Origin of the sequence: Desulfobotulus pelophilus, assembly GCF_026155325.1 — a bacterium.
GTDB lineage: Bacteria > Desulfobacterota > Desulfobacteria > Desulfobacterales > ASO4-4 > Desulfobotulus > Desulfobotulus pelophilus.
Map to the genome: position 1 here is coordinate 1 of NZ_JAPFPW010000007.1, position 162,507 is coordinate 162,507.

Consider the following 162,507-nt stretch of genomic DNA (forward strand, 5'->3'; position numbering starts at 1 on the left):
TTACGGAAGGCTTGCCGCCACCGCCAGAGAACAGAGCCTCAATGTCATTCTGGCTCAGGGTATTACGGCCAAAATCCTCATCTTCGGCAACATCCGTGGTCCTGCTTTCCTCACGGGCAGTACCCGCAAGATCTTCCGAGAACAAGGCATCTATGTCCGCCTGCCCCACAAGACCGGAGGTAAAAAGATCGGGCTCTCCTTGGGAGGGAACAGATTGTACCGGTTTCGGCACTTCATTTTTTTCCGGCAGGGGCATATCAAAATCACCCCGCAGGAAAGCATCAATTTCCTCCTGACTGACCGTATCAAAATCGTTTTCCTTCGGCTCCAGCCCCCTGTCATTACCACGCATCAGGTTATCCAGATCAGAAAGATCCCCTTCGGGAATTTTTTCTCCTCCCGCCGGATCGGGCAAACCATGATCAGAAGGCAAAGCCGCCGCCGACTCATCCCCAGAACCATCATCCAGCCCCCGCAACAGCGCATCAATGTCATCCTGCTGGATCACAAGATCAATATCATTTTTTCCATCTTTTTCCGCCATGGTCCGCCCCTTTGGTTCAGGCCGTCATTTCAACGCCTCGCAGACGCGTACGCAGTTTCACAAGGGCTGCGGCATGAATCTGACAGATGCGGGATTCCGTACGCTCCAGCACATCACCAATTTCTTTTAAGGTAAGGTCCTCAAAATAATACAGAGAAAGCACCAGCTGTTCCTTTTCCGAAAGCCCGGCAATCACTTCTGCCAATCTGGCTTTCATCTCTTCTTCTGCCAGCATATCTTCCGGATTATCGGATGTTGTCAGCTGATCCTGAAAGGTTTTTACCCCGTTTTCGCCCTTTTCTGTCCCCCGGATACTGGCATCCAGATTCAGGAGTGCGGCACCGTGGATTTCCGTAAGAACACCCTGATAGACTTCCAAAGAAAACCCCAGGGCTTCTGCAACTTCCCTCTCTTCTGCAGGCCTCCCCTGTTCCCTTTCCACCGAGGCAATGGCCTTTTCCACATCCTGTGCCTTTTTTCGCAGTGAACGGGAAAACCAGTCCATGCTTCTCAATTCATCCAGAATGGCACCCTTAATGCGGAACTGGGCGTAGGTACGAAACTTCACATCTTTTTCAGGATCAAACTTATCCACAGCATCCAGCAGCCCGAGGCTGCCGGCACTCATCAGCTCGTCCAGCGAAACGGATTGGGGAATACGCATGGAAACCCGCAAGGCCACACTGCGAACCAGATCCGTATGGGCTTTGATCATGGATTCCCTTTTCTCAGCAGAGAGGCATGTCTTCAAAGTATCAGCGCCCTTTCATCCTTATGCGGTATTTCCCCTGCCCCATGATCAGGCGGGCGGCAGTGCGGTAAAACGCTTGAAAAACAATTTAATGGATCCTTCTGTATCATGACGGCGGGGAGCATTCATCAACACTTTGGCGAGATTGCGGATCTGTTTACTGCATTCTGCATCCGGGTAAGCCGTCAGAACCGTTTTCCGCTCCTGAACAGATTTCCGTAAAACAGGATCAAAAACAATATGACCCGCATACTCCAGCACAGCACCGGTAAGAAAACGTTCGGCAGCCTGGTTCAGGGTCAAAAAAACCTGTTTGGCTTCTTTTACGGAGTTTACCATGTTTACCACAAGTTTAAAATGCCTGGCTCCATGTTCGGAGGTCATGACCTTCATCATGGCATAGGCATCCGTAATGGAAGTAGGCTCCGGCGTAGCCACCAGCAGGCATTCATCCGCCGCGAGATTAAAATACAGCACATTTTTTGAAATGCCTGCCCCCGTATCAATGAGCACCACATCTGCCGCCAAATCCGCACTTTCAAATTCACCCAGAAGGGTCAGTTTCTGCCCCTCGGTCAGATGGGTCAGACCGCTGGTACCGGAGCCTGCCGGAATAATACGGATCCTGTCTGCCGGAGATACCATGACCTCGTGCAGGCTTCTTTCGCCGCTCAACACATGGCCGATATGAAAGGGAGGGCGTATTCCAAAAAGAATGTCAATATTAGCAAGACCCAGATCCGCATCCAGAATCAGAACTTCTTTGCCCATATCCGCAAAGGCCCGCGCAAGGTTACCCACAAGGTTGGTTTTACCCACACCGCCTTTTCCACTGCTCACGGCAATTACCCTTGGCTGGCCCGATGATACGGAGGAAAGCTCCCTCTTCCGCTGCATACCCTGGCGACTGATCATTTTTCTCAAACTCGTTGCCTGATCCACCCTTTTCTCCCTTCTTCACCGGCCCTGAACTCAGGCCTCTCGAGTCTCAAAAATACGCTGCAAAAGGCCCTTTCGGGTCACTGGATGAATGTCTTCAGGTACCCGCTGTCCATCGGTTATATAGGATACGGGCAAAGGATAGTCTGCCAGCTGATCCAGAATACCGCCTCTTTTACGGGTTTCATCCAGCTTGGTGAACACATAGGACCGGGGAGAAAGCTGGGAAAAATTCTCCGCAGCCTCCCGCATATTCTCCCTGCCCGTTGCGGCGCTTAAAACCAGGTGGGTGGCAATGGCCTGCCGTCCGCCAAGAAGACCTGCCAGTTCTTCCATCCGTGCATGATCCAGATGGGAAAGGCCTGCCGTATCAATCAGGATCACTTCTCTGTTCTGCATCTGACGCAACGCCGTCTGCAGGTCATCCCGGTTAAAAGCAGGCAGACAGGGAATACCCATGATGCCCGCATAGGTTTTCAGCTGCTCCAGCGCACCGATGCGATAGGAATCCACGGAAATCAACCCCACCCTTTTCTTCTGTTTCAGGCTTAAGTCCGCTGCCAGCTTGGCAATGGTAGTGGTTTTTCCAACCCCCGTCGGGCCCGCAAATGCCACCACGCTCCGTTGACCGGCCAGCGTATCAAAGGGGGTAAAACCCTCAATAACATCCATCATTTCCACAAAAACCCTTCGGGAAAGCGCTTCTCTGCCGGGGCCAGCCGTTCGGGATGCCTTTTCCATCAGATCCCTGGCCCGTTTTTCCGTGAGCCCCGTTCGCACAAGGCGGGTATACAGATTCAGACTCTCGGGCTGGCGGGTAATGAACTCCGGAATGCCGTCTCCCTGTTGAAGGAGGAACAGCATATCCCGTATACTGACCAGCTCGTGCTGCACCTGCTGCCACCCTACGTTCCCCCCGAGCTCGCTCCCCCCTTCAAGGGAATTCGCCACCCTGTCCAGAACATCTGCCACATCCCTGTCTTTTTCTTCCTCTGCTTCTTTCACCGCAAAACGGCTCGGCCGCTTTACCACCTGCGTTTTTACTTCGTTGCCGCCGTGAGACTGGCGAATTTTCCGGACAGAAGAATCCTTTTTCAAAACTGGCCGGTCAATCCCCGCCTCCACAGCAGCTGTCACCTCAAAACCACCCTGTGCATACGGATTTCTCGGATCACGGGCGGCCTTGCGCGTGGATAGGATCACGGCATTCACACCGAGTTCGGACTTGACCTGTGCCAGGGCCTCCTGAATGGAAGGAGCCCGAAAAGTTTGTACGCTCATTTTACAGGGTCACCTTTCCAATGGCCTGAATGTTAACGTTCTGAACAATTTCCGCATGGGATGTTACGGCAAGATTGGGAATACTCTGCTCCAGAAGCCTCTTCAAATGACGGCGCAGGCTCGGGTTGCATAGGAGAACAGGCTGAACATTCTGGTTCATGGCTTTTTCCATCTCCCCACGCACCGCCGCAATCAGCTGTTCCGCCATACGGGGATCAACGGCAAGATACGCACCATGCTCCGTATTCTGAATACTTTTGGTGAGCGTTTCCTCCACCTTTCTGTCCATGGCCAGTACGGGCAGATTGCCATCAGGCCCCATGTACGCCGCCAGAATGGATCGGGAAAGTTTCTGTCGCACATATTCTGTCAAAAGATCCGGGTCCTTGCTCATGGTTCCATAGTCAGCAAGGGTTTCCACAATGGTCAGCAAATCTCTGATGGAAACCCTTTCCGCCAGAAGATTCTGAAGAACCTTCTGTACCATGCCCAGACTCATGACAGAGGGCACCAGCTCCTCCACGGCTTTGGGGCTGGCCTTGGAAAGGTTGTCCAGAAGATGCTGTACCTCCTGACGGCCCAAAAGCTCGGCAGCATGGCTTCGGATAGTTTCCGTTAAGTGGGTCGCCACAACAGTGGAATTGTCCACCACCGTGTACCCGGAAAACTTCGCCTCTTCCTCTCTGTCCGCAGGTACCCAGAGAGCCGGAAGCCCGAAGGCTGGCTCTGTTGTGGGGATACCATCCATACGCCTGCTGACATCACCGGGATCCATGGCCAGCACATGGTTCACCATCAGCTCATAGCGGACCATTTCCACTCCCTTAATCAGCATCCGGTATTCCGCTGGCCGCAGATTGAGGTTATCCCGGATATGAATGGGTGGAATCACGATACCCATTTCCGAGGCAAACTGCCTGCGCATGGAACGGATACGGCCTAAAAGGGTACCATCCTGGGAACTGTCCACCAGAGGAATCAGGCCATACCCCACTTCCAGCTCCATGACATCCATGTTCAGAAGGTGCTCCACCTCTTCCGGACCAGAGGGGGCTGCAGCCGCTTCTTCCGCTTCCGCGGCTTGCTTTTCCTGTGCTTCTTCCTCGCTCCGTCCCCGGGTGACAAGATACAGTATGCCTCCCAAAGCCAGCCCCAGACTCATAAAGGGAAGGCCGGGAAGGCCGGGAACAAGTCCCAGGGCAAATACCAGGCCGGAAGCCACGTAGATGGGTGTGGTTTTAGAAAAAATCAGCTTGGAAAAGGCCTGACCCAAACGATCCTTATCTCCGCCTCTGGAAACAAGAATACCTGCCGCCGTTGAAATCACGAGGGCAGGAATCTGAGTAACCAGACCATCCCCCACCGTCAGCAGGGTATAGTTGGCTGCGGCCTGTCCCACGGGCATGCCATTGAGCACACCAATGATCAGACCTCCGACAATATTGATACCGGTAATGATAATACCGGCAATGGCATCTCCCTTGACAAACTTGGAAGCACCATCCATGGCTCCGTGAAATTCTGATTCCCGGGCAATGAGCTCACGCCGTTCCCTGGCCTGACGTTCATCAATCATACCGGCATTGAGATCGGCATCAATGGCCATCTGCTTACCGGGCATGGCATCCAGTGTGAAACGGGCAGCCACTTCCGCAATACGACCGGCACCCTTGGTAATCACCATGAAATTGATGAGCACAAGAATGACAAAAATAATCATGCCCACCACATAATCCCCGCCCACCACAAAATTACCAAAGGACTGAATAACGGAACCGGCAGCCTGGGGCCCTTCATTCCCCCGGAGGAGGATGAGTCGGGTAGACGCCACGTTCAGGGCAAGGCGGAAAAGGGTCAGGACCAGCAGCATGGTGGGAAATACCGAAAACTCCAGAGAGCTTTTCGTGTACATGGTGGTAATCAGAACGATGATGGCCAGGGTAATATTCAGGGCCAGAAAAAAATCCAGCAGAAAAGCGGGGACCGGCAGCAGCATGGCCAGTAGAATACCGATAACCGCAAGGATCATTGCGATATCCGCATAGTCCTTGCGCAATCCCTGAAGAATGCCGACTGACTCTGCCATGGCCAACCCCTGTACGTGTCATTGTTTTGACGGCAAGTGACCGAAACCTGTCACCTTATTCGGCATTCTACCCCCTGCCTTTTCCCTTCAGTCGATACACATAAGCCAGCACTTCAGCCACCGCCTGATAGAGATCTGCGGGAATGGACTGCCCCACATCTACCCATTGAAACAAGTTTCGTGCCAGAGGCTTATTCTCCACAATAGGCACACCGGCCTCTTTGGCTATGGACCGTATTTTATCCGCTATGCTTCCGGCGCCTTTCGCCAGCACCTGCGGTGCCTGCATGGCAAGGGGGTTATACTGGATGGCCACGGCCAGATGGGTAGGGTTGGTGACCACCACATCCGCTTTGGGCACATCCTGCATCATCCTTTTCTTCGATGCCTCAAACTGCAGCTGACGGATACGGCTTTTAATCTGGGGGTCACCTTCGGTCTGCTTGCCTTCATCCTTCACTTCCTGCTTGGTCATTTTAATCTGCTGATCAAAATTCCAACGTTGAAAAATCAGATCCATCAGGGCCACAAAAACCATGGCAAGAAGTACCCAGAGAAAAATTTTAAAGGATATTTTCACCATAAAAAGGAGAATGGTAGCCACATTATGGTCATACAATCGCATCATATGGGGCATCTCTCCCTTCACAGCCCGCCATGACACATAAAAAATGATGGTAATCTTCAGAATACTTTTCAAAAGCTCCATCAGGCTTTTTTTAGAAAAAATACGGCCCAGCCCCTTAATAGGATCCAGCTTACTCGGCTTGGGCTCTATGGCTTTCCAGGCCAGCACAAAACCGACCTGAAAGGCATTGGCAAAAAAAGCCGCCAGAAACACCACCAGCAGCAAAGGAGCCATCACCCAAAAAGCCTGCATGCCATAGGTCTGCATCCAGAAAAGGGCCTGCTCCATGTGCACTTCCGGGATGGACGTAAACGAAAAGGAGGAACGCATAACATCGGCCATGCGCTTGTAAAAAAAACCGGCCATGGCGTACAGGGTGGCCACACCGGCCAACAGCACAACGACCGAAGGCACTTCCACACTTTTGCCTACCTGCCCTTCCTCGCGACTTTTCTGGCGCTTTTTCGGGGTTGCATCCTCGGTTTTTTCCTGTCCGCTTTCCTCCGGCATGGTTTCCTCCTATCCGCTTCCGAACATGCGCAGAACCAGATGAAGCATACCCGGAAAATCCTGCACATAGGCCCTTGCAAAACGGACGATGACCTCAAAAACCGCACCAAAGAAAATAAGCCCTATGGCAATTTTTACGGGAAAAGAAATGATGAGCACATTCATCTGCGGAGCAAACTTGGCCGTAATACCAAAAGCTACGGAAACAAACAGCAGGGCCACAATGGCCGGAGCACCAATTTTAATTCCCGTCACAAACATGGCGGCTGTCATTTTCATCATATGATCCAAAAAAATCTCCGGCAGAGCAAACCCACCCGGAGGTACCATGTGAAAACTTTCCACCAGTGCTTTCAGCAATATGTAGTGCCCATCCAGAAGGATAAAGACCACAATCACCGTCCAGTATCCCAGCTGTTCCATCACCGAAACCTGGCTGCCCGTCTGGGGATCCATGACATTGATCATGGAAAACCCCATCTGAAAACCAATCAGCAACCCTGCCAGCTGCACAGCACCAAAAAACAGACGCACCACAAGGGCGATCACCATGCCCACAAAAAGCTCCGACACCAGCAGGATGGGTGCCATGAGTACTTTGTCTGGGAACTGAACGGGATCGGTCACCACCGTAGAAAAGAGAACAAGGGTAATAGAAAGGGCCAGCCCGGCTTTCACCAGAACAGGAAAGGACTCACTGCCAAAAAAGGGAAACAGAAACAAAATCACCGAAACCCTTGTGAGCACAAGGAGAAAATGGCGCATCTCATCGGGTGAGAAAAGGTTCAGAATTTCCATGGGCCGTCAGCGGATGTACATGGGAATATTTTCAATTATCCTTGCCGTATAGCTGGTCATTTTTTCCAGCATCCAGGGGGCAAAAAAAATCAGAGAAAAAAATACGGCAAGAATTTTGGGTACAAAGGAAAGGGTCATTTCCTGTATGGAAGTCACCGCCTGAAAAATACTGACCATCAGTCCCACAGCCAGACCGATGAGCAGCATGGGAGCGGCAATCAAAATGGTGAGCCACACGGCCTCCTGACCAAAACTTACAACAAATTCGGGCGTCATCAGCCACCTCCTAGGGTATGGCGAAGCTACGGATCAGCGAGCCCGCAATGAGATGCCAGCCATCCACCAGCACAAACAGCATCAGTTTAAAAGGCAGGGATATCATGACGGGAGGCAGCATCATCATCCCCATGGCAAGAAGCACACTGGCCACCACCATGTCAATGATCAGAAAGGGCACATAAATCACAAAGCCGATGATAAAAGCGGTTTTCAGTTCAGAAATCACAAAAGCGGGAATCAGGTGCAAGAGGCTCACGCTTTCCCTGTTTTCCGGTTTTTCCGCTTTGGCAACTTTGATAAATAAAGCCAGATCCTTTTCCCGCGTATTGACCAGCATAAATTCACGGATGGGCTTTTCCGCATTGGCAAAGGCCTCCTGATAGCTAATCTGATCCTCCAGATAGGGATCCAGTGCCTTTTCATACACTTCTGTCCACACAGGCTTCATGATGAAAAAGGTCATGAAGAGGGAAAGCCCGATGACCACCTGATTGGGCGGGCTGGTCTGAATACCGATGGCCTGACGTAAAAAGTGAAAAACCACCACAATGCGGGTAAAAGAGGTCATAAGCACCAGTATGGCCGGTGCCAGGGTGAGAATGGTCAGAAGAGCCAGTACTTCAAGGGCAATGGCCACATCCCTCGGACCCGTTGCCTCTTCCACGCCAATGCGGATGGAGGGAATGGGAAAGGTCACAGCCTGTGCCGCCAGAGGTGCCGCAAGACCCGCACCGGCAAACAACAACAGAAAGAAAAGGAGACGGCGTGCTCTTGTTCTTTCAGGAAAAGACAAGGAAGGCCTCCGGCCTGTCTCATGCATCATATCTGGCCTCCGGCAGGTCCTTTTCTCTTGGTTCCCCTGTACGTATACGGGACAGAAAGGATGAAAATCCGGGCCCGGACCGCTCGGTTTCCTCTGGAGCTGTCTTCTCAAACTCTCCAAGGTTCTGAATGGAAGAAGGCGTCACACCCAGAAGGAGCTCGCGACCCTGATAATCAATAAGCACCACCCGCTCTTTGGGCCCCAGTTGCAAGGTTTCCACCATCCGTATCCGACCCGCCGTTCCCCTGAAAGTACTTAAACGGCGAAGCAAATAAAGGGTAAGAATCAAAAGGGCCAACACCAGCAACAGGGCTCCCCCGCCTTTCAGCACCAGGAACCCAAAATCCGGCACGGCAGCCCCCACTCGGTCTTCCATAGGACATCTTCCTTTTCAGGCAAGGGTCCGAACCCGCTCCATGGGACTGATGATATCCGTAAGGCGAACCCCAAATTTCTCGTTCACCACCACGACCTCACCCCGGGCCACCAGCTTGCGATTGATGTAAATCTCCAAAGGCTCACCGGCCAGCTTGTTCAGTTCCACAATGGAACCTTGCCCCAGCTGCAGAAGATCATTGACCAGCATACGGCTACGGCCGAGTTCCACGGAAAGCTCCAGCGGGATGTCCAGAATAAAATCGAGGTCTCTTTCCGCAATATCACTGGCAGGATCGACCACTTCCTCCGATGGCCCCGCCGCCTGCATCTTTTCTTCTTCCGAATGCTTATACTCATTGGCCATGATGCCTCCATCCTGTGGTTACAGCAAAAAGATATGGTTTCCGTAGGGGAACCGGCTACAGAAGCTTCAGCTTATCCGTAATACGAAAAGCCTGAAAACCTCGCTGTACACCGGCAAATCCCTTCATTTTGGCAATTCCTTCAATATAGGCCGTAAGGGGCTGTTCCGCATCCTGATCCAGAGGAATGACATCCCCCGGCTGCATGGTAATCAACTGTTCCCCTGTGATCTCTGTCCGTCCCAGCTCCACGGAAAGCATGACGTCGGATTCCACAATAATCTCCTTAAGCCGCCTCTGCCATGTATAATCCACATCTTCCACCTCCGCCTGAAAACCGGAAGACAGTTTATGCCGCAGGGGTTCAATCATGGAATAAGGCTGACAAAGCACCAATTTACCAGCCGACTGTTCCAGCTCCACTTCAAAACGGGTGACAATCACCAGGTCTGTGGGAAGAACAATGGTGGCAAACTGCGGGTTTACCTCGCTGCGCACAAGGGTGGTCTGTATGGGTTCCACAGGAGCCCAGGAATTTTTCAGGTCTTCCAGACAGGAAAGTACCACCTTGCGAATCATTACCTCTTCGATGGTGGTGAATTCCCTCCCCTCCACTTTAGCCTTTCCCGTTCCCTTTCCACCAAAAAAAGTGTCAATGAGGTTGAAAACCAGCTGGCTTTCCAGAACCAGCAGGGCATGACCGCGCAAAGGATCCATACGAAAAACATGAAGACTTGTGGGAACGGGGAGGGAACGGCCGAATTCAGAAAACTTCAGTGTGTCCAGAGATTCGGAACTGATATCCACGTTGGTGTGCAGGAGCATGGAAAGACTGGAACGGACCTCACGGGCAAATCGTTCATTAATCACCTCAAAGGTGGGCATACGCCCACGGATTACCTTATCCTGACTGGAAAAATCGTAATGTCCGATACCTTCCGCATCGGATCCCGCATCCTGCTCCGACTCTACTTTTCCGGAACTCAGGCCATCCAGCAGGCTGTCAACTTCTTCCTGGGTCAGGATTTCGCTCATGTGCCACCCTTTTTCATCCTATTCCGTTCAGAACCCGGTTTCTGATCTTCTTCATTTTACGCATAGAAGGATTCAACCATTACTGCCGGGAAACAACACCCCTTCCCCCGGGCAGGCGGAACCGATCTCTCATGTGGGCCACAGAATGGTAAAGTCTGTAATATAAAGCCCCTGAACCCGAACACCCGACGCCTTTTCCACCAGATCCGTAAGTTCATACTTCAGCTTCAGTTTTCCCGACACACGTTCCCAGTTTTCCGCACGGCCAGCCTCCAGATGGTTGCGAATGGCCACAAGAATCTTTTCCCGATGACGCAGCAGGGCAGGTAGTCCCTCCGGACCTTCTCCCGCCAGAATGGCAATGCCCAGCCGGAGAGGAAGGCGGACGCCCTCTTCTACAGACACCCTGATTTCCATCACAGGAATCTGCCAGAGACCCGGAATCAGTGGCTGGCCCGGAGCAGCACTCTGCATGGCGGCTTCCGGCTCCATGGGAACTGGAGCCTCGGGGCCCCCGGACAGAAGAAAAGCAAACATCGTGCCCGTTACCACCATCACCCCTCCAAGCATGACCAGCCAGATCCACAAAGCCAGAGGTCCTTTTTTCTGACGCCAGTCTACCCGTTGCCACAGCTTTATGTTACCGGACATCCCCATCCTCCAGAATCAGAAAACTTACACGCCGGTTCCAGGCACGCTCACGGCTGCCCGCCTCCGGAAACAGATGGACGTCAACACTCTCCGCTGCAATCCCCAATCGGTCTGCGTCCATGCCCGCCAACGCCACGAGATAGTTCCTTACGGCTCCGGCCCGCTGCAGGGCCAGCTTTCTGCCAGAATCTTCCATCATACCGGAATCCGGAAATCCCTGCACCATAACAGGCACATGGAGCGGGGCAAGCACATCGGAAACCGCCTGCAGCAGGAGTGCCGCCTCCGGCCGAAGACGAAACAAACCGACCTCAAACAGGCCATCGGATTCAAGACGCAAGCGCAGGTGCTCCTGAGAGGTATCCACATGCAATTTTTCCGCCACTCCAGCAGGAAGCCGGGCAAGCTCGCGCCGGAGCCGCAGGCTCAGAGCTCCGGCCAGCCGGTCTCCTTCCGGTGCTTCATAGGACCTCTCCTGCACAAAAAAAGAAAACCCTTCTTGCAGGCGTTCGGCCTCCAGGGCTTTCATGGCATACAGCATGACAAAAAAAGTCAGGAGCAGAAGCAGCATATCTGCAAAGGTCTGCATCCATGCCGTTTCCGGTTTTTTACCGGTTTTCTTTTTCAAGGGAATTATCATGGACTCTCCGAAAAAATCCGGAAAATAAAATCCCGGAAACGGTAACTGCCCGTGACAGAACCACTGCTTCCGGGAAACACCAGCACCACCCGGCCATTCTCCCCGTCCCTGCCCTGACCATAGGCATATTCCGGCACAAGATCACCCATACCCCACACAAGCATATCCCGACCCAGTGCCTCCGCCACGGTAAAACCCCGGAGCCCGGAAAACACAAGGGCCTGATCCGGATCAACCCGTGGACTTTGGACCACATGGACCATCACCCGCCCTCTTTCCGGTCCTTCGGGCAGATAGGTACCCATCCGGGCAAGGAGCCCGGAACCTTCCGGGGAAAGATCCATGGACCCTTCCCCGACAAACAATGCATCCATCGGAAGACGAATCCAGAGTCGGCCCGATGCATCCACGGTCAAGCGACCTTCCGGACCCAGACGGGACACAAGATCTGTCAATTCCATGACGCCAACATCGTCAAAACGATGCCGCCATACATCCGGACTGCGGGCTCCCATACCGGTAACCCCACCCAATCCTGCCTGAACCGAATGCCGGACCCTGTCCCTGCGGGATTCATCAGGCTCCGAAAGAACATTCAGAAAAGCAAAAAAAGCCAGAAGGATGAGAAACAGGGCAATCCAGAGAGACATATTCATGGATGAAGCCCGTCCGCCCTTCATACCCTTTTCTCCCTTGGTGAAAAAGCCGAACGGTGGGCCCGCATCCGCCATTCCAGAACCCTGGGATGCTCCCCTCTGGCAAGGGAAATCAGACCTTCCATGAGCATCTGTTTCTCACGGGCCTCTTCCCGGGCCAGCGCCCGGAGCTTACCCGCCAGAGGCAGAAATACCAGGTTGGCCAGAAGGGCTCCATAGAAGGTGGTCAGAAGGGCCACGGCCATACCCGGTCCGATGGCATCGGGATCCGTAAGGTTCTGCAACATCTGGATCAGACCGATGAGGGTGCCCACCATTCCCAGAGCCGGAGCATAGGAACCCATGGTGGCAAAAATTTCCGCACCCGCCTCATGACGCTCCGCACAGGCATCCAGATCTGTCGTCAGAATCTCCCGGACAACCGAAGGATCCAGACCATCCACAGAAAGCTGCAGTCCTTTTGCCACAAAAGCATTCTCCATATCCGGAATCCGCATCTCCAGACTCAGAACACCTTCCCTTCTGGCCTGAGTGGCCAGTGCCATCATTTCTTCTATGGCCGATTCGCCGGAGGGAGGGGGAGAGAAAAACACCCGCACCACCCTCTGAAAAACAGGCAGAAGATCCCTTGCCGGATAATGGATCAGGGTAGCTCCCATGGTTCCGCCCACCACAATGAGAAAGGCCGGAAAATTGATAAACAGAAGAAGGCCGCCGCCCATGAAAACCGCCAGCCCCACAAGACCGAATGCCGAAAGAATACCCAAAAGGGTCGCAATGTCCATACACATCCCTGTGCCAGAGGCGTACAATCGGAAGACAGGGTCAGGCCTGCCATGCCCCCATAGAGCAACAACCCATGGGGAGTCCCTTTTCAACCATCCTGATTCTATAGCATTAGCGCCCCTTTAAAAGCAAACCGGACCCAACCCGAAGGGAAGGATCCGGAAAAAATATCCGACAAAAACAATACCAGCTCTCGTATCAGGGTGACCGGGCGGACCCTGTGGCCCGCCCGGTCATGAGTCCTTAACGCTTCATCTGGATAACGGTTTCCAGCATGGCATCCACCGTTGTCACGGTCTTGGAGTTGGCCTGAAAACCCCTCTGAGTGGTAATCATTCTTACAAACTCATCACCGATATCCACATTGCTCATTTCAAGGGAGTTGGGAGACAGTTTTCCAAGGCCGTTGGAACCCGGCCGACCCGTAATGGCGGAACCGCTGTCACGGGTTTCTCTGTATAAATTACCACCTTCCTTGTACAGCCCCTGATTGTTCAGAAACTTGGCCAGCCCCACACGGTAGAGGGGGATCAGCTGACCATTGGAGTACATACCCGTCATCACCCCGTCTGCGGAAACATTCACCCCTTCCAGATCTCCGGCCCCGTACCCGTCTGCCGTCTGATAAATGGTGGAAGAAGTCCGGGCATACTGTGTTGTGGTGAGGGAAGAGTTAATGAAGTTCAGCCCGTCAAAAGAGGTACCGATATTAAACGCAATTTTTTGTTCTGTAGTCCGGTAGGTTCCGTCCGTGGCCATGCGGCCCGCACTGCCAAGGAAGTCGGCAGTAAATTCATAGTAGCCCGCATTGTTGATATCCCTTGTACCCAACTGCCGCCAGGAAGTACCTCCCTGAATGTCAAAGGAAATGACACTGTTTTCCACATTGGCCCCGTGCCGCATGGGCTCTGTGAAGGTAAAAACAATGTCTTCCCTGTCATTGTCTCCGCCGGAACCGTCAAGGTCTATGTAGACCCTGTCCTTATCGCCCCGGATCACCGCATTGGGATAGCCCTCCGGTGTGGTTCGGGGGTCGAGTGAGAACGTAAAGGTCTCCCCGGCCCCAGCTGCCGCCGGTGCACCGCCTGCATCCTCAAAACTCCAGACCACATCCGGGTTGTTGTTGCCATCAAAGCTGATGGCCAATCTGCCGGGATCCAACGGCGTATCATTCAGAATCCTTGCATTGGGGTATTCTCTGGGAGGACTGGCCGTTATGGAAAAAACAATGTCATTACCACCAAAATCAGCCGGATCCTCCGGAGTGAAGCTGATATCCGCCGTGCCGTTTCCGTCCAGATCAATCTGTACCCTGTCGCCATCCCTCCGTATCTGTGCAGCGGGATAATCCGCCAAGGCTGCAACACCAGCGAATGGAAGTACTTGCCACCCCGTTGTCAATGCAGCATCATTATAGGCAGCCTCAGGAACGGTTATCACCGCCGCTCTGTTCAGAACCATGGCATTATGAACCGTAAGCTCCCCTGCCGTACTGGCCGCGCCAACACTGGCCGTACCGCTGGAGCTTCTCCAGACCCAGCCTTCAACAGCATCCCACTCCACCTGCATGCCTGCCGCATACTGATTCAGCACCGCAGGATTCAGCACGGTCTCACTGGCACCGTCAACAGCAGCCATACCGCCATAGTTCTGGCCGGTCACGTTTTGTTCGCTGGGGTTACTCATGTACCACTCGCCCCGTCCGTCCACACCGCCTCTGGGATTCCAGACCAGATTCATCCCCTCCATGTCCCTTGTCATGACACCGGGATCATTAATGGTGAGGGTGGTATTGTCGTTGCCCGTATCACCCCGGTAGGTAAGCCCCGTAACATTCTGCACATGGGCGTCTCTGGGCTTATTAATGTCAAATTTCAGGGAATCCGTGGCCACGGCATTGGAAGCAAGGCGGATTACCATATCCGGTTCCGGAGCCGTATCCGCAGGGTTCCGGTTCAGAACAATCTCGATGCGCCGGGCATCAGAATAAATAATTTCCGCATTGGGATAGGCAGCCGGAAGGTTCTGAAACTGCCAGCGGTCACCGTCATATTCCACATGAAAATCAAATCCATCAAAATCCATGGGTTCCGTTGAATTGAGCACAAAGGTGAGATCATCGTAGCGGTTCACCCCTTCGGTACGCACATTGCCGATACGGCCCGTATATTCCTCCATGGTCATGTCGGCTATGGACCCGTCGGACTCATTGAAAAGGATGGTACCTCTGGCCAGAATCCCCTGTCCCGGCGTGCCCTGTACTCCCAGCCGCTTGTCTTCACCGGGGTTCATGGTGATGATGTATTCCCATTCCGAACCGGACTTTTTGTCATAGTAGATTGTAATATCATGGGTGCTGCCCAAGGCATCATAGGCTTTGACCACGGTCTGGTACTCATAACTGTTCGGGGGGAGAGGCGGCTGCTTCGTTGCATCCCAGGCATTGGACAGTACGGTAGACTGGCTGACGGCATCCGCATCCAGGTTGGTAATGGCCGTAATTTCTGACGTCTGTTTCGGCGGAGACGTGAAAGACTGCATGATGATATTGGTCATGGCTCCCATATCATCACCCGTATCCGGATCCAGCTTCCAGCCCTGAACAATCATGCCCTCCGGAGTTACGAGCTTGCCGTCTTTATCAAAGTTAAAGTTCCCCGCCCGGGTATAATATTCCTGATTACTGGCAGGGTGACGCACCACAAAAAAGCCGTTCCCGCCGATGGAAAGGTCCGTGGTATTCCCCGTTGATTCAAAGGAACCCTGATTGTGCAAATTATCCACGCTGCCCAGGGCCATGCCCCGGCCCACCTGGGCGGATCCGGACTGAGTCCCCACGGTCTGGTTCAGAACATCGGCAAAGGTATAACGGCTTCCCTTGAAACCCACAGTGTTGACGTTGGAAATATTATCACCAATTACCTGCATGGCATTACCCATGTTGGTCAGACCACTGGTTCCGGTATAGAGAGAACTGGTGAGGGACATACGGCACCTCCGGATCAAAAAAACGTTAAAGAATCAGAAACCACTCAAAATCTTGCACCATTGCCTAGGATACGCTGCGCACAGCTCCGGAAGCCACCAGATGACCATCCATATTGAGGTAAGGGATACCATTTCTGTAAACCAGACCGGTGACATCTCCCGTAACCCGGGTATCCGCCACAGCCCCCTTGGTCAGCACCCGGTAGGAGTAGACACCGGGATCAACGGTGGTGCCATAGGTGTTCTTACCGTCCCAGGATATCTCATGAAACTCACCGCCCTTCCGGGTACCCTCGTACATGGACTTCACAAGGTTTCCATGGCTGTCATAAATTTCAATCAGCACCTCATCCTCCCGGTCCAGAGTATACCCCGGCACTGTCCCAAGAATCTTACCGTCAAAATCAATACCGGCCGTTTCCGCCGTCACTTCCCTGCCAATATATTCCATGGGGCTGATTACCGGACCGGCTGCTTCTTTCTCCCACACCTTGAGAAGACTGGCCGGATCCACAAAGGTTCCCCGCACCTGCAGGTACGCCTTACCATTGGCATAGAGGATACCTTCCACCGTTCCTTCCACGGTGGTCTGCACCCGGCTGATGCCCCCCGGTCCCACGGCAATGACATCATACCGGTAAGAGCCATCCAGTACCTGACGGTCACCGGAATCCCGGGCATCCCATGAAACGGGATAGGAACCGGCTTCCTGCTGACCCATGGGAATGGTACGAACCTGCTCACCTTTTTCGTTATAGATATTGATGGTAACAGAAGCGGTTTCTTCCAGAGTATAAAAGCCCCCTACGGCCTTACCCTGAGACACCTCAATGGAATCCACCTCCGCCAGAATTTCTTTACCCATATAGGCTTCCAGATCCTTGGATGAACCGGCCTGCATCACCTTGAGCATTTCTTCGAGAGTCTTATTGGTATTAAAGGTGGCTTCCAACTGGGAAAACTGGGCCAGCTGCGCAGTAAAATCCGTACCTTCCATGGGGTTCAGGGGGTCCTGATTCTGCAGCTGAGCCACCAGCATGGTAAGAAAGGCCTCCCTTCCCAGAGGATCTTTCTCCTTGTCCTCACGGACCTGATACCCCGATGCCAGATTTGACAGTGCCGTATTACCATTCACTGAAGTTGTCATTGCCCTTTTCCTTTCTTCCTCACACCATCAGGTCCAGACGGGAATCACTTCTTCCCCATACCCGGCCTGTGCGGGACGATGCCGCACTCCCTTCCACCGAAGAAACAGCCCCCTTCTCCCTGCGCTCTTCCGCCTGACGTGCCTGGCGGGACTGCCTCTCCCTTCCCCGTTCCCGGAAAAGGGCCGTATCGAAGTCCGGAGCCACACTTACTTCCATGCGTTCCACCCGAAGCCCCTGTTCCTGCATTTGGCTCTTCAACTCCGCCACCTGGGTCAGGAGCATGTCATGGGCACCTTTTTTCTCCGCAAGGATACGGATATGGACACCCCCTGCAATGGTTTCGATATGCAGGTGCAAACGTCCCAGATGCTCCGGCTTCAGCTGAAAACTCACTTCATTCTGGCCTTCCCGGATGGCGTGGGCCATTTTTTTCCCCACCTGATCCATGACATAGGCAGGCGGAGGAGGCGGCGGGGCCTGAGTTCTCACGGACGAACCTTCACTGCCTCGGCCATGACCCATTCCCATGCCCGATCCCAGACTACTGCGATCCCCATCCTTCTCAACGCTGCGGGAACGGAGCAGGGCTGCCCAACCATCCTCATCTTCGTCACCGGTATCCCGGTCACCGGTCAACTCCAGCCATCTTCCCAGCAGATCATCCAGAGACTGCCGGGAATCTTGATCCGTTTCACTGCCTTCCAGCCCCTGCCATGCCTGCAGGCCAGGATCTCCCACGGGCCTGACAGCAGCTGGTATTTTTTCAAAGGGTGTTGTGCGGAGTTCGGTCACACCTGCGGGATCACGGCCGGGCTGCACCTCCCTCAGAAATCCTGCGGCAACCTCCATGGCCGGCACGCTGAACTCCAGCGTTCTTGAGGTAGCCATACGGCCAAGATCCTGATCTGCCATGGCACTAAGCACCAGACGTTCCAGCATGGCCGCCGTATCATGGGAAAAACCAGCCATCTCCGACTTGCTCATGCTGCCCAGACCCTGCAAAAGACTATCCAGCACCCGGATGGCCTCTTCTCGGCCGCCAGCATCAACAACAAGGGAGCCACGGGTCAAATCATCCCGCAGCATGGCCCATTCACGGCCCAGACCCTCCAGAGAAAATCCCTTCCCTTCTGTTATGGACCGGTCCATCAGGGTGGCAATCCTGTCTTCCGGAATGCCCATGTCCCGCAAAAGGGTATACACAAAAGGAAACAAGCCAAGGGCCAGACCGGCATCCCCGCTGTTTTCAAAGGATTCCATTCCTTCCGCCAGAGAATGAAGCCTCTCAAGGAGTCGTCCGAGGCTCACATCCTGTCCACTGGCATCGTCCAGAAGCATCATCATGGCATCCTGACTGTCCTCATCCAAACCACTTCCCAATATCATCTTCCTTAAAACATTCAGGGCTTCACTGTCTGCGGATACCTCCTGACGACCCATGGAAACAAAGGCCTGCCACTGATTCCGCATTCCTTCGAGCACAGATACCAGAGAGAGCATGGGTTCATCCGCCACCTTCTTTTCCATGGCCCGATCCATGAACGTGGAAAAGCCGGGCTCTGCAGCCGCTTCTGATCTCCCTGCTTTAAAAGAAAGACCCAAATCCTGTGATATCATGGGGGGGGTTGCCAGCATCATGGGGCAATCCTTTCATTCAGGATGATAGAAACACGAAGAAACAGAACAGACTACCCATCCTTTAGCAAGCTGCATGCCACAGGAATCAAGCTGACACACAAAGATAAAGCCTTGGAATAACAAAACAAACAAAACCCGCTTTTCTCAACCCCAGGGAAGAAAGAGCCTGACAGGGAAAAACTTTCCCTACCCCGGAAAAAAAAGCCCTCCGGCTGCCTCGGGTGTAGGCGGCTAAACCGGCAGAACAACCCTCAAGGCATGGCACGGATTATGCTTGTCATCCAGAAAGAGGGTGTCAGGATAAGGCATCCTGAGGTCTGAAAGCCGTACCGCAAAACCTGTGCATATTATTAAGGAGAGGTGTACCATGAAACTGTATCCGTTTTTTTATCCAGACAAATACTCTGCTCCCTTACTCCTTATCCTGTTTTCCATAATCATTTCGGGCTGCGGCATAACCGGCCATCAGGTTGTCAAGCACAGGGAACCCCAAACCTACCGGGAAAATTTCATTCCTGGCCTTGAATCCGGAGAAGCCCGCCATAAAATACGGGTTGCCGTCATCGGTCAGGGGCTGGCTCCGGAAAAGGGCTCACCTCAGCAACGAAGACTGATGGCCGAAAGAGCTTCGGTTCTGGACGGCTACCGCCAGCTTTCCGAGCGTCTCGCCGGTACCATCATGCAGGTATACAGTGAAGCCGGTCACAATACCCTGAACAGAGATCTGATCATCAGTGAAACCAATGCCTACCTCCGTGGAGCGCGTACCTTTGAAAGCAGCTATGAAGACGGCCTCGCCACCACGCGGGTGGAGGTCTTCATCAGCCCCAGAGAACTGAAGTTCTACCATGGCTCCGAACTTTCCCGAATGCTGATGGGCGCTCTGGCCGGTGCCTCCATAGGGGCTGTGGCCGGTGGTGCGGCGGGAGTTCTCACTAACTCATCGGATGCTGTGATTTATCAGACCATGGGTGTGGCTGCCGGAGCCGGTGCAGCAGGCGGTGCCATGCTCTCCACACAGTAGAAAGTCTGCAATGAAAGCTTTTGCCATGATCGCTGCAGGCATAATGACACTGGCAATCGGTGCTCTGGTCTATGTGGCAGACCGGCCTGTGGGTATTTTTTCCCGGCTGGGTGACGGGCTGGATTTCATTCATTTCGGGAGGCTGGGCTACTGGCTTCCCGACGGACTGCATCCTCTGGGCATGGCCCTTATTTCTGCGGGAGTTGCGGGTGGCCGTCCCGCTTCTTTACGTTTCTGGGCCATTTTCTGGGGCATCATCGGACTTTGCATGGAAACGGGGCAGTATTTTGGAAAAAAAACCACCGCCTTCCTTCCTGCGGGCTGGCAGGATCTTCCCTTCGTAAGGGAAACGGCAGCCTATTTCATCCATGGCACCTTCGATCCCATGGATATGGTGGCTGTCCTTCTGGGAAGCCTTACCGCCTGGCTTCTCTCCTTTGCACCATGGCAGAGAATCTCCCCCTATCCGGCCATAAAAAATCCGGCTTTCCTCCGCACAAAGAAAAACCCTTCTCCCCTTCCGGGGCTGTTTGAAACAACCCGACAAAAAAACAACCTGTCAGCGTATTCCCAGCTAAAGTCAAAGCCGCCGTGTGACGATGACAGATAAAATTGACTCAAAACCATCACAACGAGGCCGCCATGAAACAATCCCCCTCTTTTCTTCGATCTATTTGCATGCTTGCGATAATGGCCCTCGGCTTTGCTCTTATTGTAGCGACAGGAGACAGCGACTCTTCCAACCCGACAACACCGCCGGGACCGCAGCCAGCCCTCCCCCCTGACGTAAGCATCATCAACCCGCAAACCGCTTCTCTTTTTCAGGAAACGGACACCATTACCTTTGTTGCTCAGGCCACAGACTCCATAGACGGACCTCTTTCCGGAGTAGCCCTCAAATGGTATTCTTCCCGTGAAGACTACCTGGGCTTCGGCTCCTCCCTGACCAATGTGGAATTCAGAAAAACAGGCACCCATACCATCACGCTGATAGCGGAAAACAGGCAGGGTGTGAAAAATACCGCATCCATTGATATTGCCATCAATCCTTACAACAACACCCCACCCACGGCATCCATTGTGCAACCCGCCGACGGGGAAAGCTTCCAGCTCGGAAGTCTCATTGTTTTCCACGGAGAAGGCAATGACACCGAAGACGGTCCCTTGAGCGGTGCCCAGCTCGTGTGGACTTCCAGCAAAGACAAACAGATCGGTACGGGTCCAAGCTTTACAAGCACCAGCCTGTCTTCGGGAACCCACACCATCACCCTGGTAGCCAAAGACAGCCAAGACATTCCCAGCAGGCCAGCTTACGTGACCATTCACATCAACAACACCCCACCCGTAGCCGAAATACAAAGCCCTGCGGATGGCAGTACTTTCAGCGTTCAACACAGCATTCTTTTTAGGGGCAGGGCATTGGATGCGGAAGAAGGATACCTCCAGTCAGATCAGCTCCAGTGGTATTCCACCATAGATGGCAACCTCGGAACGGGCCAAACCTTTCACAAAAACAACCTGAGCCCCGGCATCCATACCATCTCACTGGTAGCAACGGATAAAGACGGAGCCACAGATATGGATGAAATCCAGCTTACCATAACCCCTTAGGAGAACGGCCATGGCCCGGTTTTACCGTACTTTTTTTCTGGCCATAACGCTTTTACTTTCTTTGACTCCCGCCCAGACCATGGCAGCCGACCCTGTCGTTACCATCTCAACTCCAGCTGATGGAAGCCAGATAATTGCGGGCAGCTATGTTTCTTTTCTGGGAAGCGCCGTCATCGCACCGGGCCAGACCATTACAGAGTACCAGTGGGCCTCCTCCAGAGACGGTGTTCTTTCTTCCCTGCAGACCTTCGGCACCCAGAACCTCTCTCCGGGGCTCCACACCATCACCCTGCTGATCCGCGATGATGCCGGAAAAATAGGAACCCACACCATCACCCTCACAATCATCAACACAGCACCTCAGGCCCATATCACCCAACCCGATGACGGTGCCTTCTTTTTTGTTCGGCAGCACATCCGTTTTGAAGGATATGGTGACGATGCGGAAGATGGCCGGATAACCAACGATGACCTCCGCTGGGTTTCGGACAGAAATGGATTTCTCGGCACCGGTCCAACCCTGGATATCGGCAACCTTACCGCAGGACATCACACCATCTCCCTTACCGCCATGGACAGTCACGGCATGATCAGTCCAGCAGCAAGGATTCAGATAGAAGTCCGGAATGAACCTCCTGTGGCTGTCATTCATGCCCCGGCCGATGGGAGCTCCTTCAACCTTGGGGAAGCCATCACCTTAAGCGGCTCTGCCCATGACCCTGAAGACGGACCACTTACGGGCAGTGATCTCAGCTGGTCATCCAGCAAGGACGGAACCATAGGAACCGGTGAAGAACTCAGGAATGTGACCCTGTCTTCCGGGGAACACCACATTACGCTGACAGCCCGGGATAAGGATGGAAAAACAGGAAACGACACCATTACCATCATTGCAGGGAATCATCCGCCCGTGGCCGAAATACTGAGCCCCGGGGACGGGCAGCACTTCATGGCCGGAGAGACCATTGAGTTTCGGGGGCAGGGAACGGACAGAGAGGATGGGCTCCTTCCGGACATCCAGATGGTGTGGACCTCCGGCAGAGACGGTGAAATCGGTACAGGGCGCAGCTTCGAAACAAACACCCTCAGCGATGGTCGCCATGACATCCGCCTTACGGTAAAAGATAAAGATGGCGGCAGTCATACGGCGCAGATTTCCATCACCTGCGGCAATACCCCTCCCTCCATACCCGTTATTTACCGCCCCTTACCGGATGCGGTTTTTGAAAAGGGAGAAACGGTAGTCTTCTACGGCACAGCGCAAGACACAGAGGATGGCAATCTTTCGGGCAGCTCCCTTACATGGCAAAGTAACAATGGGGGACAGATCACAAATCTGGGAAGCGGCAACTCCTTTTCCACTAACTCCCTTGCCAGCGGCGATCACAGCATCAGCCTGAAAGCCACCGACAGCGGTGGAGCCAGCAGCACACAGACCGTCAACGTAACCGTTAAAGAAATGAAAGCGGATATTCCGCGTCCCCAGCTGCGCCAGGGCCTGATGCAGCCCGTTAGCATTCAGGGAGGCACAGGGCCATACAGAATAGCCATTCGGCACCCCCAGCTTCTATCCTGTCAGGTCTCCCGGGAAACGGCCAACAGCCTATCCCTCAACCTCACCGGCCTGTCTTCCGGCAGCACCACGCTGACCATAACCGACAGCATCCGGAATACTGTTACCCTGCAAGTCCTTATCATCTCCCAAACAAGCCCCCAGCCGGTGGCAAAGGCCCGCATATGGCCTGCCAGCGGTTATTCCGGAGAAAAATTTCAGCTTTCAGCTGAAGGTTCCACAGGTTCTGATGCGGCCATACAAGAATATATTTGGACCCAAACCCAGGGGCCACCTGTCTTTCTTCTTCCGGGAACGGGCATGACAACCCGTTTTATGGCTCCCCCTGTATCCATGAACACAACTCTGGGCTTCCAGATCCTTGTTCGTGATGCTAACGGACTGGAGGCAACCCATAAAATCCACGTGACCATCAGCCCGTCCAGTGTCAGCATGCCCGGCATTCCCGATAATACCATCCCGATCCGCTCCATTCCCGGACCTCCGGTGGCCATCATGCAGACACCCGGCCTCACGGATTTCAGCGTCCATGACCCGGACGACATACGGGATATGAACAACCGCCCCCCAAACCTGCCCTACGGTCTTTTCCGCATGGCCATGGAAGCAGGGCATGGGGAAACAGCCAAGTTCATCCTTTACCTTCCAGAGCCAGCACCACGGGGAAGTTCATGGATGAAATACCATCCTGTAAGAGGCTGGGTGGATTTTGACCGCCACCTGATTTCAGCCGGGCAGGGAGACGGGGCCGTTTTCAACCATGCCAGAGATCAGGTATTTATCTATATTACAGATAACGGACCATGGGATACAAACCCCGCCCCCGGCATTGTAGAAGATCCTTCCGGGCTTGCCCTTCCCGTAACAGCCCCCCCCTCTTCCGGTGACACGGCAGGCTCCGGGGGTGGCGGCGGGTGCTTTATGAGCTCCATTTTCTTCCCTGAATGAGAGACCACAACCCGTAAGCGGCAGACTTCCGTCTGCAAAGATTCATACCATGATCGTACAATACCAGAACCTGTCATTGCATAAGGTGCAGCGACAGGTTTGATTGCCACCTTTTATTCTTTGCATGATTGGGAATCCGGCTGACCATAACAGCCCAAAAGTCAGGATCGGATCAGCTACCATCATTCAACGTTTCCCTCATCGGCAAGGCTCTTACCAGCCTCCTCCCCTACTCCTTTACCCGCACGTCCCTTTCCGCCATTTTCTGACTGATCACCGCCGCCTTGCCCGGATCCATGCGGCCAAGAATATTGGCCGCCGCCGCCGGTCTCATGGCCCGAAAAATATCCCGTGCCACCCCGGGATCCATGGCATCAAAAACAGGGCCTGCCTGATTGGGCCGCATACCCGAATAAAAACGGGCCAGCTGTTCAATTTTTGCCGCCTCTTCGGCCTCCACCCGGCGCTCCGCCTCACTGCGCTTCCGGCTGAGACGCTCAAGCCCTTCTTCCACCTGCCGGTTCAGCTCCTGCAGGCGCTCAATTTCTTCTTCCACTTCCCTGCGCAACTGGTTCAGTCGCCTGCGCTCTTCATCCAGAGCTTCGGCTTCTTTCCGGATGGCTTCCCGCCGCGCAGCCATGCCTTCCAGCTCCACAACAATGGCTTCCCTCTCCTCTGCCCGAACGAAACCACCGTCCGGAACAACCAGCAGCAGGCATGCCCACATTCCCAAAGGGAACCACCAGCCCATTCGCATGCTCATGACCTGTCCTCCCTCACCTTCCGGATGGAAATCATATCATCGGCCTCTTTCTGCTGCAGGAGATCCATTTCCTGCCTGTATTCTTCGCTTCGCCGCTCCTTCAGATTTTCCAGAGCTTTTTCCGCCATGCGCGCCTTATCCAGCGCCTTCTGTTTTTCCCGAATCCGATAAAGAATCCTTTTTTTCCTGTCCTCCAGCTTCTCCATGCGTATGACCATATCCGCCAGATATTCGGTATGGATGCGGAAACGTTCACCGGAAATCCCTTCCATGGTTTCCCTTTCCAAGGCAAGCCCTCCGGCCTCCTGATCTTCCTTCAGGGCCTGCATGGAAGCTTCACACTCCTCCAGAAGTCGCTGCACGGCCAAAAGAGACTGCAAAGCCTCCTGCACCTGAAAATGCCGGTACCGGAGAAGGGCTTCCATACGAAAAACAAAACGCTTCATGGGTCTCTGTCTCCGACAAGAATACCGGCCAGCGTGGAAAAGCCTTCTTCTGAAGTGACCCTGACATCCACTCGCTGACGCAGGAAAGCCTGAATTTTCGGAGCCATTTTTTTGGCCATATCAATCTGGGGATTGGACCCGTCCACATAGGCACCGATCTGTATCATATCTTCCGCTTCCCTGTAGCTGGCCAAAAGACGGATGGCCTGCTCCCGCAGAGCAAGATTTTCCGGACGGGTCACATCCCTGGCCACACGGCTCACGCTGCCGAGCACATCGATGGCCGGATAATGACCACGACTGGCAATCTGACGGGAAAGCACAATATGACCATCCACAATGGAACGCACCGTATCGCCTACAGGATCATTCATATCATCCCCCTCCACCAGAACCGTATAAATACCTGTAATACTGCCCTTGCCCTTCACCGTTCCGGCCCTTTCCAGCAGAATGGGCACCTGAACAAAGAAGGAAGGAGTATAGCCACGGGTCGTAGGCGGTTCTCCCGCAGCCAGCCCCACATCCCGGCTGGACATGGCATAGCGGGTCAGGGAGTCCAGCAAAAGAAGAACTTCTTTGCCCTGATCCCGGAAATACTCGGCCATGGTGGTGGCAAGGTAGGCTCCCCGCATGCGCACCAGAGGTGGCACATCCGAAGTAGCTGCAATAACAACGGATTTCTTCCTGCCCTCCTCTCCGAGAATATCTTCAACAAAATCCTTTACTTCCCGTCCCCGCTCTCCGATAAGCCCAATCACCACCACGTCGGCGGCTGTATGGCGCGTCATCATACCCATCAGCACACTTTTCCCCACACCGGAACCGGCCATGATGGCCACACGCTGCCCTCTGCCCAGGGGTATCATGGTGTTAATGGCACAGACCCCCACATCCATGGGCTCTTTCACAGGATCACGGTCCAGAGGATTGATGGGCTTTCCATAAAGCGGGTAGGCCACTTCCGCTGCTATGGGTCCAAGGCCGTCCAGCGGCTCTCCCATGCCATCAATCACCCGGCCCAGATAGGCTTCACCCACCGGTGCAAGGGGTCTTGCTGCTTCCACCATGACCCGGCTGCCCGGACGGATTCCACGGGTGCTTCCATAGGGCATGAGCAGAGTGTGATCCTGACGGAAACCCACCACTTCCGCCAGCATATCGCTGCCATCATCCAGCAGAATACGACAGAAACTGCCAATACCCTGCCCAATACCTTCAGCTTCGGCAATCAGCCCCACCACCTGTACCACACGACCTTCCAGCCGGGTCAGCAGCGTTTCCCGCACAATACGATGGAAACGGGAAAAATCCATATGCAGGTTCAGGCCATCTTCCACATCAGCCTCCCCGGCTATCCGCTGCCATAATGAGAGTTTCCTTCAGCACGGCCATACGCTGCTTCAGATCTTCCCGTATGCTTCCGGATGCGGCGCTTACCCGGCACCCCCCACGGGAAATCCCCGGATCAGCGGCAATATCCAGCTGCCTCAACTCGGGAACCGCCTCAAACAATCGTTCCCTTGCCATTTCCACCAGCTGGAAATCCTCAGGGTTGACTGCCACGCTTACTTTCAAAGGATCGGGAAGACGATGCAGGGCAGAAATAACAGCCCTTTCCACCACAGCCCCATCCACAGGCAGGGTACCGAACACAAGGGTTTCCGCAATCTCCACGGCAAGACTCACCACTTCCTTTTCGTAACGGCCCAGAATATCAGGCCACTGATTCCGCATGGAAAAGACAAGTTCGCCCAGCTCCCGCGCCCGGCTTTCCAGCTCTGCCAGCCCCGCCTCCCTGCCCTCTCCATACCCCTTGTCGTACCCTTCCGCAGCACCCTGAGCCAGCCCCTCTTCCCGACCGGCGGCCAGCCCTTCACTATGCCCTGCCGCATATCCTTCCTTCTGCCCATCGGCCCTGCCCCGGGCCAAGCCGTCTGCATACCCTTTTTGCTCCGCTTCTTTCTTCAGGGTCGCCCGTTTCTCTGAGGAAAAATCCTCGCCCGATTGTTCCCCGGAAGGAGATTCCTGAAAAGACACCGTACCCTCTTCGGGAACGGCCCCCTTCCCCTCCTCAGAAGGTGGCTGAAAAGAAGGACGGAAGCCGGCGGAAGCACCACCACCCTTTCCGGAAGAAACGGGGCCCGTCGCACCTTTTTCCGGAAAAGAAGCCGCATAACCGGCAGAGGAAGGTCCTCTGGGAGCAAAGGCCCGAAACCCTTCCGTTCCGGGTTTTGCATTTTTATGCAGTGCTGTAAAAGGATCCTCCTCGCCCGAATCCTTTTCAGGGGGCCGGACAAGGGGAACCTCTTCCCGCACAAACCGGCGCAATCGCCCCACATCCATCTGTTCCCAGCCTTCTTCGCCGTTTTGTTCCTTATCAGACAAGGATATCGTCCTTTCCTTTGCCTCCCAGAGCAATCACGCCCTGTTCTTCCAGCTCCTTGGCTGCCCGTACGATGCTCATCTGTGCCTCTTCCACATCGGAAAGCTTGACAGGCCCCATGACATCCAAATCTTCCAGCAGCATTTCCGCCGCACGGGCAGAGAGATTCCCCAGAATTTTCTGACGCATATCTTCGCTGGTTGCCTTGAGCGCCAGAGTGAGCTGAGCACCCTCCACCTTCTTGAGAATCTCCCGCATGGCTCTGTCGTCCACGCGCACCAGATCCTCGAAAACAAACATAAGCTCCCGGATTTCGGTGGCCATATCCATATTCTCGCCTTCGATAAGCTCCATGACCACTTCTTCCGTGCTTTTATCCACACCATTGAGGATATCCACCAGCACCTGCAGGCCACCGGTTTTACCAAGGCTGGCCCCCACCAGCTCCAGATCCTTACGCAGAGCGGAATCCACATCCCGCACCACCTCTTCGGGGACCTGACCGAGAAGGGCAATCCGATAAGCAATATCCCCTTTCTTCTCATGGGGAATCACCATCATGATCTCCGAGGCCACTTCCGGAGGCAGATGGGCCAGAATCATAGCTATGGTCTGGGGATGCTCCCCTTCCACATAGGAAGCCAGCGTATCAATGTTGATACGGCGGCTCCAGTCAAAGGGAATCTCCCGACGGGCATCTTCAATCTCCTTGATAATGGCCGTAGCCGCCTCTTTCCCCAAGGCTTTTTCAAGGGTTTTTCTGAAAAAATCATCCCCTTCCACAAAAATACTGATCTCTCCCTCAAAGGCTTCCACAAACAGGGAAAGTACTTCTTCCATCTCCTCGGGCTCCACTTTGTCAATGCTGCCCATGGCCGTGGCAGCAATGCGGATTTCATCTGGCTTCATACGGCGAAACATTTCCGAGGCATATTCTTCCCCCATGAGCAGGAGAAAAATGGCCGCCCTTCGTGCTCCCTTTGTAATCTCCATACTTTTTTTCTTGCTATCAGCCACAGCCCGGTCCCCTTTCCCGTTTCACCCTGTCCGTCTATTCGTCCCGCAGCCAGCCCTTAAGAATATTGGCCGACCGGTCAAAGTCTGTCTGTGCCAGCTTCACAGCCTGCTCCTCCAGCGGCAGCTCCTCTTCACCCTCCTCATCCGTAATGTTCACAAGAGTTCCCGGCTCATCTGGCAGGGCGGGAGGTTCGGCTCCTTCCCGAATTTCCTTCACCGTTTTATGAATGGGCCTCAGTACCAAAAGGAAAAGCATAAGCAAAAGAATCAGATTGGCCGCTATGCGACCATAGTCCTTACGCAGACGGGCCAGACCGGTCAGAGGATCTTCATCCATGACAGGCTCTTCATCCGGATTAAAGGCAAAGGACTCCACCACAACCTGATCCCCCCTTGCCTCGGAAAAACCCATGGCGTTTTTCACCACTTCCGTAAACTGAGCCATTTCCTCCGGCGTTCTCTGCACATACCGCCTTGTCATGGTGCCACCTTCATCCCTCTGCCACTCATACCTGCCATCAATTACCGCCGCCACACTCAGGCGACTCAGCACGGCAAAGGGTTTTTCCGTACTTCTTACCCTTTTACTCAACTCATAATTGACCACATCATCCTGCTTGCTGCCCCTTTCCATGGTTTCCAGAGGACCGCCCTCCGTTCCCGGTGGCACCACAGGGTTCACACTGGAAATGGCTCCCAGGGGACCCCTGAGCCTTTCTGTCTCCTCGTTCAGATTTTTACGGCTCCGGACAAAAATGGCCTCCGTTTCATTGGGATCGAAAATTTCTTCACTCACTTCCTCCCGGGAAAAATCCATTTCCGCCGTAACCCGTACAATGGCTCTGTCCTTCCCCACCACACGTTCCAGCAAGGTCTCAATGCGCTGAGACAATTCCCGCTCCCGTATACTCTTATACTGAACCTGATTCCGCACCCGCGTGCTTTCCAGCTCCGCCAGCTTTTCCTCATCACTGCGCCCCCGGTACAGAACCCGCCCCCGGGTATCCACCACAGTGACCAGCTCCGGCGTCATATCCTGAATGGCTGAAGCCACAAGGTGCACCACCGCATCCACCTTGCTCTGGGGCAGATCGGCCCCCTGCTGGAGGCGGAGAAGCACGGAAGCACTGGGAGGTCGGGTTTCCTCTACGAAAACGGAATCCTTGGGCATAACGACCATAACCCTGGCATCCATGACCTCATGAAACTGCCGGATGGTACGCGCCAGTTCACCCTGCAGTGCCCTCTGCAGGTTCAGCTTCTGCACAAACTCCGTTGTACCGAAATCACTCTTGTCAAATACCTCAAAGCCTACACCACCACCCTTGGGAAGTCCTTCTCCTGCCAGAGAAAGCCGTGTCTCATGAATGGCATCCGCTGGCACACGGATACCACTGCCACCACCCTGCAGTTCATAGGGAACCCGCATCCCCTTCAACCTGTCAACTATCTGGGATGCATCCTCTTCGGAAAGATTGGTATAAAGAATACCGAATTCGGTTTTGTTCACCATAAAAAAAAGAGAAGAAAAACCGATAATGGTCAGGGCAACCACAGCACCCAGAATAATTTTCCGGATGAGAGGCATACTGCGCCAGATGGAGAGCATCTGTTCAATGACGGGATTCATGGTGTACACTCCAAAAAAAGAGACAAAAAATCAGAACTGCATGTGCATGATTTCTTTATAAGCTTCCAGTGCCTTGGCCCTTGTCTGCACCAGAAGCCGCATGGAAAGATCCGCCTCCTGCAGAGCCATCATACCTTCATGCAGATCCAGCTCTCCTAACATCACCTTTTCCGCTGCAAAATCAGCCACATTTTGCAAGGTATTCACCTCGCCCACAGCACCATTCAAACGATCGGAAAAACTTCGTCCGGAAAAAGCGGGGTCCGGTGCCGCCTTCGGCTGAGTTCTGTCCGGAACCGGAAGCAGGGAAAAACGGGGATCCAGTGGATTCATGTTGGTTTCCTTTCTTATGGTCAAAGCAGCACCCCACCTTGAGTTTCCCTGAAGAGAAACCATCTTGTCCGGCAAGTTTGTCAGCTTGCTGGCACGACGGCTAATCAAGGAAATTCATCAGCTACTTACCGATTTCCAGAGCCTTCATCATCATGGACTTGGTATTATTCATAACGGTTACGCTGGCCTCATACGCTCTGCGGGCAACCAGCATATCCGCCATTTCCGTAAGGTGATCCACATTGGGCATGGCCACATAGCCCGTCAGCGGATCCGCATCCGGATGACTGGGATTGTACACCAGCCGGAAGTCTTCCTGAGACTGCACAACATGGGTCACCTTGACACCCCGCTGATCGCCTCCCCGCTCCCTTTCCCGCTCAAACATCTCATAGAAACCAAGATCGTCATATTTCTCTCTGGCTTCCGCCTTCTGCAGACCGAGGGGAATTTCCTCCAGTTCACGGCCTTCATACACCACCATCTTCCGGCGGTAAGGCCCGCCCTCCTCGGTCCGGGTGGTATCCACATTGGCCAGGTTCTGGGCAATGACATTCATTTTCTTTCTATGGGCGGACAGGGCTGTTCCACCGATTTTAAACGACTTGATCAGATCTGGCATCAGCTGCCTCCTTCGGCAATGGCATGACGCAGTATGGTCATTTTCCGCATCATCATTTCTGCCGTTGTCCGGTATTTCATATTGTTTTCCACAAGGTTGCTCATCTCTTCATCAATATCCACTGAATCCAGATGGTATGCATCCGCATTGTCATATACCGATGCACGGATGGGATCCGGCGGAGGCCCCGTATCCAGATGCCTTGCATGGGTCAGGGCCATCTCCCTTGGGGGTGGACCTGCCATGGCCTTTTGCAGGGTATCGTTGAAATCCAGATCTCTGGGCTTGTAATGGATGGTATCCACATTGGCAACATTGGCAGAAATCAGGCTGTGACGATAGCTCGACACATCCAGCCCCCTGCCCATCATATTGTAAGTGGCGTCAAACAAACGATGACCGCCCATACTGCACCTCCTGTTTTCCGGTTCAACCCAAAGGTTTCCCCCAAAAATATGCAACAGGCATGCCGTCAACAACAAAAAAATTGTTTCTGAATAAGCCACCCTGAAACCGGGGGCACCTGAAAAAAACAGTCTGCCAAGCAGAAAAGGGGAGGATCCGTTTAAAACTTGTCCGAAAATCTTTATGCGAACAACTCAACACACAATATATTGAGCAACTCCGCGCCAATCACAACCATTTATGCCATGACACTGGCTGCACACAACCATTTTCAGACAAGCTTTTTACGGGGAAAAAGATTCCGCATGAAAGGGAGGGGCCGTCAGACGACTTCCGGCATTTCCGGATCGTTACGGTACTCATTCAGCTTATTGCGCAGGGTGCGCACACTGATACCAAGAAGCTGGGCCGCATGGGTACGGTTTCCATCAAAACGCTTCAGGGTACGAACAATCATATGCCTTTCCACTTCTTTCAGAGGAGCGTCAAGAAAAGCATCGGGGAGGGACAAACCTTCTTCCGAATCAAAAGAGAGAGGATGTTTCTGAGTATCGGCATCCTCAAGTAGAAGATCTTCGGTCCGTATCAGGGTACCATCACAAAGCAGCACGGCTCTTCGGATTACATTTTCCAGCTCTCGTACATTTCCTGTGAACGTGACAGATCGTAAACGCTCCAACGCTTCATCCGTCAAACCTTTGACGGATCTGCCATCTTCCACATTATATTTCTGTATAAAATGGTGCACCAGAAGCGGAATATCCCCCTCTCTGTCACGAAGGGGAGGAATACGAAGGGGAATGGTATTCAGGCGATGGTAGAGATCTTCACGGAATACTCCTTCTTCCATGGCCTCCCGCAGATCCCGGTTGGTGGTGGCCACAATACGCACATCCACCCGCACAGGCCGGGTTCCACCCACCCGATCCACGGCACCCTCCTGAAGAACACGCAAAAGTTTTGCCTGCAGATGGACGGGCATTTCCGTAACTTCATCCAGAAGCAGCGTACCGCCGTGAGCCAGCTCAAACTTGCCCTCCTTCCGGAAACTGGCACCCGTAAAAGCTCCCTTTTCATGACCAAAGAGTTCACTCTCCAGAAGATTTTCCGGTAAGGCCGCACAGTTCACAGCCACAAAGGCAGCCCGGCTCCGGGGACTGTGCTCGTGGATCATCCGCGCAAAAAGCTCTTTACCCGTTCCCGACTCTCCCTGAATGAAAACCGACGCCCGACTGGCTGCCACCCTTACAGTCAGGTCCACCAGACGCTGCATGCCCGAATCCTGACTCACCAGAGTACCGCCAAGGGCTGCCTCCCCGATCGGACCGAGAATTCGGGAAACAATCTTGCCAAAACGCTCCTCTTCCAGAGGCAGCAACAGAAAATCCAGTGCGCCTCCACGAATACAGGCCACCGCCATTTCCACATCCACGCTTGCCGAAATTACCAGCACCGCTGTGCCGGAGGCCATTGCCCGCTCCAGAAAAGACAGAGGATTTTTTCCCTTTTCCCATACCCCCACCACAAGCCTGGGAAGCTGGGCCTGAATCAACTGCAGTGCCTCTGCTTCCGTCTGCCCCGGCCCAACAGTGCAACCGAAGCTTTCCAGCATGCGTGTCAGGACGTCACGAAGCCCTGCATCCGAAGCAAAAATCACGCAATGTCGTGTGCTAGTCATGAAAAAACCCTGGTTTCGTCAATCGGCCTGTCAAGCAAGGGCTCCTTTGGTCAGGAATCCCGAAGCCGGGTTTCAATGCGCATTCCCGCCAGACGCTCCCTGGCCATACTTCCCCAAAGAGGATCCGCATCTTCCACGAGTATCTCATACAGTCTTTCAGCTTCGCCCATGTTACCGGTTTTTTCAAGGGTTTCCGCAAGACGGAAGCGAACAGCATTTCGTTCCCCGGCCGGACGTGCAGCCATAGCCTCCGCCTCACGGTATACTTTCTCTGCTCCTGCAAAATGATTCTGTGCCGATCTGGATTCTCCAAGGGAACGCAGGATTTCAAACCGGAGGTCAGGCGAATCTTCGCTCTCCCTGTTTAAAAATGCAAGGGCCCGTTCCAGAAAATCCGTTTCGGCTACCCGGTCACCTTTTTCTCTTACAATTTTGGAAGCCGCCATCAGAAAGAAAGCCTTCCGCACCCCGTTTGCAGCCAGTCCCGCTGCATCCCTGTAAGCCTGCAGGGCAGCCGTATCATTTCCTTTTTCAAGCTGAATACGGCCCACAGCCCCAAGGGCTTCCGCAGAGGCAAGCGAATCTCGGGGAACTTCTTTCAGAAATATCCGAAACTGTGCCAGTGCCCGTTCGCCATCGCCGGTTTCCATGGAAGCCCAGGCATATTCATACCGGACCTCAGGGGGAATCTTCTCCCCACCCCACAGCTTCTCAGCCCTCTCATAATGCCGCAATGCCTGAGGATAGAGATGCCCTTCCAGAAAAGCCTTCCCCACCTGGGCATGGAGTTCAGGCTTTTCCATTTCATAAAGTGGTCCCTTCTCCCTTTCATAACGCCGAATCACCTCAGGGTACAGTCCCGCCTCCAGATATTCACCAAACAGGGCCTGCAGCCCCCTTCCCATCAGGAGCAGGGCATTTCTTCGCAGCGCACGGGGATCCGCAGCCAGCAGACGCCGGATCAGATCAACGGTTTCGCTGTACTTTCCTGCCTCATAACGGGATTCCGCAAGCCGCATCAGGGCAAGGCGTGCAAGGGGATGATCCGGATAATCCCTGATGACCATCTCGAAAAGAGCATCTTTTTCTTCCCTGTCTTCCAGCATCTCCGCCAGACGGATGGAGCTCACAACAAAACCGTCTGTCCCCGGATACATCTCACGGACCAGCTCATAGAGTTTTTTCGCTTTCTCCTTCTCGTTCAGAGCAGCATAGGATTCGGCAATACGGGTCAGCACCAGTGACGGTTCTGCCATTTCGGGGAAATCATTGTAGGCCCGCACAAGGGCCTCCAATGCCTTTTTATAGTTACCCGTATGGAAATGGCTGTTACCCACCAACAGCAAGAGATCCGCATCGGCAAAAACCCTGTCCGGCGTTTCCCTGATCAGGGTTTCCAGCATAGCCAGGGTATCAAAGTACCGTTTTCTCTCAAAAAGAACCCGCCCCAGCTCCATGCGGGCATCCAGGGCAAAAACCGTATGACCAAAACGCTCAACAAGATCTCTGAGAAGGGGTTCCGCCTCTTCAAGACGATGGATATTCACATACATTCGGCCGAGATAAAGTAGAATCTCCGGTATACCTGGAAAGTCCGGGGATTCTTCCCGAAGCAGTTCAAAATATCCCATTCCTAAAGGATCATTGCCCATTCTGTGATACAGCACCCCCAGCATGGCATAGGCCCATGGCAAAAACTCCGACTCCGGCTCCTTCACCACAAGGGAAACCAGCTCTCTGGCCAAGGCCAGCATCTCCGAGGGTCTCTTCACCCTCTGAAAACGGCACCATGCATCCAGATAGGCATATACATACCCGCAATCTTCCATAAGACCCTGAGCCAGAGTATCCAGCGCCTGTTCGCAATTTCCCTCACGCATACTGCGCACAGCTACCCGCACATGAACCCCGCCTCCGCAGGAAGAGGCCAAAACAGCATCCAGCAGTGTATCAATACCCCCATAGCCTTCCAGATCAAAAATCTCTTCCGTCCGAATACTTCCTGTGGCAGGCTCAACCCTTTTTTCCCTTTCTATCTCCGGACGCCGGGTCACAAGGGCCGTATCGGCTCGTCTTCGCTTTTCCAATGAGCTACGGGGTGTTTTATGAGTCAGGACCACTTCCGGATACAAAAACACCTCAAGAACCCGCACCCCTGACCGCCAACGGGTATCCACTGCCCGTATGACCGCCTTTGTTTCCACAATAAGGGTCGCATTCCCATCGGCAGACCGTTTGTAAACAATGCGTTCAATAAGAGAGAGCCCCGAACCGCTTCGGGCAAGATCCCTGGCCACAGAAGTATCCTGCAGAGCCACCACCAGCTCTTTAGGACCAGTCTGGAACACGCGCCACCGGACTTCACTGTCAAAACGCAGGGCTATGCGGAAGGGATCATCAGCAAGCTCAATACCCTCAAGGACCGGCGCGGCTGCAGCCGGAAAGGCCATGAGGAGAATCATCATTCCTCCCCATACCCGGCACAGTCGTTTCATGAATCTGGTCATCGGGACTCCATCCATGGGCAGCCGCCTCATTGTGTTCCACACCTTCCGCCGGTCCACGCAACGCTCACCCATACCTGCGGGCTCCGGCAAAATCCCGGAACAGCAGCCTGCTGTCAGGGATATTCTCTCCGGCCTTCGGCATTAATCCGCAAACACCGTGTTCTCTTAGCAGAAAAATCAGGTCCGCAAAAACGCCACGTTCTTCACAAATGCAAGGTCAATGCCACAGAACACACTGCTTCCAATTTCATTCAAAAAAACAGACCCGCAACGGATGGAGCCTGTCAGCAAAACTTTTTGGCTCCGCCAGCCCATCGGTTCAGGACAAAAAAGCCGGCGGTTTCCCCGCCGGCTCCGTGTCAGAATTCCAACACTCCTGCCAAAATAAACCAACGGGCTGATCACCCCATCGGCAGACAGTATCCAAAACGTTTGCTTATAAACCACCGGGGTTTTCATTCAGGCTCTCCGGCCTGCCCCACCGTACCATCGGCCCTAAAACAGATCCAGATCCGGTGACAGGGGTTCTTCCCGGACTATTTTCAGCTTTTTGATTTTTTCCACCAGTGTCGTACGATTCATTTTCAGCAGGGCAGCGGCTTTGGCCTTCACCCAGTCACAACGGTTCAACGCTTCAATGATGAGCGTTTTCTGATAAAGATCAACAGCCTCCGTAAAGCCCATTCCATTATGAAGCGGATTGAGAGCCAGCACACGCTCCGGCGTGCGGATGCCCCGTACCGACTCCGGCAGCTCATCCTCTCCGATAAGGGAATCCTCACTCATGACAGCCATCCGCTCCATCATATTTTCCAGCTCGCGGATATTACCGGGCCACTCATAAGCCAACAGCAGATCCTGTGCGGCATCAGTAAAACGCTTCGTACCCTCCTCAAAACGGGCCGCCAGGCGTTCGAGGAAATAACGGCTTAAAAGAGGAATATCCTCCTTACGTTCCCGCAGGGGTGGCACCTTGATGGGAATAACGTTAAGACGGTAGTAAAGATCTTCACGGAAAGCACCCGTTCCAATGGCCGTAACAAGATCCCTGTGAGTGGCTGACAGCACCCGTATATTGACACGAACGGACTGACCGCCTCCCACACGCTCAAAGGTCTGCTCCTGAATGGCCCGAAGCAGCTTCACCTGAAGACCGGGACTCATATCACCGATCTCATCAAGAAAAATAGTGCCGCCATCAGCCATTTCAAAGCGTCCCATGCGGCTCCGGTGAGCCCCTGTAAACGCCCCTTTCTCGTGGCCGAAAAGCTCTGACTCCAGTAACTCACCGGGAATGGCACCACAATTAATAATGACCATAGGCCCGTTGCGGCGCGGGCTGAGTGCATGGATGGCCCGCGCAATCAGCTCTTTACCCGTTCCGGATTCTCCGGTAATCAACACAGAGCTGTCCGTTGCCGCCACCTTTCGGATAGTCTGGAAAACTTTCTGCATACGGGTACTCTGCCCAACCAGCCCCATGAAGGCCGGGAAATCCTCTCCTGTCCCCGTATCTTTTGATATCAATTCGTTCTGTATCACTTCCAGACCCATCGAATATCCGTTCCACTTTTAAATTCCTGTTGCCAACCATCCGTTTTCTGACAGAATTCTACCCCTGTTCTTCATCCCTCTACTTTACCAGAACTTTCTCTATCTTCTCCGCAATGGCTTCTGCCGTAAACGGCTTTACCACATAATTGGAAACCCCTGCCTGCACAGCTTCCACCACATTCTGTTTCTGCGCCTCTGCCGTTACCATGAGAAAGGGTATGTTTTTGTAGTCATCCATGGCACGTACAGCTTTCAGCAGCTCAAGGCCAGACATCTTGGGCATGTTCCAGTCCGAAATAATCAGGTCGAAGTGACCTTTTTTCAACTCTTCAAGAGCCGTGGTTCCGTCATCAGCTTCCGTAATATTTGTAAAACCAAGCTGCTTAAGAATATTTTTAAGAATACGTCGCATGGTCGCAAAATCATCGACACAAAGAATTTTGATGGAAGTATCCATGAGGGAAAAACTCCTTTGATTTCCTGATTAAAGGTTAGTCCTATCGCTCAAGACAGACCTCTATGGTAAACTGTCCCCCTTCTGTTGTGAAAGGGATCGCGATCTTCGGACCTTCCGTATAATGGGTAATGGTATGGTTTTTACCACTTACCACCGAAGGAATGGCAGCCTCAAACACCTTTCCAAGGCCCTCCAGCTCCCGGCGGGCCTGCCCGGAAATCATGTTGGTAATCTCGCCCACCGCATCTGCCACCTCATTGTTCAGCTCCGTCATCGGTTCCCCAAACATATTGGAAACAACCTTCAAAATGGAACCTTCATCAAAGGTTACAGCAATGGTGCCATTGGCAGCACCCGTGAGGCCAATAATTCCCGTCACATCCCCCCTGGCCACATCCTCTTTTTTCAAAAAAGGTTTCCCCGGTTTTGACTTAACAAAGGCCATGGTTTCCAGAACATTAATGGTTGCGTTAATAAAAGGGTTGATCAGTGTTGCATCCATGCAGGATATCCTCTCTGATACATTTTTCTATCCATATAAACAGTCCCTGACTACCAATCAGAGTGTTGTCTGCTACCTTGAACCTGCCGCAGAAAAGAAATGCCGCACGGGCACAATATCCTTACTACGAATACGCCTTTCCACCAAATTCATCCTGATCTGACGCCCGTTGTTGTGCTTTATTTTATAAAGATCCATCATCACTATTATAAAGTACCACATTACGTAAATGGGTAAAGGTTTCAAGATCCATTTCAAAAAACTCCACCCCCACCCCACCGGGTACCAACCGTGCAACCCTGCCTTTCATACAAAGATGAATGGGATCTTCCATGCCGGAAAGCAGCACCTCAACACGGCACTCCATACCTTCGGACAAAAGAACGTCCGTAGCAAGAAAAACGCCCTTCTGGCTCAGATCCCTGGAATTACCCACCACACGGATTTCATGCTCTCCCGCCTGAAGACGGACCTCGGTCTCGAAGGGTACGCGCTTCATCCGCCGCCTTTCGTCTCCATCTTCCCTTCTCTCCTCCATACGGCCTCCTCCATGGAAAATCCTTATGCTGCCCAAACCCACGCCATTCATTGCAAAAAAGGAGCTGTTCAGCCATTCCATGCTGAATATGCATGCTTTTGAAATTCTTACAGACAAAGAGATGGAGAAACTGCGCTGTCAAAGCGTTCACCCCTCTCTGCCCTATTCAAAAGGGGAAAAGGTGCCAGAAACAAACCTCACCGCATTCTTCACGGCTTCAGCCAAGAAGACCTTCCGCTCCCATCTGCAGAAAAACATCCAAAACTTCAGGGTCAAACTGTTTCCCCCGGGCCTGTCGCATGATAGAAAAAATTTCCTTTTCCGGCAGCCGCCTTCGGTAGGCCCGGTCCGAAGCCATGGCATCATAGGCATCCGCCACACTGAGGATTCTTGCCAGAAAAGGGATTTCCTGACCGGCAAGACCCTTGGGATATCCACCGCCATCGTAACGTTCATGATGGTAGAGAATGATTTCCTGCTCCCGGCTCCAGAGCCCCAGTTTACCCACAATGCCTGCTCCAATGGCAGGATGTTCCTTGATCGCCTCATACTCATCGTCCGTGAGACGACCGGGCTTCAGCAGAACATCATCCCGTACGCCAATTTTACCGATATCATGCAGCCTGCCCGCAAAAAGAAGGACATCCAGCGATTCCGCATCCAGCCCCATCCTCTGCCCAAGGGCAACGGCCAGATCCGCTACCCGATTGGAATGCTGATGCGTATAGGAGTCTTTGGCCTCAATGGCAGAAACAAAGGCATACAGAGTCCCAAAAAGATTCTCGTAAATATTTTCGTAAAGAGCCAGATTCTCTATGGCGTGGGCGGCATGCCCGGCCATGACGCTGGCATAAAAAAGATCTTTATCCGAAAAACGACCGTCTGCTTTTTCCCGTACCGCATACAGGAGCCCGAATACCTTTTCCCGGATTTTAAGGGGTACAATCATGGCAGAACCCACACCCGCAGCCAGGCTGTGGCCAACTGGATTCACAGGCATCAGAAAAGGCAGCCCGTCCGTGGCCACTTCCTTCAGAAGTTCCGCCAACCTGGAATCCGGCCCGCCAGTGCCGGGCAGGGCACCGGAAACAGCGGCCACTTCCCGCGGTGCCGGCAAAAGGTCGTTGACAACATAAAACCATGCAGAGCTGGCCGAACAAAGCTCCTGGGCCATATCCACAAGCCTGCGGAAAACATCACCGCTTTCCGGCACAAGGGTAAAGGCCCCCATAATCCGGTTCAAAACCCCCAGTTCGGTGACCCTCGCCTTCAGGTCTCTGTTCAGTTTTTCAAGCTTATTTTTACGGGCCACCTCCTCTTTAAGAAGGAGATTCTCCACAAACAGCCTGCGCTCCCTGAGAACCCTTTTCACACAAAGATCCATCTGGTTGAGATTCACCGGCTTAATCAGAAAATCGACAACTCCGTTCTTCAGGGTCCGAATGGTATTTTCCAGAGAGGGGTAACCCGTCATGACAATCACAGGCAGGGTGTTATCCATATTCCGGATGTGTTCTGCCAGCTCCAGACCATCCATTCCCGGCATATTGATATCCGTAAAACAGCAATCTACAGGTTCTTTACCTAGAATATCAAGGGCTTGCATCCCATTTTCCGCCGTAAGGACCCGATATCCCTTATGCTGAAAATATTCCTGAGCAATCTCAAGAATACTGGTTTCATCGTCCACAAAAAGAATGGTCCCCGCCACAGCCTCTTTTTTCATGCCTTCGGCCCCACACGCACCCCCGGAGATTCCAGATCCACCAGCCCCGCCATGCCGCTCAATACCGTCACCCTACCCTGTGACAAAATTATGACAGACCATGAAGATAGTGAAAGTATCCACTGAAAACCTTAATTTTTCAAGATAAAACATACATTATCATCTGCTTCGGACCCAAAGCCATCAAGGAAGCGGACTTCTGCATCCTGCTATCTGTCACGGTATTCGGCCTGCGCAACAGGCTTCCTTTTCCGAACCGGTGAAAAGCCATTGTCTTTCACCCCCAAAATCCCTAGGGTACGAGTACAAAATGTTCCTGTGGCCCAGGGAAGGGAAGAGACACCTTTCATCGGGAATGGTTTCAGAACTGATCTGCGGTTATAATGGCAGGGTTTTCGGGCCCGGGAAATCCTTTGATTCCAGTGCAGGTTTTTACTCTATCATGCCGAACACATCCTTTTCAACCGGGAATCCTTTGAAACTCCCATTGCTCCGCTTACGCCATGACCTGGAGGTACGGCATCTCCCCCCCCACCTTGAGGAGGAGGTTCGCCAGACCCTCAGTCTCGAAAATCCCAAATGGCTGGAGAACCAGCGCATGGGCCGGTGGAACGGAAATACTCCCAGGCACCTTGTCTTCTATTCAGAAACAGAAAATGGAATATTCACCCTGCCACGGGGGTACACACGCCGTCTTATGCTGCTACTCCGGAATCACGGGCTGCCGTGGACGCTGGAGGATCACCGGCTTTCCCTACCGGAAATACCCTTTCGTTTTTGCGCAAATCTGAAAGATTTTCAGAAACAGGCTGTCCTGGCCATGGCATCCAAAGAATTCGGTACCCTCAATGCCCCCACAGGAGCCGGAAAAACGGTCATGGCCCTGGCTCTTGTGGCCAGACGCCGCCAACCGGCTCTGATTGTGGTGCACACACGGGAACTGGCCCTGCAATGGGTAGCACGGATCCAGGAATTCCTGGGTATTCCCGAAGAGGAAATCGGCATGGTTGGCGCAGGCCGTACCAGACCGGGCCAGGCCATCACCGTGGCTCTGGTCCAGAGTCTTGTCAAAAATCATAGGGAACTTGTACACCGTATCGGTCACATTATTGTGGATGAATGCCACCGAACTCCCTCCAAAACCTTCACCCAGGCCGTATCTGTCTTCCCCGCACGCTACTGTCTCGGACTGTCAGCCACTCTTTTCCGCAGGGATAAGCTGTCACCACTGATCTTCTGGTATCTCGGAGATGTCCACCATGCCGTGGATCAGAAAAAGCTCATCCGGGGTGGACATATTCTTTCTGCAGAAATTCAGTTCCGGAAAACGGCATTCAAACCCTTTCATGACCCCGTAACGGCCTATACAAAAATGATGAGGGAACTGATCAGTGATGCCGGAAGAAACCGCCTCATCGTTGAAGATGTGGCCCACCAGTGCCGCATGCAGGCCGAAGGAGTCATGCTGGTACTGTCCGACCGCCGCCAGCACTGTGAAATCCTCCATGGCATGCTCCGATACGGCCATAAAATTCAGGCAGCCCTGCTGACAGGCAGCCTGAAAAACTCCGAAAGAAAAAAGGTCACAGAAGCCCTTGAAGCCGGAGAAGTCAAAGTTCTTGTGGCCACAGGCCAGCTCATCGGTGAAGGCTTTGACTGCAGAGATCTGTCCACCCTCTTTCTGGCAACCCCCATACGCTTTTCCGGCCGCCTTCTCCAGTACCTGGGCCGAATTCTACGACCCTCGGGCAATCAGAAAAAAGCCCGTGTCTTTGATTACGTGGATGTCCATGTGGATGTACTGGCCACCATGGCCCGTCACCGCCTTCATGCATACGGAGAAACCCAGAACAAATCAGGGCTTGACGCGATATTACCAGAATATAATTCTTTCCATTAAGCCGCTACATAAATTTTATTCTTGACCCGCCCGAAATACCCACTATAGTATCCCTACAGTTACCCCACCTCCATCCCAGGCGGGACCGGATGGTACCCTTCCAACCCTCCTTGAACGAGACACCATGATTGATGACATCAGCCTGCAGATTCTTTCCATACTTCAGGAAAAAGCCAGGATTCCCAATGTGGAAGTCGCCCGGCAGGTGGGTCTTGCCCCTTCCGCTGTTCTGGAACGCATCCGTAAACTGGAAAAACAGGGTATTATTGACGGCTATGAAGTCCGCCTCAACCCGGAAAAACTTCACAGGGATCTCGTAGCCTTCCTCCAGATTACCCTTGACCGGCCCGAAGCCTGTACCAGCGTGGCAGAAGCACTCTCAGCGCTGCCCGACACCCAGGAAGTACACTATATTACCGGTAACGATGCCTTTCTGGTGAAACTGCGCAGCTCTTCTGTAACAGAACTGCACCGCACCGTTCAGAAACACATTGCAGGACTGCCCGGAATTGCCCGTGTACACACCCATATTGCCCTGGCCACCCACAAGGAAAGCGCCAAGATTCCCCTGGATGCCATCATCCCCTGAAGCTGGCGGTATTTTCGCGCACTTCTGGTTTCATCAATAAGAAAGGACTGAATCCATGCCCATGCCGTCCGCATTTCAAAACCGACTCTTCCCCAAACTCACTGACATAGCACAACATTTTGCAACACCCTTCCATATTTATGATGAAAAAGGGATTCTTGAAACGGGTGCCAGCCTGAAACAGCAATTCAGTAGCATACCCGGATTCCGGGAATACTTTGCCGTCAAAGCCCTGCCCAACCCCTCCATTCTGAAATTGATGCAATCCATGGGCTTCGGCTTTGACTGCAGCTCCATTGCGGAACTGGCCCTTGCACGAAGCATCGGTGCAAGGGCAGAGGACATTCTTTTCACCTCAAACAACACATCGCCCGAAGACTTTTCCGCCGCACTGGCCGATGGCGGCTGCATCCTGAACCTTGATGACATCAGCCTGATTCCCAAGGTTCCGGAAATGCCCGAAACCATCTGTTTCCGCTACAATCCCGGACCAAGACGTACGGGCAATGCCATCATCGGCAATCCTGTGGAAGCCAAATACGGCATTACCCACGAACAGGTTATACCCGCGTACCAAATGGCCATGGAAAGAGGAGTCAAGCATTTTGGCCTGCATACCATGGTGGTTTCCAATGAACGGAACCATGCCTATATGGTGGAAACTGCCCGCATGCTGCTAAGCCTTGCTGCCGACCTCCTGACCTCATTGGGCCTCCGGCTTTCTTTTCTCAATATCGGTGGTGGCCTAGGCATTCCCTACAGGCCGGAAGAGGATGCCCTGGATATTGCGTCCATGGGGGTGGAAATCACGGAGCTGTTTCGTGAGTTCAAAGAGAAACACGGCTACATGCCAGCCCTTCTCATGGAATCCGGCCGTTACATGACAGGCCCCCACGGCGTGCTGGTCACCCGGGCCATCAATCGCAAGGACACCTACCGACACTACGTCGGTGTGGATGCCTGCATGTCCGCCCTCATGCGGCCGGGCATGTACGGTGCCTATCATCACATCGAAGTGCTGAACAAACAAGCCTCTCCCCAGGACAAGCCTGTGGATGTGGTCGGCTCCCTATGCGAAAACAACGACAAGTTTGCCATACAGCGTCCTTTACCACCCATTGAAGAAGGAGATATTCTCATCATCCACGATACCGGTGCCCACGGCCATGCCATGGGCTTCAACTACAACGGTCAGCTCAGGCCCCAGGAACTGCTCCTGCGGCAGGACGGAAGCACCGCCCGGATACGGAGAAAAGAAACCCTGGACGACTTGTTTGCCACTCTGCATTTTGAAGAAACCATACTCCGGCCCTGAGCAGCCCCTTTATAAGCAGCCGCAAAACGAAAACCCTATGACGTGACCCTAACCAGAATCGAAAAGCCGACCCCCCACAAAGGGAGTCGGCTTTTGCATTCATACAGAATCAGCTGGCAGAAATCAGATGGCGCCCGTGTCTTTCAGCGCACAGAGAACAACCTTCTGCAAAACTTTTTCCTTGAAATCTTTGGGATTTTCCAGGTCCATGCGCTTGAGATAAGGCCTGGCAGCCTCCGGTGCAGAACCCATAAACTGACTGATAACCCCCTTTGCTGCAGCAAACTTACTGATGTCTGCTTTCGTTTTGAAAGTCCTCAGGGCCTTGCCGATGGTAATTTCTTCATCCGTAAATACCGTCCCAAAGGGGAAGGGACCGAACAAACCTTCTTTTTTATAAGGAGCAATAAGCTTTTCCAGCTTTTCAGGATAATTGTTCCTGAAGGCATCGGGAATTCGGTAGTCTGCCTCGATCTTGCCAGCCTGCTTGGCTTTTTCAAGCAGACCTTCCTGAAAGCGGGAGTCTGCCACATGCAGCAGCTGCTTGATAACATTCTTGTCAGACTGCCCCCTGAGATCGGCAATACCATACTCCGTAATGACAATATCCCTCAAATGACGGGGCACGGAGCAGTGTCCATAATTGAAAACCACATTGGATACGGTCTTCGGGCCTTCCCCCCGGGTGGCACGGATCATGATTGCACCTCTGGCCCCCTCCAGAGCATGGGCCATGGACACAAAGTTATACTGGCCACCGATGCCGGAAACCACTTTGAGGTTTTCCAGACTGTCCGAAACCACCATACCAGACAAGGTCACCATCAGGCCCGCATTGATGAACCGGGCATTTTTCCGCTGCAGCACCCTCAGCTCAAGACTGCCGTATTTGTTGTTTGAATAGAGCTGATTCACGTTGAGCACGCTGGTCATGTTGATCAGTGCTCTTTCCTCATCACTCATGGCATTCAGGGTATCATACAGCTTCAGGGGACCAAGATAGAAACCAGCATGGGCCCAGTACCCTTCCTTCAGCTTATCTCCCAACATGGTTCCGGCAACGGCTTTCAGATTTTCCACATCACCCATATCCGCCGACACGGCATTGGCACCATCCACCAACCTGCCATCCTGATACACCACACTGTCCTTCAGAACACCAAACCGCTTGAGAAAAACAACATCCTTTTGCGTCAGTACCCGGTGCACACCGCCATCTTCAATAATCTGGCGGAAACCTTCCGGCGTCACATTTCTGTCATCGGTAAAGAGACCTGCATTCACAACCCGCTGAATACGGATGTCATCATAGACCCTGCGGTTCATGATGCCTTCCTTGTAAAGATCCACAAAGGTATCCACCAACATTTCCGTGGAACCATAAAGACCTTTTTGAAAAGGCTCCGTTCCCCCCCAGGTATCGATCATGTCCGTGTACCGGTCCATGATACCCGCTTCGCTCAGCAGTTTTTTGTACTGGTCGTTATGCTTATGGCGAACGGTGAGACCATAGGTGATGGCATCACCGAGGGAACCAATACCGATCTGCAGGGTTCCGTCATCGGGAATCAGCGCACTGGCATGCAGGCCAATGCAGTAATCAATTGTATTGATGGATTCCTTGGGGGCACCAAAAAGCCTGTAGTCACTCTGGGGGCTTTCCAGAATGGCATCAAAGATTTCAGGCTCCGTAACAGCATCCCCGAACATAAAGGGGAGGTTGTTGTTAATCTCACCGATGGCAATGCCCTTGAACCCTTTTTCACACTTGGCCCGCATGATGTCCACGGCGTCAATGGCCGTATCCGCATTACACCCTACGGAGTACTTGAGTTCGCCATTAATCTCTTTTTTTCCCAAAAGGGCACCGGCCACATTCATGCCGTTCAGGTTCACGTCACGGGCAGCATGGGTATAATTACTGTTCATATAATTCTGCTGCATGTGAGGGTTATTCATGAAGGCACCGGCCTTGTAGAAAAACTCACTGATGGTGACATTGGGGGGCAGTTTCTTAAGGCGCATGTCTCTGGCGTAATCCAACTCCACATATCCGCCCCATACCCTTTCCACAAGGGGACCAAGGAAACGGCGCTCCAGTTCACTTCCAGGTGCAGGGGGCTCCAGAGAAAGGCCCGTGATAATACGCAGGTTCAAGCTGGGATCTTTTTGAACGCGCCGGTATACGGCATTCAGAATATTATTGGGTTTTCCCAGACCCAGCTGTGTCCCAAAAACAAGATCTTTGCCAACATTTTCAATGATAAAATCCACCATTTGTTCCGGATCATTAAATATTACAGGTTTTTTCATGCTCTTCCCCCGCTGCCGGTTTTAATGAGTAAGGTTTCAACAACATGCCTCTTGCATACAAGCATTTGCCTGCAGCTTCCACACCCTAAACAGCATTCACTTTGAAAATCAAAATTATCTTATAGTGACACACTCCTTAAAAGTCAACATTTCCAGATGGCATCGTTCATCTTTCAAAAAAGCTCTGCGCCCTTGCCCTGAAAGCATATTTTGCTCCCAGACGGCTCTTTCTTTTGTGAAATCGCCGCTCATCAGAACCTGTTCCGTCACCAAAATCAATTAACAGCCCGCTCTCATTTTTCAAAGTAAAACATAAAAAACAATAGTATTTTCAAGATCAAGGGCGGAAAAGTTCCTTTCATTTCAAAAAAACAGAATTCTTTGGCCACAATCAAAAACACGGTTCATCCTTGACAGTCAGGCAATCAAATTTATATGACACACGAACTAAATGTAAAATAATTCATTTTTTCAAATGTTTACAAAAGATAACCCTGTTTACCAGGAGAACCCGGGAACTCATCCGTAAGATGATTCCATGAACCCGGGAAATATCGCTCCAAAGGTATTATTTCTTAAAAAAACCCTGCCGGGCAACCGGAAAATTTTTATAACCGAAAGGACAGTCTTATTATGAATTACCAGAAAGAGTACCAGCAGAAACTCGTTACGGCAGAAGAAGCGGTCAAATGCATCCGATCCGGAGACCGCGTGGACTACAGCTTCATGACCACCAAGCCCATTGCCTGCGATGCGGCACTGGCCGCCCGCCATGCCGAACTGAGCAATGTAGAAGTGTACGCAGCCATCACCGTACTCCCGGTTCCGGAAGTGGTGAAACATCCGGATACCTTCATCTATCACGATCTCCATTTCAGCAAAATCAGCCGTATTATCCAACGGGATTTCAATCTCTGCTACTATTTTCCCATCATGTACCACGAAGCAGGCAAGTGGTTCCGGGACAACATTGCCAAACAGCACCATGTGTTCATTGCCCAGGTCTGTCCCATGGATGAACATGGATACTTCAACTTTTCCCTCACCAACTCAGTCAGCCTTGCCAATGCCCATCACTGCGAAAAGGTAATCCTTGAAATCAACCCCAACCTCCCCGTTGCACTGGGCGGTTTTGAAGAATCCATTCATATTTCTGATGTGGATTATATTGTTGAAGTCAAAGAAGATATGCCTGTTTTTGAAGCTCCTGCAGCGGATCCCACAGAAGTGGACCGCCAGATCGCAGAACATGTCATGGGCTTTATCCACGATGGCTGCTGCATTCAGCTGGGAATTGGCGGCATGCCCGATGCCGTTGGTAAAATGATTGCCACATCCGACCTCAAAAATCTTGGCGGGCATACGGAAATGCTCTCTGAAGCCTATGTGGACATGATTGAATCCGGACGCATGACAGGCATTCACAAGCCCTTTGACAAATGCCGGGTGCCCTATACCTTTGCCCTCGGTCCCAAACGACTCTACGATTTCATCAATAATAATCCGGCGGTAGCCTCCTATCCTGCCCAGTACACCAATGATCCCCGCCGAATTGCCCAAATTGACAACTTTATCTCCATCAACAATGCCGTTGAGGTGGATCTGTACACACAGGTAAATGCGGAAAGTGCCGACATTCATCAGATTTCCGGCAATGGCGGCATGTGGGACTTCGTCATGGGTGCGCAGTGGTCCAAGGGCGGCAAAAGTCTGATCTGCCTGGCATCCACCGCCACCAACAAGGAAGGCGAACGCATCTCCCGCATTGTGCCGCACTTTGACCCCTGCTCCATCACGACCATCCCCCGGCAACAGGTGGACACCATCGTCACCGAGTATGGTGCGGCCGAAGTTCGGGCGCGCTCCACATGGGAACGCGCCGAAATGATGGTCAACATAGCCCATCCGGATTTCCGTGACGAGCTGGTCAAAAAAGCCGAAGCCCAGAAAATCTGGAAGCGCTCCAACAAAAAAGACGCCTGACAGACATACCGCAGGGAGCAGCAGCCAACGACTCCCTGCTGGTCCATCCAAAAATAAACATGCTTTCTAGAATCGTACCCGAAAAAGCAACGCATACAGCACCGGCACCACGCCCAGGGTCAGTACGGTTGAAAAGATCAGCCCGAAAATAATGGCAACGGCCATGGGGGCCCAGATAGGGCCCCCACCCCATAGCAGGGGAACCATGCCCAGAGCCGTTGTAGCCGCACTCACAAAAATAGGACGCATCCGGCGACAGGCAGCTTCCACAATAGCTTCCTGAAGCCTTCGCCCGTGCTGCTCGGATTCAATGCGGATGCGATCCAGCAGTACAATGGCATTGTTAACCACAATACCAGACAAAGATATAATGCCCAGCAAGGTCATAAAGCCAAAATAAAGACCCGTCAGATGAAGACCTGACACCACTCCGATGAGGCCCAGGGGAATGGTCGTCATGATGATGAGGGTTTTTCGAAACGAATTGAACTGCAGCATCAGCAGCATGAGAATGATAAACGCTCCCACAGGAACCTGCTCCATAATGGCCGCATTGGCCTGTATGGATTTTTCCGTTTCACCTCCAAAGGCATACCGGTACCCCATTCCCCATGATGTCAGCTCCGCATCCAGCCATGGCCGCATATGTCGCATCACCTCATTGGCCGTATATCCCGGAAAGAGCCCGCTACTGACCGTCACGGTACGCAGCCTGTCTCTCCTCAAGACCTCCGATGGCTGCCACACAATGTCAATGTCCGCCACCTGGGCCAAGGGAACGGAGCGGCCAGCGGCCTGAGAGTATACCTGAAGGTTCTCAAGCTTACCCAAATCCTTACGGTCGGCAGCCAGACTGCGCAGACTGACGGGAATCAGCTGATCCCCCTCCCGGAACTCCGTAAGGGTGAAGCCAGACAGGCCTGCCTGCAGACTAATGGCGATGTCCTGACTGGAAACGCCTGCCATCCTTGACCGCGGCTGGTTTACCCTCACCACAAACTTTTTAATTCTTCTTCCCCAGTCATCGGATATATCCCGAACGCCCTCCTCTTCAGACAGCCTTTCCTTCACCCCTTCCACAATGGCGGCCAGTTTTTCCGAATCCCGCCCCGATATACGAATCTGAACCGGATCTTCCACAGGCGGGCCATTCTGAATCCTTCTCAGCTCCACCTTGGCATCGGGGTAGTGTTTCCGTATATAGGTTCCCATATCCGCCATGACCCTGTCCATATCATCCAGATTTTCCAGGTTGATAATCATCAGGGCATAATGGGGGACCCCCTGCTTGGGCATATGGGTAAGAAGAAACCGGGGACCTCCCTGACCGATATGGGTGACCCAACCTGCTATACCATTGAACCCCATCCCATCTGACCGGAAATGTGCCTCCATGAAAGACTCCACGTCCCTGACCATGGCTTCCGTACTCTCTATGGTGCTGCCGGGAGGAAGTTCCAGCTCCGCTTTAAAAAACAGACGGTCCGAAGGAGGGAAAAAAATCACGGGCAGATAGCGGAAGGTGAACATGACCATTACAAAGACAACCAGTACGGCAAAAAGACTAAGACCTCTGTGCCGCAGTGAAAAGCCCAGCATATGGCGATACATTCCGTAAAAACCTTTATCATAGGTTTTTCTACCCTCCTTTCCCCTGCCAACCTTCAGGATCATCGTGGAAAGCAGGGGGATGAGGGTCATGGAAAGAACCCATGAAGAAAAAAGGGCAATGCTCACAACCTTGAAAAGGGGGGCTGTATATTCACCGGTGGTGGACTTTGCAAGAAAAATGGGGAGGAAAGAGGCCGCCGTTGCCAGAGAAGAAGTCAGGAGGGGAACCGTAAGCTCCCTTGCGGAGGCAATGGCTGCAGGCACAGGCCCTTCCCCCTCCTCCATGCGCACCATGATGGATTCACTCATGACAATGGCATTATCTACCAGCATCCCAAGCGCAATCACAAGGGAAGCAAGGCTCATCTGATCTATACCGATATGGAGAAAAGCCATCATCATAAGGGTCATGAGCATGACCATAGGAATCAGGGCAGCCACGACAAGCCCCGTACGAAGCCCCAGCACCACCAGCGTGATACCCAGCACCATCAGCACGGCCTGAAACAGATTTTTCTGAAAAAGGGAAACCTTTTCCTGAACCTCACCAGGAGCAAAGTTAACCAGCTCAAAGTCAATACCAAGGGGATAATGAAAACGAACCTGCTCCAGAAGCCCCGTTACGGCGTCACCCAGCTGAATGAGATTCCCTCCCTGGCGCATGGACAGAGCAAGGCCGATGGCAGGCAGACCATTGCTTCGCATCATTGCAGCAGGAGGGTCCGCATAGGCTCTTCTGACATCCACCATGTCACCGAGAAAAATCATTTCCGCGCGCCCGGGTACCTGCACCACGGTCTGACGGAGATCCTCCAGTGTATCCAGGTTACCCGAAGGCTCCAGTACAATTCTCTCTCCCTCAACATCAATGGAGCCCCCTGGAATAATGATGTTTCTTGCTTTCATTATACCCATCAGCTGATAGGGAGACATACCCATCTCCGCCAGACGGGCATTGCTGTACTCCACAAAAATCCGTTCATCCTGCACTCCATACAGATCGACTTTGGCCACTTCATCCAACATGAGAAGGGCATCCCGGACTTCATCCGCCACAGTTTTCAACTCTCTGTAGGTAAAATCTCTGCCCGTTATGGCAATCAATGTACCAAACACATCGGAAAACTCGTCATTCACGATGGGCCGGAAGGCGCCTTCCGGCAGATCCGATGCCGCCCTTTCAACCTTACGTCGCAGGTTATCCCAGACTGGCCGCATGTCCCTGTACCGCTCCTGTACCCAGACATCGATAATGGAAACACCCGTTGAAGACTGACTTTTCACATAATCCAACTCCGGTATTTCCTGAATAACCTTTTCAAGCTTATCCGTTACCAGCTGCTCCACACGTTCAGGGGACGCGCCGGGAAAAAAAGTCACCACCCTGGCTACACGAAGCACAAATCCGGGATCATAGTCCCTTGGCAGATCCCTGTAGGCCTGCACTCCCCCTATAATAATAATAAGCAACACAACCAGCGATATTCTGTTTTTTTCAATGGCAAGACGGGTCAGGTTCATGGCAGACTCCCCTCCCATAGCTTCACCCGCTCTCCTTCCCGAACCCGGCCCACACCCGCCGTCACCACAAGGTCACCAGCCACAAGACCTTCCAGCACTTCAATCCCGTCGGATCCCATACCACCCAGAACCACATCGCGGCGCACCACCTCCGCCACTCCATTATCAAGAACCCTGAGACAGAAGACAAACCGTCCCCTCTCATCCTCTCCCACGCTGCGGAAGGGAACCCGCACCGCACCCCCATGGATCACCATGGGAATCATCACTTCGGCAGCCATTCCCGGCAGTATACCCGCATCCCGCGTCTCCAGTCGAACCGTCACAGGAAAGGTGGTTTCCAGACCCACGGAAGCAAGCCCCACTTCCGCAACCACACCGGAAAAAGTTTTCTGACCAAGTGCATCCACCCGCACCTCCACAGCCATACCTTCCCGTACGCCGGAAATATGGATGGCCGGAACGGCAATCCGCACATCCACCCGGCTGCCACAGTTCACCACGGCTACGGCCTGCCCAGCCCCCACATTCTCGTTTTCTTCCACGAGAACAGCCGCCACGCCACAACGATCCGGAGCATTCAGCCCGGTATAGGCAAGCTGACGTCTGGCAAGAGCCAGATGATTTTCAAGGGATCGTACGGCTGCCCGGGCAGACTCGGAGGCCGCCCGGGCCATATCCAGCTCACTGCGAGAGACATTCCTCCTTTCATACAATGCCTGCACCCTTCCATATACAGCATCGGCGTTTCTTGCCTCAGCCCTTGCCCTGCTTACGGAAGCCTCCGCTTCCTGTACCCGAAGCTGAAAATCCGTTGCATCCAGTTTTGCAATAAGCTGACCCTTTTCCAGCATATCCCCCACACGGACAGGCAGAGCCTGCAGGGTTCCCGGCACACGGAAGCTCATGCGGGTGACCATTCCAGCCCGGGCCAAACCCGTAAATGTCCGCATACGGACGCCATCATCTTCCCGTATCTCCACATAACGAACAGGCCGCAGAGGAGGATCCATTTCTCCATCGGGTACATTCCCGCATCCCAACACAAGGACAACCGCCACCGTCATACCCCACAGACCCCATGCATGCCTGACGGTCTTCATGGCTTATTTTCCTTTCCGATTCCGGGAACAGACAAGCCGTTTTTCTCATAATAGTCTTTCAGGCGCACAAACATGGCGTCCCGCTCCTCAAGGGTAGCGGAAAAATCCACATTTCCCAGAAGGCGTTGCACAGCCATAAGATCTTTCAGAAAATCATATACACTGGCTGCGGACATCTCTTCCGCCACCAGCAGGGCATGCTGGGCATCCAGAAGATCCATGGCAGAAACAACCCCCCGCTCATAAGCATCCGTTACAAGATTCATATTGTTCCGTGCGGACTCGGCAGCATCTCCGGAAAGACGAATTCCCGGCCAGGATGCTTCGGTGGCATACAGGGCAACCCGCATTCTCGCCTCAAGGCCTTCGGCTGTTTGCAGCCTCCGGGTACGGAGAGCCTCCAGCCTTTCCAGCCCTTCATCCAGCACGGCAGGCCGCGCGCCCCCCGTAAAAACGGGATAGGAAGCCCGTAGCCCCACCTGCCATCCGAAATCCTCTCTTTCCGGGAGATGAACCGGAGGCAGACCCGGTGCGAGATCCACGGACATGGCACCACTCCCATCCCCCTGTGCAACCAAGCGCTGACGGAGGGCACCCTCCGCAACAAGCTCCGGAATATACCAGGCCCTTCTGGCAGCACGAATACTCCTTTCCGCAGCCTTCATGGCCAAAGCAATCTGTTCCAGTTCCGGTGAGCGGTCCCTGGCTTCGGCCACCACAAAATCATGAAAAACACCCATCCTGCGGGGATTTTCTGAAAACCACCTTATTCTTGGATCGCTGACAAAAAACAGAGGATCAGACACACGTGTATCCTCCGGGTATACCGGTGCATCCAGCCGTCGGTGCAGAACACGGTTCAGCTGAATCTCCGCCTGCCGTAGCCCTGCTCTGGCGTCCAACAACGCCTTACGGGCAGATGCCAGCCTGCTTTCCCACCGGTACACTTCCGAAGGCCCTGCATAACCAACCTCCCTGCGGTTTTTCGCCCTTACCAGATTGGCCCTTGTGAGATCCAGATCCTGTTTTCTGATGCGGGCCATGCGGTCAGCACGGAGAGCATTCAGAAAAGCGCGGGCCGCGGTTTCGGCTATATCCAAACGTACCTGGCGTTCCAGTACTTCACGGCTTCTGACCTCAATATCCGCCACATCCGCAAGGCTTTGTGACCTTTCAGAAAAAAGAATCTGACGGAGGGTAATGGCCGCCCACACCTCCTCCTCGGGCTGCCTGCCAAGGCTGGCTGCGGCATTTTTCCTGTCCGTGAGCTGGCCTTCCACTGTTACCCCGGCCTGAGGCCGCAGAGAAGCACGCTCCTTCCTGGCCAGAACGCGGCTAATGGCCTTTTCCCTTTCCGCAAGGGCCAGATCAAGGTTGGCAGCCATGGCCTCCTGAACCGCATTCTTAAGGGAGAGGTGAGTCCCGGTGACGGCAGGAACCTCGTGAATAAGGTCCGCCTCCAGCAGAACATCCCAATCCGGATACACCTGAATGCGGCGGGCTGTTTCCATATTAACCGTAAAATCCACATCCGGATAAAACGCAACGGAAAGGGTTCCCGCTTCCCTGCCCAGAAGAATCTGCTGGACATGAAGAGCCACCCGCCTTGCCAGTCGATCGATGCGTTGGGAAGGGGCCATCCCCGCCAGAATTCCCCTTTCCACCTCCTCCCTCCCCCAGAGAGAGAAAGAAGGTAGGCCTTTTTCTATAAAACCGTCCACAAGACGACAAAATTCTTCCGGAGAAAATCGCTGAAGGGGAGTAACCAGAACAGCCCCCACTCCATGGGAAATGGCCGCGAGCACGCTATTGGCATCATCCACAGCCGGGACAAAATCTATTTCAAGATCAAACCCTTTGCCAAGCATACCAGTTCTCAGACCCAAATCAGGAATCGCCTCCAGAATGCTGACATCACCAATCACCGCCAGCCTGTCAAAGGGCACCATTTTCCGGAAAGCACCCATATCTCTTTCAAAATTTTCAAAAGACTTAATGTAGTTCAGATTCTTCACACCGCTGCTTCCCCCGCTTTCGGGAAACTGCTGCAGGTCTGCGGCAATCACCACGGCTCCGATGCCAGGAAGGGGTAAAGACCTTTCATGGGCAAGGATATGGGAGGCAATCACACCCGCACCGATCACCATATCCGCCTCCTGACTCCCAAGGGCCATTCTTAGCTCCCTTCTGATATCAGCAATGTTCCAGTTCCCCGAAAAATGAAGGGCTTCTGGGAAACGGATATCAAACTCCTTTCCGACCAGATCAAAGATTTCCTTTTGAAGCCTATCCACACCACCGTATCGGGCGCTGGGACCATCCTCCACAATAGCAATGCGTACCACAGGCAAGGCTGTCCCTGCCCAGCCCTGCACACCGGCCAGCAACAGGCACAGGGTAAAAAAAAGATACCGCCCCATCTTTCCTCCATGGTATCAAAGCCTGTACAGAAACGGGGTGTCGCGCGGACAGACACAGGCAATTCGCAGCGCGAACAATGTTTGCAACATTTTCCAAAAAAAAGCGCCATGCACGAAAAAAAATGGCCATATGCGGGAAGGATTTCATGTATGCAGTGAGCATGCCTCCATTTGGCAGTACTGTCAAGAAAAGGTAAACAGCACTCACCTTTTTCCATAAACCGAAAGCTCTGTTGTCAGAGCTAACTTCAAACCATCTTTCCTTTGTCGTAGACAAAAAAGGTGAATTCCATGAAAATAGCTATGGCACAGCTCAACTCTCTGGTGGGCGATCTCAAAGGGAATGCCGAAAAAATCATCCGGGCCAGCGAAAAAGCCAAAGAACAGGGCGCGGACCTTATCGTTTTCCCCGAACTTACCCTGACGGGGTACCCTCCTCTGGACCTTCTGGAAAGAAAAGCCTTTGTGCGGGCCAACCTGAACATATGCCATCGCCTCATTGACCATATCCAGGGCATCGGCATTGTGTTTGGCTATGTTGCTCAAAACCCCGCCATCCATGGCCCCGGCCTTCAGAATGCCGCCATTTTTGCAAAGGACGGCAAGGTACTGGCCGACATCCGCAAAACCCTCCTGCCCCAGTATGATGTATTTGATGAGTGCCGTTACTTTGCATCAGGACAACCGTCAAAACCGGTTTTGTATGAAGGATTCCGCTTCGGCATTACCATCTGTGAGGACGCTTGGAATACCGGACACGTTCAGGGGAATAAGCTTTACCCCCAGGATCCTGTGGCAGACATAGCTCCGGGCTGCGATATTCTCCTGAATCTTTCCGCATCGCCTTTTCATGTGAATAAAATAGCCATCAGGGATCAGCTTTTTTCAGGTATTGCCAAACAATACGGCATCTTTGTGGTGGAAGTAAATCAGGCCGGAGCCAATGACACCCTTGTCTTTGACGGAGCCAGCACGGCCTATGGCCCGGACGGGCAGATTATCAGCAGAGCAGCTGTCTTCAGGGAAGACATGATTCTTACGGATCTCCATACCGGAACAGGTGAGATACGGAAGTTACCGGAGAATCCGCTGGACCAGATCCACGAAGCACTGGTTACGGGCATAAGGGATTATCTTCATAAATGCGGATTCTCAAAGGCTGTGGTGGGATCTTCCGGAGGAATCGATTCTGCCTTGGTACTGGCACTGGCTGCGGAAGCTCTGGGCCCGGACAATGTGATCAGTATCTTCATGCCCGGCCCCTATACGGCAAACGAAAATTTCGACGATACAGGCAGGCTTGCGCAAAATCTGGGGGTTCGCCATGAAATTGTCCCTATTCAGAAAAGCATGGAAGCCATGGCCGAATCCGCACCGGTCTTTCATCTGGAACATCACGGAATTACGGAACAGAACCTGCAGGCCCGCATCCGAGGCACCCTGCTCATGGCCTATGCCAACCATTGCCATGCCATGGCCCTTCCCACGGGGAATAAGGCAGAGATGGCCGTGGGGTACAGCACCCTCTACGGAGACATGAACGGAGCACTGGCTGTGCTGGGAGATGTTTCCAAAACCCGGGTTTGGGCCCTTTCCCGGCGAATCAATGAAAAGTCCGGTCGTGAACTGATTCCGGAACGCATCATTAACAAAGTACCCAGTGCGGAACTCAAACCCGACCAGACGGACCAGGATGACCTGCCACCTTATGAGATTGTGGACGCCATTGTGACCCACCATGTGGAAGACTGTGAGGATGAAACGGCCATTACGGAAAGAGGATACAACAAGGAAGATGTGCAGGACGTGATCTCAAGAATTCGGTACAATGAGTACAAACGCCAGCAGGCAGCACCCGTAATCCGGATCACGACCAAAAGCTTCGGTTACGGCAGACGCTACCCCATGGCCTGCAGGCTGGGCTATGATGCAGTCTGATTCTTCCCATACAGCCGCCGTGATCCGAAACGCCTCCCTTACCTTATACAGCCCCCGTCTGCCCACTGCCATGAGACCAAAGTACTTGACATTGCAATGAGTATAAAAAAGCTGCCAGATATTGAACTGGTCATGCCTGCGGAACGGTGGAATCCTGTGCCATACGAACAAGGCAGGAACGAACTCGACAAAGCTATTGCTGGCCTGTTCCAAAAAGCAGACTCATTACGATGTCGGGTAAAAAAGGAACATATTCGTGGATTACCCGTTACACCACAAAAAAATACCCGATTGCAGGGAGCCAATCCACTAAACCGGCTCCCTGTCATCAATGGCCCCCGCCCAGATAAGCCGAGTGAACGTCCGGGTTGGCCAGAAGATTGTCTGCCTGATCGGCCAGAACAACCCTGCCCACCTCCAGAACATACCCCCTGCGAGCAAGGCGCAGTGCGGCCTTGGCATTCTGCTCCACCAGCACAACCGTAACACCACTCCTGTTAATTTCCCGTATGGTTTCAAAAATAGCTTTAATGATAAGGGGAGCCAGACCCAGTGAGGGCTCGTCCAGAAGAAGGAGCCGGGGATGGGCCATGAGGGCCCTTCCGATTGCCAGCATCTGCTGTTCCCCGCCGGAAAGAGTGCCTGCGAGCTGCTTGCGTCTTTCCTTCAGTATGGGAAAAAGAGAAAAAATCCAATCCCTGATCCGGGCATCCCGGTTTCTGTCTTTACTGGTAAAGGCCCCCAGCCGTAAATTCTCTGAAACCGTGAGGGTACCGAAAACCCGCCTGCCTTCGGGCACCTGGGCAATACCCATCTCCACAATTTTATGGGCTGGCAATGTGTGAAGGGAAGTCCCCTCAAAAAGAATCGTTCCGGATGCGGGTTTCACAAGACCGCTGATACTCATAAGGGTAGTGGATTTCCCGGCACCATTCGCACCGAGAATACTGACGATTTCTCCTTCGGCCACTTCCATGTCAATGCCATGAAGAGCCTCAACATTACCATATTTTACCACCAGATTCGCAAGGCTCAGCATGGATCCTCTCCGCCCGTGTCCTCATCACTACCCAGATACGCCTCGATCACCCTGGGGTTGTTTTTAATATCCTCAGGACTGCCTTCGGCAATTTTCGTACCGTACTCAATTACAACAAGCTTCTCACAGGCACGCATCACAAGCCCCATATCATGTTCAATAAGAAGTACGGTAATGCCTTTCCGGCTTATTTCCCGGATCAGACGAAGCAGTTCAGCCGTTTCCTGATCATTCATACCACCTGCGGGCTCATCCAGAATAATGATACGGGGAAAGCTGGCAAGAGCACGGGCAATCTCCAGGAGGCGCTGTTTCCCATAGGAAAGGCTGGAAGCCGGCAAGCCGGCATAGTCCCATAAACCAACGAATTCTAATACCTGCCTTGCTGTTTCAAGGGCTTCTTTTTCTTCCCTTCGCTGGCCGGGTGTACGTACCATGGATGCAAAAATACCCGCCCCCATGCGACAGTGGCAGCCTGCCAGCACATTCTCCACCACCGGCATGTTCTGGAAAAGCCGTATACTCTGAAAGGTTCGGGCTATGCCCATTTCCACAATTTTATGGGGTTTTTTACCCTTTACAGATCTTCCTTCAAAGAAGATATCGCCGGTATCAGGGGTATAGTTGCCCGTAATAAGGTTGAAGACAGTAGTTTTTCCGGCACCATTGGGACCGATCAGCCCTACCACGGCACCGGCATCCACAGAAAAACTCACCCTGTTCACGGCCGTAAGGCCCCCAAACGTTTTCACCACCTTATCAAGGGACAAAAGGCTCATGCATCCCCCCCACCGGCTCTGGACACACCCGCATATTTACGTGTAAGGGGCGGCAGCAGGCCTCTGCTGCGGAAAATCATCATCAGTACCATGGCCGCGCCAAAGAAAAGCATGCGGGCATCGGCAAAGTTTCGGAAAAACTCCGGGAGGCCGACCAGAAGAAATGCGCCCAGAATCACACCGGGGATACTGCCTGCCCCACCTAAAATCACAATGGCAAAAATCAGCACCGACTCCCAGAATACAAAAGAACCCGGAGAGACCGTACTCATTTTCGCGGCAAAAAGCGTTCCCGCCATGCCAGCCCAGACGGCACCGATCACAAAGGCAGCCAGCTTGTACCAGGCCGTGTTGATGCCGGAGCCTTCCGCTGCCGTTTCATCTTCTTTGATATAATTCAGGGCACGGCCGAAACGGGACTGTTCCAGCCGGTAGAAAAACCAGATGGTGATCAGCAGAAACCCCCCAATCAGGTAGTAAAACTGCCAGGGTCTGCGAATGCGCATATCAAAAATTTCCGGCCTTGGAATACCGAAAATGCCATTGGAACCGCCGGTTATGCCGAAAATATCATTTTCAAGGGCAATCCGAACAATTTCACCCACGCCGATGGTGACAATGGCCAGATAATCACCCCTCAGATGAATGATGGGTCTGGCCACCACCAGGGCAAAAAGCCCTGCTGTGAACCCAGCCACGGGTATCAGCCAGAGTATCGGTATATTGAAGTGGGTACTGATAATGGCAGCCGTATAGGCCCCCACAGCATAATAAGCCGCATGCCCGAGATTAAAAAGTCCCGTATGACCCACAACCCAGTTCAGACTTAAACCTAAAATGGCGTAGAGCCATATGTCGTTGAGAACCCCTATCCAATAGGGGTTGCTGAAGAGAACCGGGAAGCAGGCAAAAAAAGCCAGCAGCACACTTGTGATAAATACGTTCCTGTTCATAACTTATCCGCCACACGTTCTCCAAGAATCCCTCTGGGCCGCACCAGGAGAATGAGGATGAGCACAGCAAAGGCAATGGCATCTTTCCATGCTGTGGAAATATAGGCGGCCCCCATGGCCTCCAGAACACCCAGAAGAAGACCGCCCAACATGGCTCCCGGAATGTTACCGATGCCTCCGATGATGGCTGCTGTAAAAGCCTTGAGACCAAAAATCCATCCCATGGTGAAGTTGATCTGGCCGTAGTAGATACCTACCATCACGCCCGCAGCAGCTCCCAGGGCAGGACCAATGATAAAAACAATCTGAATTACCCTGTCTACATTGATACCCATGAGACGTGCCGCATCCTGGTCAATAGCTGCCGCACGAATGGCCGTACCTATCTGTGTTTTCTGCACAAAAAAGTACAGACCCGCCATCATGACAAGGGAAACAAGCAAGAGCAGAACCCGCAGCAGGGGAATCTCAACGCCAAAAAACGAAAGGGGAATGTTGGGAAGAATACCGTGGGGATAGACCTGAAAACGGGCACCATAAATCAGCATGATGGCATTCTGCAGAAAGATGGATGCGCCCAGCGCAGATACAATGGCCGAGAGCCTTGGGGAAGACCTCAGGGGACGATAGGCCACCCGTTCCAGCAATACGCCCATCAGTGCCACCATGGCCATTACCAGAAGAATCAGTACCAGAACACCTCCAAAGGGCCCCAGACTTTCCGTAAAAGCAAAAATCCCCAGAAAACTCAGCCCCAGAAAGGCACCCATGGTAAAAAGCTCACCATGGGCAAAATTCATGAGTTTCATGACCCCATACACCATGGTATAGCCCAAAGCAACGAGGGCATAAATACCACCCACGGCCAGGCCGTTAAAAAGCTGCTGCAGAAAAAATTCCATGATCTCTTCCTGGAAAAACGAAAAAAGATATCGGATAAAAGCCTGGCAGAGCCATCTCCCGGGTGAGCAGACCACACCGGAAACGGCCCGATATCTTTCGCTGGAGAGCTGAGCCCACAGACAGGGGGCGCAGCATCTCCATGGTTCAGGACAACCGCATCAGTGACTCTTCAGCACAAAAGCGCCTTCTTCATTCACCTGATAGACACGGTACACATCACCAATACGGTCACCGACACTGTTAAAAGAAATGGTACCCGTAAGGGCGGGCATGTCCTTGAGCTGGGTGCGCATATAGTTGGCAACTTTTCTGGAATCCGTGGAACCGGAACCTTCCATAGCTGTCACAATGGCTGTAAAAGCATCTCCGGCCAGAACCGCCCATATGGAACCGGGCAACTTCTCATATTTTTTCTCAAAAGCAGCAAGAAAATCACGGGCCTCATCCGTTGGCAGATCCTGAGGCACCGGCGGGCTTAAAAAATAAAACCCATTAGCCGCCTGTTTGCCTGCAATTTCCACCAAATCCGGGTTATTGGTAGCATCCCCGCCTATCATGGGAACATTCCAGCCCATCTCCATTTTCTGACGCAGCAGAAGACCGGCTTCAGGATAGTACCCCGTAAACAGAATCACATCCGGGTCGGCAGCGCGCATGCGGGTCAGAATGGTATTGAAATCCCGTTCTCCCGGAGTAAGGGCATTGAAAAACACGACCCTTGAATCGGAAACCTCACCGATGAACTTTCTGGCATCATCAGCAAGCCCTCGGGCATAGGAGGTATTATCGTGAAGAATGGCAATCTTTGAAAAACCCATGCGGTCAAGGGCTTTGGCAGCTACCATGGCCTGCTCGTCATTTCTCGGACAGGTACGGAAAAAATAGTTCAGTCCTTTTTCCGTAAGACGGTTGCTGGTAGCGCCATTGGCAACCTGAATGATATCATAATCATCGTAGATGTTCTGAGCCGCTTCCGCCACGGAAGAACCATACGTACCGATCACAGCGGCTACTTTTCTTGTGGAAAGCCTCTGGGCAGCCAAGGCTGCAGAACGGGGATCGCCTGCATCATCCTCCACCACAATTTCCACCTGTTTGCCCAGCACCCCACCCCTGGCATTCAGCTCTTCGGCCAGCAGGTTCACAATATCCCGCATATCCTGCCCTTCACTGGCCCAGGAGCCTGTCATGGGGGCCATCAGCCCGATACGGATGGTTTTGGCCATGGCCGGAACCGCCAGAAAACACAAAACTCCCACAAGACACAGAACTTTTTTCATGCCTTCCTCCCTCTTCAGTTAAAAATATCCGGGAAAAGAATGGATACGGTGAATTTTTTCAAATAGCAGAGGGCCGCAAGTCCTGTCAATTGCTTTGTCCGCATCACAAACAAGCATCCGCTTGATTTTCATAGGGTTTTTGCTGTGTCGCAGCATGAGCTCCAGGCCCATGCTGCAGGAGGGAACTAATAGCGGTAGTGGTCCGGCTTAAAAGGTCCTTCAGGAGAAATTCCCAGATAGGAAGCCTGTTCCGGCGTCAGCCTGGTGAGACGCACACCCAGTCGGCCAAGGTGAAGACGGGCTACTTCTTCATCCAGTGTTTTGGAAAGGGTATACACTTCTTTTTTGTGGGACTTCGTTGCCAGAGCAATCTGGGCAAGGGTCTGATTCGTGAAAGAGTTGCTCATGACAAAGCTGGGATGCCCCGTAGCACAGCCAAGATTGACGAGACGGCCTTCCGCCAGCACGATGATGGAACGGCCGGACTTCAACGTCCATTTATCCACCTGAGGCTTAATGTTCAGACACAGGCACTCTGGGGTCTCTTCCAGGTAAGCCATGTCGATCTCATTGTCAAAGTGACCGATATTACATACAATGGCCTCATTTTTCATGGATTCCATATGCTGGCCTGTTATAACATGGTAATTTCCCGTGGCCGTGACAAAGATATCTCCCATGGAGGCCGCTTCTTCCATGGTCAGAACCTCAAAACCTTCCATGGCAGCCTGCAGGGCACAGATGGGATCAATTTCCGTCACAAGGACCCGGGCGCCAAAACCCTTCATGGATCGGGCACAGCCTTTACCCACGTCACCATACCCGCAGATCACAACCACCTTGCCGGCAATCATGACGTCCGTTGCCCTTTTGATTCCGTCGGCAAGGGATTCCTGGCAGCCATAGAGGTTATCAAATTTACTTTTGGTGACAGAATCGTTCACGTTGATGGCCGGAAAAAGCAGCTCTCCTTTTTTCTGCAGCTGATAAAGCCGCCCTACACCTGTGGTGGTTTCTTCGGAAACCCCACGGATTTTTTCCGCCATGCGGGTCCATTTGCCGGGATCCGTTCCATAAGCCAGACGAAGGCGGTCCTGCAGGCATTTTTCCTCCAGAGAACCCGGTTTTTTATCCAGAAGAGACGGGTCCTTTTCCACACGCACCCCTTCATGGACCATCAGAGTGGCATCCCCTCCATCATCCACAATGAGATCCGGGCCGGAACCGTCGGGCCAGGTCAGGGCCATTTCCGTGCACCACCAGTACTCCTCCAGCGTTTCCCCTTTCCAGGCAAAAACCGCAGAGGAACCATTGGCTGCAATGGCAGCAGCCGCATGATCCTGAGTGGAAAAAATATTGCAGGAAGCCCAGCGGATATCCGCTCCCAGCTCTTTTAACGTTTCAATGAGCATGGCCGTCTGTATGGTCATGTGCAGGGATCCCGTTACCTTGAGACCTGCAAGGGGCTTTTCCTTTCCATATTTTTCCCTTGCCGCCATAAGACCGGGCATTTCGTTTTCCGCAAGCTGCATTTCCTTACGGCCGAAATCGGCTCCTGCCATATCCGCAACCTTGTGACCAAGGCTCAATTCCAGTGGCTGAACTGACATAAATTCACTCTCCTTTTAAGTTGTTATGATACATCTTTAAGAGATCTGGCCATCCATGCTGACCGACAACCGGAGCCCCCTTTTTGCCTTCCCCTTGTCCGCAATTCAGGCTCGGCGAACGGCATGATACAAACTGAGAGAAAGGGAGGACGGCAGGGAAAAGCTATCCAGCTTTGTCAGATCAAAGCCAGCACCCTCAAGAAAACGGGCTATGGTTTCCTGCTGGAACCCCAGCCAGCGGTCACCGAAGCGTTCCCTCAGAAACTCCTTGTCATGTTTATCAAAATCTGCCAGCAGCAGAACACCGCCGGGAACTAAAATACGGGCCGCATCCCGGATGCCCCCTTCGGGATCGGGCAGATGATGCAGGGCCAGAGAAATAATGGCAAGGTCCGCCACACCATCGGCTACGGGAAGATGCTCAATGGCACCCAGCCTCAGATCGGCATGGAGACCCGCTGCCCGGAAACGCCGTTCTGCTTCCGCCAGCATCTCCATGGAATAATCCACACCAATCACACTCCCCGCCTGACGGGCCAACCCCTGCAAAAGCTCTCCCGTTCCACAGCCCAGATCTACGGCAAGACGGGGACGTCCCGCAGCAGACAACAGGCAGGCATTGAGATCAAAGTCTCCCAGGATTTCCCGTCGCAGGGCATCCCAGTCCGTAGCAATGGTATCAAAAAAGCGGGATGTACTTCTGCGCCTGGCCTCCAGAACTTCCGCCGCGCGGACCCTGTCTGCCGCTAGCTCAGGCTCCTTCCGCATCCATTCCCGTACGGAAACCACAAAATCCCTTCCACTTCCCTCCGCAGGCACGCCGTAAAAAGCCCAGACCCCATCCCTGCGACAGGAAAGCAGCCCTGCATCCGTCAGTATTTTCAGATGTCTGGAAATACGGGACTGCCCCATACCCATAACCGCTACAATCTCATTGACACTGAGTTCATGGTGGTCCAGTATGTGGATCAATCGGATTCGTGTGGGGTCGGACAGAGCCTTGCTAAATATTAAAATATCCATATTCCTTGATATATCCCCCAATCAAGCCTCAAGGTCAAGCTTTTTATCCGAGCCTGAGGACCCTCTTTCCTCATTCCCTGAAAAAAGCAAGAGACGGTACAATTCCAGAAAAATTCTTACCCCTTCTTTCTGCTTTGGGCTTGCCCTGAAGCAACCGGAAAGGTACATTGGTTACCAACCATCCTGTCTATGATTCCTAAAAGGAGAATCCACCATGCCGGATTTTGAGTACCTTGCGGAACAGCTGGGGCTGGACACAGAAGACTTCCTTGAACTGACCAACCTTTTCATTTCCACCCTGCGGGATGACATCACCCGGCTTGAAAAGGCCCTTCAGGCACAGGATGCCTCCGCAGCCCGTGATGTCATCCACGCCATCAGAGGCTCTGCTGGAAATCTTGGATTTACAGCCATTTACCTTCTGGCTTCCGATGGTGAAAACCACGCCATGGAAGGAAGACTGGAGCTCCTTACTTCCCTGCCCCAGTCCTTTGCCACAGAAGTGGCCCTCATTGCTGAGGCCCTCTGACCATGGAGGCCACCATGCATGATCTCCATGAAACAGCTGCCCAACCCTCCCGGGAACTGACCCTTCTGGTAGTGGATGACAGTATCATCAATATACGGCTGCTGGAAACGGCCCTTTCCAAGGAAGGGTACCGCATCCTGACGGCAGACAACGGACCGCAGGCGAGAAAGCTGGCAGTGGAGCATCGGCCGGACCTCATCCTTCTCGACATCATGATGCCGGGAGAAGACGGATTCAGCGTCATCCGGTTCCTGAAGAACCATAGTGCAACAGCAGCCATTCCTGTCATATTTCTGACCGGTGTCAGCGAAATTGAATCCAAAATTGAAGGCTTTGACCTCGGAGCTGTGGACTACATTATCAAGCCCTTCCACCCCATGGAAGTTCTTGCAAGGGTGCGGCTCCATCTGAAACTTTCCATAGCCACCAACTCTCTTATTGCCAGTCAGGCGCAGAAACTTCGCCAGATACACAAGGCGCAGACCTCCCTTCTCGTAGCACCGGAAAGTCTTCCGGAAGCCCGCTTTGGCGTACATTATGAATCCCTGCAGGAAGCGGGCGGAGATTTTTATGATGTCATCGCCATCAGCAAAGATATCCACGGCTATTTTGTGGCAGATTTTTCCGGCCACGACATCAGTATATCCTACCTCACGGCCTCCATAAAGGCCCTGATGAAACAGAACTGCACCCCCATCTACCAGCCTTCGGAAAGCATCAAGCTGATCAATGATGTTCTTGTGGAGATTCTACCGGAAGACAAGTACCTGACGGCTTCCTATGCTCATCTGAACCGCAAAACCATGAAGCTGACCCTGGTCAACGCAGGGCATCCTCCTGCCATATATGTCCCCAAAAACGGCCTGGCGCAAAGCATCTCCATGGACGGGGATATACTGGGTATCTTCCGGAATGTCATTTTCGGTACCCGCACCCTTTCCGTACAACCCGGAGACCGTTTTTATCTGTACTCCGACGGGCTGGTCGAAAATACCCGGACACGCACCACATGGCCGGAAGCGTCCAGGCGCATGCTGAAAGTCTGTGAGGAAGTCCGGCACCTGTCCGTTGCAGAAGCAGTCCGTTCCATACGGGAAAATCTCATTGCCAAAGGAATTCCCATTGAAGATGACATTGTTGTCATGTCCGTGGAAATCTGAACTCCCGAACGCCGCCTGAGCCCCAATGGATCTTTCTTCACCATGCGGAGCAGACCATGAATGATATGCTTTTCATAGCAGAAAGTAATGAAACCCAAACGCAACTCAGCATTCGCATGTCCGCCAATATGGACAACATTGAGCGCGCCAACAAAGAAACCATGATGTTTCTGCGTGTCAACCAGCTCAATTCCATCAACTTTGCCATCTGTCTGGGCATGCGCGAAGCCCTTACCAATGCGGTCCGCCATGGCAACAGGACCAATCCATCCGGCATCATCACCTACCGTATCCACCTGACAAACCAGAGAATCATTCTTGAAATCATTGATGAAGGCCCGGGCTTCGACTGGAAGGAACCCCTCATTGTCGCTCCTGATGCAGAAAACGGACGGGGCATCCAGATCATGAGAAACTACTTTCAGTCCATACGCTATAATGAAAAAGGGAATCACCTGATTCTTGAAAAAGACCTGCCACACGGATCAGGTCCTCGCTGCCCTTAGGGTCTTTTGGTAAACAAACGCCCAGCACCCTTCAAAACAAAGGCAGGCCTGCCTGCAGGGAGTCAGCCATCGCAAAATAATAACCGCCTAAACCCTCCGTCTTCGAACCGGGAACAACGTCCCTTCCTCCCCAATACCCTCTATCCGGATACGCCCTGTTCCAGCCTGCGCTTTCTCCATTTTTTATTTTGCTTGCATACCGGACCTGAATTGCCTAAAAATCTTTTCATGGGACATGTTTTTGATGAAAAAAATAGCCTGGCTTACCGGGAATGGCGCATGAGTGAAAAGGGTATCCTTTACACACAGCAGGAGGCCCGCCTTTTTTTCGATCTTTTGCGCCCTTCTCCGGGAGACTCCATTCTGGACATCGGATGCGGCTGCGGAGATATTCTTGAAAGCTGCATTCATAAAGGGCTGGACAGTACAGGCCTTGAACCCTCTCCCGTCATGCTGGACATGGCTTTCGAGCGCCTGAGTCATAGGGCAAACCTTTTCCGGGGCTACGCCGAAGACCTCCCCTTTGACGACAACTCCTTTAATCATGCCAGTCTCTTCACCACCCTGGAATTTGTTTCCGACCCCAGAAAAGCCATCGAAGAATCCTTCCGCGTGGCCAAGGACCGTGTTTTTATTGGTGTACTCAACCGCTATGCCATCAAAGGGCTGCAACGACGGATTCAGGGCTTTTTCGGCCGTGGCATTTATGCCAAAGCCCGCTTTTTCACCCTCTGGGAACTAAAAACCATGGTTCGGGAACTGGCGGGTGATGTACCTGTCACCTGGCGTTCCATCTGTCTTTTTCCCGAACCCGGCAAACCCGTCAGCTGCTCTCCGGACACCTGGCCTCTGGCCCAGCGTATGCCCTTTGGCACCTTTGTGGGCATGGTGGTCACCCTGAAACCCCGCTTCCGCCTCCGTCCCCTGGCCCTTCCCTATCCTTCCGAATCCCGTTATAAGGAAAGCCTTACGGGTTTTGCCGCCGAGACCCAAAAAAAATACCGCAAAGATACCTGAAAGAAAGCCATGGTTCCTCTGCAGAAAATCTTCCTGACCACCCTGACCTACGGACGCATGATCAAGTTCTCCCATTCCGTTTTTGCTTTGCCCTTTGTACTGTCAGCCGTAGTACTGGCGTCCATGGAGACGAGGCTTACGGCCAGCGTCCTTGCCCTCATAGTCGCGGCTGTGGTCGCCGCACGAACCGCGGCCATGGGATTCAACCGCATTGTGGATGCCCGCATGGATGCGGGCAATCCCCGAACTGCCTGCAGGGAAATACCGTCTGGACATATTTCCATCCGGTCCGCATCTCTGCTGGTTTTTCTGTCAGGTATCCTTTTCATTCTGAGTGCGGCCATGCTGGGTCCCCTGTGCCTTTCCCTTTCCATACCCGTTCTTATTTTCCTTCTGGGATACTCCTTCACGAAACGCTTTACCCTTTTATGCCATTATTATCTCGGTGCTGCCATTGCCCTGGCTCCTGCTGCAGCCTGGGTGGCACTTACCGGCACCCTGACTCCGAAAATCCTTCTGCTTTCCGCCGTTCTCTTTACCCATATAGCCGGTTTTGACATATTGTACGCCTGTCAGGATACGGATTTCGACCGTAAGGAAGGACTCCATTCCATTCCAGCCCGTCTTGGCATCCGTAACGCCCTTCGTCTTGCCAGGCTCACCCATCTTTTCTGTGCTTGTTTTATTTTCTCCCTTTCCCCGGCTTTCGGTCTGGGTACAGTCTATATGGGCTTTGCTCTTCTTATATGCGGGCTTCTCATCCTTGAACACCGGATGGTCAGAGAAAATGACCTTTCTGCCATTCCCATGGCCTTTTTCCATGTCAACAGCATCATCAGTCTTCTGCTTTTCTGCGGTATTTTTTTGGATATATGGACAGGAAGGGGTTTCTGAATGCGTTTTGTACTCGCCATTACCGGAGCATCGGGCGTGATCTATGGTATCCGAACCCTGGAAAACCTCCTGCTCAGCGGAGCTGAGGTGCATCTGGTCATCTCCGATGCCGGCCATTCCGTTCTGGCCCATGAAATGGGATCCGCTGATCCCTGCGCCATCCTGACAAAACGAAACCGCACTTCAGAAAAACAGAATCTGCACCTTCATGACTCCCACAACTTTTTCACTCCTCCGGCCTCAGGCTCCTTCTCCCATGACGGAATGGCCATCGTTCCCTGCGCCATGCGCAGCATCGGTAATCTTGCCGCCGGAATCGGCGACAATCTCATCCACCGAGCCGCCGATGTGAGCCTCAAAGAAAAAAGGCCCCTCATTCTGGTTCCCAGAGAAGCGCCTTTCCATGCCATCCATCTCAACAATCTTCTTACACTGCAAAGGGCCGGTGCCACCATTATTCCAGCCAGCCCTGCTTTTTATCATTTTCCCAAAGACATCGAAACTCTGGTGGATTCCGTAGTTGCCCGTGTTCTGGATCACCTGGGATGCCCCCACAGCCTGATGCCTCCCTGGCAGGGGGCATAGGCTTCAAAGGAGCTTTGTCTACAGGCGCTCTACCATTTCTCCACGGATCTGGAAAATCCGCCCCTCTCCCCTTTCTTCCGCAACCAGATTCATCTCTCCCAAGGCCTCACTGAGACCATAGCCTTCCTGCAGACAATAGACCTCTGCCATATCCACGGAAAGGGGGGCTTCTTTTTCCAAAAGTTCCCGTATACGCAGCAGGGAGGAATCATGAAGATCCGGGACAACCGCACCGGTAGATAATTCTTCACGGCTTTCACAAAGAAATGAGGAACTCTCTTCGCCCACCGCACCCAAGGCCTGCCAGGCCCCATCCGCGCAGAAGCCATCTGCCACACCGAGCGGGCGCTCTTTTTCTGTCAACCCGGTTGCCGGAACAACCGTATCCAGAGAATCCATCTTCTTCAGCCAGTCTCCCGGATCAATCGCTGCTTCCTTTTTTTCTATCCTCTGGTTTCCGGAGTCCTCTACGGCAAAGGAAGGAGAGGAAACTGCCGGATCCTCTGTCCTTTTCTGCCCCCCCGTTTCTTCCTTTCTTCTCAGGATACCGGCCCTTTCTTCCCCGGAAAGGCCCTCCTCCTGCATTCTGGAAAAAGCCATTCTCGACCGTGTTCTTTGTTCCCTGTAACGGGACTGGGCATAGGGCAGGCCCAGCAGCAACCACAGGGCGGCAGCAAAAAGAAAGAAGAGCTGAAATCCCATAAATACAGGATGGCCGGAAAACCATATGTTCAGAACCAGTGCACAGGCCAGAACAATGACTGCCGCAGGATAGGAAAAATACCAGGGGAAAAAACCCTTATGCATATTCTACAACCTCCCAAACCAGAACCTGCCTGACCCACTGGAAGCAGGCTTCCATGCAGCTCTCTGTCCATTACCATTTTCAGAAACGGTCGCTTTTCCCCATCCGTTCCGCAATTCTGCCCATGAATTCCACGTAGTGGGATCTCTCCTCCCCATTCAGCACCTCCAGAATATCCCGACAGTGCTGCTGGCGGATGGTCCGGTAATGGTCACAAAGAGATTGCCCTTTATCCGTAAGGTTTACTCTGACAATGCGCCTGTCTTCCTGCGACCGGGTCCGTATGACCAGATCCCTTGCCGCAAGTCTGTCCACAAGGGCCGTAATCGTACTGCTTCCCACAAAAAGATGCCCGGCAATCTCTCCCATGGGGACCGGCCCCTTTCTGCCCAGAAAAACCATTGCCTGAAGCTCCTGCAGGGTAATGCCCGCATCCCCGTAAGAGTTCAGGGCGTCCTGATCCAGAACCCGGATGCGGCACACCAGATCCTCCATGAAATCTGCAAGACAGGCTGCCTGTTCTTCCATCCGTGCTGTTTCATGGCTAATCATTATGCACCCTTACAATTTCGTTTTTGAAACTTTTCTTACAATCCGGCTTCCCTTCTGTCAATGAACAAGAAAACAAAAAGCCCGTTACCCATCCGAAAAGCACCGGATTCAGATTCAAGATCCTTTTTTCAGCATTGTCATCTGACGTAGAAACATACAAGCGATGAGCGAGGCAAATACCACATTGGAAAGGGGTAAGGCCAACCATACCCCGGTGAGACCGGCAAGCCCCGGCAGAAAAAAAAGAAAGGGCAGCTGAATGAACATATTACCAAGGGTTATCACGGTGGCCTTTTTCGCCATCCCCATGGACTGGAAAAAACTGGCGGTCAGTACGATAAAACCATCCAGAAAAAGAGCAAAAAGATGCAGACGCATCCCCATAGAAGCGGCGGCAAAAAGCTCCGGATCATCGGAAAGAAACAACCACAGGGCCCAGTCCGGACGTAGTATCACCAAAAAGGTCATGAGCATACCTACCCCGAGAGCCACTCCCATGGCTAGCATCACCACTTTCCGGACAGATTCCGGTTTTCCAGCACCATGGTAATAGCTTACCAGAGGCTGCATGCCGCCGGCAACCCCTTCGGCAAACATGTAGTACAGAGTCAGCACATAACCCACAAGGGTAAAGGCCGCCACCTGCAGAATACCGCCATAGGCCATAAACAGCATATTATGCAGCAGCACCACAAAACTGATGTAAAGATACATCAGCATACTGGAAAAACCCGTTCCCAAAGATGCTGCCAGCAGACCCGGCCTGAGCCTCACAAAGCCCTTCTTCAGAGGCACACGGTTCCAGGGACTGAACAGAAAGATCATCCCCATGACAATACTGAAACTCTCCCCCAGTACGGTAGCGAGGGCAGCGCCTTTCAGGCCCCAGCCAAGGTGCATGATAAAAATATAGTCCAGCAGAATATTGGCCACCGCACTCGTCGCCATGGAAAGGGTGGCCAGCCCGGGGGCACCGAGGTTCCGGACCCAAAAGGGAATGGCAATACTGGCCAGAACAACAGGAGAAGCCAAACCCATAACCCGAAGATAATCCTGCCCCAGCAATGCCACATCACCCGCTGCCCCCTGAAAGGCCAGAAACAGGGATGCGGAATAAACCAGCAGTCCTCCGACAAACAGCCCCAGCAGCACCAGAGCCCAGAAACCCTGTCCCAGAAATGCAGCGGCCTTCCTGTCATCACCTCCGCCCTGAGCAATACCGCACTGCACACCCGTACCAATACCGATCATCATACCCACGGCCAACAGCACGCCGATCCATGGCCAGGCCATGTTGATGGCTGCCAGTCCCTGAGCCCCCATGGCATGACCGATAAAAATACCATCCACAATCTGATACATGGCACTGACCATGAGAGCCATGACCGATGGAATGGTATACCGCCAGAAACTCCTTGAAACACTGCTCAACTTCATCAATCATCTACCTTTCACACACAAGACCGGCACAGACCCTGACAAGCAATCTGCTCAGCTCCCGGTACTCATCCTGGCCCAGAGAATCCTCTATTCTCTTTGCCATGCACCTGAAAACACGGTCATCTTCCTGTTCCAACCCCCTGGACTTTACCGTAACCCGCAGCAGGGAAGCCCTGCGGTCTTCCGGGCAGGGCCATCTTTCCAGATAACCCCGGGATTCCAGCTTGGCTGCCATGGCGCTGGCAGAGGCCTTACTCACCCGCATCACCTCTGCCAGCTCCGTCAGCCGCATGCCTTCGGAAGAACCCAGAAGGGCATAAAGATAGTAAAGTTCGCTACTTGTCAGCTCACCGCTTCCGCTCCGGTTGGCAGCTTCCCTCCAGAGTTCCCACATGTGGGCCTGTAACACCTTAAGACATTCTGCAAGATCCATTGATCCCCCTCCCGTTTCCAGTCTATCGGGGTGGCCACCCGAAAAAACAGTTAGGAAGACTAACTAACCAAAAAATCTTTGTCAATCCGTTGCATATAAAAAGGGGGTCCTTTCGGAACCCCCTGCCATATCAAAATTTTATCTGATCAGCACCTGGACTCAAACCATTCTTTTCCATCTCCGTCTCTGGCCTTACAACATTTGCAGCCTGGCAGGCCCTGCCATTCGCAGGCCGGAGGCCTGAATCAGGACAGGCGGACACGAACGGAATGGGCATGGGCCTCAAGCCCTTCTATACCCGCAAGGTGCATTACATCCTCTGCTTCTTTGATAAAAGCCTCTTTCGTGTAGGAAATGAGACTGGATTTTTTCACAAAATGATCCACACCCAGAGCCGATGCAAACCGTGCCGTTCCTGCCGTAGGAAGCACGTGATTGGGCCCTGCCATATAATCTCCCATGGGTTCGGGGGTGTGGGTGCCACAGAAAATGGCTCCGGCATTGCGCACCTTTCCTATCCAGGAAAGGGGCTCCTCCATCAGCAGCTCCAGATGCTCCGGTGCCAAACGATTGGAAACCTCAAAGGCCTGTTCCATGGTATCCACCACAAGAACCGCCCCGAAATCCCGGAGGGATACCCGGGCAATCTCTTTTCTGGGGAGGTGTTCCAGCTGTTTTGCAAGTTCGGCCATCACTTCTTCAGCAAAGGCAGCGTTCTTTGTCACCAGAATGGCCGAAGCCATGGTGTCATGCTCCGCCTGAGAAAGAAGATCGGCAGCGGCATAGGCAGCAGGTGCCGTTCCATCACTGATCACAAGAATTTCCGAAGGTCCGGCAATCATGTCAATCCCCACCATGCCGGAAACCAGCTTCTTGGCAAGGGTCACCCAGATATTCCCCGGCCCCACAATCACATCCACCCTTGGAACCTGTCCAGTTCCCCAGGCCATGGCAGCAATGCCCCAGGCGCTTCCTGCCCGGATCACCGTATCAATACCCACTTTACGGGCAGCCACCAGAAGATGGGGATTGACGGATCCATCGGCCATGGGCGGAGTGGTCATGACCACTTTTTTTACACCGGCAATCCGCGCGGGAATGCCTCCCATCAGTACGGAAGAAACCAGAGGCGTCATGCCACCAGTGGCTCCGGGTACATATACGCCTGCCACATCCACAGGCTTCACAAGCTGACCGAGCATCACACCGTCTCTGGGGGTATCAATCCATGAATTCTGTACCTGTCTCTGGTGAAAGGAACGAATCTGCTCCACAGCCCTGTTCAGAGCTTTCATAAAAGCAGGGCTGACCATCTTTTCTGCGGCGTCGATTTCCGCCTCTGCTACGCAGAGATCATGGGCTGCCAGATCCGGGGCATCAAAACGGCGTGTATACTCCAGTACCGCCTCATCCCCTCTGGTACGAACATCCTCAAGAATCCGGCCCACCTGGGCTGTCATCTCTTCCGTTTCTCCAAGGCCTCTGGTCACAATAGCCTGAAGTTTTGCTTCGGCTTCGGCCGAAGGGTATTGCAGCATTTCCATATATAGTCTCTCCATTTCAGGAAAAGGTAAGGCTCAGCCACCTCCGCTGGAGGTCTGGGACACTGGAAAAAAACCATGCACACTCTTTTATCATAAAAAGCCGGTACAACAAGGCTTTCATAGCACAGGAATAATTTTAAGGTAAGACGTATGCAAAAGAGATATATGGATATTGACAAGTTTTTTCCATACGGGGATAAACGGCAGGGTACTCAGACAGAGACTCTTACGCAATCAGACATCCATCCCGAAAGGGGGTTCTTTTCATGACCGAGCGTATCCATAACTTCAATCCCGGCCCCGCCGCCCTTCCCCTTTCCGTGCTGGAAAAAGTGCAGGCAGAAATGCTGAATTTCAGGGATTCCGGAATGTCCATTCTGGAAATCAGCCACCGCTCCGACCTCTTCGGAGAAGTGCTGGCCAGTGCCCGAAACCGTGCCAGAAGACTTTTCAACCTTCCGGACAACTACCGGGTACTGTTCATTCAGGGAGGAGCCAGCCTGCAGTTTGCCATGGCTCCCATGAATTTTCTGGGTACCGGAGACAGGGCCGATTACATCAATACCGGTACATGGGCCACCAAGGCCTTTGAGCAGGCAACGCTTTTAGGTAAAAACGTACGCTATGCCGCCTCTTCCGAAGACCAGTCGTTTTCCTGTATCCCCACAAAGGCGGACATTGACACCGGTGCCCGCTATGTGCACATCACCTCCAACAACACCATACGGGGAACGCAGTGGCGGACCTACCCGGACACAGGCGGCATTCCTCTGGTCTGTGACATGTGCTCCGATATGCTCAGCAGGCCCGTTCCCGTAGAAAAATTTGGCCTCATCTATGCCGGAGCCCAAAAAAATCTGGGGCCTGCAGGGCTGACACTGGTCATCATTCGTGAGGACATGCTGCTCTGGAACCCCGATGCTGTCATGCCCACTCTGATGCGCTACAAAACCTATTCGGATCACTATTCCATGTACAATACCCCACCCTGCTTCGGTATCTATGTGGCAGAAAAAGTCATGGCATGGCTGGAAGAAGACATAGGAGGACTGGAAGCCATGGCTTCCCTGAATGCAGCCAAGGCAGAGCGGCTTTACGGGGCTCTGGATGCCACAGACTTCTATCAGGGAACAGCGGCAGAGGCAGACCGGTCTCTCATGAATGTAACCTTCCGGCTCCGCCATAGGGATCTCGAAGCCATCTTTATCAAAGAAGCACTGGCCGCAGGCTTAGGAGGCCTCAAGGGACATAAGAGCGTGGGGGGATGCCGGGCTTCCCTCTACAATGCCACGGGCATGGATGCCGTGGAAAGCCTTGTGGCTTTTATGAAAAACTTTGAAAAAAGAATGGGATAAGCACCTGCCAGACATCAGGCCGGAACAGTTTCCGGGGCTTATTACCATACGTTTTTTTGCGCCGCACAGCTCAGGCAGGCCTGAAATTTCATGCTTCCCCCACGGCAAAAAAGGGCAGGCCCTGCCTGCCCCTCTGCCCTTCCTCCTACGCCATATCTCCCCTGCCGGACAAACAGATATACTGCGGTAAGCATACCAACAGCTCCGTATGTCAGACTACCCCACACCCGGCATGAGAAGGGAAAGCACGTTCTCCCGATTCGCCCCTCCCTGAACCTGAGCAAAAAGACTGGCATGCATGAGATTTTTCATGCGATTCATGTTCATGGACTCGGCAGCAAAGTCCACATCCCGCATGGAAGAAGCAGACGCCATGCTTTGCACCCTTGCTGCTGCTGTACTGCGTACGCTGCTCTCCAGCTGGCGGTAGGTGGAACCCAGACTGGCACGGCTGTCATTCACCTGCCCCATGGCAGCTTCCACAACGGCAATGGCCTTTTCCGTGCCTTCCGCTGACCGCACATCAATATCAGCAAGAAAACCCAGATCCGGATGTCCCAGGTTTTCTGAGTTTACCGCTCCAATGGAAAAACGAACCGTTTCTCCCGGGCGGATACCCACCTGAAAAGCCTGATCCGTAAAAGCACCGGAAAGCAGCGGCTGGTTGGTAAACCGGGTGTTGGCGGCTATATCATCCACTGCACGGACGGCAGCACGGATATCGGACTGGATGGCAACCCGACTCTCCGGAGACTGACCGGCACTGCCCGCCTGCAGCACCTTTTCACGGATACCGTGCAGGGTAGCACCTATGCCAGCAAGCCCACCCTCTGCTACCTGGGCCAGGCTCACGGCATCACTGGCATTGCGCATGGCCTGCCCGAAACCTCTGGCCTGAGAAAACAGATGATTACTCAGGGTCAGCCCGGCAGGATCATCGGCGGCTTTCTCAATCTGAAGCCCGGACCCCATGCGGGAAAGGGAGGAAGCCAAACCCTGCTGCAACCTTGCCAGCTGGCTGGCTCCAGACATGGCTGTTCCATGGGAGCTGATACGGAGAGTCATGGTGACCTCCTTTTCTGAAAGGTGGGTGTCCGTGGAGAAAAAAGGAGGTGAGCACGGACATATAAAATATAAACCATAGATTTTTTATGTCAATTTTTTCATATCGCCCCAATCTGTTTGACTTGATACCGGGTCTCCGGCTAGGATTAAAAATGCCGTTGATTCACCCCAAAAGGAGATTCCTCATGCCTTCTGTCACATGGTACGGTCATTCCTGTTTTGCTGTTGAATGGGAAACAACAACCCTCCTCATCGATCCTTTTTTTGAAGGAAATCCCACAGCCCCCGTGGGTCAGGAAACCATAGGGAAGGTGGACTGTATTCTGGTCACCCACGACCATGATGACCACCTTGGAGATACCCTTGCCATTGCCGCACGAACCGGTGCGTCGGTCATCGCCATCCATGACCTTATCTGTCATCTTCAGGGAAATGGTCTTGATGCCCACAAGGCCATGAGCATGAACATAGGCGGCTCCGTAGAAGCAAAAGGAACACAGATCTTCATGGTACCTGCCATTCATTCCGCAGGCAGAGGTACTGCTGCGGGCTTTGTGATCCATCTGAAAAATGCCTTTTCCTTCTATCATGCCGGGGACACGGCCCTTTTCAGCGATATGGCCCTTATCGGCAGGCGCCACAACCCTGCTCTGGCCATGGTCCCCATAGACGGACGCTTCAACATGGATCCTGAAGATGCGGCAGAAGCCTGCCGCCTTCTGCAATGCCGCCAGGTGATCCCCATGCACTGGGGCACCTTTCCCATTCTTGAACCGGATACGGATCGTTTTGAGGCAGCACTCAGGAAAAAGGCTCCCGACATCCAGTGCCTTTCCATGGTTCCGGGCCAAACGCTAAAGCTGTAGGTGTTTGGCTGCGTTTCCGGTTCCGCATCCCGTTTAAAACCGTTCATAAATCCGTCGATCATTCCTTTCGCACCCATACCCGATGCCCCGGTCCTGAAAACAACAGACACAGGCCCGCACCCAGCTCATCCTCCCAAAAAAAAGGGTGTCCCATGCTATCCAGGCTCCCCATTCTTCCCATACTCTGGATATTCTGCTCCCTGGCGTCCCCATGGCTTCTGCCCTTTCCCGCCCTTTCTCTGGAACTGCCGAACAACACCCTGCTTCCGGGCTCCTTTTTCAATCAGAACCATATAGCCCAGGAACTGGTCCAGAAACACGGCAGTATCATGCTGCTGGTTGATCCGGCCACAGGCAAGATAGAAGATGCCAATGCAGCAGCCTGGCATTTCTACGGTTATCCGGAGCTCCTGCAACAAAACATCAAAACCATCAATCAGCTTGACCCGGAAGAAATCGAAAAGGAAATGCACAGAGCCGGAGAGCTCCGTCATAATTTTTTTCTTTTCCGGCATCGTCTTGCAGATGGCCGTATCCGTGATGTGGAAGTTACCTCCTATCCTGTGACAGTGGGCCAGCGTACCCTTCTCTTTTCCATTGTTGTGGATGTAACAGACCGCATACAGGCAGAAACAGAAAACCGACAGCGGGAAAAACAGATACGCATACTGATTCTCACAGGGCTTCTTCTGCAATCCTTTCTGTTTTTTCTTCTCTTTCAAAGTCGCCAGAAACGAAAAAACATGGAGGAACGTCTACGGGCCATCATTGATCACAGCCCCCTCCTCATATCCGAAATAAGTGCAGCAGGCCGTTATCTTCTCTGCAACAACGAAACAGCCCGCACCTTCGGCTTACAAAAAGAAGAAATCATTGGCAAATATTTTACGGAATTACTCCCGGAAAAAACAGCCGCCCTCTTCATGCATCGCCTGGCGCAAATCCAGCGCACCCGAAAAGCCATTTTCGTAGAAGACCGGATATCTACGGCCCATGGAGACCGCGATTATGAAACCGTACTTTTTCCCCTTTTTGACTCGGCGGGAAACATCCGTTCCATTGCAGGAATTTCCCATAATGTCACGGAAATCAAACACTATAACCGGGAAAAAAAGGCCCTGCAGACCCAGCTCATAGATGCTCACCGCATGGAAGCCATTGGCATGCTGGCAAGTGGAATTGCCCACGATTTTAACAATATTCTATTCCCCATCATGGGCTATGCGGAAATGCTGCTCATGCATATACCACCGGAAGATCCAGGCCATGCCAAACTCAGTGCCATTCATACGGCCGCCCTGCGGGGCAGAGACCTCACCCATCAGATTCTCACCTTTGCCAGAAAAGAGCATCAGGAACCCCGGGCATTGAAACTGCAACCCATCATCAAAGAGGTACTGAAATTCATAAGAGCTACCATTCCCAGCTCTATCCGCATCCGGACCTATATCCAGAATGACTGCCGCCCCGTAAAAGCAGAGCCTGCCCATATCCACCAGATCCTGATGAATCTTATTACCAATGCCTACCATGCCATGGAAACGGCAGGCGGTGACATGCAGATTCACCTGAAGGAAATTTATGTGGACAGACCCACGCATGTGAACCCGACCATGGCCGCAGGGAATTATATAAGATTAAGCGTAAAGGATACCGGTACCGGAATTTCCCCCCAGAACCTTGATAAAATTTTTCAGTCCTTTTTCACAACCAAAGAAAGGGGGAAGGGAACCGGCATGGGGCTTTCCGTTGTCAAGGATATAGTGGAAAAATGCGGAGGGTATATACAGGTGGAAAGCCATGAAGGGCAAGGCTCTTCCTTTCACATCTATCTGCCCGTAACCACCGCGTCCAATTCTGAAGAAACCATTGCGCCCACAAAAAAACGGCAAGGCGGCAATGAGCATATTCTTCTGGTGGATGATGAAAAAGCCATTATCAAACTTCAGGAAACCATACTGCGTTCTTTGGGGTACACAGTCACTTCCTGCACGGAAAGCAGTCAGGCACTGGCCTGTTTTGCAGCCAGCCCCCATGATTTTGACCTTGTCCTGACAGATATGCACATGCCGGAGATGTCGGGAGATCGCCTTGCACAAGCCATTCTGGCCATCCGTCCCCGGACCCCCATCCTTATCTCCACCGGCTTCAGTGAAAACCTTACGGAAGAAAAATTGTCGGCACTGGGTATCCGTGGGCTCCTCACCAAGCCCGTAACAGCAGGTGATCTAGCGGCAAAAATCCGTCAGGTTCTTGATGCAGCCTGACATGAAACTGCCCGGAGCAGGGCATATACCCGCTCTGCCAAAAACCGAAAACGAGCATTCCCATATTCAGACATCTATGGAAAGACAATGGTCAAAATGCCTGCGCCCTTTCAGCTGCTGGTGGCTGATCACAATCAAAATACCATCCTTCTGCCTGCTGCGAAGCATGGCAAGAAGCTGGTCTGCTGTGGAGCTGTCCAGTCCTTCAAAGGGTTCGTCCAGAACAAGAATGGGCGTTTCCATCAACAGCAGCCGTACAAGGGCCAGCCGCCGTGCCTGTCCGCCGGAGACCCCCGTTCCATAATCCCCCAGCTGGGTATCCAGACCATCGGGCAGCTGCCGGGCCCAGTCGCCCAGCCCCACAGCATCCAGAAGGTCGAACAGCTCATCCTCTCGGGCCAGAGGTTTTGCCAGACAAAGATTTTCCCTCAATGACATGGGGAAAAGATGCACGTCCTGATCCAGAAGCCCCACACAACGACGGAGACAACGTTCTTCCACATCCTCCATGGGGACGCCATTCACCCGGATGGCTCCTCCCATGGGGCGCAACCAGCCAGTCATCATCAGGGCCAGAGTTGATTTACCGCAGCCCGAAGGGCCTTCCATCCACAAAGTCCCGCCTTTCTGCAGCAAAACAGAAACATCCCTGGGCCCTGTAACGGCATTCTGCTGACGGCCGCTGATGCCCTCAAGGGATAAAGAAGGGGCTCCGGAAAGAACAGTGACTTTCCTTTTTTCTTCCTGTTCTCCCTGCACCGCTTCCAGAAGCCGGTCCCGGGCTCCAAGGGTAAAACCAAGGGCCTGAAACGTTGTGGATAAGGGTAAAAGAACTTCCACAAACCCGAGCATGACACACACAAGACCGACCAGCACTGCCGCAGAAAAATGGTCTTCCTGGACAGCCCTGCCTCCATACAGGAGAACCATCCACAGGGCGGCGGAAAGGGAAAGAAAAATAAAAAACTGAGCAGCCACTCCCAGGCTCTGCAGGTGCCACTGGTTCTTAAGAATATCCTGATCCATGGAGGCAATGGCCTTACGCCTTGCCAGAAAGGCTCCTGTCGTACGAAGGGTGATAAGACCAGCCATAGTTTCCAGAACGAACTGTCTGCGCCTTCCCGCCATAGCCGTATGGGAACGGCTGAGCCGAAGTACTGGAGGCAGGATCAGCAATGGCAGCAAACCACACAGAGAAAGCATAAAACAAATAAACAGCACGGAAAGAACAGGAAAGATCCAGAAAAGTACGGCCCCGTAAAGCAGGCAAAGCCCCGCGGCCCAAATCCATGGAGAAAGCGCCCGCAGAGGCCACTGATCCAGAAGGTCAATATCCGCCAGCATGCGTTGCATAAGATCACCGCTGCCAAAGCCCGCCATACGAAAACGGTTCATCATGGAAAGACCGTCAAAAAGCCAGATTCGCAGGCGCTGCAGAAGACGCAGTACCCCATCATGGGATACAATGCGCTCTCCGTACAGGGCAAGCGTCCGGGTAATGGCAAGGAGCCGTATAAAGGCTGCAGGCTGCAGATAATTGAAGCTGTGCAGGGTAACAAGAGACAGCCCCGCCACTCCCGCAGCGGTGATAAACCAGCCGGAAACGGCAAGCAACAGCACGGCTGCCCCCAACCCCAGTGCACCCAGCACCAGCCCCGCCCATCCCATGGACCCCTGCAGAAAAAACAGAGAACGCAGAGGAAGATCTTTCTTGCCTGAATCGTCCCGAAACAACCCCGACTTTTTTGGCAGCACGTCCTTTTTGATTTCCACAGTCTCTTTTCCCTGATACAGGCCTGTGCCTGCCTGCTTGGCCCCTGGCGGCAGGTCTTGACCAGAACTCTCCATATGATAGTCATTTAGCGGATATAAACCCACAAACGGACGCCCCTTTCCGACTGTTCCGCAGACATCCGGAAAATAGCATGATAGTATTCTTTTCCTGCTATCCGGTCATGCTTTTTCCGATCTTTTCCCACTCATTGCAGGGAGAGGACAGGGCTTGTCAGGCCAGAGACAGGAGAAAAACCCCGAATCCGGGCACATTCACCCGATTCATGACAGAAACGGGTATGAAACAAAGCCATCTCTGGCCCCTTTCCTGCAGCAGGAGTAAAAACCGTAGCGGCCTTTATGAACCTGCCAGTGCAAACGAAGGAAAAGTCCTTATGAAAGCATTCAGTCCCATGCAGCGTTTCCGTTATTTTCTGGAACGCCTTTTCATCCGCGGCACTCCCTGGCAGTTTCTGGTCATGGCCACCCTCATCGGACTTATATCCATTTTAGGCGGAATCCTTGTGTATGGATCCGGTGAACCGGGAACGGGAATAGAAGACGAAATCTGGTGGGCTTTTCTGCGGCTTACGGATCCGGGTTATCTGGGAGATGATGAGGGCATATGGCGACGTACGGTTTCCACCGTGCTGACAGTCAGCGGCTATGTTCTGTTTCTGGGTGCTCTGGTCGCCATTCTGACCCAGTGGCTGGGCCGTCATATGCGCTCCCTTGAAAGGGGACTGAGCCCTGTGAATATAAACCACCATATTGTTATTCTGGGATGGACGGACCGGACCCTCCCCCTTCTCCGCGAGCTATGGCTTGCCGAAGGCAGAGTTCGGCGTTTTCTGTCCCGGTCCGGTGGCAGTGGACGCCTGCGTCTGGTTGTGCTGGCGGAGGATCTCAGGCCGGAGCTTGCCCAGGAGCTGCGCTCTGACGCCATTCTGGGCAAGCACTTCAATTCCGTCATTCTCCGGTCGGGTTCCGCACTCAACAATGAGCACCTCCATCGCGCCGCATGCCTGAATGCAGCGGCAGTCATTGTTCCTGCGAGAACCTTTGCCTATACAGGGGCTGTATCCTCGGACGTGGAAGTCATCAAAATTCTCCTGGCCCTGAACAGTCAGGCGGCAACGGCAGGGGCTGCCCTTCCCTATGTGGTCACAGAAATTCAGGAGCCGGACAAGGTACACATTGCCCGCCGGGCTTTTCACGGTCCCATGGAAGTGGTGGCCGGAGATTCCTTCATCAGCAAAATCATGATCCAGACAGTGAGACACCCTGGCTTATCCCATGTCTGTCTGGAACTGTTCCACCATGGCATCGGCCAGAATCTGTATATTCACCAGAATCCGGACCTGGATGGCTCCACCATTGACCGAATCCGGGAGGGCTTCCCTAAAGCCTGTCTCTGCGGCCTTGTACGGGAAAAAAACGGGGATTTTTCCGCCATACTGTCGCCACCGGGCCATCTCATACTGCAACCGGGAGACAGTCTTGTGATGCTGGCAAAGGATTTCGATGCCGCACGGGAATACCGCCAGCCCTGTGCGCCCCTCCATGCCAAAGAAAACACCGGGCAGACACCGGTTTCCATTCCCGTCCATACAGGCCATAAAAAAGCCATCCTCATTGCCGGATGGAGCCAGAAAGTTCCCGAACTCCTTCGGGAACTTGTTTCCCATGGCGATATGATCCAGCAGGTTACCATCTTCTCTTCCCGCCCTGTGGAAGAGCGGGTTTGTGCCATCCTGGATGCGGAAACGGGAATCGCGAACCATTTTCTGCACCATATCACAGGGGAGGTTACCAGCGAAGAAGCATGGTGCGCCATGGATCTCAGGCTCTTTGACACGATTGTTCTGCTCAGCAGCGACCGGCTGGCCTCCGGTGAGGAAGCCGATGCCCGCACCATTGTGGGCTACCTTCAGCTGGAAGCCCTTCTGGAGACCATGGAGAACAGGCCGCAGATTCTGCTGGAACTCTCCGATCCCAATAACAGACGCCTTCTCGGCCACCGGAAAGGAGAAGCCATCATCAGCCCCCTGCTTCTCGGCCATCTGCTGGTCCATGTGGCTCTCCGAAGGGAAATGCTCACCGTTCTCCACCAGCTATTCCGTGCAGGCGGACCGGAAATCACCTTCCGCAGCCCTGCTGAGTATGGTCTTACACAGGCTAAGCTATCCTTTGCCGATCTCTGCCGCAGGGCATGGGAGAAAGGGGAAACTCTGCTGGGCCTCTCCTGCTCCGGAGCCGGAGAAAATCCAACCCGGAGCCTCTGTCTCAATCCTGCACACAATGCCATTATAGAACTGAAAAAAGGGGATTGCCTGGTGGTGATTGCAGGCCAGAACCCTTCTCTACAAAAATAATCAACAAAACCGGGCCCCTACCCTACCGGTTCTGTGCCTCTGTTCGTGGATGGCAGCACACTCAATGGGGAAGAAAACCCCATCCAGACTTTCTGGCTCGCCAGAAGTCTGATATTGTAAGGAATATACTTGGTACGAAGACAACTTCAAGACTCAAAAAAAGGAAAAAATCATGAAAGGCTGGTGTGGCCGCATACTGAACGTGAACCTAAGCCGCGGGACCCTTGAGCCCGCCGAACTGAACCCGGCAGATGCCGAACTCTTTATCGGTGGCCGGGGTTTAAACGACAAAGTTCTTTTTGATCGCATCCCTCCGGGCACCGACCCCCTTGGCCCGGAAAACGTCATCTGCTTTGCTCCCGGCCCCCTTTCCGGCACGGTTCTCGGACTCACCAGCCGTGTCGAGGTCAGCACCCTGTCTCCTTACAGCGGCATTCTGGGAGACGGCAATGCGGGCGAAAGGCTGGCCCATGTCATGAAACTTGCCGGATGGGATCAGATCAATATCACAGGCCGATGTGAAAACCCCTCCTATCTGTATATCCATGAAGATGAGATTTCCCTGATTCCCTGCCCGGAGCACTGGGGCACGGATACCTGGGAATTTACCGATGCCATGCGCAACACCCACAACAGGGATATCAGTGTAGCCTGCATTGGTCAGGCAGGAGAATGTCTGGTTCGTTTTGCCTCTGTGATTGTGGATAAATACGCATCCGCCGCCAGAGGTGCCGGGGCTGTCATGGGCTCCAAAAACCTTAAAGGTATCGTGGTCCGGGGAAACAGAAAGGTGAAACTGGCCGATCCTGAAACCTTTAAAGCCCTTGCGAAGGAAGACAGAAATTTCTTTAAAACAGATCCCTTTCAAAAGGGCGTTGCCTCCTGCATAGGTTCCCACCACGGCATCCTCAACTGGTTTCCGGGCTACCGGAATTATGAAGACTTCTGGGACAGAAGCAAGATCCCTGCAGCCATTCAGCCCGAAGCCTTCAAGGAATATGAGGTCCGTCGTACGGGCTGCCGGAACTGTACGGTGCAGTGTAAAAACCGTTTTGAAATCCCCAAAGGACGCCGAGCCGGAGAGCAGGGCGAAGCCATGGAATATGAATGCGTTTTCTGCCTCGGCACCAACTGCGGCATCACCGATCCTGTGGTGATCATGGAAATGGAAAACCTCTGCGACCGCTATGGCATGGATATTATTGCGGCAGGCAACACCATAGCCATGGTCAAGGACCTTTTCCATATGGGCGATATCACCCTTGAAGATACGGGGGGACTGGATCTGTCATGGGAAAATGCCGACGATCAGGTGGAGCTGCTGCACCGAACGGCCCTGCGACAGGGGTTCGGCAACATTGTGGCGGAAGGCCTTTACCTTGGCGCAAAGATTCTGGGAAAAAGGGCCATGGATGTCTGTTACCACGTGAAAGGCCTTTCCAGAGGCCCTTATAAATCGGGCATGTTTGCCCTGGCCCACGCCACCAGCACCCGAGGTGCCGACCATCTCAGGGGACGGAGCTGGGCCTATGGAGAAAATGACGGCGATCTTTTTTCTAAACTGAAAAGCGAAGGCCGTCTTCCCGCAGACATGGCTGATAACCCCGTATCCGCCCTTATCGTCTCCGAAAGGGCCTGTACCCTTGCGGACTGCATCGGCCGATGCAAGGGTGCTGTCAACTCCTGGAGCTGTGCAGTCCCCCTTGTAAACCAGTACCCTCTCATGGAAGGGCTGGCCCGGCTCATGACCGCCGCCACAGGCATTCCCTATACGGAAGAACGCCTTGCCGAAACCGCAGACCGGGTCTATCTTCTGGAAAAGGCCTTGAATGCCCGCTTCGGAACCCGCAGGCAGGATGACAGGCTGGTATTGCACAAAGATCTTCTGGGAACAGAGGAGGCTGCCAAAGAGCAGGAAAAGCACGAAGCCATGCTCACCGCCTATTATGAAGCGTCCGGTCAGGATGTGGTAACGGGGATTCCCACACGCAGAAAACTGGAAAAGCTGAAGCTGGGCTTTGTGGCCAATACCCTTGAAAAAGAACTGCCCCTTGATCCATGGGACGGCCCGAAACCATGGCCCCTGGATGTCTACCCGTCAGGGGAAAAAAGGGTATAGTTTTTATAATTTCTGAGTAACCACAAGTTACTTAAGGATAAAACGCGCTGCGTGCCGTGCGTTGCTATTCAGTACAACCATCGTTTGGTAAGAGCCATACTTGTCAAGCAGGTTCATGGGCACCCAGGCTGTTTGTTCGTGACTCAATCCGGCACTCAAGCTGAAAACCGCAAGCCCCTTTACGGGAGCAAAAATGTTTAAGGATCTTGAGTACCGGAATACGAAACAATTGTAACGTCACTTACAAACGGCAGGGCACCTTACACCATAACTAAGTTGCTGAAATTGCAATGCTGAAATGTAAAAAAATAATGCACACCGAAAGGACATGCATTTACCAATGGACAATCCTGTAAAACCTGTTCAAACCCTCACCATCTGCATGGGCAGTTCCTGCTTTTCCAAGGGGAATAATCTCAATGCCGCGGCCATCGAAGCCTTTATCCAAAAAAACAGGCTCACGGAGTCCCTTACGGTACAGGGCTGCCTCTGCGAGCAGCACTGCAAAAACGGCCCCAACATCACCATTGACGGCGAACTGATTCAGGGGGTTCAGCCGGGAATGATCCATGATCTTCTGGCCCATAAAATCAGGCGGCAAAAATCATGACTCGAATCAAAAGCCCCATCTATACGGAAAAAACCCGCTGTCAGGACTGCTATAAGTGTATCCGGGAATGTCCTGTCAAAGCCATTCGTGTGGAAAAGGGGCACGCCATCATCATTCCGGACCAGTGCGTACTATGCGGTCACTGTGTTGTGGCCTGTCCTGCCCAGGCCAAAAAAGTAAGGGATGACCTGGCGCAGGCACGCCAGATCCTGAAGCTGAAACCAAAAGTAATTGTATCCCTTGCGCCTTCCTTTGCCGCTGTCTATCCGGACATCGAACCGGGTCAGCTGATCGCGGCCATCAAGTCTCTGGGTTTTTACGGAGTTTCCGAAACCGGTATCGGTGCAGATCTGGTATCCGCCAAAATTGCTCAGGATCTCTCGATGGCCGAGAACAGTTCTGAGACGGATCCGCGGGACCATATGGAAAGGCTCTATGGATATCGGGTGCAGTTCCGGTCACAGGAATCCACAACAGGACCACAGCCCTTTCATCAGCCAAAACTCTTTTTATCATCGGCCTGTCCTGTGGTTGTGGAATTCATCAAACACTACATGCCGGAACTCAGCCCCTGTATTACGGACTGTGCCTCCCCCCTGCTGGCCCATGCCAGATATCTGAAAGAAAAGTACGGAAAAGAAACAGGCATTGTATTTATCGGCCCCTGCATCGCCAAAAAAAAGGGAAGCGGATACCTGGGATGCTGTGGATGCCGCCATTTCTTTTACGGACTTAAACCGCTGGTTTGAAGATGAAGGCATCCGTCCGGCTGATCATAAGGCCGCCAAAAATACCTTTATTCCTGTCAAGGCAGCCAAAGGCAGCCTGTATCCCATTGAAGGGGGCATGATTGCCTCCATCCGGAAGTATGCTCCCCTCCGGAATGTGCACATGATGAGTGTCACAGGACTGAAAGAGATACGCAAAACCCTTGAAGGCATAAAGCCTTCTGAGCTTTCCGCTCCTCTCTTCATGGAACTTCTTTCCTGTCCCGGAGGCTGCATCAACGGACCGGGAGTCTGTGACGATACCCAAAGGGCTTTCCGGAGAATCCGCCTTCTCGAATATGCCCTGAAGGCCAGAAATACCCTTACGGAAAAACTGCCCGACATGCACGGTACCCTTCCGGTGGAAAGACATCTCCCCATCGAACATTCCGAGGAAACAATTCAGGCCGCCCTCCGTCAGATAGGCAAGCGAACCGTTCAGGATGCCCTGAACTGCGGAAGCTGCGGTTACGACACGTGCAAAGCCTTTGCCATTGCCATGCTGGAAGACAGAGCCGAAAAAACCATGTGTCTTTCCTACATGAAAACCCTTGCCCAGACCAAAGCCAATGGCCTCATCAGGGCCATTCCGGCAGGGGTTGTCATCTGCGACAATCAGTTAAAGATCATTGAGTGCAACCGCTACTTTGCCAGAATGATGGGAGAAGACGTACTGTCCATGTTTGAAGTACGGCCGGGCATGGAAGGAGCCAGCCTTGAAAAAGTCACCCCTCTGGCCCGTTACTTCAAGGATGTCATCAGCCTCAACGGACTGGACCTTATCAACAGAGACGTGCGTGAAGAAAATAACATTTTCCACCTAACTATTTTTTCCATTGAAAAAGGAGAAAGCGCCTGCGGGGTACTGCAGGATGTGACAGCTCCCCAGATTCAAAAATCCAGGGTGATTGATGAAACAAGACGGGTCATCAATAAAAACCTGAAACTGGTTCAGAAAATTGCCTTTCTCCTTGGTGAGAATGCCGCTGAAACAGAGGCCATACTGAACTCTGTGATAGAATCCTTTTCAGGAGATGAGGACAGGGACGCATGATTCATATGCCAGCGGCGGAAAGCTTTATTGAGGTGGACCATCATCAGATCTTCAAACATAAAGAAGGGGCCGGAGGAGATACCTTTTTGTCCCAGAAAAATGAAAATGACGGCAGGGTGATCACCGTCCTTTCAGACGGCCTGGGATCGGGTATCAAAGCCGGTGTGCTCTCCACCCTTACGGCTACCATGGCGCTCAAATTTGTGGCTTCCAATATCCCCATCAAACGTGCCGCCAGAACCATCATGAATACCCTCCCCGTATGCAGACTGCGGGAAATCAGCTATGCCACATTCACCATTGTGGATATTGAACCGGGTCTGCAGGTGAGGATCATTGAATTTGATAATCCGGGCTATTTTCTTATCCGTGACAGACAGCTCTTCACACCGGAAAAGCACAGCAGCATCATAGAAAGAAAAAATAAAAAAACGGCACCGCCTCACAATGCCACCATGTACTATTCCAGCTACCATGCCCTTCCCGGCGACAGACTGGTCTTTTTCTCCGACGGCGTCACACAATCCGGCATGGGAAGCCAGGGCTTTCCCTTTGGCTGGGGCGAGGAAAGGGTCAGGGATTTCATACTGGATAAAATCCGTACGGCTCCTTCCATCAGCGCAAGGGAACTGGCCCGTTCCATTGTGCAACGGGCACTCTTCCATGACCAGTACAAAGCTAAAGACGATATCACCTGCGGCGTCATTTACATTCGCAGCCCAAGGGATCTGCTGATTGTCACCGGTCCTCCCATGAATCCGGACCATGACAGCGAAATGGTCCGGCAGTTCACATCCTTTAAAGGCTCCCGAATCATTGCAGGCGGTACCACTGCGGGCATCATATCCCGCCACACCGAAAGACCCTGCCGGACCGACCTGAAGAATCTGGATCCTGTTATTCCGCCGGCGTCGGAAATGGAGGGAGCGGATCTGGTTACGGAAGGCATTATTACCCTCGGCAGGGTTGCGGAAATTCTGGAACAGAAGACCAACATCGTCACCGGAACCATTGCTTCCGGCATCCGGCAGAATGCCGCCGATAAAATCATCGATATGGTCATCAACCACGACCGCATCGTTTTTCTGGTGGGTACCAAAATCAACGAAGCGCACCAGGATCCCAACATGCCCGTAGGCCTGGAAATCCGCCGGAATATCGTAAAAAAAATACAGGGGCTTCTCGTGGATCATTATCTTAAGGAGGTCAGCATCCATTATCTCTGATGGCAGGACCGGATCAGAATCCGTGGTCCTGACGGATTCTCACAAAGGAGGCGAACTTAGGTATGCCGGAATCATAGCGTCCGTAATACTGAAAGGTGATCACACTTCCCACGGGAGGAGGCTGCTCCCTGTTCTGATCCGTAAAACCGCTACCAATGCGAAACTCCTTCCCGCTTTCCAACTCCCTGACAAAAAGGGAGCCCATTTTTCCGCTGTTACGACCCCGGCCCGGAACATGGGCCAGTACCAGAGCTTCCCCGTCCTCGGAACTTTTCACCTTCAGAATCTGTGCACTGCGCCCTTTCTCATACAGGGCATCCGGATCCCGTACAATAAGGCCCTCCCCCCCCATTCCTTCAATAAAAGCAAGCTCCTCTGCCAGATGCCGGGTATCCTTAACGGGTTTCTGGTCAATCACAAAGGCCGAGTCCGACGGATTCTCCGTAAACCAGGCCACCGCTTTGCCAATGCGGATACGGAAAGGCTCTGGATCTCCGGGCAAATCAAAAATACCCATACGGATATCCTTCCACCCCTCATGGGGATACTGTTTCATAACCATGGAAGCTGTTTTCTCAAAACTCTGCCGACCGGCCCACAACTCCCCTTCCACAGCAAAGGGAGGCAGACCGGCCACAAAAAACTCCGGCGGATGAAAGGGGGTACCGTTGCGGCTCCACAGATTTCTGCCATCCCAGTACGCACGGATACCATCCAGTTTTTCACTCATCCACCAGCCGTCAACTACGGCTCCTTCCGTATAGACATGGGGCCGCATGGGCTCGTGATCCATGGCGCAAAGAATCACTGGAGGAAAAAACAACATACACAAAAAAATGAACAGCCTCCGGCAGCACCCGAACCCTGCCATTTATCCTCCCCTCATTATCTCCATGGAATCTGTCACAGGTCCTGCAATCCGCCCTCCATCAACAAGAAAAAGGTCATCCAACCATTCCAGCCCCTCCAGGTGATGGGTGGCAAGGATAAGGGTTTTGCCCTCACTTACTTTTCCCAGCTGCCGACGCACGGACCTCGCCGTTTCCGGATCCAGATGGGCTCCCGGCTCATCCAGAATCCACAGCCAGGAATCCTGGAGAAGGGCTCTTGCCAGCGCAAGCCGCTGGAGCTGCCCGCCGGAAAAACCGCGGCCGCCTTCCCCCATGGGACTGTTCAGCCCCTGAGGCAGGGCCTTCATGAAATCCAGAGCCCCGGCTTTCTGCAAAATCCGCCAGATTTCCGTATCAGAAGCGTCCGGGCAGCCAAGACGTACATTTTCACCCACACTGCCGGAAAACCACTCCGGACTCTGGCCCAGCCAGACTATCTGCCTCCGATACCGTTCCGTATCCAGGCCATCCAGCGGCATGCCGTTTACAAGAATACGGCCTTCTGAAGGCCGGTCAAAGGCCAACAGAAGCTGCAGAAGGCTGCTCTTCCCTGCGCCACTGGGACCCACCAGCCCCACCCTTCTGCCCGATCCGATGAACATACTTACATCCTTGAGCACCGCATCCCGTTCATCAGGCTGCCAGACTACCTTTTCCAGAGTGATGGTTGGAGGGCCTTCGGCCTCCCAAACAAAACGACCGCCGCCAGAAGAATCCCTGAACGTTTCCGCAAGGGGCCGCAGGGCAGAGGCCGCCGCCATGGCCTGGGCTTTTGCATGATAGTCAGCACCGAAACGGCGTAAAGCCATGTAGTATTCGGGTATCAGCAGAAGAATAAAAAGGCCGGCGTAAAGGGAAACGGGTACCGTACCTCTGGCCCATGGCACATGACCCAGCAGTCCCATCCCCAGATAAACGGCTGTCAGGGCAATGGACAAAGAAGCAAAGAGTTCCAGAACGGCTGAAGAGAGGAAGGCCAGCCGCAGTACGGAAAGGGTTCGCTCTCTGTAGGCACCGGCAGCCAGTGCCAGTTTTTCACGGGCTGGATCCACCGCATTGAGCTGGCGCAGTACGGTCAGTCCACGGAGAATATCCCTCATGCGACCAGCCAGAAGGGACAGTGCCTCCAGCTGCTGCCTGCCTGCCCGTGCTGCCTCATTGCCAACCAGCATCATGAAAAATGGAATCAGGGGCGCTGTCACCATGAGAAGCAGGGCCACAAGCCGACTATGTGGCCATACCGCAAGAACAATGACAACAGGGGTTACCACAGCCAGAATCTTCTGTGGCAAATAGCGAACAATATAATCATCCATGGCATCCACCTGCTCCAGTACCATGGCCGAAAGTACACCGTCTCCGCCCATACGGCTTCTCAGAGGACCGGCGTCGGCAATCCGGTCCAGCAGCTCCATACGGAGTCGATGCCGCAGCACAAGGCCGGCCCGCAAGCCCCAGAAATCCTTTGCTGCAAGAAAAAAAGGCCTGCAAAAAAAACAGAGCCCGAGAAGCCAGAAGCTCTGCATGGAAAAAACCTTTTTCAAGGCCAGTCCCACCAGGAGGTCTGCCAGAAAAAAGCACTGAAAAACCATAACTACAGCGGCCATACTGCCTGAGAAGGCAGACAGGAGAAGAAGGCCCCGCACCCGTTTTACCTGATCCTGCAACCAGAATGCTGCTTGCTTTTCTCCTGCAGCCCTATCCTTTTCTTCCCCCACAGCCCTATTCCTTTACCGTAACAGGCAGCCGGATCACCACACAGAAACCATTATCCATATTATAGGCTCCAACGGAGCCGCCATGACGCCGCAGGGCCTGTCCCGTGATGGCAAGACCAAGACCCACGCCGCCGGTTCGCCTGTCCCTGTCATCGTGAACCCTGTAAAAGGGCTCAAACAGTCTCGGGATTTCCTCGTCGGGAACTCCCGGTCCGGGATCCGTCACACGGAGCACCGCTTCCCTTCCCTCAAGGGTAAGGGAAACCCGAACCTCACCTTCTTCCGGCGTATAGCGCAGGGCATTGCGCACCACATTCTCCACCGCCCTGTGCAGAAGAGTGGACGATCCTTCCATAACCAGCCCTTCCTCTCCGGAAAAAATCACAGAGCGGTTCTGCCCCTGGGCCTCAAAATCCGCATCCGCTACCACATCCATAACCAGCTTGGAAAAATCCAGGCTGGCACAGACCACTCCTCCACCGTCTCCGGAACTCAAGCGGGCAAGGGTCAGAATTTCTCCGATCATGGTATTGAGCCGCTCCATCTCCATTTCCATACGAACCAGCGCACCCGGATCACCGCCCCCTTTTCGTGCCAGTTCCAAGGCAACGGCCATTCGCGCAAGGGGAGACCGCAACTCATGGGAAATGTCCCTCAACAGCCTGTCCCTTGCATCCAGCAGATCGGCCATACGGCCGGTCATGGTATCAAAATCTCTGGCTAGCAACCCCAGTTCATCCTGCCTTTTTCCCATATAAGGAGCCACTCGAACGGAAAGATTCCCTTCTGCCACAGTGCGGGTGGCAGAACGGAGCCTTGCTATGGGACCGGTGATATGCCGGGCAATGGCCCAGCAAAGAATAACGGCCAGAAGTATGGAGCTCCAGAAGCGGATACCCAGATCCTTGGGGAAACGAAAAATAGGACGTTCCGCATGGTGAGGCATGGGCAACAGGCCCGTCATCAGCCAGGATTCTCCTCCATGAAAAAAGGGAGCCACCACAATGATCTCCCTTTCCATAAACCGCACTCCGCCCTCTGCTCTGTCCGAAAACAAGGCCAGCACCTCCTGCACCGGCTCGGGAAGGGAATCCCCGGATACGGTTTGAAGATCGGGATAAAGAAGCCAGGTTCTTGTCCGCATTTTTTCTAAAAAACGCTTCCTGTAATCCAGATAGCCCTCCAGGCCCTCATCCCGCAACACGGCAACGGCACCATACCCATAGAGCTCCACGGTCTGCCGGAACATCTCCTGACGCTCATGGCGCACCCGCTGCCTGTGTTCTCCCCACGGGCCCTTGGAAGCCGTGAAAGCCAGCATAACGGAAAGGGCCATGCTGGCAAGTGTGAAACCCAGAAATCCAAAAAACAGTTTAAAAAACAGTCTGTGCATCAACAGTCCCCGGTTATGGTAAAGTCGCCCCTGTCTACTCCCCACCTGTGAACGCATAGAGATACCCAACCCCCCTTATGGCACGGATCCGCTCCACACCATCCGGCCGTGACCCAAGCTTACGGCGCAGACTGCTCACATGCACATCCACACTGCGGTCATAGGGGCCGAGGGGCCTGCCCAAAACCTCGGTAGAAAGGCGTTCCCGGCTTATGGTTTCTCCCGCATGGGCCAGAAAAAGTGCCAGCAGATCAAACTCCACCATGGTGAGTGTCACAACCTCACCGCCCCTCAATGCCCGTCTGCTGCCCGGATACATCCTCACATCTCCCATCTCCACCGGCCGTGTCTCCTCAGGCAGACCAGCACCCTCCCCATCACGGCCGCTTCGGCGCAATACAGCCCGTATCCTTGCCACAAGTTCCCTGGGATTAAAGGGTTTACTCAGATAGTCATCTGCACCGATTTCAAGCCCCACAATCCGGTCCACATCCTCACCTTTGGCCGTGAGCATGATAACCGGCAAAGAACTCCTGGACCTCAGCTTTCTCAGTACCTCCAGCCCGCCCATACCCGGCATCATCACATCGAGCACCACAAGATCCGCCACTCCGGCAAGGGCCCTCTCCAAACCATCAGCCCCGTCATGCACACCTTCCACCTCAAAACCCTCGGGTTCGAGATATTCCGCCAGAAGGGCGGTCAGCTCCCTGTCATCATCAATTACCAGAATATGCAGCATCGGGACCTCCTTTTTTCAATATCATGCCAGAGGTGCCGGCTAACGGAGCGTAAAAAATTGTAAAGATAGAACGACACCAGATTTACCAGTCTTCACCCCGCTTTACGAAAGAAAAGGCTATTCTTTTTCATGCTTCGGGATCCACCGTTTTTCCCGACCCACTTCATGCACAAGGAGGTTGTCATGTATCAGAAAAAACAGAATTTCATGCGTGGGTTTTTCTTTCTTTTCATGATCTTTTTTTTATCCCTTCCCGCCTTTGCCCAGCCGGGAAGGGAGTTTCAGCACCCCAGAGATTCGGAACAAAATGTCAGCTTGCTCGAAAAAAAACTGGGACTGGAACCATGGCAGAAAGAAGCCCTGCAGCCTCTTCTGCAAGAAATGATGGAAAAGCGCCATCATCAATGGCAGAAACTGCATGAAACCATGAAAACAGAAATGCAGGCTCTGGATGCGGAAGAGGATGCCAGACTGCAAAAAATTCTCCGGCCGGAACAACTGGCCTCTTTCCGCAAGCACAGGGAAGAAAGACAGCAAAAAGTCATGGGGCGTCATGAAAACCGAAAACCAATGCATCCAGGTACCCGGAACATACCCATGTCTGATTAAGCAATAAAAGCGGGAAGCCCTGCAGCGGCTCACCTTTCTGCAGTCAGTTTGCGGGACAACTCTCACCTTCCTGCCCATGAACTGACAAAGCTGCTCAGACACCACCGGCCCAGGAGCTTCTAGAGCATCCGGGGCCGGTTTTCACCCTCCGGCCAGACAGGTCGATCCCTTCCCGATGGCCCCCCTGCGATCCGATAAAAAAAGTTTCATTACATCAGATCAGGATCTCGGCCCAAGAAAACGGCTCACATCCATACAGGATACACCCATGGCCGCAATATCACGTATATTGGCTGCGGCCACGTCCTCGCTTCGGGCCGACGTAGCATCCACGATGCTTATCACATCATAGCCAAGGGCAAGGGCATCAAAAATGGTGGTGCGGATACATACCGGCCACTGGGTTCCGCAAACGACAAGACGCCGGATCCCCATACGCCGCAGAATAAAATCGAGCTCCGTCTGCATAAAGGCACTGAACCGGCGTTTGATAATAACAAATTCATCTTCAAGGGGTTTCAGCTCATCCACAATTTCGGCCCCTTTCGTACCGGGTACGGCAAAACCTGCTCCCTGCCTGAACAGTCCTTCCCGAATACCCTCCGCATCCACACCATCGGCCCTGTGATGACGGATCACATGAACGACGGGCAGACCTCTGCTCCGAAAAGCATCCAGAAGCTCCCGGATACGGGGAAGGGTTGCTGCCGCACCTTCTATGCATAAAGGGGCCTCCGGCAGCACAAAATCATTCTGCATATCAATGATCATCAGGGCAGATTGATCCCATAACATCGTCTTATCCTCCACTGGAAGGTTCCCTGCAGGGAGCTCCCCGCATACGGGAAAACATACAAATACAAACCATTATAATATCATATGACGGAACAGAACGGCTCGGCAGCTATTTGTCCTGTCTGGCCTTAACGGCAAAGCCCATATCCGGAATCACTTCCAGCACCAGTTTTTTCACATGGGGATAATAGGCTTCATACCGGTCCGTAAGGGTTATAAAATGGATGGAGTCATCGGATGCATTGGAAAGGGCGGGAGCCGGAGGGAGCACATTATCATAGATACGGGTTCCGGCGAGATCCGCATAATACCCGAAAGCTTCTTTATGGCGTCTGTACTGCTTTGTTCTTCTGTCCGCCTTGTTCAGAATAAAACCCAGAAGCTCAAAGGAGCGTTTTTCTCCCCGCCACTGACGGATATTTTCCATCATTTTTAATGTCAGGGGAATGGCATTGGTATTGATGCGGTTGGGCTCCAGAGGAATCATAAAATAATCCGCCATAAAGGCTCCAATGAGGGAAAAACCGTTTCTTCGAGACAGGGCTGCCGGAAGATCCACAATAATAAAATCATACTCCTTTGCCAGGGAGCTTCGGAGCCAGGCAGCCATATCCAGGGAGTCTTCCAGAGAACCGGTCTCATCAAAGTGAAGAGCCTCTTCCGGATCTGCCACCATGGCATCCAGGTTTCCGAGACGCACCTTCTTTGTTCTGGATCGATTATCTTCTTTTCTTGTAACAATATAGTCTAGGATCTTTACCTTACGGCCCAGCCTTTTTTCTCTGATGGCATGGGGCAGGGTTCTTCCCGTGGTGCGCAGCTCTGCAGAACGTTCCGGCCCTAAAATAGCATTGCAGCAGGACGCCTGCGGATCAAAATCAATAACCAGCACCCGTGATTTTTTTTTCTGAATGGTGACCGATGAAAGAAAATCCGCGAAAAAAAGAGATAGAGTGGTTTTGCCCACTCCTCCTTTATTATTATAAAAACAGATAATTCTAGCCATACCCTGTTCGCTCCATTTCCTTTCGCCATACAACAGAACCTCTGCATTGTTCCCATAAACTCTGCCAGATTTTTTTTGAGAACAACCCTTATGCCGAGTCTGCAAATTCAGGATAAAGAGTTCGCACACAATCCGGGCAGATTCCATGGGAAACCCGATCGGGAAAGGCCCTGCCCAAGCCATCGGGAACCGTCACCCAGAGATCCTCAAGGCGGAAACGCTGGCATACGGAACAGAGGGTAACGATATGCTCCACACCGCTTTCCGGTGAAGGCAGAGACGACCTCACCTGCCGGACAAACTCCCTGCTTCTGGCTTTCTGCTCCAGCTCCGCCCCGAGATTCACCACAAGACCGCGCATACGCACAGGCCTGCCTGTTTCGTCCCTTGTAACCGCGCAACCTCTGTCCATATACCAGGTATACCCGCCATCTTTTCGGCGAATGCGGTAATCAATCTGATAAATGGCAGCCCGGCCTTCCAGATAGTCCCTCATGGCCTGCATGGTACGCCCATGGTCATCAGGATGCAGTAACTCCGTAAAGGACTGGTACCCGACATTCTCAAACTCTGCAGGATCATAGCCCAGCATGGTGACCTTCAGATCATTACAGGTGACGCGGTTGCACACCGTATCCCACTCCCACCATGCAAACCTTGAGTCCATCAGCTCTTTTTCCATAAAAATCCGCAGGCCATCCAGAAACACCGTTTTATCCATTCGCCATCTCCAGTGAGTACATCATGGAAACAGAAGAGACTGTCCGAAAACCAGTGGGAATAGCCAACAAGATGTACTATATAGGCATTGTCAGCCCCAAAACATACCGTATATTGCACACAGTGTTACCCCGCCAGTTTTTTTCAAACAGCATCATACCCAACCATTCATACCAACCAACCCAGCCGTCTTGACCTCCCTATCCTTTCCCTTTATTGTCGTTTTGTCCCAGCAAGACCCCAACTCCAGAAAAGGCTTCCCATGGAAACCAGACCCCCCATTTCCCTTTGTCCTGTCACACTTCTCGACTATCGCAAGCGTATCTGTGATGCCATGAATTTTATCAGCCAAAATCTGGAAAACGAGCTGTCTCTGGAAGAAATTGCACAGGCTGCCATTTTTTCACCTTTTCATTTTCACAGAATTTTTACAACACTTACGGGAGAAAGCGTTGCCGCCTTCACCCGCAGACTCCGACTGGAACGGGCAGCCAACCGTCTTCTTCAGGACCAACGGACACCCATAACCCGCATCGCCATGGACGGCGGTTTTTCCAGCTCCCAGAACTTTGCCAAAGCCTTTCGCCAGCATTTTACCATGAGCCCTTCAGCCTACAGGAAAAGCAAGACAGGAAACACTTGCCGCAAACCCGGAAACGCTTTCCATCGGGATTTCCCCTATGCTGCGGACATGATGCCTGCAGGCAGTCCTTTTTTTCAAAACCTGAAAAACCGAAGGGAGCTGACCATGAAAGGAAGTATAGAACAAATTCCCGCCTACCGGGTCGCCTATATCCGAAAGATGGGTGCCTATGGACATGAAATCTGTGAACAGGCCTTTGGAGAACTGATGACCTGGGCCGGTCCCAGAGGATACCTCGAAGCCGGAACTGTTTTAGGTGTCTACTGGGATAACCCCGAAATAACCCCACCGGAAAAATGCCGAATGGACGCCTGCATCACCCTTCCTGATCCTGCTGAACCAGATGGAGATATCAGCGTTCAGCAACTTCGTGGCGGGCCCTATGCCGTATGTCGCTTTGAAATCGCCAACGCAGATTTCCCAAAAGCCTGGAATGAAGCCTTTATCTGGTTCATGGAACAGGGCTATGCCTGTGATGACAGCCCCTGTTATGAACGCTACCACACCAGCCCGGAGGAACACCCCGAAGGAAAATGGATCGTAGACATATGCATGCCGCTAAAGCCGGCCTGAAAAAAGCGTCTTATCCATAGATCAGACTACCCAAAAGCAGCGCGGCAGAAGAGCCGAAAATAGCCACAGAGTTTCCGGCTCTTCTGCTGATTCACATCCAACAGAACACAAACAAAGGATAAGCACTGACAGAACCCGTTCAAAATCTTACAGAAAGCAACGCCTGAAGACGGCATGGGACAGACAGCTTTTTTTCTCCATGTCCCCAAAAACCTTTTTCCCATTACCAGGCACCAACCAAAAAAGGCATGCCCTTACGGACACGCCTTCATGGTCTGCAATCAAAAAAAATCAGTGGCGCCCGGTCTGGATCAGCTCACTTTCAATACGGCCTGCAATGTCCAGTGCCTGGGTCATTAAGTCATGAATGGCAAACAGTTCCTTTTTCAGTTGGCGGATCCCGCCATTGGGAAGGGGAGGAAGGGAGGCTTCCGCAAAAAGGTCTGAGAGAATTTTCGCTTTGCCAGAAAGGCTCTCCATGCGCTCGGAAAAAATTTTCACTTCATCGGCCCACTTGCGAAGCTCCTTTTTCTGAATGTGACCTGACCCTTCAAAACGGGGCTGCAAAACACTGATGTCATAGTCCGGACTGCGAAAAGTGAGGGAAAACATAATGGCTGCTCCTTACATCAACATGGGTTACACGATGAATTGACACAAAAAAAACTCTTTTTCTGCGCCATTTCAAGCCTGATCAGTGCAGGTTATACGGAAAAACTTTTTTCTGGCCGCATACCCGCCTTTGTTTTTTCATAGCATTTTCCCTGCCATCCGAAGCACCATTCCCTTACAAACTGAAATCAAAACCACATATATACCAGTAAATACCTAAAATAAAAAAAGATATTTATTCAGCCATTACAACACCCCTTCTTCCTGTCCGAAATCCTCCGCCACCAGATAAAACACAAAAACAGTCATAAAATGAACAGTCGCTACGCATTGAGTGGATATGTCTGTGGACCATCATGCCGCATAGAAAAAAACAATCCGAAGGCAAAAATACATTGAAAGGAACAATTTGATCCAGCCCCACAGTATTGCTTATATCTATGCCCCATACGGATTTGCATATAAAAAATCTTGAAAAACAACCTGTGCAAAGGAGCAGATCATGAGCGATCCACGCTACGAAGCCATGTGGGAAAAACTCAACCTCGACATTCCGGCCCACGATGCCCTTCTCGGTGTGCTGGGCCAGTTTTACGGTGATATTTACATGTCCCAGAAAGGTCGCCTTCAGGGTATGGAATATCTGGATTTTGTCCTGAGCGAAGTCCATGGCCTCAGGATACAGGAACTGCAGGAAGCCAAATCCAAAGGGCATAAAATCATTGGCACCTTCTGTGTTTTTGTTCCTGAAGAGCTTACCCTTGCAGCCAACGCCGTTCATATCGGCCTCTGTTCCGGTGCGGATGCAGGCACAGAGCAGGCAGAAACCCTCCTGCCCAGAAACACCTGCGCCCTCATCAAGTCTTTTGTGGGGTTCAAGATGGCCAGAATCTGCCCTTTCACGGAATCCTGCGATATGGTGGTGGGAGAAACCACCTGTGACGGCAAGAAAAAAGCCTATGAGACCTTTGGCGAAATGGTCAACATGCATGTCATGGAGCTGCCCCAGACCAAATCCGATGCCGCCAGAGCCCTCTTCCGCAGCGAAGTCCTTCGCTACAAGGAAAAACTGGAAGCCCTTACGGGCAACACCATCACAGTGGAAAAGCTCCGGGCAGCCATCAGCACCGTGAATAACAAACGCAAAGCCCTGCAACGTCTGGATGCCCTGCGCAGCGCCGACCCTTCCCCCATCTCCGGAAGGGACGCCCTTTTGATCCATCAGGTGGCATTTTATGATGATCCCGTCCGTTTCACCGCTTCCATCAATGCCCTCTGCGATCAGATGGAAACCCGCGTTAAGAAGCAGGAAGGCGTAACAGCCAAAGGCACGCCGCGCATTCTCCTTTCAGGCTGCCCCATGGCCGTTCCCAACTGGAAGCTGCCCTACATCACCGAAAGTTCAGGCGCTGTCATTGTGGGAGAGGAATCCTGCATCGGAACCCGCAACATCCGCAACCTCACCGATGAAAAGACAGAGGATATGGATGGCCTCATTGATGCACTGGTGGACCGCTACATGGAAATCGACTGCGCCTGTTTCACCCCCAATACGGAACGCATGGGGCATGTGGTCTCCATGGCAAAGGAACTGAAGGCAGACGGCGTGCTGCACTACGGTCTCATGTTCTGCCAGCCCTATGCCAGTGAAGCCATCCGGCTGGAAAAGGTACTCCGAAAAGAAGAAATTCCCATGCTGGCCATTGAAACGGACTACAGCATGGAAGATATGGAGCAGCTAAAAACCCGGGTGGAAGCCTTTGTGGAAATGATCCGCTGAAAGAAACTGAAGCATGATGCCAATATCTAAGGAGTTGCCATGGGACCAACCTTTACCGGGCTGGATATAGGCTCCAGATCCATTGAAATGGTGGTTCTCCGTGAAGACTGCATCCTGCGGGAAGAGCGGCTGCCCACAACCTTTGACCCTAAACGTCAGATCCGTAAACTCCTGCAGGGGCTGCATACGGACCGCCTCATCGCCACAGGCTATGGCAGAGGCCTTGTGCAGGACATGGGGCTGCCCTTTGAGGTCACAAGCCTTACGGAAATCAAAGCCCATGCCCTTGCAGCGGCCCATCTCTTTCCCGGAGCCCGGACCGTACTGGACATCGGCGGACAGGATACCAAGGCCATCCGCCTCCGTGCGGAAGGCAGGGTGCTCCGCTTTGAAATGAATGACCGCTGCGCCGCAGGAACGGGAAAGTTTCTGGAATACACGGCCGCTATCTTTCAGATCCCTGTGGAAGATTTCGGCACCTATGCCCTCAGGGGGGATGAACCGCCACTCATCAACAGCATGTGCACGGTGTTCGCGGAAACCGAGGCCACCTCCCTCATGGCCCAGGGGGTCAGCCCGGAAAACATCGCCCTTGGCCTGCACCTTGCCATCGTCCGCCGCACGGTGAGCATGCTGCGCCGCACAGGCCTTGAAAAACCACTGGTTTTTGCCGGTGGGGTGGCCCATAACCCCTGCATTCGTTTTCTGATCTGCAAAGAACTGCAGCTGAAGGAAAATCATGATTTATGCATTGCCGCCAGCCCGGAAATGGCCGGAGCCCTCGGGGCCGCACTCTGGGGAGCAGAAGAGTTCAGAAAACTGGCCGCATAAAAAAACCTTCACCGTTTTTTTTAAAAATCAGCGGTGACTTTATCCATATTACCTGGACACGAGGAGAAAAAAGACAGATGAAAAACTATTTTTCCACCCGATGGGGCATCATTGCCGTAGGTGCCCTGATCGGCCTTCTGGCGGCACTGTTACAAAAAATGGGAAACCCGCCCAACATGGGGATCTGTGTGGCCTGCTTTGAAAGGGACATTGCAGGGGCTTTAGGTCTGCACAGAGCAGAAGTGGTGCAATATATGCGCCCTGAGATCATGGGATTTGTGCTGGGATCCCTTGTGGCAGCCCTTCTTGCCAGAGATTTCCGGCCCCGCACGGGCTCAGCACCCGTCATCCGCTTTACCCTAGGCTTTTTTGCCATGATCGGTGCCCTTATTTTCCTTGGTTGTCCATGGCGGGCTTTGCTCCGGCTGGCCGGCGGGGACTGGAATGCAATTTTTGGACTTTTAGGGCTTGCGGGTGGTGTTTTCATCGGCACCCTCTTCCTGAGGGGCGGCTACAATCTGGGGCCTGCAAAAAAAGCTCCGAAATTTGTGGGCTTTGCCATGCCGCTTATCATGGCAGGCCTTCTGGTTCTGGCCTTTATGAATCCACCCATGGCAGGAGAAGGTAAAAGCGGGGTTCTTTTCTACAGCCTCAAAGGCCCCGGTGCCATGTATGCCCCCCTTTTCATTGCCCTTGCCATAGGCCTTCTTGTGGGTGGTCTTGCCCAGAGAAGCCGTTTCTGCACCATGGGTGCCCTGCGGGATCTCATTCTTTTTAAACAGATGCACCTCTTCTCAGGACTCATCGCCCTTGTGGCGGTGGCTTTTCTTGCCAATCTTGCCTTCGGGCAGTTCAAACCGGGATTTGAGGGCCAGCCCGTGGCCCACAGCGTGGGGATATGGAACTTCATGGGAATGGTGCTGGCAGGCCTTGCCTTTGCCCTTGCAGGGGGTTGCCCCGGCCGTCAGCTCTTTCTTTCCGGAGAGGGGGACGGTGATGCGGCCATCTTTGTGGTGGGCATGATTGTGGGTGCCGCCTTTGCCCATAACTTTGCCATGGCCAGCTCTCCTGCGGGTATCGGTGCCAACGGCATCACGGGCCTTATCATCGGCCTTGTGGTCTGCCTTGGGATAGGATTTTTTGGCATGCGGAAACAGGCCTGAGGCAAAAAAGACCCTTCCAGGGCCTTCCCCTCACCCCGGTCCCTCTGGCTTCGAGATCCTCAGCCACCACCCGGAGAGAGAGGGGAAAAAAGGGGTTTCCCCAAAAAAAACTTTTCACGGCCGGTATCCGGCCTATCCATAAAGGAGATTTTCCATGACAGAAATTCTTGATGAACGGGGACTTTCCTGTCCCCAGCCCGTACTGGACACCCTGAAAGCCCTGCCCTCGGTTCAGGGTGGAAAACTCAGCGTACTGGTGGACACGGAAGCCGCAAGGGAAAATGTGGCCAGAGCCGCCGAATCCAAAGGATGGCAACTGGCATCCGTGGAGGAAAAAGATGGTGAATACACCCTGCATCTGGTAAAAAACGCCTGACCTTTACTTTAAAGGAAGGCCATGGCAGCACGAAAACCGCTCGCCACTGCTTTCTTCAGATACAGGGCAGCCATAAAATCCTGACTCCATCCACCCGCTAAAAAATTCTTTTAGCGGGTGTTTTCAAAAGCTACCCCTCTGCTGGCATATTTAAGGAAAGTCCATGTTTTTCAGAAAACTCTTCGGCAGAAAAAAAGCAAAGACTTCCCGGGCCGACCGGGGCATGCTCCTTTTTGACCACACCTCCGATGTGATACAGGCGGAAAACCTTCTCAAGGCCGAAGGCTGGACCATTAAAGTCATGGGACCACCACCGGAAATCCAGAGGGGATGCGACCTTGTGGTGGAATTTCCCCTTATGGAACAGATGCGCATTCTGGAAACCCTCAAAAACGCAAGGGTTCATCCCATGGACGTGGTACCCGTGACCGGGCCTCTCCTTTCCCCTGTGGATCTTTTTCACACAAAAGATTTCGGAGAATACCTCATGGTCCGGGCCGCCAACATGAAAATCACCATAGAGAAAAAAAGCCGCATGATTGTAAATATTTCCGGTGGAGGTTGTCCGGATGTGCCCTTTCTGGCGGACCAGCTCACGGGCAAAATTCTGGAAGAAGCTCCCCAGCCCCGGGAAATCGGACATACCCTCTGCGGATATGCTCTGCAGCTTGCCTATGAGGAGATAGAACGCCAATGCTTGTAATTGCAGGAACCGTACCCGACCCTAACTTTCCTCTGGTTACGGGCCCGGCCTACCTTGAGGGCAGGAGCCTGAAAGTGGGGAATTATCTCATCCCCATTCTCAGGGGCACACCGGCCCTTGTGGCGGCGGCCATTCGAACGGCGGAGTTTGTGGGAGATAAACCTCCCCATGTGCTGCTGGCAGGAGATACGGGCCGGGGCGGAGGCAGCCGTCTTGTCTATCAGCACATCGTGGAAAATGCCCATAGCTTTGCAGCGGCCACCCTTACCTTTCACTACCTTCAGCCCGAAGTGGATTGGCACAATCGTATTCTCATGGCTCTGGACGCCCTTCCCCTGCCACCTGTCCGTATTGCGGACGCAGGGTTCATGTATGCGGCAAAAATGAGCGGCTATGCCACCTCCTATGATCTTTTCACCCCGGATGTGGGCGAGCTCGCCTTCCTTGCCGATGAAAAAGCCCCCCATCCCTTTTATACACGGGGCTTTATTCTCCATCAGGACCAGCAGGCCCCGGAACTCATCAAAAGGGCCTATGCCCATGACAACGCAGCTGGCCACCTTCTGGTAAAAGGCGCCGTTGACCTGTTTGCCTCCGGAGAAAACATTCACTGGCGCATAGACAGCCCCGGCTGCGAAGTAATGGAAGCCATGGGCGGCACGGGAGACACCATCACGGGAATGGCATCGGCCCTCATTGCCTCCGGTATCCACATGGAAAAAGCCTGCCACATGGCAGCCCTTGCCAACCGGCATGCCGGCATGCTGACCCAACCCACGCCCGCAACCCAGGTAGTCGAAATTATCCGGGCCATACCCCAGGCTTTAGCCATGTGCACGGGGGACTGATTCCAAACAGACTCCTAGGTCTTCCAAACCAGACGGGGCCAAACCCTGCCACCCCAACTGCCGGATACATGGCAAGCACTCCGTTTTCTGGTCACCGTCACAAAGAGCACGCCCCTTTCTCAACCGGTCCCTCCATACTCCGGCAATCATCCATCCTGCCCTATCGCCCATCTTCCGCAACAGGCAACATCCTGGTCAGATCCATCCCCATTCTGCACCTGTTACCCATAAAAAAAACATCCCTGCCCACAATCCCTTTTCCAGCACTTTCCCAATAAACGCACCACTGCAAATTTCGCTAAAATAAAATACGCCACCGCTAGCACAAAAAACAAAAAAGTATTAGGAATGCCAAATAAATTACACAATGGCAAAGCAGGATAATTTCAAAAATCCACATACAGCGCAAAGGCGCCAGACACCCTACCCCAGAAAACGGAGCTTTTCATGCAGGCAAGAACCCATAGAAAAAGAAAGCACAGGACGATGTTCTCTCTTTTATCCGACCGAAAAATCCAATCCGGTGAACCCAGTTACAAACAAAAAGAAGGCTGCCGGAAAAAGTGGTCCCGTTCCGCATATCTCCTCATCGGACTCTTCCTGCTGGGGCTCCCCCATATGGCTGACGCTTCCCCAATGTCCATCCGTGGAAAACAACAGCCCGTTCATATTGATCCCGGTCCACTGGAAACCGCACTGCACAGCTTTGCGCATCAGACGGGAGTCGATCTGCACTTTTCTAGCGCGGAAACGGATGGACTTCACAGTTCCGGACTGTCGGGCCACCTTCATCCAGAGGAAGGCCTGACCCGCTTAGCCCAGGAGCACGGTTTCCGCCTTATCCGACGCTCAGCGAACAGCTTTGAACTTGTGCATGGACAAAACCGGACGATTATGGACAGCAGCACAGCCATGGCCCTTCCTCCCATTCTCGTCATGGGTGAAAAAGTAGAGCGATCCATCCAGGATACCAGCTCCAGTGTTCAGGTTTTTGATTCCAGAAGAATAGAAACGGCCGTCAATGCAACAGAAATATCGGATCTTCTGAAAATGACGCCCAATATAGTAGACGTGGGCTATGGCAACCATCTGCCCACCGTACGCGGCCTCGACGGAGCAGGACCGGCCACCGGCGCTGTGGCTTTTCTTGCGGGAACCCGCCCCCGTCTGAATGTTTCACTGGATGGGAGATCACTGACGTTTAACGAACTGGCCTTCGGACCCCAGTCCCTCTGGGACGTGGGGCAGGTGGATATCTTCCTGGGACCCCAGAGCTATATGCAGGGACGCAACTCCATTGCCGGGGCTGTCGTTCTCCGATCCAATGAGCCTTCCTTCGCATGGGAGGGCGCCGTCAAGGGAAGCGTGGGAGAACAGGGCTATTCACAAATGGCTGCCATGGCTTCCGGACCCATTGTGGAGGACCAGCTGGCCTTCCGGATCAGCGCGGACCGGCAAAAACGTAAAAGCTTTGTCCTGCTGGAATCCTATGAGCCAGCAGGAGACCCCCGGGAGTTTGAAACCACCACCCTCCGAACCAGCCTTCTCTACCTCCCTCCCGGATCACCGGGACTGTTGACCCGCTTTTCCGTCAATCACTTCGACACCCGTGCGCCTCAGGGTGAAAACATGGTCGCCCCTCCCGGTACGGGTTCCAAGCTCAGCGGACCCAGGCCTGTTTTTGAAACCCGGTCCACCAGCACCATCTGGGATGTGGAATGGGAAATGTCGGAAGGTCTCAGGACAGAAACCAAAATCATCTACACGGATTTTGACATCCAGCGCATAACCACCGCCGCGGATGCCCATGCCGATATTGAGGGCAGGGAAATTCAGATAGAACCTACCCTGCACTTCCAAAACAGTGACGGCCGTTTACGGGGGCTTGCCGGATTACGCTATTTCCGTTCCAGTCAGGATGAGTTTGTGAATATTTTCAACGGAAGTAATTTTGATGATAAAACGGAAACCGGCTCCGTCTACGGGGAGATCACCTATGCCCTTCTCCCCCGCATGGATGTAACCCTGGGAGGCAGGCTGGAGCGGGAACAGAGAAAACGCAAAGGAGGCAGCAAAGGAATCCATCACGGCGGGCAGGTCTACAGCGTTGAAGTGGACTTTGACAAAACCTACTCGGCATTTCTCCCCAAACTGGACCTTGCATGGAAAGTCAGCCCGGATCATACTCTCGGCGCAAAGGTGGCCCGTGGCTATCGATCGGGCGGTGCTGGCATCACCTTTGACACACCATGGACCAGCTTTGCCTTTGACGAGGAGTCTGTGTGGAACTATGAACTATATAGTCGCCACCGCCTTCGGGATGGGCAACTTGAATTAACATCCAATATTTTCTTCAATAACTACGAAGACATGCAGCTCCCCTACTACATCAACGCCAACGCCATTACCATCATAAATGCGGAAAAGGCCCAGAGCTACGGCGCAGAAATGGGGGTTCGATGGCTGCCCGTTTCCAGTCTGGAGCTTTTCGGCGGTATGGGTCTGCTGCACACGGAAATCAAGCGCTTTTCCGTGGCCAGTTATGAAGGCAATGAACTGCCCCGTGCCCCGAGCTTTTCGGCCAACATGGGAGCCTGCTACCGTTTCGCCTCCCGGTTTGAGCTGAGCGGCAGCCTGAGCTACAAAAACTCCTATTACTCCTATTATGACAATGATGCACGGGGAAAAATATCCGCCTACTGGATGGCCGATCTGCAACTTGCCTACCAGCTGCCCAAAGGCCGCATGGTTCTTTTTGCAAGCAATCTGATGGATAAGGATCACGTTGTCATGATATCGGATAACGATATGAATGCTCCGGTGAAAACACAACCCAGAATGCTGGGAGCCTCCCTTGAGTGGAGATTCTGACCCCAACCGGAAGGGCCTGCCTAGGGGGCAGGCTCTTTTTTGCGGTATTGTCCGGGAAGACACCCGGTGTGCTGCCGGAAGGCCTTTGTGAAGTGGCTCACACTGGCGTACCCCACAGCACAGGCCGCCTGTGTGACATTCAGTTTTCCTTCGCACAAAAAACGCCCGGCAGCTTCGAGTCGCTGATGACGCAGAAAATGAAAAGGAGTCATTCCGTACACCTCACGGAAACAGTAGTGAAACCTGCTGCGGCACATCCCCGCCTGTCTGGCCGCTTCGGAAAGGGTAATGGGATTTTCAAGGTCGGCGATCAGCAACTCACCGGCATAGTGTATGCGGTCAATTTCTCCCGTTTTTAAACCGGGCTCCGGAGGCGCAGGACCCTTTCTGCTATGAAGCTGATCCAGCTTACAGGCCATAAGCTCAAGGGCTTTTCCTTCCATGAACAGGGAACGGATACGCCCCTCATAGGGGCAGGATGCGAGCTGCAGCAGAGCTGCTTTCATGGCTGGTGTCAGGGAATCAAAAGCACGGTAGGGATGGCGGAGCAGTTTATGCAAAGAGGGTATTGCCATCTGCAGCTCATTACCCAGAAAGGCTTCCACTTTTTCCGGCTCCATCATGATATTGAGCCGGATCACCCTTCTCCTGGCCACAACTTCTTTCATGGACTCCCCGGTAAAATGAAAGACGGCACTCTGATCAGGACCTATGGCATCCGCCGCCTTGAATCCTCCGGGCTGATTGAGAATCTCCCCTGAAAGGCAGAATCCAAAACCAAACACAGCAGGAAAGGATGCATATTCCATACGCGTTGTTTCATGCAGGCTGTAGTCGGAAAAAAGCAGCTGAATACCCGAAGCAAGGGACATCATGGATACACCTCCCCTGCCCGCATCCGGGGGCAGGGGAAGATGCACGCCACCTTCTTCCTCTCCTTTTTTTTTCGGTAAAATTCGTATTGTTTTCATCTGGCCCCCAGAATGATCCTTACAAAATCCCAAACTCTCCTCCCCCCCTGATCCCACAGAAAAGGCGGGAATCGCCGCCAGCCTCAGGCCATAAATGGATAATCCGTATATCCTTCGGCCCCCCCACCATAGAAGGTGGCAGGATCCGGCCGGTTCAGCCTGGCTCCCTTCCGGAACCGTTCCACAAGATCGGGGTTAGCAAGGAAAAGAGAGCCAAAGGACACAAGATCCGCCAGTCCGCTTTCCACAGCCTCCTCTGCACGCTTCTGTGTATAACCGCCGTTTACCATCCATATACCGCCAAAGGCCTTTCTGATTTCTCCGTAATCCACGCGGGATACCCCCCCTGCCAGATCTCCCTCAATCACATGCAGGTAGGCCAGACCATAGGGCTTCAGCATATGGGCAAGGGCCGTAAAAATTGTTTGGGGATCACTGTCTTCCATGTCATTGAAGGTATTTTCCGGTGAAATACGCACCCCCACCTTTTCAGCTCCGATGGCCCCTGATACAGCCTTCGTAACATCTGCAAGAAACCGAAGACGATTCGCAGGGCTGCCCCCGTAATCGTCCTTTCTCCGGTTGCTGCCATCCCTGAGGAACTGATCAATGAGATATCCGTTAGCCGCATGGATCTCCACACCGTCAAAACCAGCTGCCATGGCATTTTGTGCAGCCCGTGCATACTGCTCCACAATCTCCTCTATTTCATGCACGTCCAGCTCCCGGGGAATAACAAAGGGTTTTTTCCCCTCAAGGGTAATGGCATCTCCACGGGGACGAATGGGAGAGGGCGCTACGGGCAATGCCCCATGGGGCTGAAGCAAAGGATGGGAAACCCTGCCCACATGCCAAAGCTGCAGGTACACGGTACCGCCTTTCGCATGCACAGCATCGCTGACCTTTTTCCAACCGGCAAGCTGCTCCGGACTGTGGATGCCCGGCGTAAGGGGATAGCCCACACCCTGAGGGGATATCTGCGCGGCTTCCGTTATGATGAGTCCGGCTGTGGCTCGCTGGGCATAGTAGGTGGCCGTGAGATCCGTGGGGACATTGCCTTCTCCGGCCCTGTTCCTTGTCATGGGTGCCATGACCACACGGTTGGAAAGGATATGGGAACCGACTGTAACCGGATCAAAAAGAATCTTGTTACCCATGATGTTTCCTCCTGTTGGCTTTTCAAGATAGTGACGGGTACCTTCTTTTAACTGTACACTCTTACAATAAGACCCTTGGCAATATAGGCAACAAAAAAGTTTTGGCTATGCTAAAATCGTGTGCGTTTATCTCCCTTCATCCCCCATCGGCTAAAGAAATCTGCCCAAAAATCACCTGATTTCAATCCAGGCCCTTCCCTTTTTTCTGTACCCTCTGTTCTTCTTCGTGGAAAAACTGTATCCATCCAAATTCAGGCCAACTGTATCTGGTATTTTTCTGCCAAAGGCATAGGGTGAGATCATGAAAAGGGAAACGCAGGATAAAAAATACCGCTACGAAGAAATACACGACCGCATGATGCGGATGGTGGCGAAAGGAGTCTACCGTCCCGGTGAGCGAATGCCTTCCATACGGGAACTGAGCCGCAGCATGGGGGTCAGCCTGAATACGGTGAAACAGGCCTATCTCCTCCTGGAAGATCAGCGCATCATCGAATCCAGGCCCCAGTCCGGGTATTATGTCCGTCCAAGGGGCTTTGACCTTCCAAGACAGCCCGATTTTTCCGGTCCTGATCTTTCTCCGGTCCAGATACCTTCCGCCCACATCAGCTCGCAGATTCTCAGCCATGCAGCGGATCCCGGCATGGTGCCCTTTGGTGCCGCCATTCCGGCGGACGAATGCATCCCGGCGGCCAAACTTTCCTCCATCATGGCCAGCCAGTGCCGCCGGCAGCTCCATGACAGTACCGCCTACTCCATGCCTCCGGGTCATGTACGCCTGCGGGTTCAGATTGCCCGCAGGCTGACCCTGGCAGGCTGTGATGTGGATCCCGATGAAATCCTTATCACCACCGGAGCCTGCGAAGCCGTTTTCCTTGCCCTGAAAACCCTGTGCCGACCCGGAGACACACTGGCCATAGGATCTCCGGTATATTTCAATTTTCTGGATATGTTCCGGGAGCTTTCCCTGAAAATTCTTGAAATCCCCTCTTCTCCGGAAACAGGGCTCTGCCTTGACACCCTTGAAACAACCCTGACCAGCCAGAAACCCGCCGCCTGCCTTGTAATATCCAACTTTAACAATCCTTTGGGTGTCAGCCTCACCGATACAAAAAAAGAAGAAATGGTACGCATCCTTGCCCGCCACAAGGTTCCCCTTGTGGAAGACGACATCAATGGGGATCTGTCCTTTGTTAATGTACGGCCATCCGTCGCAAGGGCTTGGGATAAAAGGGGGGAAGTGCTGCTTTGCGGCTCTTTTTCCAAGACTCTGGCCCCGGGATACCGGGTTGGATGGCTGGCTGGCGGCCGTTTCCGGGAGCAGGCTTTCCGGCTCAAAATGATGGTATCCCTGGCCTCCGCCAGCCCCACCCAGTTAGCCGTTGCAGAATTTCTCCATTCCGGAGGATATGAGCACCATCTCCGCCATATCCGCAGAATTTATGCCAACAAAACAGCCGCCATGGCTGATGCCATCCACCGCTGTTTTCCTGCCGGAACCCGTATCACAAAGCCCGAAGGCGGATTTACCCTCTGGGTGGAAATGCCGGAGGCCGTCGATTCCATGGTGCTTTATGAAAAAGCCATGGCCCAAGGCATCAGCATTGCGCCGGGCTCCCTTTTTTCCACCACCTCCCATTTCCGTCACTATGTGCGCCTCAATGCAGCTGCCTGGTCAGACCGGAACGCCTGGGCCTTGGAAACCCTCGGTAAAATGGCCCGTACCCTGATGGACAGTTCCTGAAAAACTTCCGGCAGAAAAGACCTCTCCACCTCGAATGACAGACACTCTGCCTTTGCTGGCAGGTGTTCCGTACCAAAAGAAATACCCCAAGGAGTATCATCCATGCGCAATCTTCTCTTTTATGCTTTCACTGTTCTGATCTGGGGATCCACCTGGATCGCCATCACCTTTCAGCTGGGCAATATGGATCCCATGGCTTCCGTGGCCCTGCGTTTCTGTCTGGCATCCCTTCTTCTGCTGATTTTCTGCATTTTTACCCGGATCAGGATGCGTTTTTCACGGCAGGAACATATGGCCATGGCCCTGCAGGGCTTCTTTCTTTTCGGCCTGAACTACTGGTTCATCTACCTTTCAGAACTCCACATCACCAGTGGTCTGGCTGCGGTTCTTTTTTCCACCATCGTGCTCATGAATGTGATCAATGCAGCCCTTTTCCTTGGCAACAGAATCCGTTTCGAAGCCGTCTGGGCTACCATTCTGGGGCTGACGGGTATTGTTCTGGTCTTCCAGCCGGAACTTGAGGGATTTCATCTTTCCGACAGCGGACTCAAAGGAGCCCTCTTCTGCCTCGCCGGCACATGGCTGGCCTCCATAGGCAACATTCTTTCCGCCAGAAATCAGAAAAAAAGCCTGCCCATCATCCAGACCAATGCCTTTGGCATGGGCTATGGAGGTATAATGATGGTTCTTTTTTCCATCGTCCTTGGAAAAAGCCTGATACCACCCTTTACCTTCAGCTATATGAGCTCCCTCTTTTATCTTGCCGTCTTCGGCTCCATCCTGGCCTTTGGGTGCTATCTCAGCCTTGTGGGCAGCATCGGACCGGAAAAGGCAGCCTATGCCACCCTTCTTTTCCCCATTGTGGCCCTTGGTTTTTCTACTTTTTTAGAAGGCTATCAGTGGAGTCTTTCCGCAGCAGGCGGCGTGGGACTTATTCTTGCGGGTAACTTTCTGATGATGAAGAAAAAACAAACACCGGAAAAAGAACAGAAAACCGACACACCACTTACCCTGCCAGCGTCTGTAAAAAAACAGGCAGCCTGAAACGGGAAGGCCGCCGGAAATTATTGCCGGCGGCCTTTATTTTTCTGTTTTCTTTACGGCAGAAGAAGCACCGGAAGCATGCTACAGCGGCGGCGCATTCTGAATGGCACGAAGGTGGGCCAGAAGCCGTCCCGCTTCCTCTCGGGCCTTTTTATCCCTTTCAGGAATACGTTCAAGAAACTTTCTGGCCATTTCCGGCTCACCGGCCTTATAAGCACAATAGCCCAAAGTCAACAGCATGCGGCTGTTATGACCTTGCCCCTTGTGTCCGTTCAGGTAGCGTACCCCGGCATCCATGGCCTCTCTGTAACGGTTTTCTCCCATATGGATGGCCATGGCCACCTCAAAAAGGGCCGGATCCGCAGCCTGCTTCAACCCACCCTCAATTCTCTGCAGTGCTTTCTCATTCTGCTGGGCTGCCTGCAACATCTGCACTTCCCGTACAAGAAGCCTCGGGCATCCATCGCCCTTTTCCTGGGCCGTAGCATAGGCTGTTGCTGCCCTTGCCGGAAGATTGAGATTGGCATAGAGATCGCCCAGCAGGCGGTAGTCCGACGCCTTTGGCTCCCCCTCCAGAGCCAGTCGGATTTCCAGAGCGGCAGCTGCTTTTTTATAATCCTTTACCCGAAGATACAGATGGGTGGCCAGTTCCCACATCCCCCTGTCCTCCGGCTCCCGGTCCAGTATCGCTTCCAGAAGAGCAATGGATTTTCTTTCATTGCCCGTTTCCATGGCCGCCTGGGCATGGGCACGGACCCACTCCTCCCTGGGATGGTCATCCAGCTGCATCAGGCGATCCAGACGCTGCCATGCCGCAGCTGAATTCTTATCCATCAGATAAAACAGACCGCTGTGGTATAAAAGCGTACCTTTTTTCTCTTTGCAGGTTTCCCATGCCCTTTCCATGGCATGGGCCGCCTCTGAATAAGCCTTTGCATCATGGGCTGCTATGGCAAGATTCTGCCAGATCCGGCTGTCTTCAGGAGCCAGTTTCACCGCCTTTCTGTAAGCAGTGAGGGCCGCGGCACTATCCTCCAGCTGCAGCCTCGCATTACCTAGCCAGAAAAAGAGCAGGGGATGCTCCATCTCCGGATTTTTCTCATAAAAAGCTTCCAGCTTTGCAAGGGCTTCGGCAGGCCGTCCTTCTCCCATATCCAGCCCAGCATCCGCCAGTACCTGCTGCAAAGAACGGGGCAGGGGTCTTTCCGGAGATGCTGTGACAAGGCCCTGCAGACAGAATACAAAAAAAAGGAAAAAGAGAAGGAGAAAAGGGTTCAGCCCCCTTTTGTGCCTTTTGTGGGCATAAAAAGGGGCTGAACCCTTTTGTGGGTTTTCCATTATTTTTTCCATCAGTTTCCTCCAAGCTGAAAACGGATAGGGGTTACCACCCATGCCGCTACTCTGCGGCCTTCCATCACCGCTGCTTCAAACCGCCAGTTGGATATGGCCTGAATAACCGCATCCTCAAAAACGCCTTCAGGATCGGCTTCCAGTACATGAATGTTCCGGGGTACACCATCCGTACCCACCAGAAACCGTACCCGAACCCAGCCCTCAATGCCCATACGCCGGGCACGGAAGGGATAAATCGGGGGTGTCTGCACCATGGTTCTCGGGGCAACATCTACCTCCCCTGCTTCGAAGGTCATGGGGCCGGCCGGAGGCGGCGGCGCAATGGCAGGTCCTGGCACGGCGGAAAGACGGAGATCCGGCGTAAAAGGGATGGGCTCCATCTGCGGAACCTCTGGCAAAGGCCGCTGCATAATCTGCTCCATGGGCACGTCAGGCTCCGGAGGTTTTTCTTCCGGAGGCTTGGGCGGCTCCGGTTCAGGCTCCGGCTCCGGTGGCCGAAGATCCCTTAACTGCACAGACACCATGCGTTCCAGGTCCGAAGCATCGGGCGGCGGCCCGATCATCCAGGGAACCATGGCAAAAATTCCCAGGGTAACCAGAAGGGCCAGTCCCGTGGCAGTCACATAGACAAGGACGGATCTGCCGAAAAACGAGCCTGACCCCTTTTCCGGGTATAAAAGGGCGCTGCCCCCTTTTTCTTTAAGGGCTTTTGGTGGCAATGCTCACATCCTTTGCCCGGGCCAGCCGACAGTGGTCCAGAATTTCCACCACAATACCCGTGTCTGTCTTTTTATCCGCCACAATGACCACAGAAGCTTCCGGCATCTCTGCCAGTGCCCTCTCCACCCGGGCCCGTACACTTCGCATGTCTATGGCTTCCTTATCCATAAAAATTCCGCCTGCGGCATCCACGCCAATGAGAATACTGCCCTGCTCCTTGAGATCACCGGTGCTGGCCGTGGGACGGTCCACATCAATACCCGTTTCCTTCACAAAACTTGTGGTGACAATGAAAAAAATCAGAAGAAGAAAAATCAGGTCGATAAGGGGAGCAATATTAATGTCACTTCCCTGATTTCTGGCCCGAAGGCTCTGGCGTACGTTAATCATCGAAGCTGCCTTTCCAGCATGGCGTACAGACGATCCAGACGATAGGTGGCCCTTCTGGCCTGTCTTGTCAGATACATGGCCATGATAATGCCGGGAATGGCCACCATAAGACCGCACTGGGTGGTGACAAGAGCCTCGGAAATACCGGCGGCCATGCCGCGGGCATCCCCTGTCCCGGCAAAGGCCATGACATCAAAGGTAACAATCATTCCCTTTACCGTTCCCAAAAGACCAAAAAGGGGAGAAACCGCTGCCAGAACCTGAATCTGAGGTATCCCCCTGTTCAGATCCCTCCGGATCCGAAGGCCGCACTCCCGAAGAATACTCCTGTCCAGCATGCAGATGCCGCTTCTCCGGCTCCTGAAATCCTGAATCAGCCGAAGGGATAACCCCTCCCCACAGGGAAGGGTACGGCTGCTGTCCAGGGCCATACCCACAGCCGTATCCGGCGGCAGATCCTTGACCAGAAGGCGGCGGAAAAAAAACAGCCTTTCAAAAATACCCGCCCACATAAGAAGACAGACCAGGGCCAGGGGCCAGAGAATGCCTCCTCCTGCGGAAAGATGGCTCAGGATATCCTGAAAACCCGCCATCATCCCTGTATCCTCCCTTTACAGCAGGAAGGCAGACTGTGCTCTCGGGTGAGGGTATTGCACAGGGCCACGGCCTTTTCCTCCATATCCCCCACAATATGCTCCACCCTGCGGGTGAGAAAGGTGTGGATCAGGGTAATGGGAATGGCCACGGCCAGGCCAAACATGGTAGTGGCAAGGGCCTCGGATATGCCGCCGGACATCATGCGCGGATCTCCCGTGCCAAAAAGGGTTATGGTATGAAAGGTTCGTATCATGCCCGTAACCGTACCCAGAAGACCAATCAGGGGAGCAATACCCGCCATGACATTGAGCATGGGAAGGAAACGCTCCAGCCGGGGAAGCTCTCGCAGAATGGCTTCCTGCAGAATACTTTCCAGGGTTTGCCTGTCTTCCTTCCTTCCTCCCAGACCGGCAATCAGGATATTAAAAACTGGCTTGCCCTTTCCGGGTTGAACCGTAGCATCGCAGGCTTCCCAGTTTTTTTCCGCAGCCAGTTCGTTGACCCGACCCATGACCCTGTCCGCATTGGTGTGAACCTTATGAAGAAACCAGATCCTTTCCAGAGTGACCAGAAGCGCCACAAGGGCTATAAAAAGAATGGGCCAGACCAGAAAACCACCGCTCTCCACCTGACTTTTCAGGGTGGAGCGGTGCAGCACCTGCTGCAGGGCGGCTCCCTGTGAGATATCCATGGAAAGGGAATCACTTCTGCCATCCATATAGGCGCCGAGGCTCTTTCGGGCCGAACGGGAAGGCTCCCGTCCCAGCATCTGGAACCTGCGGTTTTCAGGCAGATAGTGCAGGTAACCCACGTTTCCGTTCTCCGCACGGAAAGCGGCGGTAAAGGGGCCCAGAGTCAGGATTTCCGATGCCATAAGCTGCCCGCCTGCTCCCAGAATCTCTCCCCTTTCCAGACGCACAGCCCCCGTTTTTAGCACCTCGCCAAAAAAGCCCTCCACAATCACATCAAAATCTTCCATGCCAGCAAAGCGGCCGGCATCGAGAATACGGCGTACCGGTTCCAGCCGGGTGGGTTCACTGGCCGTAAAGGGAGATTCACTCAGCATGGCATCCAGCTCACGGGCAGCCGAACGCAGGGTACCCGAAACGGCTTTCATGGCAGATACGGTAACATCCCGCTCTCCGGCCAGGGCTTCCCTCTTTTCCATAAGGACTTCCACAGTGCTTTCCAGTGCCGACCTTTCCTCCGTCAGCCTGTTTTTAGCCGCCGTGAGCTCTGCAATTTTTGCTGCCAGCTTCTCCCGGTCCGCAAGGATCTCCCTTCTGGTTTCCCTGGCTTCAGCTTCCGCAGCAAGACGCGCTTCCCTTGCCTGTACGGATATGGCCCGCATGTCCGAAGAAATAGCCGTCACGGGAAAAAGAAAAAGAAGCAGAAACAGCAGGCAAAAGCAAAAAGAGCAAAAAGAGCAAAAAGGGGTCAGACCCCTTTTGTGGGCATAAAAGGGGTCTGACCCCTTTTTATTCTTACTCATGGCAGAATCCTCCCTACAGGCAATGTCACCAGTTCCGGCGCCCGTTTCCGGGTGGCCACGTCAAAGGCCCTGGCAAAGGAGGCATCCCAGGACGCTTCCAGCGGCTGCCACCTCTTTTCGCCTGCATCATAGTATCCGACCCTGCCGTCTCCCGTTCGGTAAAAAAGTCCCAGGCGCCCAAGGCGCAGTACCTGAGCCAGCACCTCATCCTGCCCCAGCTGCAGGGGAATCCGGCCAAGCTCCACCGTAAAGCCATAGTCCGCTTCTATGCGGAGAGCTTCCATGATACGCCGCAGACGTTCTGCAGGGCCCGCATCCGGATCCACCATAAGGTCCTGAAGCATGGCAAGCCTCTGGGTCCGTTCTTCCTCAAGGAAAGGCAGGTCCGAAGCCATGGAACCCTCCAGCCGGAGCAGAACTTCATCCAGCCTCCCGTCCAGCTCATCTTCCAATCGCCTTGCTTCCATAAGCTCCCGTTCAATGGCAGCCACATCCCGTTCCAGATGGTCTCTGGACCGGGAAAGCCTGTCACGGTCCCTCCCAAGACGCCGGTTTTCCTCTTCAAGGCTTTCCATACGACTCAAGAGCTCTCTTCTCTCCCTGGCCCATGCTTCACGGGCCTTCTGGGTTCCGGCTTCTGCCTCCATGCCTTTTTCGTGCTCTTCCATGACTGCCTTCGGCCGACTGTCACCCATGACAAAGCCCGGAGCATGGAGCAGCAAAACCAGAAATCCTGCCATTACAGACTTTTTTATAACCATAGAAATTCTCATTTTTTAGTCTTTTCTAAAATTTTATAAATAATCATTTTATTTTCGGCTTCTATATCTTTCACAGCCTTATGGGTCAAGAGAAAAAGCAAGTCCCTATTGAATTTATTCGTCATGGCTAATTTATTACTACGGAACAGATCATCTGCATGGCATTCATATTGCATTTTTATAAAAGCTACAGATCCGGCTGAGAGCCAATTGATAACACCACCGGGAAAGAGCCTCTTCCATGGTCGCAGCTGTCCGCCCCATAAACATGTCACCCCCATCATCTCCCGTCGGTAATACGGACCGAAAGGGAGACAGGGATGACTATAGCCTCACGGCAGCGGACACTCTTTTACAGAATACGGGCCAGAGACAGCAGTGGCAGAACATCCGCCAGAACAATGACGCCCTTGCCAGAAAACTGGCTCCCTTGCTTATGGAAAGAAACGCCATGCTGGCAAAGGCCCGGGATGGGGAGACCATCCGCTGGAGCCACTTTGACACACTCACGGCAGAACTCGGCAGGGCGGGCATTCATCTCTGGGATCACAATGCCCTTCTGGCTTCAGGGTGGCAGGCAGACAGCATGCCGCACAACCATGTATCAGGCAATGGAAGCCACCGTTCTGGACCTGCGGCCCCCACCGTTCCCCTTCCTTCCGCATCCGAAATGACCCAGGCCCGCTCCACGGGCCTTTTCCCTCAGAGCATACTCCCTCCCACCGCCCCCATGGTGCCGCAAAAAGAAGAACCAGCTCCCTCTACGGAACCGGATTTCCTTGTGCTCAATGCCACCTGGGAACGACACACCCTGGCTTCCGGCCTTGGTGCCTACGGAAACCCGGACCAGCTGTTCATGCCTCTGGGTGCTCTGGCTGCCATTCTGGAAGTGCCCCTGCGGGTCAGTCCGCAGACAGGAAAAGCATCAGGGGAAGTTCTGGGGAAAAACTTTGAGCTGAACCTTGAAGAAAAAACCATCACCCTTGGCAGAAAAACCCAGACAATACCTGAAAATGCCATCATCCATGATGAAGATGATATTCATATTGATGCCAAGGTACTGAAAGAGTGGCTGCCCCTGGATTTTGATTTCAGCTTCAGGGAGATGGCCGTCAGGCTTCAGCCCAAAGCAACGTTTCCCTTTCAGGAACGCATCGAAAGGCAGCAGCGCTGGAACCGTCTCGGCTCTTTCGATGGCACGGCAAAGCCTTCCATTCTGGATGAAAAAACAAGACCCGCCTTTGTCAGCCTGCCCGTGGTGGATCTTTCCCTTTCAGCCTCCCACCACAGCCGGGACAACAATCCCAGACAGGCCAGCTATACCCTTTCCGGGGCAGGAAATCTTGCGGGAGGAACCGGGCATTTCTATGTCCGGGGAGATGACACCCATAACCCAAGGCGGGTGGAAGCCCGTTTTGAAAAAACGGATCCTTCCGGCTCCCTGCCTCTGGGGGCAACCCGCTTTGCCCTTGGAGATGTATCATCCCCTTCCCTTCCCATACTGGGCCGGGCTGGTACTGCCCAGGGTATCCTTCTGGAAAACCGGTCCTTATATAAAGAAAGGGAATTTGACAGCACCCGTTTTGAAGGCAATCTGGCGCCGGGATGGGAGGTGGAACTATACCGTGGAACGGCTCTCATGGATGTGCGCAGGGTAGGAGAAGATGGCCGTTACCTTTTTGACGATGTTTCCCTTTTCTATGGAACCAATGATTTCAGGCTCATTTTCTACGGTCCCGAAGGGCAACGCCGTGAGGAAAACCGCAGACTGGAAGTCGGCACGGATATGCTGCCCAGAGGACAGATGACCTACAGTGCCAGCCTCACCCGACAGGACAGAGTCACCTATGAAGAAAACCAGTCCCGCAACAACGATGCGGGTAATGCCGCTGGCGTCGGAGCAATCGAATACGGTCTTGGAGAACGAACTACCCTTTCCGCAGGCTTCATGAGCGACACATTCGGAGAAGAACGCCGCACGCGGCTGCAGGCCGGTATGGAGACAGCCCTTACGGGTGCATCCTTACGGGTAGACGGAGTGCACACTGTGGATGGCGGCAGTGCCCTGCGCCTTGGCAGCCAGACAGCCCTGAATGATCATCGTATCCGCGCCAGTGTGCAGCTTCAGGACAAACTGGAAGGTGACCATGTCACCAACCCTGTCCGCAGCATCAGTGAACTTTCTCTCTACGGCACCCTTGGAAAACAAGATGGCTTCCGTCTTCCCTATACCTTATCGGGCCGCTACACGGACAGGGATGACAGCTATGAATCCCGAATCAGCCTGCTGAACAGCCTTCGTACAGGAGCTGTACACTGGAACCACAGAATCAGCCATGACTACAACAGTGCAAGCTCACGGCCGGAAAGTATTCAGGGAAGCCTTCATGCCTCCACCCGGATGCAAAGCACCCATATCCGCGCCCATGGTGATTACCGTCTGGATGACTACGAAAGGGGCTTTACCGGAGCAGGCCTCACCGCAACCCGCCATCTTACAAGGGATCTTGATATTCAGGGCAGCCTGAACCGGGATTTTACCGGCACAGGGCGTACATACGGGGATGCCCAGCTTAATCTGAGAAAGGATAAACTCAGCATCAGCCCCGGAGTATCTGCCGATGACCGGGGTGACTGGAGCGTTTCCCTGAACATGAATATGGCTCTAGGGCCTGATCCGCACAGACAAAGCATTCGCCCCTTACCCAGAAACTCCAGTGCCCAGGGCCTTGCTGCCGTACGGGTATTTGAGGACGCCAATGGTAACGGGATTATGGACGGTGAAGAAAAGGGTCTTGAAGGGGTGAGGGTACGGGCCGTGCAGTCCGGCAGCAGGGCTGTGACGGACAAAGACGGCATAGCCTTTTTGCAGCTGTCTCCCCACCAAAAAACCGATATTGTAATTGAAGAAGAAAGCCTTGAAGACCCGGCCCTTTACCCCCTGCATCCAGGAGAGGCCGTATCTCCGAGACCAGGAGAAGTTCGGCCTTTATCCCTGCCTGTAATCCGCACAGGAGAAATTGACGGCACTCTCTATGGTGTGAACAGTTCCGGTGACTCTGTACCCCTCAGGCAGGTTGAAGTCCTCCTTACAGACAAAAAAGGCACGGTAGTGGACAGAGTGCTGTCCGAATATGACGGCTTTTATCTGTTTGAACGGGTCAAACCTGGACAATACACGGTAAAAGCCCTCCTATCTCAGGATAACGGAACGGTTCTGACAAGGAGCCTTGCCACAAAGATAGATGAAACGGGCAGTATCGAAAGTGGCCTTGACATGGTCCTGAAGACGCAAGACAGGCCAGAAACAAAAGCATCAGCCCCTGGACCGGTGCCGGAGGAGGATGAATATGTACTCTTCCGTGAGGGCCGGTGGACAGACAGCCCCGATCCACAGACCCTGCCTGCGACCAGACCCCTGTTTGATGGTCCGGAAGCCGTGCTGTACAGAGAAGGAAGCTGGGTTCCGGGGAGCCTGGGAGCCGTCCCGGCCTTGCAGGGCCTGACGGAAAACAGAATTCTTTTTGCAGCAGAGGGCCGGAAGGAAGAAGAAATCCAGACAAAAAAAAACCAGCCTTCTGCCATTCAGCACAAAAGCCCCCTGCACGGCAGGATATCCCGCTACGGGGTTCATGCAGGCTCCTACCGGAGCAGAGAAAAGGCCCTGGAAGGCATACAATGGGCCAAAGACCACATGCCTGAGTTGAACAGCCTCGAAGAGGCAAGGATTCAACCCGTGGATCTGGGGGAAAAAGGTCTCTGGTACAGGGTAGTTCTGGGTGCTTTTGAAAACAGGGCTGCTGCGGACAGCCTGGCTGCTGTCATGGCCGAAAAATCGGGATACGGCAGGGTTCTCACGGCAGGCAGTAAAGAGGAAACGGCCGTTCATCTGGCAAGCTATACGGATATAAAGGACGCGGAAAAGGGCATCATTCTTCTGGAAAGGCAGTTCCGCACCCTCATGGGTAACAATCTTTCCATGGGTATCACCAAGGAAGGCAGCAGCTACAGAGTCGTCGTACAGAATTTTAAGGTTCTGGAAGATGCGGAACAATTCAGGCAAAAAGTGGCGGATATGGGTGGATACGCAAGGATCATCGGGTAAAAACAGGGCAGGCCCCGGCACACAAACAATGAAAAAATCTGTTTGCATTCACAGAATTCATGCCAAAGTACCCAAGTGAGGAAAAACCGGACGCTGTGCACCCAAGTATTCTTTCCCCGGAAGAAAGAAAGGGACAGCAAGGCAATAAAAAAATCCCCTGCAAAAAACGGACATACTTTGCAGGGGATTTTTTGGCCAGAGGCGGTGTTTTTCAGTAGTTCAGAACAAGAGGAATTTCCTTTATAAGGGGATTCCCTTCTTTTTCTCTGTCACGAAGCACAAGGCGCAGGGTGCTGCCGGATGGAGGAAGATCCGCCTGAAGAGGGAAACGTACATACCGTTTCCCATTGGGTTGGTACACGGCAAAGCCCTTTACTTCACCCAAAAGAATTTTACCATAAAAAATAGCCCCATCCATGTAAATGGATCTATTTCCTTCCCCAAAGATAAGAGTTTGTAAAACAGGTGTTTCTCCATGCGAAACACCCAACTCTATCCCCCGGGCATCAATGTTGACAGCCGTTTTTCCATGCCGGATAATCAAAGGGATGGATGTGGACACGAGGAAGTTAATATTGATGGTGGTTTGTCCAGCTTTTGCCTGCACCACTTCAGCCATATTCCTGTCCGGCTCTGGAAGTGGAGAAACCCTGACATGCACTCTATATTCACCATCCTGAAGGGTGGCAGGTTTCCGGAGCATAATGCGCACAGCCTGCATGGCACCTGGCTCCAGGCGGACCTGACGGGGGGAAAAACGAACCATCCGCAAAAGATCTTCATGTTCTTTAGTTTTTCCCACTTCTCTTACATTCCCGTCCGTATCCTGCTCCATTACGACCATCTCAATCCGGTATGTTACAGGCACGGAATTAGGGTTCACTATTCTCAGTGTTTCCGACCTGTCTCTGCCCTCAAGAACCATACGCAGAGGAGAAAGAATCACAGCGGTTTCCGAAGCCTGAGAAGGTAGAGAGAAGGCGTTTATGCAGGCAAAAACAAGAAAAGACAAAAAGACTCTCATGAAAGGGCCTCTTACGGATTCAATATATTAATTGTAATTGTGATACTGCCGCCATAAATCCCGCTTGCTCCTGGCTGCAGATTCAAGACCCCCCCGATGTGCAGAAAATGATCTGCCATATCCTGAGCTGTCACATATTGAGTGGAAAAACCATCCATAGCTCCAACCACAAGGCTCCCTCCATGTCCGTTATACAGAGAAACACTGGCTGGGAACAGCAACTGAACCTGCTGGCCCGGCATACCGGGACTGTAACGTATGAGACCGCTGTTTCCTCCTGTCACCCGACTCCAACCGCCGCCCATGTTCCGGGGAACAGCCGGTCCGCTGCTGGCATCCATACCTATCGCATCCGCATAGGGTGATGCAATGATCTGGCCGAACCGGAGAGGGTGAACCAGATGAAAACTGGCTCCCCATACAGGGCCGGCCTGCAGCAGGAACAACACCGTACACAGCAACGCAAAAATAAAAGTATTCCTGCCTGTCATGATTCATCAGTTATCCCGGTTACGATCTTGTCTGCATGCATATAATCTTGAAACCGGAAAGGGTCTACGATATGCATACACACTCCATGGGAACGTGGCACCATAAATATTTATTTTACCATACCAGCGAACCATCTCTGAACGCAAAGCACATATTACTGATAGTTAATGGTGATGGTAACGGCTGCATTGTCATAGGTTCCTGGCGTCTGTCCGCTACTCACACCCAGAACCCCTCCGACAAAAATTTTATTAGGGCCCGCAGCGGTAGCGGCAAGGGGGGAGGCCGTGGAGTTGATCGCAATATCGTTAATGGTCATGGTTGCGCCTCCTGTCTCCGTAATGGTAATGGAGGTAGGATAGACAATGCTGATATTGGCTCCCACCGTTGTCGTAACATCGATGCGACCGTTATGCCCGCCGCTTACCGATGTCCCCGCTGGCGCGGATGGCAATACGGGAGAGGGCAATACGCCTCCGGTCACGACCATGCCAGAGGCATCAATCGTAACGCTTGTAGCTCCTGTGGTAACAATACTGCCAAAATTTAAGGACTGATCCTCCGTTCCAGCAAGAACGGCAGCCGTAATTTCTGCCTCTGCCGTCATGGTAACAGCGACAGCCCACGAGTCCTTCACCCACAGAGACAAACAGGATACCAGTGCCAATATACAGACAACGTAGTTTTTTTTCATTGTTCCCCCTATTATCACTCAATTTCGGGAAAAGATCAAAAGAGACCCGCGCAAAAGGAACCCCCTTTTACGGGATGGTGGTTTGTCAAAAGCCAACAAATTCAATGACTGCATTTTCCATACCAGGCTCACATACCACCTTCATAAACCATATTATCGGACAAAGAGGCTAGCAACTTGATCCGATAATGCATTCCCCCATCAAAAAACTCTTTTTCAAACATATAGCAAAAGGTTTCCAAATGAAAACAACACCCTCTTCACAACCAGCCCAAACCAACCTCATCCTCACCGGCATGCCCGGAGCAGGCAAAAGCACCCTCGGGGTTCTTGCCGCCAAAATCCTTGGCATGGATTTTCTGGACACAGACCTTATTATTCAGTCCAATGAAAAAAAGAGGCTTTCTGAAATCATAGAAGAAAATGGCTTAAACGCATTCAAAGAAATCGAAGCCCGCCATGTGGCAGAACTTACGGTCTCCCACACGGTCATTGCCACAGGCGGCAGCGTCATCTACAGCGAGAAGGCCATGGAAAATCTTGCCTCTCAGGGCCTGATTCTTCACCTTGCACTTTCCCTGCCAGAGCTTACAAAACGCCTTGGAAATCTCGATGAAAGGGGGGTTGTCAGGATGCCGGGCCAGAGCCTTGCAGCACTGTTTCATGAGCGCATGCCCCTTTACAGAAAATGGGCAGATGCGGAAATGGCCTGCGACGGCCTTTCCATGGATGATCTTCTCTGCCGCATCCGGCAGATTTTTCCTCCTTCACCGTCATGAATGCAGCTTTTATGAATGCAGCTTTTTCTGTCAAAAACAGCAACGCCATCGCGGGTTTTAAAAGCTCCTGCCATCGGTGAAACGTCAAAGCCCCGCCTGCTTCCCCTTCATTCCTGCACAGATAAAAAATCCCTGCCCGGAAAGCCTTTTCGCCTCCCGGACAGGGACTGTCCTGCCGTAGAAATTCAGCACCGGATCAACGGGTATCGGCTACACTGTTCAGCCGTTTTGCGTTGAACCCCATAAAGCATAGGGACAATATGCTTGCTACAACTTTCCGCCCCTCCTGTCCGGATGGGGATGAGCCGTAACCACAAGGATTATTACTTCCATACGGGTATATGGGAACCTGATCTCAGGACTTTTTCAAAGCCCTTTTGCCATCACTCCAGTCCGGCGGAAGGGAGGACGAGAATCTGAGACAGGCACACAACTTACTCCAGCTATCAGGGAATGGGAAGCAGCTCCACCCTGCGGTTCCGGGCTCTGCCTTCTGCCGTATCATTATCGGCAATGGGATGGTCCGGTCCGTGGCCTGTCACTTCAAGCCTGTCCGCTCCAATACCCTGCCGGACAAAATAGTCTGCCACTGCCTGAGCCCTTGCTGCGGAAAGACGACGATTATAGGCATCCGCTCCACGACTGTCTGTATATCCGGCCACTTCAATCCGTAAATCCGGGTTCTTCTGCAACACCATCCGAACCTCATCCATGGCTTCATGATACCGGGAATCAATGACATTGCTGGAGATCCCAAAGGTCAGCCCCTGAATTTCCCAGCAACCCCGCTCATTCACCCTTGCACCCACAGGCGTTCCCGGACAGGCATCCAGATAATCGGGTACTCCATCCCCGTCACTGTCAATGGGGCAGCCCCGGATGTCCACAACCACACCCTCAGGGGTATCCGGACATTCATCCAGATAATCGGGTACCCCATCCCCGTCACTGTCAATGGGACAACCCTTTTCATCCACAGCAAGCCCTTCGGGGGTTCCGGGGCAGTGATCCCTGTAGTCCGGCACACCATCCCAGTCACTGTCCACAGGACAGCCCCACTTATCCACGGGAGCTCCCGGAGGCGTGTCCGGACAGCGGTCCAGATGGTCAGGAACGCCATCGCCGTCGGAATCCACAGGCTCCGGCGGTGTGACCATGGGGACCACGGCTGCCGTGCGGCCAAAGGTCCATGCCACACCGGCATGGGCGGCAAGATTCCAGTCCATCCCATCCGGAGGCAGAATACCGCGTACATCCATTCGGAAAGCCAGATCTTTTACAATATCCACAAAAAAACCGCCGCCTGCGTTCAGGGCAAAGTCCCGCTCCGCCTTCCCTCCTTCAGGATCAGTGGAGAGAATGCCCATACCGGCAGCACCATAAGGGCGAAAAGCCTGATCCGGCCGGAAAAGATACAAGGCATTACCGGATATATGCACCCCTCTTGTATCCACATCCGTATGCCTGTGCTCCGTACTCACACTGTGTACCATAAGCTCACCCATCCAGCGGGGTGTAAAGCGATAGCCAAGGCCCACGCCGAGACTCAAAGCCGTATCCAGATCCTGATCGCTATGAAACTTGTGAACTCCTGCCATGGGGCTGACAACAACTTCTTTTTCAAACCTGTCCGCATACACGGAAACCACAAGACCAACCAAGATCAGCAGGCCCGCACACACACCGGAAACAGCACATGTCCGCATAAAAATCTCCTTCCTGAAATGAAGTAAACAGAAACAACGCGCATGTAGAAGAATGATTTTTTAATTTTAAACCCCGTTCAGCCAATAAGCAAGCCGTCATTTTTGAAAAAAATCAATGGAACCATTTCAAAAAACGTTTCCAAAGCACCGGTAGCATACAATTTTGTTGCTTTTTACCCCTGACTTGTTTACATAGTGCGGTTCAGAATATTTTTTCAATTAAGGAGATTGGTATGCCACCGGAAGCCCAGCCCCGTATCACAGACAGCATTGCGGATGTCACCCTGCTCTATGAAATATCCAAGGCCCTTGGCGAACATATGGATTTAAAAAAATCCCTTTACACCGTCATGGACATCCTTGCCAGACACGGCAACATGCTCCGGGGCACCATCACCCTGCTCAATCCTGTCACCGGTGAAATCCGCATTGAGGTGGCCCACGGTCTCAGCAAGGGGGCCATGGCCAAAGGCATTTACAAGCTGGGTGAAGGAGTAACAGGCTCCGTCATCAAAGAAGGCAAACCCATTGCCATTGAACGTATATCCCAGGAAGCCACCTTCCTGAACCGCACATCCGTTCGAAAAGGAGATGAAGATTATTCCTTCATCTGCGTACCCATCAAAGAAGGCGACCATGTCATGGGAGCTTTAAGCACGGACAGGCCGTATCAGGAAGACTTCAACCTGCAAAGCGGCATGCAGCTCCTCTCTGTTATTGCCACCATGCTGGCTCGACATGTGAGCAACCTGGAACGGATTCAGATGGAAAAGGAAAGACTGAAGGCGGAAAATCGCAGGCTTCAGGAAGAGCTTGAAAAAAAATACCGCTTCACCAATATTGTGGGCAACTCCAACAAGATGAGGGAGGTCTATCAGATGATTTCCCAGGTTTCCCGCAGTACGGCAACGGTGCTGATCCGCGGGGAATCCGGCACTGGCAAAGAACTTGTGGCCAACTCCATTCACTACAACTCCAACCGGGCCAACCAGCCTTTTGTCAAGATCAACTGCGCGGCCCTACCGGAAAATCTCATTGAAAGTGAGCTTTTCGGTCATGAAAAGGGGTCTTTCACCGGGGCCATCAGCCAGAAAAAGGGCAAATTCGAAATGGCCCATAAAGGAACCATTTTTCTCGACGAAATGGGCTCCGTTTCCCCGGATGTGCAGGTCAGGCTGCTGCGGGTTCTGCAGGAAAGGGAGTTTGAACGCGTCGGCGGACACAAAACCATCAAGGTGGATGTGCGGGTGGTGGCGGCTACCAACAGAAACCTTGAACAGGCCGTGGAAGAAGGCGGGTTCCGGGGCGATCTCTATTATCGCCTCAATGTTTTCCCCATCTACATGCCGCCCCTCAGGGAACGGAAAACGGATATCCTCCTTCTGGCGGATCACTTCCTGGAAAAATACGCAAGGGAAAATGAAAAAGACATTAAACGTTTTTCTACCCCAGCCATTGACATGATGATGGGCTATCACTGGCCGGGCAACGTCCGGGAACTGGAAAACTGCATTGAACGGGCCGTACTTCTCTGTGAAGAAGGCGTTATCCATACCTATCATCTGCCACCAACCCTGCAGACGGGGGTGGAAACGGGGAGTCTCCCTGCCCATTCTCTGGAAGAAGCCGTGGCCAAGCTGGAAAAGGATATGCTGGTGGATGCCCTGAAAAACACCCGCGGTAACGTCACCCAGGCTGCGGAACTGCTGCAAACCACCGTGCGTAAATTTTCTTACAAGGCGAAGGCCTATGATATTGACTACAGGGAATACAGGTAGGACATACCTTTTCTTGCTCTGGTCTGGTCTGGTCTGGTCTGGTCTGGTCTGGAGATTGTTGCCGACAATCTCTGACAAGACACCCGGACTGTTTGTGAGTAACACTGCCACCGTTTCAGAATCCCGTACTCCAGCATGAAACGGTAAGCGTTTTGATTGTAAGCGTTGGGCTTATTGCTTGAATGACGGATTGCTCATAAAACCGGCAACTGTCTGAAGCCGGCACAAAAGACAGCGAACCAAAGCGGTCATGGCAATACATCAGCACAGCCTGCCTGTGCCGATCTCGCACAGAACAAAAAACTCTAAGAATCCGGCTTTCAAGATTCAACCACATGCGTACTCCAGCAAAAGGCCCGGATTTTTTAGCTTGAGTGCCGGATTGGGTTACGAAAAAACAGCCCGGCGACTATGGAGCTGCCTGACAGAAACCCTGATCCGGCTTCAAAATACGGAAACAATATTGGTAAAATTCGAAAATCAGGGAACCCCGACAATCAGGGTTCCCTGGATCGGACCTTCTGTTTTTTATACCAACAGGAGGTCTTTCTGTTTCAGGAACGTACCTTAGATATCATAGTACAGATGGAATTCATGGGGATGGGGTCTGCGCCGTACCTCTGTCACCTCTTTTTCCATTTTGTACTCAACCCATTTGGAAATCACATCTTCTGTAAATACATCCCCTTTCAGAAGGAAGGCATAATCTTCTTTCAGAGCGTTGAGGGCTTCTTCCAGACTTCCCGGCGCACTGGGAATGTTGGCCAGTTCTTCGGGCGGCAGGTCATAGATGTTTTTATCCATGGGATCGCCCGGCTCCATCTTGTTCTGAATACCGTCAATCATGGCCATCATAATGGCAGAAAAAGCCAGGTATCCGTTACAGGAAGGATCCGGCGTACGGAACTCAATACGCTTGGCTTTGGGAGAATCCACACCAATGGGAATACGAATGGCTGCGGAACGGTTACGACCGGAATAAGCAATATTGATGGGAGCTTCAAAGCCCGGCACCAGACGCTTGTAGGAGTTGGTGGTGGGATTGGTGAAAGCACAGAGGGCACGGGCATGCTTCATGATACCACCAATGGCCCAAAGGGCTTCCTGTGAAAGCCCCGCATAAAGATTGCCCGCAAAAAGAGGCTTACCATCTTTCCAGAAGGATGCGTGGATATGCATGCCGGAACCATTATCACCGAAGAGGGGCTTGGGCATAAAGGTAACGGTATGTCCGTTTCTGTAGGCCACATTTTTCAGCACATATTTAAACCATACCAGCTGATCCCCCATTTCCAGAAGGGGCTTGAAACGCATATCTATTTCCGACTGACCGGCCGTCGCCACCTCGTGGTGCTGGCATTCCATGGCAATGCCAATATCTTCCAGTGTCAGCATCATTTCTGAACGCAGATCCTGAAATTTATCCATGGGAGGCAAAGGGAAATAGCCTTCCTTGGACCGGGGTTTGTAGCCAAGATTGGGCCCTTCATCCTTTCCCGTATTCCAGGTGGCTTCCTTAGAGTCAATGCGGTAGAAGGAAGAATGCTGGGAAGACTCATAGCGAATATCATCAAAGATAAAGAACTCCGGCTCAGGACCAATAAAGCAGGTGTCACCTATGCCCGTGGATTTCAGGTAGGCTTCGGCTTTGGCAGCAATATGCCTGGGGTCCCGGCTGTAGGGCTCTTTGGTAATGGGATCGGCGATATTGCCGATGAGCACAAGGGTGGGGTGCTTAAAAAAAGGATCCATCTTTGCGGTTCTGGCATCGGGAATCACCAGCATGTCCGAGGCATCAATGGCCTGCCAGCCACGGATGGAAGAACCGTCAAAACCAAAACCGTTTTCAAAGCTCGCTTCGTCCAGCTCCCCTATGGGAAAGGAACAGTGCTGCCAGGTTCCGGGAAAATCCATAAAACGGATATCAACGATTTTTGCATTGTTTTCCTTGGCAAAGGCCAACACGTCACTTGGGGTCATGGTCTGTCTCCTTTTCAACCATCTTCAGGGCATCATGCCCGGGTCGGATAAGGGCTCTTTCGGCCCTGAAACCGGAAAGCATCCCGCACATTCCGGCATACACTTTTTTCTGATCATCCCCGGAGGATTCCACATCAGAATTCCTCCTTATTCTGCCGCTACCGGTGCCAAGCAGACCCTGCCCACAACCAGGGCAGAACTCTAAATGGCATCCGGTCCGGTCTCTCCCGTACGAACCCGGACAACGGATTCCACTGGAGTCACAAAAATTTTACCGTCACCGATTTTATCCGTCACAGCCGCTTTTCGAATAACCTCCACCACCTCCTCGATACGTTCTGCAGGCAAAACAATTTCGATTTTAACTTTTGGAATAAAGTCAACCACATATTCCGCACCCCGGTAAATTTCCTTATGCCCTTTCTGGCGACCATAGCCTTTAACTTCCGATATGGTCATACCCTGTACACCAATTTCATTCAGGGCTTCTTTCACATCATCCAGCTTGAAGGGCTTGATCACGGCCTCTATCTTCTTCATGGGGCAAACTCCTTTCTTCAGACATTTTTATAAGATGTGGTTTCTGACCCCTCCCCGGAAAAAGCGGAGGGGACTGGCAGGAATCAGAGTGTATATCCGACCTCGCTGTGCTGGGAGAGGTCCAGACCCTGGCGTTCTTCTTCCTCGCTGACACGCAGGCCGATAAAACGGTCGATAAGCTTCAGGATAATCAGCGAACCTACCAGAGAAAACGCAATCACCGCAAGGGCATCAATGAGCTGGATACCCAGCTGCCCCGGGTTCCCGTAAAAAAGACCATTCGCACCATCAGGATTGATGGCAAGGGAGGCAAAAAGACCCGTTGCCAGCGCCCCCCAGAGCCCGCCCACCCCATGGATGGCAACCACATCCAAAGCATCGTCATAGCGGAAAAGGGCTTTCATGCGGATGGCCAAACAGCATATCACACCAGCCACAAGACCAATAACGATGGCCGCCATGGGGCTGACAAAACCGGCCGCAGGGGTAATGGCCACAAGCCCGGCCACAGCACCCGAGGCAGCTCCCAGAGCAGTGGGCTTCCCATGGAACTTCCATTCATAAAGCAACCAGGAAAAAGCAGCCGCTCCGGCTGCAATCTGGGTTGTCATGAAAGCGTTTACGGCAATACCGTCTGCAGCAAGGGCACTGCCCGCATTAAAACCAAACCATCCCAACCACAGGATTCCAGCCCCCATAACAGTCATGGAAACGTTATGGGGCGGCATGGCTTCCCTGCCCCATCCCTTGCGGGGACCAATCACAATGGCAGCAGCAAGGGCCGCCACGGCGGAATTGATATGAATAACCGTACCGCCCGCAAAATCAAGGGTTCCATGTTCTCCTATCCACCCTCCACCCCAGACCCAGTGGCACACGGGGAGATAAATAAATGTTGTCCAGAAAAAGGTAAAAACCAGAAAAGCGGAAAAACGGATGCGCTCGGCAAAAGCGCCTGTTATGAGAGCCGCCGTAATCACAGCGAACATCAGCTGAAAGGCTACAAAAAGCAGGTGGGGAATGGTATCGGAATAGGGGCCGGGGTCCGTACCCACACCGTTCAGAAACAGATATTCCAGATTACCGATCATCCCTCCCACATCCGTTCCGAATGCCAGGGTATACCCATAGGTCACCCATATGAGAGAAACGAGTCCAAGACAGATAAAACTCTGCAATATGGTTGATAAAACATTGCGCGATCGTACAAGCCCCCCGTAGAATAAAGCCAGGCCGGGCGTCATGAACATTACAAGGGCTGCTGCCACCAGCATAAAAGCGGTATCTCCGGTATCCATCCGTCCATCTCCTTATAAAGTCGTAGAAAGCAGACTTTGTACTGCCTCATTTTTTATGGCCTGTAAAAAATGAAACCCTCTGAAATCTGCTTTTACAATGTTTGCACTACGATGACCGGAGTGACAGCCTCATGCCTCTGGCAGAACGTTGCGCACCGTCTGCCGGATCAGGGCTTCCTGCTCCGGTGAATCCATTTTTTCCCCATCAAAATCCCGCACATAAAACACATCCACCACCTGATCCACCTTGGTGGCAATTTTGGCGCTCTTCACATCCAGCCGGCATCGAAAGAGTGCACTGGTTAACCGGAACAAAAGCCCCGGAAAATCATAGGAATGAACTTCCACGATGGTGTAGAAGCTGGAGCTCTCGTTATCAATGCGGATAAGAGGAGGCTCCAGAACCATCCCCTTACCGGAAGGAGCCAGGGGTGCCTTGGCAACAATGGCGCCCATTTCAATCTTTCCCGTCAGAAGATCTTCCAGATCCTTACGGGTCTTTTCCCAGATTTCTTCCTCAAAAATCTGATCCGGTGGCGGCTTCAGGATAAAAAGATTAGCCGCAGCGCCATCCTTCCATCCGTAAATCCGGGCATCCAGAATATCAATCCGGTTCAGGGTAAAAGCCCCTGCAGCCCTGGAGAAAAAACCCGGCTTATCATCCGCATGGATCAGCACCCTGCGCAGATCCGCCCCCTGGCAGCGTTCCACCTGCCAGGCAAATGGAGCCCCCTTGCGATGCAGGCTGAGCCGCATGTGAGCCCTGATATCCGCAACGGAAAGCTCCAGAAGATAGGCCGGTGGCATGCCCTCCAGCAGAGCTTCCATGACAGGCCTTTCCGCTTCCGTCACATTTTCAAGAATTCTCTTTTGCTTTTCTTCAATACGTTCAATGGCATCTTCTTCGGCAAGGGTGCCCTTTTCAAGCATTTTCAAAACCTTGAAATAAAGACTTGTCAGAAGAGTCGCCGTCCACTCACTCCATGCCTTGGGTCCGGTGGAAACGGAATCCGCCACGGTCAAGAGAAAAAGCATACGCAGACGCTCCGGATCCCTGATTTTCATGGCACAGGCTGTAACGGTTTCTTCATCATTAATATCCCTTCGGGTAGCCGCCTTGATGAGGAAAAGATGTTCCTGAACCAGAAAAACTACCGTTTCCATATAATCCGAACGCATACCGAAACGGGCCAGAATTTTTCTTGCCAGCACAGCCCCTTCCTTGCTGTGATCATCACCCGGCACACCCTTGCCGATATCATGCAGCAGTGCCCCCCATAAGAGCAGCCGCTTGTTTTTGATTTCGCCAAAGGTCTCATGATACAGGACAGCATGGGGAAGAGATTTTTCTTTGGGAACAAGGGCAAACCCGGCAGCGGTCTGCACCGTTCGCAGGGAATGCTTTGCCACAGGATAAAGATGATATTTATTGTACTGTATCCGGCTGATAATGGCATCAAACTCAGGTATCAGCTGGCTCATCAAGCCGGTGGCCTGCATTTCATTCAGAGGGTGGTAGGCAAAGGGTGGAATCGCCAGTGTTCTTTCAAACATTTTCAGCACAACCCTGCGGTTGCATAGGGCCTCATCCACAAGATAGCCCATTTCCCGGACAATCCGCTTGGCTTCGGCGGAAAGGGGCAGTTTTTTGGAGCCGCTTTCCTGAAAGACCGCCACAAGAAGTTCGGGGTTCTTCAGTACAGACTTGATATCATCAAAGCCCAGCATTCCCCTGTGAACCACAAGCCCGGCTATGCGGGTTGTTTTACGATAGCGACGCTTCAGACCCAGCTTCTGGTCATGTCCGGCTTCATCCAGCAGCATGAGAAGATGCTGCTTAATGAAATCCATCTCCAGATGCAAGGCACCCAGAAAACGCTCCACGGCAGTCATGCCCTCACCCGCCGTGAAACCAAGGGTTTCCGCCAGCTGAATCTGATGCTCAAAATAAAGCTGATCGCATTTTCTTCCCGTAAGATAATGCAGATGATTCCGCACCTTCCAGATGAAAGCCAGTGCTTTTTTCAGGTTATGAAACTCTTCCCAGGAAAGATAGCCATTGTATTCCAGATCTCTGGGCTCTTTAAGTCCGAAACGAACCCGACCCAGCCAGAGCATGGTGTGATAATCCCGCAAGCCTCCCTGGCCCAGCTTGATATTGGGTTCCAGAAGATGGGTGGAATCCCCGAACTGCTCATGCCGTTTCCGGTTGCCTTCCACCAGCCACCCCATAATTTTCTTCGGATGGGAAGTCACAAAACGGGCCCGCAGTTTCTCCATAAGAGTCATAAAAAGCGGTGACATACCGCAGACAAACCGGGCATCCAGAACCGCCGTCAGCACTTCGAGATCCCGACTGGCAAGGCTCAAGCATTCACCGACGGACCGGGTGGCATGCCCCACCTCCAGCCCTATATCCCAGAGGGGATAGATAATTTCCTGAATCAGGGCTTCCGCTGCAGGTGGCACATCCTTTTCAAAAAGAAAAAGAATATCCACATCGGAATGGACACACTGCTCCATACGTCCGTAACCGCCAAGGGCAATAATCGCATAGGGATTTCTGGCAATATCCATGAGGGGGCCCACATCGCTGCGGGTAAAACTCTCCCAGAAGTATCCATCAATCAGCGCGGCGTGACGTACCAGAAAATCTTCAGCCCGACCCTCCAGATAATCCCGGATAAGCTCGGTCCGCTTTTCCTGCAGCGACTTCATGGCTGATTTTTTTTTCTGGGGCTGGATTCCTGTCATCATAGCATCGCCTTTCTGGCATAAAAATATAGCAATGTCTGTGCCAACCCGCCACAACACACACAAGGCCTTATTATCAAAAGATAAAAATTACTCCAGACCAGCACGGCCTGCATTCTCTTTTTTTCAAAAACGTAAGAAACATCGGACAGAGACACAACAAAAACGTATTTTTTACAATCTACCCATACCCAAAAACAACAATCGACTGCTTGACCTCTCATGATTTCAGGTATAAGGCAAGCTTCCAGCAGCCCATAAAACATCCATGACCCGGCCAAGGGGCCAGCCTGTTTTATCCGCTCAACTCACAACCCCTGCTGAGGTACGGTCATGGCATCTCTTCCGCCTTTCATGGCTCTCCATATTCCACAGCTTCTCAATCGCTTTCTCCTTGCCTACCATTCGGAAGACCAATGCATGCATTATGAGCTCAGGAGGCGCAGGAACGACAACCCCGTCTCAAAGGAACTCATCCTTTCTCTCAATGCCTTTTCCCACGAAATACATGTCAGCAAATTCTATCCGGAACTGTACAGAGAAAAACACAGCCACTATCTTTCAGCAGCCTGCTTTTTTCTGATCCTGCAGCACTTCGGGCATTTTTATGATCTGGATGAGAGTTGGGGAGTTTATCTTGACTCAGAACTATCTGTTTTTATGGATTTTTACGGAAAGCTACAGGATTTTGATTTTCACACCCTGCAGAACAGGCGCACGGGAACCGTGGCTGTGCGAGGTCACTATACGCCCTGCGACCTCGATATGGAAGGCATTATTGAAGACAGGCTTTCATAAAACAACCGCACCGGGGCAAACCCGGTGCGGCATGCTCTGTATTCTGAAAGAGAAGGGTGCCGGAGAATATTGTACCCGATCGTTTACACAACACCCTGAAGAGTCATCGCCCTGGCAACCTTCAGGAAACCGGCTATATTGGCACCGGCAATATAGTTACCTTCCCGACCGAATTCTTTGGCTGCATCCCAGGCATTATCATGAATACTCTTCATAATACCTTTCAGCTTTTCATCCACTTCTTCACGGCTCCAGGAAAGCCGGATGGAATTCTGGGTCATCTCAAGACCTGAAGTGGCAACCCCACCGGCATTCGCAGCCTTACCGGGAGCAAACAACACACCATTTTTCATAAAGATATCGATTGCCTCCGGTGTACTGGGCATATTAGCGCCCTCTGCCACCAGCCTGCAGCCGTTTTTCACCAGCTCGGCAGCCTCTTCACCGGAAATTTCATTCTGCGTGGCACAGGGGAAAGCACAGTCTGCCTTCACACCCCAGGGGCGCTTTCCTTCCGTAAAGGTCGCTTTGGGAAATTTCTCAACGTACTCACGAATACGGCCCCGCTTCACATTTTTAAGATCCATGACAAAGGCCAGCTTCTCCGCATCAATGCCGTCAGGATCATATATGAAACCATTAGAATCGGAAAAACTTACGGGAATGGCTCCCAGCTCCAGGAGTTTTTCCGCACAAAACTGCGCAACATTACCAGAACCGGAAATGGCGCAGATCTTACCCTTGAAACCGTCTCCCTGCTGAGCCAGCATATTGTCAGCAAAGTACACACACCCGTACCCCGTAGCTTCCGGACGGACCAGAGAGCCGCCGAAATCAATTCCCTTACCCGTCAGCACGCCCGTAAAGTGATTGACGATACGCTTATACTGGCCGAACATATAGCCCACCTCACGCCCGCCGACACCAATATCCCCTGCGGGTACGTCCGTATCCGGACCAATATGACGATACAGCTCCGTCATGAAACTCTGGCAGAAACGCATGATTTCGCCTTCACTCTTTCCATGGGGATGGAAATCAGAACCGCCCTTACCACCGCCCAGAGGAAGGGTCGTCAGGCTGTTCTTAAAGACCTGCTCAAAACCAAGAAATTTCAAAATTGAAAGATTTACCGAAGAATGGAATCGTATCCCTCCCTTGTAGGGACCAATGGCACTGCTGAACTGAACGCGGAATCCACGGTTCACATGAATTTTACCGGAATCATCCACCCATGGAACCCGAAAAAGAATAACCCGCTCCGGTTCTACCATGCGCTCCAGAATGGAGTATTCCTGAATCTCCGGCATCTGAGATACAACAGGCTCAAGGCTTTCCAGCACTTCTTGAACGGCCTGCAAAAATTCCGGCTCATGACCGCTTCTGCCTTTTACCTGCGCAAGCACTTCCCCGATATAAGCACTTCCCATGCACCCCTCCTTATGTGGCAGCTCCATTCCGGAACACATTATCCGGGAATTTCCTGCCGCTGGTATCAATTTTTACTGGTATCTGACAGCGGGGCAACCTAACATTTTTGAATTTTTTTGTACAGTTCTCCACAATCATTTTTTTCTGGCTTCTTCAAAAAAACCAATATCCAATAAAATCAATCCCCGAAACCCTTCCCCTTATGGCCAGCCATGCGACATAAACAACAACTGCTGCCAGCCGCCAGCCTCTGCCATGCTTACCTTCCCGTACAGAGTGTCAGATCCGCCGCCCTCAACCCGGGAATCTGAGTTCTGCCCACTGCAAAACAGTCTGTCTGCATACAATCAAAATCTACCCATGGGGAATGCAAGACCATGCCCATAAAAAAAACCCCTGAAACAAAGCAGTTCCGGGGGTTCTCTTTCAAAAAACAGAAACAGCATGGCAATCAGCACATATCCGCATGAAACTCCTGAAGACTCTGCACAGCCTCCTTGCCCTGTCTGCGGGCAGCAATTCCCTTTGCCGCCGCAATGGCCGCTGCCGGTGTGGTAATATAAGGCACACCAAAACGAATAGCCGCCTTGCGTATATAGGAATCGTCAGTAATACTCCGTTTCCCCGAAGGCGTGTTCAGGAGAAGCTGTACCTCATTGTTTTTAACGGCATCGGCAATATTGGGTCTGCCTTCCAGCATCTTCTTGACCCTTTCCGCAGGCACCCCGTTTTCTTCAAGAAAAGCATGGGTTCCTCCCGTAGCCAGAACCCGGAAACCCAGCTCATGAAAAAGCTTTGCCGCCACCAGGGCATCCTTTTTATCCGGATCCGCCACCGTAATAAGCACCGACCCTTCCAGCGGCAAAGAAGCCCCGGTGGCTTCTTCTGCCTTGAAAAAAGCCAGCCCAGGAGAATGAGCCATTCCCAGTACCTCGCCTGTTGAACGCATTTCCGGCCCGAGCACAGGATCCACCTCGGGAAACATAGGAAAAGGAAACACCGCCTCTTTAACACCGAAATGACTGAAAACAGGCCGCCTCAATCCGAGATCCGCCAGCTTTTCGCCCAGCATGATACGCACAGCAATCCGGGCCATGGGAATGGCACAGACTTTGGAAACCAGAGGTACGGTACGGCTGGCCCTGGGATTGGCCTCAAGTATATACACCTTGTCATCACTGATGGCATATTGAATATTCATCAGGCCTTTCACACCCATTTCAACGGCAATTTTTCGCGTGTAGTCCTCTATGGTCTCAATATGGCGGAGGGGGATAGTTACCGGCGGAATCACACAGGCCGAATCACCGGAATGTACTCCCGCCATCTCAATGTGCTCCATTACCGCAGGCACAAAAGCAGTTATGCCGTCACAGATGGCATCGGCCTCCGCTTCCGTTGCATTCTGCAGAAACCGGTCGATAAGAACAGGACGGTCGGGCGTTACAATTACGGCCCTTGACAGATAATCCCTGAGACTGGCCTCGTCATGCACCACTTCCATGGCCCTGCCGCCCAGCACATAGGAAGGACGGACCATGAGGGGATAAGCGATACGGGCGGCGATGGCGATGGCTTCCTCTTCCGTGGCCGCCATACCCGAATCCGGCTGGGGGATACCGAGACGTTCCATCATGGCATTGAACTGGGCCCTGTCTTCCGCCATATCTATGGTGGCCGGACTGGTACCAAGAATGGGCACCCCTGCCGCTTCCAGCTCCTTTGCAATATTCAGCGGAGTCTGCCCACCGAACTGTACCACAACACCCTCACAGTGCTCCTTTTCATAGATGGCCAATACATCTTCCACCGTAAGGGGTTCGAAATAAAGCTTATCTGACGTATCATAGTCCGTGGAAACAGTTTCCGGGTTGCAGTTCACCATTATGGTTTCGTAGCCCGCATCCTTGAGGGCAAAGGCCGTATGGACACAGCAATAATCAAACTCAATGCCCTGTCCGATTCGGTTGGGGCCGCCCCCCAGAACCATCACTTTCTTACCATCAGATACAGCCACCCGGTCTTCGGCATGCCAGGTGGAATAATAATACGCCGCATTATCTACACCGCTCACAGGAACGGCCTCCCATCCGCTTTTCAGATTCAGGGCTTTGCGTTTTTCCCGGATCGCCTCCTCCGGAAGAGCCAGGAGTTGTGCCAGATAGCGATCCGCAAACCCGTCTTTTTTGGCCCTTACAAGAAGTTCTTCCGGCGGCAGCGTTCCTTTGTGCGTCAGGATTTCTTCCTCCAGCGCAACCAGTTCCTTCATCTGACCAAGGAACCATGGCTTGACACGGGTAATTTCATATAACGTATCCACATCCGCACCCTTACGCAGGGCTTCATACAAAATAAAATGGCGCTCACTGCAGGGTTCCACCAGCATTGCCAGCAGGGCATCCAGAGATTTTTCATGAAAATCCTTTGCAAAACCAAGACCATAACGCCCAATCTCCAGAGAACGGATAGCTTTCTGCAATGCTTCCTTGTAATGCTTACCAATACTCATCACCTCACCCACGGCACGCATCTGCGTTCCGAGGCGGTCATGAACACCCTGAAACTTTTCAAAGGCCCATCGGGCAAATTTCACTACCACATAGTCACCGGAAGGAGTGTAGCGGTCCAGCGTTCCATCCCTCCAGTAGGGAATTTCCTTCAGTGTAAGACCTGCGGCCAGCATGGCGGAAATCAGGGCAATGGGAAAGCCTGTGGCCTTGGAAGCCAGAGCCGATGAACGGGAGGTTCTGGGGTTGATTTCGATCACAACCACCCGATCCGTTACCGGGTCATGGGCAAACTGCACATTGGTGCCACCGATCACCTCAATGGCATCCACAATGCGGTAGGCATAATCCTGCAGTCTGGCCTGCAGCTCCCCGGAAATGGTGAGCATGGGAGCCGTACAAAAAGAGTCCCCTGTATGTACTCCCATAGGATCCACATTCTCAATAAAACAGATCGTAATCTTATGGCCCGTGGCATCCCGCACAACCTCAAGCTCAAGCTCCTCCCACCCGCGCACCGATTCTTCTATCAAAACCTGCCGTACCGGGCTGGCAGCCAGTCCCCTGGCAACGGTATCTTCAAACTCTTCCATATTATAGGCAAAACCACCACCCGTCCCCCCCATGGTGTACGCCGGGCGGACAACCACAGGAAGTCCCATACGCTCCACTGCGGACATGGCTTCTTCCATGGTCGTTACAATTTCGCTCAGGGCTGTCTCGATGCCGATCTCCGCCATGGTTTTTTTAAAAGTATCCCGATCTTCTCCGCGCTTAATGGCATCCAGATTCACGCCTATCACCTGAACCCCGTACTGTTCCAGAATACCGGCTTCCGCCAGATCCGATGAAAGGTTCAGGGCCGTCTGCCCCCCCAGATTGGGCAACAGGGCATCCGGTCTCTCTTTTTTAATAATTTCCCGGAGGCTTTCCACATTAAGCGGTTCAATGTAGGTAGCATCCGCCATGCCAGGGTCCGTCATGATAGTAGCGGGATTGGAGTTGACAAGAACAATGCGGTAACCAAGGGACCGTAGCGCCTTGCATGCCTGGGTACCGGAATAATCAAACTCACAGGCCTGACCAATGATGATGGGACCGGAGCCAATGATCAGAATTTTATGAATATCTTGCCGTTTCGGCATAGTCGTCCTCCTTCAGGTAAAAAGGGAAAGTACTCTTTTTTTCGGCCGCAATATGGCAGACTTTCAGAAAATCCGCAAACGGATAGCATTTCCTGCCTTATCTTTCACCGATCCTGGACTGAATCAAGAATTCGTCTCAAGCCCTTGACCGTTGCCTCTCCTTATCCTAGAGTCCCGTCGACTCCAGAGGAGCAGCAACCGGAACCCTTGACCATAAGGCATACTGCCGCCTGTAAAGGAAACGTATAATGTACCAGAGTCCCCAGGAAACCATACATGACTTTCATCTTATTGATCCTTCCAGTCCGCTTAAATCCAGATGCTTCGGGTGCAGCCAGCAGAACCCCTACGGCCTCCGGATGCAGTTTCAAAGTAATGGCAGGGAAACACTGATTGCGGACATTACGGTACCCAGTCATCTCTGCGGGTGGAACAACCTGGCCCATGGCGGCATCATCGCCGCCATTCTGGATGAAACCATGGGGACTACCGGCCTTTCCCTTCTTCAGGCCTTTATCATGACCAAAACCATGACCGTTCATTTCAAAAAACCCGTACCCGTTGCCGCTCCTCTCCGTGCACAGGGGAAAATAACCCGAAGAGATGAAAAGTACGCATATATTGAAGCGTGTATTCTTGATGAAAACAATCAGAACCTTGCATCGTCGGATGGTATTTTCCGTATTTTTACCCGGAAAGAGTGCGCAAACCTGCCTGCAATGGACCAGATTCAGACTCCGGCGTTCTTTCAGCACCCCACAGCAGAGGGAGACTGCTGACCCCTCCCTTTTGTTCGATACTGAATCAATATCCACAGCTTTATTCTACCCGTTTGCCAGCAGTGTGGTAAAAAGAGCCCCCCCTGCTACTGAACTACAAACAGATACAGCAGGAACTGTTTCACTCAGGGGCAAGCTCTCCAGCAACCTTGCGGGGCATCTCTTAAGAGCATAACGAATCCGCCATACAAAACGGCGAAACTTTAACAAAAAGTTTCGCCGTTTTTCACTTCTCTTCCGGCTGACCAATCAAGGCGCAAGGCACTGTTCCGCCTTCGCATTTCCCCGACAGCCCGATGGGATCCGCTGCATCTTCAACGCCGTGAACGGCAAATGATACAGCGTCTATACCAAGCTTATTCCTGATCCCGCATCTTATACTGCCCTTTAAGGCTATACACCTGCTCCAGCCAGATTTTGTTGAAGCGATCCGGATTGGCCGCAGGAGCCTTGATCATGGCCAGAGCCAGCTCCCTTTGCTTATCCGTATTGGAAGGCTTACTGAAAAGGGTGGTGGCATGCTTGCTGAAATCCCGAATCATGAAATCAAAGATTTCCTCAATCAAGTTGTCATCCAGCTCCGGCCAGAATTCACGGGCTTCAAGGATGAGCTGACCATAGGGAACAAGGCAGAAAATTTCTCCCAGCACCAGCAGATAATCAATGTCTCTGGCCTGGCCTTTATCCGGTGTGGCTTCCACAAGGAATTTTTTGAAGCTTTCGATCTGCTCTTTGAATACATTCACATTGGGCAGATCCACAGCCTTGTAAGCAAGCTTGTAATCATGAAACTGTACCTTGCTGAGACCGGCCGTGGGACCCTGATCAAAAAGGAAATCGTCATTTACCACATCATCCCGCTTGGGTATTACAGGGAACTCTGCAGGATTGAAGAGGAAATTGTTCATGAACTTGACAATCAGAGCCATGTTCACATGAACCGTACCTTCCAGCTTGGGCAGCATGCGTATTTCATGGGCCGCGATCTCAAAGAAAGGTTCCGCCTCAAAGCCTTTAGCTGCAATGATGTCCCAAAGCATGTTGATGACCTCTTCGCCCTGGGTGGTAACCTTCATTTTCACCATAGGGTTATAGAGGAGATAGCGGCGGTCATCTGCCTTGGCGGAACGCATATAATCAATGGCCCGCTCGGAAAAGACCTTCATGGCGACAAGACGGGTGTAGGAATCCGTAAAAAGCCGCTTCACATGGGGAAAATCCGTCACATACTTGCCATAAACATTACGATTGGCCGCATGATCAATGGCTTCATAGAATGCGTGGGTCGCCATGCCAATGGCACCCCAGCCGAGATTGAATTTGCACACATTGATGGTATTGAGCATATTGTCCCATGCCTTGGGTCCACGCTCCATGATGTCCGCATCGGTAATGGGATAATCGTGCAGCACATATTCGGCCACATAATTCTGCTCGTTTACCGTATTTTTCACACACTCATACTGGGGATGTTTGGAATTGGCCGCAAAAAAGACATAATCATCGGTACCGGCAACCTTGCCAAAGGTGGAGGCAATGGCGCACTCATTGCCGTTACCGATATAGTACTTGTCGCCATTGGCCTTGTAGGTACCGTCTTCCTGGGGGTAAAGCATCATGTCCGAGGAATAGATGTCGGCCCCATGCTCCTTTTCGGAAAGGCCGAAGGCAAAAACCTCGCCGTCCTGAAGAAGCTTGGCTGTTTTATGCTTGATTTCCTCATTGGAGCCCATCCAGATGGGTCCCAGACCCAGCATGGAAACCTGATATGTATACCAGTAGGTGATGCCATAAAAAGCGGATATTTCTGCAAAGATAGAGTTTCTGTAGGTATCCCAGCGGGAGTCTTCGGCACCGTAACCCGCAGGGGTCATCAGGGTGGCCATCACCTGGTTTTCCTTCATGAATTGAACAAATTCATAATTCCAGGCCTTGTCATGCCAGTCTTTCTTGATGCTTTTCAAACCTTTGGTTTCAAAAAAATCAATAACGGCCTGCATCATCTTCTGGGTTTTCTCATCGGCATGCTTGCGGTTATGCAGCTTAGGATTAAAGAGAATCATGTGCCTACTCCCTGTTTACAGGTATGGTTAAAGAGTCATTTCCGGCACAACCTGTCACCGGAAACCCCCTGCCTTTCAAAAAGACTTGCATACAAGCTAAATCAAGCAAAAAAAGACAGGCCTATTCCAAGGCCCATCCTATCAAAATATAGCTTGTGCGCAAGGGATAAAATCCAAAAAAAACACCCCCGAAAATCATATCATGATATGGTCATTCATTTTCTGACAAACCCACAGGACTCGCACTGATTCAACGTATTCCGCCATGGGTTTCCTGAAGCCGCCGCAGAAAGTTTCTGAAAAGATTCTGCTCTTCCCCAGAAAATCCGGCAAGAAATGACTGATGAGCCTCTTCAAACCGCCGATCCAGCTCCCGGGCCTTGTCCCTGCCAATATCCGTGAGGTACAGAAGCACTGCCCGCCTGTCTTCCGGGCTCCGTTTACGGTTAATCAATGTCAGACCTTCCAGCCGGTCGATAATACCGGAAACAGTAGCGCTGTCCAACTGCGTCTGTTCACCCAGCTGACGGGACGTCTGACCCTCTTCCCGGCCCAGAAGGATCAGAAGCATAGCCTGTACCGTTGTCACACCAAGATCCGCTATGTAATTTCCCCAGAAACGGTAACCGGCCTGACTGTTTTTCGCCAGAAGAAACACCACACAATCTTTCAGCTCCATCATTGACCTTTCACAAAAAAGCATTCCGCATTGACTGCGGACCTGTCGAAACATAATTTTCCGCATGAATCACTGTTCATATAAAACAGACACCTATGGATGTCAATGGAGCCTGCATGATCAGAAAACGGGAAAAACAGCACTCCGTTTTTCCCGCATTGTCTTCTGACTTCCCCCTGTGCCGTTACCCAGCCGCTAGCAGGCCAAAAAACTAGCCCTCCATTGTGGCCTGTACAAACTCGAGGGTAGCTTTTACATGGGGATCAAAAAATCCATGCAGAGGAGACCGCCAGTCCAGCTCAGCAAGCTTGGTGCGGATACGTTGAGCAGCATCGTATTTAACGCTGTCCTTGAGGGTAATGAAAGCACGGCCCGGATTGTCAATCCAGGTACAGATTATTTCCTTGGCCCTTGGAATCAGCTGATCTGCTTCCAGTACCTCATCCACAATACCCAGCTCCAGAGCCTTCTCCGGGCTCACCATATTACCGAAATACATGACATCCCGGAACTTTTTATCCGTATCCAGACCAAACCGCATCACCTCAAGCTCTGCCACCGTAAGGGCCAGTCCCAGCTTGATTTCACTCATGCCCAACTTGATTTTGGGATGACTGCTCACAATACGGTAATCGGATGCCATGGCAAGAATCATTCCCATGGCCGCTGTATGACCGTTCATGGCGCAGATTACAGGCTTTTTACAAATAAAATAATTCAGCAGAAAGTCTTCCTCAAATTCAAAAAAATCCACGGCCGCCGCATGATCTTTAAAATTGATGAAGGTGGGCAGGTGAAATCCGCTGGAAAAGAACTTGCCTTCTCCTGTGAGAATGATGCCCTTGATGGCATCATCCGTATTGGCCTTTTCCACGATTACAGCCATTTTTTCCATGGTTTCACGGGTAATGGAATTGGTTTTTCCATGACTCAGGCGAACAATAATAATGCCATCTTCCAAACTTTCCGTTAACATAATAACCTCCTCAAAGGACAGGAACAATAAGCAAAAATTCAGGCAATGACCTGCCATCAGGCAGAGACTTCCTGATTTACCCAACAATGCACGGAGAGCTGACTCAAATCTGTTGCTTCAAAAGGCTTGCATACTAGCCAACGGCCCGGACCCTGTCAATATGCAGACTGACGGCGGCAACCGCCTTTCTTCCAGCTTACCCAAAAACCACAGACTCCCGAATTCAGGGGCGGAAAAACCATCATGGCTTTTCTGCGGAACGGGCACAGGTAATACAGACCAGCATACTGGGGTCCACTTGCAGGCGACCATGGAAAATTTCTTCATCACAATGCATGCAATAACCGTAATCACCCGTTTTCATTCTCCTCAAAGCAATCTCGATACGGTTTTTTTCCGCATTGAGCATTTCACTTGTAGCCCTGGACATGGCCCGCTGCTGCATGGCATCCATCCTGGAAAGCCGTCCTACGCGAGTCTGATCCAACTCCACAGGAGCGTTTTCTTCCCTTGAAAGACTCTGGATATCCAGAATTTCCTGCCTGCGCTCTTCAAGACGCTGCCTGAAGTCGGCCATTTTCTGTTCTTCCATACTACAGCCTTTCTCAAAAAAATGCTGGCCACCTGCAACAAAGAACACGCCATATCAGGGTGCCTTTCTTTTTCAACGGCACAGGAGGTCTCCCGCCATGGCATATGTGGCCAAACATTTGTTGCATGAAACACACAGGTTATTTCTATCCCCGGCAGCCCGCCTCCGGACAGGCTCGGACTCCCGTATTAAAGGACGAGAGATGAATCCCTAACCTACAAGCCCGCAACGGAGACTCCGCCCTGGACTCATGAGCGGACAAAGTGACCGGGAAGAAGCATCCCGCCACAATGTCCGGTCTCGGAAAATTCCGCCGTGAATCATCAGAGCCTGCCAGCTCCTACAGACAGCGATCCAGAATCCTGCCACTGATTTCAGGTGTAATGTCTCTATGTTCTCCCAGTTTTTTCATCCCATGGGCCTGCAGCTGCTCAACAACACGGGAAATACCCTCGGCTCCTATGCCGTAATCACTCAGCCGGGTTTTCACCCCCATCCGCTCAAAAAATTCACGGGTCTTTTCAATGGCCGCATCCATAACCGCCTCTTTATCAGCCCCCTCTAAGCCCCATATCCGCTTCGCATACTGGAGCAGTTTTTCCCCTTTTGGCTCTCTGCGCTCCTGCAGCACCCCCGGAAGCACAATCGCAAGGGTCTGCGCATGGTCCAGCCCATAAAGGGCTGTCAGCTCATGGCCAATCATGTGGGTGGTCCAGTCCTGTGGTACCCCTGCCCCTATCAAACCATTAAGGGCCATCGTTGCAGTCCACATCAGATTGGCCCTGATGCCATAATCATCGGGCGCTTCAAGGGCTCTGGGACCTTCTTCAATGAGGGTCTGAAGCAGCCCTTCGGAAAAACGGTCCTGCACCTTTGCGCCCGCAGGCCAGGTCAGATACTGCTCCATTACATGAACAAAAGCGTCGATCACGCCATTGCTGATCTGCCGGTCAGGCAGTGTATAGGTGGTTTCAGGATCCAGTATGGAGAAAACCGGAAACACGTGGGGGCTTGCAAAGGGCAGTTTGGCCTGCAGGGATTTTCTTGTAATCACACTGCCGCTGTTCATTTCTGAACCTGTGGCAGGCAGGGTCAGAACCGTACCAAAGGGTAAAGCCTTCTGAATTCCGGCTCCTCTCTTTGTCAGGATATCCCATGGTTCTCCTTCAAACAAGGCTGCTGCAGCCATAAATTTGGTACCGTCTATAACCGATCCTCCACCAACGGCCAGAAGAAAATCGATTCCTTCTGAGCGCAGTCTTTCCACCCCTTCCATCAGAGTTTCATAGCTGGGATTGGGTTCTATCCCGGCAAACTCTCTCACATCATATCCCTTGAGGGCCTCTTTCACCTGATCCAGCACACCGTTCCGCCGGACACTCCCGCCGCCATATGTAATGAGAACCCTTGTGGATGGAGGAATTTTTCCGCGCAGGGCCGCAATCTCGCCTCTGCCAAATATAATTTCCGTGGGATTGTACAGTCTAAAATTCTGCATTCTTTTCACCCTTCCCTTTCGGATTCCACTATGTCTGAATATTCTATCCCATGCACTTACCAGCAAACAGCGCAGGCTGCACCACACCAAAAGACACCTTCTTATATCACAAAAAAACAGACAAACCTGCACACCAACGGAGCAGGTAGAAACTACTTTGTCTTACGCCGGAATTACTGTACCATCCATAAAAAAAGCGCAGACTGGCAGCCACCTACAGAACCGCACCGGTTTTTTCCTATTCGATAAAAACAGACTGGAGAATGTATGAGTACGGAAAAAGAAGAAAAAAGAAAAAAACAGGACACCATCCTCCAGCAGGAAATACGGAACAACAGAAAATTTTCCATGGCCGAAGCCATAGGCCGGGAGGGTGGTCATTTTATGAAGGGGCACAACCCTGTGCCTGCCATTGACCGGCTGGTGGCAAAACTGAATGATTTTATCCGTGATCACACCCGCGATACTTCAAGGGTACTGATTTCCGTACTCCAGGAAAAGGTGAAAAACAACAGCCTTTCCCTTTCGGAACAATCTGAAAAACCCTTTACCTTTCTTCACGGGCTGATCCGCTCTTATCTGGACTACCCCGAACGTCTTTATGAGCTCACCCGTCAGGCCGACATCAAATGGGGACAAATTAACAATGAAAAACCCTACTTCCAGAAACCCGGCGATCCACCCCACCCCGAGGATGAATATTCCCACGAAAGCGTAGCGGCAAGACTGACGGATCTGCTGGAAACCATGGAAGCCTCCATGGAAGAAGAAAATAAAGACTGAGCAGGCAGAAACCTGCCGCCCCTAAAGGCCTTCAGGGTTTTAAAACCGGGCCGGTGCAGGGGACTTTCCCTACGCAAAACCGGCAACTTCCCCCAGACAACCCCGTACCGCACCGGCCTTCCTTCAGGAAAGAAAACTCCAGAGAACCCCGGCGGCAATGGCAGAACCGATCACCCCTGAAATATTAGGAGCCATGGCATGCATGAGCAGAAAATTGCCGGGATCTTCCTTCTGGGCCACATGGTGCACCACACGGGCCGAATCCGGTACAGCCGAAACCCCGGCGGCACCAATCAGGGGATTGATTTTGGTTTTTAAAAACAGATTCATGAACTTGGCGAAAAGCAACCCGCAAGCCGTTGCCACGGCAAAACTGGCTGCTCCCAGTACAAAAATCCCTATGCTTTTCGCATTAAGAAAAACATCTGCCTGGGTGCTGGCCCCAACGGTTACACCCAGGAGGATGGTCACCGTATCGATGATTACCGTGCGGGCCGCCACAGCCAGACGATCCGTCACCACGGCCTCCTTGAGGAGGTTACCCAGAAACAGCATGCCCAGCAGGGGAAGAGCCGCCGGTGCGATAAAACAGCACATCAGAAGCCCCATGATGGGAAAAATGATTTTTTCCCTCTGGGAAACCTTCCTTGGCTCCTCCATGCGGATGCAACGCTCTTTTTTCGTGGTCAGAAGCTTCATAATGGGCGGCTGGATCACGGGTACCAGAGCCATATACGAATAAGCGGCAATGGCGATGGGACCGATCAGATCCGCAGCGAGCTTTGATGTCAGGAAAATGGCCGTTGGCCCATCCGCGCCACCGATAATACCGATGCTGGCCGCTTCAAAAGGAGAAAATCCGATGGCCAGAGCTCCCAGAAAGGTAAGAAAAATACCCGCTTGAGCAGCAGCACCCAGCAGCATGAGAGAAGGTCTTGCCAGAAGGGTAGAAAAATCCGTCATGGCTCCGATACCAAGAAAAATCAAGGGCGGATAAATGCCGTGGGTAACGCCCATGTAAAGATACCCCAGAACGGAACCTTCTTCATAGATACTCAGACCCAGCCCATGGAATACCGGGATATTTCCCATGAGAATACCAAATCCTATGGGGACCAGCAAAAGGGGTTCGTAGCGTTTGACTATCCCCAGATAAATAAATACAAGCCCCACACAGATCATAAAAACATGGCGGAAATCAACCAGATAAAAGCCTGTATTACTTAAAAAATCCAGCAGAAGCGGGATCATGTCTCTTCTTTCATGGTCAGTCGTTGGTTGATGATTCCTGCCGACCGGTCAGACCGGCAGCTACTTGCGCCCATTTTGTAAGCATTCAGCAGGCCACCACCGTTGGCTTTGCCCTGATTAAAAATACTTACAAACAGATCACCGGATAATATGACTATGGAAAACTGTCAGACCTCACCCCGGCACTCATGCCAGAAAATTTCAAGGCTAAAAAATGTCAGCTTCCGGTCTGTGTACCAGGCAGACCCCGGCCTTTACCAGGGGAAGAAGGGAAAAAATTCTGCATAGTGCCCCTTTGTTTTACCGGCAATTCTCTGTTTTCAACAATCCGGTCAAAAGCAACCGAATCCCAGATATAATACCCCTTCCCATCGGGCTTCAGCACACCGGTACGCACAAAATCCGCCAGAATGGCATGGCAACGGGCAACCCCCCTTTTTTCTGCCTGTTCAAGAAGGCCCGGTAGAGAAAGGGGAAACCCCATGCTTTCTGCCAGAAGGGAATAGTGCAAACAGGCATCCTGAAAACCCGCAAAAGAAGTCAGAGCCGGGGTCTCAAGCCGGGCAGGAGCAGCATCCTTCTCTACAGCAAGCTCACCTGCCTTTGCATGTTTACGGGCTTTCCGTGCTTCCACAAAAGCAAGGACACGATGCAGCCGGGAAATACTGAAAGCCAGAAGGCTTAATCCCGTAAAAACAATAACAATCCCCAAAAAAGCCATTTCCCAGCCATTATGGAGGGCAATGGCAGACAAACCGTACTCCGCCATCAGAAACCCTCCCGGCTAAAATCCTCATCCACAAAAATCCCGGCGCTGTTCCTTTTCGCCTTTCTCTGATTCAGGTACGCCTGAATGCTGCGCTGAATCCGGTCCGCAAAACGGGGATTTTCCTCGAGCATCCTCTCACGGTTTGCCCGGTAGAGGGCCATAAGGGAACCATCGGTCAGGGCAAGGCCTCTTGCCGTATAACGCCCCTGATTCAGCATGGCATTCATGCCGATCACCTCACCACTGCCATGCAGGGTAAAACCGCTTCCATCGGGAAAAGCCATGAGATAATCACCGGATATGGTGATATACAAGGTCTCCGCCTTTCTTCCCCAACGGATAACCTCCTCCCCTTCCCGCACCCGAAAAACCTGCATATACGCCGCAAGAATTTCGATGGATTCGGGACTCACCCTTTTTAAAAGAGGCAGGGTTTTCAGAATACGCACCATGGTATCAGAAAGCGCATGCACAAAAAGCCTCCATCCTATCCTATACGGCAGAGAACCGCATCCTTGGCAACGGAATCACCGCTGCGCACACATAAATTCAGAATGACCCCTGAAACCGGAGCAACCAGTGCATTTTCCATTTTCATGGCCTCCAGAATCACCACCGTTTCACCGGCCTTCACACTGTCTCCTTCCTTTTTACGAAAGGAAACCACCATTCCCGGCATGGGGGCCACAAGGGGAGTGCCATCCTCCCCGTCACTAACAGGAACAGGAACGGCAGCTGGCGATTTTTTCGCAGGCTTTCCACCGCCCGTTTCCCTAACCGCCTTCTTTTCTACAGCAGGCGGAGTAAGGGGGAAGGCATGACGGATCACCGGCGCTCCACCCACCTCGTCCACCCCTACCTCATAGTAGGTATCGTCTACAAAGACGTGGAAGGTGCGAATATAGGGACTTTTTTCCGGCACTTTTTCAGGCTCCGTTATTTTATGCTCCCCTGCCAGAATCCGGATCATCCGCTCCCGTATTTTCATGGCCTCTTCCAGCGTCCTGGGAAGAGTATATTCCGGAGCCGTCTCCTTGCCGTACTTCCAGCGCAGAAAACGCTTGCCCGTAGCAGGGAAAAGGGCGCAGAGCAGCTCGTCTTCAATATCCGCAGCCAAGCCTCGCAGCTCCTCCCGTACTCCCGGCAACTCCAGCTTCAGAGCTTCTCCGGGCCTTTCCTGTAAAGGGCGATGCCCTCTGGGATGACCTTCAAGGGCTTTTTTCCTAAGCATCCCATCCAGAGGACCGGGCGGCTCACCGTAAAAGCCTGCGCAAAAATCCCTTACCTGGGCAGAAATCATGCGGTAGGACTCCCCCTCCGTATCAAACAGCACATTGTTCACAGCCTGCGTTGCCAGAATACGGGCCACGGGCTTGACCAAGGGCGGATTACCCAGATCCCTGCGCACCCGTTTCAGCTCGGTAAAAACCGCATCCAGCCGGTCTTCGGCCCCCATTTCTCCCAGCTGCCGCTTCAGATCTCCCTCCATGCCTCCGGGAAGCCTGTGCATCAGTGCTGTGGTATCCATGGGAGTTGTGCTGCCGCCATAGAAATGCCAGTATTTGGGAAGGATTTCCTCTTCACTGAGCCGGTTCAGACCAGCAATTTTTCCAAGATCAAGTCCCGTATCCCTCGTTCCTCCTTTAAGGGCCGCAATCAGAGGCTCCACAGCCCCATGGCTGCTTCGCATGGCAAAGGGAGCAAGGCAGGTATCCGCACCGTCAAGACCCGCCTCTATGGCAGCAAAAAGAGAAAGGGGACCGAAGCCTGCCGTGGCATGGGTGTGGATATGAAGGGGCAGGGTTACGGCTGCTTTCAGGCCCGCAACCAGCCTGCGGGCCTCTTCGGGCATCAGAAGTCCTGCCGTATCTTTGATCAGCAGGGAGTGGGCTCCCATATTTTCCAGAGCAATGGCTTTTTTCAAATAATAATCAAGGGTGTACAGACTTTCTTCATCGAAGGACTCCGCCGTGCGGCTGTAGCAGATACAACCCTGAAAGTGCCCGCCCGCCTGCAAAACGCTTTCCCCGGCAACCTGAAGATTGCGCAGATCATTCAGGGGGTCAAAAAGCCTGAAAACCTGAATCCCGTTCACATAGCTCCGCTCCACAAAAGCCCGGACCACATCATCCGCGTAGCAGCGTTCCCCTACCAGATGCTGCCCCCTGAGCATGCAAGCCATGGGCGTCTTTCTGAAATAACGTTTCAGGCTGCGGATCCGCTCCCATGGATCTTCATTCAGTTCCCTGTGCATCACGTCAAAGCCCGCCCCGCCCCAGACCTCCACGGCCCAGAAGCCCACATCATCCATCAGAGCAGCCATGCGTACCATATCCGCCGTTCGGCCTCGCCCGGCATAAAGGCACTGGAAACCATCCCGCAGGCTCACATCACAGATCGCCAGAGGTTTCTGACTCATCACCTTTTCCATTGTTCTCCTTAAAAAGTACCAAACTGTTCGACAGGACGCAGCTGGCTTCCCAAAAATTTGAAATTCTTAAAAAATAAAAAGGCAATATGTTTCGGAAGACTTTCAGCCCTCACTCCTGGCCCTTCTCCCAGAGGGAGGAAGAAATAATGAATAATTACAGTCAGGGTTTCCGCTGCATCCACAGACCCGTCTGCATCTGATCCATTCGTCCGGCCGTACTCCAGATATTTTTGGGCTGTTCTCCGGCAGGACGATGAGGACTGGCACCCAGACGCCGCAGAGCGGCAGCCTCTCCGTCGCGGATACAGGCCATGACCGCAGCCATGGCCGCTGCCATCTTCTTCTGTTCTTCCATCATGGGCGAATAATTCCTTCAGACAATTTTCCTGAAAATACAATGTAACGACTCAGCATATTGTATTCTGGAAATCCATACTGTTATTTCAGCAGCCGGGTTCCGGCATAAGACAGCCGGGCTGCGTAGGAGTGACGTTGCCATTGTTTTGGATTCCGGTACTCAGGCCATCAACCCAAAGACTGTTATGACAAAACAATAACCTGTTTCAGGCTTGAGTGCCGGAGTACTCATCAAAGCGGCAAACGGCCTGAGTCGGCACAAAGGCGGCGTGCGGAGTCTTCTATGGTAATGGGAAAACCCCACCTGCCTGTACAGACAGGTTTTTACCGCACCCGCACAGGACAAAAAGGTCTGAAAACACGATTGCATCCCGAAGAAATGCCGGGATGCCTGTGCAACCGGATTGAAAGCATTTGAGTTACCAAAGGAAAATTTTGCTGAATAGTCACAAGACAAGTAAACGACTCCGTGCATTGTCCCCCCTTCCCAGTACGGTAACAACCATCCATGGAGGCCTTACAGAGGTATATTGCCATGTTTTCTGGCTGGCTTCTGCACCCGTTTGGAACTCAAAGCTTCCAGGGCTCCAATAATACGGGGCCGGGTCTCTGAAGGCTGGATCACCGCGTCCACATAGCCTCTCGAAGCGGCAATCCAGGGATTGGAGAACAGGGATTCATAGGCTTCCATTTTTTCCCTTCGGGTTCTGGCAGGGTCCGGTGCTTCCCTGATCTCCCTGCGATGGATGATATTGGCCGCACCTTCGGCCCCCATCACGGCAATCTCCGCCGTGGGCCAGGCAAAAACCATATCCGCCCCCAGATGCTTGGAGCTCATGGCAATGTAGGCTCCGCCATAGGCCTTGCGGGTAATGAGCAGAATTTTCGGTACCGTGGCTTCCACATAACTCCAGAGCAGTTTGGCCCCATGCCGGATGATACCACCCCACTCCTGGCTGCTGCCCGGCAGAAAACCCGGTACATCGGCAATGGTGATGAGGGGAATGTTAAAGGCATCACAGAACCGGATAAAGCGGGCCGCCTTGTCCGATGCATCAATATCCAGACAACCCGCCATGACGGAAGGCTGATTGGCAATAACGCCGGTGCTTCTTCCGTTCATGCGTACAAAGCCCGTCACAATATTGGGAGCAAAAAGCGGCTGGGTTTCAAACATCTCTCCGCCATCGGCCAGAAGTCCGATGAGGGTACGCACGTCATAGGCGGCATTGGCCGCATCGGGTATCAGACTGTCCAGGGCCGGTTCCACCCGAAAGGGGTCATCCCCCAGATCCTTTACGGGCGGATCTTCCATATTATTGGATGGGAAATAGGTGAGAAGCTCCCGGATGCCCTCAATGGCGGCCATATCCGAATCCACGGCAAAATGGGCTACCCCGCTTTTCACCGCGTGGGTCATGGCACCGCCAAGGCTTTCAAAATCAATCACTTCCCCGGTTACGGAACGGATCACATCCGGACCTGTAATGAACATATAACTGGAATCCTTCACCATGAAAACCCAGTCCATCATACCCGGAGAATAAACGGCCCCGCCCGCTGTGGGCCCCATAATGGCGCAGATCTGGGGAATCACACCCGAGGCATCGGCATTACGGGTAAAAATCTCCCCGAAACCCGCCAGAGCATCCACCCCTTCCTGAATCCGGGCACCACCGGAATCGTTCATGCCCACTACGGGTGCTCCAGCCTTCAGGGCCAGGTCCTGCACCTTGGTAATTTTTTTGGCATGCATTTCTCCAAGGCTGCCACCCCTTGCCGTAAAATCCTGAGCATAGGCAAAGACCGGACGGCCATCCACCAGCCCGTGGCCTGTAATCACGCCGTCTGCCGGAATAAACTCCCCGTCCATGCCAAAATGAACACAACGGTGAGTGACAAGAGCATCCAGCTCCTGAAAGGTACCGGGGTCGAAAAGGTGGAAAAGCCTTTCACGGGCCGTTAGCTTCCCCTTTTCCTGATGCTTTCGTACCGCATCTTCTCCACCCATTTTCAAAACTTCATTTTCACGGAGCTTCAGCTCTCGCAATTTTTCTACGGTACGGCCCATGCTATCTCCCACGTTAGAGCACCCTGTCCTTACAGCAGAAATCCCATGCGGAAATTTCCGGTTTCAGGCCGGAACTTTCTAGTTTTTTCAAGCTCAAACCAGCCGTTTCTCCATACCATGACAACGCTTCGGTCAGCTAGAATATTCGAAAAACCTCCCCCTGCCACTTTCAGCACGAAGCGCCTGTCCATGCCGCACCAGCCCGTCTTCTGCCGAAAACGGCAACCGGAACAGGACACGAAGCAGGATACATGCCATACCGACAAAAAAGGAGTAAAACAGGCGGTATCACCACAACTCCTGCGGTATAAAAGGCTTGACATACAAACGAAATCAATCCTCACTGCTTCATAAAAAACATATCCCACCCTGCCAATTCAAAAAAACAAACAATACATTACATGCACACATATGTGCACAAACAGAACATGATGAAACAGGTGACAACCAAGAACCTGCTCAACCCATAAGCCGGAAACAGCCATTATTCCTCTATGGCCTGGTATTTTGATCAATCCCAAGCCTGCGCATTCGGCTACGCAATGTGTTGGGATTGATCCCCAGCAGCTCTGCGGCTCCACCGGCCCCATGAATTTGACCTCCTGAATGCTCCAATGCTTTCCGGATATGACGAACGGCAACCATATCCAGGCTTGGAAAAGGGGACGAGCAGACCACAGGCCCTGCTTCTTCCCGAAGGGGCAAATCAAACAGGACAAGCCCTCCCCGGCTGCGACTCTGGATCAAAGCACGTTCCACAATATTTTCAAGCTCCCGCACATTTCCCGGCCAGCTCCATCCACCAAGACGATCCCTCTCCCCTTCCTGAACCTGAGGTGCCGGGTGCATTTTGAGATCCATGGATTTTTTTTTCAGAAAATAACGAACCAGCTCGGGGATATCATTTTTACGGTACCCAAGGGGAGGAATGGTAATGGGGAAAATATTCAGCCGGAACCAGAGATCTTCCCGGAACTGGCCGGTCTGTATCCTTTTTTGCAGATCTCTGTGGGTGGCGAATATGATCCGGAGCCAGCGCCAGTCCTTTGAGATCAAAGCCAGAGATCTGAAGGGCAGACGGCCGCAGATGGCCCTTTATCCCCTCTTCAATAACGATCCCGGCATTGCCATGATCCCCTTTCCCGAAGATGTTTTCCGCTTTACGGAAAAGGGCATGGAATTTATCAACGCCGACACCAAACCCAAAGACGAGGCCCTGTCAAAGTCTTTTACGGAAAGCCTGAAGGAAAAGGGCTTTGCCTTTCCCGCCACCCTCATCAGCGGCAATCCCACCAACCTCAAGCCCTTTGATGAGGGATACTTTGTGAAGGACAGCCAAGGTGGGGTTTTTCATATCCGCAGGGTAATGGATCAGCCGGACATCCGGAAAACGGACATTCCGGTGGATATGGGGATTCTTGATATGGCGGTATCGGAAAACCAGCGGCGGGAATTCTACGGTATTCTCATGACAGAAAAGGGAGGACTTTTTCTCATTGCCTGGGACAGCTATGCACTGATTCCCCTGCCCTCCGATGGCTTTGACCCTCGGCGCATGGATGTGAAGCTTCTCGTCAATCCCCTTTACCGCACCCTGATCCTCACGGGAGAAGACAGGGTGCATGCCACGGTCATGGATACGGAGTACCAGCCCCTGAAATCCTTTACCCTGCCCTTTTCCCATACGGGCTCAGGGCTGGACGGGAATGTAAAAGACTTTCTTTTTCCCTTCCGTTTACGCCTTGAAAGCCCCTGGCAGAATCAGGCCAAAATGCAGCTCCAATGGGGCAGCCTCTGGTCCTTTGGGGGGATTGTCCTTGCCATGATTCTTTATTTCATTTTTTTCAGAAGAAAAGGGCCTTTCTACCGCAATGGGGGGGAGTTTGGCTTTCTCATGATTACGGGGCTTTTCGGGCTGCTTCCCCTGATTTTTGTAAGGGAAAGCTGAAAAAACGGTCCACACCAGTCACCCATCAGCCTACAGGTTTGCTTTCTTATGTCGTGCAGAACCAGCAGCCCCCTCCGCCTGAAGGCGGACCAGAAAATCTTCAGTTCCGTATCGATTCCAGTTGTTTTTATCAGACCAGTATGATTTTTATATCCTTTCAAACAATATTGACAAAAGGCAGACAAGGACATATGTTTTTTCCATGAAATATTTAAGCTGGAATTCTGAGAAAAACGAAATTTTAAAACGGGAACGAGGAATATCCTTTGAGGAAATTGCTTATTTGATTGAATCTGATCAGATAATCGGGATTGAGGAAAATCCGGGATACCCTAATCAAAAGGTGTATGTTTTAGAAATAGGCAACTATGCCATCATTGTACCTTACGTGGAAAATGATGACGGAATATTTTTAAAAACAGCTTTTCCGAGCCGTAAATACACAAAAAAATACGGTTTAAAGGGGGAATGATGAATAAAAACGATAGAAAGACTTTTGAGCCAATCGATCAGGAAGAAAAAGACCTGATGGAATCAATCGAACATGACGAGTGGCAACCAGTCAAAAATTTTGATCTGGAAAGAAAAAAAGCAATAGAAGCTGCAAGAAATACATTGAAAAAAGATAAAAGGATCAATCTCCGCCTTTCTCAAAAGGATTACCATCAAATCCAGATAAAGGCCATTGAAGAGGGAATACCTTATCAAACACTTATTTCCAGTATTGTTCATAAGTATCTGAATGGTTCCTTGACCCATAGATCATAGGGTCGAAACAGAACCCTGATACTCACAGGGGAAGACAGGGTGCATGCCACGGTCATGGATACGGAGTATCAGCCCCTGAAATACTTAACCCTGCCCTTTTCCCAGACGGGTTCAGGGCTGGCCTGGAATGTAAAGGACTTTCTTTTCCCCTTCACCTTAAGCCTTGAAAGCCCCTGGCAGAATCAGGCCAAAATGCAGCTCCAATGGGGCAGCCTCTGGTCCTTTGGGGGGATTGTCCTTGCCATGATCCTTTATCTCATTTTTTCAGAAGAAAAGGGCCTTTCCACCGCCATGGGGGGAGTTTGGCTTTCTCATGATAACGGGGCTTTTCGGGCTGCTTCCCCTGCTTTTTATAAGGGAAAACTGAAAAAACGATTTCATGAAAAAAATATGGTCGAAGAGAAACCTTTTCCTTCAGGCCCTGCCGTTACCTTAGCGGTGGTAGCGCAGCAGAACCGCACAAACCTGATCCATAAACGTGAGATTGGGGACAGGTCTGAAATTCCTCCCTTTTTTCCATGTTTTGGCCTCTGATATCAGGATAAGTGGAAACTTTGATTTTTTTCTTGATAGACGGAGAAGGGCGGGATAGGGTTTTCCATGCTTTGCCCTTGAATATCAAAATAGACGGAAATTTTTCCGGATATAGGGACGGATAACATGGAAAACTTCTACTTCTCGCACTGTTAGCTTCAAATGGGAGACTGTGTGACTAAGGAACAAGATTGTAACAGTCGGAATATACCACTCCCTATTCAGCGAGAGGTTCGCCAGCGTTGTGGTTTCGGTTGTGTTATCTGTGGAATGCCCCTTTATGAATACGAACATATGGAGGAATGGGCAAGCGTTAAACGGCATGTTGCCGAAGAGATAACCTTATTGTGCGATCAACACCACAGAGAAAAAACAGGTGGGCTATTACCCAAAGAAGTAGTACGAGATGCTAATTCAAATCCCTATAATCTCCGTGAGGGTGTCTCTAAACCATACAGCCTGCACTTTTCGGGCAAAACTGCTGAAGTTGAGATTGGTGGGAACAGTTTCACTTGTGAGGATCAGGGGTATGGAACCGTGATGGTACCTATTAGCGTAGATGGTACCCCCTTGATCGGTTTAGTTATGGCTGACGGGCACTTACTTCTAAACCTTGTGATTTTTGATGAGTATAACACACCTGTTCTTCACATAAAAAATAATCAGCTCTATTATTCAACCGCTCCATGGGACATACAATTAGTAGGTACAAGGCTTTCAAGCCGTGAAGCACACCGCAAAATACTTATAGAGATTGATTTCAAACCTCCAAATAAAATTGTTATAAAACGAGGCCGGTTCTTAAGAAATGGAGTCGAAATTTTAGTAAGGCCGAGTAATATCTTGGTTACAAATAATTCTACCTTGCTCAGCGGCTGTCGTGCTCATAATTGTTACGGTGGCCTGATTATTGGTCATCATGAAAAACCTTTAAGTGGCTTTATGGCTTTAGGCAGTCTGCCAAGGTACCTTGGTGACCGAACAGAGGCACTTAAGTTTGAACGTGAATCAATGGCTGAAATCGAAGCTTAAGGAGATCATGCAAGAACTAATTGAATTAGCTAAGCTCGCTTCTGTTGGAATCATCGCTGGCGTATTTTCCGCAGCGTTGGCAATAAGACGCTATCGGCATGAAAAATGGTGGGAGATGCGAGCGGCGGCTTATAGGGATGCGATTGAGACGCTTTCAGATCTCCATAACTATTTCCAGCATAATTATAGTAATTGGCAAAACTCCGACGCAAGCGAGGGCATGCCACCTGAAAAATGGAGGCAAACTCAAGAAAAGATAAGGAGGCTAAGTGATACTGGTGCATTTTTGTTTTCCAAAAAAGCCGAAAATTCACTGCGTAGGTTCCGGGATGAAGAGTTTAAATGGAAGCCCGAACATGACCCCGATAATTACTATGGCTTTTACATCCGCACATCAAAACTCTGCCTTGATGAGTTAGTGGCAATCTCAAGAAGAGATCTTAAAGTCCGAGAGCCTTGGCTATAACAAGGCTGTCAATCTGACCCAAATTACTACACGATTTTGTGCAATACGCTGCGCACATTTTCGCACAAAACTACTTCATAATTTGGGCAGGTACAGCGGCGTTCTCCCAAACCATCACCTTGACAACACGTACGCCATGCCGTACCTTGCATAAAAAGTCAAGGAGGCACCATGCCAATAGTATCAGCAACAGAAGCGCGTTCAAATCTTTACAGGCTTATTGATCAAGCATCCACATCCCATGAGCCTGTCATTATTACAGGCAAAAGAGGAAACGCTGTGCTTCTCTCAGAAGAAGACTGGAAAGCCATTCAAGAGACCCTGTTTCTTCTAAACATTCCAAATATGCGTGAATCGATTCGGGAAGGGCTTGAAACTCCAATAGGCGATTGTAATGAGGAGCTTGACTGGTGAGCTGGAAGCTTGTCTTTACAAAACAAGCTCAGAAGGATGCTAAAAAAATTTCCTCATCTGGCCTGAAATCAAAGGCAGAAGATATCCTTGGGATATTGAAACAAAATCCCTATCAAACGCCACCGCCATACGAAAAACCTGTAGGTGATTTATCCGGTGCCTGTTCACGAAGACTGAACCTACAACACAGAATTGTCTACCAAATCCTCAACGATGAAAAAACAGTCAAAGTCCTTCGAATGTGGACCCACTACAAATAAATGGAAGAACAATGGGTTGCAGACGATAGCATCCGATGTTGCTCCGGCAGGCCCTAAACCATGCCTTGGGCAACCCGACATAGACGTGAATACCCCCAGCAGTCCATCAAGGAGGATCAAATGAATCCTTACAAGAAATCCGATGCTGCCATCGCCGTCCTGACTCCGGAACAGTTCCGTGTGACCCAGCAAAACGGCACCGAGAAACCAGGATCGGGCGAGCATCTTGATACTACCGAGCCGGGTATCTATGTGGATGTCGTGTCGGGCGAACCACTGTTTGCGTCATCAGACAAGTTTGAGTCGGGTTGCGGTTGGCCGAGCTTTACCAAACCCATCGAGCCTGCCTATATTCATGAGCTGCAGGATCTCAGCCATGGCATGGTGCGAACCGAAGTTCGCTCGGTTCATGGCGACAGCCACCTGGGGCACGTGTTTCCGGACGGCCCCAGGGATCGCGGTGGTCTGCGTTACTGCATCAATTCGGCTTCGCTGCGCTTTATCCATCGCAAAGACATGGAAGCAGCGGGCTATGGCGACTACCTTGATCAGGTGGAGGACAGGTCATGACACAGGAACGCGCTGTTCTGGCAGGCGGCTGTTTTTGGGGTATGCAGGATCTGTTTCGTAAGTTACCGGGGATTGAGGCCACCCGGGTGGGTTACACCGGCGGCGATGTCCCCAACGCCACCTACCGCAACCACGGCACCCACGCCGAGGCCCTTGAGATTCTTTTTGATCCGGAGAAAATTTCCTATCGCCGTATTCTGGAATTCTTTTTCCAGATACACGACCCCACAACCACACACCGGCAGGGCAATGACCGGGGACCGTCTTACCGCTCGGCAATTTACCATGTGAACGAAACGCAGAAGAAAGTTGCCCTTGACACCATCATGGATGTGAATGCCTCGGGATTATGGCCGGGCAAGGTGGTAACGGAACTTGAACCTGCAGGGGATTTCTGGGAAGCAGAGCCCGAGCATCAGGATTATCTTGAGCACTATCCCAGCGGTTACACCTGCCATTACCCACGTCCGGGCTGGGTACTGCCAAAGCGCGAACGTGAGTAAGCAGTTAAATTTTGACTGAGGCCGCATAAAGCTGAAATCCTGTCAATTCATCCACCACCTTCACTCTAAACATTGAACAATTACATCCAGACATCTTTTCGCAGGCTTTCTTTATACCCGCCCGTCCTGAAAAAACCAGCCCCAGATGAGTGAAGCCTCCCTTGTCCTTTTCAGCCCTACCAGAACAGGTATAAAAACCATCCATCCATCCCTTCCCCCAACTACCCGCCTGCTTTACGCTTTTGATAAATGCCCAGCCTGCGCATGCGGCTGCGGAGGGTATTGGGGTTGATGCCCAGCAGCTCTGCGGCTCCACCAGCTCCGTGAATCTGGCCGCCTGAGTGTTCCAGTGCTTTGCGGATATGAC

The 162,507-nt window shown here is 52.5% G+C and carries 146 protein-coding genes; 52 read left to right on the forward strand and 94 right to left on the reverse strand.

From position 1 onward, the window contains the following. The 19 genes from OOT00_RS07350 to OOT00_RS07440 all read right to left on the reverse strand — a co-directional run. A partial coding sequence (locus OOT00_RS07350) for a hypothetical protein (RefSeq protein WP_265424667.1) occupies nt 1–544 on the reverse strand: 544 nt, incomplete at its 3' end. Between the two features lie 16 nt (nt 545–560). Then, nucleotides 561–1,295, reverse strand: coding sequence for a FliA/WhiG family RNA polymerase sigma factor (locus OOT00_RS07355; protein WP_265424668.1), 735 nt, complete (start codon nt 1,293–1,295; stop codon nt 561–563). A gap of 48 nt (nt 1,296–1,343) precedes the next feature. Beyond that, the gene (locus OOT00_RS07360; protein ID WP_265424669.1) at nt 1,344–2,237 is read right to left on the reverse strand and encodes a MinD/ParA family protein; all 894 of its coding nucleotides are present in this window, start codon (nt 2,235–2,237) and stop codon (nt 1,344–1,346) included. 30 nt (nt 2,238–2,267) lie between these two features. Then, nucleotides 2,268–3,515 carry a flagellar biosynthesis GTPase FlhF gene (gene flhF / locus OOT00_RS07365; protein WP_265424670.1) on the reverse strand — a complete coding sequence of 416 codons (1,248 nt, stop codon included), beginning with the start codon at nt 3,513–3,515 and terminating at the stop codon, nt 2,268–2,270. Nucleotide 3,516: 1 nt separating this feature from the next. Next, complete coding sequence (flhA, locus tag OOT00_RS07370; protein WP_265424671.1) at nt 3,517–5,601, reverse strand: flagellar biosynthesis protein FlhA; 2,085 nt, start codon at nt 5,599–5,601, stop codon at nt 3,517–3,519. A gap of 67 nt (nt 5,602–5,668) precedes the next feature. Further along, the gene (gene flhB / locus OOT00_RS07375; RefSeq protein WP_265424672.1) at nt 5,669–6,739 is read right to left on the reverse strand and encodes a flagellar biosynthesis protein FlhB; all 1,071 of its coding nucleotides are present in this window, start codon (nt 6,737–6,739) and stop codon (nt 5,669–5,671) included. 9 nt (nt 6,740–6,748) lie between these two features. Further along, nucleotides 6,749–7,537: a flagellar biosynthetic protein FliR gene (gene fliR, locus OOT00_RS07380; RefSeq protein ID WP_265424673.1), complete on the reverse strand. Its 789-nt coding sequence runs from the start codon at nt 7,535–7,537 to the stop codon at nt 6,749–6,751. A 6-nt stretch (nt 7,538–7,543) separates the two neighbouring features. Beyond that, on the reverse strand, nt 7,544–7,813 hold the full coding sequence (fliQ, locus tag OOT00_RS07385; protein WP_265424674.1) for a flagellar biosynthesis protein FliQ: 270 nt from the start codon (nt 7,811–7,813) through the stop codon (nt 7,544–7,546). A 10-nt stretch (nt 7,814–7,823) separates the two neighbouring features. Further along, entirely contained in the window at nt 7,824–8,639 is an 816-nt protein-coding gene (fliP, locus tag OOT00_RS07390; RefSeq protein ID WP_303649914.1) for a flagellar type III secretion system pore protein FliP, read from the reverse strand. Then, a complete protein-coding gene (fliO, locus tag OOT00_RS07395; protein ID WP_265424675.1) occupies nt 8,629–9,015 on the reverse strand; it encodes a flagellar biosynthetic protein FliO in 387 nt (128 codons plus the stop codon). Before fliO ends, fliP begins: the two co-directional genes overlap by 11 nt. Nucleotides 9,016–9,030: 15 nt before the next feature. Continuing rightward, the gene (gene fliN, locus OOT00_RS07400; protein ID WP_303649915.1) at nt 9,031–9,381 is read right to left on the reverse strand and encodes a flagellar motor switch protein FliN; all 351 of its coding nucleotides are present in this window, start codon (nt 9,379–9,381) and stop codon (nt 9,031–9,033) included. A 55-nt stretch (nt 9,382–9,436) separates the two neighbouring features. Next, nucleotides 9,437–10,414: a flagellar motor switch protein FliM gene (gene fliM, locus OOT00_RS07405; protein ID WP_265424676.1), complete on the reverse strand. Its 978-nt coding sequence runs from the start codon at nt 10,412–10,414 to the stop codon at nt 9,437–9,439. 129 nt (nt 10,415–10,543) lie between these two features. Then, nucleotides 10,544–11,065 carry a hypothetical protein gene (locus OOT00_RS07410; RefSeq protein ID WP_265424677.1) on the reverse strand — a complete coding sequence of 174 codons (522 nt, stop codon included), beginning with the start codon at nt 11,063–11,065 and terminating at the stop codon, nt 10,544–10,546. Continuing rightward, nucleotides 11,055–11,705 carry an OmpA/MotB family protein gene (locus OOT00_RS07415; protein ID WP_265424678.1) on the reverse strand — a complete coding sequence of 217 codons (651 nt, stop codon included), beginning with the start codon at nt 11,703–11,705 and terminating at the stop codon, nt 11,055–11,057. Before OOT00_RS07415 ends, OOT00_RS07410 begins: the two co-directional genes overlap by 11 nt. Continuing rightward, on the reverse strand, nt 11,702–12,385 hold the full coding sequence (locus tag OOT00_RS07420) for a hypothetical protein (protein WP_265424679.1): 684 nt from the start codon (nt 12,383–12,385) through the stop codon (nt 11,702–11,704). The genes OOT00_RS07415 and OOT00_RS07420 overlap by 4 nt, the downstream gene beginning before the upstream one ends. Beyond that, nucleotides 12,382–13,146: a motility protein A gene (locus tag OOT00_RS07425; RefSeq protein ID WP_265424680.1), complete on the reverse strand. Its 765-nt coding sequence runs from the start codon at nt 13,144–13,146 to the stop codon at nt 12,382–12,384. Before OOT00_RS07425 ends, OOT00_RS07420 begins: the two co-directional genes overlap by 4 nt. Nucleotides 13,147–13,390: 244 nt before the next feature. Continuing rightward, complete coding sequence (locus OOT00_RS07430; protein ID WP_265424681.1) at nt 13,391–16,135, reverse strand: flagellar hook-basal body complex protein; 2,745 nt, start codon at nt 16,133–16,135, stop codon at nt 13,391–13,393. 64 nt (nt 16,136–16,199) lie between these two features. After that, nucleotides 16,200–17,282 (reverse strand): FlgD immunoglobulin-like domain containing protein, encoded by a 1,083-nt coding sequence (locus tag OOT00_RS07435; protein ID WP_265424682.1) that lies wholly within the window; start codon nt 17,280–17,282, stop codon nt 16,200–16,202. Between the two features lie 19 nt (nt 17,283–17,301). Next, nucleotides 17,302–18,921, reverse strand: coding sequence for a flagellar hook-length control protein FliK (locus tag OOT00_RS07440; protein ID WP_265424683.1), 1,620 nt, complete (start codon nt 18,919–18,921; stop codon nt 17,302–17,304). Between the two features lie 367 nt (nt 18,922–19,288). Between OOT00_RS07440 and OOT00_RS07445 the strand changes: the two genes are divergently transcribed. From OOT00_RS07445 to OOT00_RS07460, 4 genes are read left to right on the forward strand one after another with little or no spacing between them, the layout of a single operon-like run. Further along, nucleotides 19,289–19,945, forward strand: a complete 657-nt coding sequence (locus OOT00_RS07445) for a hypothetical protein (protein WP_265424684.1) — start codon at nt 19,289–19,291, stop codon at nt 19,943–19,945. 10 nt (nt 19,946–19,955) lie between these two features. Next, the gene (locus tag OOT00_RS07450; RefSeq protein WP_265424685.1) at nt 19,956–20,555 is read left to right on the forward strand and encodes a hypothetical protein; all 600 of its coding nucleotides are present in this window, start codon (nt 19,956–19,958) and stop codon (nt 20,553–20,555) included. Between the two features lie 32 nt (nt 20,556–20,587). Further along, nucleotides 20,588–21,556, forward strand: coding sequence for a PKD domain-containing protein (locus tag OOT00_RS07455; protein WP_265424686.1), 969 nt, complete (start codon nt 20,588–20,590; stop codon nt 21,554–21,556). 10 nt (nt 21,557–21,566) lie between these two features. Further along, nucleotides 21,567–24,077, forward strand: coding sequence for a PKD domain-containing protein (locus OOT00_RS07460; protein WP_265424687.1), 2,511 nt, complete (start codon nt 21,567–21,569; stop codon nt 24,075–24,077). Between the two features lie 229 nt (nt 24,078–24,306). Here the strand turns inward: OOT00_RS07460 and OOT00_RS07465 are convergent, their stop codons facing one another. The 11 genes from OOT00_RS07465 to OOT00_RS07515 all read right to left on the reverse strand — a co-directional run bounded on the left by OOT00_RS07465 (nt 24,307) and on the right by OOT00_RS07515 (nt 35,822). Next, nucleotides 24,307–24,840: a MotE family protein gene (locus tag OOT00_RS07465; protein WP_265424688.1), complete on the reverse strand. Its 534-nt coding sequence runs from the start codon at nt 24,838–24,840 to the stop codon at nt 24,307–24,309. Then, a complete protein-coding gene (locus tag OOT00_RS07470) occupies nt 24,837–25,286 on the reverse strand; it encodes a flagellar export protein FliJ (RefSeq protein ID WP_265424689.1) in 450 nt (149 codons plus the stop codon). Before OOT00_RS07470 ends, OOT00_RS07465 begins: the two co-directional genes overlap by 4 nt. After that, nucleotides 25,283–26,626: a FliI/YscN family ATPase gene (locus OOT00_RS07475; protein WP_368407582.1), complete on the reverse strand. Its 1,344-nt coding sequence runs from the start codon at nt 26,624–26,626 to the stop codon at nt 25,283–25,285. The genes OOT00_RS07470 and OOT00_RS07475 overlap by 4 nt, the downstream gene beginning before the upstream one ends. 1 nt (nt 26,627) lies before the next feature. After that, complete coding sequence (locus tag OOT00_RS07480) at nt 26,628–27,674, reverse strand: FliH/SctL family protein (protein WP_265424690.1); 1,047 nt, start codon at nt 27,672–27,674, stop codon at nt 26,628–26,630. Beyond that, entirely contained in the window at nt 27,667–28,689 is a 1,023-nt protein-coding gene (gene fliG / locus OOT00_RS07485) for a flagellar motor switch protein FliG (RefSeq protein ID WP_265424691.1), read from the reverse strand. The genes OOT00_RS07480 and fliG overlap by 8 nt, the downstream gene beginning before the upstream one ends. Before the next feature lie 34 nt (nt 28,690–28,723). Next, complete coding sequence (gene fliF, locus OOT00_RS07490) at nt 28,724–30,319, reverse strand: flagellar basal-body MS-ring/collar protein FliF (RefSeq protein ID WP_265424692.1); 1,596 nt, start codon at nt 30,317–30,319, stop codon at nt 28,724–28,726. A 30-nt stretch (nt 30,320–30,349) separates the two neighbouring features. Continuing rightward, nucleotides 30,350–30,652: a flagellar hook-basal body complex protein FliE gene (gene fliE, locus OOT00_RS07495; RefSeq protein WP_265424693.1), complete on the reverse strand. Its 303-nt coding sequence runs from the start codon at nt 30,650–30,652 to the stop codon at nt 30,350–30,352. Between the two features lie 121 nt (nt 30,653–30,773). Continuing rightward, nucleotides 30,774–31,274 carry a flagellar basal body rod protein FlgC gene (gene flgC / locus OOT00_RS07500; protein ID WP_265424694.1) on the reverse strand — a complete coding sequence of 167 codons (501 nt, stop codon included), beginning with the start codon at nt 31,272–31,274 and terminating at the stop codon, nt 30,774–30,776. After that, nucleotides 31,274–31,681 (reverse strand): flagellar basal body rod protein FlgB, encoded by a 408-nt coding sequence (gene flgB, locus OOT00_RS07505; RefSeq protein ID WP_265424695.1) that lies wholly within the window; start codon nt 31,679–31,681, stop codon nt 31,274–31,276. The genes flgC and flgB overlap by 1 nt, the downstream gene beginning before the upstream one ends. 320 nt (nt 31,682–32,001) lie before the next feature. After that, a complete protein-coding gene (locus OOT00_RS07510) occupies nt 32,002–33,357 on the reverse strand; it encodes a sigma-54-dependent transcriptional regulator (protein WP_265424696.1) in 1,356 nt (451 codons plus the stop codon). A gap of 50 nt (nt 33,358–33,407) precedes the next feature. Continuing rightward, nucleotides 33,408–35,822: a tetratricopeptide repeat protein gene (locus OOT00_RS07515; protein WP_265424697.1), complete on the reverse strand. Its 2,415-nt coding sequence runs from the start codon at nt 35,820–35,822 to the stop codon at nt 33,408–33,410. Between OOT00_RS07515 and OOT00_RS07520 the strand changes: the two genes are divergently transcribed. Beyond that, nucleotides 35,806–36,009: a hypothetical protein gene (locus OOT00_RS07520; protein ID WP_265424698.1), complete on the forward strand. Its 204-nt coding sequence runs from the start codon at nt 35,806–35,808 to the stop codon at nt 36,007–36,009. The two genes, OOT00_RS07515 and OOT00_RS07520, sit on opposite strands and share 17 nt — an antisense overlap. Before the next feature lie 350 nt (nt 36,010–36,359). Here OOT00_RS07520 and OOT00_RS07525 read toward each other — a convergent pair whose 3' ends face one another. The 5 genes from OOT00_RS07525 to OOT00_RS07545 all read right to left on the reverse strand — a co-directional run bounded on the left by OOT00_RS07525 (nt 36,360) and on the right by OOT00_RS07545 (nt 40,641). Beyond that, nucleotides 36,360–37,418 carry a sigma-54 interaction domain-containing protein gene (locus OOT00_RS07525; protein ID WP_265424699.1) on the reverse strand — a complete coding sequence of 353 codons (1,059 nt, stop codon included), beginning with the start codon at nt 37,416–37,418 and terminating at the stop codon, nt 36,360–36,362. Nucleotides 37,419–37,497: 79 nt separating this feature from the next. Further along, nucleotides 37,498–37,875 carry a chemotaxis response regulator CheY gene (locus OOT00_RS07530; RefSeq protein WP_265424700.1) on the reverse strand — a complete coding sequence of 126 codons (378 nt, stop codon included), beginning with the start codon at nt 37,873–37,875 and terminating at the stop codon, nt 37,498–37,500. 40 nt (nt 37,876–37,915) lie between these two features. Continuing rightward, nucleotides 37,916–38,377 (reverse strand): chemotaxis protein CheX, encoded by a 462-nt coding sequence (locus OOT00_RS07535; RefSeq protein ID WP_265424701.1) that lies wholly within the window; start codon nt 38,375–38,377, stop codon nt 37,916–37,918. Between the two features lie 184 nt (nt 38,378–38,561). After that, entirely contained in the window at nt 38,562–38,915 is a 354-nt protein-coding gene (locus OOT00_RS07540) for a PilZ domain-containing protein (RefSeq protein WP_265424702.1), read from the reverse strand. A gap of 217 nt (nt 38,916–39,132) precedes the next feature. After that, nucleotides 39,133–40,641, reverse strand: coding sequence for an HD domain-containing phosphohydrolase (locus tag OOT00_RS07545; protein ID WP_265424703.1), 1,509 nt, complete (start codon nt 40,639–40,641; stop codon nt 39,133–39,135). Nucleotides 40,642–41,116: 475 nt separating this feature from the next. Here OOT00_RS07545 and OOT00_RS07550 point away from each other — a divergent pair, with 475 nt between their 5' ends. From OOT00_RS07550 to OOT00_RS07560, 3 genes are all read left to right on the forward strand, one after another. After that, complete coding sequence (locus OOT00_RS07550) at nt 41,117–42,541, forward strand: DEAD/DEAH box helicase (protein ID WP_265424704.1); 1,425 nt, start codon at nt 41,117–41,119, stop codon at nt 42,539–42,541. 124 nt (nt 42,542–42,665) lie between these two features. Next, on the forward strand, nt 42,666–43,130 hold the full coding sequence (locus OOT00_RS07555; RefSeq protein ID WP_265424705.1) for an Lrp/AsnC family transcriptional regulator: 465 nt from the start codon (nt 42,666–42,668) through the stop codon (nt 43,128–43,130). A 55-nt stretch (nt 43,131–43,185) separates the two neighbouring features. Then, a complete protein-coding gene (locus OOT00_RS07560) occupies nt 43,186–44,445 on the forward strand; it encodes a diaminopimelate decarboxylase (RefSeq protein ID WP_265424706.1) in 1,260 nt (419 codons plus the stop codon). Nucleotides 44,446–44,568: 123 nt separating this feature from the next. On the opposite strand, the gene OOT00_RS07565 is transcribed toward OOT00_RS07560, so the two are convergent. Then, the gene (locus tag OOT00_RS07565; protein ID WP_265424707.1) at nt 44,569–46,758 is read right to left on the reverse strand and encodes an acetyl-CoA hydrolase/transferase C-terminal domain-containing protein; all 2,190 of its coding nucleotides are present in this window, start codon (nt 46,756–46,758) and stop codon (nt 44,569–44,571) included. A gap of 633 nt (nt 46,759–47,391) precedes the next feature. On the opposite strand from OOT00_RS07565, the gene OOT00_RS07570 reads away from it, so the two are divergent. Next, nucleotides 47,392–48,741, forward strand: a complete 1,350-nt coding sequence (locus OOT00_RS07570) for an acetyl-CoA hydrolase/transferase family protein (protein WP_265424708.1) — start codon at nt 47,392–47,394, stop codon at nt 48,739–48,741. Nucleotides 48,742–48,807: 66 nt separating this feature from the next. Here the strand turns inward: OOT00_RS07570 and OOT00_RS07575 are convergent, their stop codons facing one another. Genes OOT00_RS07575 through OOT00_RS07585 form a run of 3 tightly spaced genes read right to left on the reverse strand, consistent with a single transcriptional unit; the run spans nt 48,808 to nt 55,396 of the window. Then, a complete protein-coding gene (locus tag OOT00_RS07575; RefSeq protein ID WP_265424709.1) occupies nt 48,808–51,873 on the reverse strand; it encodes an efflux RND transporter permease subunit in 3,066 nt (1,021 codons plus the stop codon). Beyond that, nucleotides 51,870–52,976 (reverse strand): efflux RND transporter periplasmic adaptor subunit, encoded by a 1,107-nt coding sequence (locus OOT00_RS07580; protein ID WP_265424710.1) that lies wholly within the window; start codon nt 52,974–52,976, stop codon nt 51,870–51,872. The genes OOT00_RS07575 and OOT00_RS07580 overlap by 4 nt, the downstream gene beginning before the upstream one ends. Beyond that, nucleotides 52,973–55,396, reverse strand: a complete 2,424-nt coding sequence (locus tag OOT00_RS07585; RefSeq protein WP_265424711.1) for a TolC family protein — start codon at nt 55,394–55,396, stop codon at nt 52,973–52,975. The genes OOT00_RS07580 and OOT00_RS07585 overlap by 4 nt, the downstream gene beginning before the upstream one ends. Before the next feature lie 291 nt (nt 55,397–55,687). Between OOT00_RS07585 and OOT00_RS07590 the strand changes: the two genes are divergently transcribed. After that, a complete protein-coding gene (locus OOT00_RS07590) occupies nt 55,688–57,334 on the forward strand; it encodes an NAD+ synthase (RefSeq protein ID WP_265424712.1) in 1,647 nt (548 codons plus the stop codon). Nucleotides 57,335–57,662: 328 nt separating this feature from the next. Here OOT00_RS07590 and OOT00_RS07595 read toward each other — a convergent pair whose 3' ends face one another. The 7 genes from OOT00_RS07595 to OOT00_RS07625 form a co-directional block, all read right to left on the reverse strand. After that, nucleotides 57,663–58,373 carry an ABC transporter ATP-binding protein gene (locus OOT00_RS07595; RefSeq protein WP_265424713.1) on the reverse strand — a complete coding sequence of 237 codons (711 nt, stop codon included), beginning with the start codon at nt 58,371–58,373 and terminating at the stop codon, nt 57,663–57,665. Then, nucleotides 58,367–59,152, reverse strand: coding sequence for an ABC transporter ATP-binding protein (locus OOT00_RS07600; protein WP_265424714.1), 786 nt, complete (start codon nt 59,150–59,152; stop codon nt 58,367–58,369). Before OOT00_RS07600 ends, OOT00_RS07595 begins: the two co-directional genes overlap by 7 nt. Next, nucleotides 59,149–60,105, reverse strand: a complete 957-nt coding sequence (locus tag OOT00_RS07605; RefSeq protein ID WP_265424715.1) for a branched-chain amino acid ABC transporter permease — start codon at nt 60,103–60,105, stop codon at nt 59,149–59,151. The genes OOT00_RS07600 and OOT00_RS07605 overlap by 4 nt, the downstream gene beginning before the upstream one ends. Further along, nucleotides 60,102–61,007, reverse strand: a complete 906-nt coding sequence (locus tag OOT00_RS07610; protein ID WP_265424716.1) for a branched-chain amino acid ABC transporter permease — start codon at nt 61,005–61,007, stop codon at nt 60,102–60,104. Before OOT00_RS07610 ends, OOT00_RS07605 begins: the two co-directional genes overlap by 4 nt. 159 nt (nt 61,008–61,166) lie before the next feature. Next, nucleotides 61,167–62,288, reverse strand: a complete 1,122-nt coding sequence (locus OOT00_RS07615) for a branched-chain amino acid ABC transporter substrate-binding protein (protein WP_265424717.1) — start codon at nt 62,286–62,288, stop codon at nt 61,167–61,169. 185 nt (nt 62,289–62,473) lie between these two features. After that, complete coding sequence (gene ahcY, locus OOT00_RS07620) at nt 62,474–63,898, reverse strand: adenosylhomocysteinase (protein WP_265424718.1); 1,425 nt, start codon at nt 63,896–63,898, stop codon at nt 62,474–62,476. A 105-nt stretch (nt 63,899–64,003) separates the two neighbouring features. After that, nucleotides 64,004–64,921 (reverse strand): ArsR/SmtB family transcription factor, encoded by a 918-nt coding sequence (locus tag OOT00_RS07625; RefSeq protein WP_265424719.1) that lies wholly within the window; start codon nt 64,919–64,921, stop codon nt 64,004–64,006. A 214-nt stretch (nt 64,922–65,135) separates the two neighbouring features. Here OOT00_RS07625 and OOT00_RS07630 point away from each other — a divergent pair, with 214 nt between their 5' ends. The 6 genes from OOT00_RS07630 to OOT00_RS07655 all read left to right on the forward strand — a co-directional run bounded on the left by OOT00_RS07630 (nt 65,136) and on the right by OOT00_RS07655 (nt 69,612). Then, nucleotides 65,136–65,450 carry an Hpt domain-containing protein gene (locus OOT00_RS07630; RefSeq protein ID WP_265424720.1) on the forward strand — a complete coding sequence of 105 codons (315 nt, stop codon included), beginning with the start codon at nt 65,136–65,138 and terminating at the stop codon, nt 65,448–65,450. Between the two features lie 14 nt (nt 65,451–65,464). Then, the gene (locus tag OOT00_RS07635; protein WP_265424721.1) at nt 65,465–66,610 is read left to right on the forward strand and encodes a PP2C family protein-serine/threonine phosphatase; all 1,146 of its coding nucleotides are present in this window, start codon (nt 65,465–65,467) and stop codon (nt 66,608–66,610) included. A 56-nt stretch (nt 66,611–66,666) separates the two neighbouring features. Continuing rightward, nucleotides 66,667–67,116 carry an ATP-binding protein gene (locus tag OOT00_RS07640; RefSeq protein WP_265424722.1) on the forward strand — a complete coding sequence of 150 codons (450 nt, stop codon included), beginning with the start codon at nt 66,667–66,669 and terminating at the stop codon, nt 67,114–67,116. Between the two features lie 279 nt (nt 67,117–67,395). Continuing rightward, nucleotides 67,396–68,133, forward strand: a complete 738-nt coding sequence (locus OOT00_RS07645; RefSeq protein ID WP_265424723.1) for a class I SAM-dependent methyltransferase — start codon at nt 67,396–67,398, stop codon at nt 68,131–68,133. A gap of 9 nt (nt 68,134–68,142) precedes the next feature. Beyond that, nucleotides 68,143–69,027, forward strand: coding sequence for a UbiA-like polyprenyltransferase (locus OOT00_RS07650; RefSeq protein ID WP_265424724.1), 885 nt, complete (start codon nt 68,143–68,145; stop codon nt 69,025–69,027). Beyond that, a complete protein-coding gene (locus OOT00_RS07655) occupies nt 69,028–69,612 on the forward strand; it encodes a UbiX family flavin prenyltransferase (RefSeq protein ID WP_265424725.1) in 585 nt (194 codons plus the stop codon). An 18-nt stretch (nt 69,613–69,630) separates the two neighbouring features. On the opposite strand, the gene OOT00_RS07660 is transcribed toward OOT00_RS07655, so the two are convergent. The 5 genes from OOT00_RS07660 to hisD all read right to left on the reverse strand — a co-directional run bounded on the left by OOT00_RS07660 (nt 69,631) and on the right by hisD (nt 74,386). Then, the gene (locus tag OOT00_RS07660; protein WP_265424726.1) at nt 69,631–70,419 is read right to left on the reverse strand and encodes a hypothetical protein; all 789 of its coding nucleotides are present in this window, start codon (nt 70,417–70,419) and stop codon (nt 69,631–69,633) included. 79 nt (nt 70,420–70,498) lie between these two features. Next, nucleotides 70,499–70,969 (reverse strand): MarR family winged helix-turn-helix transcriptional regulator, encoded by a 471-nt coding sequence (locus tag OOT00_RS07665; protein ID WP_265424727.1) that lies wholly within the window; start codon nt 70,967–70,969, stop codon nt 70,499–70,501. Between the two features lie 114 nt (nt 70,970–71,083). Continuing rightward, entirely contained in the window at nt 71,084–72,406 is a 1,323-nt protein-coding gene (locus OOT00_RS07670) for an MATE family efflux transporter (protein WP_265424728.1), read from the reverse strand. Between the two features lie 7 nt (nt 72,407–72,413). After that, the gene (locus OOT00_RS07675) at nt 72,414–72,842 is read right to left on the reverse strand and encodes a MarR family winged helix-turn-helix transcriptional regulator (RefSeq protein ID WP_265424729.1); all 429 of its coding nucleotides are present in this window, start codon (nt 72,840–72,842) and stop codon (nt 72,414–72,416) included. 245 nt (nt 72,843–73,087) lie between these two features. Then, a complete protein-coding gene (gene hisD, locus OOT00_RS07680; RefSeq protein WP_265424730.1) occupies nt 73,088–74,386 on the reverse strand; it encodes a histidinol dehydrogenase in 1,299 nt (432 codons plus the stop codon). A 266-nt stretch (nt 74,387–74,652) separates the two neighbouring features. On the opposite strand from hisD, the gene serC reads away from it, so the two are divergent. Then, nucleotides 74,653–75,741, forward strand: a complete 1,089-nt coding sequence (serC, locus tag OOT00_RS07685; RefSeq protein ID WP_265424731.1) for a 3-phosphoserine/phosphohydroxythreonine transaminase — start codon at nt 74,653–74,655, stop codon at nt 75,739–75,741. A 216-nt stretch (nt 75,742–75,957) separates the two neighbouring features. Here the strand turns inward: serC and OOT00_RS07690 are convergent, their stop codons facing one another. Further along, nucleotides 75,958–76,806 carry a flagellin gene (locus OOT00_RS07690; RefSeq protein WP_265424732.1) on the reverse strand — a complete coding sequence of 283 codons (849 nt, stop codon included), beginning with the start codon at nt 76,804–76,806 and terminating at the stop codon, nt 75,958–75,960. A gap of 185 nt (nt 76,807–76,991) precedes the next feature. Between OOT00_RS07690 and OOT00_RS07695 the strand changes: the two genes are divergently transcribed. Together OOT00_RS07695 and OOT00_RS07700 are read left to right on the forward strand one after the other, a co-directional pair. After that, nucleotides 76,992–77,672 carry a metal-dependent hydrolase gene (locus OOT00_RS07695; protein WP_265424733.1) on the forward strand — a complete coding sequence of 227 codons (681 nt, stop codon included), beginning with the start codon at nt 76,992–76,994 and terminating at the stop codon, nt 77,670–77,672. Between the two features lie 152 nt (nt 77,673–77,824). After that, nucleotides 77,825–79,939 (forward strand): PAS domain-containing hybrid sensor histidine kinase/response regulator, encoded by a 2,115-nt coding sequence (locus tag OOT00_RS07700; RefSeq protein WP_265424734.1) that lies wholly within the window; start codon nt 77,825–77,827, stop codon nt 79,937–79,939. 66 nt (nt 79,940–80,005) lie between these two features. On the opposite strand, the gene cydC is transcribed toward OOT00_RS07700, so the two are convergent. Next, on the reverse strand, nt 80,006–81,712 hold the full coding sequence (cydC, locus tag OOT00_RS07705) for a thiol reductant ABC exporter subunit CydC (RefSeq protein WP_265424735.1): 1,707 nt from the start codon (nt 81,710–81,712) through the stop codon (nt 80,006–80,008). 395 nt (nt 81,713–82,107) lie between these two features. Here cydC and OOT00_RS07710 point away from each other — a divergent pair, with 395 nt between their 5' ends. The 6 genes from OOT00_RS07710 to OOT00_RS07735 all read left to right on the forward strand — a co-directional run bounded on the left by OOT00_RS07710 (nt 82,108) and on the right by OOT00_RS07735 (nt 89,863). Then, nucleotides 82,108–84,087 carry a CASTOR/POLLUX-related putative ion channel gene (locus tag OOT00_RS07710; RefSeq protein WP_265424736.1) on the forward strand — a complete coding sequence of 660 codons (1,980 nt, stop codon included), beginning with the start codon at nt 82,108–82,110 and terminating at the stop codon, nt 84,085–84,087. 172 nt (nt 84,088–84,259) lie between these two features. Continuing rightward, nucleotides 84,260–86,206 (forward strand): aldehyde ferredoxin oxidoreductase family protein, encoded by a 1,947-nt coding sequence (locus OOT00_RS07715; protein WP_265424737.1) that lies wholly within the window; start codon nt 84,260–84,262, stop codon nt 86,204–86,206. 328 nt (nt 86,207–86,534) lie between these two features. Continuing rightward, complete coding sequence (locus OOT00_RS07720; protein WP_265424738.1) at nt 86,535–86,816, forward strand: (2Fe-2S) ferredoxin domain-containing protein; 282 nt, start codon at nt 86,535–86,537, stop codon at nt 86,814–86,816. Further along, a complete protein-coding gene (locus OOT00_RS07725; protein WP_265424739.1) occupies nt 86,813–87,565 on the forward strand; it encodes a [Fe-Fe] hydrogenase large subunit C-terminal domain-containing protein in 753 nt (250 codons plus the stop codon). Before OOT00_RS07720 ends, OOT00_RS07725 begins: the two co-directional genes overlap by 4 nt. Beyond that, nucleotides 87,465–88,637: a [Fe-Fe] hydrogenase large subunit C-terminal domain-containing protein gene (locus OOT00_RS07730; RefSeq protein WP_265424740.1), complete on the forward strand. Its 1,173-nt coding sequence runs from the start codon at nt 87,465–87,467 to the stop codon at nt 88,635–88,637. Before OOT00_RS07725 ends, OOT00_RS07730 begins: the two co-directional genes overlap by 101 nt. After that, nucleotides 88,634–89,863: a SpoIIE family protein phosphatase gene (locus OOT00_RS07735; RefSeq protein WP_265424741.1), complete on the forward strand. Its 1,230-nt coding sequence runs from the start codon at nt 88,634–88,636 to the stop codon at nt 89,861–89,863. The genes OOT00_RS07730 and OOT00_RS07735 overlap by 4 nt, the downstream gene beginning before the upstream one ends. 13 nt (nt 89,864–89,876) lie before the next feature. Here OOT00_RS07735 and OOT00_RS07740 read toward each other — a convergent pair whose 3' ends face one another. From OOT00_RS07740 to OOT00_RS07755, 4 genes are read right to left on the reverse strand one after another with little or no spacing between them, the layout of a single operon-like run. After that, complete coding sequence (locus OOT00_RS07740; RefSeq protein WP_368407583.1) at nt 89,877–90,734, reverse strand: DNA ligase; 858 nt, start codon at nt 90,732–90,734, stop codon at nt 89,877–89,879. After that, nucleotides 90,735–92,471 (reverse strand): thiol reductant ABC exporter subunit CydD, encoded by a 1,737-nt coding sequence (cydD, locus tag OOT00_RS07745; RefSeq protein ID WP_265424743.1) that lies wholly within the window; start codon nt 92,469–92,471, stop codon nt 90,735–90,737. A 4-nt stretch (nt 92,472–92,475) separates the two neighbouring features. Next, nucleotides 92,476–93,864: an ATP-binding protein gene (locus OOT00_RS07750; RefSeq protein ID WP_265424744.1), complete on the reverse strand. Its 1,389-nt coding sequence runs from the start codon at nt 93,862–93,864 to the stop codon at nt 92,476–92,478. Nucleotides 93,865–93,898: 34 nt separating this feature from the next. Further along, a complete protein-coding gene (locus OOT00_RS07755) occupies nt 93,899–94,606 on the reverse strand; it encodes a response regulator transcription factor (protein WP_265424745.1) in 708 nt (235 codons plus the stop codon). A 183-nt stretch (nt 94,607–94,789) separates the two neighbouring features. Here OOT00_RS07755 and OOT00_RS07760 point away from each other — a divergent pair, with 183 nt between their 5' ends. Continuing rightward, nucleotides 94,790–95,215 (forward strand): hypothetical protein, encoded by a 426-nt coding sequence (locus OOT00_RS07760; protein WP_265424746.1) that lies wholly within the window; start codon nt 94,790–94,792, stop codon nt 95,213–95,215. A gap of 219 nt (nt 95,216–95,434) precedes the next feature. Here OOT00_RS07760 and OOT00_RS07765 read toward each other — a convergent pair whose 3' ends face one another. The 3 genes from OOT00_RS07765 to OOT00_RS07775 all read right to left on the reverse strand — a co-directional run bounded on the left by OOT00_RS07765 (nt 95,435) and on the right by OOT00_RS07775 (nt 97,737). Further along, nucleotides 95,435–96,010 carry a cysteine hydrolase family protein gene (locus OOT00_RS07765; protein WP_265424747.1) on the reverse strand — a complete coding sequence of 192 codons (576 nt, stop codon included), beginning with the start codon at nt 96,008–96,010 and terminating at the stop codon, nt 95,435–95,437. Nucleotides 96,011–96,119: 109 nt separating this feature from the next. Beyond that, nucleotides 96,120–97,016, reverse strand: a complete 897-nt coding sequence (locus OOT00_RS07770) for a ParA family protein (protein ID WP_265424748.1) — start codon at nt 97,014–97,016, stop codon at nt 96,120–96,122. 88 nt (nt 97,017–97,104) lie between these two features. Then, entirely contained in the window at nt 97,105–97,737 is a 633-nt protein-coding gene (locus OOT00_RS07775; protein ID WP_265424749.1) for a PAS domain-containing protein, read from the reverse strand. A 261-nt stretch (nt 97,738–97,998) separates the two neighbouring features. On the opposite strand from OOT00_RS07775, the gene OOT00_RS07780 reads away from it, so the two are divergent. Continuing rightward, complete coding sequence (locus OOT00_RS07780) at nt 97,999–98,952, forward strand: AraC family transcriptional regulator (protein WP_265424750.1); 954 nt, start codon at nt 97,999–98,001, stop codon at nt 98,950–98,952. Nucleotides 98,953–99,243: 291 nt separating this feature from the next. Here the strand turns inward: OOT00_RS07780 and OOT00_RS07785 are convergent, their stop codons facing one another. Then, on the reverse strand, nt 99,244–99,564 hold the full coding sequence (locus OOT00_RS07785; protein ID WP_265424751.1) for a hypothetical protein: 321 nt from the start codon (nt 99,562–99,564) through the stop codon (nt 99,244–99,246). Between the two features lie 502 nt (nt 99,565–100,066). On the opposite strand from OOT00_RS07785, the gene OOT00_RS07790 reads away from it, so the two are divergent. The 7 genes from OOT00_RS07790 to OOT00_RS07820 all read left to right on the forward strand — a co-directional run bounded on the left by OOT00_RS07790 (nt 100,067) and on the right by OOT00_RS07820 (nt 108,136). Then, entirely contained in the window at nt 100,067–101,344 is a 1,278-nt protein-coding gene (locus OOT00_RS07790) for a double-cubane-cluster-containing anaerobic reductase (RefSeq protein WP_265424752.1), read from the forward strand. A 39-nt stretch (nt 101,345–101,383) separates the two neighbouring features. Next, nucleotides 101,384–102,175: an acyl-CoA dehydratase activase gene (locus tag OOT00_RS07795; RefSeq protein ID WP_265424753.1), complete on the forward strand. Its 792-nt coding sequence runs from the start codon at nt 101,384–101,386 to the stop codon at nt 102,173–102,175. 77 nt (nt 102,176–102,252) lie between these two features. Then, nucleotides 102,253–103,338, forward strand: a complete 1,086-nt coding sequence (gene yedE, locus OOT00_RS07800; RefSeq protein ID WP_265424754.1) for a YedE family putative selenium transporter — start codon at nt 102,253–102,255, stop codon at nt 103,336–103,338. A 154-nt stretch (nt 103,339–103,492) separates the two neighbouring features. Then, a complete protein-coding gene (locus OOT00_RS07805; RefSeq protein WP_139447372.1) occupies nt 103,493–103,714 on the forward strand; it encodes a sulfurtransferase TusA family protein in 222 nt (73 codons plus the stop codon). A gap of 163 nt (nt 103,715–103,877) precedes the next feature. Then, a complete protein-coding gene (locus OOT00_RS07810) occupies nt 103,878–104,417 on the forward strand; it encodes a putative Se/S carrier protein (protein WP_265424755.1) in 540 nt (179 codons plus the stop codon). After that, nucleotides 104,408–105,265 carry an NAD(P)H-hydrate dehydratase gene (locus OOT00_RS07815; protein ID WP_265424756.1) on the forward strand — a complete coding sequence of 286 codons (858 nt, stop codon included), beginning with the start codon at nt 104,408–104,410 and terminating at the stop codon, nt 105,263–105,265. Before OOT00_RS07810 ends, OOT00_RS07815 begins: the two co-directional genes overlap by 10 nt. A gap of 447 nt (nt 105,266–105,712) precedes the next feature. Continuing rightward, entirely contained in the window at nt 105,713–108,136 is a 2,424-nt protein-coding gene (locus tag OOT00_RS07820) for a TonB-dependent receptor (RefSeq protein WP_265424757.1), read from the forward strand. A 20-nt stretch (nt 108,137–108,156) separates the two neighbouring features. Here the strand turns inward: OOT00_RS07820 and OOT00_RS07825 are convergent, their stop codons facing one another. Beyond that, on the reverse strand, nt 108,157–109,107 hold the full coding sequence (locus OOT00_RS07825) for an AraC family transcriptional regulator (protein WP_265424758.1): 951 nt from the start codon (nt 109,105–109,107) through the stop codon (nt 108,157–108,159). 83 nt (nt 109,108–109,190) lie between these two features. Further along, nucleotides 109,191–110,264, reverse strand: a complete 1,074-nt coding sequence (locus OOT00_RS07830) for an alkene reductase (RefSeq protein WP_265424759.1) — start codon at nt 110,262–110,264, stop codon at nt 109,191–109,193. 301 nt (nt 110,265–110,565) lie between these two features. On the opposite strand from OOT00_RS07830, the gene OOT00_RS07835 reads away from it, so the two are divergent. Both OOT00_RS07835 and OOT00_RS07840 read left to right on the forward strand, forming a co-directional pair. Then, nucleotides 110,566–112,008, forward strand: a complete 1,443-nt coding sequence (locus tag OOT00_RS07835; RefSeq protein WP_265424760.1) for an aminotransferase-like domain-containing protein — start codon at nt 110,566–110,568, stop codon at nt 112,006–112,008. Nucleotides 112,009–112,110: 102 nt separating this feature from the next. After that, complete coding sequence (locus tag OOT00_RS07840) at nt 112,111–113,052, forward strand: DMT family transporter (RefSeq protein ID WP_265424761.1); 942 nt, start codon at nt 112,111–112,113, stop codon at nt 113,050–113,052. 81 nt (nt 113,053–113,133) lie between these two features. Here OOT00_RS07840 and OOT00_RS07845 read toward each other — a convergent pair whose 3' ends face one another. The 6 genes from OOT00_RS07845 to OOT00_RS07870 are packed head-to-tail and all read right to left on the reverse strand — an operon-like array spanning nt 113,134 to nt 118,365. After that, on the reverse strand, nt 113,134–114,390 hold the full coding sequence (locus OOT00_RS07845; protein ID WP_265424762.1) for a tetratricopeptide repeat protein: 1,257 nt from the start codon (nt 114,388–114,390) through the stop codon (nt 113,134–113,136). A gap of 11 nt (nt 114,391–114,401) precedes the next feature. Then, the gene (locus OOT00_RS07850; protein ID WP_265424763.1) at nt 114,402–115,124 is read right to left on the reverse strand and encodes an energy transducer TonB; all 723 of its coding nucleotides are present in this window, start codon (nt 115,122–115,124) and stop codon (nt 114,402–114,404) included. After that, entirely contained in the window at nt 115,105–115,515 is a 411-nt protein-coding gene (locus OOT00_RS07855; protein ID WP_139449592.1) for an ExbD/TolR family protein, read from the reverse strand. Before OOT00_RS07855 ends, OOT00_RS07850 begins: the two co-directional genes overlap by 20 nt. After that, entirely contained in the window at nt 115,512–116,111 is a 600-nt protein-coding gene (locus OOT00_RS07860) for a MotA/TolQ/ExbB proton channel family protein (RefSeq protein ID WP_265424764.1), read from the reverse strand. Before OOT00_RS07860 ends, OOT00_RS07855 begins: the two co-directional genes overlap by 4 nt. Next, nucleotides 116,108–117,604 (reverse strand): MotA/TolQ/ExbB proton channel family protein, encoded by a 1,497-nt coding sequence (locus OOT00_RS07865; RefSeq protein ID WP_265424765.1) that lies wholly within the window; start codon nt 117,602–117,604, stop codon nt 116,108–116,110. The genes OOT00_RS07860 and OOT00_RS07865 overlap by 4 nt, the downstream gene beginning before the upstream one ends. After that, nucleotides 117,601–118,365, reverse strand: a complete 765-nt coding sequence (locus tag OOT00_RS07870; protein ID WP_265424766.1) for a DUF3450 domain-containing protein — start codon at nt 118,363–118,365, stop codon at nt 117,601–117,603. The genes OOT00_RS07865 and OOT00_RS07870 overlap by 4 nt, the downstream gene beginning before the upstream one ends. A gap of 241 nt (nt 118,366–118,606) precedes the next feature. Here OOT00_RS07870 and OOT00_RS07875 point away from each other — a divergent pair, with 241 nt between their 5' ends. Continuing rightward, a complete protein-coding gene (locus OOT00_RS07875; RefSeq protein WP_265424767.1) occupies nt 118,607–122,470 on the forward strand; it encodes an SPOR domain-containing protein in 3,864 nt (1,287 codons plus the stop codon). Nucleotides 122,471–122,681: 211 nt separating this feature from the next. On the opposite strand, the gene OOT00_RS07880 is transcribed toward OOT00_RS07875, so the two are convergent. The 3 genes from OOT00_RS07880 to OOT00_RS07890 all read right to left on the reverse strand — a co-directional run bounded on the left by OOT00_RS07880 (nt 122,682) and on the right by OOT00_RS07890 (nt 124,680). After that, nucleotides 122,682–123,494, reverse strand: a complete 813-nt coding sequence (locus OOT00_RS07880; RefSeq protein WP_265424768.1) for a fimbrial biogenesis chaperone — start codon at nt 123,492–123,494, stop codon at nt 122,682–122,684. Nucleotides 123,495–123,505: 11 nt separating this feature from the next. Then, complete coding sequence (locus OOT00_RS07885) at nt 123,506–123,985, reverse strand: DUF4402 domain-containing protein (RefSeq protein ID WP_265424769.1); 480 nt, start codon at nt 123,983–123,985, stop codon at nt 123,506–123,508. A gap of 155 nt (nt 123,986–124,140) precedes the next feature. Beyond that, a complete protein-coding gene (locus OOT00_RS07890; protein WP_265424770.1) occupies nt 124,141–124,680 on the reverse strand; it encodes a DUF4402 domain-containing protein in 540 nt (179 codons plus the stop codon). Between the two features lie 242 nt (nt 124,681–124,922). Between OOT00_RS07890 and OOT00_RS07895 the strand changes: the two genes are divergently transcribed. Next, a complete protein-coding gene (locus tag OOT00_RS07895; protein WP_265424771.1) occupies nt 124,923–125,459 on the forward strand; it encodes a shikimate kinase in 537 nt (178 codons plus the stop codon). A 446-nt stretch (nt 125,460–125,905) separates the two neighbouring features. On the opposite strand, the gene OOT00_RS07900 is transcribed toward OOT00_RS07895, so the two are convergent. Continuing rightward, nucleotides 125,906–127,165, reverse strand: coding sequence for an OmpA family protein (locus tag OOT00_RS07900; protein ID WP_265424772.1), 1,260 nt, complete (start codon nt 127,163–127,165; stop codon nt 125,906–125,908). Nucleotides 127,166–127,398: 233 nt separating this feature from the next. On the opposite strand from OOT00_RS07900, the gene OOT00_RS07905 reads away from it, so the two are divergent. Next, the gene (locus OOT00_RS07905; RefSeq protein ID WP_265424773.1) at nt 127,399–128,943 is read left to right on the forward strand and encodes a sigma-54 interaction domain-containing protein; all 1,545 of its coding nucleotides are present in this window, start codon (nt 127,399–127,401) and stop codon (nt 128,941–128,943) included. A gap of 567 nt (nt 128,944–129,510) precedes the next feature. Here the strand turns inward: OOT00_RS07905 and glnA are convergent. The 5 genes from glnA to glnD all read right to left on the reverse strand — a co-directional run bounded on the left by glnA (nt 129,511) and on the right by glnD (nt 135,518). Then, the gene (gene glnA, locus OOT00_RS07910) at nt 129,511–130,923 is read right to left on the reverse strand and encodes a type I glutamate--ammonia ligase (RefSeq protein ID WP_265424774.1); all 1,413 of its coding nucleotides are present in this window, start codon (nt 130,921–130,923) and stop codon (nt 129,511–129,513) included. Next, entirely contained in the window at nt 130,910–131,056 is a 147-nt protein-coding gene (locus tag OOT00_RS07915; protein WP_265424775.1) for a hypothetical protein, read from the reverse strand. The genes glnA and OOT00_RS07915 overlap by 14 nt, the downstream gene beginning before the upstream one ends. A 68-nt stretch (nt 131,057–131,124) precedes the next feature. Then, nucleotides 131,125–131,463, reverse strand: coding sequence for a P-II family nitrogen regulator (locus OOT00_RS07920; RefSeq protein ID WP_265424776.1), 339 nt, complete (start codon nt 131,461–131,463; stop codon nt 131,125–131,127). Between the two features lie 83 nt (nt 131,464–131,546). Beyond that, nucleotides 131,547–132,761, reverse strand: a complete 1,215-nt coding sequence (locus tag OOT00_RS07925; RefSeq protein ID WP_265424777.1) for an ammonium transporter — start codon at nt 132,759–132,761, stop codon at nt 131,547–131,549. Nucleotides 132,762–132,890: 129 nt separating this feature from the next. Continuing rightward, entirely contained in the window at nt 132,891–135,518 is a 2,628-nt protein-coding gene (gene glnD / locus OOT00_RS07930; protein WP_265424778.1) for a [protein-PII] uridylyltransferase, read from the reverse strand. A gap of 330 nt (nt 135,519–135,848) precedes the next feature. On the opposite strand from glnD, the gene OOT00_RS07935 reads away from it, so the two are divergent. Then, a complete protein-coding gene (locus OOT00_RS07935) occupies nt 135,849–136,313 on the forward strand; it encodes a hypothetical protein (RefSeq protein WP_265424779.1) in 465 nt (154 codons plus the stop codon). 83 nt (nt 136,314–136,396) lie between these two features. On the opposite strand, the gene gdhA is transcribed toward OOT00_RS07935, so the two are convergent. Together gdhA and carB are read right to left on the reverse strand one after the other, a co-directional pair. Continuing rightward, nucleotides 136,397–137,728: an NADP-specific glutamate dehydrogenase gene (gdhA, locus tag OOT00_RS07940; protein WP_438266394.1), complete on the reverse strand. Its 1,332-nt coding sequence runs from the start codon at nt 137,726–137,728 to the stop codon at nt 136,397–136,399. 467 nt (nt 137,729–138,195) lie between these two features. Continuing rightward, nucleotides 138,196–141,396, reverse strand: a complete 3,201-nt coding sequence (gene carB / locus OOT00_RS07945; RefSeq protein WP_265424781.1) for a carbamoyl-phosphate synthase large subunit — start codon at nt 141,394–141,396, stop codon at nt 138,196–138,198. Nucleotides 141,397–141,644: 248 nt separating this feature from the next. Between carB and OOT00_RS07950 the strand changes: the two genes are divergently transcribed. After that, entirely contained in the window at nt 141,645–142,175 is a 531-nt protein-coding gene (locus OOT00_RS07950) for a PaaI family thioesterase (RefSeq protein ID WP_265424782.1), read from the forward strand. A gap of 356 nt (nt 142,176–142,531) precedes the next feature. On the opposite strand, the gene OOT00_RS07955 is transcribed toward OOT00_RS07950, so the two are convergent. From OOT00_RS07955 to OOT00_RS07975, 5 genes are all read right to left on the reverse strand, one after another. Next, nucleotides 142,532–144,238 (reverse strand): acyl-CoA dehydrogenase family protein, encoded by a 1,707-nt coding sequence (locus OOT00_RS07955; protein ID WP_265424783.1) that lies wholly within the window; start codon nt 144,236–144,238, stop codon nt 142,532–142,534. Between the two features lie 250 nt (nt 144,239–144,488). Next, nucleotides 144,489–144,920: a MarR family winged helix-turn-helix transcriptional regulator gene (locus OOT00_RS07960; protein ID WP_265424784.1), complete on the reverse strand. Its 432-nt coding sequence runs from the start codon at nt 144,918–144,920 to the stop codon at nt 144,489–144,491. A gap of 208 nt (nt 144,921–145,128) precedes the next feature. Next, complete coding sequence (locus tag OOT00_RS07965; RefSeq protein WP_265424785.1) at nt 145,129–145,893, reverse strand: enoyl-CoA hydratase/isomerase family protein; 765 nt, start codon at nt 145,891–145,893, stop codon at nt 145,129–145,131. Between the two features lie 241 nt (nt 145,894–146,134). Beyond that, nucleotides 146,135–146,485, reverse strand: coding sequence for a TraR/DksA family transcriptional regulator (locus OOT00_RS07970; protein ID WP_265424786.1), 351 nt, complete (start codon nt 146,483–146,485; stop codon nt 146,135–146,137). A 340-nt stretch (nt 146,486–146,825) separates the two neighbouring features. Next, entirely contained in the window at nt 146,826–147,983 is a 1,158-nt protein-coding gene (locus OOT00_RS07975; RefSeq protein WP_265424787.1) for an iron-containing alcohol dehydrogenase, read from the reverse strand. Between the two features lie 267 nt (nt 147,984–148,250). Here OOT00_RS07975 and OOT00_RS07980 point away from each other — a divergent pair, with 267 nt between their 5' ends. Further along, a complete protein-coding gene (locus OOT00_RS07980; protein WP_265424788.1) occupies nt 148,251–148,766 on the forward strand; it encodes a hypothetical protein in 516 nt (171 codons plus the stop codon). A gap of 123 nt (nt 148,767–148,889) precedes the next feature. Here OOT00_RS07980 and OOT00_RS07985 read toward each other — a convergent pair whose 3' ends face one another. The 7 genes from OOT00_RS07985 to OOT00_RS08015 form a co-directional block, all read right to left on the reverse strand. Continuing rightward, complete coding sequence (locus OOT00_RS07985; protein WP_265424790.1) at nt 148,890–150,017, reverse strand: sodium ion-translocating decarboxylase subunit beta; 1,128 nt, start codon at nt 150,015–150,017, stop codon at nt 148,890–148,892. Nucleotides 150,018–150,234: 217 nt separating this feature from the next. Next, nucleotides 150,235–150,786, reverse strand: coding sequence for an OadG family protein (locus OOT00_RS07990; RefSeq protein ID WP_265424791.1), 552 nt, complete (start codon nt 150,784–150,786; stop codon nt 150,235–150,237). Next, complete coding sequence (locus OOT00_RS07995; protein WP_265424792.1) at nt 150,786–151,259, reverse strand: Crp/Fnr family transcriptional regulator; 474 nt, start codon at nt 151,257–151,259, stop codon at nt 150,786–150,788. The genes OOT00_RS07990 and OOT00_RS07995 overlap by 1 nt, the downstream gene beginning before the upstream one ends. 14 nt (nt 151,260–151,273) lie before the next feature. Then, nucleotides 151,274–153,217, reverse strand: coding sequence for a pyruvate carboxylase subunit B (locus tag OOT00_RS08000; protein ID WP_265424793.1), 1,944 nt, complete (start codon nt 153,215–153,217; stop codon nt 151,274–151,276). A gap of 160 nt (nt 153,218–153,377) precedes the next feature. Further along, the gene (locus tag OOT00_RS08005) at nt 153,378–153,575 is read right to left on the reverse strand and encodes a hypothetical protein (protein ID WP_265424794.1); all 198 of its coding nucleotides are present in this window, start codon (nt 153,573–153,575) and stop codon (nt 153,378–153,380) included. 516 nt (nt 153,576–154,091) lie between these two features. Beyond that, on the reverse strand, nt 154,092–155,645 hold the full coding sequence (locus OOT00_RS08010; RefSeq protein ID WP_265424809.1) for an acyl-CoA carboxylase subunit beta: 1,554 nt from the start codon (nt 155,643–155,645) through the stop codon (nt 154,092–154,094). 492 nt (nt 155,646–156,137) lie between these two features. After that, on the reverse strand, nt 156,138–156,701 hold the full coding sequence (locus tag OOT00_RS08015) for a sigma-54-dependent Fis family transcriptional regulator (RefSeq protein WP_265424795.1): 564 nt from the start codon (nt 156,699–156,701) through the stop codon (nt 156,138–156,140). Between OOT00_RS08015 and OOT00_RS08020 the strand changes: the two genes are divergently transcribed. From OOT00_RS08020 to msrA, 10 genes are all read left to right on the forward strand, one after another. Continuing rightward, complete coding sequence (locus tag OOT00_RS08020) at nt 156,667–157,593, forward strand: DUF4857 domain-containing protein (protein ID WP_265424796.1); 927 nt, start codon at nt 156,667–156,669, stop codon at nt 157,591–157,593. The two genes, OOT00_RS08015 and OOT00_RS08020, sit on opposite strands and share 35 nt — an antisense overlap. 202 nt (nt 157,594–157,795) lie before the next feature. Next, entirely contained in the window at nt 157,796–158,065 is a 270-nt protein-coding gene (locus OOT00_RS08025; protein ID WP_265424797.1) for a BrnT family toxin, read from the forward strand. Further along, nucleotides 158,065–158,361: an antitoxin gene (locus tag OOT00_RS08030; protein ID WP_265424798.1), complete on the forward strand. Its 297-nt coding sequence runs from the start codon at nt 158,065–158,067 to the stop codon at nt 158,359–158,361. The genes OOT00_RS08025 and OOT00_RS08030 overlap by 1 nt, the downstream gene beginning before the upstream one ends. A gap of 39 nt (nt 158,362–158,400) precedes the next feature. Next, the gene (locus OOT00_RS08035) at nt 158,401–158,895 is read left to right on the forward strand and encodes a hypothetical protein (RefSeq protein ID WP_265424799.1); all 495 of its coding nucleotides are present in this window, start codon (nt 158,401–158,403) and stop codon (nt 158,893–158,895) included. A gap of 174 nt (nt 158,896–159,069) precedes the next feature. Further along, nucleotides 159,070–159,927 (forward strand): hypothetical protein, encoded by an 858-nt coding sequence (locus OOT00_RS08040; RefSeq protein ID WP_265424800.1) that lies wholly within the window; start codon nt 159,070–159,072, stop codon nt 159,925–159,927. A gap of 7 nt (nt 159,928–159,934) precedes the next feature. Further along, nucleotides 159,935–160,393 (forward strand): hypothetical protein, encoded by a 459-nt coding sequence (locus OOT00_RS08045; RefSeq protein WP_265424801.1) that lies wholly within the window; start codon nt 159,935–159,937, stop codon nt 160,391–160,393. Between the two features lie 171 nt (nt 160,394–160,564). Then, a complete protein-coding gene (locus OOT00_RS08050; protein WP_265424802.1) occupies nt 160,565–160,807 on the forward strand; it encodes a type II toxin-antitoxin system Phd/YefM family antitoxin in 243 nt (80 codons plus the stop codon). Continuing rightward, a complete protein-coding gene (locus tag OOT00_RS08055; protein WP_265424803.1) occupies nt 160,804–161,067 on the forward strand; it encodes a Txe/YoeB family addiction module toxin in 264 nt (87 codons plus the stop codon). The genes OOT00_RS08050 and OOT00_RS08055 overlap by 4 nt, the downstream gene beginning before the upstream one ends. Before the next feature lie 120 nt (nt 161,068–161,187). Continuing rightward, nucleotides 161,188–161,637: a peptide-methionine (R)-S-oxide reductase MsrB gene (gene msrB, locus OOT00_RS08060; RefSeq protein ID WP_265424804.1), complete on the forward strand. Its 450-nt coding sequence runs from the start codon at nt 161,188–161,190 to the stop codon at nt 161,635–161,637. After that, entirely contained in the window at nt 161,634–162,140 is a 507-nt protein-coding gene (msrA, locus tag OOT00_RS08065) for a peptide-methionine (S)-S-oxide reductase MsrA (protein ID WP_265424805.1), read from the forward strand. Before msrB ends, msrA begins: the two co-directional genes overlap by 4 nt. A 4-nt stretch (nt 162,141–162,144) precedes the next feature. Here the strand turns inward: msrA and OOT00_RS08070 are convergent, their stop codons facing one another. Together OOT00_RS08070 and OOT00_RS08075 are read right to left on the reverse strand one after the other, a co-directional pair. Beyond that, on the reverse strand, nt 162,145–162,345 hold the full coding sequence (locus tag OOT00_RS08070) for a hypothetical protein (protein ID WP_265424806.1): 201 nt from the start codon (nt 162,343–162,345) through the stop codon (nt 162,145–162,147). Nucleotides 162,346–162,361: 16 nt separating this feature from the next. Next, nucleotides 162,362–162,502 (reverse strand): helix-turn-helix domain-containing protein, encoded by a 141-nt coding sequence (locus OOT00_RS08075; protein ID WP_368407584.1) that lies wholly within the window; start codon nt 162,500–162,502, stop codon nt 162,362–162,364. Nucleotides 162,503–162,507 lie beyond the last annotated feature (5 nt).

What these genes read in the sequence shown, in the direction of transcription:
- flhF (WP_265424670.1), bottom strand. Translation starts at nt 3,515, where the DNA reads ATGAGCGTACAAACTTTTCGGGCTCCTTCCATTCAGGAGGCCCTGGCA.
- flhA (WP_265424671.1), bottom strand. Translation starts at nt 5,601, where the DNA reads ATGGCAGAGTCAGTCGGCATTCTTCAGGGATTGCGCAAGGACTATGCG.
- flhB (WP_265424672.1), bottom strand. Translation starts at nt 6,739, where the DNA reads ATGCCGGAGGAAAGCGGACAGGAAAAAACCGAGGATGCAACCCCGAAA.
- fliR (WP_265424673.1), bottom strand. Translation starts at nt 7,537, where the DNA reads ATGGAAATTCTGAACCTTTTCTCACCCGATGAGATGCGCCATTTTCTC.
- fliQ (WP_265424674.1), bottom strand. Translation starts at nt 7,813, where the DNA reads ATGACGCCCGAATTTGTTGTAAGTTTTGGTCAGGAGGCCGTGTGGCTC.
- fliP (WP_303649914.1), bottom strand. Translation starts at nt 8,639, where the DNA reads ATGATGCATGAGACAGGCCGGAGGCCTTCCTTGTCTTTTCCTGAAAGA.
- fliO (WP_265424675.1), bottom strand. Translation starts at nt 9,015, where the DNA reads ATGGAAGACCGAGTGGGGGCTGCCGTGCCGGATTTTGGGTTCCTGGTG.
- fliN (WP_303649915.1), bottom strand. Translation starts at nt 9,381, where the DNA reads ATGGCCAATGAGTATAAGCATTCGGAAGAAGAAAAGATGCAGGCGGCG.
- fliM (WP_265424676.1), bottom strand. Translation starts at nt 10,414, where the DNA reads ATGAGCGAAATCCTGACCCAGGAAGAAGTTGACAGCCTGCTGGATGGC.
- OOT00_RS07410 (WP_265424677.1), bottom strand. Translation starts at nt 11,065, where the DNA reads ATGTCCGGTAACATAAAGCTGTGGCAACGGGTAGACTGGCGTCAGAAA.
- OOT00_RS07415 (WP_265424678.1), bottom strand. Translation starts at nt 11,705, where the DNA reads ATGATAATTCCCTTGAAAAAGAAAACCGGTAAAAAACCGGAAACGGCA.
- OOT00_RS07420 (WP_265424679.1), bottom strand. Translation starts at nt 12,385, where the DNA reads ATGAAGGGCGGACGGGCTTCATCCATGAATATGTCTCTCTGGATTGCC.
- OOT00_RS07425 (WP_265424680.1), bottom strand. Translation starts at nt 13,146, where the DNA reads ATGGACATTGCGACCCTTTTGGGTATTCTTTCGGCATTCGGTCTTGTG.
- OOT00_RS07430 (WP_265424681.1), bottom strand. Translation starts at nt 16,135, where the DNA reads ATGTCCCTCACCAGTTCTCTCTATACCGGAACCAGTGGTCTGACCAAC.
- OOT00_RS07435 (WP_265424682.1), bottom strand. Translation starts at nt 17,282, where the DNA reads ATGACAACTTCAGTGAATGGTAATACGGCACTGTCAAATCTGGCATCG.
- OOT00_RS07440 (WP_265424683.1), bottom strand. Translation starts at nt 18,921, where the DNA reads ATGATGCTGGCAACCCCCCCCATGATATCACAGGATTTGGGTCTTTCT.
- OOT00_RS07445 (WP_265424684.1), top strand. Translation starts at nt 19,289, where the DNA reads ATGAAACTGTATCCGTTTTTTTATCCAGACAAATACTCTGCTCCCTTA.
- OOT00_RS07450 (WP_265424685.1), top strand. Translation starts at nt 19,956, where the DNA reads ATGAAAGCTTTTGCCATGATCGCTGCAGGCATAATGACACTGGCAATC.
- OOT00_RS07455 (WP_265424686.1), top strand. Translation starts at nt 20,588, where the DNA reads ATGAAACAATCCCCCTCTTTTCTTCGATCTATTTGCATGCTTGCGATA.
- OOT00_RS07460 (WP_265424687.1), top strand. Translation starts at nt 21,567, where the DNA reads ATGGCCCGGTTTTACCGTACTTTTTTTCTGGCCATAACGCTTTTACTT.
- OOT00_RS07465 (WP_265424688.1), bottom strand. Translation starts at nt 24,840, where the DNA reads ATGAGCATGCGAATGGGCTGGTGGTTCCCTTTGGGAATGTGGGCATGC.
- OOT00_RS07470 (WP_265424689.1), bottom strand. Translation starts at nt 25,286, where the DNA reads ATGAAGCGTTTTGTTTTTCGTATGGAAGCCCTTCTCCGGTACCGGCAT.
- fliF (WP_265424692.1), bottom strand. Translation starts at nt 30,319, where the DNA reads ATGAATCCCGTCATTGAACAGATGCTCTCCATCTGGCGCAGTATGCCT.
- fliE (WP_265424693.1), bottom strand. Translation starts at nt 30,652, where the DNA reads ATGAATCCACTGGATCCCCGTTTTTCCCTGCTTCCGGTTCCGGACAGA.
- flgC (WP_265424694.1), bottom strand. Translation starts at nt 31,274, where the DNA reads ATGCCAGATCTGATCAAGTCGTTTAAAATCGGTGGAACAGCCCTGTCC.
- flgB (WP_265424695.1), bottom strand. Translation starts at nt 31,681, where the DNA reads ATGGGCGGTCATCGTTTGTTTGACGCCACTTACAATATGATGGGCAGG.
- OOT00_RS07510 (WP_265424696.1), bottom strand. Translation starts at nt 33,357, where the DNA reads ATGACTAGCACACGACATTGCGTGATTTTTGCTTCGGATGCAGGGCTT.
- OOT00_RS07520 (WP_265424698.1), top strand. Translation starts at nt 35,806, where the DNA reads ATGAGGAGAATCATCATTCCTCCCCATACCCGGCACAGTCGTTTCATG.
- OOT00_RS07515 (WP_265424697.1), bottom strand. Translation starts at nt 35,822, where the DNA reads ATGATGATTCTCCTCATGGCCTTTCCGGCTGCAGCCGCGCCGGTCCTT.
- OOT00_RS07525 (WP_265424699.1), bottom strand. Translation starts at nt 37,418, where the DNA reads ATGGGTCTGGAAGTGATACAGAACGAATTGATATCAAAAGATACGGGG.
- OOT00_RS07530 (WP_265424700.1), bottom strand. Translation starts at nt 37,875, where the DNA reads ATGGATACTTCCATCAAAATTCTTTGTGTCGATGATTTTGCGACCATG.
- OOT00_RS07535 (WP_265424701.1), bottom strand. Translation starts at nt 38,377, where the DNA reads ATGGATGCAACACTGATCAACCCTTTTATTAACGCAACCATTAATGTT.
- OOT00_RS07540 (WP_265424702.1), bottom strand. Translation starts at nt 38,915, where the DNA reads ATGGAGGAGAGAAGGGAAGATGGAGACGAAAGGCGGCGGATGAAGCGC.
- OOT00_RS07545 (WP_265424703.1), bottom strand. Translation starts at nt 40,641, where the DNA reads ATGAAAAAAGAGGCTGTGGCGGGGACCATTCTTTTTGTGGACGATGAA.
- OOT00_RS07555 (WP_265424705.1), top strand. Translation starts at nt 42,666, where the DNA reads ATGATTGATGACATCAGCCTGCAGATTCTTTCCATACTTCAGGAAAAA.
- OOT00_RS07560 (WP_265424706.1), top strand. Translation starts at nt 43,186, where the DNA reads ATGCCCATGCCGTCCGCATTTCAAAACCGACTCTTCCCCAAACTCACT.
- OOT00_RS07565 (WP_265424707.1), bottom strand. Translation starts at nt 46,758, where the DNA reads ATGAAAAAACCTGTAATATTTAATGATCCGGAACAAATGGTGGATTTT.
- OOT00_RS07570 (WP_265424708.1), top strand. Translation starts at nt 47,392, where the DNA reads ATGAATTACCAGAAAGAGTACCAGCAGAAACTCGTTACGGCAGAAGAA.
- OOT00_RS07575 (WP_265424709.1), bottom strand. Translation starts at nt 51,873, where the DNA reads ATGAACCTGACCCGTCTTGCCATTGAAAAAAACAGAATATCGCTGGTT.
- OOT00_RS07580 (WP_265424710.1), bottom strand. Translation starts at nt 52,976, where the DNA reads ATGAAGACCGTCAGGCATGCATGGGGTCTGTGGGGTATGACGGTGGCG.
- OOT00_RS07585 (WP_265424711.1), bottom strand. Translation starts at nt 55,396, where the DNA reads ATGGGGCGGTATCTTTTTTTTACCCTGTGCCTGTTGCTGGCCGGTGTG.
- OOT00_RS07590 (WP_265424712.1), top strand. Translation starts at nt 55,688, where the DNA reads ATGAAAATAGCTATGGCACAGCTCAACTCTCTGGTGGGCGATCTCAAA.
- OOT00_RS07595 (WP_265424713.1), bottom strand. Translation starts at nt 58,373, where the DNA reads ATGCTGAGCCTTGCGAATCTGGTGGTAAAATATGGTAATGTTGAGGCT.
- OOT00_RS07600 (WP_265424714.1), bottom strand. Translation starts at nt 59,152, where the DNA reads ATGAGCCTTTTGTCCCTTGATAAGGTGGTGAAAACGTTTGGGGGCCTT.
- OOT00_RS07605 (WP_265424715.1), bottom strand. Translation starts at nt 60,105, where the DNA reads ATGAACAGGAACGTATTTATCACAAGTGTGCTGCTGGCTTTTTTTGCC.
- OOT00_RS07610 (WP_265424716.1), bottom strand. Translation starts at nt 61,007, where the DNA reads ATGGAATTTTTTCTGCAGCAGCTTTTTAACGGCCTGGCCGTGGGTGGT.
- OOT00_RS07615 (WP_265424717.1), bottom strand. Translation starts at nt 62,288, where the DNA reads ATGAAAAAAGTTCTGTGTCTTGTGGGAGTTTTGTGTTTTCTGGCGGTT.
- ahcY (WP_265424718.1), bottom strand. Translation starts at nt 63,898, where the DNA reads ATGTCAGTTCAGCCACTGGAATTGAGCCTTGGTCACAAGGTTGCGGAT.
- OOT00_RS07625 (WP_265424719.1), bottom strand. Translation starts at nt 64,921, where the DNA reads ATGGATATTTTAATATTTAGCAAGGCTCTGTCCGACCCCACACGAATC.
- OOT00_RS07630 (WP_265424720.1), top strand. Translation starts at nt 65,136, where the DNA reads ATGCCGGATTTTGAGTACCTTGCGGAACAGCTGGGGCTGGACACAGAA.
- OOT00_RS07635 (WP_265424721.1), top strand. Translation starts at nt 65,465, where the DNA reads ATGCATGATCTCCATGAAACAGCTGCCCAACCCTCCCGGGAACTGACC.
- OOT00_RS07640 (WP_265424722.1), top strand. Translation starts at nt 66,667, where the DNA reads ATGAATGATATGCTTTTCATAGCAGAAAGTAATGAAACCCAAACGCAA.
- OOT00_RS07645 (WP_265424723.1), top strand. Translation starts at nt 67,396, where the DNA reads ATGAGTGAAAAGGGTATCCTTTACACACAGCAGGAGGCCCGCCTTTTT.
- OOT00_RS07650 (WP_265424724.1), top strand. Translation starts at nt 68,143, where the DNA reads ATGGTTCCTCTGCAGAAAATCTTCCTGACCACCCTGACCTACGGACGC.
- OOT00_RS07655 (WP_265424725.1), top strand. Translation starts at nt 69,028, where the DNA reads ATGCGTTTTGTACTCGCCATTACCGGAGCATCGGGCGTGATCTATGGT.
- OOT00_RS07660 (WP_265424726.1), bottom strand. Translation starts at nt 70,419, where the DNA reads ATGCATAAGGGTTTTTTCCCCTGGTATTTTTCCTATCCTGCGGCAGTC.
- OOT00_RS07665 (WP_265424727.1), bottom strand. Translation starts at nt 70,969, where the DNA reads ATGATTAGCCATGAAACAGCACGGATGGAAGAACAGGCAGCCTGTCTT.
- OOT00_RS07670 (WP_265424728.1), bottom strand. Translation starts at nt 72,406, where the DNA reads ATGAAGTTGAGCAGTGTTTCAAGGAGTTTCTGGCGGTATACCATTCCA.
- OOT00_RS07675 (WP_265424729.1), bottom strand. Translation starts at nt 72,842, where the DNA reads ATGGATCTTGCAGAATGTCTTAAGGTGTTACAGGCCCACATGTGGGAA.
- hisD (WP_265424730.1), bottom strand. Translation starts at nt 74,386, where the DNA reads ATGGAAATGCTGCAATACCCTTCGGCCGAAGCCGAAGCAAAACTTCAG.
- serC (WP_265424731.1), top strand. Translation starts at nt 74,653, where the DNA reads ATGACCGAGCGTATCCATAACTTCAATCCCGGCCCCGCCGCCCTTCCC.
- OOT00_RS07690 (WP_265424732.1), bottom strand. Translation starts at nt 76,806, where the DNA reads ATGACTCTCCGTATCAGCTCCCATGGAACAGCCATGTCTGGAGCCAGC.
- OOT00_RS07695 (WP_265424733.1), top strand. Translation starts at nt 76,992, where the DNA reads ATGCCTTCTGTCACATGGTACGGTCATTCCTGTTTTGCTGTTGAATGG.
- OOT00_RS07700 (WP_265424734.1), top strand. Translation starts at nt 77,825, where the DNA reads ATGCTATCCAGGCTCCCCATTCTTCCCATACTCTGGATATTCTGCTCC.
- OOT00_RS07710 (WP_265424736.1), top strand. Translation starts at nt 82,108, where the DNA reads ATGAAAGCATTCAGTCCCATGCAGCGTTTCCGTTATTTTCTGGAACGC.
- OOT00_RS07715 (WP_265424737.1), top strand. Translation starts at nt 84,260, where the DNA reads ATGAAAGGCTGGTGTGGCCGCATACTGAACGTGAACCTAAGCCGCGGG.
- OOT00_RS07720 (WP_265424738.1), top strand. Translation starts at nt 86,535, where the DNA reads ATGCATTTACCAATGGACAATCCTGTAAAACCTGTTCAAACCCTCACC.
- OOT00_RS07725 (WP_265424739.1), top strand. Translation starts at nt 86,813, where the DNA reads ATGACTCGAATCAAAAGCCCCATCTATACGGAAAAAACCCGCTGTCAG.
- OOT00_RS07735 (WP_265424741.1), top strand. Translation starts at nt 88,634, where the DNA reads ATGATTCATATGCCAGCGGCGGAAAGCTTTATTGAGGTGGACCATCAT.
- OOT00_RS07740 (WP_368407583.1), bottom strand. Translation starts at nt 90,734, where the DNA reads ATGGCAGGGTTCGGGTGCTGCCGGAGGCTGTTCATTTTTTTGTGTATG.
- OOT00_RS07750 (WP_265424744.1), bottom strand. Translation starts at nt 93,864, where the DNA reads ATGCACAGACTGTTTTTTAAACTGTTTTTTGGATTTCTGGGTTTCACA.
- OOT00_RS07755 (WP_265424745.1), bottom strand. Translation starts at nt 94,606, where the DNA reads ATGCTGCATATTCTGGTAATTGATGATGACAGGGAGCTGACCGCCCTT.
- OOT00_RS07760 (WP_265424746.1), top strand. Translation starts at nt 94,790, where the DNA reads ATGTATCAGAAAAAACAGAATTTCATGCGTGGGTTTTTCTTTCTTTTC.
- OOT00_RS07765 (WP_265424747.1), bottom strand. Translation starts at nt 96,010, where the DNA reads ATGTTATGGGATCAATCTGCCCTGATGATCATTGATATGCAGAATGAT.
- OOT00_RS07770 (WP_265424748.1), bottom strand. Translation starts at nt 97,016, where the DNA reads ATGGCTAGAATTATCTGTTTTTATAATAATAAAGGAGGAGTGGGCAAA.
- OOT00_RS07775 (WP_265424749.1), bottom strand. Translation starts at nt 97,737, where the DNA reads ATGGATAAAACGGTGTTTCTGGATGGCCTGCGGATTTTTATGGAAAAA.
- OOT00_RS07780 (WP_265424750.1), top strand. Translation starts at nt 97,999, where the DNA reads ATGGAAACCAGACCCCCCATTTCCCTTTGTCCTGTCACACTTCTCGAC.
- OOT00_RS07785 (WP_265424751.1), bottom strand. Translation starts at nt 99,564, where the DNA reads ATGTTTTCCCTCACTTTTCGCAGTCCGGACTATGACATCAGTGTTTTG.
- OOT00_RS07790 (WP_265424752.1), top strand. Translation starts at nt 100,067, where the DNA reads ATGAGCGATCCACGCTACGAAGCCATGTGGGAAAAACTCAACCTCGAC.
- OOT00_RS07795 (WP_265424753.1), top strand. Translation starts at nt 101,384, where the DNA reads ATGGGACCAACCTTTACCGGGCTGGATATAGGCTCCAGATCCATTGAA.
- yedE (WP_265424754.1), top strand. Translation starts at nt 102,253, where the DNA reads ATGAAAAACTATTTTTCCACCCGATGGGGCATCATTGCCGTAGGTGCC.
- OOT00_RS07805 (WP_139447372.1), top strand. Translation starts at nt 103,493, where the DNA reads ATGACAGAAATTCTTGATGAACGGGGACTTTCCTGTCCCCAGCCCGTA.
- OOT00_RS07810 (WP_265424755.1), top strand. Translation starts at nt 103,878, where the DNA reads ATGTTTTTCAGAAAACTCTTCGGCAGAAAAAAAGCAAAGACTTCCCGG.
- OOT00_RS07815 (WP_265424756.1), top strand. Translation starts at nt 104,408, where the DNA reads ATGCTTGTAATTGCAGGAACCGTACCCGACCCTAACTTTCCTCTGGTT.
- OOT00_RS07820 (WP_265424757.1), top strand. Translation starts at nt 105,713, where the DNA reads ATGCAGGCAAGAACCCATAGAAAAAGAAAGCACAGGACGATGTTCTCT.
- OOT00_RS07825 (WP_265424758.1), bottom strand. Translation starts at nt 109,107, where the DNA reads ATGAAAACAATACGAATTTTACCGAAAAAAAAAGGAGAGGAAGAAGGT.
- OOT00_RS07830 (WP_265424759.1), bottom strand. Translation starts at nt 110,264, where the DNA reads ATGGGTAACAAGATTCTTTTTGATCCGGTTACAGTCGGTTCCCATATC.
- OOT00_RS07835 (WP_265424760.1), top strand. Translation starts at nt 110,566, where the DNA reads ATGAAAAGGGAAACGCAGGATAAAAAATACCGCTACGAAGAAATACAC.
- OOT00_RS07840 (WP_265424761.1), top strand. Translation starts at nt 112,111, where the DNA reads ATGCGCAATCTTCTCTTTTATGCTTTCACTGTTCTGATCTGGGGATCC.
- OOT00_RS07845 (WP_265424762.1), bottom strand. Translation starts at nt 114,390, where the DNA reads ATGGAAAACCCACAAAAGGGTTCAGCCCCTTTTTATGCCCACAAAAGG.
- OOT00_RS07855 (WP_139449592.1), bottom strand. Translation starts at nt 115,515, where the DNA reads ATGATTAACGTACGCCAGAGCCTTCGGGCCAGAAATCAGGGAAGTGAC.
- OOT00_RS07860 (WP_265424764.1), bottom strand. Translation starts at nt 116,111, where the DNA reads ATGATGGCGGGTTTTCAGGATATCCTGAGCCATCTTTCCGCAGGAGGA.
- OOT00_RS07865 (WP_265424765.1), bottom strand. Translation starts at nt 117,604, where the DNA reads ATGAGTAAGAATAAAAAGGGGTCAGACCCCTTTTATGCCCACAAAAGG.
- OOT00_RS07870 (WP_265424766.1), bottom strand. Translation starts at nt 118,365, where the DNA reads ATGGTTATAAAAAAGTCTGTAATGGCAGGATTTCTGGTTTTGCTGCTC.
- OOT00_RS07875 (WP_265424767.1), top strand. Translation starts at nt 118,607, where the DNA reads ATGGTCGCAGCTGTCCGCCCCATAAACATGTCACCCCCATCATCTCCC.
- OOT00_RS07880 (WP_265424768.1), bottom strand. Translation starts at nt 123,494, where the DNA reads ATGAGAGTCTTTTTGTCTTTTCTTGTTTTTGCCTGCATAAACGCCTTC.
- OOT00_RS07885 (WP_265424769.1), bottom strand. Translation starts at nt 123,985, where the DNA reads ATGACAGGCAGGAATACTTTTATTTTTGCGTTGCTGTGTACGGTGTTG.
- OOT00_RS07890 (WP_265424770.1), bottom strand. Translation starts at nt 124,680, where the DNA reads ATGAAAAAAAACTACGTTGTCTGTATATTGGCACTGGTATCCTGTTTG.
- OOT00_RS07895 (WP_265424771.1), top strand. Translation starts at nt 124,923, where the DNA reads ATGAAAACAACACCCTCTTCACAACCAGCCCAAACCAACCTCATCCTC.
- OOT00_RS07900 (WP_265424772.1), bottom strand. Translation starts at nt 127,165, where the DNA reads ATGCGGACATGTGCTGTTTCCGGTGTGTGTGCGGGCCTGCTGATCTTG.
- OOT00_RS07905 (WP_265424773.1), top strand. Translation starts at nt 127,399, where the DNA reads ATGCCACCGGAAGCCCAGCCCCGTATCACAGACAGCATTGCGGATGTC.
- glnA (WP_265424774.1), bottom strand. Translation starts at nt 130,923, where the DNA reads ATGACCCCAAGTGACGTGTTGGCCTTTGCCAAGGAAAACAATGCAAAA.
- OOT00_RS07920 (WP_265424776.1), bottom strand. Translation starts at nt 131,463, where the DNA reads ATGAAGAAGATAGAGGCCGTGATCAAGCCCTTCAAGCTGGATGATGTG.
- OOT00_RS07925 (WP_265424777.1), bottom strand. Translation starts at nt 132,761, where the DNA reads ATGGATACCGGAGATACCGCTTTTATGCTGGTGGCAGCAGCCCTTGTA.
- glnD (WP_265424778.1), bottom strand. Translation starts at nt 135,518, where the DNA reads ATGATGACAGGAATCCAGCCCCAGAAAAAAAAATCAGCCATGAAGTCG.
- OOT00_RS07935 (WP_265424779.1), top strand. Translation starts at nt 135,849, where the DNA reads ATGGCATCTCTTCCGCCTTTCATGGCTCTCCATATTCCACAGCTTCTC.
- carB (WP_265424781.1), bottom strand. Translation starts at nt 141,396, where the DNA reads ATGCCGAAACGGCAAGATATTCATAAAATTCTGATCATTGGCTCCGGT.
- OOT00_RS07950 (WP_265424782.1), top strand. Translation starts at nt 141,645, where the DNA reads ATGTACCAGAGTCCCCAGGAAACCATACATGACTTTCATCTTATTGAT.
- OOT00_RS07955 (WP_265424783.1), bottom strand. Translation starts at nt 144,238, where the DNA reads ATGATTCTCTTTAATCCTAAGCTGCATAACCGCAAGCATGCCGATGAG.
- OOT00_RS07960 (WP_265424784.1), bottom strand. Translation starts at nt 144,920, where the DNA reads ATGATGGAGCTGAAAGATTGTGTGGTGTTTCTTCTGGCGAAAAACAGT.
- OOT00_RS07965 (WP_265424785.1), bottom strand. Translation starts at nt 145,893, where the DNA reads ATGTTAACGGAAAGTTTGGAAGATGGCATTATTATTGTTCGCCTGAGT.
- OOT00_RS07970 (WP_265424786.1), bottom strand. Translation starts at nt 146,485, where the DNA reads ATGGAAGAACAGAAAATGGCCGACTTCAGGCAGCGTCTTGAAGAGCGC.
- OOT00_RS07975 (WP_265424787.1), bottom strand. Translation starts at nt 147,983, where the DNA reads ATGCAGAATTTTAGACTGTACAATCCCACGGAAATTATATTTGGCAGA.
- OOT00_RS07980 (WP_265424788.1), top strand. Translation starts at nt 148,251, where the DNA reads ATGAGTACGGAAAAAGAAGAAAAAAGAAAAAAACAGGACACCATCCTC.
- OOT00_RS07985 (WP_265424790.1), bottom strand. Translation starts at nt 150,017, where the DNA reads ATGATCCCGCTTCTGCTGGATTTTTTAAGTAATACAGGCTTTTATCTG.
- OOT00_RS07990 (WP_265424791.1), bottom strand. Translation starts at nt 150,786, where the DNA reads ATGGCGGAGTACGGTTTGTCTGCCATTGCCCTCCATAATGGCTGGGAA.
- OOT00_RS08000 (WP_265424793.1), bottom strand. Translation starts at nt 153,217, where the DNA reads ATGGAAAAGGTGATGAGTCAGAAACCTCTGGCGATCTGTGATGTGAGC.
- OOT00_RS08005 (WP_265424794.1), bottom strand. Translation starts at nt 153,575, where the DNA reads ATGATGGAAGAACAGAAGAAGATGGCAGCGGCCATGGCTGCGGTCATG.
- OOT00_RS08010 (WP_265424809.1), bottom strand. Translation starts at nt 155,645, where the DNA reads ATGGGCCGTACCGTAGAAAAATTGCGAGAGCTGAAGCTCCGTGAAAAT.
- OOT00_RS08020 (WP_265424796.1), top strand. Translation starts at nt 156,667, where the DNA reads ATGATCCGGAGCCAGCGCCAGTCCTTTGAGATCAAAGCCAGAGATCTG.
- OOT00_RS08025 (WP_265424797.1), top strand. Translation starts at nt 157,796, where the DNA reads ATGAAATATTTAAGCTGGAATTCTGAGAAAAACGAAATTTTAAAACGG.
- OOT00_RS08030 (WP_265424798.1), top strand. Translation starts at nt 158,065, where the DNA reads ATGAATAAAAACGATAGAAAGACTTTTGAGCCAATCGATCAGGAAGAA.
- OOT00_RS08045 (WP_265424801.1), top strand. Translation starts at nt 159,935, where the DNA reads ATGCAAGAACTAATTGAATTAGCTAAGCTCGCTTCTGTTGGAATCATC.
- OOT00_RS08050 (WP_265424802.1), top strand. Translation starts at nt 160,565, where the DNA reads ATGCCAATAGTATCAGCAACAGAAGCGCGTTCAAATCTTTACAGGCTT.
- msrB (WP_265424804.1), top strand. Translation starts at nt 161,188, where the DNA reads ATGAATCCTTACAAGAAATCCGATGCTGCCATCGCCGTCCTGACTCCG.
- msrA (WP_265424805.1), top strand. Translation starts at nt 161,634, where the DNA reads ATGACACAGGAACGCGCTGTTCTGGCAGGCGGCTGTTTTTGGGGTATG.
- OOT00_RS08070 (WP_265424806.1), bottom strand. Translation starts at nt 162,345, where the DNA reads ATGGATGGTTTTTATACCTGTTCTGGTAGGGCTGAAAAGGACAAGGGA.